The following is a 230,686-nucleotide window of genomic DNA, read 5'->3' as shown; positions in this document are numbered from 1 at the left end:
AAAGAAATTCGCAGCGGTCCTTCCGGTAGATCAGCAGCGAGCAATTTTGAATGGTGATCACTTCAATAGAGGAGCCAGTATAGTTCATTTCGAAAAACAGGGGCAATATAAGTTTTACCTGCACACAACGCCCTGATTGCGTAAAAAATACGGTTTCTTAGTGAACGCATGGGTAATCTGTGAGGTTCTGCATTTTCACTGTATTTCTTTGTTTTGGCAGCTCCGCCAGATTAGCCGGCATGAAGTATTATGAAAACGATCTATCACTTTGTGCTTATGATCGTGTTTCAGGAGTACCAACAGAAGCGCGTTGCAGAATAGTGCCCGGGGGGTCAAAGCGAGAAGCTGATAAATGGTTTAATGTCATCCATCAGAGCAGGCAACTTCGTGGTCCGGCAGCCTGTCAGGTCTATTACCCGGGGCTCGGAAGAAGAGAAAAGGGTGAGTAACGGGATTTGAACCCGCGACCTCCGGAATCACAATCCGGCGCTCTAACCAACTGAGCTATACCCACCATATCAGTGATTTGATCAGGATCGACCTGATTTTAACCAATTGTCCAGCCGCTGAAAAGTCTCTCAACCATGACAACTGGATCATGTGCTACGTTATCGAAGCTGTTTTCGGGATGCAAGTATTCCAAGCCCCGGAATCAGGAATATTTCCTCTATACGTGCATCTCCTGCGGAGAATCTGTAGAATTGAAGCCTCTTAAGTTCCCGTATCAAGTCACACTGATCTATCTGAAAAAAACAGGGAAAAAACATGAAAACCATTAGATTCACCTGCATGATTCTAGCAACCTGCGTTTTGAGCCTTTGTCAGGCAGAACTATCTGCTCAGGATTCCACCAATTATCCCACGCTGGGAGAAGTCGTCCGCGTCGATCCCGGCCTGGATGCTTTAATAGACAAGGATGCCCGGATAGAGGTTCTCTCGTCTGGCTTCGACTGGTCGGAAGGCCCGGTCTGGATGGGTAATGCCACCGATGGATTTCTCTTATTTTCTGACATTCCCCGCAACTCTGTCATGAAGTGGAAAGAAGGGGAAGGGGCCTCGCTGTTCATGAAACCGTCAGGCTATACGGGAGTCGCTCCCTACGGGAATGAACCGGGCTGTAATGGTCTGTTTCTCGATCCCAAGGGCCGCCTGGTTTCCTGTGAGCACGGCGATCGTCGCGTCTCTGTTTTGACCAAAGAAGGGGGCAAACGGACGCTGGTCGACAACTACATGGGCAAGCGATTAAACAGTCCCAATGATGGGGTTTTCAAATCCAACGGCGATTTGTACTTCACAGATCCCCCTTACGGACTGCCCAACCGCTATGACGACCCGCGACGCGAGCTGGATTTCTGCGGCGTCTATCGACTGGCGACGGATGGCACACTGACGTTACTGACCAAAGAGATGACGCGTCCGAACGGGATTGCGTTTTCACCCGATGAAAAAACATTGTACGTTGCCCAGTCTGATCCCGAGGCAGCACTCTGGAAAGCGTTCCCCGTCAACAAGGATGGCACCCTGGGAGCCAGCAAAGTCTTTTATGATGTCACAGATAAAGTCGGCAAACTGCCTGGTCTGCCCGATGGACTCAAAACAGACGTGAATGGAAATCTGTTTGCCACCGGGCCCGGCGGCTGCTACGTCTTCACTCCTGAGGGCAAGCTGCTGGGACGCATCAGTACGGGCGAACGGACAGCCAACTGTGCCTGGGGCAATGATGGTTCGGTTCTCTATCTGACGGCAGATACCTACCTCGTTCGGATTCCGACAAAAACCAAAGGCCGTGTTGGACCTGCGAAATAATCCAGGTCGGAAACAATCCTGTCCGTCGCTGCACCGCTGCCCGTTACTGGGGAGCGGTGGGGGGCGCGGGAGTTTCTGAGTTCTTAAAGACGAACAGGACTTTGACGGGTGCCTCTGAGATCAATGTCCCGGCGGCTGTCTGCTTACCCATTCGAGATTTTGCCGTACCTTCGTCTGTTGGCTTGGAGGCCATCAAGGGCGCATCTGCGGCTGATTTGAATTTATGTTCGGTATCCTGTTTCTTGAGCGGGTTGGATCGCGCCAGCTGCTGGGGACCGGGTTCTTGCTCAGCGGGGACCTGCAACCGGTACCGCATCTGGTAAGAGCGTTGCGGACTACCTTTGGCCTGAGGTTTTGTTTGCGCAAGACCATCGTTGACCGTCTTACTGCCTTTCGGGGTCATATTGTACTGGTCGGATTGCTCTACTTCCGAAAGTAATCCCCAGGAAGTTACTTTCGCAGCAGGACGTTCACCCTTCGTTTCTGGCTGTCGTGCCAGCAGTTGGGGCAGGCGTTCCACTTCTTCCTTGAGAGATTGTTCGGTGATGGCTGGCTGCAATGCCAGGCTCAGCATCTGATCCTGTTTGAGACCCTGCTGAAATTCTTCCAGCGTGGAAGCCAGCTGTGCATCGGTGGCTTCCACGTAAACGGCAAACAGCTGCTGGTCCGTCACAGATTTGCTTGGACCAGCCAGTTTTTTAGAGTCTGCCGTACTATAGGACAGAGTTTGTGTGCGCTGCAGTTGACGCTCGACTTCCGACTGTTTCTGTTGATCGACCGGGATATTGTTTTGTGCCAGCAGGAGTTCCATCGTTCCTAAAGCCTGTTTGACATCGACAACACGGACTTCGATTACCGCTACTTTGCCGTCAATATCGCGAAAGTAAGGCAGTACGTCTCCTATACGGATCGAATCCAGCGGAATGTTGCTGGGAATGCCTGGGGAGGCAGCCAGACCCTGCTCAAACGGGTTAAACTGTTGAACTGAGGGTTTCAGTTCGGCTAGTGTATTATGAACGGAAAAGTCTGCAGACGTTTTTTCATTCAGGGGACGCAACGCCAGACTTTCTTTCATTTCCACACCTTTGGCTGCCAGTTTCCGATTCTCTTTTTGAAATTCGACAGAGGAAACAGGATGTGGCAGGCCGGCTTTTCCGATATCCGTTCCTGTCTGAGTGTTGAATTGAGTCGACCGGGCGGATACCAGCTTATCATTCTTATCAGCCGATGTGCTGAGGACGGTTTCTGCAGTTGGCTGAACTAGCAGGCGGTCTGTCTGCGCGAGTTGCCAGGTGGTTTCCGGAGTGCTGGTATTCAACAGTAACACAAATAAGACCAGCGCAGCTAACGAAGAGCAGGCGCTGATGGCGACAGCGATCCGGTAACGCAGCATTGAAGGCGCGCGTGTGACAGGGGCTGTCTTGGGGGCAGCAAGCAGGGTTTCCTGTTCAATGCGGCGACGGATCGAAGGGGCCAGTTCGGGAGGCGCCGCTTCCGTTGCGGTCTCCTGCAGCAGGCGGGAGAGTTCGCCGAACTCGTGCAGTTCCTGCCGCGCGGCACTGGACTGCTCCAGTTGTGACTCCAACTCAAGACGTTCCTCGGCGGAAACTTCATGATCGAAGTAGGCGGACAGATTTTCGTTAAAGGGGGGTTGGCTACTCATTTGGTTTCACTTATCGATGACTCATGATCAGACTCGGAAACACGCGTGACAGGTTCATCCTGAAATAACATGCTCAGTTTCTGTTTTAGTTCATTCCTTCCTCTGAAAATTCGGCTCCTGACAGTTCCCAATGGAATCTCCGTAATTTCGGCAATTTCCCCGTACGACATGCCTTCCAGCTCCCGCAGGATTAAAGGCGTGCGATATTCTTCCTGTAACTCGTTCAATGCCTGATGAACCAGTTTTTTTCGCTCAGCGAGTTCGGCGACTTCGGGAGGGTGGTTTTCGGGGTGTGTATCAACCAGCCATGTGCCAGCTGGATTCTCTTGTGGATCAATTGTTGTGGAGGTTCGTTTTGTTTTTCGTTTCTGAGTGATTGCGGCATTAAAAGAAATGCGAAACAGCCAGGAATAGAAGGCGGCGGTTCCTCGGAACGTTTTCAATTTAAAAAAGGCCTGGGTAAATCCTTCCTGGGCGGCATCGCGCGCATCGTCACTGGAGCCCAGAATCCGCACAAGGGTTCGAAACAGGCGGTCCTGATATTTCAGTACCAGTTGATCAAACGCCTCTGTACGACCTGCCAAACATTCTTGAATCAGGTATTGATCATTATTGGTCACAGTACCTCTTGGACGATCCGGGGGGAAATGAAGTTCCCGTGCTTTGTGAAAAACCGGGATTTTCCGCGAAAAACGGTTTGAGCAACGTCTATCTTCTTACTTTTCAGCGGCTTACGTCAATGTCAATCTGCGAGAGCAGTCGTCGTTTCAGGAATTTTCTGCGGATGCGGGCACCAACTGACAGTTATCAATCAGTCGCGTGGCACCGACCCAGGCTGCGATCAGTGCGACCATCTCCGGTTGAACGGTGGAGATATCTTCCAGAGTCGTCGGATCAGCGATGGTGGCATAATCCAGTTTTAATAAAGGCGTCGCATGCAACAGCTCATGCATGTCTGCTTTGATCTGCTCGAGATCGGTTTCGCCGGCGGCGATTTTTTCTTCCGCCAGTCGCAGGGCCCGTGAGAGGGATAGTCCGGATTCACGTTCTTCTACGGAAAGATAGGCGTTTCGACTGCTGAGTGCCAGCCCGTCCGTATCTCGGATAATGGGACAGGTTTTGATCTCAACGGGAATATTCAAATCGAGGCACATTCGCCTGATGATGGCTTGCTGCTGGAAATCTTTCGCGCCGAAATAAGCGATATCAGGCAGGCAGCTTAGCAGCAGTTTGGTTACGACAGTGGTCACACCCTGGAAATGATTGGTGCGGGTGGCCCCTTCCAGAATGCGCGAGAGTGCCTTGACAGTCACATGCGTTGAAAACCCGTCAGGGTACATGATACTGGTATCCGGGGTCCAGACGAGGTCCGCTCCCGCCCCCGCACATTTTGCCAGATCCTGTTCCAGGATGCGCGGGTATTTTTCGAAGTCTTCATCCGGCCCAAACTGGGTCGGGTTAACGAAGATCGAGACGACGACGAAATCGCAGTCCACTCTGGCTGCTTCTATGAGACTGGTATGTCCTGCATGCAGCGCACCCATCGTAGGCACAAAGCCGATCGTTGCGCCCTGCTGACGACGCGATGTGACCAGCTTCCGCAGCGCAGGAATCTCACACACTGTTGCCAGAATTGGATCAGACATGATCGAAAACTTTCAGGTCGGGCACAAAGGCCACTTCAGGCCAGATGATTCAGCCTGGTAGCTACTGTCATGTTTTGATTATGTTTTTTTAGGAGCCTGGCTGCGATTACCGCCTCCGCTCCGTTTGCTGGAAGAACGTCTTCTTTTGGGGCGTCTGCGGCTCTGGTCATCCGATTCGCCTGCGGTTGGGTTTTTAGGATCTTCATCCTTATCACTTTTACCACCGACCAGTTTCGGATTCAGCAGATAGGAAATCGCTTCCTCCCAGCTGGGGACGTTCGGGTATTTGTTTTCGACGGCTTGTTTTTTCGGATTGGTAGACTCACTGGCAGACTCTTCTGAGTCTGCTGATTCCGACTCCGATTCGACTTCATCAGATTCAGCTGTTACTTCGCTCTTTCGTCTACGGGATCGACGTCGCGGACGTTTTGGTTTCTGTTCTTCTTCGGAATCGTCCTCATCGTCCGCATCGGCTTCAACACTTTCCGCCTGAACTTCCTGCGCGTCGTCTTCAGTTTCTTCTGTTGAGGAATCTGCTGTGTCTTCCGTCTTGCGGGAGCGAGAGCGTCGGCGTCGGCGACGTCGGCGGGGACGTTTGGTTTCCGCTGTTTCTTCTTCTCCCTCTGTCTCACTGCCGGCTTCTGCAGTTGTTTCTGCTACCGCTTCATTCTGCTCTTCGTTATCATCTTCGTCGGCAGCGAAAGCTTCCTGCTGGAATGCGACCTCTTCTGAAATGAGTCCGAAACCAAACTCATTGTCGTCGTCAAGTCGCTCGTCTGTCCGGGCTGTGATTTGCCGGGGGGCAGGTTTCTGTTTCTCTTTCTTTGCGGGACGGGGCTTCTTCTGCTCTTTTGCAGCAGGCTTTTGGATTTCGGCGACTTCTTCTTCTTCGTCGTCATCCTCATCGCTGGCTACCGTCGGGGCCGCTTTTCGAGAATGTGAGGAATCGTCTTCGTCCCAGTTCCAGCCATCCAATGCATCCCAATAGGTATCTTCTTCTTCATCGGATGACGCTTTTTCGGTCACCGAGGCAGCGGGAGCAAAGTCTTCTTCGACTTCGTCGTCGTCGTCATCATCGTCGTCAAAAGCAGCAATGATGTCATCGTCATCTTCTTCATCTTCAAAGTCGTCTTCTTCGTCGTCGTCCTCATCATCAAAGCCGATAGCAGAGTCCAGTTCCTCGACGGGGGCCGATTTTGTCTTCTTGGAAGCAGGCACCTCATCGTCGTCATCGAAGATCGAATCGCCGAAGAACTGATCGTCGTCGTCCTCGTCGTCATCTTCTTCCTCTGCAGATTGCGCAGCGACCGGAGCTTCGACATGCTCCTTTTCAGAGGGCTCAGACTCCTCAGCCTGTTCTGAGGTGTCCTCGTCTTCTGCGAGATCATCTTCGAAGTCGATGGGTAGCGGTTCAACCTGCTGGTCAAAATCGATGCCAAACAGATCACCTGCGAGAGACTCCCAGGAGTCACCTTCACCCGACGGATTGATGCCAAACGGCTCTTTGCTTTTATTCATATGCGCAAAGTACACGTTCCGTAGAGTTTTTTCAAGATTTGCGCCTGTACCGAATTTTTATATCTCAGGGAAATCAGTGACTGTCCGAGTATTCGATGTGATGGATCACAGCCTGCAATTTGCGGGCTTTTTCCAGCATTGAATGGTATCGGGGAACTTTGGCATAACCAACCTGGCGGGCCAGCAGATCAGCCTCTGAACTCAAAACCACTGTGCAGGGAATGGATTTGACCTTCAAAACGTCCGCAATTTTACGGTCTTTGTCAAAATCGAGGTGAACAGGTTCGAAAGCCTGATTCAGATAGCGGGTCATCCGTGGATCGGAAAGTGTGTCCTTTTCCAGTTTGCGGCAGTAAGTGCACCAGCTGGCGTCAAATACGATCAAAACAGGCTTATTACTCTTCAGTGAAGCCTGATGGGCGGTTTCCAGATCGGTGTGCCAATTGATCGTATCTGCTGTCTTAGTCTCGGCTTTCGATAATTCAATTGAGATGCCAACCAAGGCAACCATCGATAAACCAATAATGCCCCATTGAATTTGTTTGGGAAGTCTTTTCATTTCCATGACTCCTTCACAAGTCTGAACTGTCATCCCTGACAGCTGAACTTATGTGGTAAAACGTGATGACCCGGTTAAGAGTGAGCAATTGATCTGAACGCATTTGATTGATTCAGGGCATGGCAGACACAGTTTTGCTTGATCTGAAATGCCTGCTTGCAGCGACGAACAGCCTGATTTCAGGTCGAATCGTCATAAATCATTCATTAAGCTTTATCGGAGTGATGTGGGGAACTTCTATGATCGATTCGACCCGAATCACCTGAATAACTGGAACATCGCCGGTAAAGTTTACCTAACCGGAACAGAGTTGACTCGGAAAGCAGAAAAGCCAAAGCCGCAGACAGATTTGATGGGAAATCTGCCACAGCTTTGGCTTGAGACTGTGTCCAGTTTTACTGTAGCGTCTCCAGGTCCACTTGGACCGAGTCTATTAGATTAACAGACGCTATGGTTAAATGTGATGCGCTCTAGATATCGGAACCTAGTCTTATGATCAGTTATTCGGCGGTGTTTCCGGTTTCGATTTGGAGGGAGTCTCTTTGGGGACGGACTTGGGTTTGCTGGCTGGTTTTTCAGCAGCAGGTTTTTTCGCAGCGGCAGCTTTCGCAGGCTGTCCTGCCGCTGGTTTCTTTTCTTCAGGTTTAACAGGACTCGGTTTTTGGGCAGGCGCTGGTTTTGGCTTGCTGCCCGCAACTGGGGAGGCCGGTTTACCGCCTGGTGCTGTCGCGGTACCTGGTTTGGTTGGATCCGCTTCCGGTTTCTCAATCGGTTCCACCAACGCCTTGCGTTTCAATTTCAGGGCTTCAAAGCTGTTTGCAGAGATGACATAGTACCAGTCTGCGAATCGCTCATTAAGCTCTTGCGCCAGTTCATTACCTTTGACCACCTTGTCGTCGTATTCTTTCAGTTTTCGCTCATAAGTCTTCAGTTGAGACTGATAGGCTTTCATAGCGTTTTCATAAGCGGCCTCGGGCGTGGGTTTTTCATCTGCCTTGGCGTCTTTTTTGTCAGTCTCTTTTTTCTCCTGTTCGGCTTTTTCTGTTTCCGGTTTTTCTTTCAGCCCGGCTGGTTTTTCAGGCGCTTCCGGTTTTTGGGGAGGATCGCCGAGGAAGGAAGGATCGAATGAAACAGTCACCAGCAGGTAGCGGCTGGTTTTCAGCGCACTGTCATTTCCGTTTTCTGATTCTGCTTTCTCATCAGATTTGGCGTCACTGGATTTGGAACCATCCTGTTTCTCGTCTGCTTTCTTATCCTGTTTTTTATTGCTGTTACCGACTTCAATATCGAGGGTGCTGCCTGTGAAAATTTCGCCGAAATACAGGGAGTAAACGACCCCCTGATTGGTTGCCAGAACCACTTCACCTTCATTGGAAGCCAGTTGGGGAGTCCCCTGGGGGCCGCGCGCCAGAACAAATCCTTTACTCTGCAGGTCGAGCAGATCGAGTTGGGTCTTTGGCTTTAAAGAGCCCGATGTTTTAAGTCCTGCCGCGAGATCACTCGACTTGGGTCGGATGCCCTGAAGTTTCAAGTCAGTCAGGGTATTCACCAACTGGGTGACATCGGCAGTGTTCAGCTTTTGAGTTGCTTTATCTAATCCCTGCATATCCCAGGGGGTTGTGGAATTTTTGCGTGTGAGCACCGTTACGTTCTCTTCGCGCTTGTCGCTTTCGTAGACGATTTTCTGTTGCGCTTCATCGATTGAATAGTGGCTGATCAAAATTTCCACCAGTCGATCACGGTCTACTTTCAGGATATCAGGCTCAATCCAGTCGGAGAATTCAGAGGAGAGATCCACTTTCAGTTTCGTGCGGTAGACGGCATCTTCATCAACCTTGCGAACATAATATTCATTGGGCTGTTCGGGGACTTCCTTTCCGATGATGAAGTCCACCAGGGGAGCGCCGCCTTCTTTGGAAAGAGTCAGTCGCTGGCCGCGGCCCTTCAGGTTGGTATTGGATTCATCCAGGGGGTCAATCACGCCAAAGCGTTCATGGTCACTCTTGCGCCGGCTTTCCAGGGCACCACGCACAACACCCACCAGTGAGGTTGCCGTTTCTGCCAGCTCATCTTCAGCGTCCGCCGGATAGTCGTGATGCGAAGGAATGATCCAGGCACCCCCTTTGAACTCGACGTTAAAGACTTTCAACGTCGCTAAATCTTCATTGTAGCTTACCACTCGCAGGGATTTGGCCTGGGTTGGATCTGTATAATCCGGGTAGAATTCTTCCCCTACGTTTTCATAACCGGTCAGTTGCACCGGTTGAGAAGCACGATCAGTGAAATAGGCGGCGACTAAGGCAACCGCTGCAATTCCTGCAAATGTCAGAGTTCGGGTCGTTTCATTCATGGCAAACGATTTTACTTATTAAACAGTGATTTAAATGGAATTCTGATTAGGTTTCCCGACGTGATTCCTGCGGGGCAGGCATGCGTTATTTCTTCAATCTCCGGTCGGGAGATATGTTCTGGTTTTCATTTTTCAGTCTGAAAAACAGGAAGCAGATCCCCAGCAGGATGGCCGGAAACGGAGGCACCAGGATTGCATACCAGCGGATGCGGTCTTCGATGGTCCGGATCTGTCGCTCTGTCTGGGCTTTGATTTTTTCAATCTGTCGCTGTTTCTCGCGCTCGATATTGGCTTCATCGACTTCCAGCCGCCGACTCTCATTTTCCTCCGCCATCCGCAGCATCTGCTGCTTGGTATTCCCGTCGATGGTGGTATCCTTAATGATTTTCTCACGCTCCGCTTTAAGACGATCACGGGCTTCTTTCAGTTTTTCATCTGCATTTTCTGTCGCTTTTTCCCGTTCCGCATTCCGTTCTTTCACGAATACCGATGTTTCGCGTTCGACGAGAGTCAGGGTGCGAAGTTTGGAACGGCGTTTACGCAGTTTGATATAAGAATCATCGCCGGCCAGCTGGTCGACACAATTCAATAAAAACGTCACGTTATCAATTTTCAAACCGAAAGCCTGACGTTCCCGGATATTGAACAGTTCGTCCGAAATCAGGTCGGCATCGGCGACGAAGATGACATTCAGGTCTTTCACCGGGGACTTCTCAGTCGAAGTAATATGTGCAGCAAGCACATGCCCGAATTTGTCAATCAGGCGTGGTGGATCTTGCGCAATGCGAATCGAATTGAAGAAGGGGCTCGTGATTTGTCCCCACTCCAGTAATCCCGAATTGGGGCCTGTTTTGAGTAAGGGTTCAAAATTCATTGTCATATTGGACAGTGGTTGAATACTGCCCGGAAAGAAAGTCAGGATTTCCTGCAGTCCACTGGTAATATTGCTGTCCTGGCTGAAGGCGCCTGCCGTACCGCTCTTGGGGCTGATGAAAATCAGTTCCGGTCGCACTACTTCGGCAAACTCCGGATGAGGATTGAAGTAATCAAACACAACCTGACCGTTGTCCCAGCGAACTTGCAGCAGATTCAGCAGGGGAGTCAATCGACCTTCATCTGCTTTCGGTGTTGCCGGTGGTTGCTGCATCCCGAACATACCTCCACCCGGACTGGGTTTTGGCATGCGTGGTGCATTCTGGATACCTCTTCCCCCGCCATAGACGGGCAGCGGGTCGTCACAGATCAGCGTCGGTTTACCTTTTTTGACATACTCAACCAGGTTGGTTAACTGAGGATCGGTCAGAGAGGAAGGCAGTACGGCGATCAAGACATCATAGGCGGTTTCGCTGATCGGGGAATCGGGTGAGACCTGCTCGACTTTGTATTGTTTCTTCAGCTCGCTGACAATCAGCCACGGCGGCTGGTTGCCGCCCGCACCCATATTCAGACCACCAAAGATACTGGCATCGGTGTTGAGAATTCCGACAGTCAGACGCTTGTCTTTCGAGACGGTTCGGATCGAACGCGTCAGCTCATATTCAATCGGGGTACCCACGTTGAAGAAGGGAATCACCACTTCATCAGTACCACTTTTCACGACGGCACCCATGAAAATCGTATCGACGAATGCACGACCGCCGCGCTCAGTCTGAACCTGTTGCGGTGTAATATTCAGCAGGCGGGCTTCTTCCTCTGCTTTACTGAAGGGCTCGACATCCACAAAACGAACCTGCAGTCGTTTGCCGCCCAGCTGGTTATATTCCCGCAGCAGACCAATCAGGCGTTTGCGGATCGGGACATACTCGCGTGCAACTTCCGGGCTGATGAAGGCTTCAATGGTAATCGGATTTTTTTCATCAATTTTGGAGAGCAGGTCTTTGGTCGTCTGTGACAGGCTGTAAACTTTTTCGCCGGTCATATCGATGCGGCTGCTGCCATAGGAGACGATGACATTGGCGCTGATCAGAATGACCGCCAGTGAGACGGTGCGGACCAGGTACTGCAGGCCCATGGAGTTTTGCTGCTGTGCGCTCCAGTGTCGTCGTGTAATCAGGACCCGGTTCAGATACAGCATCATCACGGCCAGTGAAATAAAATACAGAACCGCTCCCAGGGGAATGACCCCCGTACTGAAATCCTGAAACTGTTCTACCAGGCTTAAGCTCTGAATCAGGTTGCTGGTGGGAGCAATCTGCCCGATGAAAATCGGAATGGCGCAGATGACGGTTCCCAGTACAAATGCGACGGTAGCGCTGCTGGTGAGAGCCGAGGCAAACATACCTGCTGCCAGCAGCGATGCACCAGCCAGCCAGTAACCAAAGTAAGTGGTAAACATCAGGCCCATATCCGGATTACCGATTTTCCAGAGCACAAAAACATGCGTCACGGAAAACAGCAGCGCGATCGTATAGACGGCGAGCACAGCCAGGAATTTTCCCAGCAGGATTTCCAGGTCGGAAGCGGGCAGGGTAAAGAGCAGTTCGTCCGTGCCCATTTTTTTCTCATCCGCCCAGGCACCCATGGTAATCGCCGGGATAATGAACAGCAGCAGCAACGGATACCACAGGCTCAGTTGATCGAGGTTCGCCTGATTGTTCGCGAAGAACTGCTGGTTGAATGCTGCAAATGCGCCGGCTACCACGAACACGACGATAAACAGATAACCCAGTACTCCGGAAAAGTAACTCTGTACGTTTCGCTTGAATACGGCCAATACAACGTTGTTCCGCAACATAACAGAAGGGTCCTTACGTCAGCTTTATCTGAAACTATAAACTGGTCGGTAAAAGAAAAATTACGCGTGTGTCAGTTTGTGGAAACTGGCTTCCATGTCGTCCTGGTTATTTCCCAGTTCATCCACGGAACCATCAAACACAATCACACCCTGGTTGATCAGGATCACCCGGCTGCAGACCGCTTTGACTTCCTGCAGAATATGAGTCGACAGTAGAATGGTCTTGGTCTTGCCCAGGTCACGAATCAGATCTCGCACGGACTGGTTTTGATTCGGGTCCAGTCCACTGGTCGGTTCGTCCAGAATCAGAATATCCGGATCGTGCAATAAAGCCTGGGCCATGCCTACGCGTTGTCGAAAACCACGTGAGAGTTTGCGGATTGGTTTTTTCCAGACACTGCTCAGGTCACATTTCTCCATGACAAATTCCAGGCGTTTGCTGAGCTCGCTGGCCGACATGCCTCGCACGCTGCCTGCATAGGTCAGAAAACCCTGGGGGGTCATCTCTTCATACAGCGGGCCGTTTTCGGGCAGATACCCGAGTTTCTGGCTGGCTTCGATACGATGGGTACTCACATCAAATCCGCCGACACGTGCCTGGCCTTCACTGGCGGAGAGAAACCCGGTCAGTAGTTTCATGGTGGTGGATTTGCCCGCACCGTTAGGGCCCAGGAAGGCAGCAACCTGACCACGGGGGACAGAAAATGTCACTTCTTTTGTCGCGGCGAACTGGCCATAGAATTTACTCAATCCAATGGCTTCAATCATGTTCTCCCGGGACGAAGTTTCAGACTGCTCTGCAGGAGATTGCTGAACCTGTTCCGACATTACAATAATACTCCTGATGATTATCTCGTGGGTTGATTCAACAGAAAGACTGTAAGTTCATGGGCTGCCAGCGGCTTCGCTCAAATTCATTTACGAGACGAGACAGTTGGCAGTTGGATGATTTGTTCATTTTTAACTGGAAAGTGTTAAAAACACAACAATGGGGGAGATTACGTTTTGAGTTACACGAATCTTCTTGCCCGACATCTTGCCTGTCATCGATTTGCCTGTCATCGATTATTCAGATAGCCCGACGCCGAGTCTCCAGATGAGCTGTCAGGAAGACATCCACCTGATCCCTATAGAAATAATCCCCGGGTTTGCGGATGTCCAGCCTTTTTAAACCTGGTTTTTGAAAAAATTGACCGGTTCAATCAAAATCAGTTTACAAAAAAACGGTTGTACCAAATCCGGGTACAACCGTTTTCTGTTTTTCGAAACTCAATATCGACTACTGAGCAACAACTTCGGGTCCCTCGACCTGCTCAAAATATTTTTCGACCTGGTACTTCGCTTCCAGTTCCTGGCTCCATTCGTAGTTGGTCTGCTGTTGCTCCATCTGGGCCATCGGCAGATACGGCGAAAAGAAGAAGAACATATCTTCTTTCAGGAATTCCTGGTACATGGCAGTCAATCCGCCTGGTGTAGAAGGAATGCGATTAATGACTTTCACGACATAACAGACCGATTTGTCGGCATTCATGGCTACGCCGACTTCCCCGTCGTCCAGGTTGTCAAAGACCTGTTCCATGAATTCATTACCGGCACCTTCAACGGCTGAAATACTCGACAGTTCAGGACGGGGCATGGAAAACGGGTTGCTGGCATTGGCCGTTGAGGTCCGCATCCAACTGAATGATTCGGTTGTGGTCGTGGACAGCTCGGTCCCTTCTTTTTTGCCGGTGATGGTCTGACCTTCAATGGCAGCCGTCATTTCTTTGTCACCGCTGATCAGCTTTTTCAGTTCTTCTGCCCGCTTCTGAGCCAGGGGACGGGCTTTTTCCAGTTTTAACTGTGCCGTGATCTGCTGATCAATTTCAGGATCATCAAATTTAGGAATGGTGGCATCGACATGCTTGATCTTCCAGTAGCAGAGTAAGCCACTGGAGAAGGAGTCTTCTGCTTCGTAAGGCATGTAAACCAGATTCACAGGGGTTTCAAACAATTGTTCGATGGCCGTCCGTGGTTGTGCAGCAAACTGATTAATCGTGGGCTCTTTGGCAGTACCCAATGGATATTTCTCCGATTCCGACATTTCCTGAGCCGACATCATCGGAGTAATATTGTAAATCAACTGATTTTTAGCTGCATACTCTTTCAATGCCTTGGTGGCTTCTTCCGGAGTTGGTGGTGTGACCCCTTCTTCCGGATTGGTAATTTTGTCGCTGAGTTCGTTCATGAACATCACCGCATCTGAAATTTTATCTTTCATCAGCTCCAGTGTGCTTTCCCGCAACAGCTGGTCGCGGATTTCACTTTTCAAATCATCATTCAGGGGACGATATGGTTCCAGTGGAGGCGGAGCCGTGGTGGTCGCTTCCGGTTTTGCTCCTGCCGCTTCAGCACCCGGTTTGGGAGCCACAACCGGCGTTCCTGCTGGTTTTTCATCTAGCAGGGAAACGAATGTAGTTGACTGGAAAGGCAGTGCACTCGATTCTTCTTTCTTTTCCGTTTTCGGTTCCGGTTCCGGTTCCGGTTTTGATGCAGGCTCCGGTTTCGGATCAGTCTTGGGTTTCGCGGGGTCTGCAGGTTGGGCCGGAGTCTCTGCTTTGGCCGGTTTCTCACTCGCTCCGGGCTTGGATGCGTCAACTGGCTGGCTCGGTTGGGGACCGGCGGGAGCAGGCAGCTCCGGTGCGGTCGGTACTGTCGAACCTGTGGGGAGATCCGGAATCGGATTATTTTTGTAGAGACGTTCTTTATTGACTTCGTAGAATGCCGCAATTTCTTTGTCTGTCACAGGGGGAACCTGTTTTTCGGTATCCTCATAATCCGCCATCAGGTATTCCACCTGCACTTTTTGTGGCTGGCGTAAGCCGGGGGTGCCGGGACCTTTTTCGCCTGGGAAGACCGCTTTATAAGTCTCAAAGAATGCTTTCTTCTCAGCTGCACTCGGCGCCGGAACCTCAGCTTCAAAATCTTTGACTGGTAAGGCAACCAGTTCCAGTTCTTGCCGGACATTGAACTTTTTATAGAAGTTCCAGTATTGATCAGGAGTCAGAGAAACCTCAGGTCGCAGCATCTGGAAAGCCAGTCGTGCCTGCAACTGATCGCGGAAAATGTCGTAAAGCTGACCTTCAGTCATTCCCATTTCCTTGCAGGTGTTCTGAAAGGCTTTGCGACTGAGCTTGTTATTCGTGTAGCGGGAAATATAGTTTGAAATCGCATCATCAGAGACGACCAGGTTCATCTTTTCCGCTTCTTTGCGGAACAGGAACTCAAGGATAATATCGTCTTCCATCTCACGACCGAATCCAAACATGGCACCACGCGGGGGTTGGGGCCGCTGTTGTTCTTCTTCCGTCAGTGAGGCCATATAGGATCTCATGATAAACTGATTCGCAACATTACGGTTATGGAGCATCTCCTGATACTCTCTCTCGTTAATGTTACCGGCGGTACTCTTGACTACAGTTTCAGCACCGACGCGTGGAATATACAGATAACCCACGAAGAAGCCGATAATGACTCCCACTGCCGCGAATTGAATCCCTTTGCCCCGATCCCGGCCGAGGTACCAGAAAACGAACCCGAAGAACAGCATTCCCGCAATCGGGGGAAACTGTGCCGGGGTCAACTGGTCCATGACAATAAAGGCGAACAACGCCAGAATGGTAAGCGGAACCATTAATACTTTTTGTTTTTTACGAAACAATTCCAGTGGCGATGCCATTCTGTTTCCTTCTTCAGTCTGCAAGTCGAATGAGTTCGAATTCCTGTAGTGAACTTCCGGTGTCAACGAGATCCGATTCAAGTAATCGCTGGTTTTCGTATCTTCCAATCGGAAAAGAGTTTTCCGTTTATTTCATGTGTTGTAATTTATTCCGGCCATTCGTGAAAGTCTTCTCTGAAAGAATCCTGCTGTTTCCTGTCTGTTCTTGCGCTCAAAAGTACCCGGTTTCGGGGTTGCCTGACCTGTGAAAAAAATAATTACAGGCTTGACAGAGAGTTTTAAGGCGGTTAGAGATTGCCGATTGAAGTTTACAAACTGATCCGGATTCAGCAGATCCAAAATAGAATAAACAGGAATGATTAAGCCGCGTATTGTAGCCAGCTTGACTCTGGAGGCAAGGTCGACGTCGGTTTCTCAGGAAGGGCAGATCTGGTGGCAAAGAAGAAGCTGAAGGCACTGGTGATCGTGGAATCACCGGCGAAAGCCAAGAAAATCGGCAGCTATTTAGGCAGTGACTATAAGGTACTGGCCAGTATGGGTCACGTACGCGATCTGCCTACGAAAGCCTCTGATGTTCCTTCCGAATTCAAGAAAAAACATAAATGGGCGACCCTGGGGGTCAATGTCGAATCCGAATTCGAACCTTATTACCTGGTCCCCAAAGAGAAGAAAAAGACGGTCAAAGAACTCAAAGATGCTTTGAAAGATGCCGAAGAGCTCATTCTCGCGACTGACGAAGACCGCGAAGGGGAAAGTATCGGCTGGCATCTGGCCGAGCTGCTCAAGCCAAAAGTCCCTGTGAAACGTATGGTTTTCTCGGAAATTACCGAAGAAGCCATTCAGGAAGCGATCGCCAACCCCCGCGAACTCGATTTAAACCTCGTTTCAGCACAGGAAACCAGACGTGTGCTGGATCGTCTGTACGGATTTACATTGAGCCCGCTGTTGTGGAAGAAGATTGCCCGTGGTTTGTCTGCCGGCCGTGTTCAGTCGGTGGCTGTCCGGATCCTCGTGCAGCGCGAACTGGAACGGCTCGCCTTTAAAAGTGGTACTTACTGGGATTTGAAAGCTCAGCTCAAGACCGGGGAAGGGGCAGAATTTGAATCCATGCTGATGACGGTTGGCGGTAAAAAAGTCGCCAGCGGTAAAGACTTCGACGAGTCGACCGGTAAGCTCAAAGAGGGAGCAGATGTCCTGCTGCTCAATGAACAGCAGGCCGATGATCTGCTGGAGCGGGTCAAAAAATCTGACTGGACAGTCACCTCAGTCGAACAGCGAATGCAGTCGCGCAAACCTCCGGCTCCCTTTACGACCAGTACACTGCAGCAGGAAGGCAACCGCAAGCTGAACATGTCGGCCCGCGAAACCATGCAGGTAGCCCAGCGACTGTATGAAGACGGTCACATTACTTACATGCGTACTGACAGTGTCAATCTCTCCAACGAAGCGGTCTCTGCTTCACGCAAACGGATTGAAGATCTGTACGGCAAAGATTATCTCAGCGCTGAGATTCGCCGATTCGATACCAAGTCCAAAGGAGCGCAGGAAGCACACGAAGCGATCAGGCCCGCCGGTAAATCGATGAAAACGGTGGAAGAAATAGGCCTCAAAGGACAACAGGCCAAACTGTATGCCATGATCTGGAAGCGGACCATGGCCACGCAGATGGAAGAAGCCCGTCTGCGCTTTCAAACTGTTACCATCACAGCCGACAATGCTGAATTTCGGGCCACCGGTCGTCATGTCGAATTTCCCGGTTTCTTCCGTGCGTATGTGGAAGGCTCCGATGATCCCGAAGCAGCATTGGACGACAGCGAATCGATGCTGCCTCCGCTGGAAGAGAATCAGGCGCTGGAAGCCAGTGAAGTTGAACCACTCAAGCACGAAACCAAACCACCCGCGCGCTACACGGAAGCGACCATCGTGCGTAAAATGGAAAGTGAAGGCGTCGGGCGTCCGAGTACCTACGCGTCAATCATTGGGACGATCCAGGATCGCGGCTACGTCAAAAAATCTGGCAGCCAGTTAGTGCCAACCTTCACCGCGCTGGCGGTGACGCGTCTGCTGGAGAAGTTCTTTCCGAACCTGGTCGACCTGCAGTTCACCGCTGCCATGGAACAGGAACTGGATGACATCGCCGTCGGTGAAGGGGACCGTCTGCCTTATCTGAATCAGTTTTATCGAGGGGAAGCGGGTCTCGACGAACAGGTCAAAGCCAAGGAAGAGACCATTGATGCACGGGAAATCTGCACGCTGGATCTGGAAGGCATCACCTCGGCTGTCCGCGTCGGTCGCTATGGACCTTACGTTTCCAACGAGGCAGAAGAGGAACCGGTTTCCGCTTCGATTCCCGATAATATTGCTCCCGCTGACCTGACCAACGAACTGGCTGAGAAATTAATCCGGCTGAAAGCCGAAGGCCCGAAATCACTCGGCATGCATCCCGAGGAAAACACTCCTATTTATAAACTGCATGGACCCTTTGGTCCTTATCTGCAGCTGGGAGATGTGGTCGAAGATGGCCCTAAGCCCAAGCGTGTCAGTATTCCGAAAACCGTTGATCCCGATACGATTGACTTTGAAACCGCTTTGAAATATCTGAGCTTGCCTCGTCCGTTAGGCGAACATCCGGAGACCGGCAAGAAAGTCAACGCGGGCATTGGTCGGTTCGGTCCTTATGTGCTGCATGATAAAGTCTATAAGTCGCTGGGCAAGGAAGACGACATCCTGACCATTGATCTGCCTCGCGCAGTGGAACTGCTCAAACAGGCGCGCAAACGCAGTGCCCCGACTCCGATTCGGGATCTGGGGAAACATCCTGAGGACGAAGAACCAATCGGCATTTTCGATGGTCGCTACGGGCCGTACGTGAAGCACGGCAAAATTAACGCGACAATTCCCAAGGGATACGAAGTGGACAACGTCACCTTGGATCAGGCCATTGAATGGCTGGAAGCGAAAGCGGAGAAAAAAGGCGTAAAGAAGGCAGCTAAAAAGAAAGCAGCAGCCAAGAAGAAATCCGCGGCCAAGAAGACCACCAAAAAAGCAGCCGCGAAAAAGACAACTAAAAAAGCCGCTGCAAAAAAGAAGACTACCAAAAAGAAAGCGGCGAAAAAAACAACAAAGAAGAAGGCAGCTAAAAAAGAAGAATCTGAAGAGTAACTTGATCTCTCATCAATTCAGGCCGACGCCTTCGAGGTGTCGGTCTGTTTTTTTTCCGACTCAGTCTCCTCCTGCTCAATTTCTTCACACCGTTTCCGGTCAGCTTCATCTACTTCCTCCCGATCGAGATCAAATTCTTCGATCAGTTCGCGTCGTCGTAATGTGACCTGTCGATCAAATTCACTCAGCACATCCAGGGCGCGGTCGCGCGACGTCACGAGACCAATAATCAGATATTGGGTAATCGCGATTCCATAACAGACCCAGCCCACGGTCCCTTCCGTCGTCGCAGACAGAATCGCAAATACCGGCGAAGATCGGTTGATATGCTGACAGACAATACCTTTCAAAATCAGCCGCCATTTTTCTTTTAACTCTCGCCAGATTCCATACTCCCGGGACAACTTCAATGAGGGAGGGCCTGGGTGAATAATTGAAAACAGTTCCTGGTCAGGCATGGCTTCAATTACACCAATCGCCAGGAGAATACGCAGTCCTGTCAGGATTGAAAGCTCGGTTCCCTGCAGGCTCAGCGGAACCCAGCCTGCAAATAATGCCGACTCCATATTCGCGGTGGCAGCCAGCAGCAACAGGGAGCCACGAAACCACTGTTCCAGGTCTTTCTCAAGCTCGTCATCAATCTCCTGAACTCGGATGACCTTGTTCAGCATCAGGTGGAAGATCGGAATCGCAATCAGCCCGATAAAAAATCGCATTAAAGGCTTCAACAGGATGCGAATCAATCCACCCACAATAATTCCTATCTGATCGAAGGGTATTGGCACGAGTCTCTCTCCCTGACAGTTTCAACGCAGGTGGTTCTGTCAGGGATTAAAAAAGACCGCGGAAAATCCGGGTCTTTAGCGTAAGCTGTTAACCTATTATGCCTTAAAACGCTTCAAGGAGACAAGACAAATCTTCTGCGGGAGGTTTACCAGCGAATCTGTTCATAGAGATGCAGTAAACGTTGTCCCCGCTTCGGGTTGAGTTGTTGCACATAAGCCACGCGGCCGCGCAGATGGCTGGCAAAATCGGGATGACTCTCACGGTTCTGAGTTCCAGGACCCAGGCGAATACAGTTTGTAAGAATTGCTTTCAGCAGATCAAATTCTTTGCGAGGTACATTCGGATGTTCGTTTACAACGACGCCCGTCACTTTCTGCTGTTGATTATCTCTCAGCACGCGGCGTTTCATCTGATTAACCTGAAATCGTTCTGACCTGATAATCTGATTGACCAGGGGAAGAAAAACACGCAGTGATCGCAGAAACTGTTCTGAACCTGAAAAGGTCAGATCATCGGCATAGCGTGTGTAGTCGGCATCAAAGGCACGTGCCAGGCCGGAAAGTCGCACATCCAGCGAATAAGCCGACAGGTTCGCCAGCGCAGGTGATGTGGAAGCACCTTGAGGCAGATGCCGCGACAGGTAGGGAATCAAAGGTCGCAGGCTGCCATCCGGGAAAGGCAGGTTCATGGGAATCACGGAAGTGGTGAGCCGCGCCAGATACAGGGCCGCTTCACGACAGTATCCCAGGTTACGAAAGATGGAAACGACGCGGGAAAACTTCACACTGGTATAAAAATTTTCGAGATCAAATTTGACGACCACACGTTTGCCCGTATGCGGTGCCGCGTTCGTCACAGAAGATCGCCCTCGCACAAATCCATGTGCGGCTGGGTGCAAAGGAATCTGGTTCAAGATCTCCTGCAGGATCTGTTGCTGTGCCATTTTTAAAAACGGGCGTGGCGATTCGAGTAGTCGAAATCCGGACCGTTTTGCTTTCCAGTGATAGGTATAATGCGAATCCTGCACTTCATCCGGACGGTCAAATTGTGTGAAGCGATGTGTCAGCCAGGCAAGTTTCCCCAATGAAATATCCAGCCATTCAGCGAGTTCGACAGGCGTAGAGAACTGTGGCAGTTCGTAACGCGTCAGTTTCTCAACATCGCCATCATTGGTCATATCGAAATAATGACCGGTCCGTGCTCCATAGCGTGCCAGTTCGTAGGGGGGCGCGGCAACCTCTTCGATATTCTCGACCCGGCTCGAGTGCCCGCTGGAGTAGCGTAATGGTTCCAGCGTGGTTTTGCGTCGAGGCTTCCGGGGCCTGGCCTCTTCCGGGACGGGAACGGACTCGACACGCGAGACAGTCTGGCTCGGGGGAGAGCCGAAGAAGATCCGTCGTAAGAAATCAAATAAACCCATGAAGAAAACCTGCAGTCATTCCGTTTCAATTGAAGGCATCAGCAATGCCTAAAAAAATGGCCAGCGGGCCGCACAACCGATCCTGTGACGAAGTGTTGCTACGATAAGCGTCTATCGGAGCGACACTTCAAGTGTCGTAGTGTGGTCAATCCTTCTCCCGCGGGGTATCCCCGCAGAACTCTGAGTGATCTGTCAAGATTCAGTCAGAGTCAGAACTTGTGCGACCCACTGCCCATTATGTCTGCAAATCGTATCCTTTTCGTGAGATGCGTCAATGTTAAGTCCTGGGAATCTGGCTAATGCCTCTATTTTCCATCAGGATAAATATTTTGTAAACTGATGGGATCAAATTGAAGGCTCACTACCCTGAATCACACAATCGGAACTGCAATTGCTTCGATTTACAGACCCGGCTACAGTGCGATCAATCCGGGATCGTTCAAAGGAGTGCATTCCTGTGTTTGATCAGATAAGCTGTCTCTGTTCTGCTGAAAAAGGCATGCTGCGAGATGGGCCGAGATAGATATACAAACAGAAAGTGATACTGATGCTGGGCAATGTTGCTCCCACTGAATTTGATTTGCGTTTTTCTTTATTTGGAATCCCGATCCGCGTCCACCCCCTGTTCTGGGTGATGGCGGCGTTCATGGGCTGGTATCCAAATGATCCGAAAATCACGCTCATCTGGATCGCCTGCGTCTTTATCTCGATCCTTGTGCATGAGCTCGGCCATGCTGTCATGGCGAAATACTTTGGCTGGCCTCCGGAAATTGTGCTGTATCACTTTGGGGGGCTGGCGATCTATCAGCCCTATTCCGGACTGACAACACAGCGTTCCATCATTATCTCGGCTGCGGGACCGATGGCTGGATTCGGGCTGTATGGAACAATATTTTTCATCAGATATATCTCGGTTCGCTATGGAATGTGGGACGGCTTCAGTGAACAGGCCCGAGTTTATATTGGTGTTGCCTTTTATGATCTGTTGTTTATTAATCTGATCTGGGGATTAATTAATCTTGCTCCGGTACTACCACTGGATGGCGGTCATATCTGTGAAGATATCTGCAAATCCGTCAAACGTTCACGCGGCGATGTACTGGCGATACAGATTTCCATGGTCGTTGCCGGCGGTCTGGCTGCGTATTTCTTTATGCACCAGCAGCGCTATGCAGGGATTATGTTCGCACTGTTTGCCTTCTTTAACTTTCAGGCGTACCAACAGCGCAACCGGATCTGGTGAAACTGTTCTGAAACTTGCTAAACAGGTTCAGAAACCCAGGCCATCCCCATTCAGCTCTGCCGTCTTCACCGTACCATCAGTGATATTGAACATACCCGGATAAGAGCGTTTCCACTTTTTGTTCGGTCCGGGACAGTACTGGCGCCCATTGCCTTCAATTGCAGCAATTGAAGGAATCCGTGCAGCCAGACTGGCAGAATGCAGAAACGAATAACCACAGCAGGTCAGGTCCTGCACGCAGAGGAACATGTCAAACTTCTGGGCGGCGGCTCCCAGGAACAGCGATTCTGTCTGTCCCTTACAGGCTTTCAATGCCACCCCCGAATAACCCAGATCACGACTCAGCAGCAGCGATTCATAATCCACCAGCGATTCATCAATCACCACAGGTTTAATCTTGGCTGCTTCATGCATCTTGTTTTCAGGGTTAGCCTTCAGATCGCGATTGGTAGGCTGTTCGATGTATTGTACACGATCAAAGGCAGCCGGTGTCTGCTCACGGATTTTGTTGAGAAATTCCAGAACATAATCGACGTTCTCGCATTTCTCATTGAAATCAAGAGAGTAGACCCACGAATCCTGTCCGCGTTCACCCTGAGCTTTGACGGCTTCGTTCTCGACAGCGACGACGCGGCTGATATCCCAGTCCATGTTGTCGCCGGAAAGTTTGATCTTTAAATGGGTCAGGCCATCAGCTTTGATCCACTCACCCAGTGTTTCCGGCAGGCCGTCATCAACACGTTCTGAAATGTCGGCATCGGTGATCGGGTCTAATGCACCTACCAGGTGATACAGCGGCAGTGTCGGTTTAGGATCACGTAACGTGTATTGATCCAGGTACTCACCCTTGAATTGATCATCCAGGTATTCACTCAGATCGTGGATCATGAATTCGGAAGACAAGCCGTTATAGCTGTTGATATGGTTTGCACGACCAAAGCCATCATGGATCGCTGCATCCAGAGGGCTGGAAGCGACCAGTTGTGCCAGTTCCGGAATCTCCTCGGGTAGACCGAGTCGCTTGGTAAGCTTTTTCGCCATGAAATGGTATTCAGCCGAAATGTGATACATCAGATCGATCGGGTGTGCGACTTCCGGACAGATATTGGCGATTTCAACCGCTTCCTCCAGAAATTCGATCATCGCTTTCAGTGAATCTTCCGGACTGACGACTGTGGAAGGCCAGGCCCAGATATTACCCGCCGGCATGCTGCCGATCCCGATACCCTGTTTTCCATTGCGTGTTTCAACGACGACTTCCACATTCAACAGAACACTGCTGTCCATCACCCGACCACCAAATTTGAGCGGGGTTCGGAAAGGGACTTCTTCAGTTGAAAATTTTGCCTCAACGATTTTGATATCTGTTGACTTGGGCATCGGTCTGAAATTATTCCTTCATATTACGAGAGAGATCTGACGAAAAGTTCATCTGTGAATTATATGTCGTCCTGTAGAACACCAGTTCTAAACTGGATTTTATAACCATTCAGTTCAATCTTCAAGAAACGAACCGGATACATTCCTGCTTGAGAAAAAACCCGAAAAAAACAGTTTTTCCGATTCCTTTCGGGACCAGAGCATGTTAGAGACTTCCTGCCTGCCCAGATCCCGAGTCAACTCTGGCTGAATCTGCCGCTGGTAACTGAGAATCTGACCTGCCAGCGAAGTCAGGCATTCCTCCTGGTTGGCACCGGTCCCATACAACGTGCACACAGGAGAACCCGCCGGAATTTTGGCTCCCGGATCAGGAATGTCAGCGGAAGCGGGAATCTGCCAGATTGCCTGTCCCACAGGCGGTTCAAAGTCGATAACCGGGGCCGTCAGATTCAGCGGGGCATACAAAATTCCCTTCGAAACAGGTGATAATGGCTGTTTCTCGCCGGTTTTGAGTAACTGAATCAGCTCATCGACTGAGGATTCGCCTCCGGTCGCTGGCATTTCGCAGGAATGACAGGCGGCAAAATGCCACTGCAGCAGAGGCAGGCGAAATTGCAGCTCAAAAAGTTCGGTCAAAGCAGTATAACGGGGATTGACTTCGACGAGCGATAATCCCGGCTGCTGTTCCGGATTCCAGATCAGATCACAGCCAAACAGACCTCTGAGACGACATCCGCTTGCAACATTTTGTCCCAGTTTTTTCAGAGCTTGACGCCACTCTGGAGGCACAGGTGACAATGTCATTCCGCCACAAAATTGAAAACCGGCTGCGTTTAATGCCCGGTTTCCCATAAATTGGATCGCAGTACCAACCAGCACACAACGGTCTGGATAGGCAATAAACAGGGCAGACAGCGGGATTCCAGGCTGATATTGTTGTAGATAATACTGCGTGGAATCCGCTGGTTCAGGAGTGTGTGAATCGACAAAACAGATTCCCTGACCGCCGGCACTCAGCAGTGGCTTGCGCAGCCATTGTTCCTGTGAACAAGTAATTGCCTGGTTGGGTAGGCTGGTTGCAAATGGGATTGATTGATTTGTGAGCAGATCCTGCAGAAAAAAAGGATCACGCACTTTTTTTAAAGATTCCCCGGCGTTTCCCAGCAGTGTATGACGTTGATTGATCGAGTGAATCAGTTCCGGCCGATTTTCCAGGGCACCGGTATAAATCCAGTCTCGTGGCTCCTGTTTCATGACCGCTTCCAGCCAGTGAGCGCTGTCATCTGTTTTGAAAATGACCTCAGAGAGAACGCGTAGATCCCGATCTGCAAACTGGTCCGCACAGATTGGGTGGAGGCCGGCCCGTACTGCAGAACAGGCGGCAGCCCGCGTACTCGCGCCGACGATCAGTAAGGAAGATGGTCCAGGAAAAGTCACAGTATTTTTCTAAGTATCTGACAGAGTAGAGGGGGAGCGACATGACAATTTTATGAGGATTTAGAGTGATTACCAGCGGTTTACTGGCAATCCGCTTCTTAAATTGTTATTACTTGTTAGAGGCTACGAATGATCCAAGGTGAACCAGACTGGAATAGTTTGTTTCGCCGTCCCTACTAGGACTGCGGTATTCGTGATCCGTTTTTAATTGTGCTAACAGCATAACTATGTGAACCTGATAAGAAATGGAGAACGAAGAATGTCAATGTTTGTCGGTGAGTCACTTGTGGGTGATGGTAATGAAGTTGCTCATATCGATTTGTTGATCGGTGACAAAACAGGTCCTGTCGGTACAGCTTTTGCAAACGCTCTGTCCAGCCAGAGAATGGGGCATAGTAACCTGCTGGCTGTTTTATCACCAAACCTCGCAGTTAAGCCAGCAACCGTGATGGTAACCAAGGTCACCATCAAAGGTGCAAAACAGGCCGTGCAGATGTTTGGCCCCGCTCAATACGCCGTCGCGAAAGCAGTCGCAGACAGTGTTGAAGCCGGCGTGATTCCTAAAGATCAATGCGAAGATCTCGTGATCGTCTGTGGTGTCTTCATCCACTGGGAAGCAGATGATGACAAGAAAATCTTTGATTACAACTACGAAGCAACCAAAGAAGCCATTGCCCGTGCGATGAAGAACGAGCCTTCTGCTGATGAAATGATCGCCAAGAAGAGTGAAGCAACTCACCCCTTCTATGCTGGCTGATCCAGACAGCTGGGATGGCGAAATCGAATACATACCCCTGTTCTTCTGGAACAGGGGTATTTCGTTTGGATCTTTTCTAAATTGAATATGGATCGAGATCTCTCATGAAAAAAATATTGATTCAACTGGACACCGATGCGCATGCCAGTTCGTTTGATCGAGTCGTTGCCATCGATGCCGGCGTCGATGAGTTAATGAGCTACAGTGATGTTTCCCCCGTCAATGTGGAGCCACTCGTGCATGGCGCGATATTTACACGGGGACCTAAAGAATTAAACAATACCGCGCTCTTTGTCGGTGGCAGCGAAGTGCATTCCGGTGAAACACTCTTTCAGAAAATTCAGGACACCTTCTTCGGTCCCATGCGGGTCTCCGTCATGATGGATTCGAACGGCTCCAACACCACCGCAGCGGCTGCCGTTCTCGCGGCGGGAAAACATCTCGAATTTTCCGAGACGACTGCCCTGGTGCTCGGGGGCACCGGTCCGGTTGGTCAACGGGCCGCGCAACTGCTGGCAAAGCGGGGCGCGAAAGTCATTATCGCTTCTCGCTCCGTAGAACGGGCACAGGCGGCCTGCGATACGATTGCCCGGATTGTCGAAGGAGCACAGCTCACACCGCTGGCACTCAAAGATCACAAACAGATCGAAGCGGCCAACCGCGATACAAACCTCATCATTTCCGCCGGCGCTGCAGGAGTCAAACTGCTGCCCGCCGCCTGCTGGAAACCCATGAAACAGCTCAAAGTGGTCATCGATCTTAATGCGGTGCCTCCAGCCGGAATCGAAGAAGTGGATGTGATGGATAAAGCAACCGACCGGGACGGAATTCTCTGTTACGGAGCGATTGGTGTTGGCGGAACGAAAATGAAAATCCACAAAGCTGCCATCCAGAAGCTGTTTGAAACCAATGACCTGCTGCTGGATACGGAAGAAATTTATCAGATTGGTGTCGATTTACAGGCTTGATTCCTGATGTCAAAATGCCCTGGAATTCCAGGTTCAGGTTGCAATTGCTCATCTGTAACAGCTAGAATTAACGTTCCGAAACATACTTCCTCCTGGCAGAAACTGATGTTTCTCCAGTCACTCATTCCCGCTGGCTGTGAATCCAGATGACTCGAAATCTGATTGATGCCGATATCATGCAACGCGTTTGTGCAGGAGACTATCTCCTGTTTGACGAACTGGTATTGCGCTACCGGGAACGACTCTTGAGATTCGCCTGGAGCAAGTATGGCCGGCAGATCGCTGCCGAAGACCTGGTGCAGGAAGCGTTCCTGGCGGCCTTTGCTGCCCGGGATTCCTATAATCCATCCTTTGCATTTTCGACCTGGCTCTGGACGATCTTTTTGAACCTGTGTCGCCGACATTATAAAAAACAGAAACGTGAACCGCGCGAAGTGGTGCGTTCTTCGTTCAGTACCTCTGATGAGACGGTGATTCCGGAACCCAGTTCCTCAGAAACACCGCTACAGGCGGTATTGAAAACAGAACAGTTTGAACAGCTGACAATGTATCTCGCAGAACTGCCAGAAGTTCAGGCGGATTCACTGCGGTTACGTTTTTTCGGCGGTATGAAATTTACGGAAATCGCGTTAACAATGGACTGCAGTTTATCAGCAGCAAAAATACGTGTGAAAAACGGGTTGCTTCAACTGGCTCATCGTTTTTCTGAAGATACAGCTTCGGAAGGAGATGTCTCATGAACTGTGACGAAGCGTTTGATTTAATTACCCATCCTACAGACCATCAGTGCGAAGAATTGCAATGGCATCTGCAGTTGTGTCCACGTTGTCGACAGATGCAGGAGACATTGGCTCCTGCGCTCACTTCGTTCCAGCAGATTCTGGATGAAGCTTCAGAGGCGGATGAATTAACAGACCACTATTCCGACATGCAGCAGACAGCGGACCATCATGGTTTACCCGCCTTTCCCGCTGCGGGGAAACCATTTCTCTCTGCCGAAACGGTACGGATGGCAGAGCAGGCAGCAACACGCCTGAACGCAGAAACGGATGTGAACCGCAAGGCAAGCAGCCCCGCCCCGCTCAAGTCGAATCAGAAACGCCTGGTTAACGCTGCCCTGATTCTGATGGCCGGGATCCTGATGGGCTGGGGGATCTCTCTGGACGTACCGGATAATTCAATGCCCGGCGCTGCCAGTGTCCCTCAGGGACAACAATCCTGTCTCTGGATTGCACAGCGCGAAGCGATCGCCAAGTATACTGCCCGGATGGAAAAGTCATCCGTCAACAGTGTGGTTCTGTCTTGTGTGGCCTGCCATCTACAGTCGACTGCTGAATAATCCCCTCTGTAAACTCCGCATGCATCTAGACGTCTTGCGCGTAATAATTACGAAAAAACAGCCCTGAAACTGCCTGTTTTTGTAAGACTTACACGCTGCAATCTTCTGCAGCGCATTTTTTTCAAACGATCTCAGTAAAACTGAATGTCAACGAAAAACTCATCTTGCGGCTGTTTTGCTTTTCCGTTATTTCTACGCAACCCACAATTAACTTGAGGGAAACTTTCCTGTCTTACACTCCCTTTTCTCAAATCCTCTCTGAGATCACAGGGTCTGAAACAACGTGAATTCCATCCTGTCACATTTGAGTGAACCTCATATCTTTTCTCGTAAATATTACAATTGGATTCGACATGATAAGAGGTGTCTTGTCTGACACCAGATGCGGAAACGCATTTCGATTGGCTTTATGCCTGATCCTGGTACAGCTTACATTGTTCGGAGACTGTTTCAACGGAGCCATTCCGCTGACGAACTCAGCCTGCGCTCAGGAAACAGCGAAAAAGTCGATCTCATTGAACGATCCGATTTTCGATATCCGGGTGGAAGGCAATCACTCGATTCCCGCTCTGGCTATTTTACAGAAGACGAAAATACAACGCGGTCGACCGGCCTCCCGTGACCAGGTCCTGGAAGACGTACGACTGCTGTTTGCTACCCGCTGGTTCTCCAGTGTTCAACCCGTCTATCGCAAAACCGATCAGGGACTGGTACTGGTTTATAAAGTCAAAGAACGACCGATTGTGGAAAAGGTCGAATTTCGTGGGAATAAAAAAGTAAAAACCAAGCGACTGGAAGCAACCACCGGGTTAAAGGTCGGGTCGCCTTTCGATGTCGCTGCCAACCAGGAATCAGTGCAGCGTATTAAACAGCTGTATGTCGAACGTGGTTACCGTTTTGCCGAAATTAAACTGCTGAAAGGGGACGACGCCAATGATCGTCAGGTCATCTTTGAAATCAAAGAAGGCCCCAAGGTCATTGTCACGGGAATCAAATTCAGTGGCAATAAATTTGTCAGGGATGGAGTTTTGAAAACCAAACTCCTCACTAAAAAAGCACCGCTGGGTTTAAGTGTCTTTGGAGGCAAATTTGATCCTTCTACCGTCGAAGACGATCTGATTTCTCTCAAACAGTATTACAATAGCCTGGGTTTCTTCGATGTGAAAATCGATGAGAAGATCGGCTTTAACAAAGAGCGTTCCCATGTACAGATTGAATACACGGTCAACGAAGGAAAACGCTACAAGATCCGAGACATCCTGATCGAAGGGAACCGTATCTTTTCAGAAGATGAAATTCGGGATAACATTAAACTGGCTTCCGGCGAGTTTTTTAACAGCCGCACACTTTCGACGGATGTCGAGAAACTGACGGATAAATATGGAGAACTCGGACATCTGTTTGCCAAGGTCAACCCGGTTCCCCGTTTCCTGGAAGCACCAGGTGAAGTGGACCTCGTTTATCAGATCAATGAAGACAAACCCTATCGTATCCGCAAAATTACAGGGCATATTGCCGGGGACAACCCCCGTACAAAAAGTTCTGTTTTAACCAATCCCCTGATGGTCGCGCCCGGTGATCTGGCGAATCAGAAACTGATTGCCAAGAGCAAGCGGCGGATTGAAGGGAACAAGGTATTTCAGACCGGTCCACAAAACGGACCCCGCATTAATGTCACCCGTGTCGATCCCCAGCGTGAGCTGGCCGAGGTTCGTCGGGATGATGTTGTGCGTGGACAAAATTACGAACTCGATCAGAAATTTGAGCAGGGTGTCATTTATGATGATGGCATTATTCATGAACAGCGGCGATCTCAGGAAGTGTTCCGTGGTCAAAACTACGACAACGGTATACCGGAACCTCTCAATCCGTTGTTCGGCAACAGTCCATTGGGTGATCCCATGGGAACCGAGTTTCCGCAACAGCAACCAGGTTGGGTCGATCTGGATGTGTACGCTTCTGAAAGCCGTACCGGTCGTCTGATGTTTGGCGTCGGTGTGAACAGTGACGCGGGGGTCGTGGGTTCGATCGTACTGCAGGAAGAAAACTTTGATATCCTCAGACCGCCCCGCAGCTTTGAAGACATCATGGATGGAACCGCCTGGCGCGGTGGCGGACAACGGTTCCGTGCAGAAGCGGTTCCCGGTGATCAGGTCAGCCGTTATCTGGTTAACTGGACCGATCCTTATTTTCTGGATACCAACTTCAGCCTGGGCGTCAGCGGATTTTACTTTACCCGCTTCTATACCGACTGGGATGAAGAACGCGTCGGTACCCGACTCAGTCTCGGGCGTCAGTTGACACAGGAGTGGTCAGTCAACGGTCAGTTCCGTCTGGAAAATGTTGACCTGCGAAATCCACGGACGCCGACACCTCCGATCGTACAACAGTCTGTGGGAAACAACCTGCTGAGCACATTCCGACTGTCAGCTACGCATGATACACGCGATGCGGCATTCCAGCCTGCGGAAGGGCATATTCTGGAACTTGCGGCCGAGCAGGCTGTCGGTGACTTTGACTATAGCCGCCTGGAAACGAATGCCAGTCAGTACTTTACATTGTACAAACGGCCCGATGGTGGTGGACGTCATATCCTGTCTTTGAGTGCCTCTCTGGGCTGGACCGATACCGATACTCCTGTTTTCGAACGTTACTATGCTGGTGGTTTCCAGACGTTCCGCGGTTTCGAATTCCGGGGGGTGACACCTCGCCAGAATGGCGTTGCCGTCGGTGGTCGCTGGAGCTTCCTGGGTAGTGCTCAGTACATGGTGCCAATTACAGCTGATGAAATGGTCCAGATGGTCTTCTTCAGTGACTTTGGTACCGTTGAAGAGGATGTCTCTCTGGATCAGTTTCGTGTCGCCGTGGGTGCCGGTCTGCGTTTGACAGTCCCTGCGATGGGGCCTGTTCCTGTCGCACTCGACTTCTCTGTGCCTCTGGCCAAAGAATCGTTCGACCAGACACAGGTCTTCAGTTTCTATGTCGGGTTTACCCGCTAGAATGCATTACATTTACCTATAGCGCCTTTCAATCTGATATATTCGGGCCCAACAACCCTGAAGTCGCTACAGGAAAAACGGGACGCAGTCTAGCGTATCGACTGGGTAGCAGATCTGCTGTCGGATTTCATATTCAGAGCCGGCGCTGGTTTCAAAGCATCTGACTCTAGCCTATGATACAGGCTTATTGTTTGGATTTCGAAATTCTTCAGGAAGCACCAGGCATGATTCTGGAAGGAATTGTTACCAGTCAAAATGAATCGGGAGAATTAAATATTGCTCCCATGGGGCCACAGGTCGATCAGGGTATGACACAGTTCATACTGCGGCCCTTCCAGACCTCACGCACATTCAGCAATCTGAAAGAGACCCGGTGTGGTGTCCTTCACGTGGTCGATGATGTATTACTGCTGGCAAAAACCGCAATTGGAACTCTGCAGGAGATGCCAGAAACCTTTCCAGCAGAAAAAATACCTGGTCGGGTATTGGCTTCAGCCTGCCGCTGGTACGAATTTCAGATTGAGTCCATCGATGACTCAGAGGCTCGTACGGTCATGCAGGCGCAGGTAATCCATCAGGGACGCATCCGCGATTATTTCGGTCTGAACCGCGCAAAACACGCTGTGCTGGAAGCAGCCATACTTGCCACGCGTACCCATTTAATTGAGCAAAGTGATCTGCTGGCACAGTATCAGGCACTTGCCGAAATTGTCAGAAAAACAGCGGGACCCGATGAACAGACAGCGTTCCGTTTACTGGAAGAATTCATTTCAAAAGCGTATGCTGAAATATCCTCTTAAAACACTGTTCCTTAACCAAACTCACTCTGCCTGAAACTGAAATTGAATCTGTCATGTCGCGTGAAGTGATCATCACGACGGGAAGTCGTCTGCATTGGGGGTTGCTCTCCCTCGCTCCTCAAGTGGGGCGCGAATTTGGCGGCATAGGACTGATGATTCAGGAGCCACAATTGAAGCTGTCTGTCACACAATCGGCTGGCAGTAGCGACAATGTGAAGGGCAGCCCCGGCAGCATTAAAAAAATCAGAGAGGCACTGGCTGCGATCCGCAACGTATATCCCGGGCTGTACCGGGATCAGTTTTATGATCTGGAGCTGCATTCGGAAATCCCCCAGCATTGTGGCTTTGGTTCCGGGACGCAATTGAGCCTGGCTGTGGCGCAGGCGCTCGCATCGCTGTCAGACGAACCGGCACTGTCATCTGTTGAACTGGCCCGGCGGGTCGACCGCGGTGCCCGCTCCGCATTAGGAGTTCACGGATTCACAACCGGTGGGTTTCTGGTCGAAGGAGGTAAGCAGTCTGCTGATGAGATCAGTCCGCTGGTGGTACGCTCCGATTTCCCTGAAGACTGGCAGTTGCTTCTCGTCACTCCCGCAAATCGCGCAGGAATCTCGGGATACATTGAAGCCGATGCCATTCAGCGGTTAGGGCCTATGCCCACAGCTACTACGGAAAAACTCTGCCGCCTGGCGTTGATGCAGTTGGCCCCCGCTGTCCAGACGCATGACTTCGAAGAATTTGCAACCGGACTGACGGAATTTGGACATGTGGTCGGAGAATTCTTCAGCCCCGCACAAGGGGGGATTTTTGCTGATCCTCAGATGGCTGAACTGGAAAAGAAACTGATTTCACGGGGAATCAGGGGAATTGCACAAACCTCCTGGGGACCGACATTGTCCATTATTTGCCAAGATGTAGAGATGGTGGCAAGTGTAATCAGAGAATATGGTTACGGTGAATTTTGTGAGCTGAGATCTGCCAGTCCACTGAACGAAGGGGCCCAAATACAGATCAACCAGGACTGATGAACTTTGGGTTTTGCAGTGGAAGTTCCAGAAACAGGTTGAATTCCAGAGAGGAATTCTTCGACTATAGTTGAAGGCTGTTATAATATGGGGACCCCGATCAAGTCGAAACACTCTGAAAAGAAGTGAGTAATATACGCTATGAGTTCCAGGCAAAATCAATCGGAAGTTTCACGACGTGATTTCCTGCGTGTGGGCAGTTTGAGCTTCGTCGGGTTGTCGATGGCGGAACGCGCCGCCCTGGCGACCACTCAAAAGGATCGTTCCCGCAAAAACTGTATTTTCATCATGATGACCGGCGGTGCCAGTCAACTGGAAACATTCGATCCCAAACCGGAAGCACCTGCGGAAATCAGAGGGCCACTCAAAGCGATTTCAACCACCATTCCCGGTGTCTATCTGAGTGAAGCGTTTCCCCAGTTAGCACAACGAACTGGCCAGTTTTCCCTCGTGCGTTCCCTGTACCATGAAGCTGCACCGATTCACGAAACCGGTCACCAGTTGCTCATGACAGGCCGACTATCTCGGGGGGCATTGAATTATCCCTGCTTTGGTTCTGTCATCGCGCGACAGTGGGGGCCCCGTGGAGATGCACCTCCCTTTGTAGTATTACCACGACAGGTCACTTCACTGGGAGTGAATACCTATCGCGGGCAGCAGGCTACATTCCTGGGTGAAGACTTTGAACCGGCGACAGCAGTGGGTGAATCCTCTTCATCTGAATTCGAGATCGAAATTACGGGAGAATCCAAGGCGATTCAACAGCAGTACGGTAAGCATCGCTTTGGTCAGCTGTTACTGCAGGCACGTCAGCTGGTAGAGCGAGGCACGCGGTGTGTGGTCGTCAATTTGTTTGATGATCTGCATCAGCAGTTGACCTGGGATTGCCACGGGACTGGGGCAGGGACCTCCGGCAAGGTTTACGAATACAAGGATTCGCTGGGGCCCGCTTTTGACAAAGCACTTTCGACGTTGCTCGACGATCTTTCCTCTCGAGGTTTACTCGATGATACGCTGGTCATGGCTACGGGCGAATTCGGTCGCACACCCCAGGTGAATGCGCACGGTGGTCGCGATCATTGGCCGCATGTCTGGTCCGCACTCGTCGCTGGTGGCGGAACGCCCGGTGGCCAGGTCATTGGAGCCAGCGATGCCCGTGCGAGTGCGCCCGTCGAACGTCCGGTGCACGCCTCTGAATTGACGGCCACCGTCTACCATCATCTGGGATTAAATCCCGGCAGTTGTCTGGCACGTTCTGACCAGGAAGAAATCAGACTCGTGGATACTTCCCCGATTGGCGAATTGATCAGCGGCTGAACGGCAGAAACGAGGGACTTAAGACTCAGGCGGTCTCTGAACCGGGGGGACAGTCTTCTGCCAGGACCTGTTCAACTTCTTCCCGCGTGCACTGAAAACAGTTGCCAATTTCCTGGGCTGAAAAACCGGCCTGGCTGAGATAAACCATCATCAGACGCTTTTCCGCAGTGGCAGACAAAGGCTGCGATTTTTCGTACACGAGAATATCGGGCCCTGCCTTCTCACCAGGTTCACTCTGCTTCTGTTGGGTGAGCGCCAACTGCTGGCGTAACCGGTTGATTTCCTGATCGGCTTCCCGCAACAGTTCGTCGAGTACACGTAGTCGCGCATCGCTACGGGATTCTATTTCTCTCCCATACTCATAAAGCTTGATCTCCAGCTGATTCAGTCGATTGAACTGGCTCTGTTCCCGGCTGGAAAGTTCCTGTTGTGCTTCATTCAGTGGGTTTCGGTTTCGTACCTGGCGCTGATAACGAAAATTCTTTCGCAACGCCCAGGCTACCGCTAAGAGTAACACCCCCGTCAGTATCATATTGGGATCGCTCAATTGAAACATGATTGGTCAGTCATCCTTTACTACCAGACAATGTTGAACTGCGGTTCTCTATTTCTTTCTACGTTCGATAGATCATCCTGATCTTCTTACATGCGCCTACCCGTGATCGTGATCGTGATCGTGATCGTGATCGTGATCGTGATCGTGATCGTGGTCGTGGTCGTGGTCGTGGTCGTGGTCGTGGTCGTGGTCGTGGTCGTGGTCGTGGTCGTGGTCGTGGTCGTGGGGAACATCTGCTGCAGGCGAAGCAGGGCTCGTATTGGTCGCATCAAACAGATAAGCGGCTTCTGCTGCCCGGTAAATAGTTCTCAGTGAAACCTGTTTTTCAGCCGCTAATTGAGCACAGGCTTCGTATTCCGGCGTGAAGATGGATTGATGATTCGGGGCGAGTGACAGTTTACCCGCGACTTCTCCCCAGATTGTTTTAACGGTGTGAGCCTGACGGGGACGAACGGTACGTTGCAGGACATGTCGCCTGATCCCCAGGGTTTCGGTTTCCTGAAACAGAATCGCTTCCATACGTTCTACGTCAGCGGGTTTACAAATCACGCTCAGCAACACAGCCGGGCGGTCTTTTTTCATCTGGATCGCCGCAGTGTAAACATCCAGTGCGCCGGCTTCCATCAGTTTTTGTTTGGTATATCCGATAACTTCCGGAGTGATATCATCCAGGTTGGTTTCCAGCAGTGTCACATAATCGGTGTTACTGGAAGTCGCCTGTTCCCCGACAAAAATTCGCAGCAGGTTCGCTCGTTCGGGAAAGTTTTTCGTGCCGGCGCCATAGCCGATCTCTTCAATCGTCATGGCAGGCAGCATTGAAAATCGATCCACGAGTGTTGCGATTATGGCGGCTCCGGTAGGAGTGGTCAATTCAGCCTGAATCGGAATGTCGGCCAGGGGAATCCCTTTCAGAATTTCCGCGGTCCCCGGTGCCGGAACCGTACAGATCCCATGATCGATTTTTATCTGACCATAACCTGTGGGAACCGGGCTGGAAATGATCTGTTCCACTCCCAATAGATCAAAGCCGATGGCTACGCCGACAATATCCACGATGGAATCGATGGCGCCCACTTCATGAAAGTGAACTTTGTCGATAGTGGAACCATGGACTTTGGCCTCTGCGGCAGCGATTGCCGAAAACAACGCCAGCGCCAGTTCGTACTGCCGAGCTGTCAGTCGATCCGACTGTTTGAGAATCTGGATGATGTCACTTAAATGGCGATGTGCATGTTGCTCCGGGTGTTCAATTTTGACGGATGTCGCATGGAATCCCCCCTTCATTGTCGAAGAGAAAGTGAGTTTCACTCCAGGCAGTCCCAGTGAGTCAATGCCGGCACAAATCTGTTCGGGGTCCACGCCGGCGTCCACGAGAGCCGCCAGGGTCATGTCACCACTAATTCCAGTTGAACAATCTAAGTAAGCAATCCGCACAGTCAGTGATCCAGGGGGGTTAAGGTCGAGGCAAGCAGGCATATATCAGCAGCGAATTCTAAATCGCATTGTATTACGCCACAGCGTCTCAGGTAATATTATTCTCGGTCCAAATGGCCCTTGAGACGCTACAGTAAATCCGAACACAGTCTAAAGATAACGGGCGGGTTTACCAAGGTCAATTCGTGGCCATCCTGGATTGATGGAATGGAGTAACCCCTTTGTTGACAGGGGGATATCCAAATACGGGACTGGCAGTCAATACCCGGCTGCTGTTGTTTTTCTGTAAAAGCCAGCAGAAACAACACAGAATCTGATTTTCTGCTGATTTCAAACCCGCAGAACCTAGCGCTGATAGATGGGCAGGTACTGGTATTCCACCGCCAAAGCGAGTACTGCCAGGGAAGTCGCGTAAACTTTACCGGCCTGTTTTTCACTCCCTTTGGTCGCGAGCCAACTGCCATCGTGCTTCTGGGTTTCCAACAGTTGCGGGACAATCGCGTCCCGTGTTTTTTTCCAGTACTCGCCCCCCATCTGAAACATGCCGACGCTGCAGTAATAAGCACCGTAAAAGTAATAAAATTCATCCGGATGCAATGGTTTCTGAATCAGGTAATCACTGGCTTCCAGCGCATCGCGGGTATGATGTTGACCACAGATTTCCAGGGCTAAAATTCCAGTTCCTGTGCGCGTGGCACTGGGGGCACCCCCTGGTTGATAGGCAAAGCCGACGTTATTGCGACCGCGACAGTTGCGGACATAAGCGACGGCTTTGTCGATGTGATCTTTGGAAATGTCACAGCCAATATTCTTGGCGGCCCGTAACGCCAGCAATTGCCAGCCGGTCACGCTTAGATCACTGTCGGTGCTGGTCTGTGTATAACGCCAGCCTCCTGCATTCCGTTTATCTTTGTTGACACTCTGGGCAGACACGATCAATTTCACCGCGCGTTCCAGCACTTCTCTGCATTTCTTCTCTCGATCGCCTTTGAGCATCCCGGCGACTTCTGCCAGCATCAATGTACTGATACCGTGGCTATACATGGGGCCGTGACTTTTGTGGTGTACGACCAGACCATTGTCAGCCTGGTGAGCCAGTACCCAGTCGATGCCTTTATTGATCTGGTCACCATAGGGTCCTTCTTCGGGAACATAACCGGCGGCCATGAATGCCATAATCGCCAGTGAAGTGGCAGCCGTCGATTCACCATAGGAATTAAAAGACCAGGCACCGGATGGCTGCTGAGAGTTCGCCAGAAACTGAATCGCTCGCTGAATACTGGAGTCCAGCTGTTTCTGCTGTGCATTCAGTACCTGAGCTTGACTGATATTGGCGGGCAGTAACAGGGAAATCAGAAGTAACAGGGTTGGGAACCAGCGAATCATAAATTTAATCCAGGGGATTTGTCAGAGAAACAGGCTTAGTTACTGTCCGGTTTCGATTTGGAAATCGCTTCAAAATAATGTTTGATCAGCCGGGCATATTCTGGATCGGTACGGGTGCGCGAGCCTTGCAGGATCTCGGTATCCAACTGGCCCGGAAGTTCGCCCCAGTTACGATCTGACATAGCTTGCAGTTTCGTTTTCAGCTCAGAAAAGTCCACGCTGGTCTGGGCACCACCGCCTTCACTTTCGCCTTGACCTTTCCCTTGTGCCATATTTTTTGAAGCCGTCTGTGACTGTTGACCTTTGCCGGGATCAGAACCCTGCTGTGCTTTTGATTTCAGTTCCGTCGCCGCCTTAGACAACGATTCTGCAGCTCGTTTCAACGACTCGGCAGCTTCACGTGATTTCGATGGTTTCCCCTGCTTCTCAGAATCTCCCTGTTGTTGATTCGCGTTTTCAGCCATCTGTTCCTGTGACTGCGATTTGTCGCCGGCTTCAGAATTGGCCTGGGCTTTGGCATCCCCGGATTCGGTCGCTTTCTCTTTTTGATCAGCGGGGCTGCCCTCTTGAGAGTTTTCTTTAGTATCGCCGGGCGGGGACTGCTGTTTCTGCGCCATTGACTGATCCGACTGGTTTTTGAATTCCGGACTCTGCTCCAGCTGCTTCTGGGCTTCGCGCAACTGTTGCGCGGCGTCGGTTACCTGGTTCCCCACTTTTTCCGGAACGGGAGATTCCTTGGCTTTCTGTCTGCTGGCCTGCTGCGCCTGGCGGGCCGCTTCCTGCAGCGCTTCAGCTGCCTGTTGCGCCTGTTCCGCTGCCTGCGCCAGATTCTCTTCTTTCAGCCCTTCGACTGCTTTCTCCATCGCCTGGCCGGCGGTTTCGGTTTTCTTGCGTGTCTGGTCTGCCTGCTGGCTCTCTTTTTTCAAGCCAATGGGGTCCGTTTCCAGTTTGCGAGAGGTCTCAGACAATTCCTTTGATAAAGCCTGGGTCTGTTGGGCGAGCGCCTGTTGTGTATTCTGTAAGGCTTCCTGTCGCTTCGATTCGGAAGCAGAAGCCTGTTCCATTTTATCTGCCTGGGATTGTTGCAGGTTTGCTATGCGTTCGGCCTGTTCCAGAAAGGCATCTCGTTCAGTATTCTCTTTGTTCTGTTCTTTATGGGCCTGCATAATTTCATCAGCTACTTTCGAGGCACGATTCGCTGCCTGGCTGGCTTCATGCAGGCGGCCTGAGTTAGCTGCCTGTTGTGCTTTGATGGATTCTTCTGCGAGTTGTGTGGCTTTGCGGGTTGGTTCCGAATCAGGACCGAACTGCTGTGCGGTTTCCAGAGCAAAATTTGCCGCTGCTTCTGCCAGCAGCTGCTGTTGCCTTTGCAAATCAAGAACCGATTCCGCAGGCTCTGCCTTTGCCCGCGAAGGTTCATTACTCATCTTGCTTTCCGCAGGTTGTACAGCGGTTGCCGGCTTGCCGTCGGCTGCTGCCGCTGCGGCATTTTGTGGAGACTCTGCCGCTGGTGGAGACGCTTGACCAGCAGGGGCTGCTGCCGGAGAAGGGTTATTTTCAGCCGGTTGATTTTCTGCTTGAGTTGTCTTGGCGGGATGCGCTTCTCCAGGCGGTTCTGTAGCCTGGGGTGTGCTCGGTCTACCGGCGGCGACAGGAGCCTGTTCTCCGATCGCTTCGGCCACCTGGGTTTGGGGTTCCACCAGTTGAGAAGTCTGTCTGACCAGTGAATCCAGTTGTTTCATCTGATAATTACGGGCGGCATCAACCAGTTCGGGGCGGCGGTCCAGTAACTGATCCAGATCTTTGGCCAGGCGCGACTGGCGATGTTTCAATTCCGCCTGCAGATTGGCCAGTTCCTTCTCCATCTCGGGGGAACGCTGCTGATGGGCCTCTTCTTTTTTCTGCTCCATCTCTGATTTTTCAGCCGCAGGTTGTTTGGCGTCCGGATTATTCGACTGCGGCTGTGGAGCCTGTTGCTTTGATTGGGGCTGCGTCGATTCCAGCTTGTCATTGAAAGCCAGCAGATCATCAGCCAGATGATTAGTTTCATCTGCCAGTCGATTCAGGTTTAAAAGATCATTTTCCAGTTCGACGAGTTTGTCGTACTGGCGGGCCAGTTGATCGAGTTTCTGTTCGGTTCCTTTCATGGCTTTCGGAACCGGTTTCAGATCGTTACGGGCCTGCTTGATATTTTCGGCATCTGCGGTCGCTTTGAGGGTATCATGATTTTTGACGAAGTCGGTTCGTGCGACTTCCTGAGTTTGCTCTGCCAGTTTCTGATACAGGGGCAGTTGCAGAAATTCATTGGCGAGGTTTTCCAGTTTTTGAGCCAGTTTACGCTCCTGTTTACTCAGTTCCTGTAGCTGCTCCTGGTCTGCTGCTTTTAAGGCTTCTTTTTCTTTGACCTGTTTCAGTTCTGCAATTTTCTGGTCGACCTGTTTTTTATGTTCTTTGTATTCCTGCTGGATTTTCTGCAGCTCATCCCTCAGTTTCTGCTGACGCGAGACGACACCCGCCGATAACTGCTGGTCTGCGTTTTTATCGATCCCAAAGACGCGGGGAGTAGTCCAGACGACATTCGGTTCCGGGATTTCTCGATTGTCGACTGCCCGGACACGATAGGTAAAGATATCCGCCTGCTTTGCGCGCAGCCCTTCCAGATCGACTTTAAACTCGTAATCCACCGATCGAGTTCCCAACTCCTGGGCAGGAACCTTGATCACAGTCGCTTTCTCATCCAGCTTCTGAACATGAATTTCCAGTTCCGCGACTGAAAAATCATCCAGGACTTTTACTGGCACTGTTAATCCGTCAGTGGGCTTAATGAATTCCGGTTGATTGTAGAGGGAAAGTTCAATTTCGGGTGCACGGTCCGGAAACACTTTGACCAGATGCTCCGAGGTCTGGGTTTTGAGTTTACCCTGCTGACTTTCCAGTGTGAGGTGAAACAGAAAGCTGCTTTTGTGAACGGGAAGTTCCAGCTCTGCAGACAGTTGATCTTCACTGATCATGAACGCTTTCTGTTCCACGGGAGGCCGCTCTTCTGTTCCCGATACGTAACGCTGATACTCCAGTATAACTGAAGTAACCGGTCGATCGAATTTCAATTTGAAGTCCAGCAGGCTTTGCTCAATCACGCGGAGCTCACTGGGGATGACGGTCAATTGCTCTGTTGGTTTCTGGGTATAGCCGGGGGAATTGACTGTGAGCCGTGTTTCAGTGATCGAGGGAGGCTCCGCGATTTCAATGGTGTATTGTTTGGAGCGACTGCGATCGGACGAGATCGTGTACTGGAACCCGCTGAGCAGGCGCGGAAACTGGGTCAGATAGAATCCGGATTCCTGGTCAAGGTCCATCCGCCGCGAGTTTGCTTTGCCGGCGCTGTCTTTCCATTCAATCCAGACGTCGTTGATCTTGCCGGGTTCCTTGGTATGCCAGCGCGGTTCCGCCACAATTTTTAAATCGGTTCCCCGGGCGACAGTTTCATCGCCGGGCTGGACATCAAAATAGAGTGAGCTTACGGTCGCGAAGTTCCCCCAGGGGATCATGCTCCGCGAGAGCAGCAGGCGATATGGGTCAGGCCAGAACAACAGGGGGGTAATAAAAATCAGAATTGCGATGCCGGCACTCATGATGAATCGCATGGCGCGATCTGAGGGAACGGAATCGGTAATATTAAAATTTGTCAGGGAGGCGATCGTTTCACGCGCAAGTCGTTCCCGCATCATCACGGAGCTGGTTTCGTCCTGAGCGGAAGCGAGTTCCAATACTGAAGTCAGCCGTTCATTCAGCGAAGACTGTGACTCTTCAACGATCGCTGCCAGCTCGACCGGAGTGCGTTTTTGAATGACCCGACGCAGAATTCCAAACCAGAGGCAGCCCGTCAGCACAGCCAGTGAAATAGAACTCATAATAATGCGGGCAGTGGAGTTGAGCGAAAACAGAAAGTCGATACTGATCTGCAGCGTGACCAGGCAAACGAGTACCAATACCACCAGACCCAGTCCGCGCAACAGTGCGAGAGAACGAATACGGCGATCAAGCTGGTTCAATTGCCGTTTCAGTTCGTTCACAAATTGATCTAACTGACCATCCATAGTTTATCTCAGCAGGAAGTGGATTATGGAATCTGTTTCAGCGAGCACACAAGTCGAGTCTGGCTCGAAATGAATCCCTGGCAGGAATCATCCGCAGCGCAGACCTCGCCAGTGCTTATTGTAACAAGATTTGAGATGAAATAGGGATGAAAAAACGGTTTAGAAGCCAAAAACCTGGCAAGCTGGTTCAGGGTAAGCCGTTTAATTTACGGATGGCCCACTCCGCCGTCAGGATACCCATGATCAGAATCAGAAAAAACCAGTGATCCCACACCGAAACTTCGTCCTGTTTGGTTGTTTCCTGTTTGAGGGAAGGGAGCAATTCCATGAGTTCATTGATGGTTTGCGGCATGAGCAGCTTTCCCCCACTCGATTCTGCCATTTCTGTCAGTAGTTGTGGATTCGAAGTCAGATTGCCCAGTTCGATCGTTTTGATTTTATGAACAAATAAAGGGGTCGTGATGTCCTTCGCGCCTGCGATGGGGGGCGTCGTCTGCAGTTTCAGCTGGTATTCCCCCTCGGGCAGGGCAGGCAGATTCGCTTCCTGCAGCAGGGGCTGACTTTTTTGATTGACCAGTTCCAGCGAAGCAACCACTTTGTCTGGTTCAGAGGCTTTGAAAATGGACACGATTGATTTGACCTCCGGAAACTGGTCTCGATATTCCTGGGTCCAGCGAGCGCTGGCAGTGGTGATTTCACCGGCATCGATATCCGTTTTACTTAAGCTGAATTTGACGAACTCATTTCCAGCGGACGCTTTATTCTTGGCTGCCCAGCGGGCCAGTTGCCCCCAGAAGCGGTGGTGGTACTGATCACCCACACGAAACCGCCAGCGCCAGGTGCTGTCGATACCAACCCAGATGACCTGTCCTGAACCATACTGACGATGGATGATGATACCATCCTTCTTCTCATTAGGCGGCGCATTGAATGGGGAGACGCCATAAGCCAGTACTGTTGCTCCCGGCTTCAGATCGCCCTGCAGAAACCAGAGATGGCCCGGCAGTTCCTGCCAGATATCGCGATTGATTTCAGCATTGGCGTCAAACTGCATCAGGGGTTCGGCTTCGCCTTCCGGCGTCAGTCGCAACCGCATTCCTCGCTCGCCCGGTGGAACCTTGAAATTCGCCTGATTCCAGTCAATCATCTTAGGAGTTTTTAAAGGCAGCAGCTCGTTCAGTGTGGGGGAGCGATGTTCCAGAGGCATGTATTTTTTTCCAGCCAGCAAAACCAGTGTCCCCCCCTGGTCTCCCACAAACGTTTGGATATGCTTCCAGTTTTCTTCTTCCAGATGTGCGGGCGATACATCACCGATAATAATCAAATCCTGTTCGGCAAACGGATGGGCCTGGGTACCCGGCTCATCGTTCGGCTTAACTACCGGTACATTAATCTTAAGCTGATTGGGAAAAAACGGCTGAGGCAGCAGCCCCATGTATGGCTGTTCGAATAAAACCTGTTCCAGCGCGATGCGTTTATCCCGCTCCAGCGCATGATGCAGAAACCGGTATTCCCAGCGCGCTGTTTCCTCGACTAACAGGACATGCGATTTATCATCCACGATGTTGATGGCAAAGTTTTTGTTGTTGTTATCGTCGCGTGTTTCTCCAGGCAGGACTTCCGTTTCCAGAGTGAATTCCTGTCGCCCCAGTTTTCCTGAATCCAGTTCAAACTCAAGCAGTTTACTGACTCCCCGGGAAATAAAACTTTTTACCGCCAGCTCCTGGTCACCCTGTTTCAGAGCGACCCTGATTTCCTGGTCTTCATATCCATTGGTTCCAATTCGGGCCTTCAAGAGTGGGCGATCATCTTTGAATGCTGTCTGAGGATAATCCAGGTCAGCGATTGAGATATCTTTAGGCTGATGATCCGTCCCAACCATCACCGGATAAATGGGGACTTTCATCTGTCCCAGTTGTTTCGCCAACGTCACTGGATTTAACTGGCTGTTATCCCGTCCGTCGGTCAGCAGGATGTAACCCGAGATCGGTGCCTCACTTGTTTCATTGCTGCCTCCCGTGTTTTTTAATGCCTGCGTCAGATTGGAAAGTTCCATGTGCACCTGATTCGGAACTTCACTCAACGACTTCTCCAGAGTCGTCTTTTCCGTAGTGACGGCATCGCCGGCAAACAGGACCACATCGACCTGTCCCCGTTCCTGAAGTTTTTCCAGGATCGGATTTGCAGGATTCAACAACAGTTTTTGCGCAATTTCTTTGCGAGAGAGTTGATCAATATCGGCAAAGATCGCCGCCAGGTTTTCTTTGCGACTGGCAATAAGTTCCTCCCGTTTTTTCGGGTTTGCCGTTTCCTCTTCGTCTACCCAGGGAGGTTCCTCGTCGGCTGCATAAGCGGCTTCCCAGCGATCGAGGCGGCTGTCAACCTGGTCATTACCAATCATTTTTAATGCGCGTGCCAGCCTCAGCTTTTCCAGATCACTGGCATGTCGATCCTGTGTATTCATGCTGTCAGACACATCAACGGCGACAATCAGCCGTCCAGTCTTGTTGACATTAAACGACCAGGTCAGCACCGGTTCCAGAAAGGTAAGCAGGATCAGAATCAGCGCTGCGATTCGCAGTGTGATGAGAATGTTACCGATTGAAGAGGAGACCAGGCGACGTTCATAACGGAACAGCAGGACGATGGAGACGAGCGCCGCCACGACGGCACAGACGCTCAAAATCGTCCATCCGCTCCATTCGAAGCCGTTAAACTGGAAGTGCCGTTCGATCATTTCAATTCGTCATCTCTGTATAAGATTAATCGCATCATGTTTCATTCTGTTCGGGAAGTGTGGAATGGCCTCCCTGGACCAGTCTTCTGGTCAGAAACATTTCGCCTACCATCAGCAGCAGGAAGATCAGTAACAGGATCCGCCAGAATTCTGTTTCTGAGACATCAGAAAACATGGCTTGTTTCAATTCATCAAGGGTCTTGAAAAAAGTCAGATGCGATTCATCCGACAGAGTTTTCTGTTGTGCTTCACTTAGAGGCGACAGATCGGATTCACTGCGATCGAAGTTCACCACAAAACGATCAGCCTTAAGATCAGTCTGCTTGCCTGGTTTGGGGGACAGACTGTAAATGCCGGGTAAGGAAGTATTTAAAGCTTGAAAAGTAGCAGCATTTGCTGCAGGGTCGGCCTCAATTGTGCCTGTGATCGGCTTGCCGTTCGGATCCAGAAATTCAATCTGTTCCACCGTCGTTTTAGCAGGAACCGGGACGACGATCGGTTCGTCTGTCTGCAGGTTACGAAACACCCGCCCTGAAGAAAGTTCGAAGACCGCCTCATGCAGAAAGGGGACATAATCTGGTTTGGCCGGCAGATTATTCCAGTCCGCATCGAGTGAGGATGTCAGTAACAGCACGCGTCCCCGTTCATGATTCATCATCAGCATGAAGGGAGAGTTGTTACTTAAGCTCGCCAGCTCCACTGGTGTCGCCGGTGTTTTCTGCTCGCTTTGCTCACCTTTCTTTTTTTCATCAGGCGGATCAGATTGCGTGATGGCTGAGGTATCCCACCAGTCACTGAACCGGGCCGAGGTCAGCCCATTGGCATATTCCCCGCGAAAGCGATTCAACCACGGACTTTGCAGACTGTCAGACCGAATTTGAATCAGATTCCCGAATTCGGCTCCCGGATTCGATTCCCTCGACTTTAATTCTACGGGGATCAACGCTTTATCGTGGAATAACAGCCGCTGATAATCGTCTGCGTTGATCTGATCACCCAACGCAATCAATACGCCTCCCCCCTGGTGATTGACAAAGTCGATTAGTTCTCCCGCCTGTGTGTCCGAGAGTGTATCCACATTCGCCAGGATGACGACGGCCTGATTCTTCAGGATATCAGCATTGAGCTGCGCCTTTTCGATGACGGTTGTCTGAATCCAGGGAGTCCGGTTGGCAGGCGCCATCAATGCCAGATTCGCGAAAAAGACTTCACTCCGGGTCGGGTCAAAACTGGGGGTGCCATCCACCAGTAACACGGGTAAGGCGCTGGTGACATGCAGCGCAGCGTCGGAGCGATCATCGCCGGGCAACTGATCTGGGTCGAGCACAATACTGACGACGTGCGTGCCTTCATCTTCGAAGCGATGCTGAAACTCGACGGCGGTTTCGCCATGATTTTCAATTTTCACGGATTGGGTTTTTTCCGGCAGTTGTTGTCCATCCACTTCAAAATAGACCGGGCAAATGAGATTCGCTTCTGGTCCATCATAACGAACGGTGGTCGAAATTCGGACTGGCAGATTTTTCACACAGACCTCACGTGAAACGGACAACTGATCTACTTTTCGATTGGTGAGCAGTCCCTCGTTTTTATCAGCTGCCACATTAGTGGCCCACAGATTGATGGGAACCGCAGCCTGCTGCAGAAGATCATTCACCTGCGTCCACAGGATGGAATCATCAGGGGACCAGCAGAAGGCTTGATCGTCAGTCAATACGATGATTTCCCGTTCCAGATTTGAAGTTTTACTGAGTGTCTGAATGGCTTTGGTAATGGAATTTGCCAGATGGGAAGAGCCAGTCGGAGGCGGCAGTTGATTTAATTTCTCGCGGACCACATCAAATTGCGAAGTCGGAGACTCGGTAATCAGCCGGGGTTGGTCGCGGGCATCAATCAAGGTAATCGTATCACCAGGGTTCAGCTCTTCCAAAAAGCGGTGTACCCATTGGATGGCGGCGGCATGTGGTGTTTCGGCTTCGCCTTCCCAGCCCATGCTGTACGAACCGTCGATCACGAAGACAACATCCCTGGATTGCGTGGAAATAAATTTCGATAAAAAACCGCCAGATACCCAGGGGCGGGACAATGCGAGGGCGATCAATGCAATCAGCAGCATCCGCATTGCCAGCAGTAACCAGCCTTCCAGCCGAATTCGCCGCCGGGTCCGCTGTCCCAATTCCAGAAACTGCATGGCCCCCCATTGCACAACATCGTATTTTTTGCGGCTGAGCAAATGCACGAGCACGGGCAGTGAAATTCCCAGTAAACCGAGCAGCATCATCGGATTAAGGAAATCAAAGCTCATGTCAGCCTGCTGGGGATTCGAGTTGGTTGGGGACCGCGCACCGGGGTGGTTTCATTTTTGAGACGGTTACAATTATATGGTGAAATCGTCCTAAATGGTATTGCTCACATAATTAACAATTTAAGTCCGACATAAATTCAGATTTGCAACAAGCCGGTTTAGATATTCCACCGTACTGATTATGATGGACGAAACGGGCCTGTGTAAACATGTCCGCTAAGTATTAATTTTGTTTCGCCCACACCGATTGAGTCAGAAGGTCTTCTAAATGCTGCCTGTTTCTACGAAATTAATCCGATTTGTGTTAGTTCTGGTTCTCGGGATAGGTTTTTTGAATCTGTCTGGGGCACAGGAAATTAAACCAGTACAGCTCAAATCCAGCTATGATATCGTCGTCTATGGCGGAACTTCCGGAGGTATCGCAGCAGCAATTCAGGCAGAACGGATGGGAAAAAGTGTGCTGCTGATCGAACCCGGAACCCATCTGGGCGGTCTCTCTTCAGGAGGCCTGGGTGCCACGGATATCGGGAATAAGGCTGCAATAGGCGGCATCGCCCGTGAGTTTTATCGCCGTCTGGGGGACTATTACAGTCTGGATTCCTCCTGGGAATATCAGAAACAGGGCGAGTATAAAAATCGGCGCAGCAAGGGCGCTGAAAAAGAGATGTGGACTTTCGAGCCGCATGTTGCTGAAGAGACGTTTGAAAAAATGCTCCGCGAACAGTCGATTCCCGTGCTGAAACAGCAGCGTCTGGATCTGAAGCAGGGGGTGAACAAAGAGCAGGGCCGTATCGCTTCGATTAAAATGGAGAGTGGTTTAGTTATTTCCGGGAATGTCTTTATTGATGCCACATACGAAGGGGACCTGATGGCGATTGCCGGGGTCTCTTATCATGTAGGGCGTGAATCGAATGCGACTTACGGGGAAACCTTAAATGGTATTCAGACCCGCAATGCGGTCTTCCACCAGTTCATCAAACCCGTGGATCCGTATGTCGTACCAGGCGATTCCCAGAGTGGGCTGCTGCCAGGCGTTCAACAGGAAGGACCGGGGGGTAAAGATGGAGACGGCGATCACCGCGTGCAGGCTTACTGTTTTCGGATGTGTACGACAGACGTTCCCGAGAATCAGCGGGAGTGGGTGAAACCCGAAAATTATGATCCCCTGGATTATGAGCTGCTGTTAAGAAATTTTGAAGCGGGTGATCTGCGGGTGCCCTGGAATCCCGTGCTGATGCCTAATCGCAAAACCGATACAAATAATAATTTTGCCATCTCCACTGATAATATCGGGATGAACTATGAATATCCCGACGCCAACTATCACAAACGGGATGAGATCATTCAGGAACATCTTACTTACCAGCAGGGATTAATGTGGACGCTGGCAAACAATCCACGTGTGCCAGTGGAAGTACGTAAGCAGTTTCAGACCTGGAAGCCGACCAAAGATGAATTTCAGGATACCGCTGGCTGGCCGTTCCAGTTGTATATTCGCGAAGCCCGCCGACTGGTCTCTGAATACGTGATGACGGAAAAGAACTGTATCTCCGAATTGGTTGCAGAAGACAGCGTGGGGCTGGCTGCCTACACAATGGATTCTCACAATCAGCAACGATACGCCGTGAATGGAAAAACATTGAATGAAGGAGATGTGCAGGTTGGCGTGCCCAACCCCTATCCGATTTCTTATCGTTCCATTCGCCCGAAAAAGGAAGAATGCCAGAACCTGCTCGTGCCGGTCGCGATGGCCGCCTCTCATATCGCCTACGGTTCGATTCGCATGGAGCCGGTTTTTATGGTATTGGGGCAGTCCGCAGCAACCGCGGCCTGCCAATCGATTGATGCAGGTCAGGCAGTTCAGGATATCGATTACACACGACTGAATAAACGATTAATCGCGGACAAACAGGTACTCGTCTGGGACGGGCCTCGCAGAGAGCCACCTATTCGTACCAGTTCGCTGCCCGGCATTGTGATCGATGATCGCGATGCAAAACGCAGCCTGGGCTGGAAAAGCAGCTCCGCCAGTTCTCCCTATGTGGGGCAAGGTTATCAGCATGATGGAGCTGCCGAGAAAGGGGAGCGGGAGATTTCCTTTACCGCAGATATCCCGCAGGCTGGCCTGTATGAAGTCCGCGTTTATTATTCACCCGGTTCCAACCGTTCCATCAATACACCCTATATTGTGACCAGTTCTACAGGCACCAATGAGATCCTGGTCAATCAGAAGCAGCAACCCAATCAGGGGAAATACCATCTGCTGGGACGGTTTCCGTTCGAGCAGGGAAAACGGGAAGTGCTGCGCGTTACCAATCGAGGAACGAAAGGGCATGTCATCGTTGATGCGCTCCAGCTTGTTCGCGTAAAAGCCAACTGAACACAAACCGAGATCGTCTCTGAAAGAGTAAGGTGCCTTATGAAACAATTGACTGTCAGGCAGATTCTCAGACTGGTTGTAATCGCCATATCTCTCCCGCTCTGCAGTTCAAATCTGCAGGCCGATATCTTTACCTACGTCGACGAATCCGGCGAAACCGTAACTCTGGAAGCATCTCTGTATGGATCCGGGAAACGGCGCGGTGAGATGATGCATGGGCTGTTAAAACCGGACGGCTCGATTGTGCTGGTTCCCCAGGGGAAAATCAAAAAACGCGAGCTCAAAGCGGCACCGAAACCGTTGACGGTCGAGCAGATGTCCGAAGAACTAACTAAGAAATTCGGTAAAGATAAATTCCGCTTTCATCTGGAGAGCCCGTTTCTGGTAGGCGTGGTGCTTGCAGCTCCCCTGGATGGATCGGACCGCACAGAACTTCGCGTCAAAACGTTCCTGGAAAAAGCGGGACGATTTATGCGGAACGTGGATGTCATTTTTGAAACCTACTCCCGGAAAATGGGAATTGAACTGGCAGACTATGAATTTCCCATGGCAATGCTCATCTTCGAATCGGACGATGATTTCGAATCGTTTGGTAAAGAGACCGCGGGGCTGGGTGATGGCGTCGAAAATATCCTGGCATACTACTCGCATGTTTCCAACAATCTGATTCTCAGAATGAGTGAGTGCAGCTCATTCGAAACACCACTGCACGAAGCCATTCACCTGCAGACCACCAATCGGGGGGTCGTCAAACGTTTTGCTCCAGTGCCGACCTGGTTTATGGAAGGCATCGCCACTGGTTTTGAAGGCAAAGGGGATCGGATCAATGTCAGCCCGGATCGGATCAATTCCCACTATGCGTTGATGTCTGGTATTGCCAAGCTGCTGAACTGGGGGGAAGTCGTGGCTTTGGATGGCGTCTTCCGGGGAAGTATTCTTTCCGGCGACGCCTACGTGCATGCCTGGGGATTGCATTGGATGCTCGTGACAGAACATCCGAAAGAGTATCTCACATATGTGCAAAATCTTTCTACCAAAGAACCTTTTGCAGAAATATCTCCGAAAAAACAGTACGAAGAGTTTGTCGAGATTCTCAAGGTTCGACCTGAGGAACTGCAACTGAAATTTAAAGTGCAATTAATCGAAGCGATTCTTGAGTCGAAGATTAAATTACCACCGTTGGATGATAAATATGTGCATCTGGAAAAACACAAACAGGAAATGGCCATTGTGAAAATGTCAGCTACTTCCTATTCCCCGGCGCTTCCGCCGCGTATTGAGGGCTGGTTGCAGAATATTTCTCCCTTTCGCCCCATGACGTTTCATGTGACGGTACTGACCGATGCCGGTACTTATGCAGAATGGTATCTGCCAGAAGTGGGGATCCGCAGAAAAATAAAACTGAAACCACAGAATGCCAATAAGATTATGCGGGGAGCAACAGGTGGCCGCTGGCGCAGCTATCGTGTCGAAGTGGAGTCCGCCTATCCGGGGAGTGAGACGGCGCAAGCCTGGGCTGCCGGTAAACTGCCGATTCCCGTTATGTCGCGACGCGTTCAGGTTGATCCCGCCGGATCTGGACAATAAACAGATATAAGGATAAACGATGAAGCTTTCACTTTCAGTGCGGATCGCTGAAGCAGCATGTAAGACCAGGTTGAATATTCCCTTTCCCCAGGTCGCTGAGATTGCAGCTGCCTCTGGCTATTCTGCACTCTGTATGCGGGCCAGTGTTGCCGGTGTGCAAAGTTCTCAAGCAGAACTCGAACAGATTCGCGGGATTGTGGATCAGGCGGGACTCGTCGTTTCGATGGTGACCGCTGATTTAAATATTCCTCAGAACAACGAAGCAGCTCCGCAGGCATTACGTGATATTGAACCATCGCTGCATGTGGCTGAAGTTCTGGGGAGTCAACTCGTGCGGGTCTGTCTGAAAACCGTTGATGATATTCCTTATGCACGGCAGGCCTGTGATCTGGCGGCAGAGCGGGGCATTCAACTCGTCCATCAATTCCACCCAGCCTGTCTGTTTGAAGAACTGGATAACTCGATTGCCGTGTTAAAGCAGATAGATCGACCCAATTTCGGGTTGATCTATGAACCCGCGAGCCTGTTAATGTGTGGCCAGGAATACGGCAAAGATACGATTCGAGAGATTCTGCCCTGGCTCAGAAATGCATACGTTCAGAACCTTGTAATTTCCGATGATGGTCCCGATCATCTGGAGACCTGGTGTCTGGGAGATCGCCCGTTTCGGTTGCTGCCTTACTGGGATGAGTCCGGGCAGGGAATCAATTTTGCAGAGGTCTTCTCCGGTCTGAAAGACGTCGATTACCAGGGATTTCTGACGGTCCATCAGGCAGAAGGAATCGTGACCGCAGATGACGCGCACGCGTATGCCACCCGCTGCCGGAACTGGGTTGATTCTTTTTTATCATAGCTTAAAGACCAGTGATCACATGAAAAAAGCGTTTGTTGTCAGTTTTGAACATTTGCCTGCATGCATGCTGGGCTGCTATGGACATCAATGGATCGAGACGCCAAATTTTGATCGCCTGGCTTCGCTATCCGTGCTGTTTGATCAGCATTTTGCGAACGACTTGTCTACAACTGAGAACTCGTTTCCCTGGTGGACGGGGCAGACCATCCCATATGCAATTCAACCGTTCCGTCAGAAACAGCACGGTTTCGTGACGGAATTGAAGAACCGGGGGGTTGATACGTCTCTGCTTCTGGAAGCCGATTCTGATTCGGGACGAAATGCTGCGGAGAGATCACAGGAACCGTACTTTTCCAGCTTTGATCAGGTCGACACGTTCACAGGAGTAAACAATTATCAGGTCAGCGAAATCGAGACGCCGGTCGCAAAACTGATGCAGGCTGCAGTCGAACGATTGCCAGGGTGGATGGAAGATTCGCGTGATCAACTGATCTGGATCCGTTCGGAAGGAGTTCCCGCATTTCCACTCGCGCCCGAGTTTTTTGCGACGCTGTACCTGGATGAAGTTCTCGATCAGGATGAGTCTGAAGAAGATTTAGAAGCAGAGATTCAGGACATTGAGGACCTCCCCGCTGAAGAGACAGAAACAGATCTGGAAGCAGAAGACTGGCAGGAACTGGTTTCTGCTGTCGCAGAACTTTTTACCAGCCCGGAAGAATGGTCAGAACTGGATGAGCAGGAACGACAGATGGCGCGGGTCGTCTATGCAGGTTATGTTACCCTGCTGGATCAGTGGTTTGGTCGATTTCTGGATCGACTGCTGGAATATGCAGAATCGCACTCGTTGCTCCTGATCGTGACGGCTGCTCGCGGGGGGAATTCTCTACTGGGACCCCTGCGAAATTCCGACATGGGCGGCCTGCTGGAAGAATCAACGCACATCCCGTTAATGATGTTTCGGTCCGGTTCCGAACAGTCCGGCAGTCGACGCCAGTTTCTGACACAGCCCGCGGATTTACCGGCCTCGCTGCTTTCCTGGTGGAATGTCAGCTCAGAATATCAGGGTATCAACTTGCTGTCACTGCTCGAAGACGATCAGGAAATTCAGGAACCCCAACTCTTTGCTGCCGACGACGAAAGAGTGGCTATTCGAACGGCTGATTATTATTATCTGGAATCGCAAGAGAGTCAGGAGATTGATGAGACTGTCTATGCTGAAGATTCACAGAAAAGAGAGCTGTATCGGAAGCCCATTGATCGGTGGGATGTCGCTGATATTTATCAGCAGTCGCCTGAGGTTGTCTCAGAGTTTTCCAGTCAGCTCAAGAAATTAAAGCAGAAAAATCATGATCACCATTTATCATAATCCCCGTTGTAGCAAGAGCCGACAGACATTAACTTTGATTCAGACATCCGGCCAGGAGCCGCAGATCATCGAATATCTGAAAACACCGCCAACCGCGGCGGAACTGGACTCGCTGTTAAAGAAGCTGAAGATGGAGCCCCGCGATTTAATGCGCAAGGGAGAAGCAATTTATCGAGAGCTGAAACTGGCAGAGAAAGAGCTGTCTCGGGACGAAGCAATTGAACTGATGATCGCGCATCCCAAATTGATTGAGCGTCCAATTGTAGTGCAAGGTCAGCAGGCGGTGCTCGGGCGTCCTCCGGAGAATGTGAACGCCCTGCTATGATCACCGATCAGGCAGTCACTGGTTTCACAGGACATTCCGTCCGACAAGCAAACCGACAGAAAAAGTCAATGCGCCAAAGGTGAGCAGAATGATCACCCAGGTGATGGTTGGTAACTCAAACCGGACAGGGCGTTTCAATTTGTTTCTCTTTTTTTCTGCCAGCATGTCTGCGGCTCGCTTCTGAGCGAGTCCTGCCAGATTCGAGAGTTCCTCAGCATGGTTGACTTCGACCTGATTCGCAGGTTCTGCCTGTAATTGACTGATGGGGACCGCCTGTCTTTGAGGGGGCTCCGAAACATGAGCAGGTTTCAACTGCTGTGGAGGCTCTGAGGTATGTATCGATTTGACCGGAATCGCTTTGAATGCTTCTTCAGGGATCGGAGTCTGCTCCGAATGGGGTGGAGGAGCTGCAGAAGACAGGGATTCGTGTCTATGCTCAGAGATATTCTGTTTATCAACAGTGACATTGGCGCCAATCGCTGCCAGTTCGTCCAGGGCATTGGCCAGTTCTGCATCTTTCAGGTCCAGGCGAGGTTTCGGAATCGGTGCCACCTCCCCATCCAGACCGGGCACGCGTACGGATAATCCACAGGTAGGACAATCTACCACTTCTCCTGCTTTGGAGTGTGAGATTCCCATCAATTGATCACAATGTTGGCATCGAAATTTAATCGGCATGCTGCAAGTTCTTTACTGGACTAACATAGCGACTGGTAAAATCGCCACGGATTCATTCCTGGTTCATTAGAACTGGAATTCCTCTGAAAACGACTGTCGACTGTAATCTCTTTCTCGATTGGAGTTCATTAATTGTGACAGAAATGCGTAATGTATGTAGAATGACAGGATTTAATCAGTACTGTTATCTGTTATAATAGACTCTGGGTCATCGAGAATAAATCCATGATTGGGAACAAATTTCAAAGTTCCTGTTTCACCGGAAGTTAACGCAAGAGGTTTTTAAGTGGACGTAGAAGAATTTCTGAAACGGGACGTCAATCGCAGGCAGTTTCTGGATCGTAGTGCACGCAATGCAGCAGGGATGGCAGCCGGGGTGGTCGGTCTGGCGAGTAATCTTGCACGCGCGGAATCATCGCCTGGTGAACGGGTGGTACTGGCGGGAATCGGCGTACGTGGTCAGGGGAAATTTCTAACTTCCAGCATGGCACAATTTGCCGATGTGCGCATTAAGACTATCTGCGATGTAGATGAATCCGTCGCACCCGCGGCAATCAAGTCGATCGAAAAAGGGCAAGGAGCAGCTCCCGATTTTGTTACCGACTTCCGTAGAGTCCTGGATGATCCGGAGATTGACGGCGTTGTGATAGCCACGCCTGATCACTGGCATGCATTAATGGCAATCATGGCTTGCCAGGCGGGGAAGGATGTCTACGTGGAAAAACCTGTTTCGCATAATCTCAACGAAGGTTTGAAAATTATCGAAGCTGCCAGAAAATACCAGCGCGTCGTTCAATCCGGTATCCATCAACGTAGTGGCTCCCATTTTCAGTCAGCAGTAGATTTTGTTCGGAGTGGGAAACTGGGTGAAGTCAAGCTGGCCAAAGCCTGGATAATCCATCGCCGCAAACCGATCGGTAAAAAGAAAAATACCACTGTTCCCGCTGGCGTGAATTATGATCTCTGGCTGGGACCCGCTGCCAGCCGTCCTTTTAATCCTAATCGCTTTCATTATAACTGGCACTGGTTCTGGGATTATGGGACCGGTGAAATGGGGAACTGGGGCGTCCACATGCTGGATATTGCCCGTTGGGGACTGGGAGTGGAATTACCAGAGCGAATCTCCGCGTCAGGTGGAAAATATTTCTTTAACGATGATCAGGAAACCCCGGACACCCAGGTAGTCCAGTATAGTTACTCTGACAAAACAATTGTCTGGGAACATCGTCTCTGGAGTACCCATGGCATGGAAGGACGAAATGCAGCGGCCGCATTTTATGGGGATAAGGGAACGCTGGTCGTCGATCGAGGGGGCTGGAAAGTTTACGATCAGAAAGATGCCGCGACTTCCGGGACCAGTGACCAGGCGACAACACACCATCGAAACTTCATCGATTGTATTAAAACCCGCAAAACGCCGACTTCGGATATTGAGATCGGTCATGTCTCCAGCGCACTCTGCCATCTGGGAAATGTCGCGTTTCGTGCGGGGCAGGAAATTCAATTCGATACACGCCTGAATCAAATTATCGGTAATGAACAGGCCAACGCACTTCTCGGTCGTGAATATCGACAGGACTGGGAACTGCCTTAAGTCTGATTCCAGGCAAACCTGATTTCAAAATAAAACATCCTGACAGCAGTTGCCGTCAGGATGTTTTTATATTAGCTGGTTGTCCGCCAGGGATTAGGGCCCACCAACCTGCTGGAACATATCGGTGGTAGTGTTCAAGCTGTCGCTACCTCCGGAATGGAAGAAGTCGGAAAGTTCCACAATCGCGGGGCCGAGCAGAAAGATGTAAATTGCCGGCATCAGGCAGAGTACCGTGGGGAACAACAGTTTAAATGTCGCTTTGTTGGCTTTTTCGTCTGCCCGTTGTGACAGACTTTCTCGCATGTTATCACTGTATTCCTGCAGGGCGGATGTCACATTCGTACCCATCTGGTCTGTCTGAATCAGCAGAGCGGCGAACGAATGCACTTCCGGTACGTCAATACGTCTACTGAAGTTAGAGAGTGCCTGTGAGAACGTTCCAATCGAAGATTGTTCGATCACAATTTTCAGTTCATGGGCCAGCGCCGGATAGACTTTGGTCAACTCTCCGATAATTTTCTTTAAGGCGTGTGGAACAGTCATCCCTTGCGACACACACATGTTTAACATGTCCAGCATGTCGGGAATTCCCTGTTCGATTTCACTTCTACGGTCAGATGCTTTACCGGTGACAATCAGGAATGGAACCGCCCAGACCAGGACCGGCACGATGAGCATGGCTGCCAGAATCGGAATTTCAAAACGCTCGGGAGCAATCAGTAAGAGAACACCGAAAAAGAGCAATGTCCCGGCAATCGACAGAAATCGGATGGCAGAGAAATTATGTAACGCGTGAGGCTGGTAGTATCCGGCTGCCTGCAATTCTTTTTTCGTCTGAGCACGACGTCCTTCCGACTCAGGCATCATCTCAGCCAGGGCAGGGGTCGCAGAGCCGAAGACATAATCATCACCACCCATGGAGGGCACATCACCCGCTTCGACGTGTGGCAGTGTGGAAGTGGTCTGATGATTTGAATTGATTGCAGAAAACAGCTGGCGATGTTCCCAGGTCGCTGCAGTAGCGCTGGCAGACCTTGCTGAGGGAGCCAGTGAAGCAGCCTCTGATTGTTTCTCGACTTCCAGCGGAACTGCTGGCTGCTGTTCTCGTTCTTCCTTCTGTGGTTTCCGTTTACGGACGATGCGATACAGCATCCATAAGATGATCAGACCACAGATGGTGTAAAAGATGGAAATTGTAATTGTTGGTGTAAACATGGGATTACCCTCGCCAGTATCTGGCAGGTGTTAATAAAATCTTTGTGATCAGCTTCGTTGACTGGTTTTCAATACTCTTAAGACCCATAGAGAGCCAACTACCTGCAGTGCGATAGCGGTAAATGTTGCACCACGCCCCCAGGAAGAGGCCATCAAGGTCGTCAAATACGTCGGGTCCCGTAAAATGAAAAACGCTAAAATCAGTGGCGGCAGCAAAATCATCAATACCGCTGTGGCTCGACTACCGGCAGTCGCAGTACGCAGGCGTCCCAGGAACAATACCCGGTCGCGAATGGTTCGCGCCAGACGTTCCAGAACTTTCACCAGGTCCCCCCCGGTTTCCTGATGGACAATCAATGCCATTGAAAGAATATTCAGGCTTGCAACCCCTGTTCGCTCATATAAACCGTCCAATGCGGCCTTCATGGAAACTCCCATCTGCAAACGACGTGATGCTTCCTTGAGTTCATCGCCCAGTGGTGCAGGTGTTTTCTCTGCAACGCTGATAAAACAGTGTGTCAGGCTGCGGCCCGTTTTAGCAGCACGTGCCAGTTCGTCAATCATGTCGGACAGCTGATCATTGATCTTTTTCTGACGGCGTGATCTGCTGAATATCAGATAGGCGATCGGAGCCATTCCACCCACCATGAAGGAAATGGAGGTGGAAAGAAAGTTTTCCTGCAGAATGAATATCAGGCCACCTGTCAGAGCGGCGCTCATCAGGCAGAGAAACAGGATCACCCCTGGATTGGCATCAACACCAGAGTGTGTGATCAACTCATCAAAACCGCCATTCAAGCGGTTCCCAAGCTGCTTTGAATCGCTGACTGCGTACCGGTCTCGATCACGGAGGATCTCCGAAAAATCGTCTAATTTATTCGTTTTAATAGCGGCATCAGTGGCCATGCTTATTGCTCCTGTTCATCCTGTTGTTCTGATGAATCATCAGAAAGTTTCAGTTCACGGGCGTGGAACAGATCTTCGCAGTCATCGAAGTTGGTCTGCGTTAACCAGTTCATCGCAACAGGGTGATGTCCGGTTGCATAGAAAGCACCATTGACCTGACCATTTTTCTCCACACTGGTGATACGAAAGACAAACAGGTCTTCGACCATGTATTCGCCGTTCTGAAAACCAATCAGTTCCGAGATACGCATTACCTTTCGCTCACCATTGGGGAGACGGCTGATGTGTACCAGCAGGTGAACCGCGGAAGCAATATAACGGCGGGCAATCGAGTTAGGCAGTTCTGCACCGGACAATGCGATCATCAGTTCCAGACGGTCCAGCGCGTCGCGGGTGTCGTTGGCGTGTACGGTACTCATCGAACCATCGTGACCCGTATTCATCGCCTGCAGCATTTCCAGTACCTCACCGCCTCGCGATTCCCCGACGATTACCCGGTCAGGACGCATTCGCAGACTGTTCTTCAACAGGTCTCGCTGGTTGATTTCCCCCTGACCTTCAATGTTGGAAGGACGTGCTTCCAGTGATACGACATCCGGCTGCTGGAGTTGCAGTTCCGCGGTCTGTTCAATGGTTACAATTCGTTCTTTCCCCGAAATGTAACGACTCAGGTTATTCAGCAGCGTGGTTTTACCGGCACCGGTACCACCACTGATCAGAATATTGAGGCGACCATGAACGGCCATTTCAAGAAATCGGGCCATATCCGGCGCCAGTGATCGTTTTTTGACCATGTCGTCAAATAACAAAGCCTGGGTTCGAAAACGACGAATGGAAAGTGTCGGGCCTTTTAATGCCAGGGGAGGAATCACCGCGTTCAGACGGGAACCATCGGGAAGTTTGGCGTCGACCATCGGCGAAACTTCATCGATACGACGACCGGCTCGCCCGACCAGACGATGAATGAGCTGCAATAAGTGCTCATCGTCAGCAAAACTGATATCGGTTTCTTCCAGCAGACCATTACGCTCGACGAACACACGATCGGCTCCGTTGACCAGCACGTCGCTGATATCCGGATCACTCATCAAGGGTTCCAGAGGACCGAATCCATAAATTTCATCAAGGATTTCCCGAACCATGATATCGCGGTTCGTCTGATCGAGGGCAATATCCTGCTGCATGCAAAGATGTTCTGCCAGACCACGCAGTTTGATACGCAGATCTTCTTCAGGCAGTTCTCCCGCCTTGGAAAAATCGATAGCGTCCACCATCTGATGATGCAGTTGAGTCTTCAATCTCTGGAAGGCTTTTTTCGCATCAGCATTGGGACTGGCTACACTTGTTTCGCTCTGTATTACCATGGAACTCTCCACCCTTAACGGGTCAGATAAAGCTTGTATATGTATTTATTGGTTACTGGTTTTTGTGGGTCTGCTGTCTGTTTCAGATCTGATTTAGATTGCTCAGCAGGATCCGCTGTTTCCGGCTGCGCCAGAATCACGGTACGTGTTGTGATGACTGCGGGTTGCAGGATGATTTTAGTAGTCTGGTTATCGGCTCTCTGGACCGCCATGACTCGCCCGGCGACCAGATTCGTACAGTCTGCCGTTCCGTCATATTTCTGACTGGAAGCAGTTACCCGATCATACAAAAAGCAGATACGGCACTGCCCCGTCATGTCCTGGAAGGCATCCTGTTCCCCATTTTCAAAGTCCGGACTGCAATGTACCGGAAGAGGGGGGCCGTTAAACAGCAGTTCCCCGTGAAAGTGTTTCAAGTCTTTTCTGGTGATTCCTGACAGGATCTGACGAACCAGCGGTTCCGATTTTAAATCAGAACCGAAATCCAGCAGTTGCATGTTCGCATCCGTGATTTCACCGCGTCGTGGTTTTCCGGTAAGAATAATTTCCGGGATACCATCCGAACCGCGACTGACTGTTTTTGTCTCGGGGTCGAATCGATATTCGTCTTTACCTCGCTTCTGGTTGATCTGGAGTTCCCAGGTTTCCGTATGCTTTCCTGTCGGATCGTCATTCAAAATCGCCAGGGGATAGGCGGGCACCGGGACATTTTCAAAGGGACGAACCCCCAGCACATGATTGTCCAGAGTCGCTTCGATTTGCGCGCCGGTCTTACCCAGATCAGTGCGAGTCAGGTCCGCCATGAAATCGGCAACCGGATTGGCCAGGCGGCTGGAATGATGAGTTTTAATCTGAATACTCTGCGGTTCGTGATCCGTCTGCAGAAACTTTCTCAAGCCCGTCTCTTCAACAGGAATTAACTTCCCAAAGAGTAAGTTATCCCCTTTGGTGAGATTGATGCCAATTCGGTGACCGGCAACAGTATTCAGTTTCAGAGCCTGATTGGCGGTTGTTTCTGCCCGTTCCATCAGCAGGTTGTAGTCGGGTTTTTCTTTGAGGAGTTCATCAGAAACCAGCTCATGTCCTGCTGCCAGTGCCGCCGTCTCTACACAAGTGGTGACTTCCAGAGAGGCAGCATCCAGCCACAGTCGATTCACAATCAGCGCAATACCCGTCATGACGACAAGCAGCACAATCGCTGCCAGAGGGGTGATGACCCCACGGCGTGCGTCAGCTGACGATCTTGTGAACTGGATTTTCGGGACACGTTTCATAAGTCTGAATTTCAGTCTTCAATAACAGAACGAACACGCTGGTATTAAAACCCCTGATTCTCTAACGTCCTGCAGTCTGGTTTTGCGGAAACGAAAATGAGCGGGCGTAAGGGCCAGGTTGACCGCCCGGAGCACCCTGAGGGGCGCCTGGGTTCGGATTACTTCGAGCCGTTGGTCCGTTGGAATCAGAGTTGGAATTGGAAGGACCGGCAGGGGCACTGATAGAACCACTGTCGCTGTCATATCCACCACCATTTCCCCATTGAGGGTTCAGGTATCCACCCGAGTTGAATCCACCGGTTCCACCGCGACGGTAACTGTCATAGTCGCCGATTCGTAATCCATTACGATCAAATTTATTCACACTGCGGCTGGAACCATAATAACCTTCCACCACGAATGGTTTGGGGGGCTCTTCTTCTTTTGGTTTTTCAGGAGCCTTCAATCCGAGGATTTCGTAAAGAGTGGCTTTTTCAGAACTGCTGACGGCAACGCCACCATCCCCTTTTCCTTCCGGTGTATAACTCATGGTGATTTCACCACGGTCACGGGCCAGAATCATGATGTTGGCCTGCTCGGGAGTCAGTTCCAGTGTGACATTCGTACCACGCCGTGAACTGCTGTTTTGAGTGTAACTGCGATTGATGGCAATCACGCGGACGCCGTTAAACAGGGTGAGAGTCATCCCACCATTTAAACGTTTGTCATTATTCATGCCGGTGGGTGTCATATGGACATCGACATACTCACCTGGTTTGATCAGACCATCGACCAGATCGACCGAAGATTCCAGAGATACAGAAATTGCGCGCATACCTGGTTCCACCTTTATTGGCGGTGTCTCTCCAGCCGGGTATAACTGACCGGTTGATATCGGGGTCGCGGCAGGAATGCGTTCCTTGACGATACGACCGACGATAACACGGTTTGATGTCATCATTTCCGGTTTTAGATTTTTGAGTGCAATCGGCCCCAGACCCAGATGCTCATCGGTTACCAGGGTACCTGGTTCCAGTTCACTGATCGCCATGGGAATGTTTCGTGTGGCAACCGGCGGCGCTTCTTCTTTGCCGGCCAGTAATCGTTTTCCTATATAGGCTGCAATCAGGATACCGAAGACGCCAAACATCAACAGTGTTACTTTTGCAGGGGTCAGGCTTTTCACCGGATCAATCTCCCGTAACTTGGTGAAGCTGAGCGGTTGCCCGGCTTCCAGTTTCCCCTCCTGTTGAATCGTCGGAGGGCTTTACGATTATTTCCAAATCAACAAGGTGTGAGTCGTTTCGTGAAACAAATCACTCTTTGATCATCCTTGTTTCTGAGTACAAATTTTGTCCGTGTAAGTCGTATCCGATCGGCCACAGCAGATTCGGCGAAGCCAGGTTCATCGGAATACTGACGGCCACCATCACCACATCACCGGGATGCTCTCCCATCTCTGTCTGGATGACGGCGCCTTGCCCCAGTTGTGGAGGCAGAATTTTTAATACTTCCTGTTCTACATTCTCCTGGGTGATGCCCGGTAGTGACGCCAGTCGGGCGCCGATGCGGCTGGCTTCAACGACATCCGCCCGCGCATAAAACAGGAGTGTGAATTCTAATAACGCGAACAGCACGATACCGAAAATCGGTAACACCAGTGCGAGTTCCATACTCAGGAACCCGCGGCGTTCTGGCTGTCTCGAATTATGTTGAACTCGTTTGACTTTCATCGCGGAATTGCTTTCAACAGTATTTCTGGTGTTTTGTTTCTCGATATCTGCCGGCTTAAAGTACGACCGACTTGATCACCATCCATGTGGTGACACTCCATGTCGCCAGCACAACAGGCAGCGCGAACGGCATCAGGCCTCGCTTTTGCTTCTGTGCCATGGTTTCCGGTTTGTATTTCTTTTTATTCTTCAATGCTTTGCCTGTCGCCAGGTATGTTTCTTTGGTTTTACGTGCACCCCGTGTCACAACACTCCAGAAGAGCACCGCAAAGGAGCCGATTAATACAAACAGCGTACCGATGATCATGACGGCAATCGTTGCTTTGAAACCCAGCCAGATCGATAGTGCTCCCATCATTTTTACGTCACCTGCAGCACCACTGCCGACGATCCAGATCAGAAAGAAAGAACCAAAGCCTGCCAGGAATCCCAGCCCGCCGTACATCAGGCCTTCCCAGCCATTAAATACCAGCTGGTAAATGATGCCTAATACAAAGAAGGGAACCGTCAAAACGTTATAGATTTTTCTGGCTTTGTAATCCGTAATCGCAGCGATCACGGTGAAGATCCCCACGCTGATTGCCATGACATACAGTGAAGTTTGTGTGAGCTGAAAATCCATTGCTGTTCTTTTCAATCAATCTATCTGGTGATGGAAGTTCTGCCGGTAAGGGCAGGTACGTTATCTGGTGAATTTATTCTGAACCTGACAGCAGGTGTTGAAAATATACCTCACGTTTCCCGACAGATACTTTCAATCTGAAAAAAAACGCAGTCTCTGCTGTTTCCCTGTTTTCTAAATGCAACAATGAGTCCTGGAACCGTCATAACTGATACAACGCTGGTAATGCCGGTTATCAGCGCAATCTGTTTGATGATACGTCGCAGTAGACCTCATACTGGAGCGAACAGACTTTCCCGGAACACTTCAAGAGAAATAAACCACAACTCGCTTTGTAAACTCTTATGAGTGTTGTCTGTTTACAACGTTTGAGCGCGACCGTGCAGGGGATTTAAAATTTCAGTTAAGAGTCGAAAGAATTCTGATTTCAAGAGGTTCACGGTTCGCGCACCGTTCCATGATTCCTAAAATGAGCTTTATCAGGAGAATCGCTATGATCCGCAGAGACTAACCTGTCAGGGGACTTTTCTCTGGTTTTCTGTTTCCGCGCATCAGACAGATTACAGACACAGACGCTTATGCATCACGCAGAGCGCTCACAGGTGTTTCAAGGAAGGATGAACTTTGAATTCAACAGAATTACTTGATGTTGCTGAAACGGCTGCCCGGCGAGGAGCCCAATGTCTGCTGGACTGGGTCGACGAATTTCGGGTCTCTGAAAAAGGCCGTGCCGATCTGGTGACAGACGCGGATTTCGCTTCACAGAAAGCGATTTTGAACCATATCAGCGAATGTTATCCCGAACATAACATGTTAGGGGAGGAAGGTTTGAATCGGCAGGATGGCGATTCGGAATATCGCTGGGTTATTGATCCTCTGGATGGGACTTCCAATTATGTGCATGGATTCCCGTATTATTGCGTATCCATTGGACTCGAACACCAGGGGGAGCTTGTTCTGGGAGTCGTTTATGATCCGAATCGGGACGAAATGTTCTCTGCATTTCAGGGACGCGGGGCAACAGTGAATGGGGCTCCCATTACGCCATCCCGTTTTCTCAGTCTGGACGAGGCGATGCTGGTAGCCAGTTTACCGGTAGGAGTCACAGGCCGCGATATCGCCATCGACCGGTTTTTACGAGTTCTGCCTGAAGCGCAGACTCTGCAGCGCACAGGTTCGGCGGCGTTGAATTTATGCTACGTTGCAGCCGGTCGAATAGAAGGTTACTGGTCCAGTAATCTGAAACCCTGGGATATGGCAGCGGGCGTTCTCATCTGCCGTGAAGCAGGGGGAGCGGTTACTTCGATCGAAAATGCGGAATTTACCATTGAAACTCCCAGTATTTTGGCCACGAACGGCACAAACATTCATGTTGCCCTGCAGGCATTGTTAACTGAGACGCTTTTTTAGTCAGCTTCGAGATTCCTTCTTTAATGTGCCCAAAATACGACGTATGATAGAAGCAGTGAGAAAAACACAGACAGGGTCGGGTTGTGTACATAAGGGTATGGTTTGAGTCTGCCAGGAAACTGTCAGTCATGATTTCGTAGCACCCTGCTCAGAATCAATCGGGTGGTCGAATTCAATCAGAAGTTATCTGTTCCCTAAGACTGGGTTCTATTAGCAATTATGTCATATCTTGCACGTTTCATCTCAGTCGCGCTGAGACTGGTATTGCTATTTGCATTCTGCGTGGAAGGTACGCGTGATTCTGTTTACGCCCAGTCAACTCAACCTGAGAAAAACAGTCTGCAACCAGCGGGCGAGCGAAAGAACGGTTCACCATCAAATCCAGATCAGACTGCTCAACCTGCAGTAAGTGGTACCGTCGCCGATCCTCAGCCAGCAGGCACTGATTTCAAACAGAATATCGGTAGCACTCCTCAGGGAACCGCTAAGCAGGAAGTGTATATCAAAGGGGATGATGGTCAATATTTCCCATTCCCGAATCTCAGCCTGGATCAGATCCTGGAGTATCTCAAACAGAAACAGGAGCGCCAGGTCGAACGCTCACCGGCATACGCTGTTTCGTCAGTTTCACTCGAGGGAAATATTAAAGACGATCGTGCTGTTCTTGATGTACGGATCGTGGTATTGATCAATGAAGAAAAAAAATGGATTCGTGTCCCCATTAAACTGAATGAATCGATCTTTCTTAAAACCAGTTACAAAGGGGAGGGGGAATCAAGTCCGGGTGGCTTTAATCGAACAGAAGGGTATCTCTGGTGGTTTCAGGGGAAAGGCACGCACGAACTGAACCTGACCGTGAGTGTTTCACTCAAACAGCAGCTACCCTCCCGCCGTCTGCAACTCGTGCTCCCGCAGACCGCAGTCAGTAATTTAAAACTGACCATTCCGCTGCCCCAGGTCAGCCTGGAAGTGCCAACCGGTGTGGCGGTTTCCAAAAAAGCAATCTCGGATGATCAGAGTCTGGTGGAGATGTTTGGGCTGGGGGATCAGCTGGATCTTTCCTGGCAACCCATACCAGATGAGAAGAAAGTAGAAACGGTCCTGCAGGCTGAGACACTGCTGACGACAGACTTTACATCCGACTCTGTGCTGCTCAATGCCTCGCAATCCATCAAGGCCTTAACAGGCAGCTTCCAGACCGTGCAGGTCAAGTTACCCAAATCATTCCGTCTGCTGGATGTAAAGTGTGAAGGCTACAAGAGTCATCAGTTGCTGAAGGATAACATCGTCGACGTTTCATTGATCGAACCGACGGTTGGCCCGATCGAACTGCAGTGGACCCTGGAGCGAGATTTTCCCGAAGAAAAGGGAGAGTTTCTGATTGACGGGTTTGAAGTCAGTCGTGCCAAGCGTCAGACAGGATTGATTGATATCCAGACTTTGGATGGCTATCGCATTTTCCGTACGGAAGGTCAGAATCGATCTGTGTATCAGATTAAGGCGAACCAGAAAGATCTGGATAGTTCGTATCGCTTTCTGAATCAGCCATTTCAACTTCCCTTGAATATCGAGCGGGTCAAACCCTATTTTTCAGCCAGGCCATTTTATCTGGTACAGATGTTTGGCAACCGGGCCGAACTGGAAGCGCGCGTGCAGATCAATGTTTTTCAGGGAGCTCTGGATCAGGTGGCTCTCAACTGGCCCGATCGAATCAAAGAGGGTTGGGAACTGGAACTCATGCAGGAGCCATCTCTAACGGAAGCGATTGAGATCAATCAGTCGCAGCCGGGACGTATCAATATCAATTTGCTGAAGCGTTCCAAAGGTGAGTTTGAAATTACATTCCGAGCCCGTCGTCCGGTCATCGCGGATCAGGAACCTTTTAATTTTTCCCTGCCGGAAATTAAAGCGCCCAGTCTGTCACCAACATCCCTGGTCGTGGTCAATGATACGAACGTTGTGACGGATCTGACTCCTGCACCGAAAACTCAGGTACTTACCACTCCAGTTGCGCAAGGGGGACAATTTACCTTACCTGTCGAAGTCATGAATCTCCGTAAAAACGAATACCAGATTCAACCCGGTGCCAATGAGTTTTCGGCTGTGGTTTCCATTCACAATCAGGAGATTACTGCCATAAGTTCTGCACTTCTGGAAATAGAAAGTGCTGAAATGCGGGTCGAACAGGAAATTCAGTATCAGATTGAATATGAACCGCTGTCTGAGATCAGGCTACGCGTTCCATTGACTTTGAAAAACAGAGTCAATTTCTATCTGGACAATGAACAGAATCCGCTGGTTCCTACCTGGACTTCTGATGAAACAGATCCCGTGCAAAATGCCCGTCTCTCGTTACGCAGCAAAAAACTGGGTTTGGTCAAAATCACTGCTGTCTATTTATTGCCGCAAAATTCTCCCGATGAGCTCCATGTTCCACTCATTCGTTCCGACGATGTTCCTTTTTCCGAGAGCCAGTTTGAACTGTCTCTGATGGATGAGGAAGATACCGAATATCTGGAAATTGAAAGCCTGGATGCAGCCTGGCAGCAACAGTTGGCGATGAATAATAACGCCTTCTGGAGAGCCGTCGATCCGAAAGCAGACATCAGTCTCAAACTGAATAAAAATGAATCCGGTTTACAGTTTGCCTATTCAATCAGTCAGGCCTGGATTCAATGCAGCCTGGATTTGACCGGTTCCTACCAGGCACGGGCTCAGTATGAATTTCCGGTCTCTCCTAGAACATTAACCTTTCGCATGCCGGAAAACGCAGCCATTAAAATTGATGACATCTGGTGGAACGACCAGCGCGTGACCGGCAGTCTGCAACAGGGCAAGACGCAGGAGTACCAGCTGGTCCTGCCCTCTCCCAAAGAAAAGGAAAATCAACAGAATATCCTGACGATCGACTATGGGTCCACGAAACATCAACGTGACTCTCAGTTTCAACCGCTGACGGTTGCTGCTGCAGAATTCGCAGACAATCTGTGGATCGAAAAAACCATGTGGAAAATCAGCCTGCCTAACAACCAGCATCTTTTTACGATTCCGATGGGATATACACCTCAGTTCCGCTGGGAAAATCAGGGACTGTTCTGGTCTCGACAGTTCTACGGCCAGGATGAAATGCCGGTGGCACTGAAAAATTCACCTCCCCAATCCGAAGAGTTTCCAGGTGCCAACGACTATCAGTTCTATCGACTGGGACCGGCAACCTCGCTGCAGTTTCAGGCGTTATCCCGATCCATGATTGTGTTCATTGGAGCAGGAACCGCACTATTGCTGGGCTTCATTTTAATGAGTATCTCAGTACTGCGCAGTGCTTTGGTCCTGCTGCTGATGATTACCGCTGTTTCTGCTGTCGCACTCTGGTATACCGCTCCGGTAGAAGTACTTCTCCAACCTGCTGTATTTGGATTACTGCTGGCGATTGTGGCCGCGATGATTAATGGAACATCAAGGAAGCGTCGAGAGTCGAAACTGTTGACAATGTCTGCACCCAGTGATTTCATACCACCCCCTTCAATTTCAGAACGTATCCGTCCTTCGGAAGTCGATCCTGAAGATATTACCGCAGTCCGTCCCGGTTCTGAAGTGGTTGAAAAACCAGTCTCGTCATCAGAAGCCGGGGCGAATCGATGAATGGGAATCAATACAACAGCTGTTTTCGTAATGCCCTGGTTTACGGAATCGGCATCGCGTGGCTCTGCTGTCTGTTTCAGCCAAACACAGTCGCAGCAGCTGACAATCCCGTCTGGGAACTGTCTCCCACATTGCGAATTGAAGAAACCAGTGTTTCCGGCAGCGATACTTCCAGCTGGCCTGAAGGCAACTGGTTTCCTGTTCCGTTGAAAAAGTATCAGCTCCTGAAAAAAAAGGCACTTCTCAAGCAGAACTCACCTCCCAATTCCTGGATACAGGAAGCGACATATACTGCCACTCTAAAGGGGGATCAACTGGTTGACGGGGAACTGAAGTATGTCATGCACTGTTCCCGCAATGAACCCGGCTTTATTGATCTTTCCAAATTGAACCTGGCTGTTCATCAGATGAAATGGGGAAGCCAGGATGCCGTCTGGGGGCTTGCTCCAGATCAGAAAACTCTTCTGCTGGTTGATCATTTTGGCGAAGCACTCACCGGACAATGGAGTCTGAAAGGACGTCAGCTTCCACAAAGAACGGAATTTACTTTCCAGTTACCCGAGACAGTTGTCTCTCGAGTACAACTGAAGCTGCCACGGGGAATGTTATTAACAACATCAGTCGGGTATGTCACAGGCCCTCGCCAGATCAAAGATTCAGATAATGATCTCTGGCAGGTCGAATTGGGGGGGCAGTCTCAGTTTCAGGCCATTATTCATCAGGCAGATAAACTCAAAAATACACCGACTCAAATCCTCTACCATCAATTTGCCCAGGCAGGGATCCGTGAAGATGGATTACGATTGAGGGAAGACTTCCAGATAGAGGTACTCAATACACCCGTTCAGAAACTGGTGTTTTCGGCTCCTGCGGAATATGACATCTATTCAGTGACACTGGGAAATGACTTGGCGCTTCCTTTTGAAATAGTGAAGTCCAAAGATAAAACTCTGATGACCGTCGATTTGATCGACCCGTTGATCGGCATTGGGCGCCCCTTGTCTGTTCGTGCGCTGGCATCACCTTCACTGGATACTGCGGTTGTGATTCCCCGGCTCAAACTGCAGCAGGCACACTTTCTCGGTGGCACGATTCATCTTGATATTACATCGCCACTGGAGACTCATGCGATCAGTTTTACGGACTTGAGACAGACGGGCGTGCTGATACAGGAAGAGCAGGGGGAAGCCTATGATTTTAAGCAGTATGCACCCGATGCCAGGCTGGTTTATCGACTGGCATTACCGGAGTTAAATCTTTCTGCCCGGGTTCACAGTCTGATACAGGTGGAAGAAAAGGTCTGGAAACTGACTTCACGAATTCACTGGTCGTCTGCTGCTGGTTCGACCTATCGACTGGAATCAATGATTCCTTCAGGCTGGGAAATTACTCAAGTCAGCAGTCCGGCAGAGACACACTCGGCAGCCATCTTGTGGGATGTTGAACAAAGTGATAAGCAGCAGAAGTTGAGTATTCGCTTGCCGGTCTCTGTTTCCCCTGAAGCCCCTTATACTCTGGAAATCCAGGCACGCCGTCTTGTGCCTGATTCCAATCGACAGATTGAGCTTTCCGGTATCAGACCTCTGGGGTGCAGTAGCGTCGATCGAATTCTGGAACTCTCAGCACCAAACCAGTTAGCACTGCAATTTGATCCTGATAAAGAAGTCGAAGATCTGGCTGCCAGTGAATTACCTAAAAACTGGAAGTTCCCTGCCGCCGTGCAGGAGAGTTCCAGGTTCTTTCACCTCTCACCTTATTCCGGAGCCCGCTGGGGAAGCCTCAAACAATCCAGCATGGAACAGACATTTCAAGTGAATGCGAGCACTTATCTGGCCCTCAATGATGACTTGATTCAGGAAAATTACATCCTGAATTGTGTGCCACCGGCCAGAGGGATTCAGCGCGTTATGGTTTACCTGTCAGAAGAAGGGAATCCACTGGAATGGACGCTGCCTTCCGACACCAGCCTGCAGGCGAAACTCAAAATTCAGAAACTGCCGGTCTCCGAACATCAAAAGTGGTATCTTCCCAATCTGGGAGAATTGTGGGAACTTTCCTTTCCTGCACCAGTTTTTAAAGAGCTTGAGATACGAGGCGAACGGAATAGACCTTTCCTGAAAACGGTCCGGGCTTCATTGGTATATGCACCGCAGGCACAGCCCTTTCAGGGAATCGTGCGGGTACTGAATTCCAATGAACTCAATTTGAGAATGAAGACAGAAGGTCTCCTGCTTCCTCCGGACAGTGAAGCCAGATCCAGTTTTCCCCGGAATCAGCGCAATTATGAATGGGAATATCAACAACCGCTGGGGGCATTAACGATTACCCGTTCTTCTGAAATGCCGGAAAACAGCCTGGACCAGGGAACCGCTACTGTCAGCATTCATTCCCGGTTCGGGCACGGCAATGGAGAGCCAGATGTTCATGAAGCTGCCATTTCGCTGGATCTCTCCAAAACTTTTGATGATAAATTTCTATTTCGGTTTCCGAGAAAAGTGAAGCTGATTTCGACAACTGTCAATGGAAGAAGAATTACTCCCGTTGAAACAGAGAAGCAGTATCTGATTCCACTGTTTGACCAGTTGGATTCTTACCAGATTACGATCCAGTACCAGACCAGCTCCCGTGCGGATTTTCTGACGACGACACGTCAGATCCCGTTTCCTCAAATCAGCCAGCGTGTTCTGGAAACCGATTGGAATTTTGTGCTTCCTGCGGGGACTCAACTGATGCAGGGCCCGCTGAATATGGTTCTGCAGCAATCTCTACCTGAAGAATCCCTTACACGACGTTTTCTGGGTGTCCTGGGAAAACCGGAGCAGGGACAGGGTTTCAGCAGATCAGAGTGGGATGCCGTTGTTTTATTTCCGGTGAAGTCAGGTGTTCTGGAAATTGCGAATGTGGGGAATGTCCGACTTTTGTCCTGGGTTGTTTTGCTGTTAACGGTAACCGGCGGGCTACTGCTGCGAATCTGGGATGTAAAACGGCGCGACAAGCTTTGCATTATGGGTATCCTGATTTCGGCGATTCTCTCCTGGGTCTTTCCTTTTGCCTGGGCTGAAATCTCCGGTAGCTGTCTGTCAGGAATTATAATTGTCCTGTTGATTCCGCGCCGATTTCTCAGGCAGGAAGCCCAGCGACAGATTGAAGATGAAAGTACCAAAGCCTATCAGCACTCTTTATCTTCCATTTCCATGTCTGCACGCCTGCTGCTGGCAGGTATGCTGGGGCTCACAGTAACAGGGTATGCGCAAACCTCACCAGTAACAAATCTTTCCTCAGGCGGAAATCAATCAACTGCGGTTCGCACCGAAACTGTGCTGCTACCAGACAGTGCCCGCGCTGGTTCAGAATCATTCGCCTATCTCACACCGGGTTTTTTACAGACTTTGGAAGAATTTGTAGCAGGTCCCGAGCAGCCGGACTATCTGCTGACTTCAGCGGAATATGCAGGTGAAATACGCGACAATCAGTTACTGACGGTGAAGGCCGACTTCCGTGTGAAAATTCCCGTTGTCAGAACTTCTTCAACCATCCGACTGCCTATCAATGGCGGGAATCTCAGCGGGCCGGATTCCTGCAGAGTCGATGGGATAGTGGTGCCAGTATTACTGGCGGCGGATGGACAAAGTATCCTGGTCAATGTCAGTAATCTACGAGGTGAAACATCGCCCGTCTCCTCAGATCAAAACGCTCCTGTTGAGGCACGAAAGCCCGTTTTCGATTATGACTACCAGGATCATCGCATTGAGCTGGTCCTGCACCCTGCCGTGAAACTCAGTGCAGGCAGCGGTCAGTTTGAACTCTCGATTCCTTCCCTGGCGACCAATTATTTCTCGTTTGATTTCCATGATGCGGTTCAACTAGTTGAACTTTCAGAAAGTACAGGCAGCTCCCGATATCAGTTGTCGGGACAGAAGCACTTTTCCACATATCTGAAAGAAAATTCTCAGCTGAAGGTGAAATGGTTTACGGGACAGAGTTCTGAAGTCAGTCCCCTTCACCTGGAAGCAACGATCCTCATCAATGCAGAGGTTTCGTCCTCAATGACACGCCTGGATGCACAGGTGAAATACAACGTTCTGAATGGCAAAGTGGATTATCTTTCCTGGAAGCTTCCTGCAGGTATGATTGTCCGTAGCGTGAAGTCGCCTGGTATTTCGGTCATCCCGGCTTTGAACCCGACAGCCGATCATAAATATGAAGATCTGCTTCTCGAATTATCGGAATCCAAGTCAGGTGAATTTATCATCAATGCTGTTTTTGAATTTCCTTCAAGCGAATCCTTAAAAGAAGTCACGATCCCTCCCATTTATTTTGGATCGGATAAAATTGATTCCCAGCAGGCAACAGTCAAGATCATATCGCAGCAAATGGGTGTGCGAACAGGGCCGGAGTTCGAAGTGGAACAGTCGGGGACGTTGCCTGAAGGCGTTACCACGATCTCTGCGAAAGCACCGGGTCGGCAGCCAGAAGATAACATACTGAAGTCCGCGACTCTGTTATTTCAAATGAATCAGCCAGCGCCCATCTCACTGATTCTGAAATCAAAAAACCCAGATCGCTCTGCCCGAATCAGCCAGTCACTGGTGATCAATCAGAAAAGTATTGACTGGACCTTTTCAGCAGAACTGCGAATCAGTCAGGCACCCGCATTTCGACATACTCTCACAGTTCCGGCTGCACTCCGAATCGAATCACTTTCGGTGAAAGAAGAGGATGTGGAACGGCTGGCGCACTGGCATCGTGCCGGCAATCAGATCACATTGTTTCTCAAAAACAAAACTTCAGGATTACAGGATCTGACGTTAAAGGGGTGGTTACCCGTTCGCAGAATGGGGGATCTGAAGATAACAGGAATTCAGATCGAACAGACGAAAATAGAAGATTCTCAATTGACTCTCTATCAGAAGCCACAGATCGAAGTCAAATTGATCTCGGCGAATTTCCAGCGGATTCAGGATGCTGCAGCCCAGCCGGTTTCGGTCGAGCATCTTACCGCCGTTGGTCGTTTTCAGGCGATCGATTCCAAGGGTGATCTAATTGAACTTTCAATCAAACCTCATAACATGCTCATTACCGCAGATTCTCTGACGATGGTAGATGCGCTCGAAGATCAGAGGATTGAAGTGACACAGACTTTACGTTTTTCGGTTCCCGATCCCGAAATGCAGATCACTCTGATAATCCCCAAAGAATATGCTGAGAATTATTCAATCGACGGCATGCCTTTTGAAATGTCGGGACTTGCGGCTGATGGATCGCTGCTGGTTGATTTACAGCCATCAGACTCCAGAACAAAGGAAAAAAGTATTACTGTGAGAGCGACACTGTTAAAGCCTGCTCATGAACTGGTTATTGCACCAGTCACACTGGAAAATTCCAAACTCCAAAAGCAGTACCTTCTGTTATCCTCTCAGCTGGAATTTCAGATCTCCGATAAAAAGAAACGAAAAATAGTTCAGCCGGATAAGGTTCCAGACTGGGTTCAGGCACGGTGTGATATCTCTCCTGATTTCAGTAAGGAACGTGTTTATCTTACCGGCAACCCACCCTGGAAAATGATTTCGACATTGAGCGATACAGATGTCGCAAGCGAAGAGTTTATTCCCTTAATGAAATCAGAAATTATCTTAAGCAATCCGGAAGTCATTCAGGGGCTGACTCAGATTAAGCTGTTCAATCAGACCAGTCGTTCTCTGAAAATGAGCTGGCCTGGAAAAACGAAGTTGATGGCTGTACTGATCAATGGTGAAAATGATACTACGATTGAACAGAAAGACGGAACCTTGGCGATTCCGTTGAACGGAGGACCTAAATTTTATGAACTGACTCTCTTTTGGGAGTCGTACCAGATTGAACATGAATATTTCCTGGAAAAGGCCTGGCTGCAGGTACCACAGCCAGTGAACTTTCCATTGACACATAATTTAATTCAAATTATTTCATCAAATCATCATCGGACATTCCTCTCACAGGATGTCACTGCCTTTTCCTACTTTGCTGATCAACTGGAAGCGGAACTCAAAATCGCAGAGGTGGAACTTGAACTGGCCGATCAGAGTAATGTTTCACAACCTGTATGGCAGGAAATTCTCAAATCGCTAAAGCAGCTGGAATTGATTGTGGCTGACCCCGATCTGAATCGCCAGGGGATCAGTGAGACGTTAAATCGCTTTGCTGCATTAAAAGATCGGGTCTTTGTATTCAAACAATATGTTAGATCTGATGATGATATGATTTTACAAACTCCCTCGTTTTTTACTCAGTTTCATCAGAAACTAAATCCGGTAGCAGAGCAGAAGGTGCACTATTTCTCGAGGACCGGAAGCTTTGAGCCCGAAGAAGAGCCACTCTCTGCCTGGATTATTCCTGACCTGTACCTGAATCTGCTGTTGGCGGTTGTCGGTCTCCTCGTGTTACTCCCTGTTTTGGGAAAAATAGTGCAATCGCGGGCAGCCGAATGGCTCAATTATCATCCTGCTTTGACTCTATTATCTCTGGGGCTAGTCTGGATCTTGTTTTTCTCACCGGAATTGATCGGACTGATCATCATTGCTGTTTCAGTTGTCATGGCCGTCAGACAAAAACAGGACATGTCAACCACGGAACAGCAGTCTGTAATGAGCAGCTCTGCCAGTCAGGAGTAGCCTTCCCCAGTCTGTCGCTTCCACGACTACAGGCAGAAGATACCTGCAACGGTCTCCGGAACTGAATCCACAGGAAGTGCCACACCCAGCCTGGTAATAAAATGCGAGCTGATTAAATCCGGTCCAGGCTGTCTGCCCAGCGACCGATTGCTTCCAGAGTCGATTTATCCAGGTATTGTGCAGCTGGATTTTCGTTTTTGATCAACTCGAAGACCGTGGGGTAATTCATTTCTCGAATTGCTTCAATTTGAGGCTGCAGTAACTGGTTCAGCGGGTTAGCAGCATTCAAGACAAAAAACAGACTCAATGGATAGTCAGGGTCAGTCTCCGGCGGTTTGTTATTGAGTGTTGCTTCGGAAACAACGACGCCGCGAAACAGTTCACGATATTTAAAAGCAAGATCGAACGTAAATTCACTTCCATCGCGATGGCTGATCAGGAAGATTCGTGTATTATCAATCCGGTATCGCTTTCGCATTGATTCAACCACTTCTTTGACAAATTCTGCCTCATCCCGATTCCAGCGAATGACGTCCTGGGCCGCAGGACCAGCTATTATGATACCGCGCTGCTCACAGATACTCTTCCATTCTTTGAAAATCGTCGACTCCATGGTATTTCCCGGCGGGTGAATCCAGATCATTAAACCGTAGTCAAAATCCGGGTTATAATTTTCCGGGACATAAGCCCAGTAAGTTGATTCGGAACCGGGAAGTTCTTCTTTGAGATGTCCAGTTTTGATCTTGTCTTTCTGGTTCTCGGCAGCGGTACGGGATGGGATTGCCTGTGTGGGCAGTTCTGACTCTACCGTATTAGGGGTCGCTTGTAATTTGACTTGAACCGTTTGTTCTTTCTGATCGCGAGAAATCAGAAGCTCTGCGGTTTCCCCCGGTCGTAAATGGTTCACCAGAAGAGCCAACGTGCCAGGGTCTGATACTTTCTGCTGGTTGAATTCCAGGATACGATCCTGGGTTTTAAGGCCTGCTTCCGCAGCTGCTGATTTAGAAAAAACAAAACGGATGCCAACACCTGCTTCAGCCTGATCAGTCGATGATCGCTGGGGTAGAATCCCCAGAAATCCAGATTCAAAGGGCACCAGCTTTTCTACCATAGTCGCCTGAAATGAAAGTGGTTTCGGTGAACCATCTCTGGTGACCATCAGACTCACGGAATCACCCGCGTACTTATTCATCAGCACCTGTTTTACCTGAGAATGCATGGCAACGGCATTACCGTCCAGTTGAGTGATTGTGTCTCCTGCTTTGACGCCGGCTTCCTGAGCCGGGCTGCCGTAACGGACACGGTCAAGTTTCATGTCGGTGGACAGGTCCCCGTGGCCGGATAACGTGATTCCCAACAGGCCTGGATAAAGATCTTTACCGGTATTGAGGCGGGGAATGATTTTGAGAACATCCGACATGGGAATTGCAAACCCGATACCTGAGTCATACCATTCCACGCCAGCTGTTTCAGCAGAAGCGCCGGGTGAGAGCGGGACCAGTATCCCCATCAGACGACCATTGATGTCCACCAGTGGGCCACCATAGTTAACGGGAGAAATCTTCGCATCGGTCTGAATCGCTTTTCCCCAGATTCGTTCCAGTGCACTCACAATTCCCACAGAGATACTGGGCTGGTCCAGATCAAATGTACGTCCCAACGCTATCGACCACATGCCAACCTGTATTTCACTCTCAGGAATGGCGAGCGGAACAGGCAGATTTTGCGCATCAATTTTCAGAAGTGTCAGCATCTTCAAATGGTCTGTGGCGACATTCTGTGCCGGAAAACGACGACCGTCGGGTAAAGTAACCAGAATCGAAGAGGGTTTGCCGATAAAATTAAAGGCACTGGAAATAATCAGTCCATCACGGCTGACAATTACTCCGGAAGTCGGACCAGTACCTGTGATGAGTTTGCCGACCCGGTCCTGACCTCCGACGGTTTCTATTCGGACAATGGAGGGGTTAATGAAAGCGGCAGCCTGTTTGAAGGCGCGTTCTTCAAGTATTTCCAGATTGGGAACAGGAGACTGGGCCTGTAGTAAATTGAAGGAACCAGACAAAGCCAGCCCCAGTATCAGTAAACGGAAAATGTTGTTCATGGTTGATTCAATATTGATATGGTTATTTCTTTTCAGGGGGAACCTGAAATTCGATCGAGATAAGTTGATTGTTGCGGCGAACTACCAGACGCAGTAAATCGCCGGGTTCAAGTTGACCCAGCTCGGTATTTAGTGTTTTGCAGGATTTGATCAGATCATCATTCACAAACACAACAAGATCATCGGGCTGTAATCCCGCTTTCGCTACCAGCGAACCAGGCAGAACCCTGTCGATATAGGCGGGAGTACGGTAGAGCACGTCTGGCACCATCACCAGCCCAAAGTCAACCGGGCGGTAACGCTGGGGCGCATCCATTTCCGGTTTTTTCTGATCTTCACTGGAATCGAACTTACCGGTGATAATCTGTTCGATGCTTTTACTCAGGACATCAATGGGCAGTGAATAATTGACCCAGGTATTCGTTTTGGCATTTCGGACCTGTTTGCCGATCATACCCAGCAGTTTCCCGTCGTAGGTGACCAGCGCCCCGCCGGCGGCACCCGGGTTATTGGTAATTGCATCGACTACGTAAACATCGCCTGAATACGAGAGCTCAAACGCGCCTCGGCGGCGTGGTAATTCCGTTCGTGCTTCTATAACGCCATGTAATACAGAAACCGGTTCATCACCAGTGGCGACTTTAAACATGTTACTGAAACCCAGGATGCGTGTGCCCGGGCCTGCTGTAACCTTCGCTTTATAATCAAAACTGGGCAGGTTTAATTCCCCTTCCGATTTTATTTTGAGAACCGCTAAATCCAGATGCGGTTCTGCCCCCAGTACTTCTGCTTCAAACTTCCGGCCATCATGCAGGACGACAGACAACCGATCGGTATCGAGTACGGGGCTCCAGATTGTAGCAATATGTCCTTCAGGAGAAACCAGAAAACCGGTACTGTATCCATACAGGTTTTTAACACCCCCCGCACCAAAAATCTTTACCATGCGGGGCAGCGCATACTCTATTGTTGACTGCGATGCAGCAGAGGCAGTCCGCGGAGCTGGCAGCAGGAGCACTGCCAGGCACAGACTGAACAGAACAGGTTTGATTACTTTACTTTGAATCACTGAAGGTCAACTTTCATCCGCTTCGGCGGCTATTTCTTTGAGTTCTCAAGCGGGTCCAGCTTGAGTCGTTCTATTTTCAGTTTCATAACAGGTCGACTGCCATACCGCACATCCAACTCACCGGGAAACTTCTGGCCATTGAGTGACCGGAATTGTTCAAAACGGATTGCGCAGACTTCTGAATTTTCTGTCAGGTAAAAATCCAGGCCCCGCAAAGACAGATCTGATTTATTGAAATACCAGCGGGAGATCGTACCGGTCTGCGTTGCGATCAGAACATCGACCATTTCATTTGTCCCGTCCAGTCGTTCGCTGCCGAGATAATAAAAGTCTGTGAATCGTTCGGATTGTCCAGAGAGCAACAGTCGGAAATGATGTAACGCTGCCAGTAGACCACCCGTACCAGGTGGCTCATCAACCAACATGTCTGTTTCCAGTGACTGTAGAAAGATATCCTTGCCGACTTCAAAACCCACGCCTTTATCTGCCAGAGTAAGGGTGAAGTCTGTTCCGTTTCCCAGTTTTCCGGTCAGGGTCCAGGATCCCGTTCGTTCCGAAAAATTACTTGTGGCACTTAAGGCCTGCAGCAGGCGTTCCTGCTGTTGTTGATTGAAATAGTAATTAGCAAATCCGGTTTTCGGGACATAAAGGTGTTTATATCTTTCCGGAGGTTCGGGGGCTGCCTTTGCGTGTGGATTAGGCATCGGCAGACGCGGCTTCTTATCTCCCGGTTCAGGTGCTTTCTCCGGGATCAGTTGCTTCTGTCCGGCCTGTTCCTGCAGTTCCGAAGCGCTATGCAGAGACTGCAGTCTCACATAGATTGTGTTCTTTTTCTCATCCCGCCGATAAACCAGTGGTAACGTCCAGCCTGCAGGGTAGATACCCAGTATGTTTTTGAACTGATTCACACTCCGAATCGGGCGGCCTGCAAATGAAACTATTTCGTCACCCAGCCTCAAACCTTTTCGATAAGCGTCTGATTCTTCCAGAATTTCAGCGACATTGATATTCGAATCAAAGCCTGTGGTGACGGTTGCTCCCAGCGCTGCATGATCGACGATGCGGCCACTCTTGAGATGATCCCAGAAGTGTTTGATCTGGTTAATGGAAATAGCATATCCGGCCCCTGAATTGACACGACCCCGTTTTTCAAATGACCCGCGACCGTTGATACCGATTAATTCGCCACGGTCGTTGAACAGGGGGCCACCCGAGTTACCAGGATTAATCGAAGAATCAACCTGGATACAGTCGGTGTATTCAAGAAAAGTTCCAGCCGGATATTGATAACGGTGAACGCCACTGACGATGCCATAAGTGATCGTTGGTTGAAAATCAGTCGCCAGGAGAAACGGATTACCCATCGCATAGGCCCAGTCACCCACCTGCACGGCATCACTGTCTCCCATTCGCGCAACCGGAAAATCGGTGCGGCCCAGTAGTTTGATCAAAGCTACATCACCAGTAGGGTCGATACTGACGATCACGGCATCGTACAGCTTACCATCATTCAGCCCACACTTCATGAAGTTGCCGGCACCCGACACGACATGAAAATTAGTCAAGGCGTAACCGTCAGGCGTGACCAGCACACCTGAGCCTCCACCATCACCGGCACCACCAAAAATGGCAACCACGGAGGGAGAGACAGCTTTGATTACTTCAATTCGCTGTCTCTGAGCCGCCAGTACCGCAGGATCAACAGAAGATTCTGCTGAGAATGCAGGTAGTGACAAAAGAGTGCAGATGACGAATGGAACACAGATGAATAATCTCTGCATCAAATTACCTTCAAACTATAACGGCTCACCACGAAACCAGTCAGATTGTTTCAGTCGAGTGCCCCGTCACTGATTATTTTATAAAACGTGCTTCACAGAGGTCGAGGTGATCGCAAATTTCAAGGTTATCTCCAAAGTCGACCAGAACCTCGAACTCACGAACGCCATCAACATCCAGATTTAATTCCACCGGAGAATCCGAGCTCCGTATATTACCCGAGTAAAGGATGCGACCGTCACCTTTAATTTCAACATACACAAATCCAATACCAGGCACAGATTCATCGATCCCCATGATCGCACGGAAATTCCGGTAGTCGCCTTTCAAGCGATATTGAAGAAGTGTTTTTGAATGAATGTAAAGACCACGCGTATATTCTTTACCGCCCACCCGCAGGGGGCCGCCATCCCGGTGTCGGTCTTTACGATACTTCCAGACCGTATCAAAAAAAGGAGTATATTCAATATTCCTTGGTTCCAGATCAGAGAGATAGCGAACCTTACCCTGACTGAAATCCAGATTGGCAATTGACTGTGGGGTAAACCGGGCCCGGGTACCTCCCAGGAGAGTCGCAGTAAATTCAGTTCCGGTAAAAGTAATCGCAGAGGCATTTAATACTCCCGCGTCGGTCAGTCGAATCGCACAGTAGGGAGAGACTTCCGGTGAGGGGGGGCGAGAGTAAATTACCCCGAAGACGCGACTGCGGTTCACGGAGACTTCGTCTTCCCCGGTGAAAAATTGTATTTTTTCTTCGGTGATCGAACCTACGACTCCATCGATATAATCAAGCACATTCTCTTTTTGAACCACGAGCAGATCTTTTGTATTCTCACCGTTCAGCAGTTTTTCCCAGGAGTCTCGAATGTTTGAGTTGAGCGCACCAAAACGAATCGAGGCGACATTTCTGGCAGGCAGGATTAACTCGCCTGTCTGATCACCACTGACTTTGACCTGACGTTCATTGCTCTGCAGACTCTGTGTCGGAAATATTGAGCCATCAGTTAATCTGACGGTTAAAGGTAATTCGAGGCTGCGCTGAGGCCGGTTTTTGGGAAATCGCATATTTAGAATATTGGAAAGAGGCAGGTCTTTCTCAGTCTGTCCCGCTTTAATTTTCGCGACGGTTTTGTTTAATGACTGCAGACTCCCGGAGGCACTCGCGCCACTGAGTGAGGTGACTTCCACATCAGGAGCAATGGCAAGCAGAGTTGTCATTGAAACAAAAAACAGAACAGGCATGTAGTCAACTCCAGAAAGTCAGCAATTAAATGAGTGGGTTCAAAAAGGAATCGATAATGCTATTTGCCGGAATTGGCTTTCTCGGCAGCCAGCTTCTTGAAGTACTTTTCAATCGCTTTACGGTAATGAGATGGAAAATTACGGTTAATAATGTTTTTGGCAGAAGCCTGTTTTTTGGGAGGCAACTGACCCCATCCGCCATTATTGGATAGTTTTTTCTTGTCCACTTCGCCAGGTGCAGTCGTGCCTTTCACGCGGCTTTCATCTGCACCAGCGGCGGGAGTTTTCGAGTTGCCTGCTCCCGAACCGGAAGAGGGGCTGTTTTTTGCCTGGTCTTCCATTTTCTTGATCAGTTTGTCGAGCGAGGCAATGATTTCGTCTTCGACCTTCTGAACTTTTTTTCCGGAATTTCCGAGTTCCAACCTGCGCTCCACATCGCTCATCTTGCGGGAAATCTCATCCAGGCTTTCTTCTTTGAGTGATGCCAGGTCAGCCTGCATCAGGACTGCGACCTGGGTAAAGCGCTCTGGAACGTCCTGAGTTCGGTTTAAAAGTTGATCCAGCGTTTTTTCACAGGCTGCTTTCTGCAACAGATGATGTTCACAGACTGCTTTGTAAAACAGGTATCCAGCCGGATCAATCAGGATTTCCGGGTTAATCGAATTGAAGATCTCCAGAGCCGGGTCAACCAGTCTGAATTGCGTCAAATTGCGGGCGACAAAGTATCTCAGATTGGCAGGATAGAATGTCTCGGCTTTTCCTTCCGTCAAAAATGGAGGGCTGGAAAATTGAGGAACACTGTCTGAAAACTGATTCGATCGAACCAGTTCTGCCGCCTGACGATCAATTCCGGAGAATATACGGATCGCTACGTCCAGCTTTTCTTCTGCAGACAGCGCAGCTTCGAGTTTCACCAGTTGGCTGGCCACCGTCTTCAATTGTGCGGGATCTTTTACTTTCTGGTCAGCTACCCAGTTTTCTAACTGAGATTTTAATTCTGCAGAAGTGGGGGCAGCGTACAGAACAGTCTCTTCTTTTTCAGTCTGTTTTTCGACAGGCTCCTTGAAAGGGAGCGGCACGGGAATGGGGGGCTGTGCAAATGCAGAAACAGACATCAAGCAGGTCAGGGCAATCAGCGTGAACACTCTTCGATAAAGGAGCGTAGATCCTGTGATGCGAGTTAAATTGAGCCTGACTTTCATGGTAGTCTGTCACCTTTGTTCCAGCGGTTCCGAAAAATCGCTTATTTGTTTTTGCCGGTTGCCAGTATATAGGTCGCGTTTTGAATACGTGTCTGTCGATTGGCTAATTTCTGCAACTGTTCCAGGATGTCGGGCTGGTTGGCACCCTCTTCCAAGGCCAGCTTTTCAATTCTCCGAGTGCGATTATTCACGCGTAACTGCAGGGATCGCAGCATTTTGATCTCTGCCAGCATGTCAATCAAAGCCTGATCTTCCGGAGAACCCTGCTGTTGCTGCTGTTGTTGCTGTTTCTTCTTCTCTTCGTCAGATTTATCCATCTCTTTCTGCAGCGCTTCAATCATTTCTTCCAGAGAACTGATAATATCCTGTTCGATGCCCTGGGTCAGCTCATCCACTTGCACGCGGTTCAGGCGGTAACCTACATTCTGCACATCCTCCCGGACCTCTGCCAATGCTTCACTGAACGCAACCGAAGAACCTTCATCAGTAATCAGCAGGATCGCTTTCTCAACCTCAAGACCAATCTGTGATTCTTCACGGGACAGCTGGACAGCGCGGGCCGTATGACGGCTCGTGCGTTCCTTTGCGGGAACTTGTCCGATGGAAAGAGTGCCGGAATAGACGCGTTTCTGTTGTGCCAGAATCTTCTGCAAACGGGCTTCCATGGCAGCCAGCATCAGCTCACGTTCTTCCTCGCGTAACTGACGCAGCATCTCTTCCAGTTTTTCCTTGGCTTCCGCCAATTTACGGATCGCATCATCCTGATGACGGGAGGCGGCATCTTTCTGTTTTTTCTCCAGCTCTTCGATGGCCTTTTCCATTTCCTGGCGGGCCTGTTCGATCTGCTCCCGTCCCGGAGTATTCTTTTGCTGTTGTTCCTGGGACTGCTGGTTTTCTCCCTCCTGGGGTTTCCCCTGCTGGCCTTTTTGCTGTTGTTGTGACTGTTGCTGTTCTTGAGACTGCTGATCAGACTTCTGACCTTCTGACCCTTTCTGATTTGGATCTGATTTGCCGTTCTCGGGAGGCTTGCCTTTGGACTCGGATTCCGAAGACTTTTTGGAGTCGGCATCCTTCTGCGATTCGGACTTTCCTTCCTGGGACTTCTGGTCTTTCTGTTGACCTTCCTGCTCTTTCTCTGCTGATTTGGAATCTGAATCAGACTTCTGGGAATCGTTTTTTTCGGCGTCCTGCTGTTCGATTTTATCGACCAGTTTCTGGGCGTTTTCTGCCGTCTTTTGCTGTTTGTCTTTCACGTCGGCAGGGTTTCCCCCCCGTTCCGTCGCCGCACGCACATCCCGTTCCTGCCCCATCAGACGATTCACATCCTTCAGCAGATCCTGAATGCGCTGTTTCTCTTTCTCGACTTCGCTCATGCGGTCTTCACTCTGAAGCAATGCGAGTAGATTCTGCATGTTTTTTAACAGATTCTCCTGACGTTCCACCGCATCACCCAGTTGGCCTTTATCCAGCATCTGCAGAACGCGTTGCATTTCAACGGTCATCTGGTTCTGTTTACTTTGACCAAAGGCACGAAACAGTAGATCCGCGCGGGCAGGATCTGTCTTTTTCATGTATTCGCCGAGATCATGGAGCGTGGATTCGAAGCGTTTGAACTGCTGAGTAATGGCTTCCTGCCTGTCGGACAGATTGCTTTTATCAACTTCAGGAGCAGATCCCTGATCCGAAGAAGCGGGTTGCTGCGCATCGCTGATATTCTGAAATGACATGCAGACGACAAGTGAGAACATCAGAACGAAAGTCCCTGGACGATTCCACATAAGTATTGCTTCTGCCAAAGTTTTCATAGTGATCTCAGAACCGTTGAGGAAGGGGAAGTATCAATTGCCTGGACGTCTATTTGTGAGGCATGCAAACATTTAAACGCATTCAATATTATATCATGTTTGGTACGATGATCGAAGCGTGTTTTTGTGTCCAGTCATTAAAGGGTGAGGAAACCGTGAGCCGCGATTCTCTCTGGTTTTGGTAAAATTTTTCAGTTTACTCCAATCCTAAACCTTTGAGACGGTCTAGAAGCTTGTTTTTGCGATACTTTTTGGTCTCTTCTGTCAATTCTTTCTCACGTTCGATCAGATTCTTGAGCATTTCGATGGCTTCATGAAACTCCAGTAAATCCTGCATTTCGTTAAGGACACCCTGCATACGGACCAGCATGGTATCCAGAAGATCAATACTGGTTTGGATTTCGGTGAGTGGGGTGGTGTTCTGCTCGACTGCCAGTCGGAACAGACCCAGCCGTTGATCGACATCGGGAAAATCCTGCTCATGGATCATGGTCAGAGGTTTGAGGATTTTATCGTCAATGCGTCCCATGATCTGGGTTGTGGCAACGCCGTTGTTTACCAGTTCTTCACGAATATCCTGAAACGATTCCACAATGGAAGCTGTTTCGGTCGCATTTTTACGCGTACCATAGAGCGATCGATCCGCTGAAACAGAGACGGCACTCTGATTTTCCAGTAGGGTTGCTTCCCAGGCAGGATCAGTCTGCCCCTGCTTTTGTTTTTCCCTGATTGCCTGAGATTCACGGAGCTGTGCAACACGTTCTTTGAGTTCATCACGTGTCTGCGTGACTTCTTTGAAGATCTGTTCAAAACGCTTGCGCAGGTTCAGTTCTTTGGAATACAGGATCGAGAGCAATTCTTCATCGGTCACGATTTCAAAATGATAGGTTTCGCCATGCACCTGGTGAGGGCCACTCAAGTTATCTGCGTCTTCTGCATGCACGGTCAGGCTGAGTTTCTGACCGACCTTTAAATCCAGCGGCAGAACTTCAAAACGCTCCCACGCCTCTCTTTCATTTCGCTGCAAGGTAAATTCTTTGGGACGTTCCGCGGGTTTGGAACGGAACGGGCGAAGACGGAAATTTTTGTCCTCATCTACCAGGAAGTCAAACCGAGCCGACTGAATGCCATAGTCATCGGTGATCATTCCTTCGACGGGAATCATCGCTTTGCGGGTAATTGATTTGCCAATCCCCGCCAGGCGAGTATCGACCTTCGGTGGCTGGTCTATGATTCCAATAATACTGAGGCGAATCGGCTCGGTGACCAGGAGACCGTCTTCATCCTCCAGGTAGATCCGCATCGGTTGATCGATGAGCAGAGGGATCCCTGAGGAGGAAGTCTCTTTATTATCTGAAACTAAAGTGAAGGGAATCCGAAATACCTGATGGTCCGGGCCACACATCTGTGCTAACTGTGCAGGTGAGAAACTGGTCTGCTTGACAATCTCTCCCTGCGAATTTTTCCAGGCCAGGAAATTAGACTGCGAAGAGGAACTGGTAGCCGACGATGGTTCCAACTGAATTTTAAGCTGATCTGTTTCCAGCGAAAACCGGCTGATTGGTTTGTTGGCTGTGGAGACCATCTGGAAGTCTGTGTTGACGGGTAGCGCGATCTGAGTTCCCTGAACGGTCTGGATATCGGGTGCTGGCACACCGGTCACGGGATCGGTGGTGTTCAAACCGGTATATTCCGGATAGCGGCATTCCAGTTGAATCTGATCCAGGACGGGAGTCTCTACAATTTCAATCAGATAGGGTTCCGGGTTGGTATAATCATTGCCTGAGACCCAGATCTGCATTCCGTCGAGGACGTCCGTAATCGTATGTTTGAAACGACCTTCACCCAGTCGCGACATCACGGTTCGGCCTCCATCCCGACCATTCTGCATGCGATAGGTTAACTGCACGCGTTCGGGAGATTTTTTGCCCTTGATGGTTTCCACTAACAGTGTCAGATCATTTCCCAGACCATGCTTGTAAGTCTGGTCCTGAAATTCCCGGATGCGGTCCCCCGGCTGGGCGATCACTTTGACGACCAGTCCCGTTTCGCGATTCCAGTAATCGCTTTTTAATTCCAGGTAACCTTTCGCCCAACGGGCCATCGCGGGCTGATTAACGACAGCCAGAATCAGAATGGAAACCGACAGGATCAGGGCACCGAAAAATGCTCTTCTTAAAGGGCGTTTATCAAAGACATCTTCGAGGGGAAGCTGACTGCTGCCGCGTGCGACATCTTTCACAGTTCGTTCCAGCATGGCGCGGGTTAAGGCATTTTGAGGTTCGTTGGATTCGTGCAGTTCAATCGCCGTTGCCAAGCGGTCATTCAGCTCAGGGAAGCGGCGTTCCAGTACGAGGGCCAGTGATTTCTTTCTCATTTTCGTCATCAGCCGGAACAGGATAAAAGTACCCGCTAAAACCAGTATCATTGTCAATGAGATTAAGACAAACGAGGCGCGAAACCAGACGGGTAATTCAAAATGGCTAAGTTGGAAATAACCCCAGTCGACCACAAAACTGACCCAGAAAATCAGGCCCACTACAGCAAGTAGTTTAGCTGCGCCTTCCAGCAGAATGTATCTGCGTATTTTGCCCCGTAACCGATTGAGCAAATCGGTGATTTCCTGAGGGATTGATACTTTGGCAGGTTTGTTCATACGTCCGTTTCACGCTGATATTTCAGCAGAGTCAATAATGGGAACACATAGTCATTGTACAATAAATCAAGCTAGCTTAAATAATTTTCTGGTCAGCCATTCCACAGCCAGCAGACCTGCCAGCAGAAAGAAAACCCAGGCCTGATCCCAGAGTGTTTTCAACCGTTCGTCGACCAGGAATTCTTCACCCTGATCAGGCAGCAGGGCAGGGATCTGTTCCGCTTCTTCCAGAGCGAGATATTGACCACCGGTATCGCGGGCCAGTTCCTTGAGCCCTTTCACATTCTGACTTAATGATTCATCTTCCAGACGCGGCAGCAGAACTGTGAGATTTCCGTCTACAACCTGGCCTTTGGAATTAGGGACCGTGACTTCAAATCGATATTTACCAGGCAGGCTGGCACGGAAGCTGGCGACATATTCGCCGGGTCGATTCCGGTCCTGCATCAGTAGTAGATTAGGGATCAGGGGCCTGCCTCGCGGGTCAATGACTTCCATAGGCACCGATTCCTGGATGAGTGGTTTGAATTCCGGATCGAGCAGACGGACACGAACAGAGACCGTCTGTCCCAGTACATACTCATCGCGCTCCAGAATGAGAGTGCCCCGTTTGGTACCTCGTTTCGTTCGACCCTGTCCGATATTCCGGATGAGCTTGGTCCAGAAACGGTCGTAGTAATCTTCCTCGACGGATCGCAGTCGCCACATTTCGGGGCTGCCCAGATAGAAACAGCGACCTTCGCCATAATACTGAGACGCCATCAGAATTGAGAATCCAAATTCGGTTTGTGTTTTAGGATCCGGGAAGTGGGCATAAACCGTTGCAGCCGCTTTGGCACCGTTTGAGGGGTAACAGCGGTATATCCCAGGGAAATTTTCCCATAACTGCCTGGAGGTTGCCGGATCATCGGTCAGCATCAGGAAGCCTGCATCCAGGCCGGCCTGGGTCCATTCGATCCGGCGAATCTGTGTCGCTTCCTCATCCAGGTAGTCGCGGACGAAAGAGTTGATAAACACGGGATACAGATCCAGAATGGACTGGTACTTCTCACTTTCCTGAGCAAGTTTAGGTGTGTAAACGTCACCGGCCACCATGACGATTCCGCCACCAGCTGACGACACCCATTCATTCAGGTTTTGCATTTGTTCTGCTGACAGCAGTTCCCAGTTCACATCAAAAGCGAGTACCACATCGTATTCAAACAGATCTGCCCGTTCAGGGAATTCATACAGGAGTTCGTTCGCATCCTGAGAAACCCCGGGTGGGGCAGACTGCAGCCAGACAGAGGACTGGATCGAAGGATGTCGGTAGAGCATGGTGCGGGCGAAGCGATAATCCCGCATGGGACCACCGGCAATGACCAGTACACGAGTAGGGCGACTGAATACATTAACAGAATGGGCCAGCTCATTGTCCATGGCATTGGCATCACCCGCCAGTTGATTACCCCGTGCCCGAACGACATAACCAATTTCACCCTCCTCAGCGGGGGTGCGTTCAAATTTGATATCCAGAGGCAGGCTGTCTTCCGCAGGCAGCAGGATATCTCGCGTTTCAACAATGGTCGGTTCCGCTTCGCCTGGGACTTTTCTCAGCAGTTCGATCGTAATATTTTTGCCAGGCATACCAATGGCCTGCACGATCGCAGTGATCTCAAAACCATCCCCAAACTGCACATCGGTGGGTGCGATGATTTTGGAAATCTGGATGTTTGCGGGTTGAACAGGACTTCCGACTCCCAAGGGAATCAGTCGTACCTTTGATTCTTTTGCCGCTTCATTGGCAGATAGTAAGTCGGTGCCTGCGTTGGACGCCCCATCTGTGGCAATAATGATTCCGGACAGCGTGGAGCCGTTGATTTCACGTATCAGCTGGCCCAGCAGTTCTCCCAGACGCGTCTCCAGCCCTTGTGGCTGAAGCAGTGTATTCCAATCAGGTTGATCCGGCACGCTGTTTTTTTCTGAGGGTGGGGTCGAGGTATCCTCAGGCGAGTCCTGCTTTTGAAATACATGCAGGGGACCGACTAAAGTTTTATCAAAGGAATAAATGCTGACCTGGTGATTTTTTTGCAGGTCTTTGATCAGGGGAGAATCTGCCAGAAGCTTTTCGACTGCTTCCATGCGGGAGACAACATTGCGACTGGCTGGCGAACTTGCATTTGCTGCCACCAGTTGATTCGGGTGTCGCATGGAAAGTGATGTATCGACTAAAACGGCAACCCGGGAAGGGCGAAACGACATTTTCTGAGTACGCTCGTGTGGATTAAACACAATGGCAATCAGAGCGACTAAGACACCCAGTCGTAATACCGCCATCCAGCAGCGCCAGAACAGTGGGAGTTGAACTGAGTCTTTCCAGACGGTTCGAAACGATAACAGTAATACGAGCCCCAGACCAGACAGCAGTAACAGCCATCCCCAGCCTGAATCGGGCGTATCGTATTCGATCGAACGAAACGCGGTCGTTTCGTCGGCAGCCAGAATCAGTGATGCAGGAAGGGACGCGAAATAATTCATGCGGCGGCCCCCGCTATTTTAGGGTGATAGCTCAAACGATAGGCCAGAAGTTGTTCACAAATCAATAACACGAACAGGATCAGCAAAATTGCATTGGTGATTTCTCGACCGGCTTCCTGGCCTTGAATCCATTGAAATTCACCCGGTTCCTGAATCTGAATCTGTTTTGAATTCCCCAACTCGTTCATGAGTTCATCGGTCGTAGCCAGTTCCAGGTTGCTTTCGGAAACGGGAAAGTTGAAGGCATACATGCGGGGTTCGATCGTCTGGTCCTGTCGTTTCAGTTGAACGGTATATACGCCGGGCTGATCTGTGTCCCGGTAGACAGTCACGACTTGCAGAGTACTGCTGCCGGTGGTGTCCGTCTGCTCTTCGGGAGTTGCTTTGAGGCGAATGGTCCGCCCTCCTTGCGTTACGGGAGTCTGAATTTCAATTTCATCCGAAAACAGTGAGGCATCGAGAGAGAAGGGGATGGGAGCACCCACAATTTCTGCCTGCTCATGCGAGCGGGACTGGACCAGGTATTTCTGCAGCTCCAGCTGGAACACGATGTAGCTGGGATTAAACGCCCAGGTGTTCCACGGTTCCCCTTCATTGGTCAGTACAGGGCCGGCCGATGTCAGACAGGTAATGATTCGACCTTTACCCAGTCTGTGTTCGAGGATTAACGGAGACTGATTGCGAAGGGTTGCGATCACATTCACGCCGGATACTTTATCTGCCTTGGTTTGCAGCCACTGCTCCGAGAGTGGAAAGTAACGTGAAATGGTCACGGCTTCGATGAGAGGGTTGTCCTGACCGGCAAAGACAGAAAAGAGAGGGTGATCACTGACATTCAGATCCACCATCGTATTCGATTCCCGGGCTGGTAGTGCGCGCGGTGACGTTTCCAGAGGGGCTGGAAACAGACCATTGCCATCTTTATATAGCTTCTCGTTATAAAAGGCAGGCTGGATGGAAGGACCGGCAAACCAGATGAGGCCACCACCATCAGAGACAAAATTTTCCAGAGCGACGATGGCATCCAGAGGTAGCTCTGCAATGTTCAGCAGATAAATGTTTTTAAACTGGCTGAGGGGATGTCTGCGCAGATAGTCCACATTCTCAACAGAGGGGGCAAATCCGGTCGTGGAAGCGTCCGGCGCAATCGCCGTCTGGATGTACATCCACTCGTTGCCGGAAGGATTGCCGTCCACAATCAGGACCGGGTTTGAGGGTTTGACATTGATGGCCATATAACGCTCATTATCACCCTCCAGCGCATCGTTCGTCAGGCTGACATTGATTTGATGCAGACCGGGTTTGTTGAATACAACATCAAAGTCCTGCGATATTTCACTGCCGGCTTCGATTTTATCAAAAACAATACTCATCGGAAGTTTGTTCTGATCGACAAAAGCAGAGACGCGCACATCTTCGACAATCTGTTCTCCAAAATTCTTCAGACTGATTCTCAGACGCAGGGGCACATCGACGGCCGCCACCTCGGTTGCACCGGAGAGTTCTGTGATTGCCAGATTCGATTGAGAATCAGGCACCGTTTTGATGAGGTTGATCGCCGTATCTGAGTTACTCAGTTCTTCGATTGTGGAAGCCACCCCTTTTTTTTCCTGCCAGTCAGACTTGCGAAAGTCGGAGATCAGGTGGAGTGTTTTGATGACGGCCCGATCTTCATTCAGCAGGTCGACGGCTGCTTCCAGACCTTGATTCAGATCCAGACTCTGATGAGAACAGGTGAGATTGGAGAGTTTGGCATCCAGTTCGTTGATCAGTTCTTCATTGATGTCACGTTGTAGAAACAGGGGGGCATCGGCGCGTGACAGCACGATTAAAGAAAACTTTTCTGTGTTGGGACGGTTGGCGCCTTCAGAGGCAATTTTGCGAATGACCTGCAGGCCTTCTTTAAAGCCCGTCTGTTCTCCCCAGGCATTTCCCATGGAGCCACTGTCATCCAATACGATTACATGATGTGATTTCGCGCCGTGAAACATCGATAACTGATTGGGGTCCAGAATCAGACGGCCGATTAACAACAGCAGACAAATGATGAGAATGATGCGTAATAACAGGAGCAGTAACTGTTCAATCAGTACGCGACGCTGATTGGTCTGCTGACTTTGCAGCAGAAATTCCATTGCAGCAAATTGAACGCGTTTATACTGAAAGCGATTAATCAGGTGAATGATGATCGGCGCAGCAATCATCAGCGCGCCGGTCGAGACCAGTGCGGAATTCACAAAATGTTGAGTTAACCATGCTTCCATATGTCGAATCGTCAGTTACAGGCTGGAGGGAACAGGGGGACTTTGTTTCGTTTACTGTCGGATGGATTGCTGCATTCCGATGCGATGATTCAAATAGTGGGCCAAAGCAGCATCCAGATACTCGCTGGTCCGGATTGTCTGGTAGTCAAATTTGTTTTTGGCACAACGCCTTCTGATTTCATTTAAAAACTCATGCATGGCATTGAGGTAGCCATCCCTTAATGAACGGGGGTCGCAAACCAGTTCTCCCGCTTCTTCCATGCCTTCAAATCGTGTGGTTCCAGAATAATCAAAATCAAGTTCCTGATCATCCAGGATATGCAGCAGCATCAGATCATGCCCACGATACTGCAGCAGACGTAATCCTTTAAACAGGCTCTCTCTGTCTACGAATAAATCGGATATGAGGATAATCGTGCCCTTCTGCGAGCGCGTTTCTGCCACTTCCTTTAATACGTCATAAATGTCTGTTTTTTTAGCAGGTTTTTCGGAAGCCAGCGCATTCAGCAGGGCATTCAGATGATTTCGCTTGCTCAAAGCGGGGACTCGGCTGCGAATCCCGTCGTCAAAGGTGATCATGCCAACCGCATCCTGCTGTTTGAGCAGGAGAAACGCGAGAGCAGCGGCTGCCGTGCAACCGTATTCATATTTGGATAAGGGACCGGTTCCAAACTGCATGGATTCACTGACATCCACCAGCAGCGTGGTGCGGAGGTTCGTGTCTTCTTCGTACTGCTTAATGTAGTATTTATCTGTTTTAGACCAGACCTTCCAGTCAATATTTCGCACATCATCACCGGGGGCATATTCCCGGTGTTGAGCGAATTCTACAGATTGCCCGAAAAAGGGACTGCGGTGTAATCCCGACAGGAACCCTTCGACGATCGTACGTGCTCGAATTTCCAGGCGGGAAATGCGAGAGATTGCTTCAGGCAGCAAAAATTTTCTGTAATCTTGGGTCACTGGTCAGTTCGCCTTCCTTAGACGGTGTCTCTTCAATCAATCGCTCAATCACACGATCCGAGGTAATCCCTTCCGATTCGGCAGAGAAATTTGTCACGATTCGATGTCGTAAAACGGGTGCAGCCAGAGCGCTGATATCTTCTGTCGAGACGTGAGTATGACCATTGAGCAACGCCCGTGTTTTCCCGCCAAGCAGCAGGTTCTGAACCGCCCGTGGTCCTGCCCCCCAACTGAGCCATTCGTTTACAAACTCTGGAGTGCCTGGTTCATTGACACGAGTCTGCCTGACCAGAGCCAGGGCATAATCAATGACGTGATCAGAGACAGGAACCTGCCTCACAATCTTCTGAATCTCCAGGACATCGACGGCATTCAGGACATGCTCAATCGTACCTTTTGAATCGGAGGTCGTCTGCCGGGCAATCTGCCGTTCTTCCTGAAATGAAGGGTACCGCACATAAACCTTGAACATGAAGCGGTCCTGTTGTGCTTCCGGCAGCGAGTACGTACCTTCCTGCTCAATCGGGTTTTGCGTTGCCAGTACGAAAAAAGGATCACTCAGCAGATGCCTGGTCTGACCGACACTCACCTGGTGTTCCTGCATCGCTTCCAGCAGAGCAGCCTGCGTTTTAGGAGGCGTGCGGTTGATTTCATCTGCCAGCACCACGTTATGAAATAAGGGGCCCGGGATAAAGCGAAATTCCCGTTCTCCCGTTTCCCGGTTTTCCTGCAACACGTCTGTTCCGGTGATATCCGCAGGCATCAGGTCCGGGGTGAACTGGATACGGCTGAATGACATGGACAGCGTTTGGGCCAGCGTGCTGATCATCAGGGTTTTCGCCAGACCGGGAACCCCTTCCAGCAGGCAGTGGCCTCGGCTGAATAATGCAATCAGGAGCTGCTCAATCACATCATCCTGACCCACGATGACTTTAGAGATCTGCCCATGGATCTGCTTGTAGGCGGAGCTCAGTTTATTAATTGACTCCTGAGTGATTTCAAACTCAGAAGAGTCAGAGGTATCTTGTTTCACTTCCGACATCCGTTTTCACACCTTTCTACAAAGGTAAACACTGCTTGGCGCAGAAAGTTCCGTAAACTCTATCGTAATACCTGTGACAGGACTTTGCGACCATAAATCGAGAAATTACAGGGGTTTCCTGCCAATCTGCGGTAAGCTTCAAAACCTTGGTTTGACTCGGGAAACGGGTTTCTGACCAGGTCTGTTTCCTGATAAATCAGAACGTTTTCCATTAATCGAGGCGCGAATGATACTCAAATCTCAGGGGGATCGTTGCAGGCTCAATATAGAAACAGATTTTCAGAGGACTTCCCACAGTATTTTACTCGAAGAGTCAAACTGGGGAAGTATTAAAATCAGCTTCCTGAATGAACTTGTCAGAAAGCTGATGCGCAGGGAAATCCGGTGTGGCATTCAGTCAAGTACTGTACGCGATGGTTTTGATCATCAGTCCCAGGCGAGTGGGTTTTTCCAGGCTGCTTTCAGCTCATCCAGGCTGGCGCTGACTGCAGTGCCCCCCGAAGTTCCTTTGATCGTAAACTGCCGGGTACCGATGACTTCTCCAATATCGACCAGAGGCAGGTCACCAAAGCACTCATACAAGGCATCCATTTTATCCAGAGGTACTTCAAGCAGAAAACGAGTATTGCTTTCAGAGAACAGTAAACTGGGGGTGGAAAGCTCCAGTGCTTCAGGAAGTCGGGTCGGGTCCAGTTTCATTCCATAGCCACCGGCAAACGCCATTTCAGCAGCTGCGACTGCCAGTCCACCCTCGCTCAGGTCGTGGCAGCTTCTGATCAATTGCTTTTGAATTGCCAGATGCAGGGCTTTGAAGATTTCCGGTGCTTCCTCCTTATCAACCTGGGGGACCTGTCCCCCTTCCAGCTGATTCACCATGGCAAAGTGACTGCCTCCCATTTCATCGTGTGTTGTTCCCACCATGAAAATGCGATTACCGGGGGATTTGACGTCCATCGTGACTGCCAGATTGACATCAGCAATCTGCCCGATGGCACTGATCAGCAGCGATGCGGGAATGGCGACTGTTTCTTTTTCTCCCTGCTCATTCTCAAAAGAATATTCATTATACAGGCTGTCTTTGCCGCTGATAAAGGGGGAGCCGTACGCGATAGAGAATTCCTTACAGGCCAGGGCAGCTGCGACCAGGCTACCCAGTGTTTCTGGACGATCTGTATTCCCCCAGCAGAAGTTATCGAGAATTGCAATCTTCGTCGGGTCGGCACCGACGGCAACGCAGTTGCGGATTGCTTCGTCAATGGCAGAAGCCGCCATCCAGTGTGTATTCAAGTCACCATAGCGGGGATTCATGCCACATGAAATTACCAGTCCACGAGTTGATGTCAGGTCGGGGCGAACCACTGCAGCGTCCGAGGGACCATCATTCTGAACTCCGACCAGCGGTTTCACCACGCTGCCTGCCTGCACCTCCTGGTCATACTGTCGAATGATCCATTCTTTACTGCAGACATTCAGTGAGCTTAGTATAGAGGTCAGGTCTTTAGTGTAGTTGTCACGTTGCGGAGGCGTCAGAGGAATGAACGCTGGTATCTTGTAAACGGCTTCACGCACGACCGGAGGTCGTCCATCATGCAGAAACGACATTTCCAGATCAGCCACGACCTGATCCTGATATTTCAGAACCAGGTGGTTGGTATCTGTAAATTTTCCAATGACTGAAGCTTCGACGCCTTCTCCGGCACAGACTTGTTCGAAGGCTTCCCAGTTTTCCGGTGGGACAGCCAGAACCATGCGTTCCTGGGCTTCGGAGATCCAGATCTCCGTGTAGGACAGACCAGCATATTTCAGCGGGCATTGATCCAGCCAGACTTCCGCACCGGTTTTTTCACCCATTTCGCCGACGGCACTGCTGAATCCACCGGCGCCGCAGTCCGTAATCGCCGAGAATAATTCTTTATCACGTGCTTCCAGAATGACATCCAGCATCATTTTTTCTGTGATCGCATTTCCAATCTGCACAGCGCCACCGGAAAGCATTTCACTTTCAGAGGTCAGTTCTGCAGAAGAAAAAGTCGCACCGTGAATTCCATCGCGCCCCGTCCGTCCGCCGACTGCAACGATATAGTGCCCCGGTTGTGTCTTTTGTTTTTCGGACTTTCCGACAGGTAGCATGGCTACATTACCACAATAAACCAGGGGGTTACCCAGATATCGTTCGTCAAAATAGACAGCTCCATTGACTGTGGGGATACCCATACGATTACCATAGTCACGCACCCCTGAAACGACGCCGGTTGCAACCGCTTTGGGATGCAGCACTCCTGCAGGAAGTTCGGCGTAGGGGATTTCCGGAGGAGCAAAACAGAACACATCAGTATTGCAGACGGGTCTACCGCCCAGTCCGGTTCCCAGCGGGTCCCGGATGACACCCCCGAGACCCGTATTGGCACCACCATAAGGTTCCAGGGCTGAAGGATGGTTATGTGTTTCCACTTTGAAACAGACGTCCTGCTTGTCATCAAAGGTGATGACCCCGGCATTATCCGCGAAGACGCTCACGCACCAGTCATTGTCACCCAGGGATTTGCGAATTTCAGTGGTCGCAGCAAAGATGGTCTCCTTCAACATGTTCTCGAAATGCAGATCGCGTTCGCCATCTTTAAAATGAATTCGTCCAGCCAGAGTTTTATGAGAACAGTGCTCACTCCATGTTTGAGCGATACTTTCCAGTTCAACGTCGGTCGGGTCTTTTTTCTGGTTGACGTAGTATGCTTTAATCGTTTTCATTTCGGTCAGATTTAAATACAGCTGACCTTCGCGACTGAGTGTTTCCAGCTGTTTGTCATTCATCTCGCGGATAGGGATTGTGACCAGTTCGAAGGTATACTCACTGCCGAGTTTAATGCTGTCCATCTGCAGCGGGCCACGCACGACATATTCGATCGCTTCGTTGGAAAGAACTTTCGCAGCCATGCGGTCAATTTCTTCATTGGTAGCATCAGGGTTTACCCAGTATTTGCGGCAGGTGGCCACATTTTCTACAGCCAGACCCAGGTCACAGATCGCCTCGCGGGCACTGTTGGCTGTATTGTCAGTCACACCGGGTTTGAACATGACATTCAGCAGTGGTTCAGTACCTTCAGTATCTGGGGTGGCGCCAGACAGGATGCGTATCTCAAAGGTTTCCACAATCGGATCTGCCAGAAGAGTGCGGGCGATTTTATCAATATTCGTCTGGTTCAGGTCGCCTTCCAGCAGAAAGGAGTGTGCAGTCTGGACAGTCCGGATGGAATTTGCACCGAGTATCTGGCATTCTTCCAGGATACGGGCACCCTCTCGGTCGATCTGATTGTCGGCTGGTTTGATTTCGACTTCGCAAAGCATGTGTTTTCCAGTTACTGTTGATTCCATCGGGAAAATGAAAGATTTGTTATTGTCGCTATGATAGTCAGTCGAAAACCTGACCCACGCTGTTGATTAAGGGGTTGAATTTAATGTCTCGTGTTTCTTTTTACCATCTTCCAGCAACTGCCTGAGGTGCTTTTCATCATTGTCCAGAATTGCTTGCTTGAACTGCTGGAGAGACTGGGTGTATTTATCAAGACTTGTCACAATTGCATCTCGATTACTTAACAGGATCTCAATCCATAAAGCCGGGTCACCACCGGCAATGCGTGTTGTGTCCCGAAATCCGGTTGAAGTATATCTGGTGTTTTCTGACGCTAAGGTCGCTGCCAGTGCGGAAGCGACCACATGAGGTAGATGGCTGGTTTCCGCCAGAATCAGATCATGTTTTTCTGGTGTGGTCTGCAGGACATGCATGCCCAATGCTTCCCAGAACTGTCTGACTCGGGAAACAGCCTCTGCGGGTGCTGACTCCTCTGGAGTGATGACACAGGGACGATCCTGAAACAGGTTCTGATCAGAGAATTCGTAGCCACTTTTTTCCGATCCTGCCAGGGGGTGCGAGGCGACAAAAGTGACCTCTGCAGGCAGTGTCCCTTTCAGTTGTTCACAGATTTGCTTTTTCGTACTGCCTACATCGGTAATGATTGTGCCTGCGCGACTGTTTCTGGCGACAGTCTGGATGAATTGGACAATATGGTTGACGGGGGTGCAAACAATCACAAGATCGGACTGTGCTGCCGTCTCGGCTATGTTCGTCGTACCCCGATCCACTAAGCCAGACTGCTGCGCAGCCCGCATACGGGAAGGATTTCGGCCTGCTCCCAGGATTGTTTCTGCCAGATTGCGCTGTCGAGCCGCAGCGGCAATGGAACCTCCGAGCAGACCTACGCCAATCACGCCGATCGTTTTGAAGAGGTAGTCTTTTTGAGTTGATGAATCAGTCATGCCTCGTATTGTAGAAGCCCCGATTCGGGATTTCCAGCGGGCAGACGCCTGTAACAACGACCTGTTCCAAAAGTCTGACAAACTTGTAAGTCATTTAATCAGAATCTTTTGTGTAGAACTCATTTCTTTTCTGCAATTCGATACAGATAGCCGTTCGTACGCAGATAAATACTTCCTTCGCTGACGGCAGGTGATGCATTGAACAGATCATCGTCTGATTTAATCTCATTTCGGGCCAGTTCGACATATTCAGGCCCGGCTTTCAGCACAATGACACCACTGTCCCGGGTCGTCACATACAATTTCCCATCCGCTAGAACAATCGACGCATACAGTCTGGCTCCGGTGGGCAGACGGTTTTTGTAAACCACTTCGCCATCTTTTGCATTCAGGCAGAAAGCAATACCTCGATCACTGGCCCAATACAGATGGCCGTCATGATACACGGGGGAAGTAACATTTGCTCCCACATTGACTTCCCAGAGCTTATGAGTTTTCGTGACATCACCCCGCCCTCCTGGTCGAACGGCGATACTTCGGTTGCTGCGACCTCCCAGGCAGTAAAGGATTCCTTCATTCTGCACCACAACAGGCACGACGTAGTCCTGAATTCCTTCACAGGTCCAGAGTTTTTTACCCGTATCGGGATCAAAGCCAAAGATCTGGTTTTTCTGGTTGACTACCAGTTCCTGTTTACCTCCCGGGACATCTACGATCGAAGGGGTGGTCCAGGCGCGTACAATGTCTTCCGCCTTCCAGGCCACTTCGCCATTACTCTTGTTCAACGCATATACGGTGGAGCTTTCAATGCTGGCATTCACTATGACGAAATCTTTATACAGGATCGGAGAGGAAGCGGAGCCAAAGCCGGCAGTCCCGTCTCCCACATCAGTCTGCCATTTGAGTTTGCCTTTCAGGTCGTAGGCGACGACACCCGATGTTCCGAAAAAAGCATAGACCCCCGTTTCATCACAGGCAGGAGTCCCGCTGGCATAGCCATGATCAACAATCCGTTTGGTGATCTTTTGAACTTCATTAATCGGGGAGACCGATTCATCCCACATGATTTCGCCACTATCGCGGTTGACGGAAATTACATGCAGTCGCAAGTCAGAAGGGTTGCCGTTATCTTCTTCCGTCAGTCCATAACCGGTATAGGAAGTGACGAATACCTGATCGCCGAACAACACCGGGCTGGAAGATCCATGTCCGGGAAGTTTTGCTTTCCAGACAATGTTCTTCTCTGAGCTCCATTCGGTAGGGAGCCCCGTTGTTTGTGAAACACCGTTTCCAGAGGGACCGCGGAATTGTGACCAGTCTGCTGCCTGAGTCTGCTGAGGTACTGAAGTCAGGAAGGCTGTCGTGAGCATCACGGAAAGAATCATTCGGATCATATTCAGCATCCAATGGATAGGAGGGAGGCAGGGTTCTAACAAATAAACAACGAATCCGGCGTCAGGTTTCGAACAGTTATTAAATTAGAAGGTTTTATGCTCGCAGGCAAGCAATTTTCCCTCAGCGGAGCTGATTTATCTCGCTCCGAAATCAGATCAGCCTGGAAATCGGGGTCCCGTCGCTGAGTGCCAGGGGCCGTCCAATGGGTGAAATGAGTTCTTTGGTATGGTCGATTTGCATTTTCTGCATGATCGTGGCATACAGGTCCTGGATACGAACGGGATCGACGGGTGTTTTTTCCTTGCCGGTTGGGTCAGTCTCACCCAGGACAATATCTCCTTTCAAGCCGCCTCCCCCGACGATACATGAAAAGCCGGTAGGCCAGTGATCGCGACCATCGAGTGGATTGATTTTTGGAGTTCTGCCAAATTCGCCTATACAGAGTACAATCGTCGAGTCCAGCAGGTCCCGTGACTTCAGATCCTGTAACAGGCTGGAAAATGCCGGGTCCAGAATCGCTGCCTGGGTCTGGTGCCCGGTATAGTTATTCGCATGACTGTCCCAGCCGCTAAGATTCACTTCAATGGAATGCACGCCTTGTTCAACCAGCCTGCGGGCAACCAGGCAACCCCGCCCGAAAGAAGAGTCGCCATAGGCTTTGCGGACTGCTTCAGGTTCTTTTTCAATTTCAAAAGCGTTGAGTTGTTCTGAGCTCATCATGGTCAGGGCGCGATCAATGGTCGACTGATGCAGTGTTTTCTGAGTCTGAATGGATCGCCTTTTTCGAAATGCCTGTGAGACGACACTCAGGTTTTCCAGACGTCGTTCCTGGCGAGGGGCACCGACGCCCGACCGCATGTTTCCAATATTTCGACCGGGATCTGGTACTCGGAAGGCATCCAGATGACCGCCCAGATATCCGCCTCGAGCGGGAAACTGTGTGTTCCCCATGGAAATATGCTGGGGAATTTCCAACTGTGAACTGGGGGCCTCATGGGTGATGATTGCACCCAGTGCAGGATAAACGGTTGTCGGTTCAGGGCGGTAACCGGTTTTAAGATATTTGGTCCCTCGTTCGTGGTCACCTTCTTTAGAGACCATAGAGCGGATCACGGACATCGAATCCAACTGCTCAGCCAGCAGGGGATACATATCGGAAATCTGCAGACCGGGGACAACTGTTTTGATCGCTTTGCCTGGCCCGCCAATGGCGGTTCCTGGATGCGGATCCCAGGTTTCCAACTGACTGGGGCCGCCCCCCATCCAGAGAATGATGACCGATTTCTGGCGTTCTTTTCCCCGTCGTTCTGCAGCCCTTAAATCGAATCCAGGCAGCATGAATGAGAGTGTACTTCCGACGGCGACTTTGCACAGATCGCGACGGCTGATTTTGCTGGAGAGCAGATGGGATTCAAACATGGTTCAATGGTTCCAGGAAAATTCAGGTGAATTATAAAGAGCCCAGTAGAGGTCTTCGGTAACTTTGACACGCTGCTGTTGATTTTTAGCTGACTGATACTGTTTCAGAAAATAATCGCGTTCCTCTGTAGTGGGCAGGCGGGTCAGGCAGACCAGGTAACAGGTCTCAATCCGCTTTTCCGCAGAGACGCCGAGTGAAGCAATGCGTCCAACAGAATTCAAAGGCGACGCGCTCCCGTTATCCTTAGCGAACTCGCCATTCATCCGCAGCAGGGCCTGAGGAATCGTGCCGGGAAAATCATTGAGTTCATCGCTTCCCAGGTCACCATATTCTTTGACGAAATTGAGTTCGGAGAAAAACCGTCGTCCCCGCATGATCAGATTGGAGTTCTGGTCAATGGTTTTCAGTGAAGAGGCCTGCAGCATCGCACCAATGATCTGTTCGGGACGCAAACGAACGAGTGGGAACAAAGCCCAGTTATAAGTGGCTGCATCGATTTGTTCGGCTGTTTCAAACTCGGACTCAGACGACAACTGGAACGGTTTGGATGCGACAATGATCTGGATCAACCGTTTGATGTCATATCCGTTTTCGCGGAAGTCCTGTCCCAGGATATCGAGCAGCCCCGGCGGAGACTGGGAAAGATCAGTGGGGGCCGGCAGATCATCAACGGGATCATAATAAGGAATACCAAACAATAGTCCCCATACTCGGTTGGCGGACGCCCGTTCAAAACGGCGGTTATCCGGATGAGTGACCCATTCTGCCAGTTGTTCTCGCAGGGTTCCCTCTGCGGGCAGGCATTCTTTCAGGAAGGGAACGCGGGGCGCTACTTCGCGTTGTTCCAGTGTCATGCGGTCTTCTACTTCGTATTTTAATTTCTCGTTCGAGCGTACGCCGAGCACCTGAATCTCTACCTGACCATAAAAAGCAGTCAGCCCTTCGAAGTCCGCCTGCTTCCAGTGATCAAAGGGATGATCGTGGCACTGGGCGCAGTCAATCCGCTGTCCTAAAAATGCGCGGACGGTACTACCGGTCAATTTGTTTCGGTCCAGGTTTCCATCAGCCACAGCAGAGGTAATGAAATTGGTTTCGGGGTCACCCGTCCAGAGCCCTTCACCTGAAATCAGTTTCCGCACGAGTTCATCATAGGGAGTGTTTTCCTGAATCTGGTCACTGAGCCAGGCTTTAAATCGATCGCGACGAAAAATGATAAACTGTCCCTGGGCAACGCCTACAAAAGCGCGGGTGAATCGTTCAGAGAAGTAGTCAGCAAAACGACGGTCGGCCAGCAGTTTTTGTGTCCAGCGTTCCAGGCGGTCGGCTCCCTGCATGTTTTCAAACTCACGAATTTCTTCAAGCGAAGGAATCGTACCATGCAAAGCCAGTGAAAGTCTTCTAAGCTGTGTCAGTTCAGAAACCCTTGAAGCCGGAGGGATCTCTTTCTCTGTCCATTGCTTTTCAAAAAACTGATCGACCTGTCGGATCGTATCAGTGAAAGAATCACTTTCAGCGACAGTCGGCAGAGGAGGAGCCTTGTCTACCGGACTGCTGGATGCCCAGGTAACCAAGGTGACAACCAGACCCACAACGCAGAGGGGCAGGCAGACAACTTTCCAGCGATGGGCATGGGGCTTCATAGGTTCATCTCGAAATGAGTTTAAACTTCCCTCAGAAAAACGGGAAGCATGAATCTTCTCTATTGTTAATCATACCAGACTGGGAATTCGAAAGTTTCATCGAAATCTTGAAACTATCGAGTTTTTTCTGAGTACCAGTATTACCGAAGCGAGGTTCTCCACGGTAATGCTTCTCGATTCGGTCAGGAAATTCTGTTATAAGTAGGACTTAGCTGGTCCCAGTGTGCAGACGTGATTTAACGGAGACTTGAAAAACCGTCTGGTAAGAGTCCTGGAACGATCTCAAAGGCATTGATCAGCTTCAGTGATTGACAGGTGTTACTTTGAAAACGCACGCTGATTCCGGGGATGTCATCGATCTTTCTGTGTCCCCCCGAATTCCTGATCATCAGAGGGAGCGGGTTGTGAATGAACATATGACACAACAGGCAGACTCTACCGACTCCAAAGTCGTGAGGGCAGATGCAGCTTCTGAAATCACTGATTTTTCAGATGAGTCAATTAACACGCAAGGCATCACCGCGGAGATTGAACAGTTCTACCCTGATGAAGTCGTGGGAAATATTCCCCCCTTTCCGCATCTGCTCCGGCATCCACTCAAAGCTGCCTTCTGGATGATCCGCATGGCATTTGGAATTGCCAGTCTGGTACTGTTTCTGGCTCTCATTGCCGCCGTCCCAATTGTCAACTTTATTGCGTTGGGATATTTATTGGATGTAGAAGGTCGCGTCGCGCGAACCGGTAAGATTCGTCTCGCGTTTCCTCTGCTGGATATCGCCCCTCGGCTGGGGATGATTGTGCTTGGTGTCGCTCTCTGGTTGATTCCCCTGTTTCTGCTGGCCGGAGCTGCCGCGGACGCGCATTTGATTGATCCCGGCGGGAGCAGTGATCGTAATCTGCATCTGATAAATCGACTGGTGGCGATTGCGATCTCGATACATCTCTGTCTGGCCTTAGCACGCGGAGGGACACTCTGGTGTTTCGTAAGGCCTCTCAAGAATGCAATCTGGCTCTATAGGCAGATCCGGGCGGGAGGCTATCTGGACCGGGCCGCTGCACATGTCAGTGAATTTATTTCCTCTCTGAAACTGGGGAAGAACTTTTCATTGGGACTGCGTGGATTCCTAGGGGCTTTAATCTGGTTGATTATTCCTTCGACCATGTTTGCTGCTGCCAGTTCACCGGAAGGAGGGCAGGGAGTTGCCGTAGCGGTGACCTTGCTGGGAGGGGTCAGTCTGGTGATCGTGCTGGGATGGTTACCGTTGCTCCAGGCACATTTTGCCGCAGAGAACCGTTTTCGTGCCATGTTCGAATTAGGGACCATCCGACGGAAATTCAAACGGTCTCCCCTGTCATGGATGTTCTCCCTGGTCATCGTGTATGTGCTCTCTCTTCCGCTCTACCTGTTTAAGGTAGCCGCTCTGCCACGCGATGCCATCTGGGGAATCACACTCATTTTTGTAGCGACGATTTATCCTACAAAAATCCTGCTGGGCTGGGTTTACCATCGGGCCTCTGCGAAGACCAGAAATGCCTGGTTTGGCTGGCGCTGGTTGAGTCGCACGATCATTCTGCCTCTGTTGGCTGTCTATGTATTCATACTGTTCTTTACACAGTTTATCGGCGTACATGGGAACCGGGTTCTGATGGAGCATCATCTGTTCCTGCTGCCGGTTCCATTTTGATGATCGACACAGATCTGGCAGTTAAATCATTCTGGTACGCGGTTTTGTGTCATTCGGATCAGCAATGCTACTCTGTTTTTCTGTAGTTCTGACGCTGTGGATTCTCGGGTACAAGATCAAATTTCAGAAAATCCTTTCGCCTTTTGAAAATCTCAACTATATGATTCTGTTAGAGGAGCAACAGGATAAAATAGAGATTAGACAACTTGCGATTCATCATCTACATCTACCCGTCGCTGAATTGATCCGGATTTCAGACCGGAGTCCGGTTTAAGGATATGCAGGGAAAATCTCATTTCCCGGCACACACGTTCGCATCATTTCATGGCTCAGCGTGTTGCCTTTAACGGAACGGAGGACAATTGCGCCTGGCCAATTTCTTGAAAGGCAGGACAAGCGATGAACGAATACAAGGTAGACGACGTTAGGAATGTGGTTTTGGTCGGCCACGGGGCTGTTGGCAAAACAACTGTAGCCGATCTAATGCTGTTTCAATCTGGTACCACCTCCCGCCTGGGTTCGGTTGATGATGGTACCAGTCTGCTGGATACGGATGAAGAAGAAATTGACCATCGGATTTCCATCGCTTCCACTCTGGTCCATTTTGATTACGGTGGACATCATATCAACCTGATTGACACCCCCGGCTATCCCGATTTCATCGGGCAGGTTTCCGGTGCATTACGTGCTGTCGAGACCGCCTTGATACTGTTAAATGCAGGCCACGGAGTCGAAATTAATGCCCTGCGTGTATCTAAAATGTCGCAGGAAGCCGGAATTGCCCGGATGATCGTGCTCAATAAATGTGATGCAGACAATATCAATTATGAAGCGCTCTTGAATTCAGTACGAGATACGTTTGGTTCTCAATGTATTCCCATCAACCTGCCTGTGGGGCTGGGAGCTGACTTCAAAGCCGTTTTTGATCTGGTAAAAAACAGGGCTGCCCCGGATCCCGACGTTCTCGGCGATCCCGAGGGAACCCGCCAGATGCTGATAGAAGCAATCGTTGAATCGAACGAAGCATTACTGGAACGCTTCTTTGAAGGTGAAGAGCTCAGTCCTGCTGAGTTATCCACCAACATCCCGAAAGCGATGGCTGCGGGTACATTGATCCCGGTCTTATTTATGAGTGCTAAAACAGGGGTCGGTGTTGCCGAGTTTATGGATGCGATGTCGAACTACACATTATGTCCTCAAGACATCCAGCGGATGGAACAGACAAAAGATGGTCGTTCCGTAATGCTCGATCCTTCACCCGATCAACCATTTGTCGCCCAGGTTATCAAAACCCGTATCGATCCCTTTATCTCAAAAATGAGTTATCTCCGTGTCTTTTCAGGAAAATTGAGTAAAGATTCATCAGTCGTCAATGTACGTACCGGGAAACCAGTTCGCATTAATCAGTTGCTGGATGTCCAGGGAGGCAAGCAGGAAGCTGTCGATGAAGTATCTGTTGGCGATATCTTTGCCGTTGCCAAGGTGGAAGATTTAAAACTGGGTGATACGCTGGCTGCCGATGCAAACGGGGATGGTCTGTCATTACCTGAAATCAAGTTTCCCCATCCCGTGGTCGGCCTGGCCGTCGAGCCCAAAAGTCAGAATGATCAGCAGAAGATTTCGGGGGCCCTGCATAAGATCGAAGAGGAAGACCAGACCTTCCATGTGATCCATGATGAGGAGACACATGAAATGGTCATGCAGGGAATGAGCGAACTGCATTTGAAGATCGTGCAGGAGCGATTGCTGCATCGAGACAAAGTGGAAGTCATCACGCATCTGCCGAAAATACCCTATCGGGAAACGATCATGGGAAGCGCTGAAGGGAGTTACCGACACAAAAAACAGTCGGGGGGAGCAGGTCAGTTCGCCGAAGTTCATCTCAAGATTTCGGCGATGCCCCATGACGTGAACCCGGAAGAATATTTTACCAAAAACAACTTTGATCATCTCAGGTCTTATCATTATGATCCCGAAATGAACTTTGCCTTTGTCGATCGTATCTCGGGAGGTTCCATTCCGAACCAGTTTATCCCTGCTGTCGAAAAAGGGGTGCTGGAGAAAATGAAACAGGGGGTAATCGCCGGTTGTCAGGTACAGGATCTGATCTGTGAAGTTTACTTCGGAAAAGATCACCCTGTGGATAGTAACGAGACCGCCTTCAAAATCGCAGGCAGTAAATGTTTTGCGGAACTGTTTGTGAAGTCGCGTCCCGTGTTGATGGAACCGATTGTGAAAATCGAAATTCTGATTCCGGAAGAGAATGTGGGAGATATCAGCAGTGATCTCTCCAGTCGCAGGGGCCGCATGGAAGGCATGGCTGTATCACCGGGCGGTTATGAAATCATTCAGGCTCGGGTTCCGCTGGCAGAAATTATGACCTATGCCCGAACGCTCTCCAGTTTAACGGGAGGCCGCGGCACTTATGATATTGAATTGAGCCATTATGAAATGATCCCCCCGAATGAACAGGGTAAAATCATTGAACTGCTCAATAAAGCCCGGGAATAGCAGGGGCGGGAACAGAGTCAATACCAGAGCGTACCTGCAGTGACAGGCTGTTGTTGCTGCAGGTTCTGGATACAGTCTATTTCTTTTTCTTCTTAGGGTGACTTAATGGCTGATTCCACATTTTCAACTGTTTTTTGATTTCATCGAGTGACATTGGTACGGGAGAAAGTTTGATCTGTGTTTCAATGTCATATTGTTCGTTGGTGACTTTTTCGTCCAGTCGATCAATCTCTTCTTCGATGTTTCGCATCCAGTCGGGAACATCAATGCCGGATCCAATGGTCGTTGCCAGGTAACGCTCGATTTCTTCCTGCAGGATCGAAAAGGCAACTGATTCTTCATTACCGTCGCGGGCATCATTCATGGCTCGAGGGACCAGGGCCAGCATCCGGTTGACCGCCAGCGGTTTGACAAACTGTTCATTCAGATGGTCGGAAATCAGAGGTAGATTGATTTTGTATTCCGATTCGGTCTGTTTCAGTTTTTTCAGATGTTTCTTAGCCATCTCTTCTGATCTGGTTTCGAAGACTGCTTCCCAGATCAAAGCAGACTCGTTTCTATCCTGCTGCGCCAGGACTTTATGGGCGATCAGGAGTGGCACCATTTTCCAGTCGTCACGCTCATAAGCGGCTTCGATCCGCAGGAAGTCGAGCAGGCAGTAAAACATTTCGCCATAATCAGACTGAGTCGTGGTACTGTTATACTCAACAAAGCGATCAAACTTATCGATGACAGATTCAAAGATGACCTTCAGGTTGGTCACCGCTTCTTCCATGTCGATATTACCTTCTTCCAGATCGGTAAGTAACGCCATAGGTTCTGCCGGATCCTGGTACTCCGCAAGATAATTCAGGTACTGTTCGATTCCGTTATGTAGAATCGTCCGCAAGTTGCCCAGTGTCAGATATTGTGCATGGAACAGGTCTGCTCCATAAAGTTCAATGAACTGTCGTACTTCCTGCCAGACAAAGTCCTGATTCAAGGCTTCTGCGCTGGAAAGTCGCATGGTACGACTGTGTTTTAACCATTGTTCCTGATATTTATTCACCAGCTTTTCAGCAATTTCAATCAGTTGCTTATCATCCAGTTGATCAGACTCCCAATCATGAGAGGAGCGAATGATGGCGGACAGGGAACTTCGTAATGCGGTGCGGAACAGGCGATCGAATTCACTGACGGCAATTCCCTCCGGCCGTGAACTGCGTTCCATGCGATAAGCGGTTTTCAAGAGCTGCCAGGTTTCCCGTAGCAGGCCCAGGCTGGGGAGCTGTGAAAGCAGGAAGCGGAGAATCATCTGTAGAGAACGTACTTTGAGAACGGTGTTCGGTTTGCCTCCCTGGTCAATAGGCGTATACAGCAGAGGGGTTTCTGCGATACTGCTCAGAAAGTGGGGGAACTCTTTTCTGACCAGTTCGATATCCCGTGTCAGTACTCCCCGGTAGATCGGAACCAGCAGACTTTCGTTTTCAGAAAGTTCTCCTTCTGCCTTGGCGGGAGGGATTGTTGAAAGCAGCATCAGGCGTGCAGAACGACAGTTAACAGTCGTAATGATGATGGCATGCATCAGGTAGAACTTGGTCTGCATTTGCAGATCATATTCAATATTCGAATCGTGATCGCCACTCGGCTTGGGAATCTGATAGTTCCAGATCGAGTTCAGGAGCACGACCAGTTCCTGTTGCAGATGTTCGGTATGACGAATCCAGCCTGCAATGGAATGCAGCGTGTCCTCATTTAATACACTGGCAGCTTTCTCACCCTTGTTCGCGTCACCAGTATTTTCCGTCTGGCTGATTTCTGCTTCGCTGTAAAATGCGGCTGATAATTGCCAGAGTTGTGAAAGCGTATTTAAAAACTTCAAACGCGGTTCGAGTTGTCGGTTGATTGATTCGATTTCAGAATTACTGGGTGAAAAGCCCGAGTCCATCATTTCCCCCTGGACCCCATCATCGGCACTGTCACGAAATGTCACATCTTCATAGGCGGCGTTGAACAGCGAGTCTTCTTCGTCGGGTTCAGCCGACTCGATATCAAATGGATCTTCAATTTCTTTTTCAGGGACCGGGAGGACCGCGTCAAAATTGGGGACCGACCAGTAGTCGGCGGCATTTACTTCCAGGTAGTCGAACATTTTACGGATGGAAATGCTGTTCGTATTGAAGAATTCCGGTTCGATCTCCGAGGTCAGTTGTCGCATCCATTGCAGTAGTACAGAATGGATCGAGTAGGGACCGGACTCAAGACCGGTCTGGTCTACCTGACTCAACCATTGCATAATCAGCCCGATGGCAGCGACATGGTCCTGCTTCTGCAGCAAAGCGTCGACCGTCAACGCGTACGCTTTTGCAGACTCAAACCGGTCGACATGCTGTCGCCAGAACGAGATATCGCCGACGGCTTCTCCGCCTTTTTTCCACTCCGTCAAAATTTGCGAAACATGCGCCGCCGATTCGAAAGAATCCTGGCCATTGACGTGAGGCAGATCTTCTACCGTCGTCGTGGCGTAACGATCCCATGTTTCTGCCAGTTTCTGGAAGCGATGAGAAATTTCCAGTTTCAGCTGGTCGTTTCCCTGTGCAGCCGCCTCACTGAGAGTGGCTGAGTAAGCTGAAAACATTTCTTCCATCAGGTCCAGCAGGACTTCACTCCGCTGATCGGGAATACTGTCTTCTCGTGAGATAAACAGGGGAAATAAACCCTGGAATCCCAGAATGTTCCAGGGATCGATCAGGGCACCACATTCGATGCCCCGGGTCAGGTGATCTTCAATTTCCGGAATCAGTTTCCACGCCTGTTCCAGTTCGTAGCGTTCCAGGTGCAGATGCACCAGGGTGATTCTCCATTGGATTTCGCATTCAAACCGAACTGAAGTGCAGGGGATCACAGCAGCTTCGCAGCGGGCAGCGACAGAAAAACCCATCCGCGCATAAATGCGAGACAGTTGTCGGTGCTGGACCTGCTGGGCGCCATAACGTGCCAGATGCAGATTCAGATAATGACGAATGTGTCCAAAGGGCTGTTGCGACTGTTTGGCTTCTTTACGCAGTCGTTCTGCCCGCGGCCCACTGGCTGAAGCCAGCAGGCGGTTATAATAGTCATCTCGCTGACGGGCCACTTTGGGGAGCAGTGATGTCAGGCTGATATCGCTGGCGTGTGTGTCAGGCCCTGAACCGCTGATCGACGAGGCCATCAGCATCGTACCACTCAGTACAGCGGCAGCGTCTTCCAGTCGTTCCTGCAGTGGAATTTCCTTGTGTTCATCAATCCAGGCCAGCAGAGAGTCGAGGATCAGGCGGCGGATGACGAAGCGGCGATAATAACCCTGGTTGTCGATAATGTGCGGGTCCCATTCGCCAAACATATAGTTCGTGCGTTTGTTGACCGGATGCAGATGATCATGAGCCCGCAGATCGATGGCAATTTCGTCCATTCGTTCCAGGCGGAAGTGTGCCTGATGCAGCAGGTCTTCAGGGGTCGCCTGGAGAGTCTTGATGGTTTGTTCAATTAGCTTCTGATACACACCACAGGCGACGCCACTATCACGAAAGTAGACTGGCAGAGGCCGGAACTTTTCATGCGGGTAAACCTGCATCTGACGACCGTTTTCCAGTACAGCCACCGGACGAAAACCGACAAAATCATTTAGCCTGTCAATTACCGCAGAAACAATGCGGTCTGTTTCTGACCAGGGGCCACTCTGTTCCAGCAACGATTCAAACAGAACTGCCAGAAAATATGGTTGCAGAAATTCTCGTTCGCAGATGTGAAACAGCAGATCCCGATGATGTGCCCTGTAACGGGGCAGACATTCCTGCAGGGCGAGGCGAATCACATTTTCCGCCTGCGTAATTTCCTGAAATGCTCCCGAGGTGCCTTTTAGTTCTTTAAGATAAATACTCAGCAGTCGTTCCAGGGTTTCCGCTGAAGGTCGTTCATCCAGATCGGAAAAAAGTTGGTTCCAGTTAAATCGGAACTTGGGGTCCGGTTTGCCATTTGAGAAATTCAGATAGCCTAAAATTTCCCGGATGATGTGTTGATCGACGGCAGGTAGTGGAGTCTCGCCTGATTGTTGATTACTCGATACTGTCATATTAGTAAACGTAGATGGATGGATCTAATTCGGGATAAACGGGAATTCATTCTGCTCGTCAGCAGTAAAACAGGCTGTTTCGCTCATGAACAGTCTAAAAGGACTGAAACCCGGAATCTATTATGCTTTTTCAATGCCGCGCGTCAATTCCATGCATGGATGTCTGTTTCTAACTGGTGCCATCAGTGGGGTTTATTGGTTTGCTAAAATATAACTGAGCGTGCATGGATTCTCTGGTTTCAATTAGTGTTCTCATGGACATTTTCGAATACTTTTTGCTTCTGATTCCGGCTGCCAACTTTTACTCAACTCAGAAGTCAGAGTATGACGATTATAACGAATGTGCGTATTGCTCAAGTGAGCTTTCGTTGCGTGTCTGTGGTTTAACGCGATCAAGTTAAACTTCAGTCAACCAGTTTGTTCAGGCAGTTGCCCGGATTCAAGGAGTGTTGGCTCTACAAATTCCAGGCATTGGGAGTGTCAGGCACAGACAACTGGTCAGACTTAAAGCATGTGCATGCAATTTCGATGATAACGGTTTCCCTGCAAGACTCAGACTTTATGTTGAGGAAACTCTGGCGACAAACCTGAATTCAGGCCTAAAGGATGTGGATAGACAGATGGAACACTTGGAATCCCTGCCGGAAAGTGAAACAGAAGACCATTTCTTGAACTGGTCGAAAACGATCTTGAAATCCCCTCTCTTCTGGGGATTGGCTGCCACATTTGGGTTTTATGCCCTTATTCCCTATCTGCCGGTCTATCGTTCTTTGATCGATCGTTATTTTTGCAGTCACCCGCTGGAGTACGCTACGGCAGGCCTGTTCTTCATCGGTATGGCAATTATCGGTGTGAAAGGCATGGGGATGCTCAGTCAGAAGAAATCGTTGTCAGAAACGAAAATTGACTGGGAAACGATCGGTGAAATTGAGAAACTCAACGATCGAATTGATGTGTTTTCAGAGCAGGTGGACTCGCTTTCCAGCTGGATCGGCGAGACCTATCTGGGCAAGCGATTGAAAGATACGGTTTCCTATGTGAAGGGACGTCGTTCGGTCCAGGACCTGGATGAACATCTTAAATATCTGGCCGAGCTGGCTTCCGAGCAGATGCACGCCAGTTATTCTTTGATCCGTACAATTACCTGGGCTGTTCCGATCATCGGGTTCCTGGGAACTGTGATCGGGATTACCATTGCGATTGCCAATGTGACCCCCGATCAGTTAGACACGTCTCTCTCCGAAGTGACTGGTGGCCTGGCGGTTGCCTTTGATACCACTGCACTCGCGCTGGGGTTATCACTGATTCTCGTGTTTTCCACTTTTATTGTGGAACGGATGGAGCAAAAGCAGCTTGAGCAGATTGAGCTCTTCGGGATTGAGAATATTGCTTCCTGCCTGAGTGTATCAGAAAGTTCACTGAGCCCGCTGGAATCAGCTGAAGCCGAAGCTGCTCAGGAACTGGTACTACGGACCGAAGAAATGATTTTACGGCAGACTGATCTCTGGCAACAGAGTCTGGAAGGACTACGCGGTCGCTGGTCCGAAATGATGGAACGGCAGCAGTCAAACTTTGATCATAGCCTGCAGGAAGGAATGACAAATACATTGGGAAGTCATTCTTCACAATTAGAATCATTACGGAATGAATTTTTGACCGCTTACCAGACGACGACCGAACAGATTGAGCTGATGTTAACCCGCTGGCAGGAAAAACAGAAAGAATCAAATTCGACCTTTTCGACTCACCTGGCCCAGATCTGGAATGAAGTACATCAGGATGTGATTTCGGCGCAGTCTCGACAGACTTCGCAGATTGAGCTGGCAACAAAAGAAATCGCCGGCGAGGTCAGACAGTGGAATCAACAACTGAAAGACACTTCAGAAGTTTCTACTCTGCAGATCGAAGCTCTGAATTCACAAAGCGAAAATTTATTGAAAATTGTTGGTCAGGAAGAGCACCTGGTAGGTCTGCAGAAACGGCTGGCTGAAAATCTGGATGCGATTCGAGCCACCGAGACCTTTGAAGAAACTCTGCATAGCCTGAGTGCGGCTGTGCACTTACTCACCGCCCGCTCAAATCGAAATCACGCTGCCTGAAAGTAGTAAATACAGAGGTTGTGATTCTCAACTATTCAATTCTGAACGAATTTAATTCGCGGTTTTTTCCATGAGCAGACAAGGTAAGGAAGCACGTTCGGTATCGCTATTTCCCTTCTTAGCGGTCCTCATTTGTGCGATGGGTGCTTTGATTTTCCTGCTGGTCGTCACCACCCGCCGGATTCGCCACCAGGCAGTCCTGCAGGTGCAGAAGGTCATTGTGGAAGAAGTCGTCGAAGACGATTATTTTCCTCCCGTCATTTTCTCTTCAGAAATTGAGGAGCCCGCGACTGCTGCCCCGATTGTCGTTCAGGTTGAAGAGCCGGAAGTCGTTCCGGAACCTGCGCCTCAAGTAATCAATCTGGCGTTAGAGCATGAGGCAAAATTGAAAGCGCTCTTCCTGCAGAGATCGCGTAAGCTGGAAGACCTGAAGGCACAAAACCTGAAGCTGGTCCGACTGAAAAATGAGCTGAACCAGTCGGAAGATCAGTTGAAACAGAGTGAACAGCAGGTTCTGTCTCTGAATCAGAAAGACAAAGAACTGAATCAGAAAATGAATGCACTCCAGAAGCAGAAAGCGCGTATCGCCGAAATGCTTCAGGAAGAATTACAGAATTTACAGGACAAAAAACAGTCACAGAAAACCGCGCGCAGTAAATATTCGGTTATTCCTTACGACGGTCAGACTGGGACGGCTAAACGTCCTGTTTTAATTGAATGTACCGACCAGGGGCTAACCTTTCTGCCAGAGGGAATTACCTTGACGCCTGAAGACCTGAAGGAGTTTACGCCTGGATACAATCCGCTACTGGCAGGAACCCAGGCATTATTTCAGTATTGGAAAGCCAAGGACCAGGGGACAGGGAAAGAACCGTACGTGTTAATCCTGGTCAGACCCAGTGGTAGTGTGGGTTATTATGTTGCCCGCAAATTATTGAATAATCTGGAACTGGATTCTGGTTATGAGCTGATTGATGCCGACTGGGAATTTGCTTTGCCCGACAAAGACTCCCGGGCGGAGCAAATCTGCCAGGAAGCCATTGATCGTGTTTTAAGTGAGCGAAAGCATCTGGTTTCTCAATTAAACCAGAATCAACAGGGAGCAAGTGAGAGACGTCTGCAGTTTGATGCGCGAACAGGCATGGTGCGGGTCATTGAACCGGAAGAAGGCTCCAGTCGTGGCAGAGGGGGATCCAGAGGCTCGGAACAACTCGCAAGAGGCAGGAACGGTTCTGGCGGATCACGATTCAGCGATGTTTTAACACCACGCCAGCAGATGGCACGGGCCGAGCATTTATCAAAAGTGGCAGACCAGCAACATATTGTGCCACAGGGGAGAGGCGGCCATACCGGTGCAGAACCTCGCGGGCTCTATTCCGGTACCACATCGGGTGGTGGAAAGATTGATGACAAAGCATTCGCGAATCTTCCCGGCAGTCGTCCGGGAGCAGAGGTCTATAACATTGAAGATTTAAAAGGCCCTTACAGTGGCAGTGAAGGGGCAGGCCCGGGGGTTAAGCAGGCTAAGGTGATTGGCCGAGATCAGTTGAAAGAAATGGCCAGACAACATCTGGTAGAACTGGATGGCACGCAGTCCACAAAGACTGCCGAGGGAGAAGAGAAGCAGGGACAATCTGAATCACAAAATGAAACGCAAGCGGCAATGGCTCAGAACCGAGTGATCGAAAATCCATTCCTGAAAGAGGGGACTCAGACAGGAAACAGTGCGACTCAACAGCAGACGGCAAGCGCAGATGCAATCCCACCGAATCCATTTCCGCGGACACCAGGTCAATCAGCTCGAGGGGCCGGAAACGCCAGTTCGATATCGCTGCATCGGTCTCACAAATCAGCAGCCCAGTCAGACAGGGATTCGCAGAATCGGCAGTGGGGCCCTCCTCAATCAAGATCCGGCATCGGCTTTGAGCGTGAGATTACTGTTCAAATAGGAGCAGACAGGATCATCGTGGGAGACGAGAAGGTGATAGCCTTGGACCAGGGGGTCACTCAGGAAAAACTGTCACAGTCCATGATGGTTGTTATGGATCAATATGTCACTTCCTGGGGACCAGCTCCCAAAGGTTTTTACTGGGTTCCCACCCTGCAGTTTACGATTAGTCCGGGAGGGAACCAGTATTATGAACGGTTAAAATCCTCGGCGCAGAAAATGGGGCTTCAGACCGAAGCCAAATACACACTGGATCCGCTTCCGGGTTCTTCCTCCCTCTCAACTGTGAAGGAGCAATAAAATGAGCCGCCGTGCAACACAGGGAGAAGCAGGATTCGGGTCAGATTCGTTTCTGGACATCGTGGCCAATATCGTTGGGATTCTCATTATTCTGATTGTGATTGCTGGTATCAAGATGAGCCAGGCACCCGTGATGGTGGCTGAGAATCAGGAAATAATTCCTCCCCAACCGGAAATTATTGATCAGGATCTGGAAGCATTTCTGCCTAAAATCGTACCAGAGCCACCACCGGTTCCGGTATTGGCTTTGGAACCGCAGGAGCCCAAACCATTTGTGCCTCAGAAACCAAAAATTATCTATCAGCAACCCTCGCAGGAACTGCTGGATGAAGTCCGGAAGATGGAGCAGGAGCTGTCACGGCTGGATCAGTTGATGCAGAGTCGGAAAGCGGGAGCTGCAGAAATTAAGCTAAAGAAGCAGGAAATCAGTGGTAAAGTACTGTCGATGGTTTCTCAAGTCAATCAAAAGAGCGATCGCCTGGAGCAGGAATATCGGCAGTTGTTGAGTCTGGTTGATACGACCAAAGAGACCAGGGAGCAACTGGAACGCGTCGTCGCGCAGTCCCGAAAGGTTTCCGAACCACAGGAACAGATTAAGGAGTTGAAGCATCGTTTAACCCCGGTCAGTCAACTTGTCACTGATAAAGAGTGGCACTTTCTGCTTTCGGAGAATCGGGTCTCTTATGTACCGATCAATGAGTTGCTGATGGAACTGAAAGACCAGGTGATGAAACGCGGGAGCTGGCTGGCGAAATACCGGGAACATCACGGGAAGGTGGGGCCTTTTCGCGGCTATACGATGGACTACATTGTAGAACGTCAGGCCTTATCCGCTCTGGATCAATTGAGTAACGGCGGCAGTGGTGGATTCCGCGTCGGAGTCTCTAAGTGGGAAATCAGTCGCAGTGATGATATCGCTGGTGAGGATCTGGCGCAGGCGATGCAGAATAACTCTGAATTTTTCCAGGCGATCACTGAGATCGGCACCGGATCCACTCTCACCTTCTGGGTATATCCAGACAGCTTTGAGTTATACCGCAGTTTGCAGAAACACGCCCATTCGCTGGGGTACCAGGTGGCAGGACGACCGTTGCCTTTTGGCGTTCCTATTGCCGGTTCTCCAGCTGGTACCCGGTCAGCCGGGCAGTAACGATAGCTGACAAGTCAGGCTAATACAGTAACGTTGCCAGTCTACGGCGGTACGTACTCACCAGAGCAGATTGAGGGCCCAGAACATCAAAAATCCGCAGCATGGTCGCTTTGGCTTCCACTCCTGCTCCGGCTTTATCCTGTTCAATAATGGACAGGCAGATTTCCAACGCTTCCTCATGCTTGTTGGAAATTGCCAAAGCATCAGCAAGTCCGATCTTCAATGCTGTATTTTCTGGATCGGCATCGAGCGCTGAACGAGCGGCTTCGACGCCCCCTGCTTCTTCTGCAGCTGCCTGCAGTTCGAGCTGCGATTTGATCTGTTCTGCTTCCGGCTCCAGAAATCCTCGTTTCTCCAGTTCCTGAATGATGTGTGAGCTTTCATCAAAGCGTGACTGTTTTGCCAGAACTGCAGCCATACGCACTTTGATGACATCATTGGTCGGTTCCAGCTCAGCGGCTTCTTTGTACTTTGCTTCCGCGGAGACCAGATCAGAGTCTTCCAGAATCTGCCCTTCCTGCAGTAACATGTCTACCGGTGAAGGCAACAGATTGGAAATCCATTCTCGCAATGACTCTTCCGGGAGGATTCCCTGGAATTGGTCGACAGGCTGTCCGTTTGCAAATGCGACCACCATGGGAATGGATTGCACACGAAACGCTGCTGCCAGATTCTGCTGTTCATCGATATTTATTTTGGCGAGTATAAATTTTCCCTGATACTCATCCACAAGCTGGTCCAGCAGTGGTGCCAGCTGTTGGCAGGGGCCACACCAGGGAGCCCAGAAATCGATAATTATAGGGATCTGTTCGGACTTTTGAATCACCGCGGTTTCAAAGTTTTCTTCGGTAATATCAATGGTCCAGGCTGAGTTTGCTGACATTGTTTCGTTCCTTGACTCGTTTATGCTTGGATGTGCCAGTGCGTTGACTGGATTATGGGTATTATGAGACAGGCAGTTTACAGATAGCCCACTGTCCGAAATTTTCTTCTACTTCGATCTGCACCGCTTCAATCTGATTTGCAGTATTGGATCCTATCACAGCCAGCAGCTGCTGGCCAATCCAGTGTGCGATCAATTCCGCTGTCGTATTTTCCACTGGGAGTAAAATACAGTCTTCGCGGGGAAAGATCCAACGGCGGTTTTCAAACGTCACTTCGACTTCCTGGTCCTGCTCCCTGACCTGGATCTTCTGATGTAAAGTCGGCAGCAGGACTCGATGGTCAAGTGCATCAACTGATTTCTGCAACTGGTCGCGGAGCGCGATGAAGTCAAACACGTAGCCATTTTCATCCAGGGGGCCGGATAGTTCAGCAGCGACGCGCCAATTGTGGCCGTGTAACCTTTCACAGATGTTGCCGTTAAATGTGATGAAGTGTGCTGCACTGAAAACCAGATGATCTTTGGTGACACGCACCTGATATCGGGCGAATTTATTCATGTTGGTACTTTGAATTCAGGAACTGATGAAATTGCGGGGGAATCTTTTCGAGTATTGTACCGCCAGCAGGGGCAGGAATGAAACCATCCCGCAGTGCGACAAAGAGCGTCGCCACAATCAGGTCCGCTGTTGTGCCGGGATTTCGCTGGTTTCCCTCTGCGCGCAGCCAGGAATCAAATTCTTCAAGATGAACTGTTCCCGCTTTTGACTGCAGTACAGATCGGGCGCGACGGGCTGCTTTTTCTGCTTCTGCACGGCCCAGTTTTCGGGCAATTAATGTATCGGGAAACTCAGACATCAGTCGAAGTTGCAAGTGGATGATGGCGGATTCCCAACAGCCTGTCTGATTCCAGTATTCAGAAATCGCGGGGACGCCGGTCTTCAGAATGATCTGAAAGTCAGTGGTGTATTCGCGGGCAATCAAGTCCCGTTCCGCAGCGAGGCTCATGACGTCGCGCAGAGTTTCCGTTGGTTCCAGCGCGATATCTTCGGCTTCTGTTGTCCCCATTCCTCCGGGGTTTGCAAGTCGGATTGCCTCGTATACAGCACGTGCATCTTCAACTGACAACTCATGTAAAACGGTGTGGATTCCTTCAGTGACTTTTAATTTTGCAGGAATTCGCGTCAGGGGAGCCAACAGCAAAACCATCCCCAGATTGGAATTACTGGTCACTGCTTTTTGTGTTTCTCTAATACAGGAAAGAACAAGTTCCCCCGTGGTTTGTTCTGTAGATTGAGCCAGCAGGGGAGCGATGACCGCTGCCGATTTTAGAAAATCGGCGTAGCTCAAATCAGGGAAAGAAGCCTCTGGGTGGACGTTTCCCGGCTTTCGGGCAGTTGCTTCCATCATACATGCCAGATAGCACCAATATTCGAGTTGCTGTTTATTTTGACTCATGAGCCCCGGTTAGATTGATGGTCGCCAGCAATCTGCGTACAACAGTATGTAAAGAGTCTTAAGTATTCTGTTGAGATTCCGCGTCGTGGTTTCATTCTGCAGGATGAATCCAGAGAAATGAAGTCTCTGGTCCCCCGATCTTCCCAGGTAACAGGAATTGTTTCATGAGTCCCTCCCTCAAACGTCAACAGTTGCAAACCGTGCATATTGTGCCGCTGACTGCATTTGATCAGAACGATCAGATCAATCTGGATCAGCAGGCTGCTCATACCCAAAATTTATTTGATGCAGGAATGCGTGTCTATTTGCCGGGAGCAGGAACGAGTGAGTTTCATAGCCTGTCACCTGAAGAAATTGTCCAACTGGTGAAAATCACGCGCGAAGTGACTGGTCCGGAGACACTGATTTTTGCTCCAATCGGCTACCAGGTGAACGTCGCCCGCCAGACGGCCATTGACTGTATTAAAGCGGGAGCAACCGGAATCATGTTTATGCCGTTCGCACATCCCTATATGAGCGATCGGGGAGCGGAGGAATATTATTTGACTGTGATGGATGCTGTCGACTGTCCGACGTTGTTCTATAAAAAAGCGGAAATCCCCAGTGATGAATTGCTGTTAAAACTGGCCTCCGATTCCCGTTCCGTAGGCGTGAAGTACTCGGTGAATCAGATGCATCAGTTTCGTACGACTGTAAATGCAGACTCAGATGGACTGGAATGGATTTGTGGATCGGCAGAACGCTTTGCGCCCTATTATATGCTGGCAGGTTCGGGGGGATTCACCAGTGGTGCAGGCAATGTCTGCCCGCGGCTTTCACTGGCGATGCATGCTGCTTTCCACGCCGGGAAATATGAGGAAGGTATGCGAATCCAGCAGCAGATTCTTCCCATTGAAGATTACCGGGCTCGCGCCGGTGACAGTTTCAATATCAGCATGCTGAAGTATGCGATTACACTCACGGGGGCCGACTTTGGACCGCCACGGGCGCCACAGCGAACACTGACGGGAGAGCAGGAAGCTGAGATTCGTCAGCTGATGGAACCAATCCTGGCCGCAGAAGCCGAACTCGCCTGATGATGACCTGTTCTGCAGATTACTTGATACAATAAAAAAAGCCCCGTTTCGTAAAACGGGGCTTTTTCTTTGTATTTAAAACTAGGCAGTTGCCATACGTTCTTCTTTTTCTTTCAGGCGACGTGCTACGACTTCTTCCTGAATGTTTCGAGGCACCTGAGCGTATCGGGAGAATTCCATGCTGAATCCGCCTTTACCCTGTGTCATCGAACGCAGTTCATTGGCGTAGTCAAACATACTTGCCAGTGGGACTTCCGCGATGAAAGTACTGGTTCCCATACGGGTTTCAGAGGTATTGATTACACCGCGTTTTTGTGCAATATGACCGGAGACAGGCCCCTGATATTCTTCAGGAACTTCCACTTCCAGTTTCATGATGGGTTCCAGAAGAGCCATGTTAGACTTCTTCAGGGCATCACGCATACAGTTGAAACCGGCAACGTTGAAGGCCATTTCCGATGAGTCGACATCGTGGTAGGAACCATCAGACAGTGTGGCTTTCACGCCGACCACTTCACATTCGCAAAGCGGCCCTTTGACCAGAGCACGCTGGAAGCCTTTGTCGACAGCAGGAATGTATTCACGGGGAATACGACCCTGGCTGATGTCGTTTACAAACTCATATGTTTCACTATCGTTTTCAACCGACATTGGCTCAATCTTACCAACCACATGAGCGTACTGACCGGAACCACCAGTCTGTTTTTTGTGCTTGTGGTTGTATTCGACAGGAATTGTCGGGGTTTCACGGTAGGCCACACGTGGTTCACCAATAATACACTCTACTTTGTATTCACGCTTGATGCGTTCAATGTAAACGTCAAGATGTAACTGACCCATACCAGCAATGATGGTCTGATTGGTTTCATCATCTGTCATCACGTGAAAAGTGGGGTCTTCACGGTTGAAGCGTTGAATAGCTTTGGCCAGACGGTCTGCACCATCCCGGTCGAGCGGTTCGATTGAAAGACGAATCACAGGCTCAGGAACAAAGATACTTTCCAGAGCAAAGTTGACGTCACCACTACAGAATGTATCCCCAGAGGCACACTCCATACCGACGGCAGCGATAATATCACCGGCTTCGCCACAGTCGACATCTTCACGACTGTCTGCGTGCATTCGGACCAGGCGACCGAAGCGGGTGGAATTCCCCGTTCGTGTATTGATGTAACTTTGCCCTTTTTCAAGCTTACCCTGGTAGATACGCATGTAGGTCAATTGTCCGAATGTTTCATCAACAATTTTAAACGCCATGGAGACGAGAGGCTTGTCTGAAGAGTGCGACAGTTTTGTACGGAATGTGTCGCTGCTGGTATCTTCGGCACCTTCTTTGATGGCCTTCTGCTGTGCATCCAGGTCGATCGCAGTAATTTCGCGGTCCAGCGGGCTGGGCAGGTAGCGAACGACTGCGTCCAGCAGGGTCTGCACTCCTTTATTTTTGAAAGCAGTTCCCATCATGACTGGAGTGATTTCGTGAGAGAGCGTGGCTTCACGAATGACCTTGTAGATGTCTTCTACAGGCACATCAGCTTCTTCCAGTAAAGCGACCATCAGGTCATCGCTGAACATGGACAGTGTTTCCAGCATGTTAGCGCGGGCTTCTTCAGCGCCAGCTTTGAACTGTTCTGGAATTTCTCCGAAGACTTCGGTTTCACCCTGCTCACCAGTGTATGTAACGGCCTGCATGGTAACCAGGTCAACCACACCTTCGAAATGAGCCCCTTCGCCCATTGGAATCTGCAACGGTAATGGGACCACATGCAGTTTGTCTGCAATCTGTTTGATTACGCTGGCGGAGTCGGCACCGGTGCGGTCCATCTTGTTGATGAAGGCAATACGGGGAACGCCATAACGTTTCATCTGGCGGTCAACGGTCAGAGACTGGCTCTGAACTCCACCCACTGAGCAGAGGACAAGAACAGCACCGTCAAGCACGCGGAGACTACGTTCTACTTCTACGGTAAAGTCAACGTGGCCTGGAGTATCGATAATGTTGATCGTGGTGTCTTTCCACTGCACCTGAGTGGCAGCAGAAGCGATGGTAATTCCGCGCTCGCGTTCCAGATCCATACTATCCATCGTAGCGCCACCATCGCCGCCTCGAACTTCACGTACTTTGTGAATTCGACCTGAGTAGTACAGGACTCGTTCGGTAAGTGTCGTTTTACCAGAGTCGATGTGAGCCGAAATTCCAATGTTTCGATACTTTTCCAGATTTTTCATGGCTTTAATGCACGTTTACTAAGGATAATATGTGATGGATACAAATCGAACGGCAACATACCGTCCGCGTCAAAGCGCTCAATACTAGTCGGAACTTTTTGAGAAGAAACACTCAAGTTCTACAGGGGGTAGGCCCTGCAAAATCGCATCACTCTACTACTGTGATGGCTGATCCGGCAGGTCTTGTAAACAAGGGATCACTAACATCCGGAACGTTTCGCAAGTAGACAATCTGAGCGTAAGGTGTGAGCGTAGAATCTTATCGTTGTATCGTCTTCGGGGGAAGAGGATTTTTGGTTAAATTCCGAAAACTCCCTGATTAATTGCGCAATCAGTATAGTCATTTTGGACCGAAAAAGAAAGCAATTAAACACAGGGAGAGGCATCAAAGCACCTCTCCCTGTGGATAAATTTAGACTGAGAATAGTCTTACGCTTTTTCTTCCAGAACAGCCTGGGCAGCTGCCAAACGGGCAATCGGCACCCGGAAGGGGGAGCAACTGACGTAATCCAGGCCCAGATCATGGCAGAAGATCACGCTGGCAGGGTCACCACCGTGTTCACCACAAATTCCAATCTTGAGCTCAGAACGAGTACTACGTCCACGTTCGACACCTGTCTGCATGAGGCGTCCCACCCCATCCTGATCGATGGTCTGGAACGGATCGGAAGGAATGATGTCGTTTTCACGATAGTGGCCGATAAACGTACCGTAGTCATCACGGCTCATGCCTAAGGTCGTCTGTGTCAGGTCGTTTGTACCGAAGCTGAAGAACTCAGCGGTTTCGGCGATCTGATCTGCACAGATTGCAGCTCTTGGCAGTTCGACCATGGTGCCAACCAGGTAGTTGACTTTGATGCCTTTCTCTTCGAGTACTTTTTCTGCTTCTGCACGAATGATGTCAGCCTGGTCATCAAATTCCGTTTTGAATCCGGCCAGGGGAACCATGATTTCAGGGAAGACTTTAATGCCTTCATTCTGAACGTCACAAGCAGCTTCCATGATGGCACGAGCCTGCATGGCTGTGATTTCCGGGTAGACAATTCCCAGGCGGCAGCCACGGTGTCCCAGCATCGGGTTCAACTCATGCAGTTCTTCAACGCGACGGCTGATGAATTCAACAGTGACACCCAGTTCGTTTGCCAGTTCTTCAGCCAGTGTGGGGTTTTCTTCCAGGTGGCGATCTGAGAGAAACTCGTGCAAAGGTGGATCTAACAGTCGAATGGTGACTGGCAGACCGTTCATGGCGCGGAAAATACCGGCGAAGTCTTCACGCTGGAATGGGAGCAGTTTGTTGACTGCTTTGGTTCGTGATTCTACATCACCGGCGGCAATCATTTCGCGGATTTCGGCCAGGTGGTGGAAGAACATGTGCTCGGTACGGCACAAGCCGATCCCTTCTGCACCGAAGGAAATCGCTTCAGCAGCCTGATCGGGCTGGTCAGCATTGGTACGCACTTTCAGTTTACGGATTTCATCGACCCAGGTCATCAACTGCTCATAACGCTGGTATGTTTCGGAATCTTCCGGCTTCATCGTTTTGGAAATCAAAACTTCGACGATTTCACTGGGTTTGGTTTCGACCTTACCAGCAAAAACTTCTCCGGTGAATCCATCGATACTGATCCAGTCGCCTTTCTTGAGAACCTTGTCACCTTTCGTGATCGTTCCGGCAGCAGAGTCAATTTTCAATTCGGAAGCACCCACGATGCAGGCCTTACCCATCTGACGGCTCACAAGTGCAGCGTGAGAGCTGGCACCACCCAGTGCGGTCAGAATCCCTTTAGATACCCGCATACCACGCAGGTCTTCCGGGCTGGTTTCGCGGCGAACCAGAACCAGCTGGGCTGAGTTGTCTTTGTTGTAGATGGCTTCGGCGTCTTCCGCACTGAAGCAGATATGGCCACAGGCGGCACCGGGACCAGCGTTGATCCCTTTCGTGAGCAGATCACCAGCCTTGGCTGCCTTTTCTTTTTCCGCAGGGTCAAAGATCGGCTGCAGTAACTGGTTCAGGTCGTCTGCAGGAATACGCTTTTTGGTAATTGCCTGTTCTTTGCTGACCAGACCTTCGTTGACCATATCGACGGCAATACGGACAGCAGCAAAACCGGTTCGTTTTGCATTACGAGTCTGCAGCATCCAGACTTTACCACGTTGAATGGTAAATTCGATGTCCTGGACGTCTTTGTAATGCTGTTCCAGCTTACGTCCGATGTCGTCCAGCTGTTTGTAACCTTCAGGCAGATCTGTGCTCAGTGTCGATTCGATCTGCTTGGGAGTTCGGATACCGGCAACCACATCTTCACCCTGGGCGTTGATCAGGTAGTCGCCACAGAATCCAGGTTCACCGGTCGAGCAGTTACGGGTCAGGCCAACACCTGTCGCACAGTCGTCGCCGAGGTTTCCGTAAACCATCGCCTGTACGTTACAGGCGGTTCCCCAGTTGTGAGGAATGCCGTAGTCACGGCGGTAAACGACAGCACGGTCATTGTCCCAGCTGCCGAATACGGCGCCGATGGCACCCCAGATCTGCTGTTTGGGATCGGTGGGGAAGTCCTGGCCGGTTCCTTGTTTGATCAGTGCTTTGAATTCGGCAACCAGTTCTTTCAACTGTTCTGCGTTCAACTCGGAATCGTACTGCACGCCCGCTTTTTCACGTTTGGCTTCCAAAGCGTGTTCGAACGGATCTTCGTCAGCGCCTTTCATGCCGAGAACCACGTCACCATACATCTGGACAAAGCGACGATAGCTGTCCCAGGCGAATGCTTCATTTCCGGACTGTTTAGCCAGTGCTTCCACAGTCGTATCATTCAGGCCGATGTTTAAGACGGTGTCCATCATACCGGGCATGGATTCACGAGCACCGGAGCGGCAGGAAACCAGAAGAGGGTTAGTGTCGCAGCCGAATTTAGCGCCCATGGCTTCTTCTACTTTTGCCAGTGCTTCTTCAACCTGTGCTTCTACACCTTCCGGGTATTCACCCTTGGTCTTGCTGTAGTGAATGCAGACTTCCGTATTCAAGGTGAAACCAGCTGGTACAGGAAGGCCGATATTGATCATTTCTGCCAGGTTAGCACCTTTACCACCGAGGCTGTTGCGCAATGTCGCATCGCCATCTGCTTTTCCATCACCAAAGAAGTACACATACTTTTGACCTGACATACTTATTTCCTCTTAGTGTTAATTGGTTAGGCTTTCGGTTCCTTCACGCAAAGAAACCGGTTGCTAACCAGTACATATCTATTGTTCAGAAGCTTGGTGCTTCTCATTAAGATGAGGGATTGAATTTCAATCCCCTCTCATGCATATATCCGGAACTCGCGGCAGTCAGCAAAGAATTTACAGACTGCTGATTGTCTTTGCAGAGAAAGACCAGTCGCTGGCGGTTGATATCCAGTTGATCCGATTTGGTTTGAACGGCTTCAGAATTTGCTCTGGTCAGTCAAGCATCATGCGGATGACTGGAATCCTGTACGTTCAACCATCGATTTTCAGCACATTTACTAGGGACACTACCATTGCTCAGACTCACCGTCAAGCGACTGGCCACAATCGAGTTAAACGCCCTGCGAATTCGAGGGATTGCTCCGAAAAGCATAGCCAGAATCTATTGGAAAAATTACCCTTATCTGGGGAACTGAGTAATTTAGCATGGAAAATAGTTCGACCTGTGATACCATGACAGGCAGGGCTCAAGGCTTCACATGTACACGCATTTCTGATTAGATCACAATAAGCATTATCTAAATAATCACTAACGCACCCAATTAATTCCCTTTCGGGCTACAGCGATGATAGCGAGATTGATTCCGGTAAATGGAGGTCAGCCGATCCTGATTAAAAAGGATGTGACCGTTGTTGGTCGGAAATCAGATCTGTGTGATATCCAGATCGATAAGAACAGCATTTCCAAGATCCATTGCGTGATTATTAAAACAGACGGCTTGTTGTTTGTGAGGGATCTGTGCAGCACGAATGGGACACGCGTAAACGGGCAGAAAATCACCCGTGGTGCTTTACTGCCTGGGGATGAGCTTTCATTGGCCTCAACGAAATTTGAGGTGGAGCTTTCGGGGGATCCGAAAGAAGATGACCCGGAAGTCGGGGTGCATCAGAAGACAGAAATGTTGACTGCGTTCAACCTGGATTTGCAGCAGGAGCAGGAAGCACTGGATTCCGATAGTGAAAATGGAAGCGAGATCAAGCTGATCTCCGAGTGATATTCTAATCCGAGTGCTTTAACTGGCCAGTTGCAGTGTCAGTTCCTCTTCGTTAAGAGAAACGATTGCAATCCCGAGCTTGTCAGCCAGGTCGGCAACTTCTTTCTGATCAATCATGATTGTCTGATTGCTTTCAATTGCCAGTACCCGACCGCCCGCTTCATGCATGGTCTGAAGTGTTTTGATACCCACAGTGGGGACATCAAACCGGCGATCCTGTTGTGGTTTCGCCACTTTGACGACCGTGAACCCACCTCGTTTACATAGCTGCCCTGCACGTTGAATCGCCCGGTCTGTGCCTTCAATGGCCTCGACCGCGATCACTGCTTTATCGTTGATTACGATGCTTTGTCCAATGTCCAGCTGTCCCATCTGTTTAGCGATGTCCCATCCCATTTTGATATCTTCCCATTGGGAATGACTGGGGCGTCGTTTAGTCAGAAATCCGTGTTTCACAAGTAACTCCGGGCAAAAATCCAATGCGGATTCAAAGAATAAATTGTCACGTTCAAATTCTTTGATCACAGCCAGCAGCAGGGTGTCGTCTTTGCGATCTTTTTTAGCATAGCGATACCACATATGCAGCGTACGTAGATCAGGTAATAATTTGAAGATGCGGAAGGGGCTGAACAGGACGGTCTTCTCAATCTTGCCAGCCATGACGATGCGCGATACTTCTTCACGCTGAAACAGCTTGATTGCTCTGCCGATTCGTGCCAGTGGGATCCAGTGAAAGGTGTCACAGACTTCGGTTAATTCTTCACTGGCCATACCAAAGATACCCAGGCAGCAGACCGAATATCCCTGTTGACGCGCCTGTTCCGCAAACACAATGGGGAAACGGCCCGCTCCTGCCAGGAGTCCGATTTGACGGTGGGTATTATCTGGGTTGTTCGTTTGCAATTCTTTCATTGATTTTTCAGAGTTTCAAATTGAAACTTTTCGTAAGCGTAAAATTAGCTGCGGGCTGATCACTGGTTGGCTTCGAGTTGATTCAGGTTCTCGAGTTGCTGACTCATTTTTTTGATCTGGTTTTCCAGTTCACGAATCTGTTTTCGCATCTCGGGGACTTTGCGAAGCGACATGACAATTTTTCGTTGTTCTTTTTCCGGTGCAGCGGGAGTACCAATATGGACTTCGCCGGCAGGAATGTCGCGATGCACTCCGGCGCGGGCACCCAGTGTGGCTCGATCGCCGATATAAACATGATCAGCAACCCCCACCTGGCCAGCACAGCGGACATAGTCGCCGGTTGTGATGGAACCGGCAAAGCCTACCTGTGAGGCAAATGCGTTATGTTTCCCGATTTCGCAGTTGTGGGCAATCATAACCTGGTTATCAATTTTGGACCCTTCCCCAATTACGGTCGGGCCGATCATGCCTCGGTCGATTGTTGTGCCGGCTCCGATTTCCACATCATCTTCAATTTGCACGCTGCCTAGATGGGGGATTTTGATAAACCGGCCTTGTTCAAAGCGATAGCCGAACCCATCACAGCCTAAAACAGCAGCAGCATGAATGATGATACGGTTGCCCAGTTTAACATCCGGATAGAGCACAGCATTGGCATGGATCGTGACATCGTCTCCAATGTGGCAATCTTCTCCGATATAAACACCCGGATAAATCCGACAGTTATTACCAATACGAACGCCGGGGCGAATGGTGACTTGGGGATAGATATGACAGTTTTCTCCCAGCTCGACATCGTCACTGATTAGCGCCTGAGGAGAGATCCCTATCTCGGGTAACATACGTAATGGACGCAGCTTCTGAATGATTTTGATGAAGGCTGCTTGAGCATCGACAACGGCAATGGAAGTGAACGGAGCTTCTTCGAAGGATTTCTCAAACAATTCTTCCAGGCGTTTTTCCAAGAGCACAGCGCCGGCATTACTTGATTTCAGCCGCTTGAGGTTTAGCTCATCGCCGACAAATGTGATATCGTGAGGACCTGCTTTCAGAACAGACTCTGCACCATGTATTTCTAATCTTTGATTACCTTTTGCCAGGCAATTCAACTCTTGAGCGATCCACTCGACAGTCGTCGACATCAAGGAGTCCTTTCCGGAAGATGCACGTTTAGTTGATCGATTGTCAGACATTCAACAGAGGGATCGGGACAGCCATCATGGCGAATCCTGTAATGCTGTTCCCCCTAATCTTGCTGATTTTTAACTGATTTTACGAATTTAATGCAAGAGCATTTTTTAAAATGGGGGATATTCCTGTTTTGACGAGTTTTTATTGAGTCTCAATTCATTCAGTAGTTAATAACAGTATCGATCGGAAAGGCGGATTAGAATTCAGGAATGTCACTGGTAGCGAACAGCCGATGAATTAGTTAGGATGGGGTCTTGGCTTTGTGGGATCGTTTGCGGAGCAATAGCCTGACGACGCAAAGTACGTCAGGCACTCCAGTTAACCAATCAATAATTAGAGATACATGGTATTTACGATGTCGGTACGTGGAATTCGTGGTGCAACAACGGTGACACAGGATGCTGCTGCAGAAGTCCTGTCTGCAACGCGTGAGCTTCTGGAACAGCTTCTCAAGTCAAACCGGATTGAAAACTACGAAGATATAGTTTCCGTGTTTTTTACAACGACTCCCGATCTGACCTCTGCCTTTCCCGCAGAAGCAGCCCGTGAACTGGGAATGAAATCAGTGCCACTGATCTGTGCTTCTGAAATTGCTGTCAAAGGGGCGATGCCTCGCTGTATCAGGGTCATGATTCACGTTAATACGGATCAGAAACAGTCAGAAGTCGTACACGTGTATTTGAATGAAGCACAAAAGCTGCGACCTGATGTCGCTTCCGCTCAGTAAGAACGTTACTGAATCTTCACAGGATCTGTTTTGGGGTCGGGAGCATCTGTCCCAATAATCGCATCAGTCGTGGTCCATTCCAGAAGCTGATCAGAACCATCTTCTTTTAGGGTGAAGGGGATACCACGTTCTTCCAGTGTATCAGTCAGCTCATCTAGTGGGTTTTTTAAAAACTGTGGCGGCAATACTGCTTTGAGCTGATCCCAGTTATCTTTGACCAGATTGATATTTTCTGGCGGGACCTGAATAAGATGTTCGGCGCGATTCACTCGGGCTATCCACATTGCCTCGTGCAGTGTCCGATGCCGTTCTTCCAGAGAGAGTGAAGAAAAAGGTCGTTTATCCAGTTGCAGCTGATGGATTGCTTTATTCCCTTTACTGATAATCTCGTCAAGTTTCTGGTCTGGTCGTAACTGGTTGCGACTGGCTGCCAATCCAAGAGCCAGGGTAAAGCTGATGAATTGCTCTTTGGACATATCTCTCCGCAGGAGTGCTTTTTTGAGAATGCGATTGCGAATGCCAAATTGATCACTGATACGCTGTATGTCCCAGATCTGTGACATATTATTCTGCTCACTGTTAACCAGGTCTTCAATAGGTAGTGAGCGAATATGGCTCCAGACCGGTGCTGGCGCATACACTGTGGGAAAGGTGGGGATCTTATCTGCGGGCATCAGTTTAATGACTTTGAGGTAGCGCTTCAGTTCTGCTTCTGTTACTTTTTCATTGATCTGTTTGAGCTCAGTATACTCAAGAGAATGCTCAGAACAACCGGAATGGTTCACCGATACCACTGCGAGAACACAGCAGATAATTCTGCAGAGTCTGGTCGTGTTGTATTTCAAAAAGGCCATGTCGGTTAACCTGTTTTCGAGTAATGTAAAAGATCCGACTTCAGTTCAGAGTTACCGTAAGGGCTCCCGATCCATTCAGGAGGCATTAACAGAATGATACGTTCTCGACTGTGTTCAGTTTTACTGTAGCATCTCCCGGGCCATTGGGGCCGAGTATATTTAGTTGAGAAATGCTATTTGTAAGTGCGATGCCCTCTAGGAAGAATATCGACTCAGCAAAAATCAGGTGCACAGTGATACGTCGAGATTTCCGAATAACCCGATTACAGGAGTTGTATGGGGGTGATTGCTCAACCCTCAGCCGGGAGGAAAATGAAATCCGGTGATCCGGCTTACGGTCGCGACACAAACGACAGCTTGAGCAGTTAAGGCGAGGATCCAGACCGTCTGCATTTTCAGAAAGGAGCCAGACGGACCTCTTTCACCGGCCTGGGAATGAGGGACCGCCTGCCAGTAAGGAATGGTCATCAGCAGGAACCAGGGAAGAAAGATCAGCCAGAGCCGCGCTGCTTCTCCCATGTTTTTTCCGGAAAGCCATAATAGTAATAGTACAATGCCACACGACAGCAGGAGTGGTGTCAGGCTGGAGTCTACGTGGAGAGATTCCCTGGCCGGGGCGAATCGTATTCGAGTACAGAGTGAGCGAAAGACCATCCAGGACAGGGGCAGTCCGAGTGCCAGGCTGATCTCAAGGGGGTTAAGCAGCAGCCACTTCCAGTAGGTCCTTGTATACTCGCTATAAAAGCCGGCATGATTTTGAAAATTCAGAAACCAGACCCGCAGCAGATTCAGGTCGAATATGGCAGCCAGGATGAGGATCGGCAAACAAAAACCTGCCAGGCCACTGAAAGAAGTTAAAGCAAATGCTTTCCAGGAGATCCGGGTGTCTCTGGAGCCTGTCAGTTGAGGCCAGAGTTGCAGTATTGAAAAACAGACCGCACATGCTCCGACCGGCAGAAACGCCAGCGTCAGGAACAGGCCTCCCCAGATCAGGAGACCTGCCAGAAAAGCGTAGATCAGATTGTTTCTTCGGCAGGCCGTTATCCACAGATACAGAAACAGTATCGCGATCACAGGGTAAAGCGCATCGGATTTCGGTTGGAAGATCAGGGTCGCCGGTATCAACGGCCAGAATGCAGTCACCTGCCAGCTTACCGTGCGCGATGTAAATTCCTGAGCAAGAAGAAACAGGGGGACAACGGTCAGTGAAGACATGATTAATGTGATCAGGGTTGCCAGCCACAGAACGGCACGGTCGCGCGGGGTGAGGGGGTGTTCGGAATTCGAAGTCATACCGGCGATGACATCGGCGGCTTCCTCAAATGATGCAGGCTGTGTGTCCAATAGTAAGGACTGCAGTCCGGGAAAAATTTCACTGAGTCGAATCAATGTAAAGTAAAACAGAGGCAGGCCTGGTGGATGAGTGCCTTCATGCAGCACATCGCCTTGTTCCATCTTTGCTTCGTAGTTACTGAGGAAGTTTGAGGCATCATGAATCTCTGTCTGTGCCTGAGTAAAATAGCCTGAGGATCCCTTATAGTACAGTACAAATGCTGCTTTTGAGAGCCGGTATTCTCCGGGAGGGCTGTCCTGCAGGAGTAGAGACCACAAGCCCGCGGCTGCTGTCAGGCCTGTCAGCCAGACAGCCAGTTCATACCAGCGACAGTACGGCATCCGCGAGAGTGCAATCAGAGCCAGCAATAGATAGACAGCGAATGCAATGCCGGATACGATCCAGCCGGGAATCAGTTCTGCAGCAGCAAACGGGATACGTTCCCAGTTCCACTCACCTTTTACGCCTAGTGGAATCTGAGTCAACCAGAGCAGGGAAATAGTGATCAGGCTGGTCAGCAGGAACGGTAAAAGAGTTCGAAATCGCATGGTTCAGCCAGAATGAAAACTGAGAGGGGGCAGTTTGCAAAGCACCGAAGACAGAGATACGCCGTGTTTTCTGTTGAGACACGGGTTATTCATCAATAAAAATTACGATGCAGGTAATATTGTCTTTGGAGCCACCTTCCTGCGCCGCTTTTACGATCTCTTCGGCTGCCTGTTGTGGTTCATCAAATTGTCCCAGCAGGTCTTGCAGTTTTTCGTCAGAGATTCCATCGGTGACACCATCCGAGCAGAGTATCATTCGATCCTGCGGTGTCGGGTCCAGATGGCGTGCTTGAGTGCCGGCACCACCGTCTTTTGTTCCAAGATAGCGATAGAGCACATTTTTGTAGCGGTGAGTTAAGGCTTCTTCAGCGGTAATCGTACCAGCGTCTACCAGTGCCTGTGTCAGAGAATGATCAGTCGTCAGTTGATGCAGGGCATTATTTCGCAGCAGGTAAACCCGACTGTCCCCTACACCGCCAATGTAAAATTTATCAACAACCTGGATAGCAAATACGATTGTTGTACCCATGCTGCGGCAGTTGGGGTCCAGCTCGCCTAGAGCCATGATTTCGAGATTTGCATGTGCGATGGCCTGATCGATAGACTGAGTTATTTTTTCAGCCTGCTCATTTTCAAAGTCGATCAGCTCATTCAGTTTCTGTGGAATGATTTCAATTGCCAACTGGCTGGCTTTTTCTCCGGCACATTGGCCGCCCATCCCATCGGCGACAAGAAAGTATTTGTTGAGTTCATCAACAAAGAGATTGTCCTCATTATTTTCACGGAAATTTCCGGTAATGCTGACTGAGCCGTAACGAATTCCAACCATTAAAAAGCCTGTATGCGCGTCGATGATAATTCTGGATGAGGCCGAGGTCTCATACCTCCCATGCTAGACAAATGTGAAATTCCTTTGGGGTATCATAGCATCTTTTGTCCGGGAAGGAAATTTTAAAAATGTTGTATCTGCTGGTTTTTTAGCGTCTTATGAGAATTTTCAGGGACAAACTGTCTGGACTAAATCCCGAACCCCCAGTGTGGTGGAGCAGATAAACAGCTCACCTGCTTCAAAACCGGCACTGGTTCCCAGTAGACGATTCTGACTCTCAACCAGCCGGTAAACCCGTTTTTTCTCGGGGGGAAACTGGGATTGATAAGCTCGAATCGAGTCAAGTTTCTGTTCGAATGTATCTGAAATATCTACGACAAACTGTCCGCTGCCTTCCGGGTAATTCAGGGAGCCAAATCCCAGAGGGTACCAGACCTGTTTCTGAATCGTGTGGGGTTCTGTGTTATCGAATTGATCATTCCATTTGGTCAAACGAGAATAAAATACCGCTGCATCTGTAATCTGCATGGCCTGCCAGTGATCAGGAGAAGCCATGGGGGTTTTACCTGCCAGTCCCAGAACAACCTTGGGGCGATATTTTCGAAACAGATTCGCCAGTGCGACTCGATTTTCAAAGCTGTCAAACAGGCGTCGATTGGTAAGTTCCAGTGTTTCCCGGACGTGGATTCCCAGAATATCTGCGGCCTGTTTTGCTTCCAGCAGCCTGGATTCCGGACCTGGGCTGAGCGGCGTTGGTTCGCCATCAGTGAGATCAATAATGCCTACCCGATATCCTTGCTGGACCAGTTTTGCCAGTGTTCCTCCACAGGCGATCTCAACATCATCCGGATGGGCTCCGACGGCGATGACATCAAGTTGTTCCGGAGATGCTGAATTCATGAGCTTTCTTTTCTTAGGCACTACAGGGAGCAGTATTAAAATACAGCTCAATCCTCTGGTGGCATTGATTCTGAAATTGGTCGTTGTGTGAGAGGTGTGTCGCTAAGTGATTCAATGACCAAAGATGCAGTCCATTCTTTGTGTTCCGGCAGCTTTCGTCAACGTTGGATATTCAAATATATCCAGAATCATAACAAACCTTTTATTCGAATACTCCCTTTTCATATGAATTCGTGATGTAGAAATCAGATGAAGTGGAACAGGAAGGACTGATTCAAGGGAAATCCGCAGGCAGCGTCTGATTAGGTACTCCCTGTCTTTCGAGGCGGATTAGGCAGGAGAGACTTTTTTTTCCGCGTCGATAATGACCTGTCTGGTGTCATGCGGAGTAGGAGCTTCACGTAACTGTTCGACAAAATCCGGCAACTGCATCAACCTGCCCAGTCGAGCGAGTACCGACAGGTGCGTTGAAGCATCAGAGCAGATCACCAGAAAAAAAATGTCAGTCAGAGTCCCGTTTTGCGCGCCAAATGGAATTCCAGACAGCGTTCGTCCATAGGCAATGACAGGCTCGCCGACGGCATCGGGGATCGGATTTCTGGGGTGGGGGATTGCTACTCCGTTTTCAAATGCTGTAGAGTAGGCTTCTTCCCGTTCCTGAACGGCAGTCAGAACAGTTGCTGGTTCCCAGATTTGCCACGTTCTGCCGGCAACTTCAATCAGGCTTTCCAAGACTGACCTTTTGGTGCGTGCATCAAGGGGGACTGCAATCAATTCTTCGGGCATCAGACTGCTAATCAGATTAACTGCATCCAGCAAAGGTGGTGGGTTCGTCTGTTCAACCCGTTCCAGCTCTGAAGTCGTATAGCCTCGCATTTCCTGTTCCAGCCAGTGCGTGATTTCAGTGGAATGGAATTGCCATTCCCCTTGAACCTTTCGCCCTGGAATTCTGCCTCGATTGGCAAGTTTTTCCAGTTCACGCCGGTCTCGGCCTAACTGTTTTGCCAGATCATTCAGGCTAAAGGATTCGTGAGCCATTACGTGTCACCGCATTCTAAAAAATTCAGGAGAGAATTCATCAGCGAGGGATTTGATGGCTTCCTGCATTTTAAAGGGAGCCGTCAAAAATCGAGGGAGTGAAAAAACAGGCTGGAAGTTTTACCAGTATCTATGTTTTATTTGATCTGCGTATCAGTGTTGGTCACCATCGTAACCAAAGTGTGATCCGTTTATCAATCACAGGCATGAATATTTGCAAGTGTCACGAAAAATCTATCTCGTTCGCAGACAGGGTTCTCAACTGAATTGCGTAGGGGTTTCAGACTGGCAGGCAAGACGCAGGTTGGTGAGGATGTCTGAATAATCGGATTGCCAGAACTGTTCACACCAGACTTCCAGGTCGTAGTAACCCTGGTAACCGGCATCGTTGAGGGCTTCCATGACATCAAGATCCGGGAACAGGTTCTGAAGTGAATCGCCAGATTCAATTTCTGAAATTTGCACCGTTGCAATTAAAGAGATCATGTCGGCGATCAGACTCTTTGAGGAGTTATCCAGGCAGATATGAGAGGGGTCGACTGCAATGCCCACGGAGGGATGCTGACAGGCGTCAATCAGTTCCAGCGTCGCTTCGATCGAATTGAGGAAGGTCCAGTTTCGTGCCTGCGGGTTCTTCATGGTTTTCAGTGCCAGCCGAGTGCCGTTTAAGCCAGCAACATCGCCGAGCCTCTTCAGTGCATCCGCGGTCAGTTCTCTTGCATGATTCAGGGTATGCCCGGCCCGGGGACCACTGGCGATTTGTACTGCCGCTGCATTGACCTGTCCACCAAACTCAATCAACTGGATAGCGTCAGCAATCGCTTCTTCGAAAGAGTACTCGTTCGAACCGGTAAAACCACCTGCCAGGGAAATGGTAGAGACTTTGATGCCCGAATCGATCACCAGTTCAGCAGACTGTGCTGTTTCCAGGTCCAGGATCTTTCGGTTCCAGAGACCAACGGCAGGAATACCACATGACGTGAGGCCACGCAGACTTTCTTCCAGAGACCAGTGGTAAGTCGTAATTTGATTAATCGAAATTCGATCAATCAATGAAAGAGCTGGGTTGGCATGATCAGGTTTAGGGGTCGGAGAAGAAGAAGTTGAGAACGAATTGACTTTACGCTGTGAGAGAAGCTCTTTAGTCACTCGGCCACCTGCAGTCTGGAGAGAAGATCAGGTATATTAACAATTAGTGCGAAGTTACTAATTGGAAATAACAAAAAGTTTACACTGTGCATGATATTCCACGAGTGTCTGACAGGCAGGGTCAACGATCTGATTTGACCAATGCCATGTCTTGGAGAGTATCATAAGTGATCGCAAAAATTTTTCCATAGTAAAAAAAGGAAAAACGATTTTGACTAAGAACCAATATTGCTTATCCACTCAGAAAGTCAACCGACATTGAACATCGTTTTTAATGAGTTCAATAAAAACGTTGTTTCCTGGTTCGGCGCATTACTGTTTCTAAAAATAAGCATGCAAAGAAACCGCTAACTGGTGAGGCGAACTTTAAATTATATATTAATGAATTCTGAAAACGTTTGCAGAATCACTGCGGAGAATGACACGATGAGCAAATCATTTTATCATGTTTCAGCTGTACTCAAATTTTGTTACGGATGCATTGCAGCGAAACCCTCAGCATGCGAAAACATACACTATCCAAAGTGATGTTCTCAGTGCGCACAATCTGTGATGAATCAGAAACGATCCTAATATAGTTACAGAATCGCGTCCTTGTTTTGAGTGTGCAGTGGATTGCGCTGTGGTGCAGATCAGGTAGCGATGATCTGCGTGCGTGGATCGTCGGAGATGTTAACCCAGACATGCACGTGAGGAGCACCACGATAGTGCCAGACAAAAGACGGGCCTTCCAGTCTCCAGTTATCCCAGACTCCATCATTACCGATGTCGCCTGCCTGATAGAAGGAAATGCGACACTGATCAAGCCCACCTTGAGCCTTGATGCATTTTCTTACTTCTTTCTGATCTGAAACGCGGAAGGGCTCGATTAACAGATTTAGGACAGCCTGCATTTCCTGCTTCTGGTCTTTAGTCATGTCGGAAATCTGTAGTCCCGTGATTTGATCGGGAGATTTTTTGAACTGAATTTTCGTTTCAGGAGGTGCCTTGGGAATCAAGGCCGCTTTCCGCTGATTGCCATCCAGAATCTTGTAGACCTGATTGGCTTTCAGGGCCTGTTCCCAGAAGACATTCCCTGGATGTCCTGCTGTTTCATTAAATTCATCAGCAGCATGTCCGTAGAAAATGGGCCCGCCGAATGCCAGATGTTCGGCACTGTCTCCATCACTGCGAACGGTGGTATGTCGTCCCGTCATGACAAACTGAAACTGATCCGTTCCGGGTGTACCGAAGATAGCGATGGACTGGTCTTCTCCATAACCGCCTTGATCGTCCATTAGCTGTTTGCGGATTTTTTTATGCCAGCTTGGATCAAAGTGGCCGAAGAAAATGGCTTCAATCTTTTCCTGCTGGTCTTTAGTAAAGAAGTCGCTGTTTACAATTGGCTCTGTAATATTCCAGTTGGCTCGGACATGCTGACGCAGCAGGCCATTTTTGTCTTTGTGGTCCCAGTCAAAGCAGACTTTTGATTTCTGTGTCGGGGTCATGCTTTCGTATAACTGTTTGACGAGAGGCTCTGGTGCTGTCGTTTTGGCTGCATCTCCAGTCTGGCCTGCCAGCAGTCCATCGACTCCGAGGAAAGGAGTTCCTGCGATCGCCGCACCCATGGTTCTGACAAAGTGCCGACGAGTGATTGAGAGAGAGTCGGGTGTTAGCTCAGGCGAGGAAGAGCGTGGATTAAATTGCATGGGAGCACCAGTCTTTTCTTGAATTTGAGGGAGCAGTGGTAACGTTCCAGAATCAAAACAGTTTATCAGCGCTGCAACTTGGACGTCAAACAAAATTCATAATTCCCATTTCTGGTAGGGATTGTTAGCTTGGCTCTGCCTGAACTCACCTCGGGTATTGGAAATATGCAGATTTCTTGCTGGTAACAGGCTGTGCGCGGTGGTAGTCTGTTTTGTGGCGTTGTGTTCAGTGGCCAGGGGATGCATTTGTGAAAACTGGTGGTTGGAGTGATGGGCGTAATTGAATGTTGATGAGTATGGGCTTAGAATGGCTGATTCTCTTATCTACATTTCCAGAAACAGGTTCTTTTAACAGTCAAGTCGGGCAATAACAGCGTGTTGTACATTCTTCATCGACTTTGGGGAGAGGAGTGGCAGTCTACTCTGCTCCCAAATCGAGTTAATATGAGAAAACGATTTGCTTTGCTATTCGTGATCGTAAGCATTGCCGGTCTATCGTTATGCAGTTCATCAGGGTATGCGCAAGAGGCAGCACCTCCTGCTAAGTCTGGAGCGGATGAAAAGAAACCTCCTGCAGCACCAACAGGAGAAAAGGCTCCGCAACCAAAGCCCGTTGAGAAAACTGCGCCTCCAGCACCACCGTTATCGGGGCCGGAAAAACTATTGAATGGTGGCAACTTCTGGGATCATTGGAAATATATCAGTGGGGATGAGAAAGAAGCCAATCCGAATGTGACCTGGAAAGTCGTCAGTGGGGGAACAGATCAACCCAGCGTCCTGGTCTGCACAGGAAAACCTTATGGCTACATTCGTACGCAAAAAATCTACGAGAATTTTCAGTTCAGCCTGGAGTGGATGTATCCCAACGACCCTAACGCCAACAGTGGGATTTTACTGTTTACAGCAGAGCCGGATAAAGTCTGGCCCAAAGCATTTCAGGTTCAGTTACATCGTCCCGAGGCCGGTTACGTTTTTCCCACGCCGGGAAGTGGTGCCAAGTCAGCGAATAAGCTTTCCCCGACCATGCCTTTGGATTTACCGGTTGGTAAATGGCATAAATGTGTGCTGACCTGCCGGTCCGGGAATATTTCCGTGATGATTAACGGGGTCAAGCTGGGGGAAGTAACAGGCTGTGATCCCAGCAAAGGGGCGATCGCACTGCAGAGCGAAGGTTCTGAAATTCACTTCCGCAAACTGGTGGTGGATGTGCTTGCCCCTGAACAGGCAGTGGAACCCAGAGAGCCAGTCGCGCAACAGAAGCCCGATAAATCCTGACTTTGGGAGTTAAGTTTTGGGTTGTCGTAGAACCAGGGTCGGGCAGGGAGCATGTCGCAGTACCCGTTCCGCCACAGAACCGAGTGCCAGCCTGGTAATTCCAGTATAACCATGTGATGGAATTACGATCAGATCTGTAGAATGATCTTTGGCGTAGTCTGCGATTTTGATCCCCGGGTCGCCTACCAGCGTTTCGAATTTCACTCCTTCAATCTGGTGTTTGGCGAATTCTTCTTTGGCCAGTTTGTTCACATGCTCGGTTCGTTTTTCGTCGGTGAGTCCTCCGAAGAGAACTCCCGGTGAAACAAGATCAAGGGGGACCATTACATGCACTACGGTGACGGTTCCTGCATCCTCTGAAATTTGAATGGCTTTTTTGATGGCTTCCAGCGAGCTCTCAGAGAAATCGACAGGCACGAGGATTTTTTTTCCGACGAAGTAGCTCATATCGCAGTGCTTTCATTGATAAACGAAGTTGAAGAACAACATCAGTCTGTATTCTAATTTAATCAGGCTGTTTTAGACAGAGTTAACCTGTAACAGTGATCATATTTCAGCCGTCACTTACTTTCTGTTGTTGATGCTGCGTTGTTGTCAAATTCTCCGGATTTATAACGGGTCCAGTATGCGTCCAGTTCCCGCTTAACCCGATTGGACAGCAGCAGGACACCAAGAATATTGGGAAACGCCATCCCCAGAATCATCAGATCACCAAAGTCGAGAACGTTGGTGGCAGAGACAACTGAGCCTAACACTACAAATACGAGGAACAAAATGCGGTAGGCAAGTGATGTTTTGGCACTGTCTCCAAACAGAAACGCCCAGCAACGTTCTCCATAGTAGGACCATGAGATCATCGTCGAGTAGGCAAACAGAATGACTGAAACAGATAAAACATAATTAAAGTAAGGGATCTGAGAGTTCATGGCAGACGATGTCAGCGCCGCCCCATTGTTAGTCTTAATCAGGTCTGCGTATTGGGGGTCATTGTAAGCGCCTGTAATAATCATCACGAGGGCAGTCATGGTGCAGATCATGATCGTGTCCACAAACGGGCCCAGTGATGCAACAATTCCTTCGCGAACGGGGTATTTTGTTTTCGCAGCCGAGTGGGCAATGGCTGCTGATCCGACTCCCGCTTCATTTGAGAAGGCAGCTCGCTTAAATCCAATCACCAGAACACCCAGAAAGCCACCATACATCGCATTGTCGCTGAAAGCGCCATCCCAGATGGCCTTAAAACAGGCGGGGATTTGTTCGACCTGCATCACGATAATAGACAGGCATGCCAGGATATAGATGCCGCACATCAGGGGCACAATTTTTTCGGTCGTCCGGGCGATGCTGCGAATCCCGCCAATAATGACGATCCCCACGAAAAATGCCATCAAAATACCGTAGGCCCAGTTGTATTCTTTCAGCATCGGGATCGTCTCTGCGACAGCACCCAGGGATTGTTTAACCTGAAACGAGTTACCTCCCGCCAGTGAGCCGCCGATACATAAAATCGCAAAAAAAACGGCAAGCGTCTTACCCAATCCCTTCATGAAGGAGTTACCGGGAAACTGGTCTTGTAGGCCGACCGAGAGATAACACATCGGTCCCCCCATCACGCGACCATCCGGGTTTATGCGGCGATAAATCTGAGCGAGGGTACACTCCGCGAACTTGGATGTCATACCCAGCAGCCCGGCCAGCATCATCCAGAACATGGCTCCCGGACCGCCGGTGGCGATCGCAATTGCCACGCCCGCGATATTCCCCAATCCGACGGTTGCAGACAAGGCGGCTGTCAGTGCCTGGAAGTGGGTGACTTCTCCTTCATCATCTGGATCGTCGTATTTCCCCATAATCAGCAAAATGGAATGTTTGAACGCACGTAAATTGATGAAATTCATACGGAATGTGAAGTAAGTTGCCCCGATGACCAGCCACAGCACAGCCAGGGGGACTCCATCGCCGGCATGAAATTGTTGCGAGTTCAGTGGAATCGGGAAAAAGAAGACGGCTGCCACGTATCCGTTAAAGATTCCAAACAGCTTATCAACTTTCTGTTCTACCAGGGCTAGCCCTGTTGCAGCTTCTACTTTCTCGGGGGCCGTTTCGGGCGCGGGGGTATCCTGATAAGCCTGTAGTGGAGATGCTGATGTAGAGAGGATTGAAAATAACAGGAGTGCAGCCATGCCAGAGCGAATCATCTTCGGGTGTGAGGGCCGGTCGAAATTCATAAGAGTCTATTCCCATTCACAGGTAACTTCACCGCGGGTTAAAATCGAGCTGGTTTTGTTCTGTTAATAATGGCCAGAGCGACAAAAAGCACAGTCTGTTACCGCTTTTCCTTGATTTTGTAATTAGCTTGGGTTGGTTTTCAGGGCAGGTTTAGGGATAATCACATTACCTGCTGCAAACGCTCCTGGTCTCACCGTTCTCGTAATCGTTGTATGAGACTATCAAATAAAGGTTTACGTTCCAAGGTGTTTCTTGAAAAAGCCGCAAAAAGTTGCAGGCTTTTGAAACTGAATCTCAATTATCGATTTTTGACAATATTGGTTGTCAAAAATAACGGATCTGCCTAGGATGCTGGTATAAAGAGAATTGAGCGTGTGGTGATGCTCGCTCTTCGGATCACTCTCTTTACAGGCCATCAGTTCCTTTTTTCATTCCAAGTAGAAATCGATTTATGCGCGTTTCGATTGATGAAAATGATCGTAGTTTTTTGCTGGGGCTCAATCGCCTTAAGTCAGCAACGATACACGAGATCTGTGAACAGGAAGGCGTGACCGCGACTGCTGTCCGTCAGCGTCTGGTTCGGTTACAGGGACTGGAGCTGATTGAGCGGACTCAGGTAAAGGAAGGACGAGGTCGTCCTCATTATACCTATTCAGTAACAAGCCTGGGGATGCGGTTGCTGGGGGATAACTACGCTGAGTTAGCGAATATCCTCTGGGAAGAACTCAAAGGGATTGATGACGAAGAGTTACGCTGTCGACTGGCAGCGCGGATTCAAACCGCACTAGTGCAACAGTATGGAAGAAATGTGGATGCGCCTTCGCTGCAGGGGCGGATGGAGCAGTTGAAGCAGGCATTGGAGGAGCGTGGTTTTGTGGTCGAACTGGATCATACCGGTCCTCTTCCGATTTTGCGGGAGCATAATTGCCCTTATCACGACATCGCCAGCGGTGATGCTTCGATTTGTGAACTGGAGCAAAGGGTTTTTGAGCGAGTCTTAGGTACCAAAATGAATCTCTCAGAATGTTGTCTGGATGGGCATCATTGCTGTGAGTTTGAAGCATATATCAGTTAAGTCCGATTTTTAATTTATTTGATGTTTCTGAATGCGTTCAGAACTCCGGATGACAGGGTGAAATACGAAAAATGAGTTTGTTGAAAATTTCCGATTTACATGTATCAGTTTCTGGAACTCCTATTTTAAAGGGGGTTAACCTGGAGATTAAGCAGGGCGAAGTTCACGCTCTGATGGGCCCTAATGGTTCAGGGAAAAGTACGCTGGCCTACGCGATGGCTGGTCACCCGAGTTATGAAATTACCAAGGGTAAAGTTGAAATTGATGGCACCGATATTTCAGAACTGGATCCCAATGAACGAGCTCGTCTGGGGCTGTTTCTGGCATTTCAGTATCCCGTTGTAATTCCCGGAGTCAAAGTTGCTGACTTTCTGCGACATGCGATGTCCAATGTACGGAACCCGGATCGAAAGGAAGGCGAAAAGCTGATTCCGATGCGTGAGTTCCGCAAAGAGCTGCGTGATCAGATGAGTGAACTGGGCATGGATCTGGAGATGGCCCGTCGTTACCTGAATGATGGTTTTTCCGGCGGTGAAAAGAAGCGGATGGAAATTCTGCAACTGGCCATGTTAAAACCTAAGTTTGCCGTTCTGGATGAGACAGACAGTGGTCTGGACAGCGATGCTGTGAAGGTGGTCAGTGAAGGACTCAGTCGTCTATCGGGGCCTGAGATGGGGGTCCTGATTATTACTCACCATGAACGTCTTCTCGAATTTAACCAGCCGCAGTTTACACATGTCATGCTGGCCGGTCGTATTGTCGAAACAGGAGACGCCAGCCTGGCTGCTGAGCTTCACGAACACGGTTATTCCAGTGTGCGTGAACGTCATCCGGACGCAGCAGCTGAAGAAGTTGTCGAAGCAGTCTGACCTGTAGGCTCTGCGAGAGCACAGCAATCAATATTTATTATGATGTACGATCTATCAAAGCAGTAACGCCACTTCCTTGTGGGGTGGTTTTAATACAGAGTGGGAGAATTTGAAATGTCTACTAAGTTGGATACTAATTCGGAAAATGAGAACGTTGATATTGGAGAATATCAATATGGATTTCATGATCCCACCGACAAGTATGTGTTTACCGGCCAAAAAGGCTTGAATGCCGCAGTAGTAGCCCAGATTTCAGAGATGAAAAATGAGCCTGCCTGGATGCGGGACTTCCGTTTAAAGTCTTATGAGATTTTTGAACAGAAACCAACCCCGCAATGGGGCGGTAATCTGAATGAGATTAACTATCAGGATATCCATTATTTCGTGCGAGCCTCTGAAGGGCAGGAACGAAGTTGGGAAGATGTTCCTGATGATATTCGCAAGACTTATGACCGTCTGGGAATCCCGGAAGCCGAGAAAAAGTTTCTCTCTGGTGTCAAAGCGCAGTATGAGTCTGAAGTAGTCTATGGCAGTCTGCAGGAAGATCTGGCCAAGCAGGGGGTTCTGTTTACAGATACCGACTCGGCTTTACGGGATCATCCCGAGCTGTTCCGGGAGTACTTCGGTAAAATTATTCCTCCTGACGATAACAAGTATGCTGCCTTGAACTCGGCCGTCTGGTCTGGTGGTTCGTTCGTGTATGTGCCTCCCGGGGTTCATATTGAATTTCCGCTACAGGCTTATTTTCGCATAAATTCAGAGAACATGGGTCAGTTTGAACGGACATTAGTCATCGTTGACGAAGGCGCTTCCTGCCACTATGTGGAAGGTTGTACGGCTCCAACTTACAGTTCAAACAGTCTGCACTCAGCCGTGGTTGAGATTATTGTCAAGAAGGGCGGGCGGTTCCGTTACACGACCATTCAGAACTGGTCGAATAATGTGTATAACCTGGTGACCAAGCGGGCGCATGCTTACGAAGACTCTCTGATGGAGTGGGTCGATGGTAACCTGGGTTCCAAGTTGACCATGAAGTATCCCGCTATCTTTCTGATGGGAGAAGGTGCCCGGGGCGAAACCCTTTCGATCGCCTTTGCCGGTAAGGGACAGCATCAGGATGCCGGCGCCAAGATGGTGCATTGTGCTCCGAATACTTCAAGCCGAATTATTTCCAAAAGCATTTCCAAAGATGGCGGACGATCCAGCTATCGCGGGCTGGTTAAAGTTGACCCGGAAGCGCATGGCTGTAAATCGAATGTGGTCTGTGATGCCCTGCTGCTGGATCCAGAGAGCCGCAGTGATACTTACCCCTACATCGAAATTGAAGATAACGATGTGGCGATTGAACACGAAGCCAGCGTTTCCAAAATCGGTGAAGAACAGTTGTTTTATCTGATGAGCCGCGGACTGACAGAAGCAGAAGCGTCCTCAATGATCGTCACAGGCTTTATTGAACCTCTGGTAAAAGAGCTGCCGATGGAATATGCCGTCGAAATGAATCGCCTGATTGAACTCCAGATGGAAGGCTCCATTGGCTAGTCCAGCGAGCCTTTATTGAGAAGCATTATCATTCAAAATTGAGTAAGCAGACTTCAGCTCATGGATTGGGTTCGAAGTTCTTCTGAATTGTTACTGAAAGCATAACAGACAATAGTATGAGTACTTCATCCGTTAATACCTCTGCTGACATTCCGGCTGGATTTAGTGAAGCCGCTTTCGAAGCATTTCTGGCGACCCGTGACGAACCCGCCTGGGTGACAGAATCACGTCGACAGGCCTTCAAGCGTTACTCCGAACTTCTGGAAACGGAACTGGATCCGGAAGAGTACCGTCGCGTTGATTTGCGGGCACTCAGACCCGACCGGTTTCAGCTGAGCGCTGGTAAAGAGTCATCTGAGACACAGCAGGCATCTACACTTTTAAAAGATCAGGCTGAGTTTGCCGGTCATGTGACGCATGTAGATGGGAAGCTGATTTCAAGTGACCTCTCCGAAGAGCTCGTTTCCAAGGGGGTGATCTTTGGCGATCTGGCGACCGTCGCACGGGAGCACAGCGATCTGGTTCAAAAGTATTTCATGACGAAAGCCGTCGACAGCAATACCGATCGGTTCTCAGCATGGCATGCAGCGTTCTGGACGGGGGGTACTTTCTTATATGTGCCTCGCAATGTTGCCGTGGATGCTCCTCTGCATAGTCTGATTACACTACAGGCCGAGAAAGCTGCAGACTTCAGTCATACACTGGTGATTCTTGAAGAGGGTGCCTCAGCAACTCTGCTGGAAGAAACGGCTTCCACGACTGAAGAAAACCTGGGCTTACACTCCGGGGCGGTCGAGTTGATCCTGGCTAAAGAGGCCCGGTTGCGATACGTCCAGCTGCAGAACTGGAATCATAAAGTCTGGCACATTGCCCATCAGGCCGGTCGAGTTGAGAATAATGGATTCCTGCAATGGACCGTTGGTGGAATTGGTGCCAAGCTGGCTCATATTCACCAAGATGTCGTGCTGGATGGACGTGGTTCTGGGGCGGAAGTCAATGGCGTGACTTTCTCAACCGATCAGCAGATTCATTCGTTCTATACGAAGCAGGCTCATAATGCTCCGGAAACTCGTTCTGATCTCCTGTATAAACAGGTGCTTCGCGATCATTCACGGGCCATCTGGCGGGGAATGATTCGTGTTGAGCCGGAAGGTCAGCAGACGAATGGCTACCAGCGAAATGATTCGCTCATGCTTTCGTCGACTTGTCGAGGAGATGCCATTCCTGGTCTGGAAATCGAAGCAGATGACGTACGTTGTACACATGGTGCTACCGCAGGTCGCGTGGATGAAGAGCAGATCTTTTACTGCATGTCACGGGGTATCTCAGAATATGAAGCGATGCATATGATCGTGGAAGGTTTCTTTCAGACTGTGTTTGACCGGATCCCGGTTGAAGTCGTTCGTGAGACTTTAAATCAGGCAATTATCAAAAAATTAGGATTTGGTCGGTAGTATTCCGCTGATCACGGACAATTAACAGTACATCAAACATGCCTGACTTCGAAGAAATAGCATCCTTGGATGATTTTGGTAGCGCTGATCGGCTGGAGGTATTCCTTGAGGATACCCCTGTTCTATTGATCCGTGTTCAAGACCAGATTCTGGCAATTGAAGATGTGTGCACCCATGATGGACAGCCATTAACGAATGGGTGTATCGAAGAGGGGGCCATTGTCTGTCCTCGCCACGGAGCGCGTTTTGATCTGGTTACCGGAAAAGCGCTCTGTATGCCCGCCACGAAGCCAATTCAAACATTTGAAGTACAAGTTAGAGGCCAGAAAATTTACGTTCGTCATTAATTTGTCAATTTGGAATATTTGCCTGAATTGATACGAATCAAATGATGTTAGTGGTCGTTATCTAATAATCATATTTTTAAGAACATGTTCTAGTCCTTATGGGTATGTTTGTTTAATAACTCTAATTGCTTAACTAACTAGAAGTGCGTGCGCACCGCATTGTAAGGGAAAAGGAAAATGAGAGACGAAGTCAACGAAAATCCTGGAGATGAACAGGGCGCGAATGCAGATCAGTTACCTGTTTTTTCTGCGTTTCGGGGCGTGGGAGGCGACGAGTCACTGGTAGATGCGTTGAAGCAGGTTATTGATCCCGAGCTGAATATCAATATTGTGGATCTGGGTCTCGTGTATGATGTCAAGCGATCTGAAGAGAATCAGAACAAGGTCAATGTTTCGATGACCTTAACCAGTCCTGCCTGTCCTGCCGGCCCTCAGATTATCTCCCAGGCGAAGATGGCATTAGAACGACTGGACGACGTGGATGAGGCCAGCATTCAGCTCACAATGTCACCCCCATGGTCACCGGAGTTAATGACTGATGACGCACGTGATGAGCTGGGCATTTTTTAATCGGACTGGAATTAAAGTACTTCAGGAAATCGCATTCTGTTTTGCTGCTGAAAACCCTGTCGTGTGATCGGAATGTGATGATCCTGGTGGTCGCTTAACTCATCTTTTCAATTAAGAGTTTCCGCACTACTTTCGGATCTGCTCCTTTGACTTCCCGCATGACCTGACCAATTAATGCCCCTACTGCCGCCTGTTTGCCGCTTTGGAAGTCCGCGACCGCTTTCTCGTTCTTTGCAACAACTGCCTGAACCGCTGCTTCGAGTGCACCCGTATCGGAAACCATGGCCAGTCCCTTCTCTTCGATGATGGACTGGATTGACTCTACGCCGGGCTGTTGGGGTTCATCGGAACTCAACAGTTCCTGAAAGACGGTACGGGCACTTTTAGTGGTGATTTCACTATTCTCCACTTTTTCAAGCAAAGCAGCCAGTACTTCAGGTGGGATGGGAAATGCTGAGATCTCAAGTCCCCCATCATTCAGCTCACGCAGGACATCCTGGGTGACCCAGTTGGCAGCCTGTTTCCCATTCTGGCAGCCTTCCGCAACTCGTTCAAAATAGTCTGCAAAAGCCAATCCCTGATCGATGATGACGGCTGCATCATAAACGGAGAGTTGAAATTCCTGTTCCAGGCGGCTTCTGCGGCTCGCCGGTCGTTCACAGAGTTCTCCACTCACTCTTTCCCGCTCTGCATCGGTAACTGTTACAGGGGCCAGGTCCGGATCCGGGAAGTAACGATAGTCGGCCGCCTCTTCTTTGCCCCGTTGTTCCAGGGTGACCCCCCGGTCTGCATCCCAACCCCGGGTTTCTTTGGGAACGTCATGCAGACTCAGTCTGGATGTCTGCCATGCTTCCCACTGGCGTTTGACTTCAAATTCAATAGACTGCTCGACGCCGCGAAAGGTGTTGAGGTTTTTGATTTCCACAATCGGTGTCGGAATGGATTCACCGTTTTCCTGGTGAATATGCAGGTTCACGTTTGCGTCACAACGCAGACTGCCTTCCTGCATGTTGCAGTCAGAAACGTCAATGTAGGTCAGCAGCAATTTTAGCTCTTCCAGATACTTGCGGGCTTCCTGCGCTGAACGCAGGTCTGGTTCAGAAACGATCTCGATCAGCGGGGTGCCACAGCGGTTGAGGTCTACTTTGCTGTCGTGTCCCCGTCCCGATTCGTCGTGGCTGTTTTTGCCTGCATCTTCTTCGAGGTGTGCCCGGATGATCCCGACTTTTTTGGTTTCGCGGGTTTCCGGATTAATTTCAATTTCTAACCAACCATTCTGACTCATAGGCAGATCATACTGGCTGATCTGATATGCTTTGGGCAGATCGGGATAGTAATACTGCTTGCGGTCCCATTTTGTAAAGGATGGGATTTCGCAGTTGATTGCCAGACCGGTTTTCATACCCAGGTGAAAAGCTTCGCGGTTCAATACCGGAAGTGCACCAGGCAGTCCCAGGCAGACCGGGCAGGTCTGTGTGTTGGGGTGATCCGGATTGAACCTGGTCGAACAGCCACAGAAAAGCTTGGTTCTGGTCTGTAACTGTACGTGGACTTCAAGACCGATGATGACCGTATAGTCCATTCTATCACGCTACCTTTTTTCAGAATTCAAAGTATCTAGTTTCAATCTTCTATTTCAGCGGTGGCTTCGTAGCTGTTACTCAGGTCGCTTCAAATGCCAGTCCGTTTCCCGTTCAAACATTCGGGCGGCTCTCAGCAGGCGTTCTTCTTCCAGCGGCGGTGCCAGCAGTTGCAGTCCGATGGGAAGGTTGCTCTGACTCATGCCCGCGGGGACTGAGACGCCGGGGACGCCGGAAAGATTTGCGCTGGTTGTAAAAATGTCGGCCAGGTACATCGCCAATGGGTCGTCCACCAGTTCACCGATCTGAAAGGCCGGCGTGGGGGTGACGGGGGAAGCAATGACATCCACTTTTTGAAACGCCTGTTCGAAGTCGTTGCGGATCAGCCGTCTGACTTTCAGTGCTTTGAGGTAGTAGGCATCGTAATAGCCGGAAGAGAGGGCGTAGGTTCCCAGCATGATACGGCGTTTGACTTCATCCCCGAATGCTTCTCCCCGGCTGGCAGCATACATGTCGATCATGTTGTCAAACTGTTTGGCGCGATAGCCGTAATGCACACCATCGTAGCGAGCCAGGTTACTGGAGGCTTCCGACGGGGCGATGATGTAATAGGTGGCGACACAGTATTTGGCATGCGGAAGTTCTACCGGGATCAGTTCCGCTCCCAGCGACTTGTAAACGTCGAGTGCCTGTTGTGTCGCTGCCTTTACATCTTCATCCAGGCCTTCTTCGTGTAGATGCTCGATGTAGCCGACTTTGAGGTTTTTCAGTGGTTGTTCCAGATTCCTGGTGTAGAGTGGAACTTCCGCATCCAGGCTGGTAGTGTCGCGCTGGTCTTTTCCAGCGATGGTTTCCAGTAGTAACGCGGCATCCGTTACGTCTCTGGCAAAGGGGCCAATCTGATCGAGCGAACTGGCAAATGCGACCAGTCCATATCGTGACACGCGTCCGTAGGTTGGTTTCAGGCCGACAACTCCGCAAAAGCTGGCCGGTTGTCGAATTGATCCACCGGTATCGCTGCCCAGTGAGAGGGGGGCAAAACCAGCGGAGACGGCCGCTGCAGATCCACCACTGGAACCGCCGGCGGCACACTTTGTGTTCCAGGGGTTTGCGGTTGTTTTGAAGGCCGAATTCTCGGTTGATGAGCCCATGGCAAATTCGTCGAGGTTGGTTTTGCCGATCAGAACAGCGTCTGCTGCTCTGAGCTGTTCGACAATGTGGGCATCATAAGGGGGAGTGAACTCTTCCAGCATCTTGCTGGCACAGGTGGTGGTGGCGCCTTTGGCGCAAATGTTGTCTTTGAGGGCAACCGGGATGCCGGCCAGTTTTCCCAGTGGCTCGCCTGCTTTTCGTTTCCGGTCGACTTCACGGGCGGTTTCCAGTGCCGTTTCTTCCTGCAGCGAGAGAAAGGCATTGATACTGCTGTCTCGACGGGCAATTTCTTCCAGACAGGCTGCGGTAATCTCTTCGCTGCTGACTTCCCCGGCATTCATTTTCGCCAGCAGTTCGCTGGCGGTGGCTGAAGTGATTGACATGGACTGTCGAGTCTCCATATAAGTTTTAAAGGCCCGACTTGTCAGCAAGCCGGGCCTTGGATTATTGCTTTTATGTGCTCAAGGGTAAAGACGCCGGTCAATTACAGAATCGCGGGAACCAGAAAATAATTCCCGTCTGTCTGAGGTGCATTGGACAGCGCTTGTTCTCGGGGGAGACTTTCCTGCAGTTGATCGTCCCGAAAGACATTCGAAATCTCGATCGCATGCGCCATAGGTTCGATGTCTGTGGTATCCAGTTCATCCAGCATGGCGATATATTTCAGCACGGACCCCATCTGTTCTCCCAAGGCTGTGACTTCCGAATCGGAGAGTTTGAGCCTGGAAAGCGATGCGACTTTCAGAACTTCATCCTGAGTGAGTTGAGTGCTCATGGTCGATCTACTCGAGAGCAGGAAGTCTGTATTAGCTGGCAGGTAGCGTAAATGGTTTTTTAGCAACAGCTTTTGTGATTTTACCGGAGCGAATGCACTGTGTGCAAACACGCTGGGAGACCACGCTGCCACCGTTCTGAACCCGGATTTTCTGCAGGTTGGGGCGGAAGACGCGCTTGGAAACGCCAGTTGTCTGACGTCCGTTACCGCCGAGGTATTTATATTTACCACGCTGACGAACTCGATTACCAACTACAGGAGTCTTGCCACAGGCATCACACTTCTGACCCATTTGTATACTCTTTAACTATCTAGTGGGTTTTGAAAACTCAGCATTCGCTGATTTCAATTGACGTAAAGTGACCGCAGATTAACAGATTCGGCCAGCTGAGGAACCCAATAGTATATTTTCCCTGCCCGAGAATGCAACCGAAGCTACTGACTTATCGATTGTCGCAGCAGGAAAACTTGAAATATGTGTTCTCAATCTGATTTCAGAAGATTGAAAATTGTACTATTGGCGACAGTTTTTTGAAAAAACCATCCAATGGAAATTGATCGTTTGAAAAAAGGAATAAATATAAGTCTTTATTTTTCAGTGGCTTGTGTCCAATGTCTTTCGAAAAAACTGACATTGGCACGCAAATCGCAAATACCCTTGATCAGACAGGGCAATCACCTGTGGACAGGCTGAATTGCAACAAGGTAAACCAAATATCACATCGGTAAATGAGATTTAAAAGATAAAAGGAGTGACGACAATGCTGGTTTTGACACGGAAGTTGGCTGAGGGAATCCGAATTGGCGATGACATTCTTGTGAAAGTGATTCGGACGGGAAAGGGTTCCATCAAAATCGGCATTGATGCTCCGCATGATCTGCGAGTCGTCCGGGCTGAGCTATTCGAGGAAGAAGAGGGCATGGATAAGCAATCGGTAATCAAGGGACTGGGAAAGGATCAGGACGGCGAGGGCCTGCCTGATACTGGTATTCGGGGAACTTTATCGGTTGTCGAAGCAGCTCGCCTGGTCTGTTAATCAAAAAGTGGAAACAACTGCTGCTGACGGCAGAGTAGCCCAGGGGGGATTTTTCAATCGATGAGATTGAAATTCGGGCTGGCCGTCAGTTGCTGAGTACGCGTGTGCGGTGAGGAAGGAGTACGACGATAACAGATTCTGCTGCAACAGCGCCGGCTTGTTTGGGTTGTTCCGTGAAGTGGCAAGCCGCGTGATGTTGTATCAGGTCTATGAGAACAGAAAATGATCAGACTTGATATTTTCTGTGAAGTGATTAATTACCGGGTGTTCCAATTTGATGGTCAGTGTGTATGTGGGGTAGGTTGACTGTCATTTCTTGAACACCCGGTAATTTTATGCGCGGTGCCTTTGCGTCTGCAGAAACAAGATTGACGCTGGCAGTCCTGGCAAACGATAATCACGGTCTGTTGCGGAAACTGATTCCTTAAAATAGATCGCTGCGTATTCATGAAACAGCATGTTGATTTTCTGGTACTGGGGTTAGGGGGGATCGGCAGTAGTGCTCTCTATCATCTTTCAAAACGCGGCTTGGATGTACTGGGTTTAGAACAGTATGGTATCGCACATGACCTGGGCAGTTCTCACGGTGAAACCCGCATCATCCGCAAGGCATACTTTGAGCACCCGAATTATATTCCACTGCTCCAGCGTGCTTACGAACTGTGGAAGGAACTGGAACAGGATTCAGGTCAATCACTGTTTAACCAGTGTGGTCTCATGGTGGCGGGGCCTACTGATGGAGCCGTGATCCGCGGCGTGCATCTGGCAGAGGAACTTTATGGCGTGGAAGTGGAAAGTGTGTCTCCCGCGGATGCGCTAGAGCGATTTCCCGGGTTTCGTATTCCCGAAAGCTTTGAAGTAACACATGAACCGGAAGCCGGCTTTCTGCATGTGGAAGACTGTGTACGGGCCCACCTGGAATGTGCACAGGCACAAGGGGCAGCAGTTTGCCTGAATGAGCAGATTCATGCGGTGAAAGTCAGTGACCGGTCGATCGAAGTCACAACAGATCAGCGACAGCTTACCGCTACATCATTGATTGTGACGACGGGGGCCTGGAGCAGCGGCTGCCTGAGTGAATTGCAATTGCCGCTGGAAGTCGTACGGAAAGTCTTGTTCTGGAATCCGGTTCGCGAGCCTGTCTATAACCTGGATGCGGGCCGGGGAAGTTTCTTTTTTGATATGCCTGAGGGAGAGTTCTATGGTTTTCCTTCATTGGATGGAGCGTCTGTTAAACTGGCCGAGCACGCAGGCGGCGAAATAGTGGGCGATCCGTCCCAAATAGACCGGGCGCTGCATGAGTCTGATGTGCCCCGGGTTTCCCATTTTGTGGAAGAGGTGATGCCTGCACTGGAATCTCAACCTGTGCGGCATGCCGTCTGTATGTATACGCGGACTCCCGATGGGCATTTCATCGTCGATCACCATCCTGCGAACCGGAGCGTTGTATATGGCGCCGGGTTTTCCGGGCACGGATTCAAATTTGCGTCCGTGATGGGAGAAATCCTGGCCGACCTCGCTACGACTGGCGCAACGTCTTTACCAATTGAGTTCCTGTCCGCTCGGCGTTTCAGCGAATAGAGGGGTTTCAGTCTGCGGGAGTAGTGGGCAGAATGTGTCCCATCTTATCGCGTTTGGTTTGCAGATAGAATTCCCGATCTTTATGAGGAGGGGCGACGATCGGGACCTGTTCCACCACTTCGAGGTCGAAGCCCGTATAGACGTCGGAATCGGTTTTCTTGGGATTATTGGTCAGCAGGCGAACTTTGTTCAGACCCAGATCTTTCAGGATCTGAACGCCCACAGTGAAATCCCGGCTGTCGGCTTTGAAGCCTAGTTGGATGTTGGCTTCGACTGTATCGTAACCCTGGTCCTGCAACACATAGGCTTTAAGTTTAGGGATCAGTCCAATTCCGCGGCCTTCCTGAGGCAGGTAGACGACGGCTCCTGCTCCTTCCTGGTTGATTGCAGACATGGCCATGTGTAACTGGTCGCCACAATCACAACGCAACGAATCCAGCAGGTCGCCTGTAAAGCAGGATGAATGCATGCGAATCAGGGGTGCTTCCACGGTAGAAAGGTCACCCCAGACCAAGGCCACCGGTTGCTGGCTTTCGTGTTCTACCGAGTAGCCGATGACCTGGACGGTACCATAGTTTTTGGTGTTGATGGGGACTTCAACTTCGCGATGAACCAGTTTCTCGCTGATATAACGATGTCGTATGACTTCGGCGGTTGAGATGATCGGGATGTCGAACTGCTCGGAAATTTCCCGTAGCTCGTCGGCGTCGGCCATGCCGAAGCCTTTCTGGCTGAGAATTTCGATCAGCACACCCACTGATTTTAAACCAGCCATCTGCAGCAGGTCGCCGGTCGCTTCGGTATGGCCTGCCCGACGCAAAATTCCACCCTGCTTGGCAAGCAGTGGGTGAATGTGTCCCGGGCGGACAAAGTCTTTTGCCTGTGCATGTTCATCGCTCAGGGCGCGAATCGTAATCGCACGGCATTCAGCACTAACTCCACTGCCACTGTCTTTATGGTCGATGGGAATCAGAAACTGGGTCTGATTAGGAGCTGTATTTTCTTCCGGCCCGACGATTGGGTTCAGTTGAAGACGGTCTGCTACTTCTTCCGGCAGCGAAACACAGAGTTCTCCGCTCCCGTAACGTAGCAGGAATTGCACGATTTCGGGCGTAATGGCTTCGGCTGCGACAATAAAATCGCCTTCATTTTCCCGTTCGCTGGAGTCAGTCACAATGACTGGCTTACCCGCCCGTAATTGTTCGAAGACGCGTTGAATGTTAGGGATGGTCGAGTCAGCGTGAGCAGGATCAGACATTGGTACGATTTGAAGCCACCTGGATATTTTAGATAAACGAATACTAGAAAATTTTCCAGCAGGCCGTTCCCGGCGGAAAATCTATGCTAACTTTATTCTATAGAAGTGAGTTGGGCTGGCAATCAAAGAAATCCCGATTTTAAAAGAACGGACTGATTACCCGGGAAATAAATGCCAGAGTGGCTGTTTTATAAGCTTCCAGATGCGGGGAGCAGTCTGTGAAATATCAGCGAATCATGGGTTCTGACGGTTTTATCGAGTATGACAGATAAAACGTTTCACATGATTTCCGGTTGTTTTTTAGATGGTTCAGTGGACAAAAAAACATAAAACCATCAGATGATATGTTAAAACGTTGACAATTAAATATTCTTTGATACATTGAATATCTTAGGAAAAGTACTTTGTACTTAAGTGCTTTTTCCTGACCCGCAAAATCGAACCACTCAGAAACCACTGTTTGGTTAACTTACCTAAAAAACTTTCCTGAAAAACCAACCAACAGCAAGCGTCTTAAACAAACATCATACTTTTAATGGTCTGCGTGATACCGCGCCAAACCTGATCGCTGCCAGACCACGAAGTAAAGAACGAAACCAGTTGCACAGGAGTTGACGTATGGATTTCCGAATCAATGGCTCTCGGACACCCCAGGTCCTTATGTTGTGTGGAGTGTTGACACTGTCACTCTTCTCTGGAAACGCGGTGACCAATGTGGAGGCTGCACCTGCAGCAGTCGCTCCTGTCGATTTCAAAGAAATCCAGGTTGGTCCTCAGCCTGGCGGAAAAGAAATTCTGCAGTTGAGAGGGCCTGACTCTCGGCAACAGGTGGTCGTCACTGGAGTGCTCTCGAATGGGAAGCAGCAGGATCTCACTCGAAACGTGGTTTATGCGGTCGCCGATCAGAGCGTCGCTACCATTTCCAGCGATGGTTATCTGACTCCACTGAAAGATGGTCAGACGACATTGACCGTGACCGCGAAGAATGGCAAGTCTGTTTCCATTCCTGTCGCGGTGCAGGGAATCACTACTCCTGAAGCAATCAATTTTAAAAATCAGGTTGTGCCGATCTTTACTAAACTGACCTGTAACAGTGGTGGCTGTCATGGCAAAGCCAGCGGGCAGAATGGTTTTAAATTGTCGTTGCTGGGTTTTTATCCTGGAGACGATTATGAGTTTCTGGTCAAAGAAGGCCGGGGACGACGTCTGTTTCCCTCTTCACCTGCGGAAAGTCTGTTGTTGATGAAAGGGACTGGGGTCACGCCGCATGGTGGTGGAAAACTGATTAAGCCAGATTCATATGAGTATCGATTGCTGTATCGCTGGATCGAGCAGGGAATGCCTTATGGAAGTGAGAATGACCGTAAAGTGGTTTCTATTGAATGTTTCCCTCCGACCCGCACAATGGAGCAGGAAGCGGAGCAACAGATTTCCGTCATCGCAACTTATTCTGACGGATCAACCGAAGACGTAACTCGGATGGCTCTATTTGAAGCCAACGATACGGAAATGGCTGAAGTGAATAAGACTGGTCTGGTCAAAACACTGACCTTATCCGGTGAAGTTGCCATCATGGCCCGGTATCAGGGGCAGGTTTCCACGTTCCGGGCTACGATTCCCCTGGGTGTTGAAATCGCTTCTCTTCCCGAATCACGCAATCTGATTGACGAAGCCGTCTTCAATAAGCTGAAAGTTCTGGGGATTCCGCCCTCACCCGTTTCCAGCGATGCGACGTTCATGCGACGTGTCTACATTGACATCACCGGCACGACTCCGACAGAAGAAGAAGTGAAAGCTTTCCTGGCTGATAAAGATCCTGCCAAACGTGATAAGTTGATTGATAAACTCATCGACAGTCCCGCGTACGCTGATTACTTTGCCAACAAGTGGAACATGGTGCTGCGTAACAAAAAATTGCAGCCAGTTGACATTGCTGGCACGAATGCCTTCTATCAGTGGATCTGGGACAGCCTGTATGAGAATAAACCTTACAACGAATTCGTAGGCGAAATCCTGTCTGCCTCCGGCGAGTTTCGTCAGAACCCCGCTGTGGTCTGGTACCGTGAAGTGAATACCGTGGAAGAGCAGGTGGAAGACACGGCTCAGCTCTTCCTGGGGCTTCGAATTCAATGTGCACGCTGTCATCATCATCCCTTCGAAAAATGGAGTCAGGATGATTACTACGGACTGGCCGCATTCTTCAGCCGGGTTGGAACCAAAGATCCAACTGCTGGTTCGATCGGACAACGCGGTTTCCGTGATAAACGTGTATTTCATAAAGAAGGAATGGCTACAGCGAAGAATATCCGTTCTGGTGAAAATCTGAAGCCAACCGCACTGGGTATGCAACCTCTGGAGTTAAGCCCCGAACGTGATCCCCGTGTGGCTTTAGTGCAATGGTTATCGCGAACCGATAATCCGTTCTTTGCAAAAGCACTTGTGAACCGTTACTGGAAACACTTCTTTGGTCGCGGCATTGTCGAACCGGAAGATGATATGCGTGCTACCAATCCTCCTGCCAACCCTGAGTTGCTGGAAGGACTGTCCAAGCATTTTGTGGAAAGCGGATTCGATATGAAGGAGCTGGTGCGGGCGATCTGTCGTTCCAATGCCTATCAGCTCAGTTCGCTGCCTAATGAGTACAACCTGAAAGACAAACAGAACTTCTCGCGATACTACCCCAAACGATTGACGGCGGAAGTATTGTATGATGTGTTCCATCAGGTAACCAATTCCTCACAGCGTTTTTCAGGTCTGCCTGCAGATACAAAAGCCATTCAGATTACGGATGCCACTTCGGCTCCTTACTTCCTGAAGGTGTTTGGTCAGCCTCAGGCCGATACGGCTTGTGAGTGCGAACGTTCCCAGAGCGCCAACCTGGCACAAAGCCTGCATCTGCTGAACAGTAAAGAGGTTCAGGATAAGATTACAGGTGCGTCGAGTCGGGCTGCCTTGCTGGCCAAAGATACGAAACGGTCCAACGAGGAAAAAGTTCAGGAACTGTACCGTTGGGTTTATTCTCGTGCTCCGCAGGAACAGGAAATGAAATTTGCCCTGTCCTATATCGAACGACATAAAGAAAAACCACAGATTGCCTACGAAGATATCATCTGGGCTCTGATCAATACCAAGGAATTTCTGTTCAATCATTAAGGTGTGTTGGTAGCGAACATATTATGCCATCAGTATACCGGCCCGGTGTGCTGATGGCATTTGTTCACGGCAAATGCCTGATTTCCAGTGAATAAAAGCTCCGACAAAAGTCTCTGAATTTCAAGCTGACTACCGTTTTATGTTTAGACAATGGTGGTCTGCTTTTTTACAATAAAATTAAGATAATCTGTATTGATTTCGTTTAGACAGATGTGAAACGAGTTAATTACGGGTTCCCTCCTGAATTCCTCCCAGAAAATTCCATCCAGAAAATTGGTAGCAGTATTATGATGCATACGCGATTTTTTGACCGTCGTCGTTTATCCTCGAAGGTTGTCTGTTTTCTCGCTGCAGGATTGGGAATGGTTTTAACAACCAGCATTCAGTCTCTTCAGGCACAACTGCCTCAGACGATCGTCTATTCCGTCAATCCTTCGGGAGGACAGAAAGGTCAGACTGTTGAAGTCCGGGTTACCAATGGAAAAGATCTGGATGAGTTGAATGCTCTGTGGTTCAGTCATCCCGATATCAAAGCAGTTCCTAAAATGCGGGAAAGTAATGGAAAGCAGATTCCGGTTGCCAATACATTCCTGGTCAAAATTGGAAACGATGTTCCTGCCGGCGTATATGATGTCCGCGCGAATGGCTTGTATGGCTTGAGTAATCCCCGATCATTCGTGGTGGGAGATCTTCCTGAGAAAACCGAAGTCGAACCCAACAATAAAGATGATCAGGCAACACCCCTGGCGATGGATTCGGTGATGAATGCCTTACTCAACGGTGCGACTGATGTCGATTATTATTCATTCACGGGCAAAAAAGGGGAAAAGGTCTCCATTGACTGCCGTGCAGCCCGCATTGATTCACCTGCTGTTGCCATTGTCGAACTGTATGGTCCTGATCAGCGGCGTCTCGTCAGTGAGCGTGATACATTTCGCAATGACCCTTACATTCATCTGACACTTCCCCTGGATGGGACTTATAAGATCAAAGTCCATGATCTTACATATGCGGGTGGTGTAGATAACGTATATCGCTTGAGTGTCCATAAGAAACCGCATATTGAGTTCATCATGCCACCTTCGGGGACGCCTGGGAAAACCGGAAGCTATACCCTGTATGGCTACAACCTGCCGGGGGGAAAAACTTCCGACTGGAGTATCGGCGACGAACCGCTGGAGGAAGTCACTGTTTTTATAACACTGCCTTCAAAGCCTACTACGTTGAAGATGGGCGAGCAGGGCTTTCCCCATGAGGTCAGTGCAGACGGTTATTCCTATGTCTGGGCGACACCGGCGGGGAGTTCCAACCCAGTAACGATCTACTATGCCGAAGGAAATATTGTTCGTGATGAACAGACCAAAGAAGAAGTATTAACTCTGCCGGGTGAACTGGTCGGGCAGTTTGAAGTGAAAAATGATGTTGACTCTTTTCGGTTTACCGGAAAAGCAAAAGAAAAATATTCAATCGAAGTATTTGGCCAGCGTAACGGGATCGTGATGGATCCTGTCATTGTGGTTGAGCAGGTGATCAAAGACAAAGAAGGCAAAGAGACATTCAAAAAACTTGCCAATGTCGGCGCCACAACGGTCTTTGCCGATTTGAGTGGTAAATTATTTGACACCCGTACCGACGATCCTTATTACCTGTTTACTGCGCCCGCTGAGGGAGAATATCGGGTAACGTTGCGTGATCTGCAATTTGAAACCCGAGGAAATCCACGGATGGTATACCGGGCTGTGATTCGACAACCCAAGCCTGATTTTCGCCTGGTGGCTTTGCCACTCTACCCACAGGCGGTCAACACCGGTGGTTCACCAGCGGCAATCACACTGAGAAAAGGGGACAGCTGCAAGATTGCTGTTATGGCATTGAGGCAGGATGGATTTAATGAGACGATTGAGCTGTCCGTCAAAGGTCTACCTCCCGGAGTCACCTGTAAAGCGGCCAGTATTGGCAGTGGTGACAGCAATGCCGAAATGATTCTGACTGCAGAGGAATCAGCTCAGAAGTGGTCAGGCGAAATTGAAGTCACAGGGACTGCCGGTGCAGATGCCGCAAAACTGGAACGCGTCGCCCGGGCTGCCACTGTACTGCGTCCCGCAGCCAATAATATCCGTGCTGATTCCCGTATCGCACGCTCTCTGGCATTATCTGTCATTGATGAAGTCGCGCCATACCAGGTCGTTGCGGATGTCGCGGAAGTGAATGTGAATCAGGGACGCCAGATTCTGGTTCCCGTCAAAGTGGTGAAGCGTACTGGCTTTGACAATGCGGTTGCTCTCGCCTGGAACGGAATTCCCAAGAACAGCAATATTACGATACAGAATAAAACAATTGCCAAAGGCAAAGCAGATGAAGTGTTTCAACTGTTTGTCAATAACAATGCCAAGCCTGGTGTGTATACAACCTATCTGCAGTCCACCGTTGATGTCTCTTATCGTCGCAATCCTGCTCAAGTCGATGAAGCCAAAAAAGAACAGGCAGAAGTCACCAAAAAACTGACCGATGCACAAGCGGTTCTGGCTGCGGTCACCAAAAAACGAGATGAGATCGCGAAAGCATCAGATAAAACAGCCGATCAGAAAAAAACAGAACAGGCAAAAGCAGAAGCAGAAATTAAGACAGCGACTGCAGCAGTCAAAGCTGCGGAAGCAGCGAAGAAAGCAGTAGACGCCAAAGTTGCAGCCGCCACCAAAGCGGCAACTGCTAAAACGGTAAAGGTGTACGCTCCTTCCACGCCGCTGGTCATCCGCGTCAAGCCGGCACCGGTGACTCTGACATTGGCAGTACCCGGAGGGGGAGCACTGAAAAAAGGCGCGGCAATCGACGTAAAGGCGACCATCAAACGCATCAATGATTTTAAAGGTCCCGTGGAGTTAACATTACCCTTACCGCCAGGTGTCACCGGCGTGACTGCTGATACGGTACAGATTCCAGCAGATAAAACGGAAGTAACGATTCCGATTAAGGCATCTGCAGAAGCAACTGAAGGTGACCTGGCTAACATGGTGGTCAGGGCGAAGGCCACGTTCCAGGGAGAAGCACTGGTCGATGCACCGATTAAGCTAAAAGTTACCAAGTAAAATAGAATAAACCGTATTTTTATAATCAGAAAACATTGGCGGTTGGTTGTTGATCCAACTGTTTCATCAGCGATATCAGAGGGGCATGTTATGCGGAACCGGTTTGCCAGTTTAAGCGTCTTCATCACTGCAGTTTTGGGCTGCAGTCAATTCACAGTGGCGGAAGAAAAGCCAATCCAACCTGCGAAGGTGGAACTGGGGCGTCCTGTCAGTTTTGAAAAAGATGTATTTCCGATTCTGGACGCGAATTGCATTGCCTGCCACAACGTAGCGAAAAAGGAAGGTTCGCTGGTCCTGGAAAATGTGGAAGATCTCATCAAAGGGGGAGACAGCGGCGCTTCTGTGGTGCCCGGTAAGCCTGATGAGAGCTATCTGTATAACGTCGCTTCCCGCACGGAAGAGAGCTTTATGCCACCGTTGCCGAACAAAGTGGGCGCGAAAGCACTCACTCCTCAGCAGGTCTGGATTTTACGTCAGTGGATTCTGGAAGGTGCGAAATCAAGCGGTAAATCAGCCGATACCGGAGTCGCCTGGCAGTCCCTGCCTCCCGATTTGAATTCCATTTACAGTACCGCTTTGTCCCCCTGGGCACGTTATGCAGCCGCGGGGCGTGCGAACCGGATTGCCATTTATGACCTGGCAACAGGAGCAGAAGTAGCCACGCTCAATGATCCCGCGCTGTCAAAATTACAGAAAGACGGAAAACCATTTTATCCGCTGGGTGCCGCCCATCGTGATTTTGTCCATTCACTGGCATTCAATTCTGATGGCAGCCTGCTGGCATCAGGGGGATACCGTGTTGTGAAACTCTGGAAGAAATCGATTGGGAATGTCGTTAAAAAGATCGACCTGCCCGCTGCTGTAACAGGCCTGGCATTGAATGCAGATCGCAGTGTTCTGGCTGTCGCCACCGCTGATAATACCGCTTCACTCTGGAAGCTGCCAGAAGGCACAAAACTGGTCGACTTGAAAGGACATACGGGAGAAATCAAAGGACTGGCATTCACTCCGGATCGTGCGAAAGTGGTGACTTCCTCTGCTGATCAGAGTTTGCGTGTCTGGAATGTCGCTGATGGAAAGCAGGTTTCCACAATGAAAACTCCCGCAGTCATCAATGCGTTAACCGTCAGTAAAGATGGGACACAGGTCATCGCTGGCGCTGCCAATCAGATAATCTATGCCTGGCCCCTGACTCTGCCCGCTCCTAAAGAAGGAGAAAAGGCACCAGAGATTCCAGCAGCGCTCTATGAACTTAAAGGTCATGCCAAGCCGATTTCTTCAGTGAAGCTGATCATGCCTGCTGGCACACAACTGGTGTCCGGCAGTGAAGATGGGACGGTTCGAGTCTGGGACCTGGCCGGGAAAAAGCAAATTCGTTCGATTAACCATGGAGCGCCTGTCACGGATGTTGATGTCACCGTTGATGGCAAGACACTGGTTTCCGTTTCGGTAAATGGAACCGGAAAAATCTGGCAGGTTGCCGATGGTAAAATGCTGAAAGAGTTTCGCGGCGATCTGAGTAAAGAGCGTCAGATGATTCTGGCAACAGAGACTCAGACGGTCACCAAGCAGCAGGTTGCTTTGGCAGATGCTGCCATGAAAGCTGCTGATAAAAATGTGAAAGATCGTGAAGCAGAATTAAAGAAACGCAATGAAGAACTGGAAGCAGCTAAAAAAGCTGTGCCAGAAGAAAAGAAAAAGGCAGACGAATCAGCCAAGAAACTGGCCGCTGCCAAAGCGGAGCTGGCAAAACTGCTGGCCGACCATAAGAAGAAGGGTGAAGATGCTGTTGCGGCAGCCAATACTCAGAAGGCAGCTGCTGATAAAGCCGTTGTTGACGCGGAAGCGAAGTTAAAGCAGATGAACGATGCCAATCAGGCCGCAATTGCCGCTGTCGAAAAAGAAGTGGCAGCCGCAAAAAAAACTCTGGATGATGCGAATGCGATCAAGCCAGATGCAGCTGACAAAGAAGGTGAAACAAAGAAAAAAGAAGCTGTTACGAAAGCTCAGGCAGCCTTTGATGCCGCTCAGAAAAAACTGACTGCAGCGCAGCAGAAAAAAACAAACGATGAAAAAGTGGCAACGCAGGCTATCGCGACTGCGAAGCAGGCTGTGCCCAAAGCGGTTGCTGCCATTGCTGCTGCCAAGAAATTGGCCGAGGCAAAATTGGATACGAAAGCCGCTGATAAGAAAGTCGCTGACGCAGAAGCCGCGTCTAAGAAACTGACAGATGCGGTTGCTGCTGCCGAGAAAAAAGTGACCTCATCTGAGCGGTCTGTCAAAGTTGCTGAAGGAACGCTTACCAAGATCAAAGGGCAACTGATAGAACGCACTAAAGAAAAAGCAGAAATTGATAAAACTGCGACTGCTGTTGATGCCGCTCTGGCAGAAGCTAAGAAACAGGCCGCGGTTCTGACTCCCATTAAGTCAGTCGCTTTTTCCGAAGACGGCAAGCAGATTGTTACTGGTGACGACAGCCAGATGGTTCGCATCTGGGATGCTACTTCCGGTCAGGAACTGGATACGTTAAGCGGGCATACTGCTCCTGTCTCGTCCGTCGATTATACATCCAAAACAACGGTAGTGTCAGGTAGTGCTGACAAAACAGTTCTGGTGCAGAATATTCAACCGGTCTGGACTCTGGTTGCTCAATTGGGGGCCGATGCAAAGGATCCGTCTAAAGTGGGCGGTTCCCCAATTTCCAACCGGGCTCTCTGTCTGGATTTCAGCCCGGATGGCAAACTGCTGGCCGTTGGCGGTGGTGATCCTTCCCGTAGCGGTGAGATCACGATCTGGGATGCCACCACAGGAAAACTCGTGAAGAAGCTGGGGGAAGCACACAGCGATACGGTTCTTGGTGTCCGCTTCTCTCGTTCAGGTAAATCGCTACTGACAGGGGCTGCTGACAAATTTGTGAAAATCTTTGATGTGGCAACCGGGAAATTTGTGAAATCATTTGAAGGTCACACACATCACGTTCTGGATGTTGCCTGGAAAGCCGATGAATCCACAATTGTCAGTTCAGGTGCCGACAATGTGATTAAAGTCTGGAATATTGAAACCGGCGAACAGAAACGAACAATTGCAGGTTATTCCAAGCAGGTCACTTCGATCGCCTTCCTGGGACTGGGGGACAATATTGTCAGTGGTGGTGGTGATAAGACCGTTCGTATGCATCTGACGACGAACGGATCAAACTACCGCAATCTGGGAGGTTCCACTGATTACGTCTATAGCGTGGCAGGCAGTCGTGATGAATCGATTGTCATCGCCGGTGGCGAAGATGGTATTCTGCGCGTCTGGGATGCAAAGACAGGCAAGCTACTCAACAGCTTTAACCCACCTCCGGTTTCCCCGAATCAGCAGGCCAGCGCCGGAAAATAAGCCTGGCTGATCCAAGAAAAATAGTAAAGCTTCCAGCGACCCCGCGAATTAATTAGCAGGGTCGCTTTTTTTTGCGCTTCTTGCCAGAGCTGATTTGCCATTTCGGGGCCAGCTTTCTGTCTGGCAGTCGTTTCAGACTCAGGCATCCCACAGGAAGGGGGCACCTGATTGCACTGTAAGGTCTGACTGATTATATTCGGAACACAACAATTCATTCCGCCAGATCGTCGCAACCCGAAATCAATCTTGGGGGGACAGTCCCCTGAAGAGCCATTCCAGACCGGATTCGGGTGAGTATTAATTTGAACACAGCAGGAATCAACGCATTATGTCTGAACAGTTGAGTAAACGTATCTTTACCGAATTAGAGAGTCTGGTTCTGATTGACCCTCATACCCATATTAATCCCCATTCCGCGGCTTCAACCACACTGGCGGATATCATGGGCTATCATTACTACACCGAACTGGCTCATTCTGCCGGCCTGCCTCGTGAAGTGATTGAAGAACCAGGTATCGATCCCAAAGAAAAGGTCGGACGTCTGGTGACGCAGTTGGGGGATCTGGATAATACCATTCAGCTCAGCTGGTTACTGGATATCTGCAGTGAATTTTTCGGTTTCGAAGAGGAAGCCATTACAGAGTCCAACTGGGAGAAGTTGTACGATACCGCCGCTGAGAAGATGGCTCAACCCGACTGGGAACAGCAGGTTTTGAAACAGAGCGGTCTTGAGCAGGTATTCCTGACAAATGACTTCGATGATCCACTGGAAGGATTTGATACCAATCTTTATATTCCCTGTCTGCGGACGGATGACCTGGTATTTCATCTGGCAAAACCCGAAACCAGAGCACGACTGGCGAAGGCAACACAACTTGACGTTGGTTGTGCCAATACCTTGAAAAATGCGATTGGCAAACTGTTTGAGCATTTTACAGAAAAAGGGGCGCGGGCCTGTGCAATTTCATTACCGCCCGATTTCAACCCGGTTGCTGTCACTGCTGATCAGGTCGATCCAATTGTGAGATCTCTGTTTGCCGGCGATGAAATTACAGCCGACGAGTCAAAAATCGTAAGTCAGTTTGTCTTCTGGACCCTGGCGGAATACTGTGACGAACATCGTCTGCCCTTCGATCTGATGATTGGCGTGAACCGTCGCGTTTACGAAGCAGGCGTGTATCAAGGGCAGGACCTGTATGACAAGCGGACCTCTCTGATTCTATATAAAGAACTGTTCAATGCATTTCCCAAAGTCACATTCCCCGTTTCAGTATTGACCAGTACCAGCAACCAGGAACTGGTCAGCTACAGCTGGATCTTTCCGAATGTGGTCATCAACGGTCACTGGTGGTACTCGAATACGCCGGCGTTCATTACTTTTGACTGTAAGAGTCGCCTGGAAGCAGTTCCCAAGACTAAGCAGATCGGTTATTACAGCGATATGTACAAGCTCGAGTTCGCACTGCCTAAGTTCCGTATGTATCGGCGTGTGCTGGCAAATGTACTGGCCAGTGATTTTGTAATCGCGAGAAACTGGTCGGAACAAAGAGCAATCGAACTCGGAAAACTGGTGCTCCGGGGTAATGTGGAAACCATTTTTGGCAACGAATCGGTATCCTGAATGACATGAAGTGATTGCATCAGGGACAGATGCTATTTAAAATATGATACATATCCCATTTTTATCATATCCATTCTAGTTTCATCATTAAGGGCTCCCTATATGGCTACTCTGGTCATGCTGCAGGCTGGTCAAGCGGTCTCCTACTCACTGACAGGATCGGAGACGGTTCTGGGTAGGCATCCTGACTGCCAGATTCAACTCGATTCCAATATGGTTTCGCGGCGGCATGCCCAGGTCGTTAGTGCCGGTGATCAGTTTTTTGTTGAAGATCTGGGAAGTGGAAACGGAACATTCGTTAATGGGAAAAAGATTGAAGGTCGCACGCAGCTGGCTCACGAAGATCGCCTGAAAGTCGGTCCTATTCTTTTCCGATTTGAATCAGATGAAAAGCAGGAACCAAAGCGATCGGGTGTGTCAATCGACAGCAGCTTTGATGTCGGATTTTCGAATGATGATGAAGACGGGGATGCCGGAGCCACCATTATGGGGGCTGTTTCCGGGGGCGGTGGTTTTGGCGGTCTGGATATTCGACCGGAGGCAAAACTAAAAGCCATGATCGAAATCAGCCGCAGTCTGGCAGGTACCGTCGATCTGGAAAAACTGCTGCCACAGATTCTCACCACTCTGTTTCAAATCTTTCCTGCTGCCGACCGGGGATGTATTTTACTCAGGGATGAAACCAATGGAGAGATGGTGCCACGCGCATTCAAGCATCGCCGTGAAGGTGAGGATGCGACAGTCAAGTTGAGCCGTACGATTGTGAATAAAGTGCTCGAGGAAAAATCGGGTATCTTATCAGCGGATGCAGCCAGCGATGCGCAATTTGACGCCAGTGAATCGATTTCGAATTTATCGATCCGTTCCATGATGTGTGTACCCATGCTGGGACTGGCGGAAGAGCCTATCGGCGTCATAAATATCGATACACAGAATCCCGTGCAACAGTTTCAGGAAGAAGATCTGGATCTGTTAATGTCAGTTGCCGGGCAGGCTGCTCTTTCCTACGAAAGTGCGAGGCTGATGTCGTCCTATATGGAAAAACAGAAACAGGACAATGAAATGGACATCGCCCGGGGCGTGCAACAGGGATTGCTGCCCAGTTCTGTACCGGAAGTCGATGGTTACGAATTTTTTGCATCTTATGATTCTGCACAGGCGGTTGGTGGCGATTACTATGATATTTTCGAGCTGCCCGATGAAAAGATCGGCCTCTCGTTTGGTGATGTCGCCGGAAAGGGAGTGCCCGGGGCAATGATTATGGCCCGCATGTCAAGTTGTGTGCAGAATACATTACGTTTTGTGCATGAAGTGGGGCCCGCTGTAGATGCAATTAACGATCACATGTGTGACAGTGCCGTCGAAGGGCGTTTTGTGACTTATGTGCTTGTGGTTCTGGATACGAACAATCATCGTTTGTCGCTGGTGAATGCAGGGCATATGTCCCCGATGATACTCAAGCCTGATGGATCTCTCGATGAATTTCCTGAAGAGAGCATTGGAGTGCCGATCGGCGTGATGGAAGGTTTCCCGTTCGAAGTGGTAGAACGGGATTTGGGTCCCGGGGAAATTGTGGTGCTGTTTACCGATGGTGTTGATGAAGCGATGAATCCGGAAGGGGAACTCTATACCCTGGACCGGATGCGGAAATTTATCAAGGACAATCGCGATAAAAATGCGGCAGAGTTAGGACGGGCACTTTTGGCAGATGTCCGCCGCCATGCGAATGGTCGTCCTCAAAATGATGATATTACGATAATGACCTTCGGGCGTGTTTCCTGAAGGTGACTGTGTTTATATTTTAATCTGATCGCTTCTACCATGTCCGCCAGTCTGTTCCTGCAAAATAATGGCGACTCCTCTCGACTGGAAATCAAGGGCAAGCAGGTGACGCTGGGACGGCATCCTGACTGCGAAGTCTGTCTTAAATCGAATACTGTCTCCCGCCATCATGCGCGTATTACCGCTTCTGCAGAAGGCGAATATCAAATCGAAGATCTGGGGAGCGGTAACGGGACTTTCGTCAATGATGTGCCCGTTAATGACCCGCTAGTACTGCAGACCGGCGATCAGATTTCGATCGGCCCGTTCCTGCTGGAGTTTTCCAGTGATGAGGAATACGAAAGCTCACAGCATGAAGGACTGTTGACTTCTTATGGCTTAATTCCGTCGTTAAAAAATGTTTCCGTCCGTCCTCCCTCTTCTGATAAATCGACGATATTAAGAGCATCAGAGACGGGGAGCGGCCTGAATCATTTTGAAATTAAACCCGAAATCAAATTAAAAGCAATCCTGGAGATTAGTCGTACGATTGCGACAGCGACTGATCTGGATTCGATGGCTGAACGTGTACTGGAAGGATTGTTTCATATCTTTCCTGCTGCGGACCGCGGTTGCATTTTATTACATGATCATGACAATCAGCGTTTTTTCCCAAAAGCGGTACGCCATCGCCGAGAAGATGATCTGGAAGCGTTACAGCTGAGCCGGACCGTTTTGAAGGCCGTAACTGATAATAAAACAGGAGTCCTGTCTGCGGATGCGGCGAATGATGAACGGTTTGAGAAAAGTGAATCGGTTTCTACCCTGACGATCCGTTCCATTTTATGTGCACCCATGCTTGGACTGGATGGAAGCGTCATCGGAATTATCAACCTGGATACACAACTGGCCGGTCAGATGTTTTCTGACGACGACCTTGAGCTGTTAATGGTGATTGCCGGGCAGGCTGCGCTCTCTTATGAGAGCGCACGACTGATGATTTCTCATGTGGAAAAACAGCGTTACGATAATGAGATGGAAATAGCTGCCCGCGTACAGAAAGGACTGTTACCGGCTAAAATTCCCCATGTCCCAGGTTATGATTTCTTTGTCTCCTATGAAGCCGCTCGCGCTGTGGGAGGTGATTACTATGATTTCATTCAAACCACTGATTCTCTGATCTGGTTCGCACTAGGTGATGTTGCCGGGAAGGGGGTACCCGCGTCACTGGTAATGTCGCGCGTCTGTAGTGCCGTTCGCAGTACCGTAGAATTCGTCACTGATGTCGCTGATGCCGTGCATCGCGTGAATCATCATATTGATGAATCAGCTCATGACGGGCGGTTCATCACATTTATTCTGGGACAGATTGAGCTGACAGAGAACCAGGTATCGTTCGTCAATGCAGGACATCTGGAACCGCTGCTGCTGGAAGCCAATGGTACGTTGCGAGAATTGTCTGGTGATCATCCCAGTGTACCTCTGGGGGTGATGGATGATTATGAGTACCGTTCCATTCAACATCATCTGAAACCCGGTGAGCAGTTGATTCTATATACAGACGGTGTGACGGAAGCGATGAATGAAGAGCGAGAACAGTTTGGGATCGAGCGGTTGAAGACAGTGATTCGAAATTTCCCTCTGAACACCGCAGAACTGGGAGAACAGATACTGAAGGCGGTTAAAGTATTTACCGGTCAGGCGGAACAGTATGATGATTTGACGTTAGTCATCATTGGTCGGTCGCCAGAATAAAACAAGCGAGATGCCCTGGCTGAGCATCTCGCTTGGAAGCGTACATGATATCTATTACTGCGGGGGGGAATGCAGTTTATAGCATGATATCGGTTGGTTCTGCGACTTTACGATACCCCATGCTGTGCAATACTTCCAGGACTTCACTCCAGGTCGGGAACTGCCGACCGCTGCGGCGTTTGTAGTCGTCCATGGCTTTCATGAAGTCGATTTCCTGGTCGCTGTAATCACGTTCGCAGGTTGTGGGATCAATCTGACGGCGACGCTCAATTTTGCGTTGATCGACCACTTCATGCTTCGTATGGATCGCTTCTTTTTGGCCGGAATCTCTGCGGCTGACACGACGACGGTCAACAACCAGTTCGGATGGGGGATCAAGTTGATTTACCATATTAAATTAATGCCTTTTTTCGAGGGGAGATAGTTGTCTGAAGTAATTCGAACACAAATAGAAACGCGTAATATCCAACGCAAATCAGACAGGTAAAAGTCGCTGAAATGTGACGGTTGACCCTGAACCTCAAATTTCCAAATCACAAATTTGTGAAAAATGCTCCACGATTCCTATTTAGTTCTGGCCAGATCAGAAAAGTGGAACTAACTTACTCAATTATTCCCACAAAAATCGGGATTGGGTAGTTTGTTTAAAATAATTAACACTGATAAGCGTGATCGAGCCTGCCGATTGCGTAGTTGTCCCGATGGTACCGATTATCAGGGGCGAATTCTGCTGGCATGTTCAGAATTGTGTACAGAAGCGGGGATGTCACTGAGCAGAATTCAGTGAGCCCAGGCCGAAGATGACGCGGACCTGAGTTTTCTGCAGTCCAGCTGCAAAGAAGAGCCCATCAAAGGACTGGAGCAGACTTTTCAATCCGGCAAGTTTCTTATTGCCTTTCTCCAGATCTCCGCCGTGCCCCTTGGAAAGTTGCTCTGCAAGAAAATCGGAGTTCTGCTCAATGAATGCTCTGATTGAAGCGATATTCAGGAAGCAGAGTTGTTTTTCTTCTCGGAAGAAGGTTTCTTTCCAGGATTGAAATAATGGTGATGCAGCCAGGCTCTCTTCTGATTTCAGAGTGAAAAATTCTCTGACGAGTTCTGGGGAACTGGCAAAGACAAGCTGTCGCTCGTTGATTCCATAAGCGGGTCGATAAGGGCCGAGGCTTTCAATCCAACGCATATGATATTGATCGTGATTTTCGATTTTTAAAATTGAAGGTTGATTACCAGGGGCTGTTTCTGAGTTGTGATGGCTGAGTATACTGTTCATCAGGAAGTTTGCGACGTTTTTCAGGGCAGTCTGGTATTTGCTTTTGTCAGTTGCTCCCGGTTCTGAGTCGTCAATAGAAAGCTGCATCGCTACAAGACCATCGAAGGAAATCGCATCAAAAGAGAGGGTTTCGCGCGGCACTGAATAAAACAGAACACTGGGCCCCAAAACTTTTGAGACTTCTGTCACGGGGTCGAGTCCCCCCAGCAGCCCCATACTGACCGCGTGGAATTTCTGCCATTTTTCCGGATTCTTTTCCGCATAATAACTGATGATTCTGTTTGTCAGTAAATTCACGTTCAGTTGTCCGGAGAGGACAGCCAGCGCTTTTTTGGGAATCAGTGTGTATTGATCAGGAATTTCGGCAGGGGTCTGGAGAATATTCAATAGAGGCAAATCAATCTCTTTGGAATTAAACAGGATCACAGCTTCCAGGGCGACTGTGTTTTTGAGATGCAGCCCTGCGATCAGTGCTCCTGTTTTCTTCCACCAGTTGACGACACCTTGTTCGATCTCATTTTGGGGGGGCTTGATATGTTCATCCCAGACCCGTGGATTCAGAAAAACAGAACCTGTGATATCATCCCCTAATACTCCTCGAGCACGACGGTACATTTCCAGATTGAACAAACTCTGTTGATGCTCCGGTGATTGTTTTTTGAGTTTCTGATGATACAGGCTAATGGTTGATTCCAGATTTTGCCGTTTGTCAGTCACAACCAGAGTTTGATCCAGAAACGCGTAGATGACCGAAGGCGCAGCGGGGTCTGCCTGCTGACGCAGCTCATAACAGGTTGTACCCTGAAAAGAACCGGAAGTGATTTTGAGGCCGGTTTTAGTGAACCAGTCTTCCAGCAGTTTCTGAACAGCGGCAGGTTCCTGGATTGTGGTCAACAGCAACAGAGAGGGATTCTGTTTCGGACCATGATTGAAAATTGCCAGCCCGGCCGACTGACCAAAGAATTGATTCAACAGAGGCAGTAAGGGTTGACTGGTGACCGATTCAATGTCGCGCAATCCCTGTTTCAGGTTAATGACGTCTTGGGACTGCAGCCAGGTTTGAAAAACCTGAGTATTCCGAAATCGATTCGCCACAGGCGAAAGCAGAAACTGTTTGACATGAGAGTTCAGATCAATGGCTTCCAGATAGATACCGGCCTTCTCATCAACCAGCTGGCTCAATGGTTCGGCTGCTCTGGCGGGAAACACAACTGCCAGGCAGAGGATTACCGGGACCAGAACGAACGCAAATGCATGCTGTTGCTTCAGGCTCTGCGATGTTGAATTATACGGTTGCATTGGCTTCATATCTGAACAACTCCGGACCGATCTGATGGTGCAGATTCGGTAAAATCAGTTCGTTAAATTTTTGTTGATTCTTCAGGAACGGAATGAATGATAAAATTCCAGGCATGACTGATCTGGTCTTTGATCGGTTGCATCTCAAGATTGATATCATCGACCCAGTTCGGTTCCCTGGGAAGCGGGGCCGGAGTTTCAGGGGAGGCCGTGACGGGAACGAGACTCACTGCTTCAGTCATGGTACCAGCAGTACTTTGCGCCAGTCCCCAGGAAGCGGCGCCCGCATTCTTCAGGAGTTGATTGAAACTCCGATTAGGTTGTGGTTGTACAACCGCTGGAACAGGGGAGTCGGTCGACACTTCGGTGCTGGCAGGCAAGGGCTTGGGTACCACATTTTCTACCCGATTCCCCGAGAACTTCAAGGTGATGGCAATTAATAATACTGCAACGACGAACAGGCTGGCAGACCATTGTCGAACCCTTGATCCTGTCCGCGCAATCGGGACCTCGTGAGTACGTATTTCCTCTGGATCTGAATAATGAGCTGCATCTAGTTGAGCGAGCACTTCATCAATCAGGTCAATCTCAGGCAGTGTCTGTTGCCAGACGGGTATTGCCGTTTCCAGGATGAGAAAGTCTTCCCAGAGACGTTGGTGTTCTGGCGAGGATGTCGCAAGCTGCTCCAGTCGCGAACGCTGATCGAAGTTTCGTGTTTCGATCATGATTTCCAGTCTGGATTGAAAGTCAACGAGATTCATAGCGGACCTCTGGTACAATTCCCCGCTGTCGTAAGTTGGCAGCCAGTTCCTGTCGGGAACGGTGCAACCAGGTTTTAATCGTGCCTTCCGGACGGTCCAGAATGTCTCCGATTTCCTGACAGCTCAAATTTTCCTGATGAAATAAAATAAAACATGTGCGATGGTCGTCGCGTAACAGACTAATGGCATTCTGTAATTCTTCACCGAGATCCTGTAACTGTTCTGTCGACTGACTGATGGCCAGATCAGCGGCAAATTCTGAGGGAACAGGACGCCGGGCGCGTTTACTCAGAAAGGTTCTACAGCGGTTGGCGGCGATAGTTAATAACCAGGGTTTCAGTGTTCTATTGGGATCCCACTGATGAAGACTGCGAAAAGCCCGCACAAAGACCTCCTGAACGACATCTTCAGCGTCTTGTCGATGTCCCAGCATGCGGTAGCACAGTCCGAAGATAGTACTTTGAAACCGGGCTACGAACGCGCGCATCGCCTCTGTATTACCATCCAGGCAACTTCGGACTTGCGCCGCATCGTCTTCATTCACGGAGGAATCCCGTTTTGATATTCGTATCTGTCTCAATCTGAATCTAGATCTCATCACATTTAACTAGTGAAGTGTCATTTTTAAATTTTGGGTTGATAGATATCACGAGAGTGCGACAACGGAGCACGTTAACAACACCCCTGTCCCTCAATTTCAAGCTTGACAAAGCACTAGAGCGTCTCTCAATTTAATCGACTCAGGCTAAACAGCCCTGGAGATGCTACAGTTAAACTGGACACAGTCTAAACCTCAGGTCACTCTCTCAATATACCAGACTCCGGGATGTTAAGTTTCAGAAAATTCAAATCACTGCATTTACGCATTGTAAACACATGGTTACATGGCGTTGAAGATTCTGTCCGCCATCTTGGAGTCGAATGTTGATGTGTGGTCGCAGATACACAGGGTTTGCATGTATATTAAGTCGTTGCATAGTCGTCGTTTAAGATTAGTGGTTGACAATTGCCTTATCATGAAAGAAAATTAAGATAATAATATTTAGTTAAATGTCTGATTTTAATTAATCTCAATCATTATTTTATGTGCTCTATGTCATTTTTTTAATTGAAGGACTGTAATGCAACGCTTAAGTCAAACTAGGCCATCTCGTGGATTTACTTTAATTGAGTTACTGGTAGTGATTGCGATTATCGCGATTCTGATTGCGTTACTTCTGCCTGCCGTGCAGCAGGCACGGGAAGCGGCGCGCCGCAGCACCTGTAAAAATAATTTGAAACAAATCAGCCTGGCAATGCATAACTATGAGAGTGCGCATCGGGTCTTTCCTTACGCACACCGGGGCGGGAACGGCTGGTATCCTCAGGCATGTCATCAGCGAGATACCTGGTTCCATCGAATTCTGCCTTATGTGGATCAGGCTCCCATGTATAACGCTTATGAAGCAGATTGCGCGAATGTTTCTGGCAGTACAAGCAATCATGTGCATAATATTTCCAGCAGCCAGAAGTTTGTGAGTACTCCGTTACCGGCTTTCATGTGTCCTTCCGACGTAGGTCCTGCCTTTGCTGAAAATACTGGTGTTCGCTGGGGAGGTAGTTACATGGGCTGTATTGGCTGGGCAAATAACCGTTCCACTGGTAGTGATAATGGGATGTTCGGCTATGAAACGAGAACAAAAATGCGTGATATCACGGACGGTACATCCAGTACGATGATGTTAAGTGAAGGTGTGCAGCGTGTCGCTGTTCCGACTGGATTTTCCTGGGGCTGTCCCGGTTGTTACTGGATTGGTGGTGCTCATGGAGAAGTGACTTTTACTGCCTATGAGACCCCCAATACTTCAGCGCCCGACCAGAATTATCTCTGCAAAAGTACTACAGATGTAAACGCCCCTTGTGTAAGTAATACATCCACACGTTGGAACTATGCCCGCAGCATGCATGTGGGAGGTGTTCATATCGGTATGGCAGACGGCGCGGTTCGATTCGTTTCAGAGAATATTGATCGCGGTACTTTTCGTGCCTTAGCGACCATTTCCGGTGATGAAGTGATTGGCGATTTCTAGAGCACATCACATTTAACCAGAGCGTCTCTCAAACTATTATACTCGGTTCAAATAGCCCTGGAGACGCTACAGTAAAACTGGACACAGTCTAGACGCATCACATTGAATCAGAGTGTCTCTCCATCTAGTAGGCGCCGTCCCAAAGGCCTTGGAGATGCAACAGTAAACTGGATATTGACTGATATGGAAAATTTCAAATTCCCGGGACACACTCCTTTAATTCCTGAAGCAGGGATCGGGGGCTGATCAGTAGTATTCGATTACGCGATGCAGTATAAATTCAGCTGAACTTTTTGCCTCTGATGTCATTATCAGAGGCACACTTATATTTCAGGAGATAATCAATGAAGTTGGTCTCATGCCTGTTACTGATGGTATGTTTTACGGGATCCCTTGTCGGTTGTAGCGGGGCAAGCGATGCTCCTGTAACTTACCCCGTTTCAGGAACAGTTACGCTGGATGGAGAACCACTGCCAGCAGGAGATATTATTTTTCGTGATGCTTCCGGGAAAGCAGCAAGTGCTGCCGGAAAGGTTGAGGACGGTGCATTCACTCTGAAAGCCACTGCGGGTAAGAAATCCGTGGTGATTACCGCGACGAAGGAGATCCCGGGAAAAACTGTCGTTGGTGGCGCACCCGATGAACCACCCGTTCCCGCAGTCGAACAGTATCTTGCTGCGGAATACAATGAGAAAACGACTTTGGAAGCTGACGTCAGTGATTCTGGTTCGAACGAATTCACCTTCGAACTGAAAAGTAAATAGCCGGCCTGACGTATTACCAGGCTGATGATAACAGCTCTTAAGTGAAATCAATAAACGGGAGTCGGATTCTGAGGAATTCGACTCCCGTTTTTACGTTTATTGCCTGGGTGATCATCTCAACTGCTGAGAGGCGGCTGCCATCAGTTTTATTGTTTTTGAATGCATTCACGTGCCAGAATCCGGGCCTGCTTAAAGGCATGTTTGACAGTGTAAGCCCGGGCTTCCACCTGCTCTTCCGTGTAATATTTGCCGTGGTCGCTTTCCGGGAGCCCGGCGAGTGATAACGTCAGTGGCAGCAGGTCAAGAAACTCACGATATCGTCGCTGAATATCATTGCTGGCGTTGGCTGAATCATTCACGGAAAGCATCTCCCTCTGTTGGCATCATAGATTGTGAATTCACAGTTTTGTAACAGGTTAAATCGTAGCGAAAGCGAGGGCACCGAAACAGCTATCGCATCGGGATTCCCAATCGGCGTCCTTGATCATATCGCTGATCTTATTCCCTGATTCTGCCAAACACAATTCAGAAAAGCAATGGGAAGTTACGAATATCGAGTCTGTCAAAAAATCCGGATTATGGAATCCGGCAGAGATACGGTTGATTCGCAGAGACCACTCAAGCGACGCAGGAGGGAGCAACTGTCAGCTAGGACTGCAATCTTTCTCTTAAGACTATTTCTCCGCTTCCTGCTTGTTCTTCAGCCCGGTCTGTTCCGGCGGTGGAAGTGTTACGGGAGGCAGTTCCGGTTTGGATTGTCCCTGCTCTGCTTCCTGGGGTTGAGGAGGCTGTTGTGGATAGCCCTGAGGGGGCATCTGATACTGCTGTGGATAAGCGGGCATTGGCTGTTGTGGGTAACCCTGCTGTGGATAGTATTGGGGTGGCATCTGGTACGGATAGGGTTGCTGCCCAGGAGGCATTTGTTGCGGGGGATATCCATACTGTGGCTGTGGCGGGTAACCGGCCTGTTGTGCAGCCTGCTCGTATGCCAGCTGTGCCTGACGCTGCTGTTCGGCTGTAAGAATCTGCGTATCCCCTTCGTAAACTCCCGGGCCAGCAGGAGCTTCTGCAGCAGGAGCAGCTTCGGCTTCAACCGGAGCGGCAGTACTCTCTTCAGGTTTGTGAACAGGAATATCGAAAACCGTATCTGAGCCTGTCAGAATTTCTCCACTGGGAGTTGATTGTGGTGCTGCTTCAGGTTTGTCTGGTGCTATTGCCGCATCAGCAGTGTGCGACATTTGAATGAGAAAATCAAGTTTTCCAATCTGGATTTGATCTCCATGGGAAAGCTGCACTTCACCTTTGATACGTTTGCCATTGACTGACGTCCCATTGGTACTGCCAAAATCGCGTAAGCGGACGCTATATTCATCAACTGTGAAAACACAGTGGTGCCGACTGACCATGTCACTGTTCGGTCGCAGATGGCAGTCTTCTTCCCGGCCAATTAAAAACTTTTTGCCTTTGATGGGAATTTGTTTTCCATCATGACGACCACCAACGACTTTTAACGAAAGCTGCAACATAAACGTTCACTCCATAGGTTTCAAACAGAACACTTCAAAGCTCTGGAAGCGGGACTGGTAATAAAAATACCATCCCTTTTCCGATCACCTGGTTTTCATTTTTGACTTTAGATTGGAAGAAAAAATGTGAAATGAACAAGAAACAGAAATGAGTGATTTACTTTTGCATCATGTAAATGAAAGGAGTAAATAACAATGTCCGTCAGGCCCGCATTGTGTGGTTTGACTCACTTTCTCGTAAGTAAAACGCCACTACTTTTTTCCGTAACACGTAATCTCAAAGAAATAAAAGTATGTATTACACCATTAACGCTATCAGGCATTTGACGAGATGTCAATAACTATAAAACACTCATGCTGCGTGTGGATAATTTATTAATAAACTAATAAATATTCTTGATTCTGATAAGTGTTGATGATACCGCTGTTAAGCCTGTTATTTTCGTGATGTCCAGGTGTCAGCAGTATATTTTTCTTTTTCCAGACTCTCCGCCTGACTGCGTTCTTCGTCAGTCAGGATTTGTGACTCCAGCGGCAGCTCCAGGGCATGTGATATGGCGTGGGAAAAGTCCACAGTCAATGCTTCCAGAAACTGATTCTGATATCGCGCAACCTGATCAGTCAGATTCAGCAGACCTGGAAAATCAGTGGCATGTTCTGATGTAAGCAATAACAGGCTTCCATGCTGGACAATTGCACCACGCCTTCTGCGTTGTGCGCTTCCCAGGATTTTTTGTCCCTGACAAATCAGATCCCGTTCATCGCCCCGACCAAAACAGAGAAAAGGTTCGGATTTTGATCGAAATGACACTCCTCGAAACTGTACCTGCAGTCCATGTGCTGCCAGAACGTCAATGATTGGCTGGTGGATAGCCACATACAGTTCTGGCGGTGATTTAGCCAGGGGATGACAGCCGGGCAGCGAGAATGAGTATGTGAGTTCGTGGTGATGCAGAATTGCTCCCCCACCAGAGAGCCTGCGCACGCGAGGCAGATCTTTCCAGATTTCAGCAGAGTCTTCAGCCTCATTTTTCTGAAAGTATCCCAATGAAATGGTGGGTTGATTCCACTGATACCAGCGTAATGTGCATGATTCCTGATTCGCAGCTGACTCCAGCAATGCTTCGTCGATGGCCATGTTCCGGCTCCCTGAAAGCGGGGCCGGCTCAATGATCAGGCGGCAGTGATCCGGTTTTGCAGAGAGGGTCATATCGAAACCAGACTGTAGTGTGAGTCACAGGGAAACGGACTGGAACAAATTTATTGAGGCTCACAGCACTGCAGGATTGGATTGCGGGCAGCGACCACTTCATCGGGCCTCTGGATGATTGTGCTGTGTGGGGCCTGATGTAGAAATTCCGGGTCTTCCTTGAGGATGTTGATAATCGTTTCCGCAAAGGCGTCGAGGGTTTCTTTTGATTCTGTTTCGGTCGGTTCCACCATGATGGCCTCGGGGACCACAAGTGGAAAGTAAACCGTGGGGGCATGGAAGCCGAAGTCGAGCAGCCGCTTGGCAATGTCCATTGCAGTAATTCCATTGGCTGCTTTAGATTTAGAAGCGGAGGCAACAAATTCATGCATGCACAAGTCACCATTCGGCACAGGCAGTACGTCTTTGAGTAATACTTTCAGGTAGTTGGCATTCAGAACAGCGTTTTCAGATACTGCTTTGAGACCAGCTGCTCCCAGGGTTCTCAGGTAGCAGTAGCCTCGGACGAGGATGCCGATATTTCCGTAATATGTTCGCACACGGCCAATCGATTTGGCAGGGGTTTCCAGCGTGTATTGATCTGATTCTGCCGCGTCGGGGTGATAGTTGATCACGGGGCCTGGCAGGAAGTCTGCGAGGAAATCACGGACCGCAATGGGGCCCGATCCGGGACCGCCAGCGCCATGTGGTCCTGTAAAGGTTTTGTGGACGTTGAAGTGCATCATGTCGCCACCGAAATCACCAGGGCGTGTATATCCCAGAATGGCGTTCATGTTGGCTCCATCGATATAGACCAGGCCACCGGCATCGTGCACCAGCTGGGCGATCTGCTTGATGTCTTTTTCGAATAACCCCAGCGTATTCGGATTGGTGACCATAAAGACGGCGGTCTGATCATCCAGATGTGCTTTGAGGTCTTCCAGATCGACCAGGCCTTCTTTACTGCTGGCAAGCTGAACACAGTCAAATCCGGCGATTGCAGCACTGGCCGGGTTCGTACCGTGGGCACTGTTGGGGAACAGAACTTTGGTCCGCTTTTCGCCACGATCTTCAAAGTAGGCTTTGGCAGTCAGCAGAGCAGTGAATTCTCCCTGTGCACCGGCAGCGGGTTGCAGGGAGACAGCCGGCAGACCGGAAATCTCTGCCAGCATTTCCTGCATCTCGTACAGCATGCCCAGCATGCCCTGCAGATCGGACTGATTCTGGTAGGGGTGCAGATCCACGATTCCCGGCAGGCTGGCCAGTCGCTCATGGCGTTTGGGATTGTACTTCATCGTACAGCTGCCCAGGGGATAGAAGTGGGTATCGACACACATATTCAACGTTGAGAGATTGACAAAGTGACGGATCACATCAGGCTCGGTGACTTCCGGCAATCCGGTAGGATTATCTGCCAGCGCTGAAGCCGGGATCAGCTCACTCAAAGGGCGTTCTGGAACATCAGAAGCCGGGAATTCAGCACCGCGTCTGCCGGGTTTTGAGAGAGCAAATAAAGATTCAGTGGCCAATTTGTTTCGCATGGTATTGGATGCTACTTCGAATTTTTAAATAGGAAATGTGTTAAGCACTTGGATGGTTCAGCACGCTTATGCTTTTAAAGCAGTGATCAGTTGATCGATTTCTGAGCGAGTTCTCTGTTCTGTAATCGCTACCAGCACACCTGTCTGGAAGTTTTCAGGAGCCTGCTGGTAATCGAACCGGGATAGTTCAGGACCCAGGTCAAATCCGGCCTGTCGCGCTTTTCGCAGCAGGTAGTCTGCCCCTTCTGAGCAACCGACTGCAAACTCTTTGAAGAACGGACGTTCCGGGAACAGAAGCTCGATCCCTTCAACCGTTGCAAATTGTTCGGCAGCGTAGTGTGCTTTCTGGCAGGAGAGTTCAGCGACTTCGCGAATCCCCTGTTTGCCGAGCAGTGAGAGATAGACGGCGGCGCGAATCGCGATCAGTCCCTGGTTACTGCAGATATTGCTGGTGGCTTTGTCACGACGGATATGTTGTTCACGGGCCTGCAGGTTGAGCACGTAACAGCGTTTGCCATTGCGATCAACTGTCTGGCCTATCAGGCGACCAGGCATCCTGCGAACAAATTTTTCGCTGCAGGAGAACAGACCCAGATAAGGACCACCAAATTGCAGAGGCGTTCCCAGCGATTGCCCTTCAGCGATGGCGATGTCTGCACCATAGTCACCAGGCCGTTTCAGAATACCAAGACTGATCGGGTCATATGAGACGACAGAGAGGGCACCATATTTGTGAGCGATTTCGGTCAGCTGTTCTGCCTCTTCCAGTGTTCCAAAGAAGTTCGGATGCTGGATGACCAGGCAGGCTGTTTCTTCATTCATGGCAGCATCAACGGCTGCGGGATCGGCGGACCCATCGGTACAAGGTATCACAACGACTTCACAGTTCAAATGAGTCAGATAGGTTTCGACAACCTGTTGATACTCCGGATGCAGTGAACCCAGCAGGACCACGCGGTTGTGTCGGTTGGTTACCCGCATTGCCATGAAGGCGGCTTCGCTGACACAGGTTCCTCCTTCGTAGAGGCTGGCATTCGTAACATCCATGCCGGTGAGCTGGCAGATCAGCGATTGAAATTCAAAGAAGGTCTGCAGGCTGCCCTGACTGGCTTCTGCCTGATAGGGAGTGTAAGCGGTGTAAAATTCACCCCGGCCAGCAATTTCATCGACGGCAGCAGGGATAAAATGATCGTAGGCACCGCCTCCCTGCATGCAGACACGTGTCGTTGGTCCGACGTTCTTAGCGGCGAGCCTGGTGACATGCGCCTGCAGTTCCATTTCTGTCAGAGCGGGCGGGATCTCAAGTGGGCGCCCCAGTCTTAACTCAGACGGGATTGTGGCAAATAAAGATTCCAGCGAGTCGACGCCGACGGTTTTCAGCATTTCCTGCTGCTGTTCTGGTGTGTTGAAGAGGTAGGGCACGGTTCACTCGATAAAAAACGTAAGTGTGGTAAACGCTGTTGGGATTATAGTCGCAGAAGAAACGTGGGAACTCTGTTTTATCCAATTTTAGAGGGGATTGACTGAATCGATTCCCTCAGGACAGGAAAGTACAGTGAACATCGTGTGGGAACGGTTTACTGCCAGGAGTACCTGTTAACTTCAGTGTGCTTCTGATTCACAAAACTTTTTGTATTCGTCGGCGTTCATGAACTGATCCAGTTCAGCGGGATTCGACATTTTGACTTTTGTGATCCAGCCGGTACCAAATGGATCATCAGATAATGGTGACTGATCATCCACAAGGGCTGCGTTAGCCTCAGTAATTTCCCCGCTGACAGGAGCATAGAGATCACTGACGGCTTTGACACTTTCTACTTCGCCAAACACTTTGCCAGCTTCGCACGTTGATCCGATTTTCGGGAGCTCAATATAAACCAGATCAGTCAATTGATTTACGGCGAAATCTGAGATTCCGACGGTCGCAATATCGCCTTCGACACCGATCCACTCATGTGTTTTGGTAAACTTTAAGTTGGCCTGATCCATGATTACATAACCCTCTGTGTTATTTCTTTTTCCCGGAACTTGAACGGCTGAGACCCTGAAAAAAGAAGTCTAAAATTCCCTGTTGACTCACCGTTGACGATACAGAGATTTGTTCCATTTGAAAAGGAATCAGTGAGGGAAATTCCATGACTCCCGCGGTATATCTGCGAGATCGGGAATTGCTGTTTCTCACGGGCAGCAGTCTCAGGCGCAGCCAGACTGTAAGAGGTCTGGCTGGCTCACGCTGATGGGGAATATTCGTTTAGACATCACTAGAGAAGACGTCTCAATGCGGGGGCATGTTTTCTTCTTCGACCTTATGTAGCTTGTCCAGGCGTCGTGCGTGCCTGCCTCCTTCAAATTCCTCTGCCAACCAGATTTCGATCATGCGGTTCACGAGTCGATCTCCCAGCAGATCCGCGGACAGACAGAGTACATTGGAATCATTGTGCAGCCGGCTCATCTGGGCGGTGATATCGTCGTGGCAGGGAGTCGCACGCACTCCGGGAAATTTATTGGCGACGATGCACATCCCCATGCCAGTCCCACAGATCAGAATGCCACGATCGATCGTTTTCTCACCAATGGCTTTCGCGACTTTCACAGCATAGTCGGGATAGTCGACACTTTCTCCATCATCGGGACCATAATCAAAGGCCACATGGCCTAACTGGTTAAGGAGAGTGAGAATCTTCGCCTTTGTGGTAAATCCCCGGTGATCACTGGCAACTGCAATTTTCATCGAAACTCTTTTGTATCAAGTGGCAATAGAAGAATATAAAAATAATGGAGGAGCCCTGATTCCCTCGTACGTGCTGTCTCTGTTGTGATGGTCTCTGGATCGGATCAGGATTTATATCAAACCCGGTGCAGGTTGATTATCTAACGTAACAAGTGAATGTATGACGGGTTAACATTATCTTCATAAAGGTAAGGTTAATGGTTTACCATCTATTATAGCAAGTGAGCTCTCACTGCTCATGTAGAAAATTATGATTGAAAAAAGATTATCGCGGGCGGGTGGGAATTCAGGTTACATATTAATTCTGTGGAATGTTGATTTGAGTAATAATCTGGGTAAGGTGCTTTTCAATTTCGTTTTTACACTCCACATAGCATTGAAAGCCTCCCCCTATGGGGTCGGATACATCTTTTCCCTCAAAAGACAGGAGTTTCACGGAATCTTCCAGATCGGGGCGCTCCGCCAGAATGGCTGCACGATGCCCCTGGGTCATGGTAAAAAGATGATCAGACTGATCCAGGAGCCGTTCTGTCAGTGGTTGGCTTTCATGCGCCTGAATGTCGATCCCCTGTTCAGCCAGAATGGCAACTCCTTCCGGGCTGGGAGGAGCTCCCATCGCTGCAGCAAGGCCAGCTGACCCGACAATAAAACCTCGATCAGACAATTCATCTTCCTGGCAGTTCAGCTTGTCAGCCAGCAGTTTTCGAAACAGGCCTTCTGCCATCGGACTGCGGCAGGTGTTTCCTGTACAGATGAACATGTATATTTCGCTGGAGAGGCGTTTGAGGGTTGTTTCTGTCACAACTCCGGGCTGTAGTATTTTCCACTGATTATCAGTGATGCCGATGATTGTTGACTGATCACCGAAGCGGGACGGGCCGTCATCGATCACCAAAGCGACTTCTTCTCCGAAATCTTCGATGAGCGAATCGGCTGTCTGATATTTTGAATCTTCATTTAATAACACGAGTGGAGAAGGGGACAGACGCATGGCCTGAAAAATGATTTCATGCGCAGGAGCCCGGAGTCTCAGATGACTGCCCGGGCAGATCTCAGACTGTACTTCGGGGGGGAGTTGTGAAAAAAGGCTGCCTGGTTGAGGGCGTTCCAGTTCGAGTACCACGGGGCCAGGCCAACAGCGTTTGGCCAGTTTTCGTGCCAGCGGTGGCATTTCCGGCAGATAGTCCTGTGCCTCGTCAAAACCCTTCACACACAGGACCAGCGGCTGGTCTCCACCAGACAGGGCACGTAGTTTTGTCATCGCAGCGGGGCTGAGTGACTGGCCTGCGATCACGTAGGCTGTCGCCGTCGGAAAGGCGACCAGCTCTCCTTTTGCCAGGTACTGGACAGCAAGATGGATCACATCGCGGATGTCGTCAGTCTGTTTTAGATTGATCCGTTCGGTCATGAACAATTTAAGCCTTCAGTTTGTCGCAGAAATTATTTTTCTGGCGCAATTCAACGGTCAAAAATGTTGAGATTTTCAGGTCCGCAACGAATCACGATCTCCGTGTCACTACTGCGTAAATTTCGATTTGAGAGAGACTTCTTTTCACTGATAATAACCGGCTAAATTCGATTGATCAAGCTGCTGGAAAAATTGATATTCATAAGGTATTATCATTGGGCCGTTTATGACGCTTACAGAAGAGGTCTTCTTTAGAGAATATTAAGAAATTCGGAAATCATAACGATTTCCGGTTTCGGGATCGTTAAGATGGCTACGATTGACAAGGAGGGATTTCATCCCGACCGCAGAAAGTTCTCCAGATTTGATAAGCAATTCAAACTATGGCTCCATTAAGCTCTCCCCGTAAAAATACCCCTAAACGGTTACGATTGAAGAAGTCTTTGCGTTCCCTGATTGAATTTGGTGGCGGCGACCAGATCGACCAGAGCCAGTTTCAGTCGACGACCCGTAAATTATATGATGGCCCTGCAGGTGCTGTTCTCTATCTGGCGAGCAAATTATCCCTGCATGATCCACTGGTGGGGCGCATTATCAAGACGCGACGTTTTGATGTGACTGAATTCCGCAGTATTCTGGATATCGGTTCGGGGGCAGGACAGATTCTGGGGCATTTATTACGCGAAACGCATCCTGATGCCAGGCTGGTGGCCTGTGATCTGTCGCATCAGATGTTGAAACGGGCTCGTACCCGAATGGACAGTCCCCGTCCGAATTATCTTTCTGCAGATATGACGAATCTGCCTTTTCAAGATGAGTCATTCGACTGTGTGACCTGTGGCTGGGTACTGGAATACGTGGCTGATCCCAGGCATGGTCTGATGGAGATCTATCGCGTGCTGCAGCCGGGAGGCAGTCTGTTTCTGCTGGCGACGGAGGATAAATTCTCCGGTATGCTCAACAGCCGTACCTGGAAATGTCGTACCTACAACCGCGTCGAACTCAAGCAGGCTTTTGAGGAATCAGGACTGCCCTGGAAAGAGCAGCACTGGTTCACTCCCATCCATCAGTTTCTTAAACTGGGTGGCATTATAGTGGAAGCCACCAAGCCTCTGGAACCGATGGAAGTTCAGTCCTGATAGCGAATCTTGCTCCAGCCTTTTGCCAGATCGCAGAGTGTCGCGAGTGTCTGCGGGTTAGCACTGCAGGCTGTAATCCCGGGTAGACGCAGCATGTCAGCCCGCTCATCCATCCAGTGTTCATGGAAATTAACAGACTCTCCGTTGTGGACCCAGACTGCGTCTCCGCCTAGAATCCGGGCGATATGCAGAGAAACCGGAAAATCATAGACATTCGGGGTATGGATCAGTGATCCCCCGAAGGCGCCGGTCGCCAGGTGGTCATAAATACTGCCCGGCATCTCTTCTGGAGGCACGCCTTCCAGTCCGGTTGCTGTAACGAGTTCTGCATTAGACGTGTCTTTATCCTGAAAGCCGATGAGATAGATTTTGGGAGAATCCGGGCGTGTGTCAGGATCGATGGCAGGCATATCATTCAGAACATCACGTGCTGGCCGACTCTGATCATCGGGACCACAGACGACACGTTGATGAACTGCTTCAACCCAGGTTCCCTGTTCCCCGGTCTCGGGAATGTATACCAGGGAATAATGGACAGTTTCACTGTCGCGCAAGTGAACCATCACACAATAGCCGTCGGCTGTTTTGTCGCGATACTGTTTCGTGCCATCGATGGGATCGATTGATATGACATAAGGAGAATCCTCTGCAAAGCGGTGCAGGTCCCCCGTTTTTTCCTCTGCTTCGATACGGCAGTTGCAGAAAATCGGGTCACGGTCGCGTAATGCTGCGACGATCAATTCCTGCAACGTCAGGTCTGCCAGCGTCAATGCGTCAGTCAGCGCACTGCCTGAGGTTTTGTTCTCAACGGCAATGTTGAAGTGCCTCAAACGCTTTGCGATCGCTCCTGACCAGCGGAGAATTTCAGGCAGATGTGTTTGCAGGGCGGTTAACAGTGCGTTCAGTTCCATGTCGAAGCTCGTTTCAGAATGAAAAGTTTAAGTTAAGCAGAAGGCTTATTGTTTCGTTTCTGTTCCAGATATTCAATGACCAGCGTCGCGACATCAATGTTTGTCGCCGACTGAAAGCCGCGCCAGCCGGGAACAGCATTTACTTCCAGCAGATAGGGGTCTTCTGGGGCATCAGCAGGATAAAGCAGATCGACGCCTGCAAATTCAGCGTCCGTGAGCGCCGCTGCACGGACAGCCAGTTGGGCTTCCCGATCTGTGGGATGATAGAGTTCGGCCTGTCCCTGGCGAGAGACATTGGTGCGAAAATCATTGTTCCCATGTCGACGAATTGCTCCGATCACTCTGCCATTCAATAGCAGGATCCGCAGGTCATAGCCGGGATGGGCGATATACTGCTGCAGGTAAATCATCGCCTGGGTACGTTCCAGTGTGCGAAACGAGCGGTAGGCGAGATCGGGATCACTGATGCGAAAAATGCCACGCCCTTCGGAACCAAACAGCGGTTTGACGACAACATCTCCCCCCAGTTGTTCAAAGTGTCCTAAAGCTGCTTCAGAAGATTCACAGATCGCAGTGGCAGGCACAGGCAGGCCTGCGGCGGCAAGCCGGGATGTCGTCAGATATTTATCCACCGCACATTCGATGGCGCGAGGAGAATTAAAAACCGTGATTCCGGACTGTTCCAGCCGGCCCAACAGGTCCATGCGAAAGACGACCTGTTCCAATGAGCCTGGGGGCATGGTGCGGATGATCAGGCAGTCGAAATGCTGCAGGTTGATTTGCGTCTGTTCTGAATCGTAACTGAAAAACTGTTCGCGGGCATTGTTTGAGACAAAAGCAGCCAGGTCGCGGAATTCGACCTTACATGCTTCGTGTCCTCGTGCGCGGGCTGCCTGCTGGAGTTGATCGCAGTACCAGCTGATCTGATTTCCCAGAATGGCAATCTGCACGAAGGGTATTCCAATTTGAAACGGGTACCGAAAGATTAGAATCCAAAACTGTTCTTCAAAAGCCCGGTATTCATCTGGCCGAACTGAAATATATTTCCGGTATCCAGATTCTGGAAAATGATGACCGCGGGGCTGAAGAAACTGGGGTCAATTTCATAGAAGTCATGATTGGCTTCTGCGAAGACTTCCAGAAACGGTTTTCCATAACAGGCTGCAGAATCGGAGGGAAGGGACGGACCAATTTCCAATAGCGATTCATCATCGCCGGTAACCCAGAGTGTCACAGAACCGCCGTAAAGGATGGAATCGTTCGTGCGTCCGATGCCTGTCAGGTGATCTTTCGCGACAGGCGCCAGTGGAGCCGTCCCGAATCCGGCCTGAACCCGATGCACATCAAACTTACACTCCAGCAGTTTGTGCATGGCGGTTTCCACGGAGCGGGCAATGACCTGAATGTTACCAGCGATACTGGACGTGGGAGCCACCAGCAATACGATGTCTTGGGGCTCGACTCCCGTTGCTTTGGAGATTTTCTCAACCACCTCCACACCGGGTAAGGTATTTGCTTCCAGTACGCCGACGGTCTTTTCAGGTGATTCACCAAATGCGAGGATGCGATACAGGTCTTCCACTTCCGCAGCAGCCCGCATGGGGCCGGAACCCATCGCGAAAAATTTATCGACGTCAATTTTCCAGCCGGCATATTGGCTCAACAGGCAGGCTTCGACGGCGTGGTCGGTCTGAACCTGCAGGTAAGGTAAAGAGAGTGCTTCCAGTTCTCCTGGAACCAGTTGAATGTCACAGAGGTCGGCCATGCAGATGCGGGCCAGCAATAATCCGGCTTGTAAGCCTGCAGGAGTTTCAATTCCACAATCCACCACGACCGCGCCGTTCTGAAGTGCATGCGGTATGACTTTCAGTTCACCCGATCTGGCGAGCAGCTGTTCTGTTAACAGGCACGCTCGTTTGTTTAAAACTCCGCTCATAATGTTTCATTCAATTCGAAGTATGGTGTAAGAGAAATGGGAGTGCATCCGGCGAAGGTGATTACAGGCAGCCCACTTCCGTCATGATCGTTCGGGTACGTTCAATCAGTTCGGGTGTGCAGGCCGGGAACGGGTGGAACAGGGTATCATGCTCAATTACGCCGCGCAGGCGGAGTGCAGTTTTCATCGAGCCAATGATATAACCCACATTCATGGTTCCATCGGGACAGACAAATACTTCAAATAACCGGACGATGGCTTCTTGAAACCGGACCGCTTCCTGGTGGTTGTTGGCGGCGGCAGCTTCATAGAGCTGGACGAAGAGTTCCGGCCCGACATTCGCCAGTCCGGGAACCGTTCCGTCAGCGCCTGCCAGCACAACTGCATGCACCAGCATTTCTGCACCGGTAAACAGTTTCATGCCAGCGGGTTTATTGGCTACCAGGCGATGAAAGCTGACGGCATCTCCACTGGAGTCCTTCACACCAATCACAGTGCCTTCTCTGCCTAAAGTCATCAGCGTGTCCATTTCGATTTTGACTTTAGTCATTACAGGGATGTCGTAAGCAAAGATGGGGATGTCGACGGCTTCCCGAATCGTGCGGTAATGGACGAGCATGTCTTTCTGACTGGCCGGGTAATAAAACGGGGGGCAGACTACGATCGCATCAGCGCCTTGCGCTTTTGCGACTTTAGCCTGTTCAATAATCTGTTCGGTTCCCGGAGCAATCACTCCCACCAGCAGGGGGACGCTACCATCAATTACTTTGGCGGCGATCTCAGTTGCCTCGTGACGGTCTGCTTCACAGAGCAGGGGGCCTTCGCCCGATGTGCCAAACAGGAATAGCCCATGGGTCCCCTTGTCGAGCATGAATCGGTAAACGGATTCAGCGGAAGCTGGATCAAGCCTGCGATCGGGAGTCAGTGGTGTAATGACCGGAGGGAGTACTCCCTTCAGTTGTTCAGAAAGGTTGATTGCCATGGGTTCTCGTACCAGAGTCTAAGTTCAAAACAAACAGGGATCCGTTCTGGTTCTACAGATGATGTGTCGAATAAGCACAGATCTGGTCACTGCAGCGGAGAAGAACCTGATTAGACAGGCCCCATTTTCCCTGATCACGTATCTGCTGAGCCCGGAAGGAGGTTCAGTCAGGAATTAATTTATACCAAACTGGATTCCCAGATGCGATGAATCAAGGGGTTTGAGTGCAGGAATCTGGCAGTCAGACTGAATTTGTCAACCATCAAGTGTCTGTGTTGCGGGTCAAAACGATTCTAAGGGATGTCCGGTTTACACAGTCTACAAAAACTCTGGAAAGAATCAGGACAACTGCATTGATTCAGAGAATTATGTATGAGTAATTAAAAAAAGAACTGGAGTGAGCTGAGGACGTCTCGATATAATGAAACCGTTATGAAAAACGAACCACAAAAAACAATTTGTCTCGACCATCAGCGCGAAGAAGATCAAGCCACACCGTTCGGCATGGTCTGTCCCGAGTGTAAGCATCGACTCTATACCAATCCTCCTCGCGGTAATTTGATGAGCTTCTGGGAAAGTCAACCAGTGGCTTTCAGCCTCGACCATGAGCCTTGCTTTGCTTACTCATTGATGTGGGAAAACTATCGCATTCGTTCGATTCATCTGCCCGATCAGAATGTGTCTGCTCATGAGGCTTCTGAAGTCGAATCACATTCCTGAGCAGACAGGAATGCATGGCTACTCTGTTTATAAAGACGCCAGGTCTGCGTCTCGCATATCAGAGACGAACATACAACCGGGGCTATGTGTGATGGCAAATTCCGGTTTTGCCTGCATCAGCACTGCCTGGGGAGTCACGCCACAGGCCCAGAACACGGGCAGTTCATCTGATTCTACAGTGATGGCATCTCCATAATCGGGTAAGGAGAGATCTGCAATTCCCAGTTGTTCTGGAAAACCAAGATGCACGGGGGCGCCATGAACAGCGGGAAATCGGCCGGTGATCTGTACGGCGTGAATTGCATCCGCTGGTTTGAAAGGGCGCATCGAAACCACGAGCGGGCCGCTGAATATTCCCGCTGATTCACACGGGATTGTCGTGCGATACATGGGAACGTTTACTCCCTGATCAATGTGTCTCACGGAAAGCCCGGCTGCGATCAATGCCCCTTCAAATGTGAAGGAACAGCCAATCAGGAAGGCCACCAGATCATCCTGCCAGAGCGAAGTGATTTCCGTTGGCTCATCCACAAGTTCCCCCCGACGCCAGACACGATAGCGGGGGAGATCGGTCCGCAGGTCGGCCGCTTCTGCCAGCTTCTGCGGACAGGGCTCACCTGGTGGTGTGATTTCCAGTAGAGGACAGGGTTTGGGGTTCTTTTCACAGAACTCCTGAAACTGACGGGCTTCTGCCTGTGGGAGGATCACGAGATTCGCCTGGGCAAACCCGGGGGCGAGCCCCGAGGTCTGCCCGGTGAATTCTCCGCTACGACACGCCTGTCGTACGAGTGTGCCTGTCTTCAGGGAAGCTCGATCAACGCCCATCGCAGTCTACTTTTCAGTGACAATGACTTCTGAACCGGTAATTTTGACATCTTCAAGCGGTCGGTCGCTGTGATTTGTTTCCACATCACCAATCGACAGAACAACGGCTTCGCTTTCTGCATCGCTGGTTTTACCGAAAACAGTGTACTGGTTATCCAGGTGAGGGACTCGCCCCAGGCAGATGAAGAACTGTGAACCGGCTGAATTGGGATCATTGGTGCGAGCCATGGAGAGTATGCCGGTTTCGTGAGGCAGATTATTGAACTCAGCATCAATAGTATAGCCGGGACCACCGGTTCCTGTGCCCTGTGGGCAGCCGATCTGTACTACGAAATCAGGAATGACGCGGTGGAAGATAATATCATTATAAAAGCCGATTTTGGTCAGACCGATGATATTTTTGCAGTGTCCCGGGGCCACGTCGGGATACAGGTCCATTTTAATAGTACCTTTTGTGGTTTCAAACACGACCTGATAGTTGAACTTTTCAAAATCAACATCAGCCAATGCGGCATCCACTTCAGCACGACGGTTTTCTGACACGATAATTTTCCTTCTCTCTAAACATAGGGTTGGCTGTAAGAATTTCTGATATTTTGGCCCTATGGGTCACCTTACCGCGTGACGGGGAAAATCACAAAGCAGATGCTCGCAATAATGCCCAGAACCTGCATTTCCAGGTCAGGGACATTCGGTATCTGGCCTCAGTCCGGTGAACAGATTTTTGATTCGACTCAGTTTATTCAGCTTTTCCAAATCCCCCGCCGCCTGGTGTCTTGATTGTCAATTGATCGCCAGCAGCGACGGAGAGGGAGAATTTTCCACCCAGTGACTCAACTGTAGAATCGCCTGCTTTTTGCAGTAGATTTTCGCCGATCTGTCCTGGAGAACCACCGGCCAGCCCAAACGGAGCATAATCTCCTCTGCGTTCGGAAATGAGGGAAATCTTTAACGGTTTCAGAAATTCAATCTGACGAATAATGCCAGCGCCACCATGGTGTTGGCCTGCCCCTCCGGATCCCTGGCGAATGGAAAACTCGTGCAATCGCACCGGGTAGCGGCGCTCGATGATTTCAGCGTCTGTCAGACGGGTATTTGTCATGTGGGTGTGAACGGCGTCCGCTCCCACCTGTTCGGCAGTCGCGCCACTTCCGCCGCAGATGGTTTCATAATAACCGAAGGTCTCGTCTCCGAAGGTCAAGTTGTTCATCGTCCCCTGGCTGGCGGCTGCTTTATTAAGTGCGCCCAGCAGAGTGTCGACAGTCCGCTGCGAGGTTTCGACATTGCCACCCACCATCGCGGCACATTCTGCCGGCGTTGCTCGTTCAGGGGGATTCAGGAAACATTCAGGCAGAATTATTTCAATGGGAGTCAGCACGCCGCTGTTCAACGGGATGTCTTCCTGGATCAGGCAGCGAAAAACATACAGTACGGCGGCCTTCACAATGGCTCGATTGGCATTCAGATTCGTCTCCAGGACCGGACCGGTGCCTGTGAAGTCGACCACGGCGCTGGAGCCATTGATCGTGATTTTGACTGAGAGTGGCGTGCCGTTATCCAAATGATCGGTAAAGGAGTAAGTGCCATCTTCAATTTCAGATAATGCGAGTTGCATTTTTTCCGTGGCTGCCTGCTGGATATGTTTCATGTAAGCCAGCACTACCATCAGCGAGTAGCGGCGGACCAGATCGTTAAGCAGATTCACTCCACAGTTGTTAGCGGCAACCTGGGCTGAGACATCCGCCAGATTATCTTCGACCGCGCGTGAGGGATATTCACCTGACTTCAATAGTTCGCGCAGCGCGTCTTCACGCGATGTTCCCCGGTCGACCAGTTTGAAATTTCGGATCAACACGCCTTCATCTGCCAGCGTTTTCGAAAACGGAGGCATGCTGCCAGGGACGATTCCGCCGATCTCCGCATGATGAGCGCGACTGGCGGTGAAGAAGATCAGTTCGTTTGATTCCGCGTGATGCACGGGAGTAATCACGGTTACATCGGGAAGATGTGAGCCGCCTCGATAGGGATCGTTCGTCACAAAAACATCGCCGGGCGCCAGATCCGGGTTGTCAGCGATGATGCGTTTGACGGTTTCACTCATCGCGCCCAGATGCACGGGAATATGGGGAGCATTGACCACGAGGTCACCGGTTGAGGAAAAGACGGCACAACTGAAATCGAGCCGCTCTTTGACATTGGTTGAGATCGACGTTCGCTGCAGTGTGATGCCCATCTGTTCGGCGATGGAAGCAAACAGATTGTTGAAAATTTCCAGCATGACCGGGTCGGCAGTGGTGCCGATTTCTGTCGAGTTGGTGGAACTCTCGGAGGTCTCATGCATCAATGTTTCACCGCGCGAGAGGATGCTGGCGGTAAATCCGGGGTCAATGATGACTGTGGAAATCGCTTCACAGATAATCGCCGGGCCTGAGATCTGATCGCCGGGATGCAAATCTTCGCGGAGGTAGACTGCCGTCGGCTGGATTGATCCCTGAAAACAGGCCTGTGTCGTTTCCAAAGGTGTGGGGCTGCGATTGATGAGTTCTGATTCCGGGAGGTTGGGTTCCTCCATGCGGCCGACGATTTCCGTACGCATCGCTGTGACTTCGATGGCGCGACTCTTGTGGGTGTAACCGTAAAGACGCTGATGTTCCTGTTCAAACAGGGTAACTTCGTCCTGCCCCGACTGACAGTGAACCTGAATCGTCGCATCGGTTCTCAGGTAACGCATTTCCAGAGAATGCAGCGGGGCATCAATGCGTTCGGCAGGAATGCCTTCTGCGCGGACTTCATCGTAAATACTCTGATCAAGTTCGGTGAACCGTTGCTGCAGTTCCTGTTTGAGCTCGGCGGACCAGGTCTGCAGGACCGACTGTTGTCCGAAACGTCGGACGTCGGCCTGTCCGATTCCAAAGGCGCTGAGGATTCCTGAATAGGGATGAATCAGAACTTCATTGATCCCGAGTGAACGAGCGATGGCACAGGCATGCTGCGAGCCGGCGCCGCCGAAACTGACCAGGGCATAATCAGCGGGATCATAGCCCCGGGCTACAGAGATATTACGGATGGCACGAACCATGTTCGCGTTTGCAATCTGCAAAAAGCCTTCCGCCAGTTCAAGGGGAGTGTAAGTTTTTCCCATGGGAGAAGTGGCGATCTCTTCGCAGAGCTGCGATAGACGCTGCTCGACCGCCTGCCTGTCTAATACGAAGGGAAAGCGACTGGGGATAATTTTGCCAAGGTACAGATTCAAGTCAGTGACGGTAAGCGGTCCGCCCCGTCCGTAACAGGCAGGACCTGGATCTGCGCCAGCACTGTCAGGGCCGACATGCAGCTTGATACCATCAAAGCCACAGATGCTACCTCCGCCGGCGGCGACTGTTTCGATGCTCAGCATGGGGGCTACAATTCGCACACCCGCTTTCGTGGTTTCAAATTCCCGCTCGTATTCGCCGTCGAAGCGGGAGACATCGGTACTCGTGCCTCCCATGTCGAAGCCGATGGACTGGGGGAACCCGGCTGTTTCCGCAACGCGCGAATATCCTATCACACCTCCCGCAGGGCCGGACAGAATGCTGTCTTTGCCGACAAAATGGTCCGCATCAACAAGACCGCCGGCGGACGTCATGAGTTTCAACTTGCAGTTCTGGAGCGGCGTGCGCAGTTTGCGGATGTAATCTTTAAGGATCGGGTTCAGGTAGGCGTCCATCACCGTCGTATCACCGCGGGAGACTATTTTTATGAGCGGCGAGAGCCTGCTGGACACACTGATTTCGTCAAAGCCGGCCTCTGATGCGAGGCGGGCGACCAGTTCTTCATGTTCGGGGTTAGCGAAAGAATGCAGCAGGCAGATCGCCAGGGATTCCACGCCAGTCGCTTTAAGTTGATCGAGTTGCTGACGAATGCGAGCAGGATCAGGGGCACGGAGCACGTTGCCTTCCGCGTCGATGCGTTCCTCGATTTCCAGAGCGGTTTCAAAGAGAGGCTCTGGTTTTTGAATGGCCAGATCGAACAGGCGCGGGCGGTCCTGGTTGCCGATCAGCAGGACGTCTGCGAAGCCTTGCGTAGTGATGAAAGCGGTCCGAGCACCGTTGCGGGTGAGCAGGGCATTGGTGCCACGCGTGGTTCCCAGTTTGACGCTGATATTGGAAATGGGGTCGGATTTCCTCAGCCCCAGAATCCAGCGGATAGCAAGGATCGGGGCTTCTTCACCGGAGGCGAGTTCGTAGCTTGTCGAGACCTGCACCGTGGAAGGTAGCGCGGGTTGGAAGGTGATTGCCCCCGTCAGGTTGTCAAATCGCGTCACCTGTGCAGTATGCAGGGGGTTTCCATCATTATTCAGAAATTCAATCTGATACTCCTGCCAGAAGTTTGCGGGGTTTCCCATCCGGGATGGGTCGACAATTGTATTCGGGGCGGTGATTTCCTGAGCACGACCTTTCGTGATGCCTGAACTAAGAGTCTTAAAGGGAATGAATTCATCACTGGGGGCACGGGCGATACAGTCAGTGAACGTGCCACCAACGTCGATCCAGAATTCCCAGTTCCGCTCTGTTTTTCCTGATTTTATTTCATTCATTTCATCAAATATTTCGTGGGCTTTCACAATTATTTTCTAGAATATTTTGAATTCTCTGATGTAAACTTACGTAAGTAATGAGATATCAGAACAAATTGCCCGCAATAACGAAAGTGCTGTACCCAGCGGTAGAATAAAAGCGCCTGATTAAATTAACTACAATAAAAGAGTGATTGGCTGTACTTGAATTATGTGCACCGTGACCTATAATTATCCTGCCTGCCAGCCGCGGAAGTAAATGTGGCGACAGCAGACAAATCTAACTGATAACCCAAACTGTGTTCGTCTGGAACATCACTTCTCACTCACTTGGAGAAATCTGTCAATGAACAACTACACTCCTGATTATTACGACCAGGATACAACGGCTGGCGGCGGCGTCTTTGCCATTGACGCAATTGCTTCCGAGCGCGCCGCATTTATCCGCAAGACCTACATGCATCTTGCTGGTGCGATTTTTGTTTTCATGGGACTGGAATTTATCATTTTCAGTACCCCAGCCTTAATGCGACCTATACTGGGTCTATTCAGTGTCAGTCCCTGGATTATTCTGATTGCGTTTCTGGGAGCCAGCTGGGTTGCCAGTTCCATGGCATCGAGTGCCAAATCACTGGGGACGCAATATGCCGGTCTGGGGCTTTATACCCTGGCGGAAGCGATCATCTTCGTACCGATTTTGTACCTTGCTTCGGAATCTAGACCTGAAGCGCATGTGATTCCGATCGCGGCGATCATTACCCTCTGTATTTTTGGAGGATTGACGGCGTATGTTTTAGTAACAGGCGCGAATTTCTCCTTCCTGGGGGGCGGCCTGTCAATTGCTCTGATGGCTGCGATTGGCATCGCCATCGGTGCTGCGTTTTTCGGGGTCTCGCTGGGGCTCTGGTTCTCTGCTGCCATGGTGCTATTGATGAGCGGTTTCATTTTGTATGAAACATCAAATGTGCTGCATCAATATTCGACCGATCAGTATGTGTCTGCTTCACTGGCTTTGTTTGCCTCTGTTGCCACACTGTTCTGGTACGTGTTGCGGATCGTCATGATGTTCAGCTCTGATGACTGATTCTGAATGAGCATCCGACTGAGATAAAATGAAAGCCCCGGTAGTATGAACGCTACCGGGGCTTTTTGTATCTTCAAACTCTGCTTTTCAGCCTGTGTACAGGCTGGCGACATATTCGCCGTAACCATTGAAGGGTTTCGTTTCGTAGCGTTTTTCGGTTCCCAGCATCCATTCGGTGCGCTGACTCCAGCGGGGGTGGGGTACGTCTGGATCTACATTCGCAACAAACCCATATTCTTCAGGGTTGACGGTATTCCAGAACGTTGCAGGCTGGTCCTTGGTGAGTTTGATTTTTACGATGGATTTTCCCGACTTGAATCCGTACTTCCAGGGAACGACGAGTCGAATGGGCGCGCCATTCTGTTTGAGTAAGGGAGCGCCATACAGGCCGGTGGCGATGAAAGCCAGATCATTCATTGCTTCCGGCATGCTCAAGCCTTCGGTATAAGGCCACGGCCAGGTTCCAGATCCACTGGATTCCATGTAAGGAGCCTGCTTTGGCTTGTTGAAGGTTTCGAAGGCGACAAATTTGGCAGACGCTTTGGGTTCCACCAGTTTCAGCAGGCTTGCCAGGGGAAAACCGGTCCAGGGAACGCACATGGCCCAGGTTTCGACACAGCGATGTCGATAGGCACGTTCCTCAAACTTTAACTCTTTAAACAGGTCATCCAGGTCGAATGTGCGGGGCTTTTCACATTCTCCTTCTACGGTGACTGACCAGGGAGCGGTTTCGAATTTTTCTACATATTTCCAGGCCTGTTTTGAGGTCGGTCCAGTGAACTCGTAGAAGTTGGTGAATTTTTCTGCTTCGATGGGTTCTGTTTCCGGACGTCCGTATTTGAAAGCAGGATTTCGCTCCGCTGGGTAAATCGAACTGCCTTGTTGAGGGACAGGTGTACTTGCTCCGGCTTGTTCGATTTCTTCTTTTGTTGCCTGCTCACAACTTGTGAGTAAACCCGCAAGGCCGGCAATGCCCAGCCCCATCCCCATGTGTTGCAGGAATTCCCGGCGGTATAGCTTCCGGTTTTGAAATACTTCGAAAGGGGTGTGTTCGTGTTCGGGAACGTTCCAGATTTTTCGCAAGTGGTGATTCATCGAAGTTCCTTATCGTGAGTCAGCTGAGAGAAGAACCGATAACGGCGAGACTGCTGCATTGCAGGTTCTCCCGGGAGGTATTTCATTTCAATGATACTGGTAATATCAGTATAACCGTCAAGATGCACGCAAAATAGCTTGTTTCATTGATTGCTTCAATCTTTATATCTTTGTCAGACCACCAGTATTCCGAAGTTAGAAGTGTTCGTTTACGTAGAATAGTTTAGCCAGTCTTCTCATTTTGACATGTGGCGCAAGAGAGCCGTTAGCGGGAAGAGGGGCAGACACATTGAGAGTGGTCCCATGAAATACGACATTGTAATTATCGGAAGTGGTCCTGCCGGCCAGAAAGCTGCGATTGCCGCTTCGAAACTGGGGAAGCGTGTTGCCATTATTGAGCGCAACTTTCGTGGCATGGGGGGCGTCTGCCTGCATAAAGGGACGATTCCCTCTAAAACCATGCGTGAAGCGATCTTATATCTGACCGGGTATCGCCACCGGGATGTCTATAGTAAATGGTATCGCCGCAAGCGTCGGATCACGATGCAGGACCTGCGTTTGAAACTGGCCGATGTGGCTGAACATGAGTTGGAAATCATTCATGATCAGCTGGAACGGAACGGCGTGGAAGTATTTATTGGCGAAGCCAAATTCGTCAGTCCGCATGAAGTGGAAGTCGACTGTGAAACAGGGCGGAAGCAGTTGTATGGCGAATATATTCTGGTGGCTACCGGAACCAAGCCTTCTCGTCCACCACACATCCCCTTTGATGGACAGACGATTTTCGATTCGGATGAAATTATTGATCTGAAGGAGATTCCGCGTTCGATGATCGTCGTGGGTGGTGGAGTGATTGGAATTGAATACGCGATCATGTTTGCGACGCTGGGCGTAGAAGTAACGGTTCTGGATGGTCGCGAGCGGCTGCTGGAATTTTGTGATCGTGAGATTATTGACGCGCTGATCCATCATGCCCGATCATTGGGAATGATTTTCCGGATGGGAGAAGAAGTGGTTGGCATCGAACGGTTTTCTGATTCGATGGCGGCAGTTCAGACTGAAAGTGGCAAACGCCTGGTCGCGGATTCGGTCTTGTATACGGTGGGCCGCGTAGGCGATGCAGATGAGCTGAATTTTCAGGCAGCCGGACTGGAGCCTGATGAACGTGGTCGTCTGTGGTGTAACGAGGAGCACCAGACATGGGTGCCACACATTTATGGAGCCGGTGATATTGTAGGCTTTCCCGCTTTGGCCAGTGTTTCGATGGAACAGGGCCGCCGCGTAGTCTGCAACGCGTTTAATGAGCCGTTTGAAGCATTCGACCTGATGCCTTACGGGTTGTTTACGATTCCGGAAATTTCGATGGTCGGCAAAACGGAACAACAACTGACTGACGCACATATTCCCTATGAAGTGGGCGCGGCCCGTTATCGGGAAATTGCTCGCGGCCAGATCTCGGGTGACCGGGACGGGATCTTGAAAATACTGTTTCATCGGGAAACGCTCAAGATTCTAGGGATCCATGCGATTGGTGAAGCCGCTACAGAGATTGTCCACATCGGTCAGACGGTCATGTCCTTTGGTGGCACGATCGAATATTTCCGCAACGCTGTCTTCAACTACCCGACGATGGCAGAATGCTACAAAGTGGCCGCCTTTGATGCGTTTGAAAAAATGAGTCTGGATCGACTGTTTGAAGAATCCAAGCTCGTCAAGATCAATGCGGAAGTAGCAATGACCGCCGAGGAAGAGCAGCCAGCCGAACTGGATGAAGAAGAAACGATAGAAGTTTAGTCTTTGTCAGGCTCTCCGGATTGGGGAACATCGTGTGAAGGTCGCTGCAGTAAAACTGGACACAGTCTAGGCGCTCCGTATCCGCTGGATTGCCCGTTGAAAGTCATCTGGTACTCCAGCGGAAATTTTCATCCGCAAATTAGTAACGGGGTGCGCAAACTCAATCTGCTCGGCGTGTAACGCCTGCCTGGTGATTAACGTGCGGTCCTCGAGGAGTCTGGCATCGTTGCCATAAAAGTCGTCGGCGATGATGGGGAATCCCAGGTCCGCCAGATGCACGCGGATCTGATGCAGGCGACCGGTTTTAGGAAACGCGCGGACCAGCGAATGCCCGGGTAAGCGTTCTACTACTTGAAAACGGGTAAACGCTGATTTGGCCCGCAGGGCTTGTGGATGGGTGGTCATACAGACGCCCGCCTGGGTGGGGTGTTCGCCGATGGCGTCGCTGTTTTCAAATTCGTTGTGTTCCGGCTGGTCACGAACAATCGCCAGATATGATTTGCTGATCCGGTTCTGCTGGAATTGAATCGAGAGGCTGCGGTGTCCCAGGTGCTCTTTGGCGACGATCAGAATCCCGCTGGTGAACTGATCAAGACGATGGACAATGCCAGGCCGCAACAGGCTGGGTATGCCGGTTTGCTGATCAAGATAATACTGCAGGGCATTGGCAACCGTGCCTGAGAGAATATTTCCTGCTGGATGCGCGATCATCCCCGGGGGCTTATTGACGATAATCAGCCATGCGTCTTCATACAGAACCTCCAGTGGTAATGGTTCCGGATCGTATGTTTTATCGGGCGGTTCCGGGAGCCGGATACTGATCTGCTGACCTCGAAACACGCGCTGCAGCGGATCAGCGGGGATGCCATTCACTTTAGCAAAGCCCGCTTGTACGATGCGCTGCAGACGATGTGTCGAATAATTTCTGAAATGACGGCTGAGAAACCGATCGATGCGGGCACCGTCCAGGTAATCCTCGACAATCAGATCGGTTTCAAACGCAGTCTCCATCAAATCAGGATGCAGCCAGATCGCGAAGTACTTTGTGAAGAATGCCACCATTGCGGTAGTATTCAACTTCGACGGGGGTATCAATACGACACTGGACGGTAAACAGAACCTGGGTTCCGTTGTCCTTTGTCGCGGTGACGCGGATGGCCTGGCCTGGTTTGAGATTGTCATCCAGTTCAATGTCAAACGTTTCCGTTCCGTCCAGCCCCAGTTCTTCGCGGCTTTCTCCATCACGGAACTGCAGAGGCAGTACGCCCATGCCGACCAGGTTGGAACGGTGAATGCGTTCAAACGAAGTTGCGATGACAGCTTTGATGCCCAGCAGGAATGTCCCTTTGGCAGCCCAGTCTCGTGAAGACCCCATGCCGTAATCGCCGCCGGCGAGAACCACCAGTGGGGTACCGGCTGCTTTGTACTGGAGCGATGCTTCGTAGATGGAAGTCTGCTCGCCTGTTGGCAGGTAAGTTGTCACTCCGCCGCTGGTACCGGGAGCCAGCAGGTTACTGAGGCGAATATTTGCGAACGTACCACGGGTCATGACCCGGTCATTACCGCGACGACTGCCGTAGCTGTTGAAGTTCTCCGGAGTGATGCCGTTTTCCTGCAGATATTTCCCCGCGGGGGAATCTGCTTTGATGGCACCGGCGGGTGAGATGTGGTCGGTGGTGACGGAATCGCCTACCGAAACCAGGACCCGCGCGTCATTGATGGAACTGATGGGAGCCGGAGTCACAGGCATATCGACGAAGAACGGCGGCTCCTGAATGTAGGTGCTGTGTTCATCCCAGGCAAAAATGTCTCCGTCGCCACCATTGATAGCCTGCCATTCCGGAGAGCCTTCGGTGGCTTTCCCATACTCATGGCGGAACATTTCCGGATTGATGGATGATTCCATTGTCGCGTTGACTTCTTCCTGTGAAGGCCAGACATCTTTCAGGAAGACATTGTTTCCGTTTTGATCCTGTCCCAGTGGTTCCGTACTGAGGTCGATATCCGTTGTGCCTGCGATCGCATAGGCAACCACGAGTGGCGGACTGGCGAGATAGTTGGCACGTACATCAGGGCTGATCCGTCCTTCAAAGTTCCGGTTACCGGAGAGGACGGCGGCTGCGACGATGTCGTTATCATTGATGGCTTTGGAGATCGGGGCCGGCAGCGGACCACTGTTGCCGATACAGGTGGTGCAGCCATAACCGACCAGGTTAAAGCCCAACTGATCGAGATATGGAGTCAGGCCGGCTTTTTCCAGGTAGTCGGTGACAACGCGGCTGCCGGGTGCCAGGCTGGTTTTAACCCAGGGTTTGCGGGTCAGTCCTTTTTCTGCGGCTTTCTTCGCCAGCAGACCTGCGCCGATCATGACAGAGGGGTTACTGGTGTTGGTACAACTGGTGATGGCGGCGATCACAACAGAGCCATCTTTCAGATTGAAGTTCTGGTCATTATAGTCGACTGCAACGCTGGTATTGGAAGGGTCCTGCTTGCCGAATGTTTTGCTGAGATCACTGTGCCAGTGTGATTTCATATCGGTCAAAGCGATGCGGTCCTGGGGACGTTTGGGGCCGGCCAGAGAGACTTCAATAGTAGAAATATCAAGTTCAAGCTTGCTGGTGAAGCTGGGCTCAGGAGAACTGTCGGTACGGAACATGCCCTGTTCTTTATAGTAACGTTCAACCAGATCGACTTCTGCATCAGTACGCCCTGTACGGCGCATGTAGTTCAGTGTTTCGTCGTCTACGGGGAAGAACCCGATGGTGGCACCGTATTCGGGGGCCATGTTCGCGATGGTGGCACGGTCGGCCAGGCTCATGTTGGACAGGCCGGGACCATAGAACTCGACGAACTTACCGACCACGCCGTGTTCACGGAGCATCTGTACGATGCGGAGCACCAGGTCAGTCGCTGTCGCAGCGGGGGGAAGCTTGCCGCTCAATCGGAAACCAACGACTTCGGGAGTCAGCATGTAGATCGGCTGGCCGAGCATGACTGCTTCGGCTTCGATACCGCCGACACCCCAGCCCACAACACCCAGTCCGTTGATCATGGTGGTGTGGCTGTCTGTTCCCACCAGACTGTCTGGATAAGCAACACCATTTTTGGTGAGTACGGCTTTGGCCAGATATTCAAGGTTGACCTGATGCACGATACCGGTGGCAGGAGGTACGACGCTGAAATTATCGAGTGCCTGCTGACCCCAGCGAAGGAACTGGTAGCGTTCCTGATTCCGTTCGAATTCTTTTTCGACATTGTGCTGCAGGGAGAGTCGGGTTGCGAACTCATCGACCTGTACCGAGTGGTCAATCACCAGGTCACACGGTACCAGTGGATTGATTTTCTGAGGATCTCCACCAAGTCGGACCATGGCACTGCGGAGGGCAGCCAGATCGACAACAGCGGGCACACCGGTGAAGTCCTGCAGGACGACGCGACCTGGTTTAAAGGGGACTTCAACGGGATTTGGAGATTCAGCACTCCAGTTGGCGAGATTCGTGACATCCGATTCGTTGACCACGAAACCATCGACATTTCGCAGGCAGGACTCGAGCAGCACGCGAATGGAATAGGGAAGTGATTCAATATTGCCGATGCCATCATCAATCAGTTTCTGCAAGCGGTAATAAGTGAACTCACTACCAGCTGCCTTTAATTGACCTTCCGCGCCAAAAGGATTTCCGGAAGCCATTACTCTCTCCTCAGTGCTACGATAATAGGGGTGAACAATTGGTGTCAGGTTGCCACAGCGAACCTGTCATGCTTAATGTTTCTTAACAGATCTGAATATGCTGCATTCTAGGACTTCATAACCTGCGCGACAAACGGCAGGGGCTTAAAAACGCAAAACATCCTCAGAAGCCATCATACAGCAGTCAAAATCAGGGTCGAAGGGGTCATTTTAGCGAAGCAGAGGGCTATTTTCCATTGCGGACCTTTTTGACCTGTCTTCGGGCACTTTCGACGATTTTGTCTTCGATTTCATCCGACCAACGGTGGGCGGGTAATCCATAGACCATCATGGATGTGTTACCTTCGTAGCCCCAGCGGGATGATTTACGCGGGGGAACGTCTTCTTCCAGGACGCGTAGTGACGGGGTGTAGGCCATCACATCGTTACAGTAGCCGGCGACCCAGGTGTTGGGGCCAAACTCTTTTTTCATTCCCAAGGCATAATCCACGACTACTTCACCGCCGATGGTGATCCACAGTTGGGTTTTACCCAATCGCCAGACTTGTACGGGGAAAGCATATGAAGTGATGAAAGGCTTGCCGGCGTTGAGCTCTTTCAGCAGTCGAGTTCCCCAGCGGGTGACATAGGAATTGGGATTGCCAGCGGCAATTTTTTCGAGTTCAGCTTTGGTGGGAGCATCTCCCAGCTTGATGTCGGTGATTTCAATTTCGGTTTTGAGTTCAGGATCGAGTTCGACCATAGGGAGTCGTACTGTATCAGCGACCGCATGTGCCAGGCGTGATCCATAGGATTCTGCCAGTTCCTGTGTACGCCGGGGTAGGGGATTCTGGTCGGCACCACAGCCCATATAGAACATGGCGGTGACGCCGGGAAACATGGCTTCCAGATCGTATTGCGCGAAACCGGCATAGTCTCCACACCACTTCTGAATTCCCAAGGTGGTATTATGGCAGGCATAGCCGAAAACAATTGTTTTGAGCTTGCCGTCTTTATCTTTGACGGCGAGTACAGGAACACTGTGATCAACGGGCCCTTTCAGTCCGTGGGATTTTCTGAGGCCGGGCACTTCTGATTCAATATTGTTGCGGCGATTGACAGCGAAACTGGTGAGTCCCGTTCCTGACCAGAGGGACGCTGGTGCGAGTTCTTCGATGGCTTTTCCAACCGCGTCTACCAGTTGCTGTTCCAGTTTGGTTGAATATTTTTCGATCTGTTCGATGTGTTTGGGAGTCAGCGGATAAATATCGTTTAGAGCACGTCTTAAGACAGGGCCGCAGTGTGTATGGGAGCTGTTTAACATGATCTGGCTGCGTTCCAGTTTGTATTTTTCCTTAAGGGCCGCGCAGACATTGTTGTAGATCGACTGGGGAATGCCCAGTGTGTCAGTGGAGACAATCACGCCCCGGTGTCCGTCACTGGCTTCGATGACCAGTACTTTCATCCAGAGGTCGTGGATCTTGCCATCTGCAGGGGCTTTACGGCCGCCATATCCGGCCATCCAGAGGTTTTCTTCCGGTGTAATCACGACGCTGACCGAGGCGGCTTTCCAGAGTGCTTCTGAAGCAGAACAGCGGTCAGATTGTATCTGAAAGAGGCTGCAGAGCAGAAGTGGTAGAAATCCGAGGCGAATCTGCGTTAGATATTTCATGGAGAAGACCTCTCACTTAATGAGTGCAAATGACGAAGCAAACTAAACATTCTTTAAAAACTGTTTATTCAGGGTAAGTCGGAAACGAAAACATATCAAGTGTATGGGATGTGAGCTGACCTGATTGGATAATTAAAATTTGTCTCTCGTATTGAGCGTGTTACAATGGAAACTGGCACATCTACTGCAATCAAGCATGTCTTTTGCAATTAATATTTCTGTAAATTCAATGCCGGGCTGAATCAACGAGGAGGAGACTGTCTGTGGAGTCAGCAGCAAAAATCATCAATTCATTGTTCTTCCGGTCATTTCTGATATTTGCCTTTATGGTGACCGTTTCTGTTGGCAGTCTTTCTGCCCAGGGAAATCGGCGTGTTGCGAAGCAGCGGGCCAACCTTCCCCAGGCACCTGCGGATTACCGCTCTAAAAATTTTCTGATCCACACCGATTTGCCGGCTGAGGATGCGCGGAATTTACTGGAACGCCTGGAAAAGATGTTGGTGATCATTTCTTCTTACTGGGCGAGTCCGAATCGGGCTGTGATCGAATGTTATGTTGTGAAGGACATGGCGAACTGGCCTGCCGGCAGTCTGCATCCAGCGGGCATGCAGTCCATTGCGGGAGGGGGTGGGGTTACGATGAGCCGCACGACATATCGGGGGAAGCAGATTGTCGCCGCCAAATCGATTGTGTATGCAACCGCCAACGGGGGGACGCCTCAGCATGAAGCCGTGCATGCCTATTGCGCCCAGAATTTCGGTCGCACGGGGCCAGTGTGGTACAGCGAAGGCATGGCTGAGATGGGAAATAACTGGAAAGTGGTGCCCCGAAAAGGGCAACCTCTGGCAGTCACCTGTGAGCAGTATGTCATCGACTATATCAAGCGGAGCGAGCCTAAGAGCTTGAATGAGATTGTCAATTCCAAAGAAACAACAGGCGATTCCTGGCAGAATTACTGCTGGCGTTGGGCGTTGTGTCACCTGCTGGCCACAAATCCAAATTACGCGGCACGGTTTCGGCCGCTCGGGCTGGGGTTACTGATGAACAAGCCGGTCTCTTTCAATCAGACTTATGGATCGATGGATCGGGAGATTTCGTTCGAATACCTGTTCTTCCTGAGGCACTTCGATCAGGGGTATCGCTGTGATCTGTGTCAGTGGGACTGGAAGACCAAGTTTCGTAAACCGAATTCAGTACGCCCGCTGGCCTCGAAAATCGAAGCAAACCAGGGCTGGCAGGCATCCCGGGTGCTTGTGGAAGAAGGGCAGGAGTATCAGATCTCAACAATAGGAGAGTGGAATACTGCCACAGAAAGTAAAGAAGTAACAGCCAGTGGCGATGATTCCGGCCGTGGTACTTTGATGGGGGTCGTCCTGTATGAAAACGAAAATGATGAATACGAGTTGAGTGCAGAATTTGAACTGGGCGGTGCAGAACGTTTTCAGGCGCCCGCGAGTGGAAAGCTGTTTCTCCGGTGTCGCGATCACTGGCATGAACTGGCTGATAATAGCGGGAAAATTTCGGTCAAGATCGGCGAGTAAGCTCTTTGAGCAGAGTAGACAGGGCATTCTGATCCAGATAATCGTCATAATCAATTCCAGTCGTGCTGCTTGACTGGCTTTCCCACAGGCGGGCATTGTGCCGTGTGGCGCCCTGGAAGAAAATCGGTTTTGATGAACTGGACCGAACTTTTCTACAGCTTCTGATATATTCTGCGTCATGAATGTCTCCCCCCTCGAACCGATTAACGCTGCGAAGCATGTGCCAGCCCTCGATGGAGTTCGTGGCGTGGCCATCCTGATGGTATTGTTCTTTCACAGTGGTCTAATCATTGTTTCCGGAACGGGAAGGCTGTGGGAGTTCTACGAGATGGTCTCCCGGTCCTGCTGGTGTGGTGTGGATCTGTTTTTTGTATTGTCCGGTTTTCTGATCACCGGCATCCTGCTGGATACGAGAGCGAGCCCACATTACTTTCGCAACTTTTACTTGCGACGAATTCTACGAATCTTTCCGCTGTATTACGGCGTCATACTGTGGTTGTTTCTCCAGAACCCTGAGTTTCCAGATCAGATGTGGTACTGGCTCTACCTGCAGAACTGGGTGCCTGTATTCGGGGGCAGTACGCCTCCGATGGTGGTGCAGCCCTTCTGGTCGCTGGCTGTCGAAGAGCAGTTCTACCTGCTCTGGCCGTTTGCTGTCTGGTTACTGGGGCGTCGTCCGCTGGGAGTTTTTTGCGGATCGCTGTTCCTGTTGTCGCTGCTGTCGCGTTGTGTGGCCCGTTATCACGGAGTCGATGCAATGACCGTTTATACGGTAACGCTGTTTCGCCTGGATACCTTAAGTGCAGGTGCGTTGATTGCCATCTGGCTGCGAAATCCTGTGTGGGAATCGTACCTGAATCGACGAGCATTGACCGGCCTGATCCTGACTGGTATTGCCTTACTGGCGGTGATTGTCGCTGAGAAAGGGTTCTATATTGATGGGCGTGCCAGTCAGACCGTGGGTTATTCTCTGTTTGCTGTAATGAGTGCATTGCTGATCGCGCTGGTGGTATTGAATTCTTCGAAGTTGAAGTTTCTTAATCGGGTATTGGAAGGGCGTGTATTGCGGTACTTCGGAAATCGGAGCTACGCAATCTACATATTTCAGATGATGGTTTTTATCCCGGTAAAGAAAATTAATATGATGTATGGGGCTGATGCTGATACAGGTTCGATGCAAAGTATTTTCGCGTTCTGTGCCTCGGTCTTGATTATCCTGTTACTGTCTGAAGTCAGCTGGCATTGTTATGAGAAACAGTTTCTGAAGCTGAAGCGTTTTTTTCCACGTCAGCAACCACAGGCTGCGGCCATTGTCGAATCCTGAGCAGATTGTCGCGATGCGAAACCGTCGGGCCAGAGCAGTACGATCATGAAGAGTAAGGCATAGCATTGATAAGAAAGCGCTGTCAGAGCCAGCCAGGATGACCAGACTGTCATCTTCAGGAACAGCGGGGAATCAACCACCGGTTGGATCATTGATGTGGGATGATCAAACAGGCGTTCCCAGAAGGCGAGCAGTGACGCGTTGCCCCAGTTGTTGGTGATGTCGGCCAGGGAAGGCAGCACTACTGTCAGATAGTCACGATAAGCATCACTCCCAAAGAGGGCGACTGTGATCAGAGTAATGCTGACAAAGGCCAGAACTCCTCCTGCCAGCGCGCGAATATCGCGCCTGATGAGAAAGTAGAGGAACAGATAAGCGGGATAGATTTTAACTGCTGTGGCTAACCCCAGGCAGACACCTGCCGTTAGAGAATTACCTGACCGCCCTGTTTTCCAGGCGGCGACAATCAGGAGTGCGAGCAGCAGGTTGGGTTGTCCCTGGATAAGCGACTGTTGCAGCGGATCGCAGGCCAGCAAGAGCGTAACCAAGGCGAGTGATTTCCAGAAGGTAATACGGATCTGGAGCGACTGTATGATCCAGTAGATCGCCAGGGCGAGCATACCCAGGGAGGTCAGGCTCCAGGCGAATTGAGCGTCCTGATAGGAGAGCCAGGCAAAAGGGACTGCGATCAGGTTGGCCGATGGAGGATGCGTATTATAGCGATCGAAAAATCCTTCCGAGTCGGTCAGTTTCAAATTCAGGTGTTTGAGTAATGCAGCTTCCTGATCAGCGTAAACGGGCATGCCTGTCAGGCGATTCTGGACGGAGGCCCACTCTTTGAAAAAATCAAAAACCTGTCCGTCAGCAGGATGCAATGCGGCGATGTAACCGGGGGCAAATACAATCAGTGCCAAGAGGAACAGAATCACCCATAGGATTTTCCGTGCCAGCGGCCAATAATTCTGTTGTTCAACTGAGGCAGTCACGGTTGACTCCGGGAATCAAATCAAAATACCAGATGCAGTGGTTCCCTGTCGTCACTGTGTTGGCGGAATATTCTCAAGATTGTTGCTGATCATTAGACTCGGACTACCGTGTTGTGTCCAGCGGGGATTCTCAGTCGGTGATCAATTTGAATGATCCTGATTCAGCTGGTCGACATCCAGAATTTTTCCGGTCTTCAAATCTACACCCGTCCATGCGCCGGTGTTGGCACCGAAAACATATAACTGGTTGATCGAATCTGATTTCGTGACAGCATTCACACTGTCGTTGCCGACTTCAAATCGGGTTTTGCTGTCCTTTGGGATTTTCAGCTCTGCCCAGCGACCGGCTATGGATGAGTACGCGAAAATAGACTGACCCAGCTGACACGCGGCCATGGCAGGTGAGACTGTCAGACGTGCCCTTTGATCTGCTTCGACTGGAATCTGGATTTTGCTCCAGGTATTGGTGGTCATGCTGTAAGCTATCAACTGATCACGGGATTGAGGAATCAGCGCAATCAACTTTTGTGAGTAGATCAGCTGAGGTTGTTCTTTGGTCGTTTGTAAATCATCCTCCCCCATCACAGCGCTGCTCTGTAACAAGGTTGCGATGATCACGTATTTAAGGAATGCTGGCATCGGTGGTATCTCCTTAGTCTTCAAGGGTGAGAATTGAGTGATCGAACAGAGCTCCTTTTCGCTGGTCGCACTCCTGCATCGTAGCCAGATCTTTTTAGAAATGCCAAAAAAGTTCTTGCTTTATTGCTTAAACATCTGGATACTTAAGAGTGTTGCCAAATCAAGTTATAAGCGAAAAGTCCATCGCGCTCAGACAGCTGGTAATTTCCAGTATTTCATTTCTCAAATTCGTCGAATGTGAGCTGTTGCCTTGCACCTTTCTAGTGTGGAAGGATGCATGTGCCCCGTAAAAAGGTCAGTCACCATGCGCAGAAGATATGTACTGATATCGCTCTTCCTGTTGGGGACCAATCTCGGTTGCAGCGATCAGGCTCCTGACATGCCCGAGTTAGGCCAGGTGCATGGAACCGTAACATTGGATGGGAAACCGCTCGAGGGAGTGAGTGTCCTGTTCGAACCACAAAATGGTCGACCATCGACTGCCATCACGGATTCAGCAGGAGAATATGAAGCGCAATACCTGATTGATGAACCCGGAGTCAAACTGGGACCCAATACGGTGCGAGTCGAGTGGGGCATCGATGCAGCTGGCCCCAAAATTCCTGCTAAATATGGTGCAAAAAGTGAACTGAAACTGGATGTGCAGGCAGGGGATAACGAGTTTGCTATCGACATGAAATCTAAATGAAATGCTGTTTAAAATGAATCGTTCGAGTATTAAATATTATCATTAATATCTAATGACCAAGGGTACCAATATGAAAATGAGTCAAACCTACCGAAAACGAGGCTTCACACTGATTGAATTATTGGTCGTCATCGCGATCATCGCCATTCTGATTGCATTGCTGTTACCGGCCGTGCAGCAGGCCCGTGAAGCAGCACGGCGATCACAATGCAAAAACAATATGAAACAGTTTGGGCTGGCGATGCACAATTATCACGATGCGCATGGAACATTTCCACCCGGCTATATTACCAAAACGCCCTGTAGTTCTTCAGCTGTCTGGTCAGCCTGTAACCAGGGTGAACTGGGGATCTACAGCTGGGGGACGTTCGTGCTGCCTTATATTGATCAGGCTCCTTTATATAATCTGCTCAATGCCGGGAGTGTGACTCTGGATCAGAACCTGGCGAACGCCACGGTGCGACAGTCGCTACAGCAGCCGATCAGTGTATTTCTCTGTCCGTCCGACCCGGGACCCAATCTGAATGATTATGTTTCCGCATCCAATAATTATAATTTTACCGTGACCGATGGCTCTGCGACTTACCAGATTGCCCGCTCAGACTATGTGATGGTGGCGAATGCCTGGGACAGTACTACGCCCCCCGTTTATGCGACGCAATATGGGCCAGCACATGGAATTGGTTTTGCCAATTCCAGCATACGCTTTCGCGATATTCTTGATGGGAGCAGTAATACCATTCTGGTGGGTGAGCGTGCTTATGTTTATAAAAGTAACAACAAGGTAGGGGGGGCGAATGCTCTGGGTTTCTCTGCCTCCAATAATACGCAGAGCAGCAGTTATGCACGTAAAGGAAATGGAATGGCTGTGATAGGGCTCACCTATAACGGCATTAATGCCATTGCGGGTGCAGAGCATGACGTCCGCGGTTTCAGCAGTAACCATGTGGGGGGAGCCCACTTCGTCTTCTGTGATGGATCGGTGCATTTCGTGAGCGAGAATATCGACTACAAAAAAGGGAGCGTCTCCAGTGCGACCCATCTGCAGGATATTAATTCAACCTTTCAACGTCTGGCTGTTCGCAATGACGGGCAGGTTGTGGGAGAGTATTGAGTTTCGATAACCGCCAAGGTGGTTGGAGTTGACTGTGCACAATTCAGCTTCAGCAGTTCAGTTCAATGTTGATAATCATGTGGCTGGAGACAAAGTAAGGGGAGCGGTTGAGTCCGGTGAGGCCCTCGGCTTTGGAAGTGCTTGGATCAGGCTGGTTTCTGTCGCGGTTTGAGTCCATGAATGGCTCTGAATAGTCGAAACTGTGCTCAGGATTGACGTACTCTCACTTAACCTGGCCGGCCTGTTAAAGTGTTTCTATAGCTCGGGATACGATCAAAACTCGGATGTCTACGACTTTGGGGTGGTCTGCCGTATATTTCTTTAAGTTTAATCAAATTAGACGTTTACGAAGAATGTCGCTGATTTGGAATGACCGTATTTACGCATAAAACAGCAGAGAATGAACAAAGACGATCAAAACTGAACAGCTTGTTGAATCGGTGCACTATTCAATTTTGGGAGGAAGTTTTTCAGACTGCCATTTTTTGAACTGGGGTGAGGCGGTGAATTTTTCGATGTTTTCCAGTTCGCTGAGATCCAGGTCTTCATAGGCAAACCCGAATTTGGTTTTGAGGGTTTCCAACTGCTTAATGGTTTCGTCAAAGTTACCCTGCATTACCGAAATATTAAGCAGATGCAGGTAGGGTTGCAGCAGATCAGGTTCGATTTCAGATGCTTTTCCGGCATATTTTCCAGCCAGATTGATGTCACCCATTTCGATCAAAATACCAGCACGCAGGGAGTACAGATAAGGATCCACTGTTTTGAGTGAAGCGGAAAGGCGATCCAGGCTGTCGATTGCCTGAGGATATTGTTTTTCCATGCTGAAATAATCGATACTCAGAAGTTCCGCAGCGGGGTCCTGGGGATGATACTTGCGATAGACGTTTAACACCTGCTGGTATTTTTTGCTGTCTTCTTTTGCAATCGAGTCTTGTGCCAGGAAGAGCAGGACGATTTTATCGCTTTTGTATTGAGTGGGAAGTTGTGTATATGCCTGAAAAGGATCTGATTTCTCATCTGTCGCAGTCAGGAAGTCGTAGCGTTTTTTTTGATCCAGAATTCGTGTTTTTTGTTCGGGAGTCAGCTTATCCTGATTTGCTCCATGGGCTTTATACAGCTCTGGTAAATACAATCGCTGCAGAGACTGGGAAATCAGTTCTCCTGTAGAAAGGCTGTCGATATCGATGATTTTCAGTTCGCCGGAATCCTGTTTTTCAACAATCAAAGCCTGGTAGTTGAGGGTCCAGTCGGGTCTGAGGAAGCGGAAAATAACCTTATATTGTCCGTCTTCTTTGCGCATGGCGAGGAAACGATAGTCAGCCCCATTGGCGACTTCCGCGAGAATTTCTGAGTCGATCCCCTGGTTTTCAGCGGTGTAAGCGGCTTCAAGCTGCTGGCGAACGGGTTGAAGTGCCTGTTGGACGGCGGAATTCTGTTCATATTCTGCCAGGACTCGATTGATGAAGGCCTTCCAGTCAAATAGAGCTCGGAATTTTACCGGATCCTGAGCAGAGGCGGTATCCTGAATCTGCTTCCCAAATGCCTGAAGTTCCTGTGGAGTCATCTGTTGTGGCGCAGCAGAGACATAATTCTGTAGGAGTAGAATCAGAGCGGTGACTGTCAGGATGCCCCGAAAGGTTCGTGAAACAGGGGTTTTGAGGCGATGATCCATCATTGCGATACTCGATTTCCTGGGGTCCTGGGGGGGCAAAGTGTGTACTGATGTTTTGATTACGCGAATCAATACGAAAATATCATTTTTGATATCGTCTGATGTAGGCCCTGTAGCTTGACAGTTGTTTTGAAAATTGCATAGTATGTTCGATTCCTGTCAGAAAAGCTGGTATGAGAGATCTCCGTGCGCTTACAGGGTCTAATAAGAGTGTTAAGTTACGTATAACGTTTAGTTTAAGATAAGTCAGGTGTTTTAAGGCGGTCTTTTTCATGGCAGTTCCTAAAAGACGGATGTCAAAATCCAATTCTCGTAAGAGACGCAGTCATAATGGTGTTAAGGCAACTAAGCCCACCTATTGCCCACAATGTGGTACCGCGTCTCCTTCTCATGCCATTTGCCCTCATTGTGGTTTCTATCAGGGTCGAACCATCGTTGATACTGAGGACTAGTGGTCAATGCGGATTGCACTGGATGCAATGGGGGGAGATCATGCCCCTGAACCGAACATAACAGGAGCGATCACTGCTCTGCAGGCGGATCCTGCACTCAATGTGGTTTTAGTTGGTCCTCGTGACCTGCTTGAAGCTCAGGTTGAAGCATCGGGCTATAATGGCGATCGTCTTTCGATTGTCCATGCCAGTCAGGTTGTGGGAATGGAGGAAAAACCGACTGACGCCATGCGTCAGAAATCGGACAGCTCCATTTCTGTCTGCTGGAAGTTGATGGCAGCTCGAGAGGTAGATGCGGTTGTGAGTGCCGGGAATACCGGTGCGGTTGTCGCCTCTGGTTTGAAAACCCGCCTGTTCCTGAAAAGTGTCAAGCGTCCCGGGATTGCAGTGACTTTGCCTACCAGTGCCGGTCATGCCGTGCTGATGGATGTCGGTGCGAATCCTTCGGCCCGACCTTCTCATCTCTACCAGTATGCCGTGATGGGTGAGATCTATGCCCGCGAGGTATTGCGGATTGAGTCACCCAAGATTGGCCTGATTAATATCGGCAGTGAAGACGTGAAGGGGAATGATCTCTATCGCGACACATACCGCCTGCTCAATGAAGGGCTTCTGAAAGACAGCTTTGTCGGCAATGTCGAAGGTCGCGGGCTCTATCAGGGGGAAGCTGACGTATTGATCTGTGAGGGTTTTGTCGGCAATGTGGTCTTAAAGGTCAGTGAGGGGATGGCTGATTTTCTGATGAAGGAAGCTTCCCGACAGATCATCGGCAGTCTGGATACCGAGCGAGATAAGGCCAAGCTGGCATTTCAGGAGATGGGCAAGCGGTTCCATTATCATGAAACGGGCGGCGCACCGTTACTTGGGATCGATGGGATTTGTATCATTTGCCACGGTTCCAGTGATGCTCACTCGATCGCAAACGCATTGAAGGGAAGTGCCATGTTCAAGAATCGTGGCATCAATTCGCAGATCGCTGAGCATCTGGCGCAGAAGCCTGTTGCCTGAGTCGGCATCTTAACTAGCAGTGCAATTCCAAATATAGAGGGATCGACTCGTGAGCAGAATCGCTTTTTTATTTCCCGGACAGGGTGCTCAGCATGTCGGAATGGGTAAAACGATTGCCGAAAATTATCCGGCAGCCCGTGAGCTGTATGATCGCGCTTCAGAAATTCTGGAATATGATCTGGCAAAGCTTTGTTTTGAAGGTCCCAGTGAAGAGTTGGATTCGACTGTCATCAGTCAACCTGCTTTGTTTGTCACCAGCCTGGCCGCTTTGGAGATGTTGCGGGCAGATTCACCCGACAAGGTTCTGGCTTGTGAGATGGCGGCTGGTTTGAGTCTGGGCGAGTATACTGCCCTGGTTTTTGCGGGAGCGATGAGCTTTGAGGACGGACTGCGTGTGGTGCAGCGTCGTGGCGAAGCAATGCAGGCTGCCGCCGATGCGAATCCCTCCGGGATGGTCAGTATTCTGCTGCTGGATCGGGAGAAGGTCACCGAGATCTGTCAGTCCGCGTCTTCAGCGGGAAAGATCTGGGTTGCCAATTATCTCTGTCCCGGGAACATCGTTCTGTCTGGTGAAAACAGTGCCTGCGAACTGGCAGCGGAGCTGGCTGAGCAGGAGGGGGGACGAGCGATTCCCCTGGCAGTGGCGGGAGCATTTCACACGGAAATCATGAAGCCGGCTGACAGTCGCCTGTCAGAAGCCTTGGCGGGAGTTGGTCTGAAAAAACCGGAAATTCCCGTGATTTCCAATGTTGATGCGGAAATTCATGAAGAACCCGATGAGATTCGCGATTTACTGGTACGTCAGGTGATTAGTCCTGTGCTCTGGGAGGATTCCCTGCGGACGATGCTGGCGTCAGGTTTTGATGAGTTTTATGAAATCGGTCCTGGTAAGGTTCTGAAGGGTTTAATGAAACGCGTCAATCGAAAAATTTCCTGTGAAACGGTTAACGATTCATAGGGGGTTCGACGGTAAGTTTCTGTGCGTGTTTAAATAAAGCATGCAAAGGGACAGTGGTGTCGCGGGGTACATTTTTGCTGGCAATTCAGAGCTTGATCTGGTCTATCAATTTGTGCTACAACAACTTACGCGGGAACTCTGAAGAAAATTCTGTAGAACCAAAAATCGTGGGTTCTCAGACTGGTAAAGTCAGCCCGATCAAATTATGAGAGAACTTTGGGTAAGTAGACAAGACTCATAAATCTTGTCTCATTTTAAGGTTTACATAATTCGGGAAAGTGGATATATCATCGCTACATCTGTAGGCGAATGCATCCAAGTTGGTCTGGTAATGATGTTTCCAGCCATCCTGAAGTTAAAAAAATCACTAAGACGGTGAAGGAGAAGAAGAGTGTCAATTGAAGAAAAAGTGGTTGGTATCGTTAGTGAGCAATTAGGCCACCCTAAAGAAGATATTACGCTGGACAGCAAATTTATCGACGACCTCAAGGCCGATTCTCTGGACATTGTAGAGCTCGTAATGGAATTCGAAGACGAGTTTGATGTGACCATTCCTGATGACGACTATGACAAAATCAAAACTGTCGGCGATGTAGTTGGTTACATCACTGAAAAGGCAAGCTGAACGCGGTTCTGTTCCAGTCAGCTGAACTGTCCTTTGTTTTGAAACTATCTGGTCCTGTCTTTTCATTGTAGGAAGTGTTCACGAATGCGCAGGAGAGTTGTCGTTACCGGAGTATCTGTTGTAACGGCTCTGGGTTTAGATGTCTCAGAGTTCTGGGACAAGTTATGCGCTGGTAAAAGTGGAATTGGTCCGCTGGAACGCTTTGACTGTTCAGACTACAAAGTTCGTTTTGGTGGAGAGATCAAGGATTTCAATGCCAGCGAATATACGAATATCTCAGCGAAAGATCTGAAGCGTGTTGATCGCTTTGTGCAGTTCGGTCTGGTAGGCGCTCATATTGCCTATCGCCAGGCTCAACTCGAAGATTTTGACGGTGATCCCTATCGCAGAGGGGTTCTGGTCGGTAGTGGGATTGGCGGTCTGAATGAGATCGAAAGTCAGCATGACCGACTTTACAACCAGGGGCCGGCACGTGTTTCTCCTTTTATGATTCCCAAGCTGATGGTCAATGCTGCCAGTGGGAATATTTCGGTCACATATGAGTTAAAAGGACCGAACAGCGCTGTGGCAACTGCCTGTGCCTCCGCTACTAATGCGATCGGGGATGCGTTCAAGCTGATCCAGCATGATGTTGCCGATATTATGGTTACTGGTGGAAGTGAAGCCGCGGTGACTCCGATGGGGTTATCTGGTTTTGCCCGCATGAATGCTTTATCGACACGCAATGATGACCCTCAGTCTGCCAGTCGTCCCTTCGATCGTGATCGGGACGGATTCGTCATGGCTGAAGGAGCCGGCATCATTGTACTCGAGGAGTACGAACATGCTAAAAAACGGGGAGTTCCGATTCTCGCGGAAGTCATCGGTTATGGTATGTCAGCAGATGGGACTCATATGACAGCTCCCGATCCGGAAGGGCGGGGTGCTGCTCGCGCGATGCTGCATGCGATTAAGGATGCAGGCGTCAATCCAGAGGATATTGACTATATCAATACCCATGGTACGAGTACTCCATTGGGAGATGTGGCTGAGACTGCCGCCATCAATTCTGTTTTCAATTCACATGTAAAGCAGATGCCGGTTTCCAGTACGAAGGGGCATCTGGGGCATCTACTGGGAGCATCAGGGGGTGTCGAGTTTGTTGTGGGGGTGAAAGCGTTGCAGGAACAGGTAGCACCTCCGACAATTAATCTCGATAATCCAGACGAACAATGTAATCTTGATTACATTCCCAACGAGCCTCGTGAAATGAAGCTGAACAGGGTGATGAAGAACAGTTTCGGGTTTGGTGGACATAACGCCTGTCTGATTCTGCAGAAAGCGCCTTAGGGCGCCTTGGTTTCTGGCATGCTGCTCTGATTTCTGCCCTCTTTTTGGGTTGGCCTGTAAGGGGTTAGAGTTTTCCCGAATAATTCCTGATCTGGTTGTCGCTTCAGGCTTGAAAATCGGCGCATGATCGTCTTAGCTATCCCTTGTTGCAGCTGCTTAACTGGGTCAAAGTGGTGTATGTCTGTCTGTGTGTAGTCGTTTTATGGGGTTAAGTCGGCTTGCAGGTCAGGCATCGTGATCCCTCAAATTCTTCTTCTCTAAACATGGTTAACTGCGTCAGCGGTTTTTCCGATTGAAACAGGCAAGGCTCTTGTCTGGGAAGAATTATGATCTACGATGAAGATACATTATTTCGAGTGCAGCTGGCGTAGTTGATAAGCGGGACTTTCTTAAGAGATTCAAATGAATACAGAATCAAAGCGACGAATTCTGATTACCGGGATGGGGATTCTCAGCCCGATCGGAATCGGAGTGCAAGCATTTCAAGACAGCCTGATGAGCGGGAAATCAGGAGTCAAAAAATCCGAACTCTTCTCTCATCTGGCAGCCCCTGATACCTGTGTTGCAGAAGTTTCCGACTTCAATGCTACCACCATTAAAAAAGAGTATCTGAAGCAGCAGCGGAAGAGTCTCAAAGTGATGTGCCGCGAGATTCAGCTGGGCGTCGCTTCCGCAAATCTGGCGATGGAAGATTCAGCCCTGGATCTCTCAGCAGTCGATAGTGAGCGTTTTGGGATCGAGTTCGGTGCCAATCTGATGCTCAGTCCTCCTGAGGTTCTGGTAGGGGCTTGTATGGCCGCTTCTGAAGGGCATGAGTTTCAGTATCAACGCTGGGGTGGGGAAGGCCTGTCCAAAATGGAGCCATTGTGGCTGCTTAAGTACCTGCCCAACATGCCTGCCTGTCATATTGGTATCATCATTGATGCCCGGGGTCCAAACAACTCAATTACACAGGCAGAGGCGTCCGGAAATCTGGTGTTGGGGGAAGCGCAGCGCGTGATCGAGCGAGGCTGGGCAGATGTCATGGTTGCTGGTGTGACCGGAACCCGGGTGCACGAAGTGAAATCCATTCATGCGAAATTCTGGGATCAGCTGGCAGATTCCCCTGCAGAGTTTGAGAAGCGTTCACGCCCATTTGATAACGCACGCACCGGGCAAGTCCTGGGAGAAGCTGCCTGTTCGCTTTTGCTGGAAGAGAAAACACACGCTGAGCAAAGAGGCGCAAAGGTCTGGGGTGAAGTGTTGGGGACCGGCGCTTCATGCGTTGTGAAACGGGATGGGTCGGTGGATACCAAAACGGCAATTTCCAATGCCATCAGGTTGGCATTGAAGAGGGCTGATGTGGAAGTGGGAGATATTGGCCATATCAATGCTCATGGCTTGGGTGAGCAAGTGATTGATGTCCAGGAGTATCTGGCCATCCAGGAGATTTTTGGTGACAAGGCCAGCGAAATTCCTGTTACTGCACTAAAAAGCTACTTTGGTAATTCTGGTTCAGCCTGCGGGATCGTAGAGGCCAGCGGATCGCTGGTAGGATTGAAGCAGGGCGTGATTCCTGCAACGCTGAATTATGAAACTGCTGATCCGGATTGCCCGCTTAACGTGGTTCGTAATGAGCCACTGGCAACAGATAACAAGCTGTTTCTGAAAATCAGCACAACCACTTTTGGTCAAGCCAGTGCCTCTGTGATTTGTGGTGTCTGAGTCGACTGTCGGAGTGAAAATCAAAAAGCCTCGTAGGGAGTTGTGATCCTTACGAGGCTTTTATTTTTTACTGATTATTCTTCAAGGCTTGAATGCATCACATTTCAGCATAGCGTCGTGAATACTATTTTACTCACTCCAAATGCCTCTGGAGACGCGACAGTGTAACTGGACACCGTCTAGAATTTCTTCATTGCATACTGAGAGCCACGATAGGCGGACAGGCCCTTCATGTTTGTGTTCAATGAGGCCTGGAAGTTCTGGGAAGCGGTTGCAGTGTCACCGCTCAGAAGCGATTTCTCCCCGATGAAGAAGTAGGCTTCACAGATTTGAGCTTTCGCACGTTCTACGTCTTTCTGGTCTATGGAATCGAGCAGTTCTGTATTGGAGATGGCCCCCATCAAATAGGCAAGCAGGTTATCGATGGAGTCACGGGTGTCCGGTTTTTTGGCAATGACTGACTGGAATCTGGCGTCAGCTGCTGATTTCTGGTTGCTCTGAGTCATTGCCAGATAGATCCAGGGGTCGAGAACTTTCATCTGTTCCGGGGCCAGCTGTGCAGCCAGTTTGAATTCAGCCAGGGCGGCTGGGTAGTCATGATTAAAGAAATAGGAGAAACCCAGGTCGGAATGCAGGGCCGGGTTTTGTGGGTCCATCTGAACTGCTTTTTTCTGATCTGCAATGGCCTCTGTGATTTTGCCCTGCAGGAGTCGGGCTTCTCCACGCATCCCCAGAACAAATGGCTGATTGGGCTCAATCGACAGGGACTGTGTCAGGTCGGCTTCCGCGGTATCGGGTTTGCCGCCTTCCAAGTAAGCAAAGCCACGGTTGGTGATGGCGTGGTGGTACTTCGGGTCGATCCGGATTGCCTGGGAAAAGTCATTGATGGCTTCCTGAAGCTTTCCCTGCTGCTGATAAAACATCGCCCGGTTATTGTAGACCACAGGAGAATTGGGCTGTTTCTGAATTACCTGATTGAAGCTGGTCAGGGCCATGTCGTTGTTGCCAGCTAAGGCATAGGCGTCCGGCAAGGCAAGAAGTGCTGCGAAGTGATCAGGAGACAGTTTGATGGTTTCTGTAAAGTCCTGTGCTGCTTCCTGCGGTTTGTTTAAAGGCAGGTAAATCATGCCACGCTGATAATGAAAGTTGGCTTTTTCTTCCGGGGTGAGCGTCGGGCGGGCCAGAACCTGGTTTGCGACACCTAAGGCAGTCTCTGCATGGCTTTTCTTGTTTTCCATAACTGCCAGATTCATCATTCCGTACAGGTAAGGCAGGTAATAATTAACGTTCTGGTTCTGGCTGAAGCGGATTGCCTCGCGGGCATCGCCGACTCCTTCGCGGATAGACTGGACGTTACCTTGCTCGCGACCTGCTTCGACGCGGGCGCTGGCCCTCAGGTAATAGGCAACGTGATCGTCAGGCTTCTGCTGCAGGACTTGGGAAGTGATTGCGATCGATTTTGCGTAGTCCCCTTGCTGCTGTGCCTGGTCAGCCTGGATTTTCTGTTGAGCATAAGGGTCGTTTGTAGTGGCGGGGGGTTGTGCAGATGCGGAGAGCGGGATTCCAAAGCAAAGAACCAGCAGAGGCAAAAAGCGAGACATTGCAGGGTTGTCCTTCAAAATATGAGGGTAGAATGTGTGGCTCATTCGAGCAGATTCAACATGACGCAGGCACTTTCAGTTGCAGTGATCCAGAATCGATCTATCTGAAAGTTGCTGTTAATGAACACTGAAGTCGCACAGCCATCTGTAAAAGAAGTGGTCGCCAATTTCAGGGCTCTGTGTATGATACTATAGAAGTTTTGTATTTCGATGGAGATCAATCTGCTCTCATCATGAAGAAAGTGCTGAATTTGATCTTAGCGAGGTTTGAGCGGTGTGTTGGGAAAACTGCCCGGACACTGTACGTACGATTCGTACCTTGTGCCATTTTGGTAAATCAATTTCGGTGAAGTTAAGTCGTTATGAAATAGTTGCCTGCGGTGCTTGACATCTGAACGCGCGAAGATTAATTTCACTTGATAGTGAAGTATTCATTGTAGTGGTGCTTTATGCGCAATTGTTTTGCGTACTGGTGTTCAGTATGCATTGTGCTTGCAAGGGGTGACATGCCGCTGAGGCTGTTTGTTTCTTTGTGATGAATCGGCATTCGTAAACTCGAATGGAGTCCTCAAATATGTAGGCTGGTTGGAACACGAGCTTTCGCTCACCAATCCGATTGTCGCGTTTGATGTATTGAAAAATGCCAACCGCGGCTACGCCTGGATACCGTTTTGCGGTGGTGCGGGTAGTCATAAAGTGGGCATGTTCCCGCTTTTTTTTGTTAATAGCGGTATCGCAGGGGCTTAGGTTCCCGCGGTATATAAATAGATTTGACCAGTTCAGGTCTTGTTTGAGTAGTTTTCGAGTCAGTTGAAGATCTCAACTGTCGAATGAAGGAAACACAATTATGGACGGTAAGGAAGTTCTCCGGATTGTTGATGCCATTCAACGCGATAAAAATATAGATAAAGAGATCGTGTTTGGTGGAATTGAACAGGCCATCCTGTCAGCAGCGCGTCGGCACTTTGGAGATGACCATGAGCTTTCTGTAGACATTGATCGAGATACAGGCGAACCGACCGTTCTTTGTGATGGCGATAAACTGGGGAAGGACATCCTGGGGGAAATCTTGGGTCGTGTCGCTGCACAGACAGCCAAGCAGGTCATGATACAAAAAATCCGAGAAGCGGAACGCGACACGGTCTTTGATGAATACATGGAGATGCAGTACCAGTCGGTTTCGGGAACGGTTTCTCGTGTCGAAGGCGGTGCAGTGCTGATCAATCTGGGCAAAATCGAAGGGATTCTGCCGCGGGGTGAACAGATTCCAGGTGAGTCTTTTCGTGTAAATGACCGCGTCCGAGCCGTCGTTCTGGATGTGCGTAAAGCAGGGAGTCGGGTCAAGGTGATCCTTTCTCGAACTCATCCTGATATGGTACGCCGATTATTTGAACTGGAAATTCCGGAAGTGGCAGATCGAATTATCGATGTGCGTTCCCTGGCACGAGAAGCCGGTTACCGATCAAAAGTTGCTGTGTCTTGTATTGACAGCAGTATCGACTGTGTTGGTGCCTGTGTCGGAATGCGGGGAGCCCGAATTAAGAATATCGTTGACGAGTTGGCCGGTGAGCGGATTGACATTGTTCGCTGGAACGATTCGTTACAGGTGCTGGTGCCGAATTCCCTCCAGCCGGCGGAAGTGGAAGATGTCATTCTGTGTCCCATGCTGGGCCGGGTGATCGTACTGGTTCGGGATGACCAGTTGCCTCTGGCGATTGGCCGTAAAGGTCAGAACGTGCGTCTGGCTTCCAAGCTGGTCGGCTGGGACATTGAAGTTATGACGCAAACTGAACTGGATGAGCAACTGGATAAAACAGTGGAAGCGTTTTCTTCCATCCCAGGTGTTTCTGAAGAACTGGCAGAAAGTCTGGTTTCCCAGGGTTTCTTCAGTTACTACGACCTGTCTGTAATTGAGCCGGATCAACTGGCGGAACTGGGGGGCTTGACTGCGGAGCAGTGTGAGCAGATTGTCGAAGTGGCAGACCGGGAAAGTGAACGTGTTGAAGCGGAAGAAGAGGCAATGCGGACCGCTCAAAGAAGTGCTCCTGCCGGTGTCGAACAGAAATCTGTTACAACGATAGAGGATGAGTCACCGGAAGAAAAATCTGCAGTGCAGGAAGAACCTGCCACAGAAGAAGTATCTGCTACAGAGGAAGAAACAGCAACTCAGGGCGAGCCTGCTGCAGCGAATGAGTCGGAGTCCACAGAGGAAATAACCTCGGAAACGGCTGTTGCTGAAAATGAGACGGTTGAAGAAACCGTTACAGATGTAAATGATTCAGAGAATACTGCAGAGGCAGACGTAACGACTGTTTCTGAAGAATCACTGGTTGAAGAATCGCCAGTGAATGTAGAAAATTCCGCGGAAGAATCTACTGAGAAACAGGAATAATTCGTTCGATTAAGTGTGATGAGGCTGTTGTCTCATCAGGCATGTCGTTTCAGTCTGATCAGACTTGTAAACGTATTGCAAATTTGTTCACGGGAGAAGGGCTGTTGAAGATTCGTATTTTTGCTCTTGCAAAAGAGTTGGGAATGGACAGCAAAGTGCTGATCGATGAATGTAATAAGGCAGGAGTGAAGTTGAAAAACTCCGCTTTGGCCAGCATTACGCCCGAACAACGTGACATTGTCATTGCCTATCTGGATGAGAAGGGTAAGCCTGCTGATAGTGCATCAGCCGAGTCGGCGACTCCCGAGACTTTGACGCCTCAACGGGAACCACCAAAGTTGCGCAATATCAAGACGATGTCCTCCCGTCCGCAGGCATCTCGTTCCTCTACTCAAAAGTCATCCAATACCTCTGATGAAGATTCCTATTCTGAAGAAGGAACATCTGGGGTGGTGGTTGAGCAAGAGGAAGTGGAACCTGTTATAGAAGATGAGACGCCAACCGTCCAGGATGATGAGTCCGTTGAAGAAACAGTGGAAGTCGCCGAAGGGCGATCGGCGGCACTTAAGCGTCGATCAGAGGAATCAATTGAGGATACTGAAAAACCAGAGGCTGATCAGGCAATGACCCGGGATGATTATGTTCCTGCGGGAGGTGCCTCCGGTTCTAATATTCGAGAAATGAAACCAATTGGATCTAACCGTTCAAGCAAGCCACAGCCGAAATCGAAGCCGAAGTCAGCATTGCCGAACGTTGCAGCGCCTCCAGCCTATAAGCAGCCGGTAATTCCAAAACCCAAGAAAAAAGAAGAGAAGGCGCAAAAGCCGGAAGTGCGTTTGACTGCTGATATTCTGGAGCAGAAAAGCCCCTTGGCTGCTCACCTGGCTCAACATACAGAACAGAAAAAGAAGGAGAAGGATCGCGATCCTCAAGATGATGATTCGAAGACCCGTCGTGGCAGCCTGAGCCTGGTCGAGGCGCGTAAGCAGCGTCGTGAGCAGCGGAAGGAAGGTCGTCGGGGATTCTCAGGAGAGGGTGGTGGAGAACAGCAGGATGTTGTGGGCCGTCGTCCCCGCCGTTCCAAGCGGAAGCACGATACGGGTAATGTCGTCCACAAGACCGAAGCGGAAGTGGAAGTTCCGATGACCGTGCGCAGTCTGTCTGAAGCGATGGGACGCCCTGCAAAAGCCATCATGTCCATTATGTTCAAAGAATTTGGTGAGATGGTCACCATTAACCAGATTATCGAAGAAGATGTTGCCCTGGCCGTCGCGATGGAACTGGGAGTTGATTTAACCTTCAAGCGGCAACGAGGCGCACTGGAGTCGGTCAACGAAATTGTCGAGCAGGAAGATGCTCCAGAAGATCTGGTTACCCGCCCACCAATTATTACCGTTCTCGGACACGTCGATCATGGTAAAACAACTCTGGTTGATACGCTGAGAAAATCCAATGTCAAAGTGGTTGAAGGTGAAGCAGGCGGCATCACGCAGCATATCGCCGCCTATCAGGTTGAATATAACGGCCATAAACTGACTTTTGTTGACACACCCGGTCACGCCGCTTTCAGCGAGATGCGATCTCGGGGGGCGAATGTAACTGACATGGTAGTGCTGGTTGTTGCTGCCGATGACGGAGTGATGCCTCAGACGGCTGAAAGTATCAGTCATGTAAAGGCATCAGGCGTTCCGATGGTCGTGGCACTGAATAAAATTGATTTGCCAGATATCAATGAACAGAAAGTTCTGCAGGAGTTGGCTTCACAAAACGTTCTGCCCTCGGAATGGGGTGGCGAAACAGAAGTGGTCCGCGTCTCAGCCTTAAAAGAAATGGGGCTGGATAACCTGCTGGAGACTCTGCTGGTGACAGCCGAACTGCATGAGCTCAAAGCCAATCCCAATCGGCCTGCCGTGGGAGCCTGTCTGGAAGGTTTCCGCGATGAAGGTCGTGGTTCAGTAGCCTGGCTGATTGTTCAGAAAGGGACGCTGCGGATTGGTGATGCCGTGATTTGTGGTAAATCGTACGGTTATATTCGTGCCATGTACGATGATATGGATCAGCAGATTGAGGAAGCACCTCCCTCCATGCCCGTCAAGGTGACAGGTCTGGATTCCGTTCCCGGTGCAGGCGATCATTTTGTGGTTGTGGAAACGATCGATCAGGCGAGAGAGCTGGCAGAAGAGCGACGTCATGAAGGTCGTGCCGACACGCTGTCCCGACACAGTGGTGGCCCGCGGACTCTGGAAGATATTCTGGGTTCAGCGGTTGAAGGGGCAATTCAGGATCTGCCTTTGATTCTCAAAGCAGATACTCCAGGCTCTCTCGAAGCCATTCGCAGTGAAATCAATAAATTTGAGCATCCAGAAGTCCGGGTCAAAATTCTGCACGAAGGGATTGGCGGAGTCAACGAAAGTGACGTTTATCTGGCGAGTGCCTCGAATGCGATTATTATCGCGTTCCATGTGGTTGCGGAAGATCGTGCCCTCAATCTGGCGACGCAGGAAGATGTTGAAATTCGTCGTTACAGTATCATTTACGAAGTGGTGGATGATATTCGGGCGTCACTGGAAGGCATGTTACGTCCCGAACTGGTTCAGGAGCAGACCGGGCGTGCTCTGGTTCTACAGACATTCTCCGTCAGCCGGTTTGGAAAAATTGCCGGTTGTCGCGTGCTGAACGGTACGATCAATCGAAATGATCGTGTGCACGTGATTCGGGATCAGAAGATTCTGAATCAGTATCCAATCGCTTCGTTGAAGCGTGAAAAAGATGATGTCAAGGAAGTACGCGAAGGTATGGAGTGCGGTATTCTGCTCTCTGGATTCAATGATATTAAAGAAGGAGACCTGCTGGAGGCATTCCGGATTAACGAGGTGAAACGAACTCTCGAATCCAGTTCGTAAGCGGGTTCAATTCAAACAGGAATGCTGGTGGAAACTGAATGACATCACGTCGATTAGAAAAAATCGCGCAGGCGATATTAGAAACAGTAAGTACAACGATTCTGCTGCATTTGCGCGATCCTCGGATCCGTGATGTGACAGTCCTGCATGTTGATGTTGCACCTGATGTGCAGTCAGCCAAGATTTATATTTCGATCATGGGAGATGAAAAGACAAAAGCACTTTGTATGCACGGTCTGGAATCTGCTAAAGGGTTTCTCCAGTCCAAAATCGCAGATCGGATACAGACCAAGTATACTCCCGTGATCAAGTTTGTGCTGGACACTGCTGTTAAAGATACGATGGATACGATTCGTATACTGGATGAGTTACAGATCGAGAGAGAAGCGGAAGAGTTAGCGGAAAATTCTTCTTCGGAAGAAGAGCAGGGCACTGAAGAAGAAACTCCTCAGGAATAGCAGGCAGTGCTTTCGTCCATGAAAAGAACTGTTTTCATTACTTTCCAATTGATACATCTCAAATATTGTACAGACAGATATGGTTGCTAAAAAAATTTCCACATCGGATAAACAGGCTGTTTGCAAGAAGCTGATTGCGTCACTTAAAAAACGCTACTCGGCCACTTTACCGAAATACGATCGTCCCGTGCTGGAGACCATTCTGCATGCGATCTGCCTGGAGAATACAACAAACGAAAAAGCAGACGAAGTATTCGACTCTCTGCTGGATGGCTTTCATGATCTGAATGAGATTCGTGTCAGTACGATATCGGAGCTCGAACTGGTGTTTGCAGATGTCGGTGATGCTGAGTGGCGCGCTTACCGTATCCGGACTGTATTGCAGTATGTGTTTGATAAAGAGTTCTGTTTTGATCTGGAGATGCTGCGAAAGAAAACGCTGGAGCAAGCTCAGAAACAGCTGGCCCGCATGAAAACCCTAACGCCTTTTGTGTTACATCATACGTTACAGGTTATACTGGGAAGTCACCTGGTACCAGCTGATGAAAAAATACTCAATGCCAGCAAATGGCTGGGATTGCTGTCGGAAGATGAGTCAATTGAAACTGCAAGTGACACATTGAAGTCCGCTGTGCGGAAGACGGATGCGCCCTTGTTCAGTCATCTATTGCGTTGCCTGGCGACTGACGAAGAACTGGCTGCCGACTTCAATCTGGCAAAAAATCCGCTTCCCGAGGAGGGGGTTGATTTGATGAATGCCCCCAGTCGAATGGAGGCCATGTTCGCCAATCCGCTATCGAAGCAGAAAAAGAAAGTGGTAAAAAAGAAGAAAGCGAAAGCTCCTTCAAAAACAAAAACGACGGCGACCAAAGTCAAAAAGAAAGTCCCCGCGAAAACAAAGGCTGCTAAAAAGACGGTCAAAAAAACGACCAGGAAAACCCCTGCAGCGAAACGCACTACGACCACGAAAAAAGTTCCGAAAAAGAAATCCTCTTCTACCAAAAAGTAAGTGGTCAGCGGCATAATCAAGTGAAACACGCTGGCTGGTCTGCTTGAGTCGGATATCTCCTTTCCCGTATTTACACGAGACTGTATCCAGTTTTACGGTAGCGCTTCCAGGGCTGTTTGGCCCGAGTATATTAGATTGAGAGACATTATACTTAAATGTGATGCGCTCCAGATCTTCTGTTTCCCAAAGCGAAAATAACGGAATCCTGCAAAACCAGGCTTGGAGAAGGTAGTGAAGACGCGTTACAATGAACAGACCCGGCAGGATGTTGCGCGCCTGCAGTTACCGGTTTCTGATTGAGTTTAGAGATTCTCTATTTCTAATAATGGAGTGTAAAGATGAGTCGATTTCCCCGGATGCTAATATTGAGGGCCTGTCTGCTACTGTTGTTAGCAGCATTTGTGTCGACAGCCAGCTTGGATATTCTGTCAGCGAAAATGCCAGGGAAGAAAGGGGGCGAAAAAGATTCTCAAAAACAGAAGGCCCCCAAGGTCTTCTCCCTGGAAGAAGGGATTGCCGATGATGTAGTGCTACCCTTTGTACCTGCGACACCACGCACGCCCATGGATGAGAAAGAGATCGATTCTGCAGCCTGGTATATGACCGGGCGGATGCGTGAAGCACGTAATGATTTTATCGGTGCCTACGATGCCTATAAAAAAGCAATGGAATATAATCCCAATTCCATTGAAATTTACCGGGTTCTGATCAGGCTGGCTTCCGGGCTGGATAAGACCGATGAGGCAATCGAATATGCTCAAAAGGCAGTGGAACTGGATCCCGAAGATTATGAACTGATGCGGAAACTGGGTCTGCATATGGCAGGACAGGGACGTTTTGAAGAGGCGGTCACGTTTCTGAAAAAAGCTTCTGACTCTCCTTCGATTGATAAGAAATCGGGAGTCTATGTCATTATTCAACACGATCAGGCAAACCTGTATGAGCGGCTGGGGAAAAAAGAGGAAGCCGCCCAGTGCTGGGAAGCCGTATTTCGTGCCCTTACAAAACCGGATGAATTTACATTCGAGTACAATACACGCTCGCAACTGGAAGCCAAGAAGGGCAAGTTGTATGAGCGAATCGGACAGTCCTTTCTGGAAACCGACCGTCTCAAGTTGGCGGTAGACGCTTTCAATCAAGCAGCCGAATCGCAGAAGGGGCGTCCCGGAATCTTAAAGTACCACCTGGCGCAGGTTTACTACCAGTCCAAACAGTATCAACAGGCTTTGGATTCACTGCAGTCGTATTTCGATGAGCAACTGCAGTCCAAGGGGCGTAAAGCATACGAGTTTTTAGCGGAAATTTTAACAAAGTTGGATCGTTCAGACGACCTGATTCCCCAACTGGAAAAACTCGCGGAAAAGGATCGCTTTAATCGAACACTGCATTATTATCTGGCAGAACAATATGGTAAAAACGGGCGTTTTGCTGACGCCGAAAAAACTTATCTGGAATCAATAGGCGACTCTTCGAATACGGAAGGCCTGGCAGGGCTCTTGTCGCTGTATCAGAAAAATCAGAAGTATGCGGAGTTGATCGAAACCCTCTCTAAGCTCGTACAGACCGGGGACGGCGTTCAACGAATCCAGTCCAATCTGGAAGAGATGTCCAAAGATCCGGAACTGGTAAAAGGGCTCATTACAGAAGCGGAGAAGTTGAAGAAAAAAGACCCGCCCGGAGTGGATGTGTTTTCTGCATTCATCATCGCGAAGCTTGCTTCCGAGGCCGATCAGAAACAGGCTGCTGCTGAGTTTTTTCAGTTTGCCATGGATTCTGCTGCCAAGCATGAAAAACCACAGATTCGCGGTAACTGGACGCTGTTAATCCTTCAGGAATACAGCCAGTTGCTACGCGAGGAAGACAAATATGGAGAGCTTGCTGTTCTGCTGCAGAATGCTGTTGAGAACCCATTGCTGGCACCTCAGCGGATCAACCTGTTGTATTTCCTGGCTGATGCACGTGAGCGAAACGGAGAGACAGAAGCAGCGCTCAAAGTGAATGAAGAAGCACGACAGGCTGCGCCGAAGTTCCCTCTGCTGGATTATCAGCATGCCTGGATTTACTATCACAGCCATGACTGGGATAAGGCGATTGTGCAGATGCTCGGCTTCATCAAGAAATATCCGGAACAGAAAGAGCGTGTCTATCAGGTCAGGATGATGCTCTCTAATACCTATGTGCAGCAGGGGGATATTGCCAAAGGGGAAGCCGTCCTGGAAGAGATGCTGGCGGACGATCCTGAGAATCCCTCTATCAATAATGACCTGGGTTACCTGTATGCTGACCAGGGGAAAAACCTGGAAAAAGCGGAAAAGATGATTCGGATCGCGCTGAAATCCGAACCGGACAATATGGCTTATCTTGACAGTATGGGCTGGGTTCTATTCAAGCTGGGACGTTTTCAGGAAGCAGCAGGATATCTTGAGAAAGCCAGCAAGTTGCCAGGCGGTGGAGACAGTACGATTCTGGATCATCTGGCAGACTGCTACCACAAACTCAATAAAACCAAAGAAGCGAATGAGCTCTGGAAGAAAGCGCTGGAAGAAGCACAACAGTCCTCTCCCGCAGATCCGAAATTGATTGATCAGCTTCAGAAAAAACTGAACCAGTAATCGATTTCCTTCCCCGTCCATTTATTGTAGTATAAGGCTTGGTTTTATTCTTTTCTGCGTCCTTCGTTCGCAGTAGATTCACGCATACTTGGAGCTGAGCAAAGTTACAAATGGCAGGTCATTCTCATTGGGCAAATATCGCGGCCAAGAAAGGTGTGGTCGATAAGAAACGAGGTAAACTCTTTGGCAAGTTGAGTCGTGCGATTATCGTCGCGGCACAACATGGCGGGGGAGATCCGGTCATGAATCTTGCGCTGCGGTATGCGATCGACAAGGCCCGTAAAGCCAGTATGCCGAAAGAAAATATCGATCGTGCTGTCAAAAAAGGCTGTGGTGAATTATCCGGTGAAAATTTTGAAGAACTGGTCTACGAAGGCTATGGTTCCGCGGGTGTGGCTGTCTTGTGTGATATCCTGACGGAAAACCGAAATCGAACCGCCGGTGAAGTTCGCAAGATCTTTGAAGTGCATGGCGGAAATCTGGGCAGCACGGGGTGTGTCGCCTGGATGTTCGAACGCAAAGGTCTGTTTCTGATTCCCTCTGATGCGATTGAGGAAGATGAACTCTTTGAAGTCGCGCTGGAAGTGGGCGCAGATGATGTAACTGCTAACGGAGATGTTTTTGAGGTCACTTGCAGTATAGATGCATTTCAGCAGGTTTCCGAAGAATTTGAAAAACGTGAGATACCTACGAATCTGGCCGAGCTGTCACGAATTCCGGATACAACCGTTGATCTGGGAGTAGAAGATGGTAAAAAAGTATTGAAACTCATGGAAGCGCTGGAAGATCATGATGATGTGCAAAGCGTAACTGCGAATTTTAATATCCCGGACGATATCATGGCAGAGGTTACAGCCGACTAAGCACCAGGCAGACAGGACAGGGGATCCCACTTTGACGATTGAATTCAGTTGCTCGCATTGTAACAAAGTCCTGAAAACCTCTGATGACAAAGCCGGACGTCGTGCCAAATGCCCACAGTGCGGAGAGCCAATTCTTGTCCCCGCGGCTGATCCCTCTGCTTCAATGGATGACGGTTTTGATGGCTTTGATCCACTTGATTCCGAGTCACCCGTTCCGGAAGATCAGAGCTTTCTGGCTGAAGGTCCCGTGCGGGAAGAGGACAGCTTTCTGGCTGAAGCTCAGATGGATTGTCCCATGTGTGGGGAGTCCATTCCCACTGGTTCAAAGCGGTGTCAACACTGTGGAGAAACTCTGCAGGCGGGGGAATGGGTACCCCGCAAGATTAAGGTTGGAGAAATATTTTCCCGCACCTGGGAAGTATATAAAGCAAACCTGGGATCAATCATTGGAATCCATATACTTGCCTATGTCCTGTATGTCGTGGCGGCAGTCTTGACCGTGATTGTTTTAATAGTAATTGGTTTTGCAGGCGCTTTAGTATTAGGACAGATCGAACCAGGACTGATGATTGTATTTGGAGCCATCTTCTACATCATTTTAATATTGCTCATCTACAGTATCGTATTTTATCTGATGCTGGGGGTCATGAATTTTCTATTGAAAGTGGTTCGGGGTGAACATCCTGGAATGGGAGAAATCTTCAGTGGAGGTCCTTTTTTAGGCAGAATGGTCCTCTGTAGCATTGTGTTTCTGCTTGCTTATACTGCTGGGCTGATATGCTTGATTATCCCTGGTTTGATTGTCGCCTTTATGTTCTGGCCGTATGCCTATCTGCTGATTGACCGGAATTTACCAGGAATTGATGCTTTCACTGAGTCCAGAAAAGTCACAAACGGAAATAAGTTCAGTATGTTCCTGGTCTATCTGATAATGGCTGGCGTGATGATGGTACCTTACGGGGTACTGTTGATAATGATGTCTTCCATACAGCAGGGGGGGCCTGCACAAGTTCTGGTACTTCTGATGTTTTTCGGTTTCATGGCATTCGTGTATCTGATGGTGATCCCATTTTCCATGCTGCTTAGTACGGTAAGTTATGCAGAGATGACTTATCAATAAGCGTCGTTACAGCCGGTCGGATTTGAATTCGATTCTCTCCTACTGGTGATGATCTGCCAGACTCACAAGCTGAGATTGGACTGTGTCCAGTTTTGCTGTAGCGTCTCCAGGTCCATTTGGTCCGGGTATATTAGATTGACAGACGCTATGGTTAAATGTGATGCGCTCTAGAATCAGACAGGCATTCGCGGAATGTGTTGTTCAAGGGTATAGTCAGGCTTGCATTTATCGTGATTTGTGGACATGATCGCAGTGTCGTTTCGCAAAAACTTTATTCATTGACGAGATGGAAAAAGG

158 protein-coding genes and 1 tRNA gene are annotated in these 230,686 nt (G+C 49.9%); 66 read left to right on the top strand and 93 right to left on the bottom strand.

Features of this window, described 5'->3' with window-relative positions; translation table 11 throughout:
• Positions 1–440: 440 nt before the first annotated feature.
• Positions 441–514, bottom strand: a tRNA-His gene (locus ACN0YH_RS16105).
• 251 nt (positions 515–765) lie between these two features.
• On the opposite strand from ACN0YH_RS16105, the gene ACN0YH_RS16100 reads away from it, so the two are divergent.
• The gene (locus ACN0YH_RS16100) at positions 766–1,806 is read left to right on the top strand and encodes an SMP-30/gluconolactonase/LRE family protein (protein ID WP_417380604.1); all 1,041 of its coding nucleotides are present in this window, start codon (positions 766–768) and stop codon (positions 1,804–1,806) included.
• 43 nt (positions 1,807–1,849) lie between these two features.
• Here the strand turns inward: ACN0YH_RS16100 and ACN0YH_RS16095 are convergent, their stop codons facing one another.
• The 9 genes from ACN0YH_RS16095 to ACN0YH_RS16055 all read right to left on the bottom strand — a co-directional run bounded on the left by ACN0YH_RS16095 (position 1,850) and on the right by ACN0YH_RS16055 (position 15,994).
• Positions 1,850–3,469 (bottom strand): anti-sigma factor family protein, encoded by a 1,620-nt coding sequence (locus ACN0YH_RS16095; protein WP_417380603.1) that lies wholly within the window; start codon positions 3,467–3,469, stop codon positions 1,850–1,852.
• Positions 3,466–4,089, bottom strand: coding sequence for a sigma-70 family RNA polymerase sigma factor (locus ACN0YH_RS16090; protein ID WP_417380602.1), 624 nt, complete (start codon positions 4,087–4,089; stop codon positions 3,466–3,468). The genes ACN0YH_RS16095 and ACN0YH_RS16090 overlap by 4 nt, the downstream gene beginning before the upstream one ends.
• 147 nt (positions 4,090–4,236) lie before the next feature.
• The gene (gene panC / locus ACN0YH_RS16085) at positions 4,237–5,115 is read right to left on the bottom strand and encodes a pantoate--beta-alanine ligase (protein WP_417380601.1); all 879 of its coding nucleotides are present in this window, start codon (positions 5,113–5,115) and stop codon (positions 4,237–4,239) included.
• 78 nt (positions 5,116–5,193) lie between these two features.
• Positions 5,194–6,633, bottom strand: coding sequence for a hypothetical protein (locus ACN0YH_RS16080; protein WP_417380600.1), 1,440 nt, complete (start codon positions 6,631–6,633; stop codon positions 5,194–5,196).
• Positions 6,634–6,706: 73 nt separating this feature from the next.
• Positions 6,707–7,192, bottom strand: coding sequence for a thioredoxin family protein (locus tag ACN0YH_RS16075; RefSeq protein ID WP_417380599.1), 486 nt, complete (start codon positions 7,190–7,192; stop codon positions 6,707–6,709).
• Positions 7,193–7,688: 496 nt separating this feature from the next.
• On the bottom strand, positions 7,689–9,542 hold the full coding sequence (locus tag ACN0YH_RS16070) for a hypothetical protein (RefSeq protein WP_417380598.1): 1,854 nt from the start codon (positions 9,540–9,542) through the stop codon (positions 7,689–7,691).
• An 85-nt stretch (positions 9,543–9,627) separates the two neighbouring features.
• Entirely contained in the window at positions 9,628–12,276 is a 2,649-nt protein-coding gene (locus tag ACN0YH_RS16065; protein WP_417380597.1) for a Gldg family protein, read from the bottom strand.
• Positions 12,277–12,336: 60 nt separating this feature from the next.
• On the bottom strand, positions 12,337–13,104 hold the full coding sequence (locus ACN0YH_RS16060; RefSeq protein ID WP_417380596.1) for an ABC transporter ATP-binding protein: 768 nt from the start codon (positions 13,102–13,104) through the stop codon (positions 12,337–12,339).
• A 451-nt stretch (positions 13,105–13,555) separates the two neighbouring features.
• Entirely contained in the window at positions 13,556–15,994 is a 2,439-nt protein-coding gene (locus tag ACN0YH_RS16055) for a SurA N-terminal domain-containing protein (RefSeq protein ID WP_417380595.1), read from the bottom strand.
• Positions 15,995–16,426: 432 nt separating this feature from the next.
• Here ACN0YH_RS16055 and topA point away from each other — a divergent pair, with 432 nt between their 5' ends.
• Positions 16,427–19,156, top strand: a complete 2,730-nt coding sequence (topA, locus tag ACN0YH_RS16050) for a type I DNA topoisomerase (protein ID WP_417380594.1) — start codon at positions 16,427–16,429, stop codon at positions 19,154–19,156.
• 17 nt (positions 19,157–19,173) lie between these two features.
• Here topA and ACN0YH_RS16045 read toward each other — a convergent pair whose 3' ends face one another.
• On the bottom strand, positions 19,174–19,941 hold the full coding sequence (locus ACN0YH_RS16045; protein WP_417380593.1) for a DNA topoisomerase I: 768 nt from the start codon (positions 19,939–19,941) through the stop codon (positions 19,174–19,176).
• A 146-nt stretch (positions 19,942–20,087) separates the two neighbouring features.
• Positions 20,088–21,362, bottom strand: coding sequence for a reverse transcriptase family protein (locus tag ACN0YH_RS16040; protein ID WP_417380592.1), 1,275 nt, complete (start codon positions 21,360–21,362; stop codon positions 20,088–20,090).
• Positions 21,363–21,909: 547 nt separating this feature from the next.
• On the opposite strand from ACN0YH_RS16040, the gene ACN0YH_RS16035 reads away from it, so the two are divergent.
• Positions 21,910–22,605 carry a site-2 protease family protein gene (locus ACN0YH_RS16035; protein WP_417380591.1) on the top strand — a complete coding sequence of 232 codons (696 nt, stop codon included), beginning with the start codon at positions 21,910–21,912 and terminating at the stop codon, positions 22,603–22,605.
• 27 nt (positions 22,606–22,632) lie between these two features.
• Here ACN0YH_RS16035 and ACN0YH_RS16030 read toward each other — a convergent pair whose 3' ends face one another.
• Positions 22,633–23,985, bottom strand: a complete 1,353-nt coding sequence (locus ACN0YH_RS16030; protein WP_417380590.1) for an enolase C-terminal domain-like protein — start codon at positions 23,983–23,985, stop codon at positions 22,633–22,635.
• Between the two features lie 114 nt (positions 23,986–24,099).
• Complete coding sequence (locus tag ACN0YH_RS16025; protein ID WP_417380589.1) at positions 24,100–25,422, bottom strand: ATP-grasp domain-containing protein; 1,323 nt, start codon at positions 25,420–25,422, stop codon at positions 24,100–24,102.
• A 259-nt stretch (positions 25,423–25,681) separates the two neighbouring features.
• On the opposite strand from ACN0YH_RS16025, the gene fae reads away from it, so the two are divergent.
• The 8 genes from fae to ACN0YH_RS15985 all read left to right on the top strand — a co-directional run bounded on the left by fae (position 25,682) and on the right by ACN0YH_RS15985 (position 34,627).
• Complete coding sequence (gene fae, locus ACN0YH_RS16020; protein WP_417380588.1) at positions 25,682–26,179, top strand: formaldehyde-activating enzyme; 498 nt, start codon at positions 25,682–25,684, stop codon at positions 26,177–26,179.
• 104 nt (positions 26,180–26,283) lie between these two features.
• Positions 26,284–27,147, top strand: coding sequence for an NADP-dependent methylenetetrahydromethanopterin/methylenetetrahydrofolate dehydrogenase (locus tag ACN0YH_RS16015; protein ID WP_417380587.1), 864 nt, complete (start codon positions 26,284–26,286; stop codon positions 27,145–27,147).
• A gap of 146 nt (positions 27,148–27,293) precedes the next feature.
• Complete coding sequence (locus ACN0YH_RS16010; protein ID WP_417380586.1) at positions 27,294–27,887, top strand: RNA polymerase sigma factor; 594 nt, start codon at positions 27,294–27,296, stop codon at positions 27,885–27,887.
• Complete coding sequence (locus ACN0YH_RS16005) at positions 27,884–28,486, top strand: hypothetical protein (protein WP_417380585.1); 603 nt, start codon at positions 27,884–27,886, stop codon at positions 28,484–28,486. Before ACN0YH_RS16010 ends, ACN0YH_RS16005 begins: the two co-directional genes overlap by 4 nt.
• A gap of 368 nt (positions 28,487–28,854) precedes the next feature.
• Complete coding sequence (locus tag ACN0YH_RS16000; RefSeq protein ID WP_417380584.1) at positions 28,855–31,485, top strand: BamA/OMP85 family outer membrane protein; 2,631 nt, start codon at positions 28,855–28,857, stop codon at positions 31,483–31,485.
• Positions 31,486–31,676: 191 nt separating this feature from the next.
• Positions 31,677–32,285 (top strand): DUF447 domain-containing protein, encoded by a 609-nt coding sequence (locus ACN0YH_RS15995; protein ID WP_417380583.1) that lies wholly within the window; start codon positions 31,677–31,679, stop codon positions 32,283–32,285.
• A gap of 53 nt (positions 32,286–32,338) precedes the next feature.
• Positions 32,339–33,310 (top strand): beta-ribofuranosylaminobenzene 5'-phosphate synthase family protein, encoded by a 972-nt coding sequence (locus ACN0YH_RS15990; RefSeq protein ID WP_417380582.1) that lies wholly within the window; start codon positions 32,339–32,341, stop codon positions 33,308–33,310.
• Positions 33,311–33,451: 141 nt separating this feature from the next.
• Positions 33,452–34,627 carry a DUF1501 domain-containing protein gene (locus ACN0YH_RS15985; RefSeq protein ID WP_417380581.1) on the top strand — a complete coding sequence of 392 codons (1,176 nt, stop codon included), beginning with the start codon at positions 33,452–33,454 and terminating at the stop codon, positions 34,625–34,627.
• 25 nt (positions 34,628–34,652) lie between these two features.
• Here ACN0YH_RS15985 and ACN0YH_RS15980 read toward each other — a convergent pair whose 3' ends face one another.
• The 6 genes from ACN0YH_RS15980 to ACN0YH_RS15955 all read right to left on the bottom strand — a co-directional run bounded on the left by ACN0YH_RS15980 (position 34,653) and on the right by ACN0YH_RS15955 (position 47,142).
• Positions 34,653–35,183, bottom strand: coding sequence for a hypothetical protein (locus tag ACN0YH_RS15980; protein WP_417380580.1), 531 nt, complete (start codon positions 35,181–35,183; stop codon positions 34,653–34,655).
• Between the two features lie 96 nt (positions 35,184–35,279).
• Positions 35,280–36,659: a nickel pincer cofactor biosynthesis protein LarC gene (gene larC / locus ACN0YH_RS15975; RefSeq protein WP_417380579.1), complete on the bottom strand. Its 1,380-nt coding sequence runs from the start codon at positions 36,657–36,659 to the stop codon at positions 35,280–35,282.
• Positions 36,660–36,962: 303 nt separating this feature from the next.
• Entirely contained in the window at positions 36,963–38,003 is a 1,041-nt protein-coding gene (locus ACN0YH_RS15970; protein WP_417380578.1) for a prenyltransferase/squalene oxidase repeat-containing protein, read from the bottom strand.
• 35 nt (positions 38,004–38,038) lie between these two features.
• The gene (locus ACN0YH_RS15965) at positions 38,039–42,100 is read right to left on the bottom strand and encodes a hypothetical protein (RefSeq protein WP_417380577.1); all 4,062 of its coding nucleotides are present in this window, start codon (positions 42,098–42,100) and stop codon (positions 38,039–38,041) included.
• Positions 42,101–42,287: 187 nt separating this feature from the next.
• Positions 42,288–44,837 (bottom strand): hypothetical protein, encoded by a 2,550-nt coding sequence (locus tag ACN0YH_RS15960; RefSeq protein ID WP_417380576.1) that lies wholly within the window; start codon positions 44,835–44,837, stop codon positions 42,288–42,290.
• A gap of 34 nt (positions 44,838–44,871) precedes the next feature.
• A complete protein-coding gene (locus ACN0YH_RS15955; RefSeq protein ID WP_417380575.1) occupies positions 44,872–47,142 on the bottom strand; it encodes a vWA domain-containing protein in 2,271 nt (756 codons plus the stop codon).
• A gap of 331 nt (positions 47,143–47,473) precedes the next feature.
• Here ACN0YH_RS15955 and ACN0YH_RS15950 point away from each other — a divergent pair, with 331 nt between their 5' ends.
• The 5 genes from ACN0YH_RS15950 to arsC are packed head-to-tail and all read left to right on the top strand — an operon-like array spanning position 47,474 to position 53,653.
• A complete protein-coding gene (locus ACN0YH_RS15950) occupies positions 47,474–49,522 on the top strand; it encodes an FAD-dependent oxidoreductase (RefSeq protein ID WP_417380574.1) in 2,049 nt (682 codons plus the stop codon).
• Positions 49,523–49,561: 39 nt separating this feature from the next.
• Positions 49,562–51,109, top strand: a complete 1,548-nt coding sequence (locus ACN0YH_RS15945) for a DUF1570 domain-containing protein (RefSeq protein WP_417380573.1) — start codon at positions 49,562–49,564, stop codon at positions 51,107–51,109.
• Positions 51,110–51,128: 19 nt separating this feature from the next.
• On the top strand, positions 51,129–51,962 hold the full coding sequence (locus ACN0YH_RS15940) for a sugar phosphate isomerase/epimerase family protein (protein WP_417380572.1): 834 nt from the start codon (positions 51,129–51,131) through the stop codon (positions 51,960–51,962).
• 19 nt (positions 51,963–51,981) lie between these two features.
• Positions 51,982–53,328, top strand: coding sequence for a sulfatase-like hydrolase/transferase (locus tag ACN0YH_RS15935; protein WP_417380571.1), 1,347 nt, complete (start codon positions 51,982–51,984; stop codon positions 53,326–53,328).
• On the top strand, positions 53,309–53,653 hold the full coding sequence (arsC, locus tag ACN0YH_RS15930; RefSeq protein ID WP_417380570.1) for an arsenate reductase (glutaredoxin): 345 nt from the start codon (positions 53,309–53,311) through the stop codon (positions 53,651–53,653). Before ACN0YH_RS15935 ends, arsC begins: the two co-directional genes overlap by 20 nt.
• 24 nt (positions 53,654–53,677) lie before the next feature.
• Here the strand turns inward: arsC and ACN0YH_RS15925 are convergent, their stop codons facing one another.
• Positions 53,678–54,331: a hypothetical protein gene (locus tag ACN0YH_RS15925; protein WP_417380569.1), complete on the bottom strand. Its 654-nt coding sequence runs from the start codon at positions 54,329–54,331 to the stop codon at positions 53,678–53,680.
• A gap of 286 nt (positions 54,332–54,617) precedes the next feature.
• On the opposite strand from ACN0YH_RS15925, the gene ACN0YH_RS15920 reads away from it, so the two are divergent.
• The gene (locus tag ACN0YH_RS15920; protein WP_417380568.1) at positions 54,618–55,925 is read left to right on the top strand and encodes a Gfo/Idh/MocA family oxidoreductase; all 1,308 of its coding nucleotides are present in this window, start codon (positions 54,618–54,620) and stop codon (positions 55,923–55,925) included.
• Between the two features lie 93 nt (positions 55,926–56,018).
• Here ACN0YH_RS15920 and ACN0YH_RS15915 read toward each other — a convergent pair whose 3' ends face one another.
• From ACN0YH_RS15915 to ACN0YH_RS15885, 7 genes are all read right to left on the bottom strand, one after another.
• On the bottom strand, positions 56,019–57,140 hold the full coding sequence (locus ACN0YH_RS15915) for a type II secretion system F family protein (RefSeq protein ID WP_417380567.1): 1,122 nt from the start codon (positions 57,138–57,140) through the stop codon (positions 56,019–56,021).
• Positions 57,141–57,188: 48 nt separating this feature from the next.
• Positions 57,189–58,046, bottom strand: coding sequence for a type II secretion system F family protein (locus ACN0YH_RS15910; protein WP_417380566.1), 858 nt, complete (start codon positions 58,044–58,046; stop codon positions 57,189–57,191).
• A gap of 2 nt (positions 58,047–58,048) precedes the next feature.
• Positions 58,049–59,410, bottom strand: coding sequence for a CpaF family protein (locus ACN0YH_RS15905; RefSeq protein ID WP_417380565.1), 1,362 nt, complete (start codon positions 59,408–59,410; stop codon positions 58,049–58,051).
• A gap of 14 nt (positions 59,411–59,424) precedes the next feature.
• Positions 59,425–60,684 (bottom strand): TadE/TadG family type IV pilus assembly protein, encoded by a 1,260-nt coding sequence (locus ACN0YH_RS15900; protein ID WP_417380564.1) that lies wholly within the window; start codon positions 60,682–60,684, stop codon positions 59,425–59,427.
• A 61-nt stretch (positions 60,685–60,745) separates the two neighbouring features.
• Positions 60,746–61,849: a Flp pilus assembly protein CpaB gene (gene cpaB / locus ACN0YH_RS15895; protein ID WP_417380563.1), complete on the bottom strand. Its 1,104-nt coding sequence runs from the start codon at positions 61,847–61,849 to the stop codon at positions 60,746–60,748.
• Positions 61,850–61,979: 130 nt separating this feature from the next.
• On the bottom strand, positions 61,980–62,396 hold the full coding sequence (locus tag ACN0YH_RS15890) for a TadE/TadG family type IV pilus assembly protein (protein ID WP_417380562.1): 417 nt from the start codon (positions 62,394–62,396) through the stop codon (positions 61,980–61,982).
• Between the two features lie 55 nt (positions 62,397–62,451).
• Positions 62,452–63,018, bottom strand: coding sequence for an A24 family peptidase (locus tag ACN0YH_RS15885; RefSeq protein WP_417380561.1), 567 nt, complete (start codon positions 63,016–63,018; stop codon positions 62,452–62,454).
• 624 nt (positions 63,019–63,642) lie between these two features.
• Here ACN0YH_RS15885 and ACN0YH_RS15880 point away from each other — a divergent pair.
• The 3 genes from ACN0YH_RS15880 to ACN0YH_RS15870 all read left to right on the top strand — a co-directional run bounded on the left by ACN0YH_RS15880 (position 63,643) and on the right by ACN0YH_RS15870 (position 74,720).
• Complete coding sequence (locus ACN0YH_RS15880; protein ID WP_417380560.1) at positions 63,643–64,428, top strand: inositol monophosphatase family protein; 786 nt, start codon at positions 63,643–63,645, stop codon at positions 64,426–64,428.
• A 219-nt stretch (positions 64,429–64,647) separates the two neighbouring features.
• Positions 64,648–68,070: a hypothetical protein gene (locus ACN0YH_RS15875; RefSeq protein ID WP_417380559.1), complete on the top strand. Its 3,423-nt coding sequence runs from the start codon at positions 64,648–64,650 to the stop codon at positions 68,068–68,070.
• The gene (locus ACN0YH_RS15870; RefSeq protein ID WP_417380558.1) at positions 68,067–74,720 is read left to right on the top strand and encodes a hypothetical protein; all 6,654 of its coding nucleotides are present in this window, start codon (positions 68,067–68,069) and stop codon (positions 74,718–74,720) included. Before ACN0YH_RS15875 ends, ACN0YH_RS15870 begins: the two co-directional genes overlap by 4 nt.
• 112 nt (positions 74,721–74,832) lie before the next feature.
• Here ACN0YH_RS15870 and ACN0YH_RS15865 read toward each other — a convergent pair whose 3' ends face one another.
• From ACN0YH_RS15865 to ACN0YH_RS15790, 16 genes are all read right to left on the bottom strand, one after another.
• Positions 74,833–76,824, bottom strand: coding sequence for a PDZ domain-containing protein (locus ACN0YH_RS15865; protein WP_417380557.1), 1,992 nt, complete (start codon positions 76,822–76,824; stop codon positions 74,833–74,835).
• A 22-nt stretch (positions 76,825–76,846) separates the two neighbouring features.
• On the bottom strand, positions 76,847–77,893 hold the full coding sequence (locus ACN0YH_RS15860; protein ID WP_417380556.1) for a S1C family serine protease: 1,047 nt from the start codon (positions 77,891–77,893) through the stop codon (positions 76,847–76,849).
• Positions 77,894–77,922: 29 nt separating this feature from the next.
• On the bottom strand, positions 77,923–79,674 hold the full coding sequence (locus ACN0YH_RS15855) for a S1C family serine protease (RefSeq protein ID WP_417380555.1): 1,752 nt from the start codon (positions 79,672–79,674) through the stop codon (positions 77,923–77,925).
• A gap of 73 nt (positions 79,675–79,747) precedes the next feature.
• Positions 79,748–80,914 (bottom strand): NPCBM/NEW2 domain-containing protein, encoded by a 1,167-nt coding sequence (locus tag ACN0YH_RS15850; RefSeq protein WP_417380554.1) that lies wholly within the window; start codon positions 80,912–80,914, stop codon positions 79,748–79,750.
• Between the two features lie 59 nt (positions 80,915–80,973).
• Positions 80,974–82,029 carry a hypothetical protein gene (locus ACN0YH_RS15845; protein WP_417380553.1) on the bottom strand — a complete coding sequence of 352 codons (1,056 nt, stop codon included), beginning with the start codon at positions 82,027–82,029 and terminating at the stop codon, positions 80,974–80,976.
• Between the two features lie 128 nt (positions 82,030–82,157).
• Entirely contained in the window at positions 82,158–83,894 is a 1,737-nt protein-coding gene (locus ACN0YH_RS15840) for a hypothetical protein (RefSeq protein WP_417380552.1), read from the bottom strand.
• A 223-nt stretch (positions 83,895–84,117) separates the two neighbouring features.
• The gene (locus ACN0YH_RS15835; protein ID WP_417380551.1) at positions 84,118–86,577 is read right to left on the bottom strand and encodes a hypothetical protein; all 2,460 of its coding nucleotides are present in this window, start codon (positions 86,575–86,577) and stop codon (positions 84,118–84,120) included.
• A gap of 66 nt (positions 86,578–86,643) precedes the next feature.
• The gene (locus ACN0YH_RS15830) at positions 86,644–89,094 is read right to left on the bottom strand and encodes a hypothetical protein (protein WP_417380550.1); all 2,451 of its coding nucleotides are present in this window, start codon (positions 89,092–89,094) and stop codon (positions 86,644–86,646) included.
• Complete coding sequence (locus tag ACN0YH_RS15825; protein WP_417380549.1) at positions 89,091–91,358, bottom strand: BatA domain-containing protein; 2,268 nt, start codon at positions 91,356–91,358, stop codon at positions 89,091–89,093. The genes ACN0YH_RS15830 and ACN0YH_RS15825 overlap by 4 nt, the downstream gene beginning before the upstream one ends.
• Positions 91,359–91,409: 51 nt before the next feature.
• Entirely contained in the window at positions 91,410–92,297 is an 888-nt protein-coding gene (locus ACN0YH_RS15820; protein ID WP_417380548.1) for a DUF58 domain-containing protein, read from the bottom strand.
• Entirely contained in the window at positions 92,287–93,363 is a 1,077-nt protein-coding gene (locus tag ACN0YH_RS15815; protein ID WP_417380547.1) for an AAA family ATPase, read from the bottom strand. Before ACN0YH_RS15815 ends, ACN0YH_RS15820 begins: the two co-directional genes overlap by 11 nt.
• A 426-nt stretch (positions 93,364–93,789) precedes the next feature.
• The gene (gene purL / locus ACN0YH_RS15810) at positions 93,790–96,705 is read right to left on the bottom strand and encodes a phosphoribosylformylglycinamidine synthase subunit PurL (protein ID WP_417380546.1); all 2,916 of its coding nucleotides are present in this window, start codon (positions 96,703–96,705) and stop codon (positions 93,790–93,792) included.
• Positions 96,706–96,798: 93 nt separating this feature from the next.
• Positions 96,799–97,731: a prephenate dehydrogenase gene (locus ACN0YH_RS15805; RefSeq protein WP_417380545.1), complete on the bottom strand. Its 933-nt coding sequence runs from the start codon at positions 97,729–97,731 to the stop codon at positions 96,799–96,801.
• A gap of 62 nt (positions 97,732–97,793) precedes the next feature.
• Positions 97,794–99,068, bottom strand: a complete 1,275-nt coding sequence (locus ACN0YH_RS15800; protein ID WP_417380544.1) for a PQQ-binding-like beta-propeller repeat protein — start codon at positions 99,066–99,068, stop codon at positions 97,794–97,796.
• A 151-nt stretch (positions 99,069–99,219) separates the two neighbouring features.
• Positions 99,220–100,488 (bottom strand): DUF1501 domain-containing protein, encoded by a 1,269-nt coding sequence (locus ACN0YH_RS15795; protein ID WP_417380543.1) that lies wholly within the window; start codon positions 100,486–100,488, stop codon positions 99,220–99,222.
• A 3-nt stretch (positions 100,489–100,491) separates the two neighbouring features.
• The gene (locus ACN0YH_RS15790; RefSeq protein WP_417380542.1) at positions 100,492–102,129 is read right to left on the bottom strand and encodes a DUF1549 domain-containing protein; all 1,638 of its coding nucleotides are present in this window, start codon (positions 102,127–102,129) and stop codon (positions 100,492–100,494) included.
• A gap of 404 nt (positions 102,130–102,533) precedes the next feature.
• Here ACN0YH_RS15790 and ACN0YH_RS15785 point away from each other — a divergent pair, with 404 nt between their 5' ends.
• Positions 102,534–103,814 carry a DUF4013 domain-containing protein gene (locus tag ACN0YH_RS15785; RefSeq protein WP_417380541.1) on the top strand — a complete coding sequence of 427 codons (1,281 nt, stop codon included), beginning with the start codon at positions 102,534–102,536 and terminating at the stop codon, positions 103,812–103,814.
• A 399-nt stretch (positions 103,815–104,213) separates the two neighbouring features.
• Positions 104,214–106,325, top strand: a complete 2,112-nt coding sequence (locus ACN0YH_RS15780; RefSeq protein ID WP_417380540.1) for an elongation factor G — start codon at positions 104,214–104,216, stop codon at positions 106,323–106,325.
• 76 nt (positions 106,326–106,401) lie between these two features.
• Here the strand turns inward: ACN0YH_RS15780 and ACN0YH_RS15775 are convergent, their stop codons facing one another.
• The gene (locus ACN0YH_RS15775; protein ID WP_417380539.1) at positions 106,402–110,415 is read right to left on the bottom strand and encodes a hypothetical protein; all 4,014 of its coding nucleotides are present in this window, start codon (positions 110,413–110,415) and stop codon (positions 106,402–106,404) included.
• A 620-nt stretch (positions 110,416–111,035) separates the two neighbouring features.
• Between ACN0YH_RS15775 and ACN0YH_RS15770 the strand changes: the two genes are divergently transcribed.
• The 3 genes from ACN0YH_RS15770 (at position 111,036) to ACN0YH_RS15760 (ending at position 115,912) form a co-directional block, all read left to right on the top strand.
• The gene (locus ACN0YH_RS15770; protein ID WP_417380538.1) at positions 111,036–112,514 is read left to right on the top strand and encodes a MotA/TolQ/ExbB proton channel family protein; all 1,479 of its coding nucleotides are present in this window, start codon (positions 111,036–111,038) and stop codon (positions 112,512–112,514) included.
• A gap of 70 nt (positions 112,515–112,584) precedes the next feature.
• A complete protein-coding gene (locus ACN0YH_RS15765; RefSeq protein WP_417380537.1) occupies positions 112,585–114,762 on the top strand; it encodes a hypothetical protein in 2,178 nt (725 codons plus the stop codon).
• Position 114,763: 1 nt separating this feature from the next.
• Complete coding sequence (locus tag ACN0YH_RS15760; protein WP_417380536.1) at positions 114,764–115,912, top strand: hypothetical protein; 1,149 nt, start codon at positions 114,764–114,766, stop codon at positions 115,910–115,912.
• A 19-nt stretch (positions 115,913–115,931) separates the two neighbouring features.
• On the opposite strand, the gene trxA is transcribed toward ACN0YH_RS15760, so the two are convergent.
• From trxA to ACN0YH_RS15745, 3 genes are all read right to left on the bottom strand, one after another.
• Complete coding sequence (trxA, locus tag ACN0YH_RS15755; protein WP_417380535.1) at positions 115,932–116,795, bottom strand: thioredoxin; 864 nt, start codon at positions 116,793–116,795, stop codon at positions 115,932–115,934.
• 61 nt (positions 116,796–116,856) lie between these two features.
• Positions 116,857–117,354 (bottom strand): 6-pyruvoyl trahydropterin synthase family protein, encoded by a 498-nt coding sequence (locus ACN0YH_RS15750; RefSeq protein WP_417380534.1) that lies wholly within the window; start codon positions 117,352–117,354, stop codon positions 116,857–116,859.
• Positions 117,347–118,252, bottom strand: a complete 906-nt coding sequence (locus ACN0YH_RS15745) for a triphosphoribosyl-dephospho-CoA synthase (protein WP_417380533.1) — start codon at positions 118,250–118,252, stop codon at positions 117,347–117,349. Before ACN0YH_RS15745 ends, ACN0YH_RS15750 begins: the two co-directional genes overlap by 8 nt.
• 164 nt (positions 118,253–118,416) lie before the next feature.
• Between ACN0YH_RS15745 and ACN0YH_RS15740 the strand changes: the two genes are divergently transcribed.
• Positions 118,417–119,328 (top strand): dihydrodipicolinate synthase family protein, encoded by a 912-nt coding sequence (locus ACN0YH_RS15740; RefSeq protein ID WP_417380532.1) that lies wholly within the window; start codon positions 118,417–118,419, stop codon positions 119,326–119,328.
• Positions 119,329–119,409: 81 nt separating this feature from the next.
• Here ACN0YH_RS15740 and fusA read toward each other — a convergent pair whose 3' ends face one another.
• Together fusA and ppdK are read right to left on the bottom strand one after the other, a co-directional pair.
• The gene (gene fusA / locus ACN0YH_RS15735; RefSeq protein WP_417380531.1) at positions 119,410–121,554 is read right to left on the bottom strand and encodes an elongation factor G; all 2,145 of its coding nucleotides are present in this window, start codon (positions 121,552–121,554) and stop codon (positions 119,410–119,412) included.
• A gap of 429 nt (positions 121,555–121,983) precedes the next feature.
• Positions 121,984–124,716: a pyruvate, phosphate dikinase gene (ppdK, locus tag ACN0YH_RS15730; protein WP_417380530.1), complete on the bottom strand. Its 2,733-nt coding sequence runs from the start codon at positions 124,714–124,716 to the stop codon at positions 121,984–121,986.
• 629 nt (positions 124,717–125,345) lie between these two features.
• Here ppdK and ACN0YH_RS15725 point away from each other — a divergent pair.
• The gene (locus ACN0YH_RS15725; RefSeq protein WP_417380529.1) at positions 125,346–125,774 is read left to right on the top strand and encodes an FHA domain-containing protein; all 429 of its coding nucleotides are present in this window, start codon (positions 125,346–125,348) and stop codon (positions 125,772–125,774) included.
• 18 nt (positions 125,775–125,792) lie between these two features.
• On the opposite strand, the gene ACN0YH_RS15720 is transcribed toward ACN0YH_RS15725, so the two are convergent.
• Entirely contained in the window at positions 125,793–126,686 is an 894-nt protein-coding gene (locus ACN0YH_RS15720; RefSeq protein WP_417380528.1) for an LpxI family protein, read from the bottom strand.
• A gap of 59 nt (positions 126,687–126,745) precedes the next feature.
• Positions 126,746–127,828, bottom strand: a complete 1,083-nt coding sequence (gene lpxD / locus ACN0YH_RS15715) for a UDP-3-O-(3-hydroxymyristoyl)glucosamine N-acyltransferase (RefSeq protein ID WP_417380527.1) — start codon at positions 127,826–127,828, stop codon at positions 126,746–126,748.
• Positions 127,829–128,232: 404 nt separating this feature from the next.
• Here lpxD and aroH point away from each other — a divergent pair, with 404 nt between their 5' ends.
• Positions 128,233–128,604, top strand: coding sequence for a chorismate mutase (gene aroH / locus ACN0YH_RS15710; RefSeq protein ID WP_417380526.1), 372 nt, complete (start codon positions 128,233–128,235; stop codon positions 128,602–128,604).
• Between the two features lie 5 nt (positions 128,605–128,609).
• Here aroH and ACN0YH_RS15705 read toward each other — a convergent pair whose 3' ends face one another.
• The 7 genes from ACN0YH_RS15705 to ACN0YH_RS15675 all read right to left on the bottom strand — a co-directional run bounded on the left by ACN0YH_RS15705 (position 128,610) and on the right by ACN0YH_RS15675 (position 136,943).
• Entirely contained in the window at positions 128,610–129,458 is an 849-nt protein-coding gene (locus ACN0YH_RS15705; RefSeq protein ID WP_417380525.1) for a hypothetical protein, read from the bottom strand.
• Between the two features lie 297 nt (positions 129,459–129,755).
• Positions 129,756–131,339 (bottom strand): hypothetical protein, encoded by a 1,584-nt coding sequence (locus ACN0YH_RS15700; protein WP_417380524.1) that lies wholly within the window; start codon positions 131,337–131,339, stop codon positions 129,756–129,758.
• A gap of 85 nt (positions 131,340–131,424) precedes the next feature.
• Entirely contained in the window at positions 131,425–132,168 is a 744-nt protein-coding gene (locus ACN0YH_RS15695) for a PP2C family protein-serine/threonine phosphatase (protein ID WP_417380523.1), read from the bottom strand.
• A 168-nt stretch (positions 132,169–132,336) separates the two neighbouring features.
• Entirely contained in the window at positions 132,337–133,068 is a 732-nt protein-coding gene (locus tag ACN0YH_RS15690) for a PIG-L family deacetylase (RefSeq protein WP_417380522.1), read from the bottom strand.
• 330 nt (positions 133,069–133,398) lie between these two features.
• On the bottom strand, positions 133,399–134,106 hold the full coding sequence (locus ACN0YH_RS15685; protein ID WP_417380521.1) for a PTS sugar transporter subunit IIA: 708 nt from the start codon (positions 134,104–134,106) through the stop codon (positions 133,399–133,401).
• A gap of 258 nt (positions 134,107–134,364) precedes the next feature.
• Positions 134,365–135,255 carry a sugar phosphate isomerase/epimerase family protein gene (locus ACN0YH_RS15680; protein ID WP_417380520.1) on the bottom strand — a complete coding sequence of 297 codons (891 nt, stop codon included), beginning with the start codon at positions 135,253–135,255 and terminating at the stop codon, positions 134,365–134,367.
• Positions 135,256–135,887: 632 nt separating this feature from the next.
• The gene (locus tag ACN0YH_RS15675) at positions 135,888–136,943 is read right to left on the bottom strand and encodes a DUF3500 domain-containing protein (RefSeq protein WP_417380519.1); all 1,056 of its coding nucleotides are present in this window, start codon (positions 136,941–136,943) and stop codon (positions 135,888–135,890) included.
• Positions 136,944–137,387: 444 nt separating this feature from the next.
• Between ACN0YH_RS15675 and ACN0YH_RS15670 the strand changes: the two genes are divergently transcribed.
• On the top strand, positions 137,388–138,218 hold the full coding sequence (locus ACN0YH_RS15670; protein WP_417380518.1) for a family 16 glycoside hydrolase: 831 nt from the start codon (positions 137,388–137,390) through the stop codon (positions 138,216–138,218).
• A gap of 9 nt (positions 138,219–138,227) precedes the next feature.
• On the opposite strand, the gene ACN0YH_RS15665 is transcribed toward ACN0YH_RS15670, so the two are convergent.
• Both ACN0YH_RS15665 and ACN0YH_RS15660 read right to left on the bottom strand, forming a co-directional pair.
• Positions 138,228–138,665: a universal stress protein gene (locus tag ACN0YH_RS15665; protein WP_417380517.1), complete on the bottom strand. Its 438-nt coding sequence runs from the start codon at positions 138,663–138,665 to the stop codon at positions 138,228–138,230.
• Between the two features lie 113 nt (positions 138,666–138,778).
• Positions 138,779–140,446, bottom strand: coding sequence for an alanine/glycine:cation symporter family protein (locus ACN0YH_RS15660; protein WP_417380516.1), 1,668 nt, complete (start codon positions 140,444–140,446; stop codon positions 138,779–138,781).
• A gap of 452 nt (positions 140,447–140,898) precedes the next feature.
• Here ACN0YH_RS15660 and ACN0YH_RS15655 point away from each other — a divergent pair, with 452 nt between their 5' ends.
• From ACN0YH_RS15655 to ACN0YH_RS15630, 6 genes are all read left to right on the top strand, one after another.
• Positions 140,899–141,522 carry a helix-turn-helix transcriptional regulator gene (locus ACN0YH_RS15655; protein WP_417380515.1) on the top strand — a complete coding sequence of 208 codons (624 nt, stop codon included), beginning with the start codon at positions 140,899–140,901 and terminating at the stop codon, positions 141,520–141,522.
• 71 nt (positions 141,523–141,593) lie between these two features.
• Positions 141,594–142,391, top strand: a complete 798-nt coding sequence (gene sufC, locus ACN0YH_RS15650) for a Fe-S cluster assembly ATPase SufC (RefSeq protein ID WP_417380514.1) — start codon at positions 141,594–141,596, stop codon at positions 142,389–142,391.
• Positions 142,392–142,505: 114 nt separating this feature from the next.
• Positions 142,506–143,930, top strand: a complete 1,425-nt coding sequence (gene sufB, locus ACN0YH_RS15645) for a Fe-S cluster assembly protein SufB (protein WP_417380513.1) — start codon at positions 142,506–142,508, stop codon at positions 143,928–143,930.
• A gap of 116 nt (positions 143,931–144,046) precedes the next feature.
• Positions 144,047–145,384 (top strand): Fe-S cluster assembly protein SufD, encoded by a 1,338-nt coding sequence (gene sufD, locus ACN0YH_RS15640; protein WP_417380512.1) that lies wholly within the window; start codon positions 144,047–144,049, stop codon positions 145,382–145,384.
• Between the two features lie 38 nt (positions 145,385–145,422).
• The gene (locus ACN0YH_RS15635; RefSeq protein ID WP_417380511.1) at positions 145,423–145,731 is read left to right on the top strand and encodes a Rieske (2Fe-2S) protein; all 309 of its coding nucleotides are present in this window, start codon (positions 145,423–145,425) and stop codon (positions 145,729–145,731) included.
• 177 nt (positions 145,732–145,908) lie between these two features.
• Positions 145,909–146,301 carry a metal-sulfur cluster assembly factor gene (locus tag ACN0YH_RS15630; protein ID WP_417380510.1) on the top strand — a complete coding sequence of 131 codons (393 nt, stop codon included), beginning with the start codon at positions 145,909–145,911 and terminating at the stop codon, positions 146,299–146,301.
• A 94-nt stretch (positions 146,302–146,395) separates the two neighbouring features.
• On the opposite strand, the gene gatB is transcribed toward ACN0YH_RS15630, so the two are convergent.
• The 4 genes from gatB to rpmB form a co-directional block, all read right to left on the bottom strand.
• Positions 146,396–147,883 carry an Asp-tRNA(Asn)/Glu-tRNA(Gln) amidotransferase subunit GatB gene (gatB, locus tag ACN0YH_RS15625; protein ID WP_417380509.1) on the bottom strand — a complete coding sequence of 496 codons (1,488 nt, stop codon included), beginning with the start codon at positions 147,881–147,883 and terminating at the stop codon, positions 146,396–146,398.
• Positions 147,884–147,958: 75 nt separating this feature from the next.
• The gene (gene gatA / locus ACN0YH_RS15620; protein WP_417380508.1) at positions 147,959–149,416 is read right to left on the bottom strand and encodes an Asp-tRNA(Asn)/Glu-tRNA(Gln) amidotransferase subunit GatA; all 1,458 of its coding nucleotides are present in this window, start codon (positions 149,414–149,416) and stop codon (positions 147,959–147,961) included.
• 101 nt (positions 149,417–149,517) lie between these two features.
• Positions 149,518–149,808 (bottom strand): Asp-tRNA(Asn)/Glu-tRNA(Gln) amidotransferase subunit GatC, encoded by a 291-nt coding sequence (gatC, locus tag ACN0YH_RS15615; RefSeq protein ID WP_417380507.1) that lies wholly within the window; start codon positions 149,806–149,808, stop codon positions 149,518–149,520.
• Positions 149,809–149,839: 31 nt separating this feature from the next.
• A complete protein-coding gene (rpmB, locus tag ACN0YH_RS15610) occupies positions 149,840–150,100 on the bottom strand; it encodes a 50S ribosomal protein L28 (RefSeq protein ID WP_417380506.1) in 261 nt (86 codons plus the stop codon).
• Positions 150,101–150,569: 469 nt separating this feature from the next.
• Here rpmB and ACN0YH_RS15605 point away from each other — a divergent pair, with 469 nt between their 5' ends.
• Both ACN0YH_RS15605 and solA read left to right on the top strand, forming a co-directional pair.
• Complete coding sequence (locus ACN0YH_RS15605) at positions 150,570–150,845, top strand: carbon storage regulator (RefSeq protein WP_417380505.1); 276 nt, start codon at positions 150,570–150,572, stop codon at positions 150,843–150,845.
• 447 nt (positions 150,846–151,292) lie between these two features.
• The gene (solA, locus tag ACN0YH_RS15600) at positions 151,293–152,426 is read left to right on the top strand and encodes an N-methyl-L-tryptophan oxidase (RefSeq protein ID WP_417380504.1); all 1,134 of its coding nucleotides are present in this window, start codon (positions 151,293–151,295) and stop codon (positions 152,424–152,426) included.
• A gap of 7 nt (positions 152,427–152,433) precedes the next feature.
• Here the strand turns inward: solA and ribA are convergent, their stop codons facing one another.
• The gene (ribA, locus tag ACN0YH_RS15595; RefSeq protein ID WP_417380503.1) at positions 152,434–153,684 is read right to left on the bottom strand and encodes a GTP cyclohydrolase II; all 1,251 of its coding nucleotides are present in this window, start codon (positions 153,682–153,684) and stop codon (positions 152,434–152,436) included.
• Between the two features lie 618 nt (positions 153,685–154,302).
• Between ribA and ACN0YH_RS15590 the strand changes: the two genes are divergently transcribed.
• From ACN0YH_RS15590 to ACN0YH_RS15565, 6 genes are all read left to right on the top strand, one after another.
• On the top strand, positions 154,303–156,837 hold the full coding sequence (locus ACN0YH_RS15590; protein ID WP_417380502.1) for a DUF1549 domain-containing protein: 2,535 nt from the start codon (positions 154,303–154,305) through the stop codon (positions 156,835–156,837).
• Positions 156,838–157,199: 362 nt separating this feature from the next.
• On the top strand, positions 157,200–159,923 hold the full coding sequence (locus ACN0YH_RS15585) for a hypothetical protein (protein ID WP_417380501.1): 2,724 nt from the start codon (positions 157,200–157,202) through the stop codon (positions 159,921–159,923).
• 90 nt (positions 159,924–160,013) lie between these two features.
• A complete protein-coding gene (locus ACN0YH_RS15580; RefSeq protein ID WP_417380500.1) occupies positions 160,014–163,307 on the top strand; it encodes a c-type cytochrome domain-containing protein in 3,294 nt (1,097 codons plus the stop codon).
• Positions 163,308–163,635: 328 nt separating this feature from the next.
• Positions 163,636–164,928, top strand: coding sequence for a glucuronate isomerase (locus ACN0YH_RS15575; RefSeq protein ID WP_417380499.1), 1,293 nt, complete (start codon positions 163,636–163,638; stop codon positions 164,926–164,928).
• 102 nt (positions 164,929–165,030) lie between these two features.
• A complete protein-coding gene (locus tag ACN0YH_RS15570) occupies positions 165,031–166,710 on the top strand; it encodes a SpoIIE family protein phosphatase (RefSeq protein ID WP_417380498.1) in 1,680 nt (559 codons plus the stop codon).
• Between the two features lie 39 nt (positions 166,711–166,749).
• Positions 166,750–168,444, top strand: coding sequence for a SpoIIE family protein phosphatase (locus tag ACN0YH_RS15565; RefSeq protein ID WP_417380497.1), 1,695 nt, complete (start codon positions 166,750–166,752; stop codon positions 168,442–168,444).
• A gap of 76 nt (positions 168,445–168,520) precedes the next feature.
• Here ACN0YH_RS15565 and ACN0YH_RS15560 read toward each other — a convergent pair whose 3' ends face one another.
• The 4 genes from ACN0YH_RS15560 to ACN0YH_RS15545 form a co-directional block, all read right to left on the bottom strand.
• Positions 168,521–168,835, bottom strand: a complete 315-nt coding sequence (locus ACN0YH_RS15560) for a hypothetical protein (RefSeq protein ID WP_417380496.1) — start codon at positions 168,833–168,835, stop codon at positions 168,521–168,523.
• Positions 168,836–169,210: 375 nt separating this feature from the next.
• The gene (locus ACN0YH_RS15555; protein ID WP_417380495.1) at positions 169,211–171,022 is read right to left on the bottom strand and encodes a hypothetical protein; all 1,812 of its coding nucleotides are present in this window, start codon (positions 171,020–171,022) and stop codon (positions 169,211–169,213) included.
• A 53-nt stretch (positions 171,023–171,075) separates the two neighbouring features.
• Positions 171,076–171,774, bottom strand: a complete 699-nt coding sequence (locus tag ACN0YH_RS15550) for a hypothetical protein (RefSeq protein ID WP_417380494.1) — start codon at positions 171,772–171,774, stop codon at positions 171,076–171,078.
• Positions 171,761–172,318 (bottom strand): RNA polymerase sigma factor, encoded by a 558-nt coding sequence (locus ACN0YH_RS15545; RefSeq protein WP_417380493.1) that lies wholly within the window; start codon positions 172,316–172,318, stop codon positions 171,761–171,763. The genes ACN0YH_RS15550 and ACN0YH_RS15545 overlap by 14 nt, the downstream gene beginning before the upstream one ends.
• A 577-nt stretch (positions 172,319–172,895) precedes the next feature.
• Here ACN0YH_RS15545 and ACN0YH_RS15540 point away from each other — a divergent pair.
• Together ACN0YH_RS15540 and ACN0YH_RS15535 are read left to right on the top strand one after the other, a co-directional pair.
• Complete coding sequence (locus ACN0YH_RS15540) at positions 172,896–173,843, top strand: DUF1559 domain-containing protein (protein WP_417380492.1); 948 nt, start codon at positions 172,896–172,898, stop codon at positions 173,841–173,843.
• 344 nt (positions 173,844–174,187) lie between these two features.
• Positions 174,188–174,607 carry a hypothetical protein gene (locus tag ACN0YH_RS15535; RefSeq protein WP_417380491.1) on the top strand — a complete coding sequence of 140 codons (420 nt, stop codon included), beginning with the start codon at positions 174,188–174,190 and terminating at the stop codon, positions 174,605–174,607.
• Positions 174,608–174,753: 146 nt separating this feature from the next.
• Here ACN0YH_RS15535 and ACN0YH_RS15530 read toward each other — a convergent pair whose 3' ends face one another.
• The 8 genes from ACN0YH_RS15530 to ACN0YH_RS15495 form a co-directional block, all read right to left on the bottom strand.
• The gene (locus ACN0YH_RS15530) at positions 174,754–174,975 is read right to left on the bottom strand and encodes a hypothetical protein (protein WP_417380490.1); all 222 of its coding nucleotides are present in this window, start codon (positions 174,973–174,975) and stop codon (positions 174,754–174,756) included.
• A gap of 306 nt (positions 174,976–175,281) precedes the next feature.
• Positions 175,282–176,133, bottom strand: a complete 852-nt coding sequence (locus ACN0YH_RS15525) for an FHA domain-containing protein (RefSeq protein WP_417380489.1) — start codon at positions 176,131–176,133, stop codon at positions 175,282–175,284.
• Positions 176,134–176,569: 436 nt separating this feature from the next.
• The gene (locus ACN0YH_RS15520) at positions 176,570–177,343 is read right to left on the bottom strand and encodes a lipoate--protein ligase family protein (RefSeq protein WP_417380488.1); all 774 of its coding nucleotides are present in this window, start codon (positions 177,341–177,343) and stop codon (positions 176,570–176,572) included.
• 50 nt (positions 177,344–177,393) lie between these two features.
• Complete coding sequence (gene gcvPB, locus ACN0YH_RS15515) at positions 177,394–178,863, bottom strand: aminomethyl-transferring glycine dehydrogenase subunit GcvPB (protein WP_417380487.1); 1,470 nt, start codon at positions 178,861–178,863, stop codon at positions 177,394–177,396.
• Between the two features lie 66 nt (positions 178,864–178,929).
• Positions 178,930–180,285: an aminomethyl-transferring glycine dehydrogenase subunit GcvPA gene (gene gcvPA / locus ACN0YH_RS15510; RefSeq protein ID WP_417380486.1), complete on the bottom strand. Its 1,356-nt coding sequence runs from the start codon at positions 180,283–180,285 to the stop codon at positions 178,930–178,932.
• Positions 180,286–180,465: 180 nt separating this feature from the next.
• Positions 180,466–180,852 carry a glycine cleavage system protein GcvH gene (gene gcvH / locus ACN0YH_RS15505; protein WP_417380485.1) on the bottom strand — a complete coding sequence of 129 codons (387 nt, stop codon included), beginning with the start codon at positions 180,850–180,852 and terminating at the stop codon, positions 180,466–180,468.
• A 286-nt stretch (positions 180,853–181,138) separates the two neighbouring features.
• Positions 181,139–181,594, bottom strand: a complete 456-nt coding sequence (gene rpiB / locus ACN0YH_RS15500; RefSeq protein ID WP_417380484.1) for a ribose 5-phosphate isomerase B — start codon at positions 181,592–181,594, stop codon at positions 181,139–181,141.
• Between the two features lie 298 nt (positions 181,595–181,892).
• Positions 181,893–183,002: a Sua5/YciO/YrdC/YwlC family protein gene (locus ACN0YH_RS15495; protein ID WP_417380483.1), complete on the bottom strand. Its 1,110-nt coding sequence runs from the start codon at positions 183,000–183,002 to the stop codon at positions 181,893–181,895.
• 383 nt (positions 183,003–183,385) lie between these two features.
• Here ACN0YH_RS15495 and ACN0YH_RS15490 point away from each other — a divergent pair, with 383 nt between their 5' ends.
• A complete protein-coding gene (locus ACN0YH_RS15490) occupies positions 183,386–184,141 on the top strand; it encodes a class I SAM-dependent methyltransferase (protein WP_417380482.1) in 756 nt (251 codons plus the stop codon).
• Here the strand turns inward: ACN0YH_RS15490 and ACN0YH_RS15485 are convergent.
• The 4 genes from ACN0YH_RS15485 to ACN0YH_RS15470 all read right to left on the bottom strand — a co-directional run bounded on the left by ACN0YH_RS15485 (position 184,132) and on the right by ACN0YH_RS15470 (position 187,970).
• Positions 184,132–185,052 (bottom strand): inositol monophosphatase family protein, encoded by a 921-nt coding sequence (locus ACN0YH_RS15485; RefSeq protein WP_417380481.1) that lies wholly within the window; start codon positions 185,050–185,052, stop codon positions 184,132–184,134. The genes ACN0YH_RS15490 and ACN0YH_RS15485 overlap by 10 nt on opposite strands.
• 32 nt (positions 185,053–185,084) lie before the next feature.
• On the bottom strand, positions 185,085–186,002 hold the full coding sequence (locus tag ACN0YH_RS15480) for an ATP-grasp domain-containing protein (RefSeq protein WP_417380480.1): 918 nt from the start codon (positions 186,000–186,002) through the stop codon (positions 185,085–185,087).
• A 35-nt stretch (positions 186,003–186,037) separates the two neighbouring features.
• Positions 186,038–186,988, bottom strand: coding sequence for a methenyltetrahydromethanopterin cyclohydrolase (gene mch / locus ACN0YH_RS15475; protein ID WP_417380479.1), 951 nt, complete (start codon positions 186,986–186,988; stop codon positions 186,038–186,040).
• Between the two features lie 61 nt (positions 186,989–187,049).
• Positions 187,050–187,970: a dihydrodipicolinate synthase family protein gene (locus tag ACN0YH_RS15470; protein WP_417380478.1), complete on the bottom strand. Its 921-nt coding sequence runs from the start codon at positions 187,968–187,970 to the stop codon at positions 187,050–187,052.
• A 432-nt stretch (positions 187,971–188,402) separates the two neighbouring features.
• On the opposite strand from ACN0YH_RS15470, the gene ACN0YH_RS15465 reads away from it, so the two are divergent.
• Positions 188,403–188,690 (top strand): hypothetical protein, encoded by a 288-nt coding sequence (locus ACN0YH_RS15465; protein ID WP_417380477.1) that lies wholly within the window; start codon positions 188,403–188,405, stop codon positions 188,688–188,690.
• Positions 188,691–188,717: 27 nt separating this feature from the next.
• On the opposite strand, the gene ACN0YH_RS15460 is transcribed toward ACN0YH_RS15465, so the two are convergent.
• The 3 genes from ACN0YH_RS15460 to ACN0YH_RS15450 form a co-directional block, all read right to left on the bottom strand.
• Positions 188,718–189,515, bottom strand: coding sequence for a putative hydro-lyase (locus tag ACN0YH_RS15460; RefSeq protein ID WP_417380476.1), 798 nt, complete (start codon positions 189,513–189,515; stop codon positions 188,718–188,720).
• 6 nt (positions 189,516–189,521) lie between these two features.
• A complete protein-coding gene (locus ACN0YH_RS15455; protein ID WP_417380475.1) occupies positions 189,522–190,058 on the bottom strand; it encodes a peptidylprolyl isomerase in 537 nt (178 codons plus the stop codon).
• Between the two features lie 196 nt (positions 190,059–190,254).
• Positions 190,255–194,094: a hydantoinase B/oxoprolinase family protein gene (locus ACN0YH_RS15450; RefSeq protein WP_417380474.1), complete on the bottom strand. Its 3,840-nt coding sequence runs from the start codon at positions 194,092–194,094 to the stop codon at positions 190,255–190,257.
• A 325-nt stretch (positions 194,095–194,419) separates the two neighbouring features.
• On the opposite strand from ACN0YH_RS15450, the gene ACN0YH_RS15445 reads away from it, so the two are divergent.
• A complete protein-coding gene (locus ACN0YH_RS15445; protein WP_417380473.1) occupies positions 194,420–195,157 on the top strand; it encodes a Bax inhibitor-1 family protein in 738 nt (245 codons plus the stop codon).
• Positions 195,158–195,244: 87 nt separating this feature from the next.
• Here the strand turns inward: ACN0YH_RS15445 and msrP are convergent, their stop codons facing one another.
• Positions 195,245–196,252 carry a protein-methionine-sulfoxide reductase catalytic subunit MsrP gene (gene msrP, locus ACN0YH_RS15440; protein ID WP_417380472.1) on the bottom strand — a complete coding sequence of 336 codons (1,008 nt, stop codon included), beginning with the start codon at positions 196,250–196,252 and terminating at the stop codon, positions 195,245–195,247.
• Between the two features lie 303 nt (positions 196,253–196,555).
• Here msrP and sthA point away from each other — a divergent pair, with 303 nt between their 5' ends.
• Complete coding sequence (gene sthA, locus ACN0YH_RS15435) at positions 196,556–198,046, top strand: Si-specific NAD(P)(+) transhydrogenase (RefSeq protein ID WP_417380471.1); 1,491 nt, start codon at positions 196,556–196,558, stop codon at positions 198,044–198,046.
• A gap of 66 nt (positions 198,047–198,112) precedes the next feature.
• Here sthA and ACN0YH_RS15430 read toward each other — a convergent pair whose 3' ends face one another.
• From ACN0YH_RS15430 to ACN0YH_RS15420, 3 genes are all read right to left on the bottom strand, one after another.
• Positions 198,113–199,108, bottom strand: coding sequence for an RluA family pseudouridine synthase (locus ACN0YH_RS15430; protein WP_417380470.1), 996 nt, complete (start codon positions 199,106–199,108; stop codon positions 198,113–198,115).
• The gene (gene acnA, locus ACN0YH_RS15425) at positions 199,062–201,737 is read right to left on the bottom strand and encodes an aconitate hydratase AcnA (RefSeq protein ID WP_417380469.1); all 2,676 of its coding nucleotides are present in this window, start codon (positions 201,735–201,737) and stop codon (positions 199,062–199,064) included. The genes ACN0YH_RS15430 and acnA overlap by 47 nt, the downstream gene beginning before the upstream one ends.
• A 226-nt stretch (positions 201,738–201,963) precedes the next feature.
• Positions 201,964–203,388 (bottom strand): neutral/alkaline non-lysosomal ceramidase N-terminal domain-containing protein, encoded by a 1,425-nt coding sequence (locus ACN0YH_RS15420; RefSeq protein ID WP_417380468.1) that lies wholly within the window; start codon positions 203,386–203,388, stop codon positions 201,964–201,966.
• A 263-nt stretch (positions 203,389–203,651) separates the two neighbouring features.
• On the opposite strand from ACN0YH_RS15420, the gene ACN0YH_RS15415 reads away from it, so the two are divergent.
• Both ACN0YH_RS15415 and ACN0YH_RS15410 read left to right on the top strand, forming a co-directional pair.
• On the top strand, positions 203,652–204,929 hold the full coding sequence (locus tag ACN0YH_RS15415) for a hypothetical protein (RefSeq protein WP_417380467.1): 1,278 nt from the start codon (positions 203,652–203,654) through the stop codon (positions 204,927–204,929).
• A gap of 178 nt (positions 204,930–205,107) precedes the next feature.
• Entirely contained in the window at positions 205,108–206,253 is a 1,146-nt protein-coding gene (locus ACN0YH_RS15410) for an acyltransferase family protein (RefSeq protein WP_417380466.1), read from the top strand.
• On the opposite strand, the gene ACN0YH_RS15405 is transcribed toward ACN0YH_RS15410, so the two are convergent.
• Positions 206,217–207,239, bottom strand: coding sequence for a glycosyltransferase family 87 protein (locus tag ACN0YH_RS15405; RefSeq protein WP_417380465.1), 1,023 nt, complete (start codon positions 207,237–207,239; stop codon positions 206,217–206,219). The genes ACN0YH_RS15410 and ACN0YH_RS15405 overlap by 37 nt on opposite strands.
• A gap of 141 nt (positions 207,240–207,380) precedes the next feature.
• Entirely contained in the window at positions 207,381–207,878 is a 498-nt protein-coding gene (locus ACN0YH_RS15400; RefSeq protein WP_417380464.1) for a hypothetical protein, read from the bottom strand.
• Positions 207,879–208,182: 304 nt separating this feature from the next.
• Between ACN0YH_RS15400 and ACN0YH_RS15395 the strand changes: the two genes are divergently transcribed.
• Together ACN0YH_RS15395 and ACN0YH_RS15390 are read left to right on the top strand one after the other, a co-directional pair.
• Positions 208,183–208,566 carry a carboxypeptidase-like regulatory domain-containing protein gene (locus ACN0YH_RS15395; protein ID WP_417380463.1) on the top strand — a complete coding sequence of 128 codons (384 nt, stop codon included), beginning with the start codon at positions 208,183–208,185 and terminating at the stop codon, positions 208,564–208,566.
• Positions 208,567–208,636: 70 nt separating this feature from the next.
• Positions 208,637–209,680: a DUF1559 domain-containing protein gene (locus tag ACN0YH_RS15390; RefSeq protein ID WP_417380462.1), complete on the top strand. Its 1,044-nt coding sequence runs from the start codon at positions 208,637–208,639 to the stop codon at positions 209,678–209,680.
• A 445-nt stretch (positions 209,681–210,125) separates the two neighbouring features.
• On the opposite strand, the gene ACN0YH_RS15385 is transcribed toward ACN0YH_RS15390, so the two are convergent.
• Positions 210,126–211,358 carry a tetratricopeptide repeat protein gene (locus ACN0YH_RS15385; RefSeq protein WP_417380461.1) on the bottom strand — a complete coding sequence of 411 codons (1,233 nt, stop codon included), beginning with the start codon at positions 211,356–211,358 and terminating at the stop codon, positions 210,126–210,128.
• Between the two features lie 269 nt (positions 211,359–211,627).
• Between ACN0YH_RS15385 and rpmF the strand changes: the two genes are divergently transcribed.
• The 6 genes from rpmF to ACN0YH_RS15355 all read left to right on the top strand — a co-directional run bounded on the left by rpmF (position 211,628) and on the right by ACN0YH_RS15355 (position 217,431).
• Positions 211,628–211,807, top strand: a complete 180-nt coding sequence (gene rpmF / locus ACN0YH_RS15380; RefSeq protein ID WP_417380460.1) for a 50S ribosomal protein L32 — start codon at positions 211,628–211,630, stop codon at positions 211,805–211,807.
• A 6-nt stretch (positions 211,808–211,813) separates the two neighbouring features.
• Complete coding sequence (plsX, locus tag ACN0YH_RS15375; protein WP_417380459.1) at positions 211,814–212,815, top strand: phosphate acyltransferase PlsX; 1,002 nt, start codon at positions 211,814–211,816, stop codon at positions 212,813–212,815.
• A 49-nt stretch (positions 212,816–212,864) separates the two neighbouring features.
• Complete coding sequence (fabD, locus tag ACN0YH_RS15370) at positions 212,865–213,773, top strand: ACP S-malonyltransferase (RefSeq protein WP_417380458.1); 909 nt, start codon at positions 212,865–212,867, stop codon at positions 213,771–213,773.
• Between the two features lie 391 nt (positions 213,774–214,164).
• Complete coding sequence (gene acpP, locus ACN0YH_RS15365; RefSeq protein WP_002649181.1) at positions 214,165–214,398, top strand: acyl carrier protein; 234 nt, start codon at positions 214,165–214,167, stop codon at positions 214,396–214,398.
• A gap of 84 nt (positions 214,399–214,482) precedes the next feature.
• Positions 214,483–215,727 carry a beta-ketoacyl-ACP synthase II gene (gene fabF, locus ACN0YH_RS15360; protein ID WP_417380457.1) on the top strand — a complete coding sequence of 415 codons (1,245 nt, stop codon included), beginning with the start codon at positions 214,483–214,485 and terminating at the stop codon, positions 215,725–215,727.
• Positions 215,728–216,129: 402 nt separating this feature from the next.
• Positions 216,130–217,431, top strand: coding sequence for a beta-ketoacyl-[acyl-carrier-protein] synthase family protein (locus ACN0YH_RS15355; RefSeq protein ID WP_417380456.1), 1,302 nt, complete (start codon positions 216,130–216,132; stop codon positions 217,429–217,431).
• A 179-nt stretch (positions 217,432–217,610) separates the two neighbouring features.
• On the opposite strand, the gene ACN0YH_RS15350 is transcribed toward ACN0YH_RS15355, so the two are convergent.
• Positions 217,611–219,032: a tetratricopeptide repeat protein gene (locus tag ACN0YH_RS15350; RefSeq protein ID WP_417380455.1), complete on the bottom strand. Its 1,422-nt coding sequence runs from the start codon at positions 219,030–219,032 to the stop codon at positions 217,611–217,613.
• 847 nt (positions 219,033–219,879) lie between these two features.
• On the opposite strand from ACN0YH_RS15350, the gene nusA reads away from it, so the two are divergent.
• The 7 genes from nusA to ACN0YH_RS15315 all read left to right on the top strand — a co-directional run bounded on the left by nusA (position 219,880) and on the right by ACN0YH_RS15315 (position 230,389).
• A complete protein-coding gene (nusA, locus tag ACN0YH_RS15345) occupies positions 219,880–221,424 on the top strand; it encodes a transcription termination factor NusA (RefSeq protein ID WP_417380454.1) in 1,545 nt (514 codons plus the stop codon).
• Positions 221,425–221,528: 104 nt separating this feature from the next.
• Positions 221,529–224,327, top strand: coding sequence for a translation initiation factor IF-2 (gene infB / locus ACN0YH_RS15340; protein WP_417380453.1), 2,799 nt, complete (start codon positions 221,529–221,531; stop codon positions 224,325–224,327).
• 38 nt (positions 224,328–224,365) lie between these two features.
• On the top strand, positions 224,366–224,785 hold the full coding sequence (gene rbfA / locus ACN0YH_RS15335) for a 30S ribosome-binding factor RbfA (RefSeq protein WP_417380452.1): 420 nt from the start codon (positions 224,366–224,368) through the stop codon (positions 224,783–224,785).
• Positions 224,786–224,864: 79 nt separating this feature from the next.
• Positions 224,865–225,794 carry a hypothetical protein gene (locus tag ACN0YH_RS15330; RefSeq protein ID WP_417380451.1) on the top strand — a complete coding sequence of 310 codons (930 nt, stop codon included), beginning with the start codon at positions 224,865–224,867 and terminating at the stop codon, positions 225,792–225,794.
• Positions 225,795–226,132: 338 nt separating this feature from the next.
• On the top strand, positions 226,133–228,406 hold the full coding sequence (locus tag ACN0YH_RS15325) for a tetratricopeptide repeat protein (RefSeq protein WP_417380450.1): 2,274 nt from the start codon (positions 226,133–226,135) through the stop codon (positions 228,404–228,406).
• Positions 228,407–228,516: 110 nt separating this feature from the next.
• Positions 228,517–229,269 (top strand): YebC/PmpR family DNA-binding transcriptional regulator, encoded by a 753-nt coding sequence (locus ACN0YH_RS15320; RefSeq protein ID WP_417380449.1) that lies wholly within the window; start codon positions 228,517–228,519, stop codon positions 229,267–229,269.
• A 31-nt stretch (positions 229,270–229,300) separates the two neighbouring features.
• Complete coding sequence (locus tag ACN0YH_RS15315; RefSeq protein WP_417380448.1) at positions 229,301–230,389, top strand: DUF975 family protein; 1,089 nt, start codon at positions 229,301–229,303, stop codon at positions 230,387–230,389.
• The last annotated feature ends 297 nt before the right edge of the window (positions 230,390–230,686 follow it).

Source organism: Gimesia sp. (assembly GCF_048262075.1).
Taxonomy (GTDB): domain Bacteria; phylum Planctomycetota; class Planctomycetia; order Planctomycetales; family Planctomycetaceae; genus Gimesia.
This window is presented reverse-complemented; position numbering and strand designations above follow the sequence as displayed.

Bases quoted from the DNA above. Each gene is read 5' to 3' on its own strand.
- ACN0YH_RS15530 (WP_417380490.1), bottom strand. From the start codon at position 174,975: ATGCTTTCCGTGAATGATTCAGCCAACGCCAGCAATGATATTCAGCGA.
- arsC (WP_417380570.1), top strand. From the start codon at position 53,309: ATGATCACCATTTATCATAATCCCCGTTGTAGCAAGAGCCGACAGACA.
- ACN0YH_RS15835 (WP_417380551.1), bottom strand. From the start codon at position 86,577: ATGAACAAACCTGCCAAAGTATCAATCCCTCAGGAAATCACCGATTTG.
- ACN0YH_RS15955 (WP_417380575.1), bottom strand. From the start codon at position 47,142: ATGAGCTTTGATTTCCTTAATCCGATGATGCTGCTCGGTTTACTGGGA.
- rpiB (WP_417380484.1), bottom strand. From the start codon at position 181,594: ATGAAAATTGCAGTTGCCAGTGATCACCGGGGATTTACCACAAAGGCG.
- ACN0YH_RS15885 (WP_417380561.1), bottom strand. From the start codon at position 63,018: ATGGATTTTCAGCTCACACAAACTTCACTGTATGTCATGGCAATCAGC.
- ACN0YH_RS15850 (WP_417380554.1), bottom strand. From the start codon at position 80,914: ATGCCTGTTCTGTTTTTTGTTTCAATGACAACTCTGCTTGCCATTGCT.
- ACN0YH_RS15965 (WP_417380577.1), bottom strand. From the start codon at position 42,100: ATGGATGGTCAGTTAGATCAATTTGTGAACGAACTGAAACGGCAATTG.
- ACN0YH_RS15815 (WP_417380547.1), bottom strand. From the start codon at position 93,363: ATGTCGGAAGTGAAACAAGATACCTCTGACTCTTCTGAGTTTGAAATC.
- lpxD (WP_417380527.1), bottom strand. From the start codon at position 127,828: ATGTCGACGACTGTCGAGTGGATCGCTCAAGAGTTGAATTGCCTGGCA.
- ACN0YH_RS15795 (WP_417380543.1), bottom strand. From the start codon at position 100,488: ATGTTTGAATCCCATCTGCTCTCCAGCAAAATCAGCCGTCGCGATCTG.
- rbfA (WP_417380452.1), top strand. From the start codon at position 224,366: ATGACATCACGTCGATTAGAAAAAATCGCGCAGGCGATATTAGAAACA.
- fae (WP_417380588.1), top strand. From the start codon at position 25,682: ATGTCAATGTTTGTCGGTGAGTCACTTGTGGGTGATGGTAATGAAGTT.
- ACN0YH_RS15825 (WP_417380549.1), bottom strand. From the start codon at position 91,358: ATGGAAGCATGGTTAACTCAACATTTTGTGAATTCCGCACTGGTCTCG.
- ACN0YH_RS15945 (WP_417380573.1), top strand. From the start codon at position 49,562: ATGAAACAATTGACTGTCAGGCAGATTCTCAGACTGGTTGTAATCGCC.
- ACN0YH_RS15675 (WP_417380519.1), bottom strand. From the start codon at position 136,943: ATGCAATTTAATCCACGCTCTTCCTCGCCTGAGCTAACACCCGACTCT.
- ACN0YH_RS16055 (WP_417380595.1), bottom strand. From the start codon at position 15,994: ATGGCATCGCCACTGGAATTGTTTCGTAAAAAACAAAAAGTATTAATG.
- ACN0YH_RS15580 (WP_417380500.1), top strand. From the start codon at position 160,014: ATGCGGAACCGGTTTGCCAGTTTAAGCGTCTTCATCACTGCAGTTTTG.
- ACN0YH_RS15690 (WP_417380522.1), bottom strand. From the start codon at position 133,068: ATGAATTCAGCATCTCCGGAACAACTTGATGTCATCGCCGTCGGAGCC.
- ACN0YH_RS15590 (WP_417380502.1), top strand. From the start codon at position 154,303: ATGGATTTCCGAATCAATGGCTCTCGGACACCCCAGGTCCTTATGTTG.
- ACN0YH_RS15760 (WP_417380536.1), top strand. From the start codon at position 114,764: ATGAGCCGCCGTGCAACACAGGGAGAAGCAGGATTCGGGTCAGATTCG.
- ACN0YH_RS15670 (WP_417380518.1), top strand. From the start codon at position 137,388: ATGAGAAAACGATTTGCTTTGCTATTCGTGATCGTAAGCATTGCCGGT.
- ACN0YH_RS15420 (WP_417380468.1), bottom strand. From the start codon at position 203,388: ATGAAATATCTAACGCAGATTCGCCTCGGATTTCTACCACTTCTGCTC.
- ACN0YH_RS15470 (WP_417380478.1), bottom strand. From the start codon at position 187,970: ATGGCAATCAACCTTTCTGAACAACTGAAGGGAGTACTCCCTCCGGTC.
- gcvH (WP_417380485.1), bottom strand. From the start codon at position 180,852: ATGGATCAGGCCAACTTAAAGTTTACCAAAACACATGAGTGGATCGGT.
- ACN0YH_RS15935 (WP_417380571.1), top strand. From the start codon at position 51,982: ATGAAAAAAGCGTTTGTTGTCAGTTTTGAACATTTGCCTGCATGCATG.
- ACN0YH_RS15465 (WP_417380477.1), top strand. From the start codon at position 188,403: ATGAAAAACGAACCACAAAAAACAATTTGTCTCGACCATCAGCGCGAA.
- ACN0YH_RS16095 (WP_417380603.1), bottom strand. From the start codon at position 3,469: ATGAGTAGCCAACCCCCCTTTAACGAAAATCTGTCCGCCTACTTCGAT.
- ACN0YH_RS15695 (WP_417380523.1), bottom strand. From the start codon at position 132,168: ATGGTTGGAATTCGTTACGGCTCAGTCAGCATTACCGGAAATTTCCGT.
- ACN0YH_RS16060 (WP_417380596.1), bottom strand. From the start codon at position 13,104: ATGTCGGAACAGGTTCAGCAATCTCCTGCAGAGCAGTCTGAAACTTCG.
- ACN0YH_RS15890 (WP_417380562.1), bottom strand. From the start codon at position 62,396: ATGAAAGTCAAACGAGTTCAACATAATTCGAGACAGCCAGAACGCCGC.
- ACN0YH_RS15865 (WP_417380557.1), bottom strand. From the start codon at position 76,824: ATGAACAACATTTTCCGTTTACTGATACTGGGGCTGGCTTTGTCTGGT.
- ACN0YH_RS16070 (WP_417380598.1), bottom strand. From the start codon at position 9,542: ATGAATGAAACGACCCGAACTCTGACATTTGCAGGAATTGCAGCGGTT.
- ACN0YH_RS16065 (WP_417380597.1), bottom strand. From the start codon at position 12,276: ATGTTGCGGAACAACGTTGTATTGGCCGTATTCAAGCGAAACGTACAG.
- ACN0YH_RS15790 (WP_417380542.1), bottom strand. From the start codon at position 102,129: ATGAAGCCCCATGCCCATCGCTGGAAAGTTGTCTGCCTGCCCCTCTGC.
- ACN0YH_RS16040 (WP_417380592.1), bottom strand. From the start codon at position 21,362: ATGGGTTTATTTGATTTCTTACGACGGATCTTCTTCGGCTCTCCCCCG.
- ACN0YH_RS15985 (WP_417380581.1), top strand. From the start codon at position 33,452: ATGAGTTCCAGGCAAAATCAATCGGAAGTTTCACGACGTGATTTCCTG.
- ACN0YH_RS15490 (WP_417380482.1), top strand. From the start codon at position 183,386: ATGGCTCCATTAAGCTCTCCCCGTAAAAATACCCCTAAACGGTTACGA.
- fusA (WP_417380531.1), bottom strand. From the start codon at position 121,554: ATGAAAAATCTGGAAAAGTATCGAAACATTGGAATTTCGGCTCACATC.
- ACN0YH_RS15635 (WP_417380511.1), top strand. From the start codon at position 145,423: ATGCCTGACTTCGAAGAAATAGCATCCTTGGATGATTTTGGTAGCGCT.
- ACN0YH_RS15990 (WP_417380582.1), top strand. From the start codon at position 32,339: ATGTCGCGTGAAGTGATCATCACGACGGGAAGTCGTCTGCATTGGGGG.
- ACN0YH_RS16030 (WP_417380590.1), bottom strand. From the start codon at position 23,985: ATGCCCAAGTCAACAGATATCAAAATCGTTGAGGCAAAATTTTCAACT.
- ACN0YH_RS16010 (WP_417380586.1), top strand. From the start codon at position 27,294: ATGACTCGAAATCTGATTGATGCCGATATCATGCAACGCGTTTGTGCA.
- ACN0YH_RS15745 (WP_417380533.1), bottom strand. From the start codon at position 118,252: ATGAGTCAAAATAAACAGCAACTCGAATATTGGTGCTATCTGGCATGT.
- nusA (WP_417380454.1), top strand. From the start codon at position 219,880: ATGGACGGTAAGGAAGTTCTCCGGATTGTTGATGCCATTCAACGCGAT.
- ACN0YH_RS16035 (WP_417380591.1), top strand. From the start codon at position 21,910: ATGCTGGGCAATGTTGCTCCCACTGAATTTGATTTGCGTTTTTCTTTA.
- rpmB (WP_417380506.1), bottom strand. From the start codon at position 150,100: ATGGGTCAGAAGTGTGATGCCTGTGGCAAGACTCCTGTAGTTGGTAAT.
- ACN0YH_RS15910 (WP_417380566.1), bottom strand. From the start codon at position 58,046: ATGGCCACTGATGCCGCTATTAAAACGAATAAATTAGACGATTTTTCG.
- gatC (WP_417380507.1), bottom strand. From the start codon at position 149,808: ATGAGCACTCAACTCACTCAGGATGAAGTTCTGAAAGTCGCATCGCTT.
- fabF (WP_417380457.1), top strand. From the start codon at position 214,483: ATGCGCAGGAGAGTTGTCGTTACCGGAGTATCTGTTGTAACGGCTCTG.
- ACN0YH_RS15925 (WP_417380569.1), bottom strand. From the start codon at position 54,331: ATGCCGATTAAATTTCGATGCCAACATTGTGATCAATTGATGGGAATC.
- ACN0YH_RS15660 (WP_417380516.1), bottom strand. From the start codon at position 140,446: ATGAATTTCGACCGGCCCTCACACCCGAAGATGATTCGCTCTGGCATG.
- ACN0YH_RS15700 (WP_417380524.1), bottom strand. From the start codon at position 131,339: ATGCGATTTCGAACTCTTTTACCGTTCCTGCTGACCAGCCTGATCACT.
- ACN0YH_RS15770 (WP_417380538.1), top strand. From the start codon at position 111,036: ATGGAACACTTGGAATCCCTGCCGGAAAGTGAAACAGAAGACCATTTC.
- ACN0YH_RS15870 (WP_417380558.1), top strand. From the start codon at position 68,067: ATGAATGGGAATCAATACAACAGCTGTTTTCGTAATGCCCTGGTTTAC.
- ACN0YH_RS15775 (WP_417380539.1), bottom strand. From the start codon at position 110,415: ATGACAGTATCGAGTAATCAACAATCAGGCGAGACTCCACTACCTGCC.
- ACN0YH_RS15520 (WP_417380488.1), bottom strand. From the start codon at position 177,343: ATGACCCTCTCTGCAAAACCGGATCACTGCCGCCTGATCATTGAGCCG.
- ACN0YH_RS15525 (WP_417380489.1), bottom strand. From the start codon at position 176,133: ATGTTGCAGCTTTCGTTAAAAGTCGTTGGTGGTCGTCATGATGGAAAA.
- ACN0YH_RS15570 (WP_417380498.1), top strand. From the start codon at position 165,031: ATGGCTACTCTGGTCATGCTGCAGGCTGGTCAAGCGGTCTCCTACTCA.
- ACN0YH_RS15970 (WP_417380578.1), bottom strand. From the start codon at position 38,003: ATGATTCGCTGGTTCCCAACCCTGTTACTTCTGATTTCCCTGTTACTG.
- aroH (WP_417380526.1), top strand. From the start codon at position 128,233: ATGTCGGTACGTGGAATTCGTGGTGCAACAACGGTGACACAGGATGCT.
- ACN0YH_RS15320 (WP_417380449.1), top strand. From the start codon at position 228,517: ATGGCAGGTCATTCTCATTGGGCAAATATCGCGGCCAAGAAAGGTGTG.
- ACN0YH_RS15840 (WP_417380552.1), bottom strand. From the start codon at position 83,894: ATGTGGAATCGTCCAGGGACTTTCGTTCTGATGTTCTCACTTGTCGTC.
- ACN0YH_RS15800 (WP_417380544.1), bottom strand. From the start codon at position 99,068: ATGATCCGAATGATTCTTTCCGTGATGCTCACGACAGCCTTCCTGACT.
- ACN0YH_RS15430 (WP_417380470.1), bottom strand. From the start codon at position 199,108: ATGGTGGCATTCTTCACAAAGTACTTCGCGATCTGGCTGCATCCTGAT.
- ACN0YH_RS15410 (WP_417380466.1), top strand. From the start codon at position 205,108: ATGAATGTCTCCCCCCTCGAACCGATTAACGCTGCGAAGCATGTGCCA.
- ACN0YH_RS15830 (WP_417380550.1), bottom strand. From the start codon at position 89,094: ATGAATTATTTCGCGTCCCTTCCTGCATCACTGATTCTGGCTGCCGAC.
- sufD (WP_417380512.1), top strand. From the start codon at position 144,047: ATGAGTACTTCATCCGTTAATACCTCTGCTGACATTCCGGCTGGATTT.
- ACN0YH_RS15575 (WP_417380499.1), top strand. From the start codon at position 163,636: ATGTCTGAACAGTTGAGTAAACGTATCTTTACCGAATTAGAGAGTCTG.
- solA (WP_417380504.1), top strand. From the start codon at position 151,293: ATGAAACAGCATGTTGATTTTCTGGTACTGGGGTTAGGGGGGATCGGC.
- ACN0YH_RS16075 (WP_417380599.1), bottom strand. From the start codon at position 7,192: ATGAAAAGACTTCCCAAACAAATTCAATGGGGCATTATTGGTTTATCG.
- ACN0YH_RS15900 (WP_417380564.1), bottom strand. From the start codon at position 60,684: ATGAAACGTGTCCCGAAAATCCAGTTCACAAGATCGTCAGCTGACGCA.
- ACN0YH_RS15980 (WP_417380580.1), bottom strand. From the start codon at position 35,183: ATGTTTCAATTGAGCGATCCCAATATGATACTGACGGGGGTGTTACTC.
- ACN0YH_RS15350 (WP_417380455.1), bottom strand. From the start codon at position 219,032: ATGTCTCGCTTTTTGCCTCTGCTGGTTCTTTGCTTTGGAATCCCGCTC.
- ppdK (WP_417380530.1), bottom strand. From the start codon at position 124,716: ATGTCAGGTCAAAAGTATGTGTACTTCTTTGGTGATGGAAAAGCAGAT.
- acnA (WP_417380469.1), bottom strand. From the start codon at position 201,737: ATGGCTTCCGGAAATCCTTTTGGCGCGGAAGGTCAATTAAAGGCAGCT.
- ACN0YH_RS16080 (WP_417380600.1), bottom strand. From the start codon at position 6,633: ATGAATAAAAGCAAAGAGCCGTTTGGCATCAATCCGTCGGGTGAAGGT.
- ACN0YH_RS15400 (WP_417380464.1), bottom strand. From the start codon at position 207,878: ATGCCAGCATTCCTTAAATACGTGATCATCGCAACCTTGTTACAGAGC.
- gcvPB (WP_417380487.1), bottom strand. From the start codon at position 178,863: ATGCGAAACAAATTGGCCACTGAATCTTTATTTGCTCTCTCAAAACCC.
- ACN0YH_RS15725 (WP_417380529.1), top strand. From the start codon at position 125,346: ATGATAGCGAGATTGATTCCGGTAAATGGAGGTCAGCCGATCCTGATT.
- ACN0YH_RS15665 (WP_417380517.1), bottom strand. From the start codon at position 138,665: ATGAGCTACTTCGTCGGAAAAAAAATCCTCGTGCCTGTCGATTTCTCT.
- ACN0YH_RS15585 (WP_417380501.1), top strand. From the start codon at position 157,200: ATGGTTTTAACAACCAGCATTCAGTCTCTTCAGGCACAACTGCCTCAG.
- ribA (WP_417380503.1), bottom strand. From the start codon at position 153,684: ATGTCTGATCCTGCTCACGCTGACTCGACCATCCCTAACATTCAACGC.
- ACN0YH_RS15750 (WP_417380534.1), bottom strand. From the start codon at position 117,354: ATGAATAAATTCGCCCGATATCAGGTGCGTGTCACCAAAGATCATCTG.
- ACN0YH_RS16015 (WP_417380587.1), top strand. From the start codon at position 26,284: ATGAAAAAAATATTGATTCAACTGGACACCGATGCGCATGCCAGTTCG.
- rpmF (WP_417380460.1), top strand. From the start codon at position 211,628: ATGGCAGTTCCTAAAAGACGGATGTCAAAATCCAATTCTCGTAAGAGA.
- sufB (WP_417380513.1), top strand. From the start codon at position 142,506: ATGTCTACTAAGTTGGATACTAATTCGGAAAATGAGAACGTTGATATT.
- gatA (WP_417380508.1), bottom strand. From the start codon at position 149,416: ATGTCAATCACTTCAGCCACCGCCAGCGAACTGCTGGCGAAAATGAAT.
- ACN0YH_RS15630 (WP_417380510.1), top strand. From the start codon at position 145,909: ATGAGAGACGAAGTCAACGAAAATCCTGGAGATGAACAGGGCGCGAAT.
- ACN0YH_RS15875 (WP_417380559.1), top strand. From the start codon at position 64,648: ATGTCATATCTTGCACGTTTCATCTCAGTCGCGCTGAGACTGGTATTG.
- ACN0YH_RS15915 (WP_417380567.1), bottom strand. From the start codon at position 57,140: ATGTTTACACCAACAATTACAATTTCCATCTTTTACACCATCTGTGGT.
- mch (WP_417380479.1), bottom strand. From the start codon at position 186,988: ATGAGCGGAGTTTTAAACAAACGAGCGTGCCTGTTAACAGAACAGCTG.
- ACN0YH_RS15460 (WP_417380476.1), bottom strand. From the start codon at position 189,515: ATGGGCGTTGATCGAGCTTCCCTGAAGACAGGCACACTCGTACGACAG.
- ACN0YH_RS15550 (WP_417380494.1), bottom strand. From the start codon at position 171,774: ATGAATCTCGTTGACTTTCAATCCAGACTGGAAATCATGATCGAAACA.
- panC (WP_417380601.1), bottom strand. From the start codon at position 5,115: ATGTCTGATCCAATTCTGGCAACAGTGTGTGAGATTCCTGCGCTGCGG.
- ACN0YH_RS16100 (WP_417380604.1), top strand. From the start codon at position 766: ATGAAAACCATTAGATTCACCTGCATGATTCTAGCAACCTGCGTTTTG.
- ACN0YH_RS15655 (WP_417380515.1), top strand. From the start codon at position 140,899: ATGCGCGTTTCGATTGATGAAAATGATCGTAGTTTTTTGCTGGGGCTC.
- ACN0YH_RS15325 (WP_417380450.1), top strand. From the start codon at position 226,133: ATGAGTCGATTTCCCCGGATGCTAATATTGAGGGCCTGTCTGCTACTG.
- ACN0YH_RS15445 (WP_417380473.1), top strand. From the start codon at position 194,420: ATGAACAACTACACTCCTGATTATTACGACCAGGATACAACGGCTGGC.
- ACN0YH_RS15855 (WP_417380555.1), bottom strand. From the start codon at position 79,674: ATGCAGAGATTATTCATCTGTGTTCCATTCGTCATCTGCACTCTTTTG.
- ACN0YH_RS15555 (WP_417380495.1), bottom strand. From the start codon at position 171,022: ATGAAGCCAATGCAACCGTATAATTCAACATCGCAGAGCCTGAAGCAA.
- ACN0YH_RS16005 (WP_417380585.1), top strand. From the start codon at position 27,884: ATGAACTGTGACGAAGCGTTTGATTTAATTACCCATCCTACAGACCAT.
- ACN0YH_RS15495 (WP_417380483.1), bottom strand. From the start codon at position 183,002: ATGACCGAACGGATCAATCTAAAACAGACTGACGACATCCGCGATGTG.
- ACN0YH_RS15565 (WP_417380497.1), top strand. From the start codon at position 166,750: ATGTCCGCCAGTCTGTTCCTGCAAAATAATGGCGACTCCTCTCGACTG.
- sufC (WP_417380514.1), top strand. From the start codon at position 141,594: ATGAGTTTGTTGAAAATTTCCGATTTACATGTATCAGTTTCTGGAACT.
- ACN0YH_RS15535 (WP_417380491.1), top strand. From the start codon at position 174,188: ATGAAGTTGGTCTCATGCCTGTTACTGATGGTATGTTTTACGGGATCC.
- ACN0YH_RS15780 (WP_417380540.1), top strand. From the start codon at position 104,214: ATGAACGAATACAAGGTAGACGACGTTAGGAATGTGGTTTTGGTCGGC.
- ACN0YH_RS15845 (WP_417380553.1), bottom strand. From the start codon at position 82,029: ATGTCTGTTTCTGCATTTGCACAGCCCCCCATTCCCGTGCCGCTCCCT.
- ACN0YH_RS15705 (WP_417380525.1), bottom strand. From the start codon at position 129,458: ATGGCCTTTTTGAAATACAACACGACCAGACTCTGCAGAATTATCTGC.
- sthA (WP_417380471.1), top strand. From the start codon at position 196,556: ATGAAATACGACATTGTAATTATCGGAAGTGGTCCTGCCGGCCAGAAA.
- ACN0YH_RS15605 (WP_417380505.1), top strand. From the start codon at position 150,570: ATGCTGGTTTTGACACGGAAGTTGGCTGAGGGAATCCGAATTGGCGAT.
- ACN0YH_RS15395 (WP_417380463.1), top strand. From the start codon at position 208,183: ATGCGCAGAAGATATGTACTGATATCGCTCTTCCTGTTGGGGACCAAT.
- ACN0YH_RS15330 (WP_417380451.1), top strand. From the start codon at position 224,865: ATGGTTGCTAAAAAAATTTCCACATCGGATAAACAGGCTGTTTGCAAG.
- plsX (WP_417380459.1), top strand. From the start codon at position 211,814: ATGCGGATTGCACTGGATGCAATGGGGGGAGATCATGCCCCTGAACCG.
- ACN0YH_RS15940 (WP_417380572.1), top strand. From the start codon at position 51,129: ATGAAGCTTTCACTTTCAGTGCGGATCGCTGAAGCAGCATGTAAGACC.
- larC (WP_417380579.1), bottom strand. From the start codon at position 36,659: ATGCCTGCTTGCCTCGACCTTAACCCCCCTGGATCACTGACTGTGCGG.
- ACN0YH_RS15720 (WP_417380528.1), bottom strand. From the start codon at position 126,686: ATGAAAGAATTGCAAACGAACAACCCAGATAATACCCACCGTCAAATC.
- gatB (WP_417380509.1), bottom strand. From the start codon at position 147,883: ATGGACTATACGGTCATCATCGGTCTTGAAGTCCACGTACAGTTACAG.
- ACN0YH_RS15765 (WP_417380537.1), top strand. From the start codon at position 112,585: ATGAGCAGACAAGGTAAGGAAGCACGTTCGGTATCGCTATTTCCCTTC.
- ACN0YH_RS15560 (WP_417380496.1), bottom strand. From the start codon at position 168,835: ATGGTAAATCAACTTGATCCCCCATCCGAACTGGTTGTTGACCGTCGT.
- ACN0YH_RS15355 (WP_417380456.1), top strand. From the start codon at position 216,130: ATGAATACAGAATCAAAGCGACGAATTCTGATTACCGGGATGGGGATT.
- trxA (WP_417380535.1), bottom strand. From the start codon at position 116,795: ATGTCAGCAAACTCAGCCTGGACCATTGATATTACCGAAGAAAACTTT.
- purL (WP_417380546.1), bottom strand. From the start codon at position 96,705: ATGCTTTGCGAAGTCGAAATCAAACCAGCCGACAATCAGATCGACCGA.
- ACN0YH_RS15450 (WP_417380474.1), bottom strand. From the start codon at position 194,094: ATGAATGAAATAAAATCAGGAAAAACAGAGCGGAACTGGGAATTCTGG.
- ACN0YH_RS15740 (WP_417380532.1), top strand. From the start codon at position 118,417: ATGAGTCCCTCCCTCAAACGTCAACAGTTGCAAACCGTGCATATTGTG.
- ACN0YH_RS15905 (WP_417380565.1), bottom strand. From the start codon at position 59,410: ATGGTAATACAGAGCGAAACAAGTGTAGCCAGTCCCAATGCTGATGCG.
- ACN0YH_RS15385 (WP_417380461.1), bottom strand. From the start codon at position 211,358: ATGATGGATCATCGCCTCAAAACCCCTGTTTCACGAACCTTTCGGGGC.
- ACN0YH_RS15390 (WP_417380462.1), top strand. From the start codon at position 208,637: ATGAAAATGAGTCAAACCTACCGAAAACGAGGCTTCACACTGATTGAA.
- ACN0YH_RS15485 (WP_417380481.1), bottom strand. From the start codon at position 185,052: ATGGAACTGAACGCACTGTTAACCGCCCTGCAAACACATCTGCCTGAA.
- ACN0YH_RS15960 (WP_417380576.1), bottom strand. From the start codon at position 44,837: ATGATCGAACGGCACTTCCAGTTTAACGGCTTCGAATGGAGCGGATGG.
- ACN0YH_RS15685 (WP_417380521.1), bottom strand. From the start codon at position 134,106: ATGGCTCACGAATCCTTTAGCCTGAATGATCTGGCAAAACAGTTAGGC.
- msrP (WP_417380472.1), bottom strand. From the start codon at position 196,252: ATGAATCACCACTTGCGAAAAATCTGGAACGTTCCCGAACACGAACAC.
- ACN0YH_RS15540 (WP_417380492.1), top strand. From the start codon at position 172,896: ATGCAACGCTTAAGTCAAACTAGGCCATCTCGTGGATTTACTTTAATT.